This window comes from Sphingobium sp. SG1, assembly GCF_057063145.1.
This window is the reverse complement of the sequence record NZ_JBVVOJ010000003.1, coordinates 1-229,341: the sequence shown is the minus strand read 5'-3', so window position 1 is coordinate 229,341 and position 229,341 is coordinate 1. Positions and strand designations below refer to the sequence as shown.

General features: G+C 64.5%; 203 protein-coding genes, 2 tRNA genes and 2 pseudogenes (1 of these 207 only partly in view). 112 read left to right on the top strand and 95 right to left on the bottom strand.

Annotation, left to right across the window (positions count from 1 at the left end):
• The 4 genes from AC0KVN_RS09025 to AC0KVN_RS09010 form a co-directional block, all read right to left on the bottom strand.
• Window positions 1–843, bottom strand: partial view of a phytoene desaturase family protein gene (locus tag AC0KVN_RS09025; RefSeq protein WP_435566724.1) — the 5' portion only. Its footprint begins 768 nt before the window's first position; 843 of the gene's 1,611 nt are visible here — the first part of the coding sequence; it begins with the start codon at window positions 841–843; its stop codon lies beyond the left edge, outside the window.
• Between the two features lie 27 nt (window positions 844–870).
• Window positions 871–2,124: an aromatic ring-hydroxylating oxygenase subunit alpha gene (locus tag AC0KVN_RS09020; protein ID WP_483656078.1), complete on the bottom strand. Its 1,254-nt coding sequence runs from the start codon at window positions 2,122–2,124 to the stop codon at window positions 871–873.
• 83 nt (window positions 2,125–2,207) lie between these two features.
• Window positions 2,208–2,723, bottom strand: a complete 516-nt coding sequence (locus AC0KVN_RS09015; RefSeq protein ID WP_125987611.1) for a phosphoribosyltransferase — start codon at window positions 2,721–2,723, stop codon at window positions 2,208–2,210.
• Window positions 2,720–3,712, bottom strand: a complete 993-nt coding sequence (locus tag AC0KVN_RS09010; RefSeq protein WP_026108894.1) for a bile acid:sodium symporter family protein — start codon at window positions 3,710–3,712, stop codon at window positions 2,720–2,722. The genes AC0KVN_RS09015 and AC0KVN_RS09010 overlap by 4 nt, the downstream gene beginning before the upstream one ends.
• Before the next feature lie 98 nt (window positions 3,713–3,810).
• On the opposite strand from AC0KVN_RS09010, the gene AC0KVN_RS09005 reads away from it, so the two are divergent.
• Window positions 3,811–4,569: an enoyl-CoA hydratase-related protein gene (locus tag AC0KVN_RS09005; RefSeq protein WP_435566722.1), complete on the top strand. Its 759-nt coding sequence runs from the start codon at window positions 3,811–3,813 to the stop codon at window positions 4,567–4,569.
• Between the two features lie 24 nt (window positions 4,570–4,593).
• Here AC0KVN_RS09005 and AC0KVN_RS09000 read toward each other — a convergent pair whose 3' ends face one another.
• Window positions 4,594–5,496, bottom strand: a complete 903-nt coding sequence (locus tag AC0KVN_RS09000; protein ID WP_435566721.1) for a DMT family transporter — start codon at window positions 5,494–5,496, stop codon at window positions 4,594–4,596.
• A 27-nt stretch (window positions 5,497–5,523) separates the two neighbouring features.
• Between AC0KVN_RS09000 and AC0KVN_RS08995 the strand changes: the two genes are divergently transcribed.
• Entirely contained in the window at window positions 5,524–6,090 is a 567-nt protein-coding gene (locus tag AC0KVN_RS08995; protein WP_247594422.1) for a helix-turn-helix domain-containing protein, read from the top strand.
• A 554-nt stretch (window positions 6,091–6,644) separates the two neighbouring features.
• Here the strand turns inward: AC0KVN_RS08995 and AC0KVN_RS08990 are convergent.
• On the bottom strand, window positions 6,645–6,968 hold the full coding sequence (locus tag AC0KVN_RS08990) for a hypothetical protein (RefSeq protein ID WP_435566720.1): 324 nt from the start codon (window positions 6,966–6,968) through the stop codon (window positions 6,645–6,647).
• 169 nt (window positions 6,969–7,137) lie between these two features.
• Window positions 7,138–7,647, bottom strand: coding sequence for a MarR family winged helix-turn-helix transcriptional regulator (locus AC0KVN_RS08985; protein ID WP_004207880.1), 510 nt, complete (start codon window positions 7,645–7,647; stop codon window positions 7,138–7,140).
• Window positions 7,648–7,809: 162 nt separating this feature from the next.
• On the opposite strand from AC0KVN_RS08985, the gene AC0KVN_RS08980 reads away from it, so the two are divergent.
• From AC0KVN_RS08980 to AC0KVN_RS08930, 11 genes are all read left to right on the top strand, one after another.
• Window positions 7,810–7,884 (top strand) — tRNA-Gln (locus tag AC0KVN_RS08980).
• 114 nt (window positions 7,885–7,998) lie between these two features.
• Window positions 7,999–10,005: a site-specific integrase gene (locus AC0KVN_RS08975; protein ID WP_483656077.1), complete on the top strand. Its 2,007-nt coding sequence runs from the start codon at window positions 7,999–8,001 to the stop codon at window positions 10,003–10,005.
• A gap of 507 nt (window positions 10,006–10,512) precedes the next feature.
• The gene (locus AC0KVN_RS08970; RefSeq protein WP_278395420.1) at window positions 10,513–12,348 is read left to right on the top strand and encodes an AAA family ATPase; all 1,836 of its coding nucleotides are present in this window, start codon (window positions 10,513–10,515) and stop codon (window positions 12,346–12,348) included.
• Window positions 12,345–13,232 (top strand): sensor histidine kinase, encoded by an 888-nt coding sequence (locus tag AC0KVN_RS08965; RefSeq protein WP_278395422.1) that lies wholly within the window; start codon window positions 12,345–12,347, stop codon window positions 13,230–13,232. The genes AC0KVN_RS08970 and AC0KVN_RS08965 overlap by 4 nt, the downstream gene beginning before the upstream one ends.
• Window positions 13,229–14,653: a phosphotransferase gene (locus AC0KVN_RS08960; RefSeq protein WP_278395423.1), complete on the top strand. Its 1,425-nt coding sequence runs from the start codon at window positions 13,229–13,231 to the stop codon at window positions 14,651–14,653. Before AC0KVN_RS08965 ends, AC0KVN_RS08960 begins: the two co-directional genes overlap by 4 nt.
• A 199-nt stretch (window positions 14,654–14,852) precedes the next feature.
• Window positions 14,853–15,485, top strand: a complete 633-nt coding sequence (locus AC0KVN_RS08955; RefSeq protein WP_312251016.1) for a tyrosine-type recombinase/integrase — start codon at window positions 14,853–14,855, stop codon at window positions 15,483–15,485.
• A 438-nt stretch (window positions 15,486–15,923) separates the two neighbouring features.
• Window positions 15,924–16,742, top strand: coding sequence for an efflux RND transporter periplasmic adaptor subunit (locus AC0KVN_RS08950; protein ID WP_483656076.1), 819 nt, complete (start codon window positions 15,924–15,926; stop codon window positions 16,740–16,742).
• Window positions 16,742–19,846, top strand: coding sequence for an efflux RND transporter permease subunit (locus AC0KVN_RS08945; RefSeq protein WP_278395033.1), 3,105 nt, complete (start codon window positions 16,742–16,744; stop codon window positions 19,844–19,846). Before AC0KVN_RS08950 ends, AC0KVN_RS08945 begins: the two co-directional genes overlap by 1 nt.
• On the top strand, window positions 19,843–21,222 hold the full coding sequence (locus AC0KVN_RS08940) for an efflux transporter outer membrane subunit (protein WP_278395031.1): 1,380 nt from the start codon (window positions 19,843–19,845) through the stop codon (window positions 21,220–21,222). The genes AC0KVN_RS08945 and AC0KVN_RS08940 overlap by 4 nt, the downstream gene beginning before the upstream one ends.
• 4 nt (window positions 21,223–21,226) lie before the next feature.
• A complete protein-coding gene (locus tag AC0KVN_RS08935; RefSeq protein ID WP_483656075.1) occupies window positions 21,227–21,904 on the top strand; it encodes a response regulator transcription factor in 678 nt (225 codons plus the stop codon).
• Complete coding sequence (locus AC0KVN_RS08930; protein ID WP_278395029.1) at window positions 21,901–23,229, top strand: sensor histidine kinase; 1,329 nt, start codon at window positions 21,901–21,903, stop codon at window positions 23,227–23,229. Before AC0KVN_RS08935 ends, AC0KVN_RS08930 begins: the two co-directional genes overlap by 4 nt.
• A 205-nt stretch (window positions 23,230–23,434) precedes the next feature.
• On the opposite strand, the gene AC0KVN_RS08925 is transcribed toward AC0KVN_RS08930, so the two are convergent.
• The 8 genes from AC0KVN_RS08925 to AC0KVN_RS08890 form a co-directional block, all read right to left on the bottom strand.
• Window positions 23,435–24,640 carry a GIY-YIG nuclease family protein gene (locus tag AC0KVN_RS08925; RefSeq protein ID WP_483656074.1) on the bottom strand — a complete coding sequence of 402 codons (1,206 nt, stop codon included), beginning with the start codon at window positions 24,638–24,640 and terminating at the stop codon, window positions 23,435–23,437.
• Window positions 24,633–26,720, bottom strand: a complete 2,088-nt coding sequence (locus AC0KVN_RS08920; RefSeq protein WP_483656073.1) for a DEAD/DEAH box helicase — start codon at window positions 26,718–26,720, stop codon at window positions 24,633–24,635. Before AC0KVN_RS08920 ends, AC0KVN_RS08925 begins: the two co-directional genes overlap by 8 nt.
• On the bottom strand, window positions 26,717–27,040 hold the full coding sequence (locus tag AC0KVN_RS08915; RefSeq protein ID WP_483656072.1) for a type II toxin-antitoxin system YafQ family toxin: 324 nt from the start codon (window positions 27,038–27,040) through the stop codon (window positions 26,717–26,719). Before AC0KVN_RS08915 ends, AC0KVN_RS08920 begins: the two co-directional genes overlap by 4 nt.
• A complete protein-coding gene (locus tag AC0KVN_RS08910) occupies window positions 27,024–27,308 on the bottom strand; it encodes a type II toxin-antitoxin system RelB/DinJ family antitoxin (protein ID WP_278395022.1) in 285 nt (94 codons plus the stop codon). Before AC0KVN_RS08910 ends, AC0KVN_RS08915 begins: the two co-directional genes overlap by 17 nt.
• Window positions 27,309–27,378: 70 nt before the next feature.
• On the bottom strand, window positions 27,379–30,276 hold the full coding sequence (locus tag AC0KVN_RS08905; protein ID WP_483656071.1) for a class I SAM-dependent DNA methyltransferase: 2,898 nt from the start codon (window positions 30,274–30,276) through the stop codon (window positions 27,379–27,381).
• A 62-nt stretch (window positions 30,277–30,338) separates the two neighbouring features.
• On the bottom strand, window positions 30,339–31,361 hold the full coding sequence (locus AC0KVN_RS08900) for a hypothetical protein (protein ID WP_278395019.1): 1,023 nt from the start codon (window positions 31,359–31,361) through the stop codon (window positions 30,339–30,341).
• Window positions 31,325–31,984 (bottom strand): hypothetical protein, encoded by a 660-nt coding sequence (locus AC0KVN_RS08895; RefSeq protein WP_278395018.1) that lies wholly within the window; start codon window positions 31,982–31,984, stop codon window positions 31,325–31,327. Before AC0KVN_RS08895 ends, AC0KVN_RS08900 begins: the two co-directional genes overlap by 37 nt.
• A 46-nt stretch (window positions 31,985–32,030) precedes the next feature.
• Entirely contained in the window at window positions 32,031–32,681 is a 651-nt protein-coding gene (locus AC0KVN_RS08890) for a hypothetical protein (protein WP_278395016.1), read from the bottom strand.
• 663 nt (window positions 32,682–33,344) lie between these two features.
• On the opposite strand from AC0KVN_RS08890, the gene AC0KVN_RS08885 reads away from it, so the two are divergent.
• The 6 genes from AC0KVN_RS08885 (at window position 33,345) to AC0KVN_RS08860 (ending at window position 41,789) form a co-directional block, all read left to right on the top strand.
• Entirely contained in the window at window positions 33,345–34,805 is a 1,461-nt protein-coding gene (locus tag AC0KVN_RS08885) for a hypothetical protein (RefSeq protein ID WP_278395014.1), read from the top strand.
• 9 nt (window positions 34,806–34,814) lie between these two features.
• Window positions 34,815–35,591, top strand: a complete 777-nt coding sequence (locus AC0KVN_RS08880; protein WP_278395012.1) for a hypothetical protein — start codon at window positions 34,815–34,817, stop codon at window positions 35,589–35,591.
• Window positions 35,588–36,334 carry a hypothetical protein gene (locus tag AC0KVN_RS08875; protein ID WP_278395010.1) on the top strand — a complete coding sequence of 249 codons (747 nt, stop codon included), beginning with the start codon at window positions 35,588–35,590 and terminating at the stop codon, window positions 36,332–36,334. The genes AC0KVN_RS08880 and AC0KVN_RS08875 overlap by 4 nt, the downstream gene beginning before the upstream one ends.
• Before the next feature lie 777 nt (window positions 36,335–37,111).
• On the top strand, window positions 37,112–39,277 hold the full coding sequence (locus AC0KVN_RS08870) for a type I secretion system permease/ATPase (RefSeq protein ID WP_435566719.1): 2,166 nt from the start codon (window positions 37,112–37,114) through the stop codon (window positions 39,275–39,277).
• Entirely contained in the window at window positions 39,274–40,668 is a 1,395-nt protein-coding gene (locus AC0KVN_RS08865) for an HlyD family type I secretion periplasmic adaptor subunit (protein WP_435566718.1), read from the top strand. The genes AC0KVN_RS08870 and AC0KVN_RS08865 overlap by 4 nt, the downstream gene beginning before the upstream one ends.
• 38 nt (window positions 40,669–40,706) lie before the next feature.
• Window positions 40,707–41,789: a glycosyltransferase family 4 protein gene (locus AC0KVN_RS08860; RefSeq protein ID WP_483656070.1), complete on the top strand. Its 1,083-nt coding sequence runs from the start codon at window positions 40,707–40,709 to the stop codon at window positions 41,787–41,789.
• Here AC0KVN_RS08860 and AC0KVN_RS08855 read toward each other — a convergent pair.
• The 5 genes from AC0KVN_RS08855 to AC0KVN_RS08835 are packed head-to-tail and all read right to left on the bottom strand — an operon-like array spanning window position 41,786 to window position 47,791.
• A complete protein-coding gene (locus AC0KVN_RS08855; RefSeq protein ID WP_435566716.1) occupies window positions 41,786–43,015 on the bottom strand; it encodes an outer membrane beta-barrel protein in 1,230 nt (409 codons plus the stop codon). The genes AC0KVN_RS08860 and AC0KVN_RS08855 overlap by 4 nt on opposite strands.
• A 35-nt stretch (window positions 43,016–43,050) precedes the next feature.
• Window positions 43,051–43,608: a polysaccharide biosynthesis/export family protein gene (locus tag AC0KVN_RS08850; RefSeq protein ID WP_004207875.1), complete on the bottom strand. Its 558-nt coding sequence runs from the start codon at window positions 43,606–43,608 to the stop codon at window positions 43,051–43,053.
• 35 nt (window positions 43,609–43,643) lie between these two features.
• Complete coding sequence (locus AC0KVN_RS08845; RefSeq protein ID WP_435566715.1) at window positions 43,644–44,516, bottom strand: sulfotransferase family protein; 873 nt, start codon at window positions 44,514–44,516, stop codon at window positions 43,644–43,646.
• Window positions 44,513–45,727: a DegT/DnrJ/EryC1/StrS family aminotransferase gene (locus tag AC0KVN_RS08840; RefSeq protein ID WP_435566714.1), complete on the bottom strand. Its 1,215-nt coding sequence runs from the start codon at window positions 45,725–45,727 to the stop codon at window positions 44,513–44,515. Before AC0KVN_RS08840 ends, AC0KVN_RS08845 begins: the two co-directional genes overlap by 4 nt.
• Window positions 45,728–45,739: 12 nt before the next feature.
• Window positions 45,740–47,791 carry a polysaccharide biosynthesis protein gene (locus AC0KVN_RS08835; RefSeq protein WP_435566713.1) on the bottom strand — a complete coding sequence of 684 codons (2,052 nt, stop codon included), beginning with the start codon at window positions 47,789–47,791 and terminating at the stop codon, window positions 45,740–45,742.
• A gap of 360 nt (window positions 47,792–48,151) precedes the next feature.
• On the opposite strand from AC0KVN_RS08835, the gene AC0KVN_RS08830 reads away from it, so the two are divergent.
• From AC0KVN_RS08830 to AC0KVN_RS08790, 9 genes are all read left to right on the top strand, one after another.
• On the top strand, window positions 48,152–49,339 hold the full coding sequence (locus tag AC0KVN_RS08830; protein WP_435566712.1) for a glycosyltransferase: 1,188 nt from the start codon (window positions 48,152–48,154) through the stop codon (window positions 49,337–49,339).
• On the top strand, window positions 49,336–50,532 hold the full coding sequence (locus tag AC0KVN_RS08825; RefSeq protein WP_435566711.1) for a glycosyltransferase family 4 protein: 1,197 nt from the start codon (window positions 49,336–49,338) through the stop codon (window positions 50,530–50,532). The genes AC0KVN_RS08830 and AC0KVN_RS08825 overlap by 4 nt, the downstream gene beginning before the upstream one ends.
• The gene (locus AC0KVN_RS08820) at window positions 50,532–51,134 is read left to right on the top strand and encodes a sugar transferase (protein WP_374548981.1); all 603 of its coding nucleotides are present in this window, start codon (window positions 50,532–50,534) and stop codon (window positions 51,132–51,134) included. Before AC0KVN_RS08825 ends, AC0KVN_RS08820 begins: the two co-directional genes overlap by 1 nt.
• A 61-nt stretch (window positions 51,135–51,195) precedes the next feature.
• Window positions 51,196–52,029, top strand: a complete 834-nt coding sequence (locus AC0KVN_RS08815; protein WP_435566710.1) for a methionyl-tRNA formyltransferase — start codon at window positions 51,196–51,198, stop codon at window positions 52,027–52,029.
• Window positions 52,026–52,709 (top strand): PIG-L deacetylase family protein, encoded by a 684-nt coding sequence (locus AC0KVN_RS08810; protein ID WP_097384144.1) that lies wholly within the window; start codon window positions 52,026–52,028, stop codon window positions 52,707–52,709. The genes AC0KVN_RS08815 and AC0KVN_RS08810 overlap by 4 nt, the downstream gene beginning before the upstream one ends.
• Window positions 52,710–52,801: 92 nt before the next feature.
• A complete protein-coding gene (locus AC0KVN_RS08805) occupies window positions 52,802–53,752 on the top strand; it encodes an ATP-grasp domain-containing protein (RefSeq protein ID WP_435566709.1) in 951 nt (316 codons plus the stop codon).
• A 35-nt stretch (window positions 53,753–53,787) separates the two neighbouring features.
• Entirely contained in the window at window positions 53,788–54,435 is a 648-nt protein-coding gene (locus AC0KVN_RS08800; protein WP_435566708.1) for an HAD family hydrolase, read from the top strand.
• Window positions 54,436–54,685: 250 nt separating this feature from the next.
• Window positions 54,686–55,441 (top strand): response regulator transcription factor, encoded by a 756-nt coding sequence (locus tag AC0KVN_RS08795; protein ID WP_048937506.1) that lies wholly within the window; start codon window positions 54,686–54,688, stop codon window positions 55,439–55,441.
• Window positions 55,442–55,694: 253 nt separating this feature from the next.
• A complete protein-coding gene (locus tag AC0KVN_RS08790) occupies window positions 55,695–57,863 on the top strand; it encodes a GumC family protein (protein WP_048937507.1) in 2,169 nt (722 codons plus the stop codon).
• An 89-nt stretch (window positions 57,864–57,952) separates the two neighbouring features.
• Here AC0KVN_RS08790 and AC0KVN_RS08785 read toward each other — a convergent pair whose 3' ends face one another.
• The gene (locus AC0KVN_RS08785; RefSeq protein WP_234831870.1) at window positions 57,953–59,290 is read right to left on the bottom strand and encodes a lipopolysaccharide biosynthesis protein; all 1,338 of its coding nucleotides are present in this window, start codon (window positions 59,288–59,290) and stop codon (window positions 57,953–57,955) included.
• Window positions 59,291–59,449: 159 nt separating this feature from the next.
• Between AC0KVN_RS08785 and AC0KVN_RS08780 the strand changes: the two genes are divergently transcribed.
• The 15 genes from AC0KVN_RS08780 (at window position 59,450) to AC0KVN_RS08710 (ending at window position 78,905) form a co-directional block, all read left to right on the top strand.
• On the top strand, window positions 59,450–60,322 hold the full coding sequence (locus AC0KVN_RS08780) for a hypothetical protein (protein ID WP_435566707.1): 873 nt from the start codon (window positions 59,450–59,452) through the stop codon (window positions 60,320–60,322).
• 46 nt (window positions 60,323–60,368) lie between these two features.
• Entirely contained in the window at window positions 60,369–61,496 is a 1,128-nt protein-coding gene (locus AC0KVN_RS08775; RefSeq protein WP_435566706.1) for a glycosyltransferase family 4 protein, read from the top strand.
• 85 nt (window positions 61,497–61,581) lie between these two features.
• Window positions 61,582–62,643, top strand: a complete 1,062-nt coding sequence (locus AC0KVN_RS08770; protein WP_435566705.1) for an acyltransferase family protein — start codon at window positions 61,582–61,584, stop codon at window positions 62,641–62,643.
• The gene (locus AC0KVN_RS08765) at window positions 62,640–63,950 is read left to right on the top strand and encodes an O-antigen ligase family protein (protein ID WP_435566704.1); all 1,311 of its coding nucleotides are present in this window, start codon (window positions 62,640–62,642) and stop codon (window positions 63,948–63,950) included. The genes AC0KVN_RS08770 and AC0KVN_RS08765 overlap by 4 nt, the downstream gene beginning before the upstream one ends.
• A 34-nt stretch (window positions 63,951–63,984) precedes the next feature.
• Window positions 63,985–65,598 carry a glycosyltransferase family 39 protein gene (locus tag AC0KVN_RS08760; RefSeq protein WP_483656069.1) on the top strand — a complete coding sequence of 538 codons (1,614 nt, stop codon included), beginning with the start codon at window positions 63,985–63,987 and terminating at the stop codon, window positions 65,596–65,598.
• 89 nt (window positions 65,599–65,687) lie between these two features.
• Window positions 65,688–66,497 (top strand): glucose-1-phosphate cytidylyltransferase, encoded by an 810-nt coding sequence (gene rfbF / locus AC0KVN_RS08755; RefSeq protein ID WP_048937514.1) that lies wholly within the window; start codon window positions 65,688–65,690, stop codon window positions 66,495–66,497.
• The gene (gene rfbG, locus AC0KVN_RS08750) at window positions 66,490–67,623 is read left to right on the top strand and encodes a CDP-glucose 4,6-dehydratase (protein WP_435566702.1); all 1,134 of its coding nucleotides are present in this window, start codon (window positions 66,490–66,492) and stop codon (window positions 67,621–67,623) included. Before rfbF ends, rfbG begins: the two co-directional genes overlap by 8 nt.
• Window positions 67,614–68,834, top strand: a complete 1,221-nt coding sequence (locus AC0KVN_RS08745; RefSeq protein WP_435566701.1) for a DegT/DnrJ/EryC1/StrS family aminotransferase — start codon at window positions 67,614–67,616, stop codon at window positions 68,832–68,834. Before rfbG ends, AC0KVN_RS08745 begins: the two co-directional genes overlap by 10 nt.
• A gap of 13 nt (window positions 68,835–68,847) precedes the next feature.
• The gene (locus AC0KVN_RS08740; protein WP_435566700.1) at window positions 68,848–69,780 is read left to right on the top strand and encodes an NAD-dependent epimerase/dehydratase family protein; all 933 of its coding nucleotides are present in this window, start codon (window positions 68,848–68,850) and stop codon (window positions 69,778–69,780) included.
• Window positions 69,777–70,772: a glycosyltransferase family 2 protein gene (locus AC0KVN_RS08735; RefSeq protein WP_435566699.1), complete on the top strand. Its 996-nt coding sequence runs from the start codon at window positions 69,777–69,779 to the stop codon at window positions 70,770–70,772. The genes AC0KVN_RS08740 and AC0KVN_RS08735 overlap by 4 nt, the downstream gene beginning before the upstream one ends.
• A complete protein-coding gene (locus tag AC0KVN_RS08730; protein WP_048937519.1) occupies window positions 70,769–71,152 on the top strand; it encodes a GtrA family protein in 384 nt (127 codons plus the stop codon). The genes AC0KVN_RS08735 and AC0KVN_RS08730 overlap by 4 nt, the downstream gene beginning before the upstream one ends.
• A gap of 58 nt (window positions 71,153–71,210) precedes the next feature.
• Window positions 71,211–72,950 carry a pectate lyase family protein gene (locus AC0KVN_RS08725; protein WP_435566698.1) on the top strand — a complete coding sequence of 580 codons (1,740 nt, stop codon included), beginning with the start codon at window positions 71,211–71,213 and terminating at the stop codon, window positions 72,948–72,950.
• Between the two features lie 161 nt (window positions 72,951–73,111).
• Window positions 73,112–77,635 (top strand): beta strand repeat-containing protein, encoded by a 4,524-nt coding sequence (locus AC0KVN_RS08720; protein WP_483656068.1) that lies wholly within the window; start codon window positions 73,112–73,114, stop codon window positions 77,633–77,635.
• A gap of 684 nt (window positions 77,636–78,319) precedes the next feature.
• Complete coding sequence (locus AC0KVN_RS08715) at window positions 78,320–78,574, top strand: hypothetical protein (RefSeq protein WP_435566696.1); 255 nt, start codon at window positions 78,320–78,322, stop codon at window positions 78,572–78,574.
• A 127-nt stretch (window positions 78,575–78,701) separates the two neighbouring features.
• Entirely contained in the window at window positions 78,702–78,905 is a 204-nt protein-coding gene (locus tag AC0KVN_RS08710) for a hypothetical protein (RefSeq protein ID WP_435566695.1), read from the top strand.
• A 189-nt stretch (window positions 78,906–79,094) separates the two neighbouring features.
• Here the strand turns inward: AC0KVN_RS08710 and AC0KVN_RS08705 are convergent, their stop codons facing one another.
• From AC0KVN_RS08705 to AC0KVN_RS08695, 3 genes are all read right to left on the bottom strand, one after another.
• Complete coding sequence (locus AC0KVN_RS08705) at window positions 79,095–80,747, bottom strand: alkaline phosphatase D family protein (protein ID WP_435566694.1); 1,653 nt, start codon at window positions 80,745–80,747, stop codon at window positions 79,095–79,097.
• Between the two features lie 11 nt (window positions 80,748–80,758).
• A complete protein-coding gene (locus AC0KVN_RS08700) occupies window positions 80,759–83,296 on the bottom strand; it encodes a TonB-dependent receptor (RefSeq protein WP_435566693.1) in 2,538 nt (845 codons plus the stop codon).
• A 168-nt stretch (window positions 83,297–83,464) separates the two neighbouring features.
• Window positions 83,465–84,388 carry a LysR family transcriptional regulator gene (locus AC0KVN_RS08695; protein WP_435566692.1) on the bottom strand — a complete coding sequence of 308 codons (924 nt, stop codon included), beginning with the start codon at window positions 84,386–84,388 and terminating at the stop codon, window positions 83,465–83,467.
• An 88-nt stretch (window positions 84,389–84,476) separates the two neighbouring features.
• On the opposite strand from AC0KVN_RS08695, the gene AC0KVN_RS08690 reads away from it, so the two are divergent.
• Both AC0KVN_RS08690 and AC0KVN_RS08685 read left to right on the top strand, forming a co-directional pair.
• On the top strand, window positions 84,477–85,511 hold the full coding sequence (locus tag AC0KVN_RS08690) for an aldo/keto reductase (protein ID WP_435566903.1): 1,035 nt from the start codon (window positions 84,477–84,479) through the stop codon (window positions 85,509–85,511).
• Between the two features lie 13 nt (window positions 85,512–85,524).
• Window positions 85,525–86,688 carry an MFS transporter gene (locus AC0KVN_RS08685; RefSeq protein ID WP_435566691.1) on the top strand — a complete coding sequence of 388 codons (1,164 nt, stop codon included), beginning with the start codon at window positions 85,525–85,527 and terminating at the stop codon, window positions 86,686–86,688.
• Window positions 86,689–86,691: 3 nt separating this feature from the next.
• On the opposite strand, the gene AC0KVN_RS08680 is transcribed toward AC0KVN_RS08685, so the two are convergent.
• Complete coding sequence (locus AC0KVN_RS08680) at window positions 86,692–89,691, bottom strand: ligand-binding sensor domain-containing protein (RefSeq protein WP_435566690.1); 3,000 nt, start codon at window positions 89,689–89,691, stop codon at window positions 86,692–86,694.
• A 75-nt stretch (window positions 89,692–89,766) separates the two neighbouring features.
• Between AC0KVN_RS08680 and AC0KVN_RS08675 the strand changes: the two genes are divergently transcribed.
• Window positions 89,767–90,348 (top strand): helix-turn-helix domain-containing protein, encoded by a 582-nt coding sequence (locus AC0KVN_RS08675; protein ID WP_435566689.1) that lies wholly within the window; start codon window positions 89,767–89,769, stop codon window positions 90,346–90,348.
• Entirely contained in the window at window positions 90,345–90,920 is a 576-nt protein-coding gene (locus tag AC0KVN_RS08670; RefSeq protein WP_017499794.1) for a TMEM175 family protein, read from the top strand. The genes AC0KVN_RS08675 and AC0KVN_RS08670 overlap by 4 nt, the downstream gene beginning before the upstream one ends.
• 3 nt (window positions 90,921–90,923) lie before the next feature.
• Here the strand turns inward: AC0KVN_RS08670 and AC0KVN_RS08665 are convergent, their stop codons facing one another.
• The 22 genes from AC0KVN_RS08665 to cyoA all read right to left on the bottom strand — a co-directional run bounded on the left by AC0KVN_RS08665 (window position 90,924) and on the right by cyoA (window position 109,982).
• Window positions 90,924–91,625: a YoaK family protein gene (locus AC0KVN_RS08665; RefSeq protein ID WP_483656067.1), complete on the bottom strand. Its 702-nt coding sequence runs from the start codon at window positions 91,623–91,625 to the stop codon at window positions 90,924–90,926.
• A 20-nt stretch (window positions 91,626–91,645) separates the two neighbouring features.
• Window positions 91,646–93,022: an alginate export family protein gene (locus AC0KVN_RS08660; protein WP_435566687.1), complete on the bottom strand. Its 1,377-nt coding sequence runs from the start codon at window positions 93,020–93,022 to the stop codon at window positions 91,646–91,648.
• Window positions 93,015–93,443, bottom strand: a complete 429-nt coding sequence (locus tag AC0KVN_RS08655; RefSeq protein ID WP_435566686.1) for a DoxX family protein — start codon at window positions 93,441–93,443, stop codon at window positions 93,015–93,017. Before AC0KVN_RS08655 ends, AC0KVN_RS08660 begins: the two co-directional genes overlap by 8 nt.
• Before the next feature lies 1 nt (window position 93,444).
• Entirely contained in the window at window positions 93,445–94,335 is an 891-nt protein-coding gene (locus AC0KVN_RS08650; RefSeq protein ID WP_435566685.1) for a VOC family protein, read from the bottom strand.
• 135 nt (window positions 94,336–94,470) lie between these two features.
• Window positions 94,471–96,315: an amidohydrolase gene (locus tag AC0KVN_RS08645; protein ID WP_483656066.1), complete on the bottom strand. Its 1,845-nt coding sequence runs from the start codon at window positions 96,313–96,315 to the stop codon at window positions 94,471–94,473.
• Window positions 96,316–96,395: 80 nt separating this feature from the next.
• Window positions 96,396–96,656 carry a XapX domain-containing protein gene (locus tag AC0KVN_RS08640; RefSeq protein ID WP_097383020.1) on the bottom strand — a complete coding sequence of 87 codons (261 nt, stop codon included), beginning with the start codon at window positions 96,654–96,656 and terminating at the stop codon, window positions 96,396–96,398.
• A 22-nt stretch (window positions 96,657–96,678) separates the two neighbouring features.
• On the bottom strand, window positions 96,679–97,515 hold the full coding sequence (locus AC0KVN_RS08635) for an alpha/beta fold hydrolase (RefSeq protein WP_435566683.1): 837 nt from the start codon (window positions 97,513–97,515) through the stop codon (window positions 96,679–96,681).
• Between the two features lie 94 nt (window positions 97,516–97,609).
• Window positions 97,610–98,269, bottom strand: coding sequence for a hydrolase (locus AC0KVN_RS08630; RefSeq protein ID WP_037512509.1), 660 nt, complete (start codon window positions 98,267–98,269; stop codon window positions 97,610–97,612).
• A gap of 230 nt (window positions 98,270–98,499) precedes the next feature.
• The gene (locus AC0KVN_RS08625) at window positions 98,500–99,162 is read right to left on the bottom strand and encodes a response regulator transcription factor (protein WP_333703170.1); all 663 of its coding nucleotides are present in this window, start codon (window positions 99,160–99,162) and stop codon (window positions 98,500–98,502) included.
• 50 nt (window positions 99,163–99,212) lie between these two features.
• A complete protein-coding gene (locus AC0KVN_RS08620; RefSeq protein WP_279730866.1) occupies window positions 99,213–99,803 on the bottom strand; it encodes a M17 family peptidase N-terminal domain-containing protein in 591 nt (196 codons plus the stop codon).
• 191 nt (window positions 99,804–99,994) lie between these two features.
• Entirely contained in the window at window positions 99,995–101,089 is a 1,095-nt protein-coding gene (rutA, locus tag AC0KVN_RS08615) for a pyrimidine utilization protein A (RefSeq protein WP_435566682.1), read from the bottom strand.
• A gap of 4 nt (window positions 101,090–101,093) precedes the next feature.
• Window positions 101,094–101,876, bottom strand: coding sequence for a pyrimidine utilization protein D (gene rutD / locus AC0KVN_RS08610; RefSeq protein ID WP_435566681.1), 783 nt, complete (start codon window positions 101,874–101,876; stop codon window positions 101,094–101,096).
• Window positions 101,869–102,252, bottom strand: coding sequence for a pyrimidine utilization protein C (rutC, locus tag AC0KVN_RS08605; protein ID WP_214867999.1), 384 nt, complete (start codon window positions 102,250–102,252; stop codon window positions 101,869–101,871). The genes rutD and rutC overlap by 8 nt, the downstream gene beginning before the upstream one ends.
• Window positions 102,252–103,034: a pyrimidine utilization protein B gene (rutB, locus tag AC0KVN_RS08600; RefSeq protein ID WP_159366718.1), complete on the bottom strand. Its 783-nt coding sequence runs from the start codon at window positions 103,032–103,034 to the stop codon at window positions 102,252–102,254. The genes rutC and rutB overlap by 1 nt, the downstream gene beginning before the upstream one ends.
• A 70-nt stretch (window positions 103,035–103,104) precedes the next feature.
• Window positions 103,105–103,178, bottom strand: a tRNA-Gly gene (locus tag AC0KVN_RS08595).
• 64 nt (window positions 103,179–103,242) lie between these two features.
• Entirely contained in the window at window positions 103,243–103,776 is a 534-nt protein-coding gene (locus tag AC0KVN_RS08590; RefSeq protein WP_483656065.1) for a response regulator transcription factor, read from the bottom strand.
• Window positions 103,766–105,100, bottom strand: a complete 1,335-nt coding sequence (locus AC0KVN_RS08585) for an ATP-binding protein (RefSeq protein ID WP_435566680.1) — start codon at window positions 105,098–105,100, stop codon at window positions 103,766–103,768. Before AC0KVN_RS08585 ends, AC0KVN_RS08590 begins: the two co-directional genes overlap by 11 nt.
• Window positions 105,097–105,822, bottom strand: coding sequence for an SURF1 family protein (locus tag AC0KVN_RS08580; RefSeq protein ID WP_435566679.1), 726 nt, complete (start codon window positions 105,820–105,822; stop codon window positions 105,097–105,099). The genes AC0KVN_RS08585 and AC0KVN_RS08580 overlap by 4 nt, the downstream gene beginning before the upstream one ends.
• Window positions 105,819–106,235, bottom strand: a complete 417-nt coding sequence (gene cyoD, locus AC0KVN_RS08575; protein WP_017499771.1) for a cytochrome o ubiquinol oxidase subunit IV — start codon at window positions 106,233–106,235, stop codon at window positions 105,819–105,821. The genes AC0KVN_RS08580 and cyoD overlap by 4 nt, the downstream gene beginning before the upstream one ends.
• Window positions 106,232–106,855 (bottom strand): cytochrome o ubiquinol oxidase subunit III, encoded by a 624-nt coding sequence (gene cyoC / locus AC0KVN_RS08570; RefSeq protein WP_026108881.1) that lies wholly within the window; start codon window positions 106,853–106,855, stop codon window positions 106,232–106,234. The genes cyoD and cyoC overlap by 4 nt, the downstream gene beginning before the upstream one ends.
• 5 nt (window positions 106,856–106,860) lie before the next feature.
• Entirely contained in the window at window positions 106,861–108,861 is a 2,001-nt protein-coding gene (gene cyoB, locus AC0KVN_RS08565; RefSeq protein ID WP_026108880.1) for a cytochrome o ubiquinol oxidase subunit I, read from the bottom strand.
• Window positions 108,862–108,866: 5 nt separating this feature from the next.
• A complete protein-coding gene (cyoA, locus tag AC0KVN_RS08560; protein ID WP_435566678.1) occupies window positions 108,867–109,982 on the bottom strand; it encodes a ubiquinol oxidase subunit II in 1,116 nt (371 codons plus the stop codon).
• A gap of 187 nt (window positions 109,983–110,169) precedes the next feature.
• Here cyoA and AC0KVN_RS08555 point away from each other — a divergent pair, with 187 nt between their 5' ends.
• Window positions 110,170–111,501, top strand: a complete 1,332-nt coding sequence (locus AC0KVN_RS08555) for an MFS transporter (RefSeq protein ID WP_004207839.1) — start codon at window positions 110,170–110,172, stop codon at window positions 111,499–111,501.
• A gap of 48 nt (window positions 111,502–111,549) precedes the next feature.
• Here the strand turns inward: AC0KVN_RS08555 and AC0KVN_RS08550 are convergent, their stop codons facing one another.
• The 4 genes from AC0KVN_RS08550 to AC0KVN_RS08535 all read right to left on the bottom strand — a co-directional run bounded on the left by AC0KVN_RS08550 (window position 111,550) and on the right by AC0KVN_RS08535 (window position 115,263).
• Window positions 111,550–112,413, bottom strand: coding sequence for a glycosyltransferase (locus AC0KVN_RS08550; protein WP_435566677.1), 864 nt, complete (start codon window positions 112,411–112,413; stop codon window positions 111,550–111,552).
• Between the two features lie 7 nt (window positions 112,414–112,420).
• Window positions 112,421–113,692 carry an ammonium transporter gene (locus AC0KVN_RS08545; RefSeq protein ID WP_483656064.1) on the bottom strand — a complete coding sequence of 424 codons (1,272 nt, stop codon included), beginning with the start codon at window positions 113,690–113,692 and terminating at the stop codon, window positions 112,421–112,423.
• A gap of 105 nt (window positions 113,693–113,797) precedes the next feature.
• Complete coding sequence (locus AC0KVN_RS08540; RefSeq protein ID WP_483656063.1) at window positions 113,798–114,529, bottom strand: GIN domain-containing protein; 732 nt, start codon at window positions 114,527–114,529, stop codon at window positions 113,798–113,800.
• Window positions 114,481–115,263 (bottom strand): head GIN domain-containing protein, encoded by a 783-nt coding sequence (locus AC0KVN_RS08535; RefSeq protein WP_435566674.1) that lies wholly within the window; start codon window positions 115,261–115,263, stop codon window positions 114,481–114,483. Before AC0KVN_RS08535 ends, AC0KVN_RS08540 begins: the two co-directional genes overlap by 49 nt.
• Before the next feature lie 108 nt (window positions 115,264–115,371).
• Between AC0KVN_RS08535 and AC0KVN_RS08530 the strand changes: the two genes are divergently transcribed.
• Both AC0KVN_RS08530 and AC0KVN_RS08525 read left to right on the top strand, forming a co-directional pair.
• Window positions 115,372–116,970 (top strand): M28 family metallopeptidase, encoded by a 1,599-nt coding sequence (locus AC0KVN_RS08530; RefSeq protein ID WP_435566673.1) that lies wholly within the window; start codon window positions 115,372–115,374, stop codon window positions 116,968–116,970.
• A gap of 43 nt (window positions 116,971–117,013) precedes the next feature.
• Window positions 117,014–117,325, top strand: coding sequence for a hypothetical protein (locus AC0KVN_RS08525; protein ID WP_435566672.1), 312 nt, complete (start codon window positions 117,014–117,016; stop codon window positions 117,323–117,325).
• 55 nt (window positions 117,326–117,380) lie between these two features.
• Here AC0KVN_RS08525 and AC0KVN_RS08520 read toward each other — a convergent pair whose 3' ends face one another.
• The 4 genes from AC0KVN_RS08520 to AC0KVN_RS08505 form a co-directional block, all read right to left on the bottom strand.
• Window positions 117,381–118,598 (bottom strand): calcium-binding protein, encoded by a 1,218-nt coding sequence (locus AC0KVN_RS08520; RefSeq protein WP_435566671.1) that lies wholly within the window; start codon window positions 118,596–118,598, stop codon window positions 117,381–117,383.
• A gap of 166 nt (window positions 118,599–118,764) precedes the next feature.
• Complete coding sequence (locus AC0KVN_RS08515; RefSeq protein ID WP_435566670.1) at window positions 118,765–119,436, bottom strand: hypothetical protein; 672 nt, start codon at window positions 119,434–119,436, stop codon at window positions 118,765–118,767.
• A gap of 159 nt (window positions 119,437–119,595) precedes the next feature.
• Complete coding sequence (locus AC0KVN_RS08510; protein WP_483656062.1) at window positions 119,596–120,534, bottom strand: hypothetical protein; 939 nt, start codon at window positions 120,532–120,534, stop codon at window positions 119,596–119,598.
• A 212-nt stretch (window positions 120,535–120,746) separates the two neighbouring features.
• Window positions 120,747–121,157, bottom strand: coding sequence for a DUF6924 domain-containing protein (locus tag AC0KVN_RS08505; RefSeq protein WP_435566668.1), 411 nt, complete (start codon window positions 121,155–121,157; stop codon window positions 120,747–120,749).
• Between the two features lie 206 nt (window positions 121,158–121,363).
• On the opposite strand from AC0KVN_RS08505, the gene AC0KVN_RS08500 reads away from it, so the two are divergent.
• The 6 genes from AC0KVN_RS08500 to AC0KVN_RS08475 all read left to right on the top strand — a co-directional run bounded on the left by AC0KVN_RS08500 (window position 121,364) and on the right by AC0KVN_RS08475 (window position 126,299).
• Window positions 121,364–121,702, top strand: coding sequence for a hypothetical protein (locus AC0KVN_RS08500; protein WP_435566667.1), 339 nt, complete (start codon window positions 121,364–121,366; stop codon window positions 121,700–121,702).
• A 27-nt stretch (window positions 121,703–121,729) separates the two neighbouring features.
• On the top strand, window positions 121,730–122,299 hold the full coding sequence (locus AC0KVN_RS08495) for a hypothetical protein (protein ID WP_435566666.1): 570 nt from the start codon (window positions 121,730–121,732) through the stop codon (window positions 122,297–122,299).
• 2 nt (window positions 122,300–122,301) lie between these two features.
• Window positions 122,302–122,502 (top strand): hypothetical protein, encoded by a 201-nt coding sequence (locus AC0KVN_RS08490; protein WP_483656061.1) that lies wholly within the window; start codon window positions 122,302–122,304, stop codon window positions 122,500–122,502.
• A 55-nt stretch (window positions 122,503–122,557) separates the two neighbouring features.
• Window positions 122,558–123,889, top strand: a complete 1,332-nt coding sequence (locus tag AC0KVN_RS08485; RefSeq protein WP_483656060.1) for a M28 family peptidase — start codon at window positions 122,558–122,560, stop codon at window positions 123,887–123,889.
• A 201-nt stretch (window positions 123,890–124,090) separates the two neighbouring features.
• Window positions 124,091–125,485: a DNA-packaging protein gene (locus AC0KVN_RS08480; RefSeq protein ID WP_435566663.1), complete on the top strand. Its 1,395-nt coding sequence runs from the start codon at window positions 124,091–124,093 to the stop codon at window positions 125,483–125,485.
• A gap of 589 nt (window positions 125,486–126,074) precedes the next feature.
• Window positions 126,075–126,299 (top strand): hypothetical protein, encoded by a 225-nt coding sequence (locus AC0KVN_RS08475; RefSeq protein WP_004207829.1) that lies wholly within the window; start codon window positions 126,075–126,077, stop codon window positions 126,297–126,299.
• A gap of 116 nt (window positions 126,300–126,415) precedes the next feature.
• Here AC0KVN_RS08475 and AC0KVN_RS08470 read toward each other — a convergent pair whose 3' ends face one another.
• Window positions 126,416–128,215 (bottom strand): FAD-dependent oxidoreductase, encoded by a 1,800-nt coding sequence (locus AC0KVN_RS08470; protein WP_435566662.1) that lies wholly within the window; start codon window positions 128,213–128,215, stop codon window positions 126,416–126,418.
• Between the two features lie 181 nt (window positions 128,216–128,396).
• Between AC0KVN_RS08470 and AC0KVN_RS08465 the strand changes: the two genes are divergently transcribed.
• The 5 genes from AC0KVN_RS08465 (at window position 128,397) to AC0KVN_RS08445 (ending at window position 131,657) form a co-directional block, all read left to right on the top strand.
• Window positions 128,397–129,038, top strand: a complete 642-nt coding sequence (locus AC0KVN_RS08465) for a glutathione S-transferase family protein (RefSeq protein WP_435566661.1) — start codon at window positions 128,397–128,399, stop codon at window positions 129,036–129,038.
• Window positions 129,039–129,516: 478 nt separating this feature from the next.
• Window positions 129,517–129,840, top strand: coding sequence for a hypothetical protein (locus AC0KVN_RS08460; RefSeq protein WP_435566660.1), 324 nt, complete (start codon window positions 129,517–129,519; stop codon window positions 129,838–129,840).
• Between the two features lie 30 nt (window positions 129,841–129,870).
• Window positions 129,871–130,503: an NAD(P)H-dependent oxidoreductase gene (locus AC0KVN_RS08455; protein WP_097384112.1), complete on the top strand. Its 633-nt coding sequence runs from the start codon at window positions 129,871–129,873 to the stop codon at window positions 130,501–130,503.
• A 134-nt stretch (window positions 130,504–130,637) separates the two neighbouring features.
• Entirely contained in the window at window positions 130,638–130,976 is a 339-nt protein-coding gene (locus tag AC0KVN_RS08450; protein WP_010338206.1) for a hypothetical protein, read from the top strand.
• Window positions 130,977–131,096: 120 nt separating this feature from the next.
• On the top strand, window positions 131,097–131,657 hold the full coding sequence (locus AC0KVN_RS08445; RefSeq protein WP_435566659.1) for a hypothetical protein: 561 nt from the start codon (window positions 131,097–131,099) through the stop codon (window positions 131,655–131,657).
• Between the two features lie 78 nt (window positions 131,658–131,735).
• Here AC0KVN_RS08445 and AC0KVN_RS08440 read toward each other — a convergent pair whose 3' ends face one another.
• Together AC0KVN_RS08440 and AC0KVN_RS08435 are read right to left on the bottom strand one after the other, a co-directional pair.
• Window positions 131,736–132,458 carry a tetratricopeptide repeat protein gene (locus AC0KVN_RS08440; RefSeq protein WP_435566658.1) on the bottom strand — a complete coding sequence of 241 codons (723 nt, stop codon included), beginning with the start codon at window positions 132,456–132,458 and terminating at the stop codon, window positions 131,736–131,738.
• 208 nt (window positions 132,459–132,666) lie between these two features.
• Window positions 132,667–133,281, bottom strand: coding sequence for an energy transducer TonB (locus tag AC0KVN_RS08435; protein ID WP_435566657.1), 615 nt, complete (start codon window positions 133,279–133,281; stop codon window positions 132,667–132,669).
• Between the two features lie 184 nt (window positions 133,282–133,465).
• On the opposite strand from AC0KVN_RS08435, the gene AC0KVN_RS08430 reads away from it, so the two are divergent.
• Window positions 133,466–134,596, top strand: coding sequence for a phage portal protein (locus AC0KVN_RS08430; protein ID WP_435566656.1), 1,131 nt, complete (start codon window positions 133,466–133,468; stop codon window positions 134,594–134,596).
• Window positions 134,597–134,706: 110 nt separating this feature from the next.
• Here the strand turns inward: AC0KVN_RS08430 and AC0KVN_RS08425 are convergent, their stop codons facing one another.
• Together AC0KVN_RS08425 and AC0KVN_RS08420 are read right to left on the bottom strand one after the other, a co-directional pair.
• Complete coding sequence (locus tag AC0KVN_RS08425) at window positions 134,707–134,844, bottom strand: hypothetical protein (RefSeq protein ID WP_170828711.1); 138 nt, start codon at window positions 134,842–134,844, stop codon at window positions 134,707–134,709.
• On the bottom strand, window positions 134,841–135,008 hold the full coding sequence (locus AC0KVN_RS08420) for a hypothetical protein (protein ID WP_435566655.1): 168 nt from the start codon (window positions 135,006–135,008) through the stop codon (window positions 134,841–134,843). The genes AC0KVN_RS08425 and AC0KVN_RS08420 overlap by 4 nt, the downstream gene beginning before the upstream one ends.
• A gap of 66 nt (window positions 135,009–135,074) precedes the next feature.
• Here AC0KVN_RS08420 and AC0KVN_RS08415 point away from each other — a divergent pair.
• From AC0KVN_RS08415 to gp17, 4 genes and pseudogenes are all read left to right on the top strand, one after another.
• Window positions 135,075–135,344: pseudogene (locus tag AC0KVN_RS08415) on the top strand (phage major capsid protein); the annotation flags it as partial.
• 23 nt (window positions 135,345–135,367) lie between these two features.
• The gene (locus AC0KVN_RS08410; RefSeq protein WP_435566654.1) at window positions 135,368–135,901 is read left to right on the top strand and encodes a head-tail connector protein; all 534 of its coding nucleotides are present in this window, start codon (window positions 135,368–135,370) and stop codon (window positions 135,899–135,901) included.
• Entirely contained in the window at window positions 135,898–136,104 is a 207-nt protein-coding gene (locus AC0KVN_RS08405; RefSeq protein WP_435566653.1) for a hypothetical protein, read from the top strand. Before AC0KVN_RS08410 ends, AC0KVN_RS08405 begins: the two co-directional genes overlap by 4 nt.
• On the top strand, window positions 136,101–136,511 hold the full coding sequence (gene gp17, locus AC0KVN_RS08400) for a tail completion protein gp17 (RefSeq protein ID WP_017501974.1): 411 nt from the start codon (window positions 136,101–136,103) through the stop codon (window positions 136,509–136,511). The genes AC0KVN_RS08405 and gp17 overlap by 4 nt, the downstream gene beginning before the upstream one ends.
• Here the strand turns inward: gp17 and AC0KVN_RS08395 are convergent, their stop codons facing one another.
• Window positions 136,512–136,838: a hypothetical protein gene (locus tag AC0KVN_RS08395; RefSeq protein WP_435566652.1), complete on the bottom strand. Its 327-nt coding sequence runs from the start codon at window positions 136,836–136,838 to the stop codon at window positions 136,512–136,514.
• 56 nt (window positions 136,839–136,894) lie between these two features.
• Between AC0KVN_RS08395 and AC0KVN_RS08390 the strand changes: the two are divergent.
• The 5 genes and pseudogenes from AC0KVN_RS08390 to AC0KVN_RS08370 all read left to right on the top strand — a co-directional run.
• Window positions 136,895–137,101, top strand: a pseudogene (locus AC0KVN_RS08390) (phage tail tube protein); the annotation flags it as partial.
• Window positions 137,102–137,140: 39 nt separating this feature from the next.
• A complete protein-coding gene (locus AC0KVN_RS08385; protein ID WP_435566902.1) occupies window positions 137,141–138,046 on the top strand; it encodes a GTA baseplate fiber-binding domain-containing protein in 906 nt (301 codons plus the stop codon).
• A 10-nt stretch (window positions 138,047–138,056) separates the two neighbouring features.
• The gene (locus AC0KVN_RS08380; protein ID WP_435566651.1) at window positions 138,057–138,560 is read left to right on the top strand and encodes a DUF2793 domain-containing protein; all 504 of its coding nucleotides are present in this window, start codon (window positions 138,057–138,059) and stop codon (window positions 138,558–138,560) included.
• A 182-nt stretch (window positions 138,561–138,742) separates the two neighbouring features.
• Entirely contained in the window at window positions 138,743–139,819 is a 1,077-nt protein-coding gene (locus AC0KVN_RS08375) for an OmpA family protein (protein WP_010338218.1), read from the top strand.
• Window positions 139,820–140,284: 465 nt separating this feature from the next.
• Window positions 140,285–140,821 carry a superoxide dismutase family protein gene (locus AC0KVN_RS08370; protein WP_048939630.1) on the top strand — a complete coding sequence of 179 codons (537 nt, stop codon included), beginning with the start codon at window positions 140,285–140,287 and terminating at the stop codon, window positions 140,819–140,821.
• A 24-nt stretch (window positions 140,822–140,845) separates the two neighbouring features.
• Here AC0KVN_RS08370 and thpR read toward each other — a convergent pair whose 3' ends face one another.
• Window positions 140,846–141,403 carry an RNA 2',3'-cyclic phosphodiesterase gene (gene thpR / locus AC0KVN_RS08365; RefSeq protein WP_483656059.1) on the bottom strand — a complete coding sequence of 186 codons (558 nt, stop codon included), beginning with the start codon at window positions 141,401–141,403 and terminating at the stop codon, window positions 140,846–140,848.
• A 529-nt stretch (window positions 141,404–141,932) separates the two neighbouring features.
• Here thpR and AC0KVN_RS08360 point away from each other — a divergent pair.
• The gene (locus AC0KVN_RS08360; RefSeq protein WP_435566649.1) at window positions 141,933–143,291 is read left to right on the top strand and encodes a glycoside hydrolase family 27 protein; all 1,359 of its coding nucleotides are present in this window, start codon (window positions 141,933–141,935) and stop codon (window positions 143,289–143,291) included.
• 117 nt (window positions 143,292–143,408) lie between these two features.
• Here AC0KVN_RS08360 and AC0KVN_RS08355 read toward each other — a convergent pair whose 3' ends face one another.
• Entirely contained in the window at window positions 143,409–145,076 is a 1,668-nt protein-coding gene (locus AC0KVN_RS08355) for a M28 family metallopeptidase (protein WP_435566648.1), read from the bottom strand.
• A gap of 43 nt (window positions 145,077–145,119) precedes the next feature.
• Window positions 145,120–145,776 carry a glutathione S-transferase gene (locus tag AC0KVN_RS08350; protein ID WP_004207782.1) on the bottom strand — a complete coding sequence of 219 codons (657 nt, stop codon included), beginning with the start codon at window positions 145,774–145,776 and terminating at the stop codon, window positions 145,120–145,122.
• Window positions 145,777–145,959: 183 nt separating this feature from the next.
• Here AC0KVN_RS08350 and AC0KVN_RS08345 point away from each other — a divergent pair, with 183 nt between their 5' ends.
• Window positions 145,960–147,183, top strand: coding sequence for a polyhydroxyalkanoate depolymerase (locus AC0KVN_RS08345; protein WP_435566647.1), 1,224 nt, complete (start codon window positions 145,960–145,962; stop codon window positions 147,181–147,183).
• 70 nt (window positions 147,184–147,253) lie between these two features.
• On the opposite strand, the gene AC0KVN_RS08340 is transcribed toward AC0KVN_RS08345, so the two are convergent.
• Window positions 147,254–148,309, bottom strand: a complete 1,056-nt coding sequence (locus AC0KVN_RS08340) for a hypothetical protein (protein ID WP_037522627.1) — start codon at window positions 148,307–148,309, stop codon at window positions 147,254–147,256.
• A gap of 138 nt (window positions 148,310–148,447) precedes the next feature.
• Between AC0KVN_RS08340 and AC0KVN_RS08335 the strand changes: the two genes are divergently transcribed.
• A complete protein-coding gene (locus AC0KVN_RS08335; RefSeq protein WP_017502408.1) occupies window positions 148,448–149,377 on the top strand; it encodes an NAD(P)H-dependent flavin oxidoreductase in 930 nt (309 codons plus the stop codon).
• Window positions 149,378–149,386: 9 nt separating this feature from the next.
• Here the strand turns inward: AC0KVN_RS08335 and AC0KVN_RS08330 are convergent, their stop codons facing one another.
• Together AC0KVN_RS08330 and AC0KVN_RS08325 are read right to left on the bottom strand one after the other, a co-directional pair.
• Complete coding sequence (locus tag AC0KVN_RS08330) at window positions 149,387–150,271, bottom strand: alpha/beta fold hydrolase (RefSeq protein ID WP_434405847.1); 885 nt, start codon at window positions 150,269–150,271, stop codon at window positions 149,387–149,389.
• A 120-nt stretch (window positions 150,272–150,391) separates the two neighbouring features.
• Complete coding sequence (locus AC0KVN_RS08325) at window positions 150,392–152,353, bottom strand: hybrid sensor histidine kinase/response regulator (protein ID WP_483656058.1); 1,962 nt, start codon at window positions 152,351–152,353, stop codon at window positions 150,392–150,394.
• 147 nt (window positions 152,354–152,500) lie between these two features.
• Between AC0KVN_RS08325 and AC0KVN_RS08320 the strand changes: the two genes are divergently transcribed.
• From AC0KVN_RS08320 to AC0KVN_RS08310, 3 genes are all read left to right on the top strand, one after another.
• Window positions 152,501–153,427, top strand: a complete 927-nt coding sequence (locus tag AC0KVN_RS08320) for a sugar kinase (RefSeq protein ID WP_435566645.1) — start codon at window positions 152,501–152,503, stop codon at window positions 153,425–153,427.
• 58 nt (window positions 153,428–153,485) lie between these two features.
• Complete coding sequence (locus AC0KVN_RS08315) at window positions 153,486–154,079, top strand: TetR/AcrR family transcriptional regulator (RefSeq protein WP_004207775.1); 594 nt, start codon at window positions 153,486–153,488, stop codon at window positions 154,077–154,079.
• Between the two features lie 103 nt (window positions 154,080–154,182).
• Window positions 154,183–155,919: an acyl-CoA dehydrogenase family protein gene (locus AC0KVN_RS08310; protein ID WP_435566644.1), complete on the top strand. Its 1,737-nt coding sequence runs from the start codon at window positions 154,183–154,185 to the stop codon at window positions 155,917–155,919.
• Here the strand turns inward: AC0KVN_RS08310 and AC0KVN_RS08305 are convergent.
• Genes AC0KVN_RS08305 through AC0KVN_RS08295 form a run of 3 tightly spaced genes read right to left on the bottom strand, consistent with a single transcriptional unit; the run spans window position 155,916 to window position 159,928 of the window.
• Window positions 155,916–156,737: a universal stress protein gene (locus tag AC0KVN_RS08305; RefSeq protein ID WP_435566643.1), complete on the bottom strand. Its 822-nt coding sequence runs from the start codon at window positions 156,735–156,737 to the stop codon at window positions 155,916–155,918. The two genes, AC0KVN_RS08310 and AC0KVN_RS08305, sit on opposite strands and share 4 nt — an antisense overlap.
• Window positions 156,738–156,791: 54 nt before the next feature.
• Window positions 156,792–158,417, bottom strand: coding sequence for an ATP-binding cassette domain-containing protein (locus AC0KVN_RS08300; protein ID WP_435566642.1), 1,626 nt, complete (start codon window positions 158,415–158,417; stop codon window positions 156,792–156,794).
• Window positions 158,414–159,928 carry an ATP-binding cassette domain-containing protein gene (locus AC0KVN_RS08295; protein ID WP_435566641.1) on the bottom strand — a complete coding sequence of 505 codons (1,515 nt, stop codon included), beginning with the start codon at window positions 159,926–159,928 and terminating at the stop codon, window positions 158,414–158,416. The genes AC0KVN_RS08300 and AC0KVN_RS08295 overlap by 4 nt, the downstream gene beginning before the upstream one ends.
• A gap of 143 nt (window positions 159,929–160,071) precedes the next feature.
• On the opposite strand from AC0KVN_RS08295, the gene AC0KVN_RS08290 reads away from it, so the two are divergent.
• The 4 genes from AC0KVN_RS08290 (at window position 160,072) to AC0KVN_RS08275 (ending at window position 163,714) form a co-directional block, all read left to right on the top strand.
• On the top strand, window positions 160,072–161,652 hold the full coding sequence (locus AC0KVN_RS08290; protein WP_435566640.1) for a cytochrome ubiquinol oxidase subunit I: 1,581 nt from the start codon (window positions 160,072–160,074) through the stop codon (window positions 161,650–161,652).
• 24 nt (window positions 161,653–161,676) lie between these two features.
• Window positions 161,677–162,822, top strand: coding sequence for a cytochrome d ubiquinol oxidase subunit II (gene cydB / locus AC0KVN_RS08285; protein WP_048938870.1), 1,146 nt, complete (start codon window positions 161,677–161,679; stop codon window positions 162,820–162,822).
• A gap of 11 nt (window positions 162,823–162,833) precedes the next feature.
• A complete protein-coding gene (gene cydX, locus AC0KVN_RS08280) occupies window positions 162,834–162,935 on the top strand; it encodes a cytochrome bd-I oxidase subunit CydX (RefSeq protein ID WP_004207768.1) in 102 nt (33 codons plus the stop codon).
• 83 nt (window positions 162,936–163,018) lie between these two features.
• Window positions 163,019–163,714, top strand: coding sequence for a carboxymuconolactone decarboxylase family protein (locus tag AC0KVN_RS08275; RefSeq protein WP_435566639.1), 696 nt, complete (start codon window positions 163,019–163,021; stop codon window positions 163,712–163,714).
• Window positions 163,715–163,759: 45 nt separating this feature from the next.
• Here AC0KVN_RS08275 and AC0KVN_RS08270 read toward each other — a convergent pair whose 3' ends face one another.
• Window positions 163,760–163,897: a hypothetical protein gene (locus tag AC0KVN_RS08270; protein WP_004207766.1), complete on the bottom strand. Its 138-nt coding sequence runs from the start codon at window positions 163,895–163,897 to the stop codon at window positions 163,760–163,762.
• Between the two features lie 282 nt (window positions 163,898–164,179).
• On the opposite strand from AC0KVN_RS08270, the gene AC0KVN_RS08265 reads away from it, so the two are divergent.
• Both AC0KVN_RS08265 and AC0KVN_RS08260 read left to right on the top strand, forming a co-directional pair.
• Complete coding sequence (locus AC0KVN_RS08265; protein WP_435566638.1) at window positions 164,180–165,757, top strand: glycosyl hydrolase family 79 N-terminal domain-containing protein; 1,578 nt, start codon at window positions 164,180–164,182, stop codon at window positions 165,755–165,757.
• 322 nt (window positions 165,758–166,079) lie between these two features.
• Window positions 166,080–166,886, top strand: a complete 807-nt coding sequence (locus AC0KVN_RS08260) for a LytTR family DNA-binding domain-containing protein (protein ID WP_435566637.1) — start codon at window positions 166,080–166,082, stop codon at window positions 166,884–166,886.
• A 10-nt stretch (window positions 166,887–166,896) separates the two neighbouring features.
• On the opposite strand, the gene AC0KVN_RS08255 is transcribed toward AC0KVN_RS08260, so the two are convergent.
• The gene (locus AC0KVN_RS08255) at window positions 166,897–167,673 is read right to left on the bottom strand and encodes a sulfite exporter TauE/SafE family protein (RefSeq protein ID WP_048938866.1); all 777 of its coding nucleotides are present in this window, start codon (window positions 167,671–167,673) and stop codon (window positions 166,897–166,899) included.
• Window positions 167,674–167,955: 282 nt separating this feature from the next.
• On the opposite strand from AC0KVN_RS08255, the gene AC0KVN_RS08250 reads away from it, so the two are divergent.
• Window positions 167,956–168,822, top strand: a complete 867-nt coding sequence (locus tag AC0KVN_RS08250) for an SDR family NAD(P)-dependent oxidoreductase (RefSeq protein ID WP_278987882.1) — start codon at window positions 167,956–167,958, stop codon at window positions 168,820–168,822.
• 66 nt (window positions 168,823–168,888) lie between these two features.
• On the opposite strand, the gene AC0KVN_RS08245 is transcribed toward AC0KVN_RS08250, so the two are convergent.
• Window positions 168,889–170,166, bottom strand: a complete 1,278-nt coding sequence (locus AC0KVN_RS08245; protein WP_435566636.1) for an MFS transporter — start codon at window positions 170,164–170,166, stop codon at window positions 168,889–168,891.
• A gap of 31 nt (window positions 170,167–170,197) precedes the next feature.
• Window positions 170,198–170,995 (bottom strand): 2-keto-4-pentenoate hydratase, encoded by a 798-nt coding sequence (locus AC0KVN_RS08240; RefSeq protein WP_435566635.1) that lies wholly within the window; start codon window positions 170,993–170,995, stop codon window positions 170,198–170,200.
• A 120-nt stretch (window positions 170,996–171,115) separates the two neighbouring features.
• On the opposite strand from AC0KVN_RS08240, the gene AC0KVN_RS08235 reads away from it, so the two are divergent.
• The 5 genes from AC0KVN_RS08235 to AC0KVN_RS08215 all read left to right on the top strand — a co-directional run bounded on the left by AC0KVN_RS08235 (window position 171,116) and on the right by AC0KVN_RS08215 (window position 175,826).
• On the top strand, window positions 171,116–172,165 hold the full coding sequence (locus AC0KVN_RS08235; RefSeq protein WP_435566634.1) for a LacI family DNA-binding transcriptional regulator: 1,050 nt from the start codon (window positions 171,116–171,118) through the stop codon (window positions 172,163–172,165).
• Between the two features lie 66 nt (window positions 172,166–172,231).
• Window positions 172,232–173,071 (top strand): 5-dehydro-4-deoxy-D-glucuronate isomerase, encoded by an 840-nt coding sequence (gene kduI / locus AC0KVN_RS08230; RefSeq protein WP_017500956.1) that lies wholly within the window; start codon window positions 172,232–172,234, stop codon window positions 173,069–173,071.
• A gap of 89 nt (window positions 173,072–173,160) precedes the next feature.
• Window positions 173,161–173,916 carry a 2-dehydro-3-deoxy-D-gluconate 5-dehydrogenase KduD gene (gene kduD / locus AC0KVN_RS08225; RefSeq protein WP_483656057.1) on the top strand — a complete coding sequence of 252 codons (756 nt, stop codon included), beginning with the start codon at window positions 173,161–173,163 and terminating at the stop codon, window positions 173,914–173,916.
• 90 nt (window positions 173,917–174,006) lie between these two features.
• A complete protein-coding gene (locus AC0KVN_RS08220) occupies window positions 174,007–175,575 on the top strand; it encodes a carboxylesterase/lipase family protein (RefSeq protein WP_483656056.1) in 1,569 nt (522 codons plus the stop codon).
• A gap of 74 nt (window positions 175,576–175,649) precedes the next feature.
• The gene (locus AC0KVN_RS08215) at window positions 175,650–175,826 is read left to right on the top strand and encodes a hypothetical protein (protein ID WP_163000274.1); all 177 of its coding nucleotides are present in this window, start codon (window positions 175,650–175,652) and stop codon (window positions 175,824–175,826) included.
• Window positions 175,827–175,835: 9 nt separating this feature from the next.
• On the opposite strand, the gene AC0KVN_RS08210 is transcribed toward AC0KVN_RS08215, so the two are convergent.
• Window positions 175,836–176,222, bottom strand: coding sequence for a cupin domain-containing protein (locus tag AC0KVN_RS08210; RefSeq protein ID WP_435568879.1), 387 nt, complete (start codon window positions 176,220–176,222; stop codon window positions 175,836–175,838).
• Complete coding sequence (locus AC0KVN_RS08205; protein ID WP_435568880.1) at window positions 176,219–177,622, bottom strand: pectate lyase family protein; 1,404 nt, start codon at window positions 177,620–177,622, stop codon at window positions 176,219–176,221. Before AC0KVN_RS08205 ends, AC0KVN_RS08210 begins: the two co-directional genes overlap by 4 nt.
• Before the next feature lie 367 nt (window positions 177,623–177,989).
• On the opposite strand from AC0KVN_RS08205, the gene AC0KVN_RS08200 reads away from it, so the two are divergent.
• The 4 genes from AC0KVN_RS08200 to AC0KVN_RS08185 all read left to right on the top strand — a co-directional run bounded on the left by AC0KVN_RS08200 (window position 177,990) and on the right by AC0KVN_RS08185 (window position 185,379).
• Window positions 177,990–180,857 (top strand): TonB-dependent receptor, encoded by a 2,868-nt coding sequence (locus tag AC0KVN_RS08200; RefSeq protein ID WP_483656055.1) that lies wholly within the window; start codon window positions 177,990–177,992, stop codon window positions 180,855–180,857.
• A gap of 189 nt (window positions 180,858–181,046) precedes the next feature.
• Window positions 181,047–183,329, top strand: coding sequence for a TonB-dependent receptor (locus AC0KVN_RS08195; RefSeq protein WP_483656054.1), 2,283 nt, complete (start codon window positions 181,047–181,049; stop codon window positions 183,327–183,329).
• Window positions 183,323–183,889: a hypothetical protein gene (locus tag AC0KVN_RS08190; protein WP_435568883.1), complete on the top strand. Its 567-nt coding sequence runs from the start codon at window positions 183,323–183,325 to the stop codon at window positions 183,887–183,889. Before AC0KVN_RS08195 ends, AC0KVN_RS08190 begins: the two co-directional genes overlap by 7 nt.
• Window positions 183,886–185,379, top strand: coding sequence for a PepSY-associated TM helix domain-containing protein (locus tag AC0KVN_RS08185; protein ID WP_435568884.1), 1,494 nt, complete (start codon window positions 183,886–183,888; stop codon window positions 185,377–185,379). Before AC0KVN_RS08190 ends, AC0KVN_RS08185 begins: the two co-directional genes overlap by 4 nt.
• A 375-nt stretch (window positions 185,380–185,754) precedes the next feature.
• Here the strand turns inward: AC0KVN_RS08185 and AC0KVN_RS08180 are convergent, their stop codons facing one another.
• The 9 genes from AC0KVN_RS08180 to AC0KVN_RS08140 form a co-directional block, all read right to left on the bottom strand.
• Entirely contained in the window at window positions 185,755–187,359 is a 1,605-nt protein-coding gene (locus AC0KVN_RS08180; RefSeq protein WP_435568885.1) for a family 43 glycosylhydrolase, read from the bottom strand.
• Window positions 187,360–187,412: 53 nt separating this feature from the next.
• Window positions 187,413–187,805, bottom strand: coding sequence for a VOC family protein (locus tag AC0KVN_RS08175; protein ID WP_287430534.1), 393 nt, complete (start codon window positions 187,803–187,805; stop codon window positions 187,413–187,415).
• Window positions 187,806–187,844: 39 nt separating this feature from the next.
• Window positions 187,845–190,388, bottom strand: a complete 2,544-nt coding sequence (gene mprF / locus AC0KVN_RS08170) for a bifunctional lysylphosphatidylglycerol flippase/synthetase MprF (protein ID WP_435568886.1) — start codon at window positions 190,386–190,388, stop codon at window positions 187,845–187,847.
• Window positions 190,389–190,394: 6 nt separating this feature from the next.
• Window positions 190,395–190,805, bottom strand: a complete 411-nt coding sequence (locus AC0KVN_RS08165; protein ID WP_125988174.1) for a DUF2147 domain-containing protein — start codon at window positions 190,803–190,805, stop codon at window positions 190,395–190,397.
• A gap of 3 nt (window positions 190,806–190,808) precedes the next feature.
• Window positions 190,809–191,546 (bottom strand): AcvB/VirJ family lysyl-phosphatidylglycerol hydrolase, encoded by a 738-nt coding sequence (locus tag AC0KVN_RS08160; protein WP_435568887.1) that lies wholly within the window; start codon window positions 191,544–191,546, stop codon window positions 190,809–190,811.
• A 224-nt stretch (window positions 191,547–191,770) separates the two neighbouring features.
• Entirely contained in the window at window positions 191,771–192,529 is a 759-nt protein-coding gene (locus tag AC0KVN_RS08155) for a TIGR02186 family protein (RefSeq protein WP_435568888.1), read from the bottom strand.
• Window positions 192,526–193,440, bottom strand: coding sequence for a sulfite exporter TauE/SafE family protein (locus tag AC0KVN_RS08150; RefSeq protein ID WP_004207740.1), 915 nt, complete (start codon window positions 193,438–193,440; stop codon window positions 192,526–192,528). Before AC0KVN_RS08150 ends, AC0KVN_RS08155 begins: the two co-directional genes overlap by 4 nt.
• Before the next feature lie 57 nt (window positions 193,441–193,497).
• Window positions 193,498–194,469 carry a hypothetical protein gene (locus AC0KVN_RS08145; protein ID WP_483656053.1) on the bottom strand — a complete coding sequence of 324 codons (972 nt, stop codon included), beginning with the start codon at window positions 194,467–194,469 and terminating at the stop codon, window positions 193,498–193,500.
• A gap of 65 nt (window positions 194,470–194,534) precedes the next feature.
• Window positions 194,535–195,920, bottom strand: coding sequence for a glycosyl transferase family protein (locus tag AC0KVN_RS08140; protein ID WP_435568891.1), 1,386 nt, complete (start codon window positions 195,918–195,920; stop codon window positions 194,535–194,537).
• Between the two features lie 197 nt (window positions 195,921–196,117).
• On the opposite strand from AC0KVN_RS08140, the gene nhaA reads away from it, so the two are divergent.
• Window positions 196,118–197,332, top strand: a complete 1,215-nt coding sequence (gene nhaA / locus AC0KVN_RS08135; protein ID WP_435568543.1) for a Na+/H+ antiporter NhaA — start codon at window positions 196,118–196,120, stop codon at window positions 197,330–197,332.
• A 113-nt stretch (window positions 197,333–197,445) separates the two neighbouring features.
• On the top strand, window positions 197,446–197,628 hold the full coding sequence (locus AC0KVN_RS08130) for a hypothetical protein (protein ID WP_435568540.1): 183 nt from the start codon (window positions 197,446–197,448) through the stop codon (window positions 197,626–197,628).
• Between the two features lie 24 nt (window positions 197,629–197,652).
• Here the strand turns inward: AC0KVN_RS08130 and AC0KVN_RS08125 are convergent, their stop codons facing one another.
• Window positions 197,653–198,051, bottom strand: a complete 399-nt coding sequence (locus tag AC0KVN_RS08125) for a low affinity iron permease family protein (RefSeq protein ID WP_017502013.1) — start codon at window positions 198,049–198,051, stop codon at window positions 197,653–197,655.
• 66 nt (window positions 198,052–198,117) lie between these two features.
• Here AC0KVN_RS08125 and AC0KVN_RS08120 point away from each other — a divergent pair, with 66 nt between their 5' ends.
• From AC0KVN_RS08120 to AC0KVN_RS08105, 4 genes are all read left to right on the top strand, one after another.
• Window positions 198,118–198,444, top strand: coding sequence for a hypothetical protein (locus AC0KVN_RS08120; protein WP_026109351.1), 327 nt, complete (start codon window positions 198,118–198,120; stop codon window positions 198,442–198,444).
• Between the two features lie 147 nt (window positions 198,445–198,591).
• Entirely contained in the window at window positions 198,592–199,791 is a 1,200-nt protein-coding gene (sucC, locus tag AC0KVN_RS08115) for an ADP-forming succinate--CoA ligase subunit beta (protein ID WP_004207732.1), read from the top strand.
• A 112-nt stretch (window positions 199,792–199,903) separates the two neighbouring features.
• Entirely contained in the window at window positions 199,904–200,653 is a 750-nt protein-coding gene (locus tag AC0KVN_RS08110; RefSeq protein ID WP_004207731.1) for an electron transfer flavoprotein subunit beta/FixA family protein, read from the top strand.
• The gene (locus tag AC0KVN_RS08105; protein WP_435568539.1) at window positions 200,650–201,582 is read left to right on the top strand and encodes an electron transfer flavoprotein subunit alpha/FixB family protein; all 933 of its coding nucleotides are present in this window, start codon (window positions 200,650–200,652) and stop codon (window positions 201,580–201,582) included. Before AC0KVN_RS08110 ends, AC0KVN_RS08105 begins: the two co-directional genes overlap by 4 nt.
• 63 nt (window positions 201,583–201,645) lie before the next feature.
• On the opposite strand, the gene AC0KVN_RS08100 is transcribed toward AC0KVN_RS08105, so the two are convergent.
• Window positions 201,646–202,023, bottom strand: coding sequence for a glycine zipper 2TM domain-containing protein (locus tag AC0KVN_RS08100; protein WP_367350040.1), 378 nt, complete (start codon window positions 202,021–202,023; stop codon window positions 201,646–201,648).
• Window positions 202,024–202,202: 179 nt separating this feature from the next.
• Entirely contained in the window at window positions 202,203–202,409 is a 207-nt protein-coding gene (locus tag AC0KVN_RS08095; RefSeq protein ID WP_435568538.1) for a hypothetical protein, read from the bottom strand.
• A gap of 136 nt (window positions 202,410–202,545) precedes the next feature.
• On the opposite strand from AC0KVN_RS08095, the gene AC0KVN_RS08090 reads away from it, so the two are divergent.
• Entirely contained in the window at window positions 202,546–203,148 is a 603-nt protein-coding gene (locus AC0KVN_RS08090) for a hypothetical protein (protein ID WP_048939059.1), read from the top strand.
• 58 nt (window positions 203,149–203,206) lie between these two features.
• Here AC0KVN_RS08090 and AC0KVN_RS08085 read toward each other — a convergent pair whose 3' ends face one another.
• Window positions 203,207–203,422: a cold-shock protein gene (locus tag AC0KVN_RS08085; protein WP_004207726.1), complete on the bottom strand. Its 216-nt coding sequence runs from the start codon at window positions 203,420–203,422 to the stop codon at window positions 203,207–203,209.
• 111 nt (window positions 203,423–203,533) lie between these two features.
• Window positions 203,534–204,733, bottom strand: a complete 1,200-nt coding sequence (locus tag AC0KVN_RS08080) for a hypothetical protein (protein WP_435568537.1) — start codon at window positions 204,731–204,733, stop codon at window positions 203,534–203,536.
• 317 nt (window positions 204,734–205,050) lie between these two features.
• On the opposite strand from AC0KVN_RS08080, the gene AC0KVN_RS08075 reads away from it, so the two are divergent.
• The 3 genes from AC0KVN_RS08075 to AC0KVN_RS08065 are packed head-to-tail and all read left to right on the top strand — an operon-like array spanning window position 205,051 to window position 207,099.
• On the top strand, window positions 205,051–205,911 hold the full coding sequence (locus tag AC0KVN_RS08075) for a ParA family protein (protein ID WP_435568536.1): 861 nt from the start codon (window positions 205,051–205,053) through the stop codon (window positions 205,909–205,911).
• Window positions 205,911–206,399, top strand: coding sequence for a hypothetical protein (locus AC0KVN_RS08070; RefSeq protein WP_435568535.1), 489 nt, complete (start codon window positions 205,911–205,913; stop codon window positions 206,397–206,399). Before AC0KVN_RS08075 ends, AC0KVN_RS08070 begins: the two co-directional genes overlap by 1 nt.
• 16 nt (window positions 206,400–206,415) lie before the next feature.
• Window positions 206,416–207,099, top strand: a complete 684-nt coding sequence (locus AC0KVN_RS08065; protein ID WP_483656052.1) for a hypothetical protein — start codon at window positions 206,416–206,418, stop codon at window positions 207,097–207,099.
• 58 nt (window positions 207,100–207,157) lie between these two features.
• Here the strand turns inward: AC0KVN_RS08065 and uvrA are convergent, their stop codons facing one another.
• Complete coding sequence (gene uvrA / locus AC0KVN_RS08060) at window positions 207,158–210,073, bottom strand: excinuclease ABC subunit UvrA (RefSeq protein ID WP_037521785.1); 2,916 nt, start codon at window positions 210,071–210,073, stop codon at window positions 207,158–207,160.
• 219 nt (window positions 210,074–210,292) lie between these two features.
• Between uvrA and AC0KVN_RS08055 the strand changes: the two genes are divergently transcribed.
• From AC0KVN_RS08055 to AC0KVN_RS08040, 4 genes are all read left to right on the top strand, one after another.
• The gene (locus AC0KVN_RS08055; RefSeq protein ID WP_483656051.1) at window positions 210,293–213,109 is read left to right on the top strand and encodes an autotransporter domain-containing protein; all 2,817 of its coding nucleotides are present in this window, start codon (window positions 210,293–210,295) and stop codon (window positions 213,107–213,109) included.
• 249 nt (window positions 213,110–213,358) lie between these two features.
• Window positions 213,359–214,045 carry a phosphotransferase family protein gene (locus tag AC0KVN_RS08050; RefSeq protein WP_435568532.1) on the top strand — a complete coding sequence of 229 codons (687 nt, stop codon included), beginning with the start codon at window positions 213,359–213,361 and terminating at the stop codon, window positions 214,043–214,045.
• Between the two features lie 567 nt (window positions 214,046–214,612).
• A complete protein-coding gene (locus AC0KVN_RS08045; RefSeq protein ID WP_004207717.1) occupies window positions 214,613–214,957 on the top strand; it encodes a UrcA family protein in 345 nt (114 codons plus the stop codon).
• A gap of 164 nt (window positions 214,958–215,121) precedes the next feature.
• On the top strand, window positions 215,122–216,420 hold the full coding sequence (locus AC0KVN_RS08040; protein ID WP_435568531.1) for an OprO/OprP family phosphate-selective porin: 1,299 nt from the start codon (window positions 215,122–215,124) through the stop codon (window positions 216,418–216,420).
• Window positions 216,421–216,556: 136 nt separating this feature from the next.
• Here the strand turns inward: AC0KVN_RS08040 and AC0KVN_RS08035 are convergent, their stop codons facing one another.
• Both AC0KVN_RS08035 and AC0KVN_RS08030 read right to left on the bottom strand, forming a co-directional pair.
• Window positions 216,557–217,306: a LytR/AlgR family response regulator transcription factor gene (locus AC0KVN_RS08035; protein ID WP_097385690.1), complete on the bottom strand. Its 750-nt coding sequence runs from the start codon at window positions 217,304–217,306 to the stop codon at window positions 216,557–216,559.
• Window positions 217,307–217,311: 5 nt separating this feature from the next.
• Window positions 217,312–218,421 carry a sensor histidine kinase gene (locus tag AC0KVN_RS08030; RefSeq protein ID WP_435568530.1) on the bottom strand — a complete coding sequence of 370 codons (1,110 nt, stop codon included), beginning with the start codon at window positions 218,419–218,421 and terminating at the stop codon, window positions 217,312–217,314.
• Between the two features lie 147 nt (window positions 218,422–218,568).
• On the opposite strand from AC0KVN_RS08030, the gene AC0KVN_RS08025 reads away from it, so the two are divergent.
• The 4 genes from AC0KVN_RS08025 to AC0KVN_RS08010 all read left to right on the top strand — a co-directional run bounded on the left by AC0KVN_RS08025 (window position 218,569) and on the right by AC0KVN_RS08010 (window position 220,235).
• On the top strand, window positions 218,569–218,733 hold the full coding sequence (locus AC0KVN_RS08025) for a hypothetical protein (protein ID WP_017503402.1): 165 nt from the start codon (window positions 218,569–218,571) through the stop codon (window positions 218,731–218,733).
• A gap of 105 nt (window positions 218,734–218,838) precedes the next feature.
• A complete protein-coding gene (locus AC0KVN_RS08020; protein ID WP_017503401.1) occupies window positions 218,839–219,090 on the top strand; it encodes a hypothetical protein in 252 nt (83 codons plus the stop codon).
• Between the two features lie 65 nt (window positions 219,091–219,155).
• On the top strand, window positions 219,156–219,530 hold the full coding sequence (locus AC0KVN_RS08015) for an STAS/SEC14 domain-containing protein (protein WP_483656050.1): 375 nt from the start codon (window positions 219,156–219,158) through the stop codon (window positions 219,528–219,530).
• A 156-nt stretch (window positions 219,531–219,686) separates the two neighbouring features.
• Window positions 219,687–220,235, top strand: a complete 549-nt coding sequence (locus AC0KVN_RS08010) for a hypothetical protein (RefSeq protein WP_435568529.1) — start codon at window positions 219,687–219,689, stop codon at window positions 220,233–220,235.
• A 235-nt stretch (window positions 220,236–220,470) separates the two neighbouring features.
• Here AC0KVN_RS08010 and AC0KVN_RS08005 read toward each other — a convergent pair whose 3' ends face one another.
• Both AC0KVN_RS08005 and AC0KVN_RS08000 read right to left on the bottom strand, forming a co-directional pair.
• Window positions 220,471–223,581, bottom strand: a complete 3,111-nt coding sequence (locus AC0KVN_RS08005; RefSeq protein ID WP_435568528.1) for a DUF4982 domain-containing protein — start codon at window positions 223,579–223,581, stop codon at window positions 220,471–220,473.
• A gap of 145 nt (window positions 223,582–223,726) precedes the next feature.
• A complete protein-coding gene (locus AC0KVN_RS08000) occupies window positions 223,727–225,640 on the bottom strand; it encodes a rhamnogalacturonan lyase (protein WP_483656049.1) in 1,914 nt (637 codons plus the stop codon).
• Window positions 225,641–225,792: 152 nt separating this feature from the next.
• Here AC0KVN_RS08000 and AC0KVN_RS07995 point away from each other — a divergent pair, with 152 nt between their 5' ends.
• A complete protein-coding gene (locus AC0KVN_RS07995) occupies window positions 225,793–228,921 on the top strand; it encodes a TonB-dependent receptor (RefSeq protein ID WP_435568526.1) in 3,129 nt (1,042 codons plus the stop codon).
• Window positions 228,922–229,341: the final 420 nt, after the last annotated feature.

Genomic DNA, 229,341 nt, shown 5'->3' with positions numbered 1-229,341 from the left:
CTTCACGCCGACGGCGCGGTCGCCATCGACCAATATATGGTCAACCGGCGCTTCCAGGCTGATCTCGACGCCCATCGCCTGCACGACCTTCGCCATGGCCTGGGTGATCGTGCCCATGCCGCCGACGCTGTGACCCCAGGCGCCCTTCTTGCCGTTCACTTCGCCGAACACATGGTGCAGCAGCACATAGGCGCTGCCCGGCGTGTCGGGCGAGGCGAAATTGCCGACCACCGCGTCGAAGCCGAAGGCGGCCTTGACCGCCTCGCTCTCGAACCAGCTGTCGAGGAAGGTTCGGGCCGATTTGGTGAACAGGGCGAGCACGTCGCGCTGTTGCTCGATATCGAGCCCTGCGACGCGGCGGCCCTGTTTCAGCGCCTCGACCACCATGGTCAGGCCATCGCCGACATTGGGCGGGCTTTTGAGCACCAGGTCGCGCAGCACATCGGCCACCACTTCCAGCGCGTCATAATAGGCCGGCAGCGTGGCGGCATCGCGCGCGCTGAACCGGGCAAACTCGGCCTGGGTCCGCTCCAGCCCGCCGCCCAGCTTCAGATAGCCGCCATCGGGCTGGGGCAGGAAATTGCTGATCGGCCGCTCGATCACGCGATAGCCATGGTCCGCGAGCTTCATGTCGCGGATAACCTTGGGATTGAGCAGGCTGACGGTGTAGCTGGCGGTCGAGTTGCGGAAGCCGGGGTGAAATTCCTCGGTCACCGCCGCGCCGCCGACGACATCGCGGCGCTCAACCATGCGCACCGTGTAGCCGGCGCGGGCGAGGTAGAAGGCGCAGACAAGGCCATTATGGCCCGCGCCGATGATGACGGCGTCATAGGCTTTGGTCACAACATATCCCTCCCCGAAAAAGCGCCGTCATCCCTGCGTGGGCGGGGATCCATCTCCAGCCATCTCCCCATAGGTGAGGTCGGGGGATGGATTCCCGCCTGCGCGGGAATGACGAGAATCATGATAGTCGAAAGACCATCCCATTTTCGGCGCGCGATGCTGGCGCGCCTGCGGAATGATGGTGCGCATCCGCGCGCAGAAATGGCGCAGCGCGACTTCCTGGTCGCTCAGAGGGCCGACGGTGAAACTGTCCGACGCCATGCCGGCCTGCACGCGCGCCACAAGCTCTGTATCCTCGGCATTGACCTGGCGGTTGATGCGCCAGTTGAGATAGCGCGCCGCCTTCATCTCGCGGCGGTTGTCGGGCAGGGCGTAGCTGATCTCGCGGATCAGCGTCTGGGTCGGCGACACCGGCAGCCACTGCATGAAATCCACCTGGTCGGGATAGATGTCGAAGGCGAAATTGGGCCAGAGCTTGAAATAGGTCCATAGCCGCTGCCGATCGGGCGGAAGATGCGGGACGGCCGGCAGGAAATGCTGATAGGCGCGCTCGGACAGGTTGGCGGACGGACGGTCGAGGATCGGCCCCCACATCTTGTCGGTATAGGGGCTGGCTTCGACGCCATAGCCATCGCCCATCAACCGTTTGAGGCCGGGATGGGCGACCGCGATGTGCAGGCCGTCGGAATAATTGTCGCCGATATTCTTCCAGTTCACCGCGCGTGGGCGCAGCGTGACGCGGCCAAGTGCGCGCAGTTCGGAAAAGCGATAGGGCGCGATCTCGTCGATATAAGGCGCCATCATCTGCGCCACCGACGGTCCGCCATCATCCTCCAGCCGGACGAACAGGAAGCCGTGGAAATTCTCGATATCGACGGGGGAAAGTCCATGCCTGGACCGGTCGAGATTGCCATAGCTGCCCGCCATTGGCAGGCCCGTCAGGCAACCGTCCAGACCATAGGTCCAGGCATGGTAGGGACAGACCAGCTTTCTGGTGCGACCCGAGGGCCCGTCCACTAGGCGCGCGCCGCGGTGGCGGCACACGTTGGTAAAGGCGCGGGCTTCGCCGTCATCCCCGCGGATGACGATGATGCTCTCGCCAAGATAGTCCAGCACATGGAAATCGCCCGGTGCCGGCAGGTCGCTGTCATGGGCGACGATCTGCCAGCTCGGGCGGAAGATGCGACGGGCTTCGACGGCGAAAAATTCGGGATCGCTATAGGCCCATGCCGGCAGGCTATAGCCCGCGTCCGGATCCGATCCGCATCCCGTCTCGCCCATCTACCCCGCATGCCCCATTGCAGTTGTACGCTTGTATAACGAGCGGGCGGGGAATTTCCATTATATTTTTGTGACAGCTATTCTCAACTGGTCCGTTCGGGCACTTCGCCCCAGTCGGACAGAATCGACGCGCGGCTGGCGACCGCTTCCCAGGGGAAGACGAACCAGTCCTTGGTGACGACACGGTCGATCGTGGTCGCGCGATATTCGACCTTCGCGGCCGAGCTGACATTGTCGATCAGCACGGCAAAGCGCAGATGATCGGCCGGCGCGCCGGCCAGCGCCGCGCGCAACTGGTTGATCGTGCGGCCGCTGTCATTGATGTCGTCGACGAACAGCAGGCGCGATCCTTCGAGCGCCATCGCCACCAGCTTGTCGAGCAGTTCGTCGCAAAAGCCCACGACCTGGGCCGACAGGTCGACCGACAGCATCGGCTGGCTGATGGCGTGGGACAGATAGGTGGCCGGCACCAGCCCGCCGCGCCCGACACCGACAATATAGTCGGGCCGCCAGTCCGATTTGGCGATCGCGCCGGCCACGGCGTCGATGTGGGAGAGGAAGCTCTCCATCGGAATGTCGGTCAGGATCGGTTGGGTCATGATATGGTTGCCATCTGCGAATCGGCCCTATCGGCCGCCTGCGCCCCATAGCGCCGTGCCAGCAGGGCACAAGCCATCAGCTGAATCTGGTGGAACAGCATGACCGGCAGGATGATCGGCCCGACGGCCGCTGCGGGGAAGAGGACGCCGGCGATCGGCACGCCCGAGGCAAGGCTCTTCTTCGATCCGCAAAATTGCAGCACGATCGCATCTTCGCGGGAAAAGCCGAGCAGCCGGCCAAGCCCCCAGGTGAAGAGCAGCACGATCACGAGCATAGCGATACAGAGCAGCGCGAGCAGCGCCAGTTCCGCGCGCGAGACCCGGTGCCACAGCCCTTCGACCACCGCCGCGCTGAAGGCGGAATAGACCACCAGCAGGATCGAGGTGCGATCGACCCGGCCGACCAGCGTCTTGTGCCGCGACACGAAGCCGCCGATCCAGGGACGGGCAAGATGGCCCAGCACGAAGGGCAACAGCAATTGCAGCATGATCCCCTCGACCGAGGAAAGGGAGATGAGGTTGCTGCCGCCCCGCTGCATCAGCAATGCCACCAGCAGCGGCGTCAGCACGATGCCGAGCAGGTTGGAGAAGGAGGCGCTGACCACCGCCGCGGCGACATTGCCGCGCGCAATCGCGGTAAAGGCGATCGAGCTTTGCACCGTCGATGGCAGCAGCGCCAGGAACAGCAGGCCCGCGCGCATATTCTCCGGGATCGCGCCGATCTGTTGCAGCAGGATGCCGACCAGCGGGAAGAAGAGGAAGGTCGTGCCCAGAGTCGCGAGATGGAGTTGCCATGCCTTGGCGCCGCCCCAGATCGCCTCGCGCGACAATTTTGCCCCATGCAGGAAAAAAAGCAGCACGATGCCGGCATCCGCAACGATCGATGCGACATGGGCGCCCTGGCCGCGCGCGGGCAGGACCGACGCTAGGGCAACGGTGCAGAGCAGCAGGACGAGGAAGGGATCGAGGATCAGGCGCAGGCGAGTCATCATGATTCCGGGCATAGGGAAGGGGCTTGGAAAAGGATAGACGCCGCCCCATCCTCTGGGCCAACAGCCTTGGCACAGAGTATCGGGAGAGAATTTGCGTGAGCGACCATATCGCCATCATCGAGACGAACGGCGTGCTCGAAATCCATATCGACCGGCCCGACAAGAAGAATGCGCTGACCGGGCCGATGTACCGCGCGATGATTGCAGCGCTGGCCGATGCGTCGAGCCGGCCGGAGATTGGCGTGGTGCTGTTCGCGGGCCGGGGCGACGCCTTTTGCGCCGGCAATGACCTCAAGGACTTCATGGCCGGGCCGGAGGGCGGCGCTGCCGCCGTCGATTTCATCAGCGCGATTGCCGCCTTCGACAAGCCGGTCGTCGCGGCGGTGCAGGGGCTTGCCGTGGGCGTCGGCACGACGATGCTGTTCCATTGCGACCTGGTCTATGCCGCGCCTGACGCGCGCTTCGTCATGCCCTTCGTCAATCTGGGCATCGTGCCGGAGGCCGGCTCCAGCCTGCTCGCGCCCGCGATCATGGGCCATGCCAGGGCGGCGGCGATGCTGATGCTGGGCGAGCCGATGGATGCGGAAGGGGCCGATCGCGCCGGTTTCGTGACGGCGATCGTGACAGGGGAGGCGCTGCTCGACCATGCCCGCGCCAAGGCGGCGGCGCTGATGGCCAAGCCGCCCCAGGCGCTGATGGCGACGCGCCGGCTGATGAAGGGCGATCCCGCCGCCTTGCAGGCCCGGATCGCGGAGGAGGCGCGGCTGTTCCGCGAAGCGCTGGCCTCGCCCGAAGCGCAGGAGGCGTTCATGGCCTTTTTCGAAAAGCGCGCGCCGGTCTTCAAGCGGGCCTGATCGAAGCGCGGCCGGGGGAAGGGATCAATCCTTGCTCCGCCGCTCGAACTTCAATTCGCTCACGATCACGGCGGCGATGATCAGCAGCGCGCCGGCCAGCGCCGTGGCGGGCTGGCGGTCGCCCGCGATCCGGCCCAATATCCCGGCCCAGACCGGCTCGCCGGCATAGATCAGGGTCGCGCGGGTCGGCGATACGGTGCGCTGCGCCCAGTTCATCACGAACTGGATCAGCGCCGTCATCGCGCCCAGGCCACAGGCCGACAGGATCACCGTCCAGGAAAAGGGCGGGATCGCCTCACCCATCGGCGCCATCAGGCCGAAGGCGAGCAGCGACGTGACCGCCAGTTGCACCAGCGTGACGCGGGCAATGTCGACCTTGCCGGCCCACAGGCTGATGAAGATGATTTCCAGCGCGATCGCCAGGGTGCTGATGAGCGTCAGCGCCTCGCCCTTGCCCAGCGACAGCCCCTCGCGCGGGGCGGCGATCAGGATCAGGCCGGCAAAGGCCAGCGCGACGCCGACCCAACTGGTCCAGCGCGGCCGGCGCCGCAATATCGCCCATTGGAGGATCGGCACCAGCGGCACATAGGCGGCGGTGATGAAGGCGGATGTGCTGCTGGATATGGTCTGCAGCGCCCAGGTCTGGAGCGTGTAGCCGCAGAAGATGCCAAGGCCGATCATCGACCCGGCCAGCAGTTCGCGCGCCGTCAGGCCGCGCAACACCGGCCAGGCGAGCGGCAGCGCCAGCAGCGCCGCCGTGCCGAACCGCATCCCCACGAAGAAGAGCGGCCCGCTCTGCTGCATGGCATGATGCACGATCAGGAAGGTCGCGCCCCACAGCACGGTGATCCCGATCAGCGCGAGTTCGGGACGGCCGATCATCAGCCGGGGCGCAGAGCTCTTGTCGAGGGCGGCATTGTGCAACATAATGCACATCGCGTTATGAGCAATATATTGCACAGTCAAGTCGAAGTCCCGCGCCCGGACGTTCTTTCCCATGTCGCGGGCAATATCCGCCGCCTGCGCGCCGCCAAGGGGCTGAGCCAGGATGCGCTGGCCAGCGCGGCCGGAGTCAGCCGGCGCATGCTGGTGGGGATCGAGAGCGGCGAGGCCAATGTCAGCCTTTCGACGCTCGACCGGCTGGCGCAGGCGCTGGACGTCAGTTTCTCGCACGTCGTGCGCGCGCCCGACATGCCCGACAATAGCCGGATCGATACGCTGGCCTGGCAGGGCGAGGATGCGCATAGCCGCGCGACCCTGCTCGGCACCGTGCCGGCCGCGCGCGAGGCGGAGCTATGGACCTGGTCGCTGGCGCCGGGTGATCGCTACCCGGCCGAGGCGGACGCCGCCAACTGGCACGAGATGCTCTATGTGGTGGAAGGCGTGCTGACGGTCGAGATGGATGCCGGCACGCGCACGATCGCGGCGGGCGACTTCCTCATCTTCAGCAGCGACCGCCCCTATGTCTTCGTCAATCGCGGAACGGACCTGCTGCGCTTCGTGCGCAACGTGGTGTTCTAGGCAGCGCGGACGAATGCCGGGAGGGGGGGGCGGACTGGCCCTTGTCCCGTCATGCCAGCGAAGGCTGGCATCTCAGGCCGGCGCACGCGGCATAAACGGATAGCGCTAGACGGCTGGCCTCTTTCTGCTGCCGCCTGAGACCCCAGCCTTCGCTGGGGTGACGGAGTTGGGTGGGAACAAGACATAGCCCCTCCCTTCCAGGGAGGGGTTGGGGTGGGTGGCGAGCGTAGCGAACTTCTGCCCTATCGATCGTAGACCGCCGCTACGCGGCGCCCACCCCCGGCCCCTCCCTAGAAGGGAGGGGAGTAGGAAACGTCCGCTTCTGGTCGAATTTCGACAATCTCCACATCCGTCATCCTGACGAAAGTCAGGATTCATTCTGCACTACGCCAGATAGGGAGCGCTGAAGCGACCCCGGATCAAGCCGGGCCTGAACCTGTCGAAGGGGCCGGCATGACGAAGATGGAAATGGCAACGCCCAGTCGCGTCCAGGCCGCCCGGATATAGCCTCGCGGCCTGAGGCCGGGCCTCCCCATGGGGAGGCCCGGCACGTCTCAATGGCTGTCGTTGCGCAGATCCTTGCCGGCCCGCTCCAGCGAGGCGCCGACATCCTGCTTGGCTTCCTGGCCCTCGCGCTTGGCATCGTCGGCCGCCCGGTCGGTCGCGGCGCCGATCCGGTCCGCGCCATTGTCGATCGCGGCGCCCGCGCGGTCGAGGCCGTTGTCGATCTTCGCGCCGGCATCGTCGACGGCGTTGCTGACGTCATTGCCGATCGCGGAGCCGGCATTTTCCAGATTGTCCGACGCCTTTTCCGAGCAGGCGGACAGGCTCAGACCCAGGGCGGACAGGGCCGTGATGGCCAGAAGGGGTGCGCGCATGATGTCTCCTCATTGCGTTGGCAAGGCTTGGGCAGCGCCGCATCATATCTGACGCGGCGCTGCCAAATTCCTTGTTGTCGCATCGTTTCAAGCGGAAAACCGGTTCCCACTTTTCCGCACGACGCTCCTAAAAGCGCGGCAGCGGCCATAAGGTTGCGTCTTTTCGCGATCAGCCGCCGCTGAGGCCGAACACCATCGACCGGTCGGCATCGGGGATCAGGCCCTCCATCACCCGCCAGAAACCGGTGACGGACCCCTGTCCGGCCTGGGCATAGGCGGCCGCCATCTTCTCGCGCAGCGCGCGGAAAAGCTCGGCCTCCAGTGCGCGGCCGGCGGCGCTGAGGCGCAGCAGTTTCTGCCGCCGGTCGCTGCTGCCGGGCCGGGTCTCGATATAGCCGCGCTCGATCAGGTCATTGAGCACCCGGCCGAGCGATTGCTTGGTGATCGCCAGCAGGCGCAACAGATCCTTCACCGTCAGGTCAGGCTGGCGCGAGATGAAATAAAGGGCGCGGTGATGGGCGCGGCCCAGGCCCTGCGCTGCCAGCCCCTCGTCGATCGAGCGGGTGAGCGCGGAATAGCCGAAATAGAGCATCTCGATGCCGCGCCGGATTTCGTCCTCGCGCAGGAACAGCGGCGAGGCCGGTGCGATCTGGCTGGGCGAGGGGGCTTGGACGGACATCGGCGCGGGTTTCCGGCTGGAGGGGAGGGGGCGTGGCGTTGATCCCTAAGATGGGTTGGGCAGGAAGGAAAGGGAAAGGCGAAGTCCATCGTCAGGAGGGCTTTTCTTTCGTGCATCAGCCGCTATATGGCGGTCCCGCGCTGACTTGGATCGGCGCATTGCTGGGGCGTCGCCAAGCGGTAAGGCAGCGGCTTTTGATGCCGCCATGCGCAGGTTCGAATCCTGCCGCCCCAGCCAATCATCTATTTTGATGATTAGAAATGGCAAAAATCCGGGATTCTAGCCCATAGAATTCTTGGCTGGGCCGGCACTGTAGCAAGTCACTGTTGTAAGCGACTGTAGCAGGTGCCTGTGGTAATCGTTGCCAATGCCTTCCGCCGCGACGCCGTCTATTGGTGGCGCCGGACCATCTGTTTGCCGGATCGGCGAACGAATCCTATAAGATTATCGCTTAGCCTTCTGACCAAGGAGCTAAGCATCGCGCGCGGGCGGGCCGGCGCGATGACGGCTTATAGTGAGACGGTCAGGATGGGCCTCTATCAACGTATTGCCAGCGAAGGATTATCGCCGGCGCAACAGAAGAAGCTGTTTGCCGACGAAATGCGCCTTTACCGCGATGCGCTGGAACATGAGCAGGCGCGCTGGCAGGCCGATCCCAACCTGCGGGACGTTTCAGATCCGGCGCGCGACCTTCAGGCTTTCGAAGCACTCTGGCGGGCATTTTCCGCAACCGGCGTCATTGACCGGCCATCGACGCATTATGCGCGCACCCACTTCCTCGGCCTGGATGAGGATGAACAAAACAACCTGCGCCTGCTGTTGAATGACACGCCAAACTTCACGGCAAACTTCCAAGCGGAAGTGACGCAGGCGCTGGATCGGGTCGGTATCCCCATGACCCAAACCAACTTGCCCCTCGCGATGAAAATCATACTCGAGGCGCGCACGGCGGCTGCCCACGCATGCCGCGTGGGACTCGTGCCGGATGATTTCGAGGAACGGATGACGGAGCCACCGCCCATCCCGCTCACTTCGGCTTCCGTGTTGCCTTCAGTGATGCCTGAGGTCGTTCCGGATACCCCGCTGTTCGTGCCACAGCCGCAGGTTTTAGGTTCATTGTCGCCCGAAATGGTGCCAGAGCCGTGGCGCTCGATGACGCCGGTCGAGGTGGCGGAACGGTTCATTACCGAAACGCCGAAGATGTTCGAGCATCGCCAGAACGGAAAGCGAGCATCCGAACAGACCGGCGAGCAGACGCTGCGGCAGATCCGCTGGGCGGCGAAACTCCTTCAGTGCACCATGGCGGTAGGACAGCCGCTGTGGACCGTATCGACTGAGGACTTGAGAAAATTCGACGCTTGGCTCGATCGCCTGCCGGTCACCTTCGGCAAGTCGAGCAAAGACCGGGTTGGAAATATCGATCTTGAGAGCGTCGCTCAACGTGCACTGGAGCGGGTCGAGGAAGGGGACCTGCAACCGGATCAGATCGGACTTACCATCCCGACCGCGAACAAGCACTACCGCAAGATTGCGCAGGTACACGCCTTTCTGCGCAAGAAAATTTCGGGATTGCCCGCGCTCGACTTTGGCGAGTTCACCCAGCCGGATCGGAAGGATGAAAGAGAGGCAAGATTGCGATATACTCTGGAGCAAGGCCGGGATATTTTCTCGCTGCCGCCCTGGACCGGCTGCGTCGGAGAAAAGGACCGCTTGTCCGTGGGCCAGAGGGTTATTCACGACAGCCTTTATTTCGTGCTTTTGCTGGTCTGGTACACGGGCGCACGCCGCGAAGAGATATGCAAGCTGCGGATTGAGGACGTCGGCCACATTGATGGCATCTGTTTCCTTCGCATTGAGACGACCGATACGGGACGCGTCAAGAATAGCAGCGCAACTCGGTGCATCGCCGTGGCGGATGAGGTCATCCGGCTGGGCTTCGTCGCCTATGTCGAGGCGTTGAAAACGGCCGGCGAAACGCTGCTGTTTCCAGAACTGGCGCCGGCACCTGGAACCAAGCGGAAGCGCGGTGACGTCTTTTATAAGCTCTGGTGGATTTACATTCGGCCGATGGTTCCCTCGCTTGTCCGCGGGCAGGCCATGCATTCGGCCCGACACACCGTTTCCGACGAACTGAAGCAACAGGAGATATTTCTCGAATTCCGCAACGACCTGCTCGGCCATAAGGGACAGGGCGGTGAAGGCGTTACCCGTTATCCCTCGGCAACCCGACTTCGGACGGTGCTCTCGATCGTCAACCGTATCCCCATCGTTACGGATCATCTTCCCGGTGTTTCGACGATCACCCTATTGCCGAAGCATATGATGCAGCCTCGGCCCACCAGGAAAACGGGATATTGATCGCTGCGCCTCCTCGAATGTCTCGGTGCATCGGAATGGTGCATGGTCGTGGATGACAGGTTTTGGTCGACGGCGGAATCGGCAGCTAGGCGTCATTCTCTGCCACTTATTAGCTTGGACGCCGCTCCCAGAACCGAACACGCGCTGAAGGCCTCAAGCGACCGGGAAGAAGGACCGGGGTTGGGACTTTGCTGCCCTTCGCGAGCAATGGATCGAACGGCAGATTTTGTCGGGAGCTGACTTCGGCGTTTTCCCTGCCAGCATCGCATAGCGACAGAAACTGGCCCGATAGCGGAATGGCAGCTCTCGGGCCGTTGGCGCCGGAACGAACTGGAACGTTTGCTGGCGGAGACAGGGTTGTGTGGTGCATCTCCCTCTTGCGACGAGACACTATCTCAGTAGGTTCACACGTCAGCGCAAAGTTGGGGTAAGAGCAGACCGCCCGCACGTCGGACCGTCAGATTGGCGGTCATCGACTTGTGAGGGCACTTGGTCGATGGGGGCAAGATGATCATTGAGCGGATTCAGATTGAGGAGGGATTCCTCAACGGCTTTGACGTTTGGCCACGGCCCGGCCTGAACGTCGTCATCGGCGCGCGCGGCACCGGCAAGACCACCCTGATCGAACTGATCCGGTTTTGCCTAGGCGTTGAAGGGTACACGCCGGAAACGACGAAGCGCAGCCGCGAGCATGCGCTGTCGGTGCTGGGGTCGGGACAAGTCACGCTGACCCTGAACGAAGACGGCCGCCGGATCACCGTGTCGCGGTCAGCCAACGATCCTGCCCCGCGCGCATCGGGGCCATTCCTGGCACCGATCGTGCTGTCGCAGACGGAGATCGAGACCGTCGGCCTCCAGTCGGGTGGACGTCTGCGGCTGCTGGATGGCTTCATCGGCGATCAGCGCTCGGCCCTGTCTACGGAGACCGACGCCGTCGCCTCCGTTCGCTCACTGACGTCCGAAGCGAACACCATCCGCGCGGACATTGAGCAGCTGGACCAGCAGCTGGCGGAGATGCCGTCCATCCTGGAGCAGATCAATCAGGTGGCACCGCAGGAGGAGCAGCTCGCGGCACTGTCGGCTGACACGAGCGCGAAGAGCGCCCAGCTGGCCGTGCTCAGCAACACCATCGCCTTGAAGGGCGTCGCGACTGAAGCGATCCAGAGGTTCGGCAACGAAGTCGCGCGTTGGCGCTCGTCGATCGGCGGCAGCGGCGAGATGTCCTATGAGGGATGGCCCGCCAACGCCGGCGGCGATCCACTTGGAGAGCTGCGCACGCGAGTTGGCAAAGCCCATGACCATCTTCGTTACGCCCTGCAGGAACTGAGTGCCGTCGAGGCGGAAACCGTCACGCTAGGCAGCCACGTCGCGCTAGAGAAGATGGGCTTTGAGGATCAGGCGCGGAATCTGCGCCGCGAGATCGAAGCGCTTCAAACTGGTGCTGGAGAAATCGTTCGTCGCGGCCAGTTGCTACGGGAGCGCAAGGCGCATCTGGAATCGCTGATGGCCGTCAGGCAGTCGCGAATCGCCAGCATCCTGGCCGTTATCGCGCGCCGCAATCAGGCGCTGGATTCGCTGGAAGCCATGCGATCTGCGCGGTTCGAGGCACGCCGGGAGGCTGCCGCGCGCCTCAACCACGTGCTCGGCCCACGCATTCGAATCGGTGTGATGCGCGGCGGCCAATCGGAGGCGTTTGCCAGTGCCCTTACCGAAGCCCTACGTGGCAGCGGCCTGCGCTACAATGATCTGGTTGCCGCGCTGGCACCGCGGATCAGCCCTCGTGAGCTGCTCGAGGCTGTCGACAATGATGATTTCGAACTGATCGCAACTCGGGGTTCAATGACTATCGACCGGGCGGCCAAGGTGGTCGTAGCGCTGAAGGATGCGGACCTCGGCGGGATCGCGACCGTGCCGGTCGACGATTACGTCACCTTTTCGCTGATGGATGGGCCGGATTACAAGGATATCGCCGAGCTTTCGACCGGCCAGCGCTGCACCGTTATCCTTCCGCTGGTGCTGCGCCACATGGAGCGGCTGCTGATCGTGGACCAGCCCGAGGACCACATCGATAACGCCTTCATCGCCGAAACGCTGATCAAGTCGATCTTGGCGCGTCCGGCGAATGGCCAGCTGCTCTTCTCCACGCACAATGCCAACATCCCGGTCCTGGGTGCAGCCGACTTCGTCGTTCAGCTCGGCTCCGATGGTCGTCGCGGCTTCCCCATCGCCTATGGCGCGTTGGCTGACGCCCCGGTCGTGCATGCGATCACCTCGGTCATGGAGGGCGGTGCGGCCGCCTTCCGGCAGCGCGCCCACTTCTACGGAACGCAAGGTCTGGCATGACCCGAGAAGAAGCGCTGGACAATTTGAAGGCATCGTCCGCGCATGTGCGCGGTCAGGCTGCGCGCATTCTTGGTGATGTCGGGCGTCGGAGCGATCTCCCCCGCCTCCATAAGGCACAGCGTGAAGAGACGGTCACCTACGTCAATTATGCCCTACAGGAGACGATCCGGCGGCTGGCACATGAACAAGCGCCAGAACCATCGACGGATGAAGCCAATGTCGTGTCGGACGATGTGCGTAAGCAGATCTACGGCAAGGCAATGGAGTGGATCACCGGATTCCTTCTCCACGAGATCTCGTCGCCTATCGGGCTGGTCCGGCTGGCGGCCAAGCGTGAGCTTGGCGAGTCCTGGGATGGTTCTGGCACACAGCGGCATCTGGAGTCGGTCGCGCGGGTCTTCGACGCGATCGAGCGGCTGAAGAATGCCGCGAGCGTGCCGCGCCCCCAAGAGTTCGACCTGTCGGCGCTCGTGGATGAACTGCTAGATGTCTATAGCCCCGAGGTCCGGGAATGGATCTCCACGATCGGTTCGCGCCCGTTCCTCATCAAGAGCGATCCGTCGCTCGTCCGGATGGTGGTGGTGAACGGCATCCGCAACGCGGTCGAGGCCCAGCAGACGGCATCAGTCCGACCGAACCCCCATGATGTGACCATCAGCTGGGGCGACACCGACGTCGACTATTGGCTAGCGGTGGTCGACCACGGGGGCGGCATCAACGGCCCGATTGAGACTGCCTTCGAGATCGGCAACTCGACGAAGAAGGATCACATCGGCTTCGGCTTGGCCATCGCCCGACAAGCAGTGGAAACCATGATCGGCTCGCTCACCCTGGAACCGGCGAAGCACGGCGGCGCCCTCTACACCGCGCGGTGGCGCAAGTGACGGCGCACATTCTGGTCGTCGAGGACGACGACGACTATATCGCAGAGCTTCAGCGGATCATCGGCGAATCCGGCGGCCCGACGATCCCGACGTTCGTGACCAATCGCGATGATGCGGTGGCACAGCTGAAAACCGGGTTCTTTGATTTCGCGATCCTGGACCTGAAAATCCCTACTGCCGAGGGCACGACCGATCTCGATCCCGAGCATGGCAAGTATGTGTTCCATCACGTCCGCAAGGTGTCGCCGGGCACGAAGATCCTGGTGCTCACCGGGTCGCCGTCAGAGGATTTCATCGCGCCGCTGATGGAACAGAAGCACGATGCGGATATCTGGAGCGAGGGTGACAAGGTCCACACGGTCGAGTTCTTGAAGAAGATCCAGATCGATCAGGCACCAGAGAAAATCAGCAAGGTCGTCGCCGCGATCCGTGCCTTGTCCGACGTAGAGCTTCAGTTCAACGGCCTGAACCTGAGCATGCCTGAAGACCGCTTGGTTCGGATCTTCGCCAAGCACTTCAACGCCCGCCGTTGCGCTGTGTACCCGATCGGAGCGGGAAAATCGGGCGCACGTACATTGCGGCTTCAAATGTTCGATCGGACGGGCGCGTTGATCCGGGAGGTCGTCGCAAAGCTGGGCGAACTGCCGAAGATGATCGACGAGGAGAAGCGGCACGACGCGCACATCGTGCTGCTCGACGGAGGGGCGACCCCTCGCAAGATGAAGCTGTTGGAGTTCGGTGCAGGCGCGACAGCGGGCATCTTCTACCAACTGGCAAGCGGTCATGACGCATCAATGTTTGTGACCATGGCCACCGAAGACGCGTTGGCGGCGAAAGCGGTCACGGCCACGGCGGAGGCTCTTGCCGGCTGGTCGAAGGGGCGAAACGAAGAGCCGCAGACGATCGCCTCGATCCGTCGGTCATGGTTGTCGGATGAATGGGCCGCGAAGCTTCACGCGGACTATGGGCTCACCTGGGCCGCAGAGTTCGAGAGCCGCGAAATCCAGACGCGGTGGTGCTGTGTGCATGGCGACCTGCACGGCGAGAACATCCTCGTTGCGCCGGACGGTAAGGTGCTGGTTATCGACTATGGCGACGTCGGTCCCGGGTCTGCCGCCTACGATCCGGTGTCGCTGGAACTGAGCGCAGTCCTCCAAGACAACCCTACGCTGGGCGCTGCCTGGCCCACGGCCGATGCCTGTCGCAAATGGCATGACCTTGATGCTTATCTCGTCGATTGCCCTATGCCGGAGTTCATCCGGGCCTGCAGGACGTGGTCGGACAGCCTTACTACGGGCCGGCGCGAACTGGCCGCATGCGCGTACTGCTATCTGCTGCGCCAGTTGAAGTATGACGACACCGACAAGGACAGGATTCTGGCCCTGCTCGACGGGGTACAGGCTTGCTGGGCTGCGACCTGATGGTCCGCTTCGTCCAGCGCAATCGACCGCTTTCGACAGAACCGGACGTTTATCGATCAGGCGCGAACGTCTGGGTCTGGTCGCGACCTGCCAGCAGCGAATGCCGCATCGTGGTCGGCACAAGCCCCAAGCCATTCTCACCCCCGTCCTCGCCGGCAAGCGTTCTACAGATGGCCAATGTGGCCATAGGAGAATGATCATGGAGATGCCTGAAACTGAATTCGTCCCCACCAAACGCCCGGTCTGGAATGCCGGAAGGGCCGTGGGCGCAAAACGGGCTCTGAAACCTAAGCAGATCTGGGAAATCCGGTTCTACCTCAATCAACGCCGCCGCCTGCGGGATCGGGCGCTGTTCGATCTGGCGATCGACAGCAAGCTTCGGGGCTGCGACCTGGTGCAGATGAAGATAGGCGACCTTGTCAGCGGCGGGCAAATCCGAACGCGGGCAATCGTCATGCAGCAGAAAACGAGCCGACCTGTTCAGTTTGAACTGCTGCCAGATGCTCGAGCGAGCTTGCTGGCGTGGCTCGAACGCAGAGGTGGTACGGTGGACGATTATGTGTTCCCAAGCCGGGTCGATCATAATGGGCACCTGAGCACCCGCCAGTATGCTCGGCTTGTCGACGAATGGGTGACAGGGGTCGGTTTGATACGAAGCGAGTATGGCACCCATTCGCTTCGGCGGACGAAGGCATCGATAATCTATAGGGCGACCGGCAACCTGCGTGCCGTCCAAATCCTTCTCGGTCACAGCAAGATCAAGAATACGGTGCGGTATCTCGGGATCGACGTGGAGGACGCGCTTGCCCTTGCCGAAAACACCGAGATTTGAACCCTTGGCGCCCGTTTCCCGTGTGGAGCTGGACACGGGCGCTTGGGACATTCGTGTCATTCCAAATCGACATGTTGAATGACTGGGGCCGCCAATACCGGACAATAAGCTTCGACCGGGGATCTGCCAAAAATCCGAAGCTTCGAACCCGACCCCAAAACCTCCTAGGCAGGGCAACTCCAAGACTTCAGCGGATCGCGCTGCAACATTGGGATATTGTATAGCTTTGCCAACATCGACCCAATGCGAGCGCGCTATGCGGCGAGAATGCCAAACCGCTCAGCCCTTGTCGCGCTCGTTCCCGCCATACTCGTGACCGCCTGCGGGAGCGAGCACGCTGCGCCTGCCAAGCCCCCGGTCCACAGCGAGGCTATCGCTCACGAGACCGAACTCGTCCGACTGAAGCTGACGCCGGAAGCGCAAAAGCGACTTGGGCTTGTGACCGAACGGATAGGGACGGGCACCGCATCGGCCATGCGCATGACGAGCGGCGAGATCGTCATCCCGGCCGGAGCTGGAGGCGCACCGATCAACTCTGCTAACAATCTTCAACAGCTTGGCTTGCAGCAGGTTGCAGCCGATGGGGAACTCGCGCGGGCGCGGGCGCAGCTCGCCTTGGCGCGCGTCGCCTTTGATCGTGCCTCGGCTTTGGTTGACGAGGAAGCGGGTAGCATCCGCGCCCGTGATGAGGCGACGGCAGCCCTCGGTGCGGCAAGGGCTGCCGCCGATGCGGCTGCGGCCCAGCGCCGCCTGCTCGGGCCAGCGGTGGCGAGCCTTAGCAACCAGCGCTACGTATGGGTGCGTGTCCCGGTGTTCGGGAGCGATCTTGCGGGGCTGCAACAAGGACAGTCGGCGCTGATCTCCCCTCTTGGACAGGACAGCGCGAAACGATCGGCGCGGCCCGTCGAGGCGCCGCCATCGGCCAACGCGGTGGCGGGGACGGTCGATCTCTACTTCGCGCTCGACAATCGCGACCGGGCTTACCGGGTGGGCCAACGCGTCAGCGTCGCCCTGCTGCTCGCCGGTGGACAGCGCGAAGGGCTGTCAGTGCCGCCCTCCGCGATCCTGCGCGACATCTATGGCGGCGAATGGGTCTATGCCAGGACCGAGACCGACACCTATGTGCGCCAGCGGATCGAGGTAGCAGCAACCGAAGGCGGCCGCGCCATCCTGTCGCGTGGCCTGCGTCCCGGCACGCTGGTGGTCACGGCAGGCGCTGCCGAACTGTTCGGCACAGAATTCGGGGTCGCACACTGATGTTGGCCTGGCTGGTTCGCTCCGCGCTCAGGCAGCGCGTCCTGGTGCTTGCGATGGCGGGGCTGCTGGTGGTGCTCGGCCTGCGCGCGTCTGCCGATGTGCCGCTTGATGTATTCCCCGAGTTCGCTCCACCGATCGTCGAAATCCAGACCGAAGCGCCGGGCTTGTCGACCGAGGAGGTCGAAAGCCTGATCACGGTGCCGATCGAAACAGCCGTCAACGGCGTGCCCGATCTTGCAACCCTGCGCTCGAAGTCGGTGCTGGGCCTCTCCTCGGTTACGATCCTGTTCGAGCGCGGCACCGATGTGATTCGCGCCCGCCAGCTGGTGCAGGAGCGCGTGGCGCAGGTGCAGGCGCGTCTGCCTGCCGCTGCCCGCCCGCCGGTGATGCTGCCGCCGCTGTCGTCCACGAGCCGGGCGATGAAGATCGGCATCTCCTCCAAAAAGCTCGATCAGATGCAGCTCTCCGAGCTGGTGCGCTGGACGATCCGACCCAAGCTGATGTCGGTGCCCGGTGTCGCCAATGTCGCCGTCTGGGGCTACCGCGACCGGCAGTTGCAGGTGCTGCCCGATCCCGACCGGCTGCAAACCTCCGGCGTCACGCTTGCTGAACTGCGCGCTGCAACCGGCGATGCAGTGCTGGTCGGCGGCGGCGGTTTTGTCGATACGCCCAACCAGCGGTTGCCCGTGCAGCAGGCAGGCGCAATTCAGACCGCCGAGGACCTCTCCCGAACGGTCATCAAGATTGCTGGCGATGCGCCGGTGCGGGTGGGCGATGTCGCGCGGGTGACCGATGGCTTTGCCGCGCCCATCGGCAACGCAATCATCGACGACGGACCGGGCATCATGCTGATCGTCGAGAAACAGCCCACCGGAAACACGCTCCAGCTGACCCGCGATGTCGAGGCGGCAGTCGACGAGCTCCGCCCCGGCCTCAAGGATGTGAAGATCGACACCACGATCTTCCGTCCGGCGACCTTTATCGAGAAGTCGATCAGCAATCTCACCCGCGCGCTGATGATCGGGTGCCTGCTGGTCGCGATCGTGCTGTTCGCCTTCACCCGCGACTGGCGGCAGGCGACGATCAGCCTCGTGGCGATCCCGCTGTCGCTGCTGGCGGCGGGCCTCGTGCTGCTGTGGAGCGGGGCGACGATCAACACGATGGTGATCGCCGGGCTGGTGATCGCGCTGGGCGAAGTGGTCGATGATGCGATCATCGATGTCGAGAACATTGCGCGTCGTCTCCGCCTGAACCGCGAGGCGGGCAATCCGCGCTCGGCCTTTGCCGTGGTGCTTTCTGCCTCGCTTGAGGTGCGCACGGCGGTGGTATTTGCCTCGCTGATCGTGATGCTGGTGTTCCTGCCGATCTTCTTCCTCGGCGGGGTGGCGGGGACGTTCTTCCGGCCATTGGCGATTGCCTATGTGTTGGCCATTGCCGCCTCGCTGCTGGTCGCACTGGTGGTAACGCCTGCGATGTGCCTCATGCTGCTGCCCAACGCACCGATGAAGGAGCATCGCGACACGCGCTTCGTTGCCTCTCTAAAGCAGCGCTATCTCGGCATCTTGCCCCGGCTGATCGACCGGCCTCGGCTTGCCATGGGCATCGTCGCAGGTGGCTTGCTGCTTTCCGGCGTAGGCTATCTGGGCTTCAAGGACCAGTTCCTGCCCGATTTCCGCGAGACCGACTTCCTGATGCACTTCGTCGAGAAGCCGGGGGTCGGCATCGATGCGATGGATCGCATCACCATCCGTGCCTCGAAGGAGCTACGGGCCATCCCCGGCGTGCGCAACTTCGGTGCGCATATCGGCCGTGCCGAGGCTGCCGACGAAGTGGTCGGCCCGAACTTCACCGAGCTGTGGATCAGCCTCGATGACGAGGCTGACTACGACGCCAGCGTCGCCCGGATCAAGGAGGTGGTTGAAGGCTATCCCGGCCTCTATCGCGACGTGCTCACCTATCTTCGCGAACGCATCAAGGAGGTGCTCTCGGGCGCAGGCGCGACCGTGGTGGTGCGGATCTACGGCCCCGATCAGGACGAGCTGCGCGCCGCAGCGGAGCGGGTTCGCGGCAAGGTCGCCAGCATTCCCGGTGTGACCGATCTCAAGGTCGAACAGCAGGTTCTCGTGCCGCAAATCCAGATCCGCCCGCGCGCAGCCGATCTGGTCACGTTGGGCCTGACGCCGGGCGAAGTGCGGCGGCAGGCACAAACCCTCGTGGCGGGCGAAAAGCTGGGCGAAATCTATCGTGACCAGAAGGCCTTCGATGTCGCCTTGTGGGGAGATCCTGCCATTCGCGGTGATCAGCACGCGCTTGCCGACCTGATGATCCAGACCCCGGTTGGCGCGCCAGTGCGCCTGCGCGACGTGGCCGATGTGGTGATCGTGCCCGCGCCCAACGAGATCAAGCGCGAGGATGGCCAGCGCCGTCTCGACGTTACGCTCAACATCGCCAGTGATGCCGATCTGGGGGCCGTGGCGCGCGGGGTCGAGGCGGCGGTGAGCGAGGTACCCTTCGCCACCGGCTACCACCCAGAGATTCTCGGCGAATATGCAGCGCTGAAGGAATCGCGGTCGCGGCTGTGGACGGTCGGCCTTGCCTGCCTGTTCGGCATTCTGCTGCTGGTCTGGCTGGAGTTCCGCTCGGCACGGATTACCGCGCTGGTCGGTCTCAGCCTGCCGTTCGCGCTCGTGGGCGGGGTCATCGGGGTCGCGCTCACCGGCGGGGTTCTGTCGCTGGGATCGCTGGTTGGATTTGTCACCGTGATCGGGATTTCGGCGCGCAACGGGATCATGCTGCTCTCGCATTATGATCATTTGCGCCGGTTCGAGGGCGAGGAGTTCGGCCCGGCCCTGATCCTTCGCGGCGCGCAGGAGCGTCTGGTGCCGATCCTGATGACCGCACTGTGCGCAGGGCTTGCGCTGGTGCCGCTGGTGATCGCGGACGATAAGCCAGGTCACGAGATCGAGCATCCGATGGCGATCGTCATCCTCGGCGGCCTGATCTCGTCGACCGCGCTCAACCTGTTCCTGATGCCAGCGCTCTATGCCCGCTTCGGCAAGGATCGCCCGGCACCCGAGCCGGACCTTGCGGAGGCGGTGGCATGAAGCGGTTTGTTCCCCTCGCTGCCCTAATGGTGACCGCTTGCGCGACCACGTCCCAGCCTGCGGCAACTAAGATCGATCCCACGATTGCTGCCGGATCGTTCGCGAGCCTGCCGGTCGCCTCGATCGAGCCTGTGCCCGATGATTGGTGGCGGCTTTATGATGACCCTGTGCTTGACCGCTTGGTCGAAGCCAGCATTGGGGCCAACGCTGATCTCAGGATCGCGTATGCCAATCTTGACGGCGCGCGCGCGGCGCTGCGTCAGGCGCAAGCCGTCCGGCTGCCTCAGACCACGATCGAGAGCAGTCTCGGCATCGACAATCCTGCCAATCAGCCAAGCGCCTCAGGCAATGTACCGACGACGGACTATGACCTGGGAGTAACCGCAAGCTGGGATGCGGACCTATTCGGTCGGCTTCGCTCAGGTGCGCTCGCTGCCCGCGCCGATGCAGAAGCCCAGGCCGCTGCGCTCGATGGCATCAAGGTCGCAGTCGTCGCCGATACCGTTCTGGCCTATGTCGATCTGTGCGGCGCAACTCGCAGCCTTGCCGTCGTGCAAGAACAGGTCGCGCTTCAGGACCGCGCGCTGACAATCACCCGTAGTCAGCTGGCGGCAGGCGAGGTCTCACCGCTGGAAGTCTCGCAGGCAGCCAACCTTGTCGCCGCGACCAAAGCGGCCATTGCACCGCTGGAAGCAGCGCAGGCCAATGCACGCTACCGCCTGGCCACGCTTGCAGGTCGTCCGGCGGGAGAGGCGCGCACCAAACCCGTGACTTGCACCGCGCCGCCGAAATTGCGCACTGCGGCTCCGGTTGGTGATGGCATGGCCTTGCTGCTGCGCCGTCCAGACATCCGTGAAGCCGAGCGCCGCCTTGCCGCCGCTACCGCGCGGATCGGTGTTGCGCGCGCCGATCTCTATCCCCGCATCAACCTTGGCGGGGCACTGGGCCTGTTGAGCGGGGGGCTGGTTGCAACGGGTTCGCCGCTGGTGAGCTGGGCTTTCCCCAATCAGGCTCCGGCCCGCGCGCGCATTGAACAGGCTGAGGCGGCCGAGCGCGCAGCGCTTGCCGGATGGGATGTCGCAGTCCTCCGCGCGTTGCGCGATGTGGAGACGGCGCTGGCGGCCTATGATGGCGAAGTTCGCCGCAATCGGGCACTGACCGAGGCCCAAGACGAGGGGCGCCTCTACGCCCGCCGCGCCGAGGCGCGCGTCCGGCTTGGCGATGCGGCACCGCTCCTGCGGATCGACGCCGACCGCACGCTGGCGCAGGCCGAACTTTCGCTCGCGCAGTCCGAACTCGCCGTAGCGCAGGCGCAAGTGGCGCTGTTCCGTGCACTTGGCGGTGGCTGGCGCAGCAGTGCCAAGCCGCTAGAATGACTCCATGAGAATCCTGATCGTCGAGGACGATGCCGATACGAACCAGTTCATTGCCCGCGGCTTGGCCGAGCTGGGCCATCAGGTCGTGACCAGCGGCGACGGCCGCGACGGGCTGTTCCATGCAACCGATGGCGGCTTTGATGCCATGGTGGTCGACCGGATGCTGCCGGGGCTGGATGGCCTCGCTTTGGTCAAGGCCCTGCGCGCTGCCGGAAACATGACGCCGGTGCTGATGCTCACCGCTATCAGTGGGATTGCCGACCGCGTCGAAGGGCTCGAAGGCGGGGCGGATGATTATCTGGTGAAACCCTTCGCCTTTACCGAGCTGGCGGCCCGCCTTCATGCGCTGGGGCGTCGGCCTTCAGCCGCGGCGGAGCCGGCGCGGCTGACGGCGGGCGACATCGTGCTCGATCTGCACCGCCGCACCGTCACGCGCGCAGGCCGCAAGATTGCGCTCCAACCCCGCGAGTTCACCCTGCTGGCCGAACTGATGCGCAACCCGGGCCGCATCATGACCCGCACCATGCTGCTAGAGAGGGTGTGGGATTTCGACTTCGACCCCAAGACCAATATCGTCGAGACCCATCTCAGCCGGTTGCGCTCCAAGCTAAATGCCGGTTTCGAGAGCGACCCGATCGAGACCGTGCGCGGTGCGGGCTATCTCATCAGGGAAGGCGGATGAAGCGCTGGTGGCGTGGCACTTTTGGTCTGGTGGCAGCCGTCGCACTCGGATTTGCGCTGGCGACGCTAGTCATCGGCGTGGTCGCGTTCGAATCGACACATGAAGCGCTGGAATTACAGCTCGACCACCGGATCGCCATCGAAACGCAGGCGCTGATCGATGAAGGGCAGGACGGGTATGAGGGGGTCGCAGCCGCGATCCGGCGACGCGAGGCGGCGAGCAGCACAGCGAGCCTCGGCTATCGACTGGTCGATGCTTCGAACACACCCATGGCTGGAACACTCGATGCGATGGTCCCATCCAAACCCGGTTATGTCGAACTCCTACCATACAAAGCGCATGGCGATGAACGGATCGCCCAATCGCTGACCACATTGCTTCCCGGAGGCTACCGGCTACTGGTCGCCGCAGATCGCGCAGCCATCGACGAGATGGACAACCGCTTCATCCTGCTTTTCCTAGGGGCTTTTGGCGCGATGTTGTTGCTCGGTATCGGTGCGGCGTGGCTGGTCGCTGTTGTTACCCGACGGCGCTTGGCGCGGATCGACCATACTGCCGCCGCTATCATCGCTGGCGATCTGTCTCGGCGAGTGCCCCTGACCGGCACTGGTGACGAGTTCGACGGGGTGGCAACAACGCTCAACCTAATGCTCGACCGGATCGCGGGGCTGATGGAGAATCTGCGTCAGATATCGAGCGACGTCGCCCACGATCTGCGCACTCCTCTCACGCGGCTCCAAAACCGGCTCGACGAGGCACTGCGCGAGCGCGATGAAACTCTGCAGCGCGACGCGATCGAGGCCGCCGCGGCAGAAGCGGGCGAATTGCTGGAGGTCTTCGCTGCATTGCTGCGGATTGCAGAGGTTGAAGGCATGGCCGCCCGTGCGCACTTCCAGACGGTCAATCTCAGCGCGGTGGTGGCCGACGTGGCTGAGGCGTTCCAACCTTCAATGGAGAGCAGCGGCCACCTGCTTGTCACTAGGGTTGCCTCGGGCGTGACAATGCCCGGAGACCGCCGCCTGCTTCAACAGATGCTCACCAATCTCCTCGACAACGCCGTTCAGCACACACCCCAAGGAACTACTGTGTGCATTGACCTCGATCATGCCGGTGACCGTATACGCCTAAGCATAACCGACGATGGTCCTGGCGTGGGGGAGGCTGAAGCTCCCGAGCTGTTCAACCGGTTCATGCGTGTCGACCGCAGCCGGTCAACACCAGGGCATGGGCTTGGGCTTGCGATGGTAGCGGCCATCGTTGCGGCGCATTCCGGCAAGGCCGCCATCGCCTCCCGCCCGGGCTTCGGCGTCCACATAACGGTTTAATCAAAGCTGCGTGCACCAGCGCGAAGGACGGGCAGCCCGGTTACGCCGCACTGCCGGGTGGCAAAGCCGCTTGGCGGCTTTCGGCAGAAGCTGGCGTTCGCTCTCCTGAGCTGGAATGACTGGGTCTGGTCGCGAGTCGACTTTGCGCAAACGGCAGCTAACCCCACGGCTCGTCTCCGAACCTGACATTCGCCTACCGGCCAGTTCAAGCCGCTTCCGGTATCAGCGCAACGGCGTGCGGATCATAGGTCATCCCGGCCAGCGATCCGTCGCCGATGCGGTCGACGATCTCGTCGATGATGTGCAACGGGACCAGGAACCATTCGCGCGGGCGCACGGGCTTGCCGAAACGGTCCGGGATTTCCGCATCGAAACGCACGCTGTCCAAGACGCGATGAATGAGGGCTTCCAACCTCGGGCGGTTGATGTCGAATAGCTTGTAGGTTGCCACCACGTCGACATCGGCAAGCAGATAGGTGGCATCATCGGCGGCTCCGGAAATGCGCGTTTCGACCGAACCGCCAGTGATGCCGATTTTGTGGATCAGATCGCGATGGGCCGCGATGGTCGGATGGGTCGAGCGACTGCGCAGGACGTAGAGCGTGCCCGACGGCAGATGTTCAGGCTCTTCGGTGGCTACAGGGGCATCCGCAAAGAGCGGACCCGACAACGGGTTCGAAACGCGACGCGCGCCTTTGTCCCGATACAGGGCCTTCTGGAAGGACCTGGCCAGCACATTGCTTTCGGTTTCGTTGTCATAAATCACGCGCAGGCGGCGATCGGTGCGACCGTAATCAGTAGTGAACTCCCCATCATCGGAGGCGATATGCGCCAATTGCCCGCTGACGATGAAAAATTCGCCCGGCTTGATTTCCGCGAGGGTCAGTTCCGTCCGCATGGTGCGGGTTTCGCGCACGCCCTTGTCCAGATCGCGTTTCACCGAAGTGAATAGCGGGCGGAACTGGTCGAAATCGACACAGGGCGTGTGTTCGGCAATTTCCTCCGCCGCCTTGCGATCGGCGTTCGATCGCACGTTGCGCAGCCGAGTGATGTCGTCGGCAGCTTCGGCGTCGATGCCCAGTTCCGCCAGCAGGGCGCTGTCATCAAGCTCATCGACCAGCGCGGCGGCGATGTCGGCACCGTCGAGCAGGCCATGCACGTCCATGTCAGCCAGCAGATCGTGGCATTCCGGCAGCGCACGCAGCCGATCGAGCCGGACGGCGTACAGCCGTTCGAAAATATCGCGATCCTCGCCGTGCTGAGGCGCGCGACCATGCTCGTCGCGGAATTTCAGGATATCCTCGAAGCCGGCGATGATCCGCTCCTCGCGCGGGGTGTTGGTGCGAAACTTCTTGGGCGTCAGGTCGACGCCCAGTTCGGCGAGGATGTCGTCGTCGGTCATGTCAGACATTGGCGGCCGCCCCCGCTGTAGCTTGCGCCTTGGCGCGGAAGCGGGCGAAGGCGGCAACGCCCTCTGCCAGCAACTTCTCGAACGGGTCGCTGGATGTGATTGACGGGGCTCTCCCGCGCTCTCGCTTCCATGTAACCGCCTTAATCGCGTAAGCGCGGGCGTCGTCTTCAGTCATCGTGTTCTTCCGGGCGGAGATTGCCGCCTGCACCTGCCGCAACGTCCCCTCGTTCATCGCCTTGGCCAGAATCGCATAGGCCGCGTCGAACGGGTTGATCCGGTCGATCAGGTCGATGTCGAGTTCGCGCACGTTCATGAACTTGCGCACCCCATCGACGAAGGAAGTGTTGGCTTTCAGTTCTCCGCCTTCATCCTCGGTCGCGGTTTCGGTGACGATCTTCGCCGCCTGCTGCGTGATGTTCAAGGCGGCGATAGCGTGCTGACGGATCGCTTCCTGATCGGTTTCGCTGAAATCGGGATAGCGTTCGCGGATGATCTTGCCCATACGGACCTGGGTCAGTTCCTCCGGCACGACTTCCGGGTCGAACAGGCCGCGCTCTATCGCCTGCTTGTCCTGAATGAAGCTGGTGATGACCTCATTGATGTCCTGCTCGCAGACCCGCCGCGCTTCCGGGGTGGTCGGCTGCACCAAATCCTTCAATTCGAAGTGAAACTGCCCGCGTTCCTCATGGAAGCCGACATTGGTGCGGCCTTCGACATAGCCGTCAGGACCATAATCGAAACCTTCCTTCGGCCCGGCATCCTTGGGCGTGAATTCGAAGCGCGGCGCCAGAACCTGCTCCATCAAGAGGCTGGCGGCGATAGCTTTCAGCGTGTCGTTGACCGCTTCGGTCACGACGTCATCGGCGGCGGCGGGCTCAGCGATAAGGTTAGTGAAGCGGGCCACCGCCTTGCCTGGAGCGTCGCGGGTGGCGCGGCCGATGATCTGGATGATTTCGGTCAGGCTGGAGCGATATCCGACGGTCAGCGCATGTTCGCACCAGATCCAGTCGAAACCTTCCTTCGCCATGCCGAGCGCGATGATGACATCGACGTGGGCGCGGTTCGCCCGCGCCTCCGGGCTTTTCAATGCTGCCGAAACGCGGTCGCGTTTGGCGGGATCATCATCGACCAGATCGGCGACCTTGATCGTCGTGCCCGCCGCCGTTTCGATCAGGTGGAAGCCGGTGGCCGGATCGGTGCCCTTCCAGGCGCCGAGGTGATCCATGATCTCCTCGACCTCGCGATGCTTGTCTTTGGTGCTTTCCCGGCTGTTCACGCTGGGAATGTGGACAATGGTCTTCACCGCCGGATCGAGCAGGTCGTTGATCTTGTCGACATAGCGCCCGGTGTAGAAGCTGTAGGCGATATCCAGCGTCTTGAGCCACTGATAGCCGTTCAGCTGCTCATAATAGGTGTAGGTGACGGTGGTGAACTTCGCCTCATCCTCCGGCGTCAGCACGGCCACGGAATCGCCGCGGAAATAGCTGCCGGTCATGGCAACCAGATGCACCTTATCGCGTCCGATCAACTGGCCAAGTTGCGCGCCGAGCCGATTATCCGGGTTGGCCGAGACGTGGTGAAATTCGTCGACGGCGATCAGCCGGTCGTCGAACGCCTCGATGCCCAGTTCGTCGATGGCGAAGCGGAAGGTGGCATGGGTGCAGACCAGCACCTTGTCGTCACTGGCGAGGAATTCGCCAACCGCCTTCACCTTGGACTTGGCGACCTTCACATCGTCCGCGCCCGGCGTATTGCACAGATTCCAGTGCGGCTTGACCGTCCAGTCGGCCCAGAATCCGTGCTTGCTGAGGGGTTCATCGGCGAAGCTGCCGCCGATCGACCGCTCCGGGACGACGATGATCGCCTGCTTCACCCCCTGGTTCGCCAGCTTGTCGAGCGCGATGAACATCAGCGCGCGCGATTTGCCCGACGCCGGGGGCGACTTGATCAGCAGATATTGTTCGCCGCGATGGGCATAGGCGCGCGCCTGCATCGGCCGCATGCCCAGTTCGTTGGCGCTGGAGGAAGCCCCGGTCTGCGCGGTGACAAGACGGACGGCGGGGATGGTGTTGGAGGTCATTCCTTGAAAAGCTCGCTATGGGTTCCGGCGCGGACGAAATTGACCATGCCGCTTTTGCCGATCGTGTCGTCGATCTGGTAGATCAGGAGGAAGTCGCCGCCAATATGGCATTCCCGAAACCCCGCCCAATCGCCTTTGAGCTGGTGGTCCCGCCATTCCGGGCCGAGCGGGGCGTCGTTGGCGACCAGCATCAGCATGACCGACTTCAACAGCCGCATATCATAGCGGCCGGATCGATCCAGCCGCTCCCAATCCTTGGTGAAGGATTTCATATAGTTGCAGGCGCGCGGATGCCGCGCGCGCTTATTTCCCGCGCTCAAGGCTGGCGATCATGTCTTCGACGCTGCCGAAGCGCGGCTGGGCGCGCCCGGCCTTCATGTCTTCCATGAACTGGCGGGCTTCTTCCATCGCCGCCCGCGTCTCCGCATTGGGCACCTTCAGTTCCAGCGGAAAGGCCTGTTCGGCGACGATGCGGTGGAACAGCATGCGCACGGCGTCGGATGCGCTGAGGCCCATCGCCGCCAGCGCATCGGTGGCCTTTGACTTCAGTTCATCGTCTAGACGGACATGGAGCATGGACGTTGCCATCACCGAATCTCCTGTATCTCAATTGCGATACATAATGTATCAACGAGGGCGATTCAAGCGGCCTCCAAGATCAGGCTGCTTTCTTGCCTTTCTTCGACGCCTTGCCCTTGGGGACGGCGTTGGCGGTCATCTTGGTGTAGAGGTCGAACAGCTTTTCCAGCCGTTCGGTGTCGTTGCGGAACCGTCGGCCGATATAGATGCGCTCCAGCACCTCGTCATTTTCCTCATGCGCGCGGCGCAGATCGTTCGGCATAGCTTCGGGATCGTAGAGATCGGCGATGGTTGCGGGGAAATGGGCCTCACGGGCAAGCAAGATGTTCTCCGCTGTCCGGGTGAGATCGGCCTTGTCCTGCGCAGTGAGGCGCGGGACGGGGAAGGTGTTCCAGCCGAGAGTGTTGGAGTAACGGAAGTCGGTCTTCATCTTGCCGCAGATTGTTCCAACCCAGACAAGATGAAGGCGGGATGCGATCAGCGCCATATTCCAGAGCGGTGCATCATAGAGTGCAAGGGCAAGGTTGGATACGCGGACGTCAGGCCCGAGCAGGCCACAAGGAAGATACGGTCGGCGCTCGGACGAAACGCTCGGCACGATTATGGTTTGGGTCGCACCAATGATGGTGCGTTCGAACTTATAAGGCGTGTTGATACCAGCTTGGCCGCGCTCGCTACCGTTGAGACGATACTCTCGAACACGGGCCAAGCGTTCCGCGATCGGAGGAATAGATTGCGCCAGTTCGGCCTGATCGTCCCCGATCCAGAGACAGAAGCGGCGCAGGCCATTGATGAACTCGGCCGATCCTAAAAGCGGCCGAATTAGGGGGCGGGCTTCTGGAAATCCGGCCAATAGGGCTTCGGCGGCATCGGCTTCCAACAGCAGATTACCCTGATCCCGAGGAATGTTGCCGCCAAACATAATCGCTGTTTCGCCGATCGGCGCGCTTGCCTTCTTGACAATGACATTGGCGCCAGGCGTCAGATAGGCGTTAATGTGTGAAACCGCCGTGCGCGTAGCGCCGGAAATTATGTATCGATCACCCGCTCGATTACGCCCGACACCAACAATCACGCACGTCACCTGCGCATTTTTCGCGGCGTTGTTCCCCCATAAGAAACTTTCGTGCGCAAAAGTGATCATCTGCCCCTTTTCAAAAATAGGTGGCCACACGAGCGGCACCTGGACACCTTGGCAGATCGAGTTCGTCGACACGAAGGCGAAGCTGCCGCCTACACGGATGTAGTCGGAGGCCTTCCAAAACCAGCCCGCAATATAATCGATGGATTTGATGTCCTGACGTGGGGGAAGCAACGCCTTGAGCTCGCGCTTCTGCTCGGCGGTCTGAACCTTGTCGCCAATGTAAGGGGGGTTCCCACAGATATACGTCTCGGCCTCTACGCCATCCTCTATACCATTGGCCTCCAACGCCAGCCGCCCGGTCGCTCCGCCCAGATCCTGTTCCGCGCCGCTCGCTGCCCGAGTGGGCGGGCACACCTCCAGCCAATCCAGCCGCAGGGCATTGCCAACCGTGATCTGCCCAGTCTTGTGCAGCGGCAGCACCATCGCGCGGGCTTCCTGCTGGCTGAGGTATAGACAATCCGCCTGAAACTCAGCGATTAGCAGCGCCAAGCGGGCGATCTCGGCAGCGAAGCCCTTGATCTCGATGCCGTAGAAATTGGAAAGCGGGATGACGCTGCGGCGGTCGTCCAGCTTCAGATTGGCTTCGCCGCCCAGCCGCGCGACGATCTTCGCCTCGATCGCGCGCATCTCCTTATACGCGATGACAAGGAAATTGCCGCTGCCGCAGGCCGGATCGAATACGCGGATATGGGCCAGCCGCTTGCGCAGATTGCGCAGTTTCTGCTTGCTGTCGCCCGCCGCTTCCAGCTGTTCGCGCAGGTCGTCGAGAAACAGCGGGTTCAGCACCTTCAGGATATTGGGCACGCTGGTATAGTGCATGCCCAGTTCCCCGCGCTCGCCGTCGTCGGCGACCGCCTGGATCATCGATCCGAAAATGTCCGGGTTGATCTCCTTCCAGTCCAGTTCGCCCGCGCGCAACAGATAGGCGCGCGCCGTGCGGCTAAAGCGGGGGCATTCGGTCGCGCCGGTGAACAGGCCGCCATTCACATAGGGAAAGACGTCGGCATAGGGGCGGATACCGGCAGCGCGGCGATGGCGTTCGTCCAGTTGCCCTTCGTAGCGGGTGTCGGTGTCCATCGACAGGAACAGATGTTGCAGCACCTCATGGGTGTTACCCCATTGATTCTCGCCGGTGCCGTGCCCGGCTTGGGACATTTTTGCGACGGTGGCGGTGAACAGCCCTTCGCCATGGAAGATGCCGGTATCCTCGGCGAAAAAGCAGAAGATCAGGCGGGCCATGAACTGGTTCAGCTCATGCCGCCGCTCCTCGGTCGCCCAGTCCGGGTTGTCCTTCAGCAGTTCGACGTACAGCTTGTTAAGCCGCCCTGTCGCCTTGACGTCGATGGGGTTGTTCTTGATTTCCTTGACGGTGGAGATGCCCGCCAGCGGCAGGAAGGTTGCGAAATGGCGCGGCAGATCGGCGTAGGAGCAGGCAATCACGTCGCCGCCGACCAAATCCTCCGCCTCCACCGTCTCGCCGTCGGTGGCGAGGATGAACTTGGCCTTGGCGCTGCTAGTCTTGGGACTGGCGCGCAGGGCAGCCAGCGTGGAGCCGACCTCTCCGGTGGGGGCGATGCCGATATGGATATTGTTGCGCTGGAGGACGCCGCTGATATCTGATTGGTTGGTGCCGTTCTTCGTAGCGCGCAGGCGGTCGACCGTCGCCTTTTTGGCGCCGAACGCGGTGATGAACTGGAACGGGAATTCGGCGGCGTCGAACGGCTGGGAAACCAGGTCGGATACGGCTTCTTCAATCTCTACGGCGTTCATTGGGCGCAAAATTTTCCAGCAATCAGTCCGCATAGGCGGAGTTAAATCGAATCCCCCGGACAATAGGGACTGTCCGGGGGAGTGTCACGCGGTCAGGCGGCGCGCCGTTCCAGCATAGCCTTTGATCAGGCCGATATTTGCACTTCGGACCTGAAGTGGGGCGCCAGATGGGCGACCTTGGCGCTTTCCGCAGCGAAGGCGGCATCAAGCTCCGCTTCGCCGAACCTGACCCAATCGGCCGCGTAGGGACGATGGGCGCAATTGTGTGCAATGAAGTGCGTCAGGCGGCGCACGGCCTCCAGCCGGGACATGGTTTCACCCGACAGATGGCGCCACAGCATCAGGATGAGCGCGGTGGTCATGACATCCCCTTCGACGACGCTACGAACGCCCGACCATTTGCCCTGGCCCATCAGCTGGCTGACAAGGTCCGGCCGACAGGTCAGCTTGGCCGGAATGTTCAGCGCAGCGGCCACCTCTGCGAGATGGACGGCGTCCGCTCCACCTGTCACTCGGCTCGACAAGTCGATGTGGCCGGAGGCTTCCCGCCGCCAGGGATAGGCAAGGCCGACAAGGTTAGACGGCAAAGGGATGCCGGCTACCATCGCGGCGAGCAGGATCTGAGGAAGATCTGAATGGTGGCCGCCCCAGGTAACAAGCTCGACGGCTTTCAGGCTTTCCATGTCACGGAAGAAGGTGCGGATGATGTCCGCCTCGGTCTGCTCTGGCCTGCTTGCGGTTTCAAGCCGAAGGGGCCTGAGACCATCGACCCCGTCGGACATCACCAGCCAGCTGAGCGCGGTGATCCGCTGGCATGGCCATCGCGGCGTTATCCGCGGATCCTTGGCAGCCTTGCGCGGGGGCATGGGACGGGCGTCAGTGGGATCGAAGCGCTCCGCCGCCTGGTAGCGGGCATGGGCGGCATCGTCATAAATAACTTCCGCGTCCAGGACGACGGTGAACCGGGGGGCGGCGGGCTTGAAGATGCGGGCGGGATCGATATGCATGGGGCATTCTCCAAAGGGACGGGGTATGCGACGGTTGGGGTGAATCCTCCCGGTTCGATGTGGCGCATCGTGCCGGGGGCATTGAAAAAATCGCCGTTTGACGATCAGTCTTGGTCGGAAATCGGCATGGTCGCACGCCATGCCTCCAACGCTTTCACCGCCTGCGCTGCGATGGGATCCACGTCGAAGTCGGCAAACTGCCTCGCCCAGGCCAGCCAGCCAGCGATGGCTTCCTGTTTCAGTTGCGGGACGGCGATGGCGGCATCCGGCAACAGCGACAAGGGCACCGTAGAGTGGCAATCCGCGACCTGCACACCAGCGTCGCAAATGCAGGGAACCGGCAGCGCGCGGGCCTGGCGCAGATACCATGTGTCGGCTGTGGGCAGTTCGCGCCAGCGCCCGGCGGTATCGCCTGCTGCCGCCAACAAGTCGGCATGCCGCTCCGGATCGGCGAGCGCGCCCAGTCGGCGCGCTACGGGCCACCACCTATCCCAACTGATGATGGCCTCAATTTCGCCTATCCGATCATCCAGCCAGTCCAGCAGATCGGTGGCCTTATCGCCCGGTTGAAGATAAGTGGCGTCGGCTTCGATGCTAAAGCCGCCGACGTCATCTGGCTGGACCGATAGCAGGCCGATGCCGGCAACGATCCTGCTGTCTGGACGGTGGAGCATACCGAAGCAGCATCCTGCGGTCCGCAAGCTGATGGCGATGCTATGGGGCGCGAAGCCCCGGTCTTGGATCGAGAGATCGATCAATTCCATGGAATTATCCTTCGATAGGGACGCGCCTGCGGGCGCGGCGGGCGTGTCAGCCAGCGATGGGAGAGAGATTGCGCTCATGCGCGCGGGTGGAGGCGCGATCGGTGTCGCGCAGCCACTGCACCAGATGCCGATGGAGGATGGTCGCCAGTTCACGGCCAAGGCCGCTCTTGCGTTCGATCGCGGCGACCGTCATCCGCCATGTCGCGATCGCGTCGATCTCGGCATCCGCCGCGATCTGGTCGATGTCGCCTTTGACCCAGGCGATGAAGCGCTCGGCCGGATCGGTCGATGCGCAGGCGATCTGGGCCTGAGCGCAGGCCTTATGAAGGGAGATGAAGCGCCTTCTTTCTTCGACCTGAAGGCGGATGATGGGCTGTTTACCCCCACCTGCCAGGCTGCGGAAGCCCGAGGAATAGACTACGTCCGGCAGTTGGCTGAGCAATTCGACGACGCGGCCCGGCCCATACATTGACAGGGTAGCCTGATCGTCGCTGAGGCGATCATCGATCCACGCGAGAAACTCCTGCGCGGGTTGGTTGGGCGGCAGAATGAAGGAGGACAGGTCGAAGCTGACCTGTCCGGCGACGACTGTCACGGTCAGCGCGGCAGCGCCGACCGCAATGTCGCCACTGGCGGTCGGATTACCGGCATTGATGGTGACGGGGGTAAATGCAGTGATGGTATGCGACGGGAGCATGGTCGTCTCCGATGGGCGCACGACCTCACGCCGCCATTAGGACGGTGTGGTGATCATGTGCAGGGCTGGGATGCCGGTGTTGTCGGCGAGTGAATGAAGGCTGGAAGCAGCGCAGGCTTGCGCCCGTTTTTTCCTTCTCCCAATTCCTTCGATACCGCGCTGATCAGCGGCGCCTTTTCTATGCTGCCCAAAAGCAGAGCTGACCGGGCCGTCTTGCGTCGTGCCCGCAGATCGTCGCGGCCATTTTTTGGGGCGCTACAGTGCGGGGACGTCAGCGGTCTGGATCGCTGAGGCCGGGACAAATATAGATGAGGTAATCAAGAGAGGCGGCGCAGCCGCTACACCCGCGATAGCGCTTGGCCGGCGTGCGCCGGACAAAACTCGGCGTCAGCCGATCCATCCCGGAGGGGCGCATACAATTTGACGTCAATGCGTCAAATTGTAGGTATTGCGCCTTACTTTCCGGTGGCGAAGCTGTCGGCGGATAACTTTCGCCGACTAGCCCTCACTGTGTCACCAGCGGCGAAGTATTGCAGCGAATAGCTTCGCATGGCTGCGAGCTCGGTCTTCAGGCGTTGCTCGCCTTTTCCATGCGCTCAAAAAAATTTTTGCGGGATTTCGAGCCATTTCCTAAAAGGGAAGATTTGGCTCTGAGGATTATTCATGGCTCTGTGGGAAGATATATGCAAACTGGGCGAAGCAAGCGGCCGGGTTCGATTGCGCGAGACCATAGAGCAGTTGGAGAGCATCGACGCCGCGATCGCTGCTGGGGTAGCCGACAAGCTCAACGGGGCCAAGGGCGCGGAGTTTGAAGCCCGTTCGAAGAAAGCCAAGGCTGCCCAGCAAACGGGGAAGAACCCGCTCGGCGGGACTGCTTCGTTGGCACAGACAAAGCGCGCTCTGACCAAGTCTCGCAATACGTTGCTCCGCAAACACGGTGCTACGCTTGCAAAGGCGGCCGCGTTGATCGTCCAACTGTCCATTACCGACAGCCAACTCGCCGATGTAGAGCGGGCGCGGGAAGAAACCGAGCAGCCCAAGAAATCAAACCAGAAGTCGGGTAATAAGCAGGAACGCGCTTTTTTGGATGCCCTGCTCGCTGCGGGCTGCACGATGTGGCAGTTGGGCCAGCTCTCGGCCCCCGACCTCGCCTATATGGCTGCGTTCGTTCGTGAGAAAGCTGCTGATCCGCATCATCGGAAGCCGGATGGCATAGCTGCGGCAGCCTATAGAGCGGGATTTCTCGATCTTTCGATTGAAGGAGCCAATGCCGATGAGCAGCTGGCTCTTCTGCTGGCGACCGACTTCGTCACTGATGCTGATCTTCAGGCCAGGAAGAAGCTCGAAGCCGCAATCGGCAGACCGCTGGACATCTCGCCCAGCTTAGCGGGAGCGATCGAGAGAGCGGCTGAAATCTACAGGATTGACGGCGTCTGGCCGGGGGCCGCTCATACGATTGATCATGCGCAGGAGGCGCAGGTCGAGCGCGATGTCAGGACCATCCTGACAATGCTGGGTATCGAAGGCGATGAAGGCCGTGATCGCGCATGGAAGATCGTTGCAGCAACGTCTCCAACGTTTGAACCTGTCGAGGCGACAGATCACCGGACATCGCAGGTCGCTGAGCCGGGCTATATCGAGACAGCGCGTGTGATGCTCGATCACGTCCATGGCGTGGAAATCGACCGTTGGGAACGGCTGATGGAAAATGTCGGCGGCGACATTCTCGATCGCCAAGCCGCGATCACGCGGCTGCGTCCCAGCGCCGAAGGCAGCAGATTGGCTAGAGAGGACTGGGAAGCGGTCGTTCTGGCTCAGGATTGGCGCAACGTTTTGAAGGTCGCGCAGGACAAGGACGTCCAGGAACTGGCGGACCTGCTGCAAGCCCGGTCAGAAGTTCGCTGGTTGGCGTCGATGCGACACATCGACCTGCCTGCCAGCGCGGCGATCGAGCCCCCCTTTCTTAGAGCGGCTCAGCTGCTGTGTCAGCCCGTCGAGGAAATCATCTGGGAATTGTTCGACTCCCCGCCGCAGCCCGAAGCCCACTTGGCACCGCCAGGCACTGAGCCGTCACATCATTTTCACCGGGGCACAAGCGCCCTCAATGACGATTTCGACTACTAGGAGGTTATCATGAAGTCTGAATTCAAGGGCGACATCATTGTCGCTCGTTCACAATCGCTTACCCTGACGGAACGACCGGTTTTGGCAACCAGCATCGCCGTATCGTCTTTGCTGACGAATACGTTGGGCAGCACCATCCTCGTCGTCAGCGGCGAGCGTGGTGGTGCCGGTGTCGATACGCTGGTCGCCTGCGTCGTAGCGCTGTGTGACGCTGGTAGTCATGGTGTTCAGGTGATCGAGCTTGGAACGTCGCGAGGGTACCTTGCAAAATCGCTCGGTCCCGAAGAATATCGGTTCGTCTCCGTGACCAGCACCGATTTCGTCGCCGATCTGATCACCGCTATGGCAGAGGCGCGCGCCGGGGTTCCAATGATCCTCAGCGTCAATGCGGCCGCATTCAAGGATTTCGTGGCGATCGAGAGCGAACTTCTCCCGTGGATCGATCAGGCACCGGAACGCTATTGCCTTTTCATGAAATTGGGACCGCGTGACGACACCAGCCGCGCAGAGGATTATTATCGGCACAAGAGCGGACTGGCACGCGTTATCCGCTGCTTCACCGCCGCGGCTCCGGGCCTGCGTAGTGGTGACGGCGAGCGCCAGTTGCGCCATGATCCAGACCACGGCGTGCTGCAGATCCCACGACTGGCGGAACGTCTCCAGATGGCTTTCTACGATCGCGGTGAGCGGATCAGTGCGGCGATGGCCGAGGCATCCATCGGCGAAGCCGCGCTTTTCGCGCGCGCCATGAAGATGTTGGCGGCTGGCTTGGAGGACGTCCTGTGAGTCAATGGCGCGCGCTCTGGGCGGACCTTTTCGACGATGAGCCGGATCCTGCCGTCGCAGCATCGATGGACGAGATCGAGCGCCATTGTGCGCCGGGCTTCGACGATCCATTTCTCGTCATCGCAATGTACCAGCACCGGCACGGGCAGATCCTTGAACTATCCATCGGGGACTGGCTGGAACAGCATGGTGAGGCCGTCCGCTCCCATTTGCGCGCTGCCCATACTGGTGCCATGAAACTCTACGTTTCCGCCGGCAAGGCTGCGGTTTCGGCGCAGGCACTTGATGCGCTCGGGCATCAGGTGGTCGAGCGCGTCGGCCAGTCGCTTAGGACGCTGGAGCGAGCCGAAAAGCAGCTGCGCAGTGAAGTGACACACCACAGGTCCATTTTGCGGACCATCCAGGAGCATATCTCGTGGACGAGACCCACGCTTCTCGTGCTCCTCGCCGCAGGCCTGCTTGCCAGCGGCATGGTCAACGCCTTTTTGGCCAGGCGCGCCTTTTCCGAGCGGCCTGGCGAATTGCTGTGGTCCCAGCTGTCGGATGCGGAGCGGCACGATCTACCAGCGTTCATCATGTCTGGAGCCTTGTCCGACCTCATGAATTGCAGAGTGGAGGGCTTCAGGGCGAAAGACGGTCGCTGCGTACTGGCCAAGGATCCGGCGGGGAGCGCTGCTGGTTGGGCACTTCCCGACGAGGTGTCGCGGCGTGTTGGGCGGCCGTGGAGCGCAGAGCAGCGATAGATGGGATTTTGCCGCTGTAGCTTGCAAATGTCGCCAGCGGCTGTAGTAAGTGGGGTGACCGAACGACAGTGCCACCACGGTTTTCGGCCATTTCCGGCGGCGCAAAAGTTTGGCTGGGCCTCCTGCCGCCCCAGCCATAATGCATTGAAATAATTTAATTTATTTCGTTTCGTTCGCGATACGTTGCCAATTGCCGTGCCAAATGGCGCAATCTCGCCATTGCTATTTGTCGGTGTTTGAGAGCCGACTTGGCAAATGGGGTATGCGCGGGCGCGCCGCGGACTGCACTGATTGAGGCGTTCTAGCGCTTCATCCGATCTGACAGGATCGTTGAGGATTCCCTTGGGCCTGGAAATCCGATTCAACATGCTAGCTGGACGAGGAGGCCAGCCTGGCATGACAAGGTCGATTTCGGAGGCACTTCGTTTTCGGGTTGTCGCGGCGGTTGATGGCGGGCTGTCGCGGTGCGCGATAGCCGAATGTTTCGGCTGCAAGCGCCGACGCTGGGTTCGAGAATGGCCAGAGACTGGTTCGACGCGGATATGGGCTGACGATCAGCCGAGAAGATGGCTGCGATGGTCGAATTTTGACGGAAACCTGCAAGGCCGTGAAGACAATACGGGCGGGCACTCTCCCGAAGCGGTAATACCTTCTAATCGCAAATCGGACTTTATCGCCCCTGCCATCCCGCGCCGCCATGCTAGTTTCGGGGCAGGATCGGGGCGCCGCGCGGTGCGAGGCGGCGGTCGAGACAGTGAGAATGAGGCGCCGGCGAGGATGAACGCAGCGACGATCGATCCAGACAGGAAGCGCCCGATCCCCCCGGACGAAACCGGGCTGGTGGCGCTCGCGACCCTGCTCGCCATGCACTATGTCGTCGTCGATCCCCAGGTATTGCGGCAGGAGCTGGGGCATTCAAATCCATTGGACAGCAAGGATCTGCTGCGCCTTGGCAAGCGTCAGCCCGGCGTGCGCGCACGCAGCGTTCGGGCCGATTATGATCGCCTGCAGCGCCTGTCGCTACCGGCGCTCGCGCAAGCGGCCAATGGGCAATGGTTCATCATGGGCAGGATCAAGGAGCATGGCGTCCTGATCCAGCGGCCCGGGCATCCTGTGGAGACGCTGGATCGGGCAGCGCTGGATGAAATCTGGTCCGGAGAGCTGATCCTGCTTGCCACCCGCGCCGGCACCGGCGGTGAGATGAAGCGGTTCGACATAAGCTGGTTCATTCCCCAGATTGTGCGTTACCGCCGCCTGGTGGGCGAGGTTCTGCTCATCACCTTGTGCATCAATCTCCTGGGGCTTGCCGCGCCCCTCTTTTTCCAGAATGTCATCGACAAGGTGCTGGTCCATAATACGCTGGCCACCTTGCAGGTGCTGATGCTGGGCTTCGTGCTGGTGTCCCTCTGGGAAGTGGGTTTTGGCTGGTTGCGGACCCGCCTCTATTCGGAGACCTGCCAGAAGATCGATGTTGAACTGGGCGTGCGCCTGTTCCGCCATGTGCTGCGCCTGCCCTTGACCTATTTCGAGGGGCGGCGTGTCGGCGACACGGTGATGCGCGTCCGACAACTGGAGGCGATCCGCGAATTTCTGACCAATGCCTCGCTGTCGGTGCTGATCGATCCGGCGTTCACCCTGGTCTTCCTCCTGGCCATGTGGCTTTATTCGCCGCTGCTGACCGGGATCGTGTTGCTCACCATACCGGCCTATGTCGCGGTCTCGATCATGGTGACAGGGCCGCTGCGTCGGCGCCTTGCCGAGAAATTCGATCGAGGCGCGGCCAATAATGCCCTGCTGATCGAAAGCATATCGGGCATGCAGACGATCAAGGCGGCGGCCGTCGAGCCGCAATGGAATCATCGCTGGGAATTGCAGCTGGCGGCTTACAGCACGTCCAATCAGCGCGCGATCAACCTTGCCAACAACAGCAGCCAGCTGGTTCAGCTCATCTCGAAGCTGGGGGCGGCGACGATCCTGTTTTTCGGGGCGGGGCAGGTGATCGCGGGCACGATGACGGTAGGGGCGCTTGTCGCTTTCAACATGTTTGCCCAACGCGTGTCTTCTCCGGTCATCCGCATGGCGCAATTGTGGCAGGACTTTCAGCAGGTCCGGCTGTCGGTGGTGCAACTGGGGCTGGTGCTGGACGCGCCGATCGAGCGGATCGGATCCTCGCGGACGACGCTGCCGTCGATCAGAGGCAATATCCGCTTCGAGGGCGTCCGCTTCCGCTATGGCGATGAAGGCCCCTGGACGCTGGAGAATATCGATTTGGGCCTGCCTGCAGGCGGGACTTTGGGCATCGCCGGATCCTCGGGCTCCGGCAAGTCCACACTCGCCAAGCTGCTTCAACGCCTCTACCTCCCGGCAGCCGGGCGCATCCTGATCGATGATATCGACATCGCACAGATCGATCCGACCTGGCTGCGACGCCAGATCGGCGTGGTCCTCCAGGAAAATCTGCTGTTCAACTGCACCCTGCGTGAAAATATCGCGCTTTCCAGCCCGATCGCGCCTTTGTCGGAGGTGATGTCCGCCGCCCGGCTGGCCGGTGCCCATGACTTCATCATGGGGTTGCCGCTCGGCTATGACAGCATGATTGAAGAACGTGGCGTCAATTTGTCGGGTGGCCAGCGCCAGCGGATTGCGATTGCCCGCGCGTTGATGAGCAAGCCCCGTATCCTGATCTTCGATGAGGCGACATCGGCGCTCGATGCCGAGAGCGAGGAGATCGTGCAGGCCAATCTCAAGGCGATGGCCGCGGGACGCACGGTCATCATCATTGCCCACCGCCTGTCCGCGATCCGGGATTGCGACAGCATCGTCACGATGGAACAGGGCCATATCGTCGAGCGCGGATCGCATGAGGAACTGATCGCCCGCAATGGCCGCTATGCCAAACTCTATCGGACCCAGACGCGGACCGGCATGGCGCGGGCGGTATGATGGGCGCGCAGGGCATATGGGCGACGAGCCGGCAGGCATGGCGTGACGAAAGGGCGCGGGCGCGCACGCTGGTCCGATCCGAGGAGGTCGATTTCCTGCCCGCGGCTATCGAGATCGTCGAACGACCGGTGTCGCCAACGGCGCGCTATACGGCGTGGGTGCTGATGCTGGGGCTGGCCGTCGCCCTGTTGTGGCTGATCTTCGGCCAGATCGACGTCGTGGCTTCGGCCCCCGGACAGTTGATCCCGGCCGGTAATGTGAAGCTTATACAGCCTGCGGACGCGGGAGTGGTGCGCTCCATATTGGTGCGGGACAACCAGTCGGTTCATGCCGGCCAGGCGCTGCTCGAACTGGACCCGACCATGTCCTCGGCCGATGCGATCCAGGCGCGCAGGGCACTGGAAGCGGCCGAGCTGGATGCGGCACGGGGGCGGGCCATGCTGTCCTCGCTCGACGGCCACGGCCTGCGCTTCGTGCCGCCGCCGGGCACCTCGCCGGAAATGACGGAGCTGCAGATCGCACTTGCCCGGGCGCAGCTGGAGGGCATCATGGGCGAGACCGGAGCGCATGATGCCGACCGGCAGGCAGCCTCGGCCACCTATGCCGAAGCGACATTGTCGGCCACCAAGCTGGCGGAAACCCTGCCGCTGGTGGATGAACAGATCGAAGCCAACCAGAAATTGCTCGCCAAGGGCTATGTCTCCAAATTGCGCGTGATCGAGATGCGCCGACAGCGGCTTGGCTTGGCTCGGGATCGGCAGATCGCGCTCGAAACCGCGGCCAAGGCACGCGCGCAGATGGCGCAGGCCAGTGCCAGCCGTACCCAGTTCGTCGGGACGAGCCGGGCGAGGATATTGGAGGATCTGACCAAGGCCGAGGTGGAGGCTCGCTTGCGTCGCGAGGAGATGGTCAAGGCCAGTCGGCGCTCTGCCCTGCAGCGGCTGGTCAGCCCGATCGATGGCACGGTAGCCCAGCTGTCGGTGCACACGGTGGGCGGGGTTGTGGAAGTCGGAAAGCCGCTGATGCTGATCGTCCCGGCGCGCGGGCAACTGGTGGCTATGATCAAGATATTCAACAAGGATATCGGTTTTGTGCGCGCCGGACAGGATGTGGGCGTCAAGCTCGCGGCTTTTCCCTTCACGCGCCATGGCGTGGTCGAGGGGCGGATCGAAAGCATCAGCACCGATGCGGTCGAGGACGAAAAGCTCGGCCTCGTCTATACCGCCAGGATTACGATGGACCGTCAATGGCATACCCGCGACGGTCGGCTGGTCCAGCTGGTGCCGGGTATGGAGGTGACGGCCGATATCCGCACCGGTCGGCGCAGCGTCGGCTCCTATCTGCTGAGCCCGCTCCAGGCGGTGCGTGACGAAGCGGGACGGGAACGGTGAGCGCCGCGCCGGCCGCGCGGCCATGCCATGTCCTGTTCGTGATCGCGGGACTGGGCGCAGGCGGCGCAGAACGCGTTGTCAGCCTTATCTCCTCCGCCTGGGTTGCGCGCGGCTGGCGGGTGACGATCATGGCCTTCGATCGGCCGCAGGATCCTGTCTATCACCGCTTCGACCCCGCGGTGGAAATCCGGCGCTTTGACATTCCGCCCGGACGCAACCCCGCTTCGACCCTGATGGCGCAGGGGCGGCGCATTCTTGCTATCCGCCGGCAACTGAAGGACGCGCGGCCCGATGTCGTGATCTCGCTCCTGACCAAGATCAACGTCCTCACGCTGACGGCGGCGATCGGCACCGGACGGAAAATCATCGTCTCGGAGCGGAATAATCCCCGTGCGCAGAATGCCAATAATGCCTGGAATGCGCTGCTGGCACAGCTGTATCCGCGGGCGGCGGGGATCGTGATGCAGACCCGGGCCAGCCTGGACTGTCTGCCTCCGTCGGCGCGGTCGCTTGCGCGCGTCATCCACAACCCGATCGAGGCCATCGCACCGCCTGCCTCGGCGGCTGGTGCGCAGCGGGTCCTGGTGGGTGTCGGGCGGTTGACCCACCAAAAGGGGTTCGATCTCCTGATCGAGGCCTTTGCCAAGGTCGCGCGCCTGCATCCGGACTGGATCCTGCGCATCTGGGGAGAGGGGGAAATGCGTGGCATGCTGGAACGGCAGGTCGCCTCACTTGGTCTTTCCCATCGTATCGAACTACCCGGAAAGAGCGAGACGCCGGGCGGTTGGTTGGCCAAGGCGTATGCGATGGTCCTGTCGTCCCGCTATGAAGGCTTTGCCAATGTTCTGGGCGAAGCGATGGCGGCGGGCTTGCCGGTCGTTGCCTTCAATTGCGATTTCGGCCCTGCGGAAATGGTCGATAATCTCGTCGATGGCCTGCTCGTGCCCGACGGCGATGCCGGCGCGCTGGCCGCCGCGCTCGACCGGATCATGGGAGATGCTGCGCTGCGCATGCGCCTCGGCATCGCGGCCCGGCAATCGGCAACCCGTTTCGCGTCGCCGGCGATCATCGAACAATGGGACAGGCTGGTCGACGATGTGCGCGCTGTCGCTGGCGCCTAATAGGTCAGGCCCAATCGGATCATGCCCTGCCATTTGCTGAATTCGTCGGCCGCGGTATCGGCTGTCCGGCGGGTATAGGTGGCCACCGCCTCGATCCACATATGGCGGTTGAGCAGATAGCGTGCGCCGCCTTCGCCGGTCCAATAGCGCTGATCGGCATCGAAACTCTCGCGATAATGGACGTTTCGCATCCCGACAGACCCGCGCACAATCAGGTTGTGCCGTACTTCCTGGTCGATGCCCAGGTCGATACGCGTGTCGATCCGTCCCATTGCGCCAGCACGGATTGTCGCCACATCGCCCCGAAAAATATCCAGGCGGACGGCGGTACGGGTCTGAGGGCGCCAGGTCAGCTGGCCGTTGGCGGACAGGCCGGTAAACGCATCAAGGGCAAGGTCGCGAGGATTGGAATGAAATATGCCGATGCCGATATTGCCGTTGAGCTTGTCCCCCAACTCCAGAGACACGCCGGCCAATGCACCATAGGTCGTGGTCGAGCGATCGACGCCGTTGCGGTCTGTCTTGAGGCGCGGCTCGCGATCGTTGAGATAGGGCTGGACGAAAACGGCCACGCGCTGTGACAGCTTGACCTGTCCCTTCACCGCGACGCGGTATGTCAGCATGTCGCGATCGGAATCCTCGAGCGAGAGATAGTCGAGCTTAGTCACCCCGGCTGTTGCCGTCACGCCGATGCGCGAACCATCATAACGATATTCCAGATCGCCGTTGCTCACATTGATAAGCGCTGGCGATTGCGTCAGGTCGGGATTGGCCTCGGGCGCGCCGCGTCTGTCGAAAGTCCGGTCAAAGGATGCCGTTGCCGTCACCCAGTGCCGGTCGCCGAACCCTTTGCGATAGCTTGCGCGAATGCCGAACTGATCGGTATTTTCCTGTGAGGTCTTGGCGTAGCGCGAAAATTCGCCGTAGCCGCGCAGGAAGAACATCGACGTGTCGGTGTCGCGGTTCACCTCCACGCTTGGCCGCACCAGAAAAATGGTGTCGGATTTCCGGTTTTCGTCGGTGGCGAAGATATTGTTGTCGAACCGCACGCCCAGGTCCAACCGGGGTTCGATGACAAAGCCGCCGGTTTGAATGGTGCGCGGCTCATAGCCGGGGCGCGGGAGATCGTCGATCGGGGTCGTGCGGGTGATATCCTGCGCGACCAGGGGCGAGCCGCCGAGCGCGAACGCGATCACGAGCGGCAGGCGACGATAGCGCCAGCGCAAACGCGCTGCGCGACCAGACCCGTTCTGGCACACGCTCAGAACCAGCTTTCACGAATCTCGATCAGATCGCCGGGCTGGACCGGACTGGTCTGGGTCGCACTGCCGGCCATATTGGCACGCGTGATTTTCACCGTCTTCGTGTTGGCGCGGAAAGTGAAACCGCCGGCGACCGACACGGCGGTCATCACCGACATGCCCGGGACAAAGGGATATTGGCCGGGCTTTTGCACCTCGCCGGTGATGAAGAACGGGCGATAGGCGATGATCTGGGCGCTGACCTTGGGATCGAGTACCAATTGTTGCGCGCGCAAGGCGGCGGCGACATCGGCCTGCAGTCCGTCGACGGTCTTGCCCGAAGCCGGGATGTTGCCGACCATCGGCAAGGACAGCATGCCCGTGTCCGAGATGAGATAGGTCTCGCTCATCATGTCCAGCCCATAGACATTGAGGCGGACCTGGTCGCCGGGACCCAACTGATAGGGGGTGGGGGCGGCAGTGGCCAGCGGCGTCAGCTTGGCTTCCGGTCCGGCGCAGCCGCCCGGTCCCGTGGCGAACAGGGCAAGGGCTATCGAGATCAACAAGCGCTTTTCCATGCTATCCTCCCGTCTTCATGGCCTTGGTTGCCGCTTTAGGCGCGGGCACGCGTGGCGCCCGTCGGCGTGGAAATAACGCCGCCGAGCCACATACTCAGATCCCGTTGAAGCATGTCCTGCAGCCGCAAAACATCGTCACGATAATAAGCTCTCAGCATCTTGTGCAGTTCGCCATCCAGTGGTGGATAGCGCACCGGTGATGCCAGCGATGCGCGTACCCGGGCGAGTACGGGGTTGCTCCGCAGCGGGTCCAGGGCCGGTCGCATGGGGCGCAGCAGCCGTCGCAGCGTCAACGGCAACAGCGGCGTGCTGCTGTCATTCTTCCGGCTGTCCAGCTGATCGGGCGCGATATGGGCAGGGACGCCGATATGTCTGCATATGTCGACGATCATCTGTTCGGCGGAATGGGCCAGATCCTCGTAGAGCAGCACATGCAGCTGCTCGCGCGGGAACAGCTTCAGGAAGCGATCGAGGTGTCGCGCATAAAGACCGCTGGCAAGGAACCGCCGCTCGGCACTGCGCTGGCCCTGCAGATATTTGCGGGGATCGCCGCCGACCATCCCGCGCCGGTAGAGCATGCAGTAATCGGAATAGGCGCGCTGCACGGGATCGCGCAATTGCACGATCAGCCGTGCTTCGGGCAGCTTCTGGAACAGGCGATCGGCGGCATCGGGATGCGCCAGATAGTCTGCCGACTTTTCGCCAAGAATGCGGTCCGGCGGCGCTTCGTCGAACAGCGTGGCATACCAGTCCGTGCCGCGGGCATAGTCACTGCTGAAATAATGGGGTTCGGTCTTGGGCAGCCACAGATTGGGATGGCAACGCAACTGATGGGCGATCCAGGTGGTCGCCCCCTTGACCGCACCGATGATGATGAAATGCGGGCGACGGCCGTCCGGAAACATCATCGGGCTCCCTGTTCGATGACTGTGCGCAGGATATTGCCCATATAGCCGCAATCGGCGGCGGACAGGCTGGGATCGACAGGCAGCAACAGGCTGGTTTCACCCAGTCGCCTGGCGACGGGCAGTCGGTTTGACGGGCCCATCGCCGCGTCGGTGAACGCGCGTTCGAGATAGATTTCAGGGCAGCTGCCCGATTGGCACGGCACGCCTAGCTCTCGCGCCGTTTCGATGATTCGATCGCGCGACCAGCCATCCTTCAGCCGTTCGGGCCGCAGGAATGCATAGAATTTATAATAGGCTGGGTCGATCCCAGGTTCCGGGTCGATCAGGCGGAGCGCTGGGATATCTGCCAATATGTGCCGCAATATCCCGGCATTGTCGCGCCGCTGCCGAAGCCAGGTCGGCAGCTTCCTGAGCTGCGCAACGCCGATCGCGGCTTGCATTTCGGTCATCCGATAGTTGCTGCCGAAATGATTGTGGAGCCAGCGGAAGGACACGCCATTGCCGCCCTGCGCCGTCAGTTCGGGATCCTTGCCATGATCCTTCAACGCCCAGGCCCGCTTCCATATGTCGGGATCGCGCAGCAGTAGCAGTCCGCCTTCGCCGCCAGTCGACATGATCTTGTCGGTACAGAATGAAAATGCGGCCGCGTCGCCGAACCCGCCCATGACCCGGCCGTGGCGCGTCGCGCCATGGGCCTGCGCGCAATCCTCTATGATCCGGATGTCCCGGACCGCGGCCAGCGCGCAGATATCCTCCATCGGGGCGGGATGGCCGGCCAGATGGACGACGATGATCGCGCGGGTCCGGGCTGTCAGGCAGGCGGCGATCGTATCGGGGCTGAGCCCCTGGGTCACTTCATCGACATCGGCGAAGACGGGGGTAGCGCCACAGGCCACGACGCAGCTCGCCGAAGCCATGAAGCTGCGTGCGGGGACGATCACCTCGTCGCCAGGGCCGATGCCCAGCGCCCTGAGCGCCACTTCCAAGGCGAGCGTTCCGTTGGCCAGGGCAATGGCATGGGGCATGTCGCATAGTTCGGCAAAGCCCTGCTCCAAGGCCGCGCAGCATTCGCCATGATGCAGGGCGTTGACGCGTCCGGTCTCCAATATCCCGGTCACGGCGGCGATCTCGTCCGGCGCATAGACTGGCCATTGCGACACGATCGACATGGAGCGCTGCGGGATGGCGTCATGATGGGGGCGAGCCAGCATCGTTTCCTTCCCTTATTGCATCTGGCGCACGGCGCCGTCCTGCGGCCATATCGGCTTGGCGATCGGCGATTTCTTGATCGCCGTGAGGCAATTTTCCTTGTCCAGAGGGCGGGGCTGCAGTGGGGCTTCCCGGGTCACGGCATCCAGCATTTCGAACAGCAGATGGCGCACCTCGACCTGATCATGGGCCAGGACGGCGCGTTCCAGTTGCTCAAAGCCGGCCTGCAGCCGTGCCGGCGGTACGGGCACCGGTTCGGCCTCGAACACGCCGGTAAGGTCGGACGGCAGTTGGCGTTCGCGTTCGTCGAACAATTCCTCATACAGCTTCTCGCCGGGGCGAAGGCCGACGATCTTGATCGGCACGTCGCGTTCGGGGGCGAGGCCTGCCAGGCGGATCATGCGCCGGGCGATGTCGATGATCTTTACCGGTTCGCCCATGTCGAGCACGATGATGCGCCCGCGTTTCAGGCCATATTCCATGGCGCGCGCGGTGCTGTGCAGGATGAGTTGCACGGCCTCGTGCACGGTCATGAAGAAGCGTGTGATTTCCGGATGCGTCACGGTGAGCGGCGAGCGGCTCTCCAACTGGCGCTGGAACAGGGGAATGAGCGAGCCGCTGGAGCCCAGCACATTGCCGAAGCGGACGGTCATGAAGCGTGGTGCACCGGGATTTCCGGCGCCCTCGAGATCAAGCGCCTGGCAGTAAAGTTCGCCCAGCCGCTTCGTGGCGCCCATCACGCCGACCGGATTGACGGCCTTGTCGGTCGACACCTGGACCATGGCCCTGACGCCATGGCGCTTGGCCGCGTCCGCGACATTGCATGTGCCGAGCACGTTGGTCTGCACGCCCGCGCAGACATTGGTCTCGACCAACGGCACATGTTTGAGCGCGGCGGCGTGAAAGACGAAATGGGGTTTCCATTCGGCAAAAACGGCCATCACATGTTGCCGCTGCCGTACCGAACAGAGCAGCGCATGGCAGGAAATGGCGGGATAATTTTCCCGGATCTCCATTTCGACCGAATAAAGATTGAACTCGCCACAGTCGAGCAGCAGCAGTTCGGACGGCTCGAAGATGGCAACCTGGCGTGCCAGTTCCCGACCGATCGATCCCCCGGCGCCGGTTATGAGCACGCGCTGACCCTTGATCGCCCGATGGACGATTTGCGCGTCGAGCTGGGTCTGGGGCCGGTCGAGCAGATCGGCGAGATTGATCAACTGGAGGTCGAGCGGCTTGTTGATCTCCGTTGCCGGCGGCGCACGCAAGACGGACAGGTTGAGCGTTTGCGCCGCCGTGACCAGTTTCAGCTTTTGCGGGCCGACCACGTCCTCGGGACCCGTGGCCAGGATGATGCAGGTGGGCCGCTGATTGCGCGCGGTGAGGTGCGACACGACATGGTCGATCGCTTCGACCCCGCCCAGCATCGGCACGCCTCGCAGCCGCAAATGCGCCTCGCCGCTGTCCAGGTCGAGAATGCCGACGGGCAGATAGGGGGGCGTCGGCAGCATCTCCAGATGGCGCAGGATGGTTTCGACATATTCGGGATGCCCCACGATCAGGGCGCGCTGCTGGCTGACGGCGATGTCGGAGCGTCGCGCATTGTCGCGCATGCCGGGCAGGTTGATGCGGTTCAGGCCGCGCGTCATGTTGCGCAGCACGCGGCGCCACAGGCGCCCGGCGGACAGGAGCGAGATCAGGACCAGGCATTGGATGAACGGCACCGAAGTGGGCATCCAGCGCTGTCCCTGGCTCAGCATCAGGACGATCATCGTTGCGGTGATGGCCAGGATCGCGGCCTCGACCAGCCGGATCAGGTCCGGCAGGGAGGCGAGGCGCCAGATGCGGTTGTAAAGCCCGCTCCAATGAAAGGTCACCAGGCCCACAAGGATGAAGATCGGCAGGCTGTGCAACGCGCCGTCGACCATATGCTCCGGGACGGCACCGTTCATGCGCAGGATCAGAGCGATGCCGAGCGAGGTTGCTATCGCCCATGAATCATAGGCCATATAGGTAGGTGTGCGCCATTTGCGAAACAGGGCGCGAAGTTCACCGGCTATAGGCATGGTTTTCCCCTTGTCGATGCAAGCCAAGTTTCGGTGACCGCCTGAGCGCCCGGGCGCTCAGGCCACGAGATCCATCCGAACACGGCCTCCTTGAACAGGTTAGGTCGATGGCCGCCTGCGGTAAGCTGGGCATAGGGACATCCCGAAGAGGGGTACGGTGATGGCTCTTGTGGTGGGGCGCCTCCCCCCAAATGCCCTGCCATGCTCAAAAGTAGTGCTGCCGGTCGCGGTGCCTTGCCCCCATGGATAGGGCCTAAAATAGCGAGCAGGCTGGCGCTGCGCTTCGATCTAATAGGGACGCTTCCATCAGGGGCACGTCGCGAAGCCATCTTCGGGCGATTTTTTGGGGCCGGCACGTCCATGAAGCTGCTTCATGTCATAACCGGATTGAACGTGGGCGGAGCCGAGGCGATGCTCATGCGCCTGCTCCACCATTCGTCCGCGCAGGACCAGGACGTGGTGGTGGCCTCGCTGATGCCGCCAGGCTTTGTCGGCCAGCGCCTGCAGGACAATGGCGTGCGGGTCCATGCCTTGGGGATGACCAGCGTTGCGACCGCCTTGCCGGCGACGCTCCGGCTGGCTGCGCTTGTCCGGCGCGAACGTCCCGACGTGATCATGGCGTGGATGCACCATGCCCAGTTGGCGACCATGTGCGCGACGATGCTGGCGCGTACCGGCGTACCGGTGATCTGGAATGTTCGTCATTCCCTTGGCGGTGGCTATGTGCATGAAAAGAGGCTGACCCGCCTCGTCCTGCGGACCCAGGCGCTGCTTTCACGGCGACCGCAGGCGATCATCTACAATGCGCGGGTGGCGATGCAGCAATATCGGGCCATAGGCTTTGATCCCACGCGGGCGATGGTCATCCCCAATGGGTTCGATCTGGACGCGGACGGGCAGCGAACGGAAGCCCAGGATCGGCTTCGCCGGATTTTCGGCATCGCGCCCGACCGCATCGTGATCGCGATGGTCGCGCGGGCGCATCCAATGAAGGATGCCGCCAATCTGGTATCGGCCTTCGCCCGGCTGCATCCCGCCCGTATGCCGGCGCATCTGCTGATCGTGGGAGAGGGGATGGACCGGCCGACGCCGGAGATCGCGGACGCGCTCTCGGCCTTGCCGACCGGGTACTGGACGCTTTCGGGGCAACGGAGCGATGTCGCGCAGTGGCTCGGCGGCGTCGATATCCTCGCCTTGCCCTCGGCCTGGGGCGAGGGATTCCCCAATATCGTGGGTGAGGCGATGGCCAAGGCCATACCCTGTGTCGGTACCGATGTCGGCGACACGGGCTGGGTCATCGGAGCGACGGGCCGCACCGTGCCGCCGCGCAATCCGACAGCCCTCGCGCTGGCGTTGATGGAACTATGCCATTTGCGGCCGGAGGAACGGGTGATGCTGGGCGGTGCTGCGCGCCAGCGTATCAGCGAGATGTTTGCGATCGATCAGGTCGTGAAGCGCTATGATGCGCTGTTTCGACAGGTTGCGGGACGGATCGAGAGCGACGAGCCGGGGCCATCGCCGCGTGCCATGCAGTGCGAGGCGCTATGAAGATCGTCGTCGTCTCCAGCCTGGCTTTCTCGCTGATCAATTTTCGCGGGCGCCTGCTCGCATCGATGGTGGCGAACGGACATGAGGTCATTGCCTGTGCTCCTGATCGGGATGCGGCGGTCGAGGCGAGGCTCGCCGCGCTGGGCGTGCGCTTCCGCCACATGCCGATGGCGCGCACGGGGATGAATCCGTTTCGCGACGTGCAAACTTTTTCCTGGCTGCTGGTGATGCTGTGGCGCGAACGGCCAGATATCGTGCTCGCTTATACGCAAAAGCCGATCATCTATGGCGGTTTGGCGACCCGTTGTGTCGGCAGGACGCGCTTTTATGCGATGGTGAGTGGATTGGGGCATGTGTTCAGCGACGACATGTCCGGCCGCCTGCGCCATGTCCGGCGTCTCGTTTCCTTTCTCTATCGTCGCGCGCTGGCGCACGCCCGGGCCGTGTTCGTGTTCAATCGCGACGATCGGCACGAAATGCTGGCCCATGGCATCATCGATGAGGGCGCCCAGGTCATTCAGGTGCCCGGATCGGGCGTCGACCTCGATCATTATGCTTGCCAGCCGCTCCCCGAAGTGGAGCTGAGCTTCCTGATGATCGCCCGGCTGCTGCGCAACAAGGGCCTTGATGATTATGCCGAAGCAGCGCGTCTGGTCCGGGCGGAGCGGCCTGACATCCGTTTCCGCCTGCTCGGTCCGTTCGACAGCAATCCTGCCGCCATTTCGCGCGAGACGATCGCGCAATGGAACCGGGATGGCCTGCTGGAATATTGCGGCGAGACGCAGGACGTCCGGCCGCATCTTGCCCAGGCGAGCGTCTTCGTATTGCCGAGTTGGTATCGCGAAGGGCTGCCGCGCACGCTGCTGGAGGCGATGGCAATCGGGCGAGGCGTGATCACTACCGACATGCCCGGCTGCAGGGAGCCCGTGGTCGAGGGGGAGAATGGTTTCCTGGTCCCGCCGCGCAACCCCCAGGCACTTGCCAATGCGATGTTGCGTATCGCCGCGGATCCGGGGCTGGTCGTCGCCATGGGCGCGGCGGCACGGCGGACGGTGGAGGAGCATTTCTCGGTGGAGAAGGTGAATGCGATGCTGCTCGACACGATGGGCCTGGTTGCCCATCCGACGGGCGTCCCTGTTCAACCCGATCGATCCGCTGCACCTGTGCGGGCGTTTGCGACGGGAGGAGGGTGATGTCATCGATCCGGCTTCTCGATGTGGGGATATCGGCTGTCGGGCTGCTGGTGGCCGTGCCGGTGATGGCCGCAGTGGCAGGCGTGATCGCCCTGACCGATGGCCGACCGATCCTGTTCCGACAGCGCCGTGTGACGCGGGACGGGCGGCTGTTCACGCTGGTCAAGTTCCGCACCATGACGAATATGCACGATGCGGACGGTCATTTGCTCCCCGATGCGGCCCGGACGACGCCGGTCGGTCGAGCGCTCAGGGCGGTGCGGCTCGATGAATTGCCGCAATTATGGCACATCCTCACGGGCGATATGGCATTGATCGGGCCGCGACCGTTGCTGCCTGAAACGATCGTGGCGGCCGGAAAACTTGGTCAAGCACGGTGCGCCGTCAGGCCTGGGCTCACCGGCTGGGCGCAGGTCAACGGCAACACGCTGCTGAGCGATGCCGACAAGATGGCGCTCGATCTCTGGTATATCGATCATCGCAGCCTGTCGCTCGACATCAACATACTCTGGCGCACCGTCCTCGTCGCATTGACGGGGGAGCGAACCGATCCAGCATCCATAAGGAGGGCCTATGAGAGCGGTGCTCGTTGGCGCAGTTGAGAGCACGCGCGTTGCGCTGAAATGCCTTGCGGCTTCGCCGGCATGGGATTTGGCGGCGGTCTTGACCCTGCCGGTCACGCTTGGCCATCGTCATTCCGATTTCGTGGATTTGTCCGGCGATGCGGCGGCGCTGGCGACGCGGCTCGTCACGGTGTCGAACATCAACGCACAGTCCAGTCTCGAGTTGATCGAGGATCTCGCACCCGACTACATCTTCGTCATCGGCTGGTCGCAACTGTGCGGCGCGCGCGTGCAGGCCAGCGCGCCGGGCGGCCTGATCGGCTTTCACCCCGCGCCGCTGCCCCGGTTGCGCGGGCGCGCGATCATCCCATGGACCATCCTGCTCGATGAGCCGATTTCCGCCTCGACCCTGTTCAGGATCGACGACGGGGTCGACAGCGGCCCGATCCTGGCACAGCGTTTCTTCCATGTCGCATCGGATGAGACGGCAGAATCTCTCTATGCCAAGCATATGACGATGCTGGCCGAAATATTGCCGCCCATGCTGATCGAACTGGCCCATGGGCGTGCGCTCGGGGTGCCGCAGGACGAGCGGTACAGCAGCTATGGCACGCGCCGACGGCCCGAGGATGCCCGTATCGATTGGACGGCGCCGGTGGACGATATCTGGCGCATGGTGCGCGCCTGTGGCGCGCCCTATCCGGGCGCTTGGACGATATTGAACGACAGCAAGGTCGTCATCGCTGCGGCGCATCCCGTATCCCTGTCGCGCTACAGGGCGTCCATGCCGGGGCAGATTGTCGAGCGAACCGACAGCAACTTTACGGTGCGATGCGGCGATGAGGGCGGGCTGCAGGTCACGCAATGGTGCTGCAAGGCGGATGGCGCCTTGCCGGTCCACGCCATTTTGGGGCGGGAGCCGATGACGCGATGACGGCTCTCGATTCCGTGCAGCGGGCGCTGGTCATCGCACCGCATCCCGATGACGAGGTTCTAGGCTGTGGGGGCACGATCGCGCGACTGGTCTCGATGGGGTGCCAGGTCGAAATCCTGGTGGTTACGCGCGGCATGGCGCCATTGTTCGACGAGGCTCAGGCTAACCAGGTGCGCGATGAGGCCCGCCAGGCGCATTGGCTGCTGGGCGTCACCCAGACACAGTTTCTTGATTTTCCGGCAGCCGGACTGGACGGCGTATCGCGTGCCGCGCTCAATGCCGCCGTTGCGAAATCGGTTATGACGAGCCGGCCCGATATGTTGCTGGTCCCCTTTGTGGGCGATCTGCATTTCGATCATAAGCTGGTCTTCGATGCGGCCATGGTGGCGGCGCGTCCGTTGGGGCGGGATTATCCCCGGCGCATCCTCGCCTATGAAACAGTGTCGGAAACAAACTGGTCCGCGCCCTATCTTGGTCCCGCGTTCCAGCCCAATGTCTTTATCGACATCTCCAGCCATCTGGATCAGAAATTGGATGCGTTTGCCTGCTTCCGGTCGCAGGTTCGACCGTTTCCCAATGAACGGTCGATAGAAACATTGAGAGCACTGGCAATGGTGAGAGGATCCTGCGTTTCCTGCGCGGCGGCCGAGGCTTTCACCCTGATAAGGGAGGTAGCATGAACATGCCGGTCGTTTTCGAACCTACTCAAGAGGGGGCGGTCACCCTGGTGGCAAATTCAGGACGACGCGCGTCTTCCCGGCGATCCTTGCGCATGATGATGAGTTCGGCCGGCCGCCGGGTCAGTCTGCTGCGTAGCTTCCGCCAGTCGGCTGCACAACTGGGCGCGGATCTCAGTATCTATGGCTGTGATTTGCAGCCGGAATGGAGCCCGGCCTGTATCGAGGCGGACAAGGCATTCGCAGCGCCTTCAGCGGAAAGCACCGCATTCATTCCAGCGATGCTGGAGATATGCGAACAGGAAAATATCGGCCTGATCGTGCCGACCATCGATACCGAACTGATCGCCTTTGCCCGTGCCCGGGACAAGTTCGCGGCGCTTGGTTGCCATGTTGCCGTCAGTAGCGAGCAGGTCGTGACGATGGCGCGCGACAAGCTGGCGACAGCCCGCTTCCTCTCCGCCGCAGGCGTTCACACGCCCCGGACGGCATCGGCCAAAGATGTCTTGCGCGGGCGCGAGGAAATGGTCTTTCCCTTGCTTGCCAAGCCGCGCTACGGGAGTTCGAGCCGCGGTATCATGATGGTCGAGACGCTGAACGAATTGCTCACGCTCGATGCCAAGGAACCCTATATCGTCCAGCAGTTCATTCCGGGACGGGAATTCACGGTCAATCTCTACTTCGATGCCGAAGGACGGCTGAAATGTGCCGTGCCGCATGAAAGATTGAAGGTCCGCGCAGGCGAAGTGGAAAAAGGGGTCACGCTGCGCAGCCAGCCGCTGGCGGACATGGCCCGCCAGATCGCCGCTGCGTGCAAGGGTGCGCGCGGGGCGCTGTGTTTCCAGGTGCGTCTGGCCGAGAACGGGATGCCGTTCGTGTTCGAGATCAATGCCCGCTTCGGCGGCGGTTATCCGTTGACGCATCATGCCGGCGCGCAGTTCACGACCTGGATGCTGGAGGAATGTCTGAACTTGCCGCGTACCGCCAATGATGAATGGCAGTCCGATATGCTGATGCTCCGGTTCGATGATGCCGTGTTCGTCTGATGGCCCGGCCGCGGGTGAAGTGCGCGCCGGAGCACGTGCTTGTCTTCGATCTTGATGACACACTCTATCTGGAACGGGACTATGTGCTGAGCGGATTGGGCGCCGTAGGTGCATGGGCGCGCGAACGCCTGGGCCTTGTCGAATACGGGACTTTTCTGCGCCGAAAGTTCGAGGCGGGTGCCAGGACACAGTTGTTCGATGACTGCCTGCGCGACTTGGACATTGATCCTACGCCGTCCCTGGTGGGGCGGATGCTTGCCGTCTATCGACAGCATCGACCGATTATCGAGCTGGCGCCAGATGCCGCGGATTTTCTGACGAATATCGCGCCGCATATTGCAATCGGCGTCATCACCGACGGGTATCTCGATGCCCAGCGACGGAAAATCCGCGCACTGAATCTGTACCGGCGTGGTGTCAGCCTAGGTATCTGTACTGACCGTTGGGGTCGTGCGCATTGGAAGCCGGATCGGCGCGCCTTCCTGCATATGCAGGAATATTTCGGATTGGCGAATCACTGTTTCACTTATGTTGCCGACAATCCGGTGAAGGATTTTATCGCTCCGAAGGCGCTGGGCTGGCATACCATAAGGATAGTGCGGCCGGGTCGGATCGACCATGCAGACCATCCTGCCCGGCATTGCGATGCACAAAGGGTTATTGAAAACCTTGGTGAATTATGATTTTCCTTCAAAGGAATTTACAAAATTTACTAATACTTTTGAGTTTGCCCTTCAAATGCACCTATTGGAAAAGCTTGATTGTTTTTCCGATTACTATAGCTCTTAGGCAGGGAAGGGTCGCGATCGGAAAGCCGGATGCTGCAAAAAGCAGGCTTTCCCTCTGAAGGGGTTCCTCGCTCTCTGGCAGTTGATGCCATAGTCGAGTTCGCTGCGTGAAAGCGAAGGCGCTCCTAATTTCTCGGAGGCGACTTTGAGCAATCAACTGCAAGTGATCATCGTCACGCAAAATGAGATCGAAGGCGAAGGCCTGCGACGTATTCTGACGGAAAGATCGTTGGATGTCGTCGGCGTTTTCCGAAATTTGGCTGATATTCCGCTGGAAACTGACAGCCACGGCGTGAACAACCTTCTGGTGATGGCCTCCTCGTCCGATGAAGCGACGCTCGAAATGTGTCGAGAGGCTCATATGCTCCAGGACGAGGCATTGATCGTCATGCTGGGACATGATTGTGAATGCGCGATGGTTGCCCAGGCGTTTCAGGCGGGTGTGGCCGGCTATATTGGCAAAGACACATCCTGCGCCAGCCTTGCAGCAATGATCAATCTGGTCGCACTCGGCGAAAAGATCGTGCCCTCTCGCATCATTTTCGAACTTGCAGGGCTCGATACCAATTTGCGCTGGAACGATAATGACGGCCGCATTGAAGATGTGAAGATGTCGGACCGTGAGGTAGAAATATTGCGTGGTCTGATCCGGGGCGAACCCAACAAGATCATTTCCCGTCGGCTCAACATTACCGAGGCCACGGTGAAGGTTCATGTCAAATCCATTCTACGGAAGCTTCATGTGGTTAATCGGACGCAGGCCGCAATCTGGGCGTTAAGCCGCGGTTTGCTGGGTGAACCAGTTCAGCAAAACGGCGAGCAGCCGCCATGCCGGGCCGTGCCAGCCGTAACTCCGGCCGCGGTACCGCGCCTCCCTTTAAGGCTGGCCGACGTGGCTTGAGTGACGACTAGCCAGTCGGATTTTCCAGGGCTGCGTCGGCGTTTCGTGCTGTGGGCGACTGTTGAAGCGAGCTTTGTCTGCTCCAGGTCCGCCTTCGAATGATATCGTTGTTGGAAGGGGATATCCTATGTCTTCAGGCGACGCCCTCATCGTTCCTTCTAATTTGAGCCCAGGTGAGATATTCATGGGGGCGGCGCGGGCACCGCAGCCAAGCACTCGTACGGGCTATTTCGGCGTTCACGATTTTTTCCGGATGATCCGGCGGCGCTGGATATTGATCGCCACGCTGACCGTGCTGGGCATGGCGATGACGATCATCGTCCTGATCAACATCACGCCCATCTACAGCAGTTCGGCGACCGTGGTGGTCCAGCCGCCTGACGCGGAAACATCGGTCACCGGCACGACCATCCTCAGCCCGAACCAGGAAACGCAGATCGAGACGAAAGTCGAAATGCTGCGCTCCCGGCGTCTTGCGCGGGCGGCGGCGACGACGCTGCATCTGGATGATGATCCCGAATTTGCCCGCAAGCCGGGAGAAGCCAGGGGCGTCGGATCCTGGGTCCGGGAAGTGATCCTGGGCAACCGTCCGGTGGAAGTGGATCCCGGCCTTCGGGCGGAGGCGGCCGAGCGGTCGCGGAGCGAGGGCGTGGTCGACCGGCTGCTCGACAAGGTCGACATCATGCGCGTCGGCCGGTCGAGCACGATCAAGGTGACGGCCTCTTCGGAAGATCCGGCAAAGGCCGCCCTGATCGCCAATCGGCTGGTCGAAACCTATATCCAAGGTGGATTGAAGAACGCCAAGGAATCGCGCGATAAGGAAATCCAGGCGCTGACCGCGCGGGTCGTGCAGGTGCGTACCGCCATGCAGCAGACTGATGGCGCCGCCGCCAGTTTCCGCGCGGCCCATGGCATATTGGCATCCAATCCCGAAGTCAGCGGCGCTGCCCAGGTCGACCAGTCGGCCGGCATTCTGGCCCAGGCGCGCGCGGAAAGCGCTTATGCCAGCCGGCTTGCCCAACTCAGTGGAGGACCGGCGACGGCGACATCCCCGCTGCTCATCGAACTGCGACAGCAGGAGGCAACCTTGTCGCGGCGTCTGGGCGAACTGAGCACGATGTTCGGTCCGGGCTATCCTGATGTCGTCAAGACCAAAGCGGAACTGGCCACGATCGGCCCGCGCATCGCGGCGGAAACGACGCGGTTGCAGGGCGAATTGTCGGCCGTGTCGGCGGCCAGCGCCGCCCGGCGCGGTGCAATCGATGCCAGCATCAGCAGCATCCGTTCGCAGGCCCTGGCTTCGGGAGGACAGGCGGTCGCGCTGCGGGGGCTCGAACGCAAGGCGGAGGCAACCAACACGCTGTACATGTCGTTGGTCGCCGCGCTGAACGCAAAGATCACGGCGCCCGTCGATGTGGATCCCGACATCTCGATCATCTCCCGCGCCTCTCTGCCAGCGGTGCCCAGCTATCCGATCCCGCAACGGGTTCTGGCGGTGGCGATGCTGGCCTTTCTTCTGCTCGGCCTGATCGTCGCCTTCGTGGTCGATACGATGGATACGACGATCCGCACGGCGGCGCAGGTCCGGCGCCTGCTCGGCATTCCCACACTTGCGATGGTGCCCGATCTCAGTGATGGTCGCGAAGATGAACCGGTTCATGCGGTCGTCGAATCCAAACCCCGGTCCCGCTTTGCCGAAGCGATCCGCAATCTGCTGATCGAACTGGAATCGCGCCATGGTCCCGGCTCCCAGGTGGTGGTGGTGACATCTCCGCTGGATGGCGAGGGCAAGAGCACCATCGCCACCAGTCTGGCGGCTGCGGCTGGCGCCGTCAGCAGGCGCGCGGTCGTCGTCGATTTCGATTTGCGGCGCCCCAATATCGAGGCCGATTGCAAGGGCAATGGTGTCGTTGGCTATCTCACTGGTCGTGCTGGCCTGGAGGATCTGCCCGTCATCCAGGAAGACAGCCATTTTTCGGTAATTGCCGTCGGCGATACGCCCATGGACCCGGGTGCGCTGATCGCCTCGCCTCGTCTGCCACGCATGGTCAATGCGCTGCGACAACATTATGATCTGGTGATCCTGAATGCGCCGCCGATCCTGCCGGTGCGCGATGCAAAGACGCTCACCGAATATGCCGATTCGACGATCCTGGTACTGCGTTGGGGCATGACCAGTCCCGAAGCCGCGCGGGTGGCGATGGAGATGTTCGAGCGGCCGATTACCGGAGCGGTCATCAACATGGTCGATTATCCGGCCCATGCACGACGCGGCTATGGCGATGCGATCCACCATATCGCTCGACTGACCAAATATTATGATGCCGATGATCCGGCGGAGGCTGGTGCGATGCACAAGCGCCTGTTGCGCAGCTGGCGCCGTTCCAAGCGTCGCGTGGTGGAAGCGCTGCATTTCAATTGAGGTGCCGTCCCAACAGGACCAAAACAGGACCGGTGAACCGCATGGGTTGATCGGTCCTTTTTGCGTGTGATCGGAAAAGCCTTGTGGCCCTATCGCTGTTGCCAGGGGGCGACCTTGATCGCGCGGCGAAGGTTCAAGCTGAGACCGCCCAGCCAGACGATGCCGAAGGCCAGGTGGGCTAGATTGGCACCCATGGCACCGAATTCCATGATCAGCGGGGCGACCGAGCAGTAGAAGGCCATGGCACAGGCCACCACGGTACGTAGGACGCCCCGCTGTTCCCCCAGCGACAGCAGCCCGGCGCGACTGGCCGCGCCGCTGATCGTCATCGTCACCGCCAGGATCTGGACGATGAGGAGCGGTACCGCCCCCGCAAATTGCGCTCCAACGATCAGGCGCATCAGGCTCGCGCCGGCGATCAGGATGGTGAGGAAACAGGCCATGCCAAAGGCGAGCAGGATTAGCTCGGTTTGTATCACCACCCGCACGAAGGCGCGGCGATTGCCGGCCGCCGCCAACCGGCTGAGGTCTGGATAGACGACCGATTCCACTTGGCTGCCGATCTGTTGCACGACGCGGCTGATCCGCTTGGCAATGTGAAACAGGCCCGCGCTTGCCGGGTCGGCAAGCCAGCCGACGATCAGCGTGTCGACCTGCTGGGCGCTCGACCAGACGGTCAGGGAAAAATTGGATCCCAGGGCAAAGCGCCATACCTTCGGAAAGCGCTCGTTGATGCCTTCGACGCTGGCGTCGAAAATGGCGCGCAGGCCTGGCGCGGGCAGAAGGCGTATCGCGAAGATGAAATTGGAAATCGACATGATGATCTGGGTAAATGTCCAGATCAGCACCATCTCGAACAGGTCTGCATCCATCACGAAGGCAATACCGATCAGCGCCAGTCTCAGCAGCGCATTGGCGACCTGAATGCGTGCGATCATGCGATATTGGTCGGTCAGGCGGTATATCGCCGTGGCCACACCATTATAGCTAAACAGCAGCGACACCAGGAAGATGAGGGCCATTTGCAGGGTTTCGTCGCTGTAGCCGAGCAGCCATTGCCCCGTCAGCGCAATCCCGTTCGCCACCACCCACGCCGCAACGCCGCCGCCCAGGTCGAGCAACAGTCCGAATTTGAGCAGCGCGAAAAACGCGGCGGAATCCTTTTCGTGATCAAGGCTGGCGCCATAGCGGATGACCGGTTGCCAAGACTGGAAACTCAACAAGCGCTCGCTTGCCTGTCCCAGTGTCAGGATCATTGCCAGGATGCCATAGGCCGCGGGATGTAGCAGTCGAGCCGTAAGGGCGATGGAAAGTAGCGTGATGCCCAGTGTCGCCGCCGTTCCGCTCAGCAGGTGGGTGACGGCGCGCACGCGCCGGTGCGACATGGCTCGAAGCCCCCATGCGTGGGTCGAGATGATGAACGACAATAGCGGGTGCGCCCTCTCCATAGCCATGTCCCTCCACCATGATCGTCGCTAATTCATGGAACCAATCAGGATAAAAGCGCAGCTTTCCTGTAGATGTAATCCCAAATTGCCGATCACCGCAGCGACGCTGGATGATAAGGAACAGGCAGGGGAGACGTTATGTCCATCACCGCCAAAGCCTTTTTTCATCCTGCCCGAAAGCCGACTTCGACCGATGTCGAAGATCGTTTCTTTTCGGATCTGCGCACGCGCAACTCGACCTTCAAACGGACAGCAAGCGATCGCTTCCATGATCTGGATGCGCGTTGTCTGGAAAGTTTCGAATTGAGTGGCGCCACCATTGGGCAGGTTCTTGATATCGGCATATCGTCCGGTGCGACGACGCTTGCCCTCTATGAGCGATTGCTGGCCTGTGGGCATATGCCGGCCGTGGTCGGCACCGACATCGCCATCTACGGCAGATTGGTGAAGGCCTATCCGGGCGTGCGGGTGCTGACCGACGAGGCGGGACATCCGTTGCAATATGATGTGTTGGGCCGGGTGGTACGCCCCTGGGGTCGTCGGGCCGACTATGCCACCGGCATGCTCGCGGTGCGCGCCCTGGCAAATGCCTGGCTGGGCGGACGTGCCCAGCGCCTCGTGCAGCAGGGGGGCGGGGATATCACGCCCGTGCGCCTCATCAGTCCGCGGCTGAAGGCCGCGTCGAACGTGCAGATCGAGAAGAATGACATCTTTGTCGATACCCCCGCGTTCCGCCATCGGTTTGACTTCATCCGGGCCTGCAACATCCTAAATCGCGGCTATTTCGATGAAGAGGCGCTGCGCCGGGCGATGGCCAACATCGTGCGCTATCTGACCGGCCCCGGGGCCTTTCTGCTGATCGCCCGCTCTGCTCGGGGATGCCATGTCGGCACGCTGTTCCAGGTTTCTGCTAATGGCCGTTTTCTGGACGTCGTGGACCGTTTCTGCGGCGGATCGGAAGTGGAATGGCTGATGCTTGAAACCCCGTTGCCCGAGCAATGGGCCATCTAGCATGCCGTCGGCCGTCACCATATGCTTTCCCTTCGTGGGAGACCTGGTGGGGGGCAGCCATATCTCTGCCAGCAGCTTGATCGCCAAGATCGATCAGCAGCGTTACGCGCCGCTCGTCATCGTCCAGAATCCGCAGGGCATCATCGCCCGGCTGTTTGCGGACAGGGGCATTGCTGTCGAGGCCATCTCCGCTTCCATTTCTCTCCAGCACGGCCGCAGGGTCGGCCCGTTGCGGGCACTGGAGCTAGCGCGAGGCGCCATTCCTCTGGCCCGGTTCCTGCGCAAACGCCAGGTTGCCATCGTCCACAGCAATGACGGGCGCACCCATGCGACCTGGGCATTGGCCGCTCGGCTGGCGGGAGCCCAATTGCTCTGGCATCACCGTGGTGCACCCGATGCATTGGGATTGAGGATGGTTGCGCCGCTACTGGCCAACCGGGTGGTTGCGGTGTCGCACTTCGCCGGCGACCAGGCAGGCGGCCTGCGCCGCAGGCTGCGTACCGATGTGGTACACAGCCCTTTCGATACATCCATCCAATGCGATCGGTGGGCGGCCCGGCAGGCGATACTCGAACTCATCAATGCGCCGCCCACCGCCAATCTTGTCGGCTTCTCGGGCGTCCTGATCGACCGCAAACGGCCATTGCTGTTCGTCGATGCAATTGCTGCGCTTCGCCGTGTCGCGCCCGAACTCGATGCGCGGGGTGTGCTCTTCGGCGAGGCGCTTGACGGCATGGACGCCCAGGTTGCGGATCGTGCCCGGCGGCAAGGCGTCGGCGACGCGATCCATCTGATGGGTTTTCGCACTCCCGGCGCCTTCTGGCTGGCGGGGTGCGATTTACTGATGGTGCCGGCGATCGACGAACCTTTCGGACGAACGCTGATCGAGGCGATGCTGGTCGAAACGCCGGTCGTCGCGACTGCATCGGGTGGCAATGTCGAAGCTATCCGAGACCGTGAGACGGGGCGTCTTGTTCCACCAGAGGACGCTCAGGCGCTGGCCGATGCTTGCGCCACCCTGTTACGCGATCCTGCGATGATGGAAGGCATCGGCCAATCTGCGCGGGCCGATGCCTTGCTCAAATTCGGCGAAGCGCGCCATGCCGATGCGATCATGGCGATCTATGACGACATGCTTCATGCTGGCGCCGGGCAGGAGACGCCCCATCGCTAGCGAGGCGACCTCTGCCTTGCTGGCGCGCTCATCCGGTCCGACCCGGCCTGCTTCGCCGCGCGACACAGCCGGGGGCGGGTTCAATGTGGCGGCGCACGGCTTGCGCGGCCTGGCAGCGATGATGGTGCTGCTGGCGCATATTCTGGGCGGCACCGCCAAACATATCTATGCCCAGAATGATGCCTATGTGCAGGGCATTGCAGGCGCCTGGGCATTAGGCACTTTTGGTGTCGAACTGTTCTTCATCATCAGCGGCTATGTCATCCTGCCAAGCGCAATGCGTTATGGCGCGCAGCAATTTGCGCTGCGCCGCTTCCTGCGGCTTTATCCGCTGTTTTTCGTGCTTTCGCTGCTCTTCATCGCGCTGAACGCAATCACCAATGCCTATCCTGCGCTCAATTCGACGAAAGCGGTGATTTCGGGCCTGCTGTTCATCAACCTTTTCACTGGCACCGAGCAGCTTACGCCCAATGCGTGGAGCCTGACCTACGAGGTGATCTTCTACCTGCTGATGTACGGGATCGTCTATTTTACGGTGCATCATCGTAATCGCGCGGGCGCCGCCGTCGCAATCGTCGTCGGACTGATCTTCCTGCTGACCCATCCGATCGCCATCTATTTCGTCATCGGCGCCGCGATCCGACTGGCCAGTGCCAGGCCGTGGCGCTGGCCCATCCCGGCGCGCGGTCTGGAGCTTGCAAGCCTGATCGCGATGATCGCCTTCGCCAGCCGCGGCCATTTCGAATATAGCTGGAGCGACTTTGCCGATCCGGTCCTGGTGCCGATCATCCTGTCGGCCGGACTCTATTTCCATTGCGCGGTCCAGCCGGGCAGCCTGACGGCTCGCGCACTCGACAATCCGCTATTCCGTTATCTCGGTACCGTTAGCTACAGCCTCTATCTCGTGCATCCCTACAGCTATTACGGGATACGCAGGATATTCGACCATTTCGGTTGGTTCACCGACAATGTGCTCGGGTCGATCGCGATCTTCGCTGTGGTCGTGGTGGCCGTGACCATGCCGCTCACCCATCTCGTCCATATCAGCCTGGAAATCTGGCCCTATCAGCGCTTTTTCGGGCAACGGATCTATCGGGAAAAGGGCAGCGCGGCGGCCCAGGCGCAGCCAGCGGGAGGCGAGGCATGAGCAGTGCGTCTGAAGGCACCGTGGCCGATGCGCGGGCGATGGCAGACAGCCCGCCAACGGCGATCATGGTCGGCATATTCCTGGCGGCCTATCTGTCATGGCGCCCGTCGATCGACATCATGTTCACGGTCAGCGACCTGTGCCTGCTGATCGGCGGCGCGCAACTGCTGGTCCGGAAACATATTCCGCTTGAACCCTTCGGCCTGCTGTCGCCGCTCTGGTTCGCGGCCTTCGCCCTGATGATGGGCGGCCTGCTCGTCAGTTCGCTCTTCTGCCATGATCCCACGCGCTGGATCATCGTCGCCCTGCAATATAGCGTGGCCTGGGCGGTGCTGCCTTTCCTCCTGATGGGGCATGGTGCCGCCAACACCAACCGGCTGGCCTGCGCCTTGCTGTTCGGCGTGTTCCTGATGGAACTGATCGGGATCATCGTCTATTTTACCTATTCGGGCTCGTTCGAAGACGCGCGCGCCACGCTGGGCCTCGATTTCCTGTCCGGCAGCGGGCGGCTGGGGGCTTTCGCGACCGACGCGAACTGGAATGGCGCAACCATCTCGATGGCCTTGCCCTTTGCCTTCTACCTGCGCGCACGCCGGGTCATCGGCCTCTGGCAGATGCTCGTCATCGCAGGCGTCCTGTTCTATGCCTTGCTGCTGAGCGCGTCCGCAACCGCCTTTGGCAGCATGGTTGTCGCGATCCTGTTCTTCGTCCTGTTCGGCGACCGTCGCATTCGCGCTTATGTTCTTGGCGGGCTGGTCGGTATCGTTGCGTTGGGCATCGTTCTGAACGCCGTCAATGTCACTTTGCCCGCCGTGTTCCAGAAGCGCGTCGCGAACGCCTTGGAGGCCGGCGACATAGCAGAGGCGGGCACGTTCGAGGACCGGCTGGGATTGGCCAAGGATGCGTGGCAGCGCGTCGGCGACCATATGTTCGTCGGTGTCGGTGTGGATCAGGATCGCGTCATCAGCCCGGCCGGAGCGCCGGTGCATAACATGTATCTGCTGCTCTGGGTGGAAGGCGGCTTTCTCACCCTTGTCGGCTGGATCGCGATGATTGGCGTTGGCGGCGTGATCGGGTTCACGGCGTTGAAACGGGACAGGCTGGCCGGGGCGCTTGCCCTGTCCGTGCTGGCGACCTTCCTGCTCTTTTCCGCCGCGAGCCCGCATATGTATGCCCGGCTGTGGGCGGTGCCGGTGCTGCTGGCACTGGCGATCGCGCTGCATGGAGGGGAGGCCGACCTGCGGCGACGCAGTGGGCGTGCGCTTTCGTCCAGGCGGATGCGGGCCTTGCGCCATGCACGGGGATAGCCGCGCGGCGCTTTGGCGCCCGTCGTCAGGATGGATGCCCAAGCGCTGGCATTCCCTGACGCCTGCCAGTTTCCTCGTTTATGGGATCCTCGCCTTCGTGCTGATCGGCCTGTTCGGACGGGTCGTCAGCTTTCCGCTGGGGCATGACGAGCAGATCCATGTCAGTGCCGGTCGGCTGCTGTTCCAGGCGCCGTTGTATCAGGCGCTGGGATATAATCATCTGCCGGGCCTGCCCCTGCTGCTGCACACGCTCTATGCGCTGACCGGCGACAGCTATCTGCTGTTGAAGGGGCGTCTGCTCATCTTCCTGTGCTGGATCGCCACCGGGCTGCTGCTCTATCGCTTTGCCCTGTGGCAGACGGGGGATCGGCATGTTGCCCTGGTGGCTTTGCTGATACTGGTGGCCGGTGTGCTCATGGGGCCAGCCGGAATGCTGGTCACCAATAATTTCCTGCCCGTCCCGTTCGCCATCCTTTCGTTCGATCTGTTCTTGCGCGGGCTGGACGAAGGCCGGATCCGCCCAGGCCTGCTTTTCCTGTCCGGGCTGGCCATGGGCTTCGCGGCCGTGCTGAAGGTCAGCTATGTGTTCCTGGGACCGCCTTTTGCGCTGGCGGCGCTGTTGCTGCCACGCGCTCTGCCTTTTGGGGAAAGAGTGCGGCAGGTGTTCGTGCCGCTGATCATCGGCGGGCTGGTCGGTTGCTCGCCCGCGCTGGTGGTGCTGATCAGCGATCCCTACGGATTATTTGCCCACACGGTCGGCTATTTCTCGCACGGCCATCTTGCCTATTGGGAGCAGGCGACCGCCGCCAAGGCGATGTCCTTTCCCGAAAAGATCATGGTGGCCGAAGGCGTGTGGCTGGCCGGATCGGGGCTGCTTGCGCTTATTCTCGCGGGCGTTTTTGCGGGAACATTGGTGCGCAGGGCAGGGGCGGCGGCGTTGGCCTGGTGGCCGATCCCTCTCGCGGCCGCGCTGGCGGCGTTCGGCGCACTCGGCGCATTCGTGCCGACGCCGGCCTTCCCGCAATATTATGAACCGCCGGTGCCCTTCTTCATTCTCCTTTTCATCCTCCTCTACCGCCGGCTCGATGCCGAGGCGCGGCACTGGATGGCGGCCGTGCTGGGAAGCGTGGGGGCGCTCGCGCTCATCAGTGTGACGCCGCGCCTTGCCGCGGCCGTGCCGGGCGTGGCGCAACCGGTTCGCTGGACGGGCACGGTCACACATGAACAGGGCCAACAGATCCGGGCAGTGCTGGACAGGGCTGGGGCACGGGGCAGGGTCGCAACCCTGTCGCCGATCGCGGTGCTGGAAGGCGGGTTGCCGATTTATCGCGAATTTGCCGCCGGACCTTTCCTCTACCGCGTCGCGCAATATCTGCCGGCTGCCGATCGCCCCTATTTCACCACGACGACTCCGCATGGCCTGTCCGCCTTTCTCGACGCCGATCCGCCAGCGGCGATCCTCGTCGGTGAGGAAGGGGAACTCGATGCCGCTTTTGCCAGCTATGCCCGGCTGCGTGGCTATCGGCTGCTGCCCATCGGCGGCGACGAAACCCGGTTGTTCGTGCGGCCGGACGCGGACGGTCTAGCCCTTTTGGAGAGGGGCGTTTCCCATAATGGTGCCCCCCTGTCCGAACGGACCGCCGACTAACCCACCTGCGCACGCGCGGCGGTGCCGCAACAGGATATCATGGCGGGGTGGGCCGATATGGGCCTGACGCCAAGGAAGGGGGAGCGACGATGCAAACCGTATTGTTGGCAGGAGGACTGGGATCTCGTCTGTCCGAGGAAACCGTCCGCATTCCAAAGCCGATGGTGGAGGTGAATGGTCGCCCGATCATGATGCACGTCATGGATATCTACAGCCATTTCGGACAAAAGGATTTTGTCTTGGCTTGTGGATACAAGTGCATGACGATGAAGGCGTTCTTCAACAATCTTCATCTGATGAACAATGATTTCACGGTCACGCTGGGCACCGGGCAGATGAACCTGCGTCCGTGCCGCAGCATGGACTGGAACGTCTCGGTCGTCGACACCGGCGAAACCACCATGACCGGTGGACGCATTCGCCGGTTGCGCGACTGGCTCGGCGACGAGCCGTTCATGGTGACCTATTCGGATGGCGTGGGGAATGTCGACATCGACGCCTTGCTCGCATTCCATCGTGCCCATGGCAGGATCGCGACGGTGACGGCGGTCCAGCCGCCAGCCCGTTTCGGCAATCTGGACCTGGAGGATGATCGCGTCGCCCGGTTCACCGAGAAGGTGACACGTTACGAAACCTGGATCAACGGCGGGTTCTTCGTCTTCGAGCCGGGCATTTTCGACTATCTGGGCGACGATACCGAGCCGCTCGAACAATCTCCGCTTGCCCGGCTCGCAGCCGATGGGGAATTGTTTGCCTACAAGCATCGCGGCTTCTGGCACCCGATGGACACCATACGCGATCGCGATCAGCTCGAAAGGCTGAGCGCTGAGGGCACGCCTCCCTGGCTTCAGTTCGAAAATGCGCATGGCGCGGAACTGCGGCCGAAAATCTATGCCTGATCCTGCCGGCATTTCCGATCGGATCGCCACCGCCTTTGCCGGTCGGCGTGTCCTCGTCACCGGGCATAGCGGCTTCAAGGGCGGCTGGCTGTGCCTTTGGCTCGCGCATGTCGGGGCGATCGTCAGGGGCATTTCGCTACCACCGACGGGATCGCGCTCCTTCTATGCGGCGGCGGGCATCGCCGAGCGTATCGATAGCCGCTTCGCCGATATTAGGGATGAGGCCGCCCTGCGCGCCGCCGCCCGGGACTTCGATGCGGAGGTCATATTCCATCTGGCGGCACAGCCGCTTGTCCGCCGCTCCTACGCGGCACCCGCCGATACGTTCGCGACCAATGTCATCGGCACCGCCCATGTGCTGGATCAGGCGCGGACCATGCCTTCGCTCAAGGCGGTGATCGTCGTTACCAGCGACAAATGCTATGAAAATCACGACTGGTCCTGGCCCTATCGGGAAAATGACCGACTGGGCGGCACCGACCCTTACAGCGCGTCGAAGGCCTGCACCGAACTGGTCGCGCAATGCTATCGGCGCAGCTGGTTCTCCGATCCGGATGGGCCGATGCTGGCGACCGTGCGGGCCGGCAATGTGATCGGCGGCGGCGACTGGGCGGAGGACCGACTGATACCCGACATCATCCGTGCCGCCGCCGCGCAAAATCCGATGATCATTCGCAATCCCCTCAGCATCCGTCCCTGGCAGCATGTGCTGGAACCGCTCTCAGGCTATTTGCTGGTTGCGGAACAGATGCTGGCCGGCACCTCTGCCGCCGCCGAACCCGCATGGAATTTCGGCCCGTCGGACAATGATGCGGTGACGGTAGAGCAACTGGCGCGTGCGCTGATCGCGAGTGCGCCGGAACTGGACCTGCCGATCCGCTTCTCCGCCGACAGCAACGCCCCGCATGAAGCACGTACCTTGCGGCTCGACAGCAGCATGGCGGCCAATGTGCTCGGCTGGCGTGCCTGCCTTTCGATGGCCAGCACCATCCGCCTCACTGCCGACTGGTACACGCACTATCTGCGGGGAGACGCCGATATGGCCGCCTTCTCGTGCGCGCAACTGGCGGCCTATCTCGATCTGCGTACCGCCGCCCATTCGGAGGAGCTTCTGCAATGCACGTAAGTTACGGAAAGAGCGTCCATGGCGAGGCCGAAATTGCCGCCGTGGTGGAAGTTTTGCGGTCCTCCACGCAGATGGGCGAGCAGGTGCGCGCGATGGAGGCCCGCGTCTCGGCGCTTTTTGCCAAGCATCACGGGCTGATGGTCAATTCCGGTTCTTCGGCCAATTATCTGGCCATCGAACTGCTCGGCTTGCCGGCCGGGAGTGAAGTCATCACGCCGGCCCTGACGTTTGCCACCACCGTTGCGCCGATCGTCCGGGCCGGGCTGGTGCCGGTGTTCATTGATGCAGAGCCGGGAACCTACAATATCGATGTCGCGCACATTGAGGCGATGATCGGTCCCCAGACCCAGGCGATGATGATCCCTTCGCTGATCGGCAATCTGCCCGATTGGGATGTGCTGATGGACATCGCCAAACGCCATGATCTGATGCTGGTGGAGGACAGTGCCGACACGCTGGGCGCCACATTGCGCGGCAAGAGCACCGGTACGCGATCGCATATCAGCACCACCAGCTTCTATGGCTCGCATGTCATCAACGCTGCGGGCAATGGCGGCATGATCTGCATCAACGATGCCGAAATGGCACGCAGGGCGCGACTGCTGCGCTCCTGGGGACGCACCTCGTCCTTGTTCGTAGACTCCGAAGCCGCGGAAAACCGCTTCGGTGTGCAGGTCGATGGCATCGAATATGATGCGAAATTCCTGTTCGAAGCGCTGGGGTTCAACATCGAACCTTCCGAAATGGGCGCGGCGTTCGGTCTCGTGCAGCTCGACAGGCTGCAAGAGAATATTGCCGCCCGCATCGCCAATTTTGCGCGGCAATATGCGTTCTTCGCCCAATATGAAGACTGGTTCGAACTGCCCCGTCAGCTCGATGAGTCCGTCACCGGCTGGCTTTCCTTCCCGCTGACCGTGCGGGAAAATGCGCCCTTCACGCGGCGTGAGATGCAGATGTGGATGGAGGGCTGGGACATCCAGACCCGCCCTGTCTTCACCGGCAATATCCTGCGCCAGCCGGCCATGCGTGGCGTGACCTGCCGTACGGAAGACGGCGGCTATCCGGTTGCCGATGCCGTGATGCGCGGCGGTATATTGCTGGCCTGCCATCATGGGCTCGACGAGGCGCAGATCGACTATCTGCAACAGACCTTTGCTGCCTTTGCCGATCAGCAGGCGGGGCCGCGCGCGCGTTCCGCTGCGGTCGCTTGAGGAGCGCAGGCCCATGCGCGCCCTGCTGGTCGGCGGAGCAGGCTTTATAGGGTCGCATCTGGCACGACGCCTTTTCGCCGAGGGGTGGGAGGTGCATGTCCTGCTCCGCCCGGATAGCGATGGCTGGCGACTGGCGACGCTGCCCGACGTGACGCAGCACCGGCTTGCCCTCTCGCACGGTCCGGCCTTGCAGGCCTGTATCGCGGATAGCGCGCCGACCCATATCTTCTGGCTGGTGGGCAATACCGCGTGGCGTCATGATGGTGCGGTGACGCAGGCCGGCGCATCGGTCGAGACGCTGGCGGGGTTCCTGGCGCTGCTCGAAGCTGTGGCACGGACCGGGCGACCACCGCAAATGGTCGTTCGGACGGGATCGATCGCGGAATATGGCGCGCAGGCGGTGCCGTTCCGCGAGGATCAGCGGGAGCGGCCGCTGACGGCCTATGCCGCATCGCTCACCGCCGCCACCTATTATGCCCAGGCACTGGCCCGCAACCTGCCATTCCCAATTGTGACCGCGCGACTGGCGCTGGTCTATGGGCCCGGCCAGGCCGCCGACTTCCTGGTTCCCGCCCTGATCGGGGCCTGCATCGCCGGCCGGCCGATCATCCTCAGCCGGCCGACGGACAGACGCGACCTGATCCATGTCGGGGACGCCGTTGATGCCCTGCTGTGCATCGCGGAAAGCAATGTGCGCGGCGGAACCATCCTCAATGTCGGTTCAGGCACGGATGTGGCCGTCGGTGACCTGGCGGATCGTGTGGTCGGCCTGACGGGGGCGAATCCGCGACTGGTCCGCCGCGAGACGATCGATGATCCGGTCACCTTGCGCCTCGCCGTGGAGGCGCTTGCCATGAACCTGGGCTGGCGGGCGCGCATCATGCTGGATGACGGGCTGGAGAGAACCATCTCCGCCGTCCGCGCCAGCAAGGCGGTGCAGGCATGAAGATGGAAGGGCCCTTGCGAACCCTGGTCTCGGTCGTGGTGCCGGCCTATAATGAAGAGGATAATGTCGAACGCTGTTATCGGGCGATCGTCGATGTATTCGTTGGGCTGCCCGATTATGATTATGAGATCATTTTCACCGACAATCATTCGACGGATCGCACGTTCGGGCTTCTTGCGCGGATAGCGGCCGTCGATCACAACGTCCGGGTCATCCGCTTTTCCCGCAATTGCGGTTATCAGCGATCGGTGCTGGTCGGCTACAAGAATGCAAGCGGCGAATGCGCGATCCAGCTCGATTGCGATCTTCAGGATCCCCCCGCGATGATCTCGCAAATGCTGGCGCGCTGGCGCGAGGGACATCAGGTCGTCTATGGCATCCGCCGCTCGCTGGGCGACGGGCCGGCGACCCAGTGGGCGCGGCGCCGTTTCTATCGGATCATCAATGCGGTCAGCGAGGATGATCTGCCCATCGATGCCGGCGAGTTCCGCCTGGTGGATCGCCGCATCCTGCAGGAACTGGCCGCCGTCGCCGACACCACGCCCTATGTGCGCGGGCTCATCAGCGCGATGGGCTTCTCGCAGGTCGGCATCGAATATGACCGTGGCATGCGTCAGGCCGGGCAGAGCAAATTCTCGCTATGGCCGATGATCGGGCTGGCGGTGGATGGCCTGCTCAACCATTCGCTGTTGCCATTGCGCATTGCCTCTCTCGTCGCCCTGCTGGTGGGCAGCACCACTTTCCTCCTGACTTTCGTCTATCTGCTCTGGCGCCTGACCATCGGCGCGGGGTGGCCGGCCGGTTTCGCGACGACGACGGTGCTGCTTCTGATGTCGATCACGCTCAATGCGATGTTCCTGGGCATACTCGGCGAATATGTCGGCCGCATATTCCTGCAGGTAAAGCGCACCGCAGCGCCGCCGGTCGAGTTCGCCCTCAACCTGCGACCACGATCGGCTCGGGAAGCGGCAGGTGGGATCGCGCCGTCATGAGCGCGCGATGGCAGGCCATGCGCTTCCTGGTCGCCGGTGGTGGCGCGACGCTGGCGGATGCCCTGCTCTATCTGGGATTGACGGGGCAGGGGCTGGATGCGCGGCTGTCCAATATTCTGTCCTATGGTGGTTCGGCGATCCTTGCCTTCCTGCTCCATCGCCATTGGACCTTCAGGGCGCGGGATGGCCTATTGCTGTCGCAGGGCGGGCGCTTCATGTTGATGGTCCTGGCCGGGCTGGTGCTGTCCACGCTTCTGGTCTGGCTGTTCGCGACGCCGATCGGTGCCGTGCCGGCCAAGGGCCTCGCCATCTGCGCCACGCTCTGTCTCAATTTCCTGGTGTCGCGCCTCTTCGTCTTCGCCGCGCCCGGCCGATCATGACGGCGGGAGCGATGCGATGGCGCGACGGGAAGAAGGGGCGGCAAGAGGGAAAGTCACGATGTGGATCATGACCGCTGCCGCTGCTGCCGCCGGGCTTGCCGTCACAACCGCATTGATGCTGCCGGGCCCCCAGGCGACCGGCCAGTCGGGCGCGCAATCCTCCTCCTTCAACAGCGACAATTGCGAAGAGACCGTGCCGCGCACGAGTGGGCAGGCGGCATTTCCCACAGCGGAAGGCTTTGGTCGCTTTGCCAAGGGGGGGCGTGGCGGGTTGGTCTATCTGGTGACCAGCCTGCAGGACAGGGGGCCAGGGACGCTGCGCGAATGTGCCGAGGCGACGGGGCCGCGGACCTGCGTCTTTCGTGTCAGCGGCACGATCGTCGTCGACGACTGGATCAAGGTGATGCAGCCCTATCTGACGATCGCCGGACAGACCTCTCCGGGGGGCATCGCCATCCGCATCCGCAATTCGCTCAATTCACCGATGCTGGTGCAGACGCATGATGTCGTCATCCGCCACATCCGCCTGCGTCCCGGCGCATCGGCCAAGGCCTCCGATAATGTCGACACGATCCAGATCAGCGGCGCGGCCCATGACGTGATCCTCGATCATCTGTCGACCTCCTGGCCGACGGACGAGGGCATCAACATCGTCGGATCAGGGGATGTACCCTTTCCCTGCGGCGAGACGCGCGACATCAGTGTGCAATGGTCGATCCTGTCCGAAGGGCTGAATGACGCCAATCGCGGTCCGCACAGCCGGGGCAGCTATTTCGGCTATGGCGCCCGCAATGTCAGCTTCCATCACAATCTGATCGCCAGCAATGTGCGGCGCAACCCGCTGGTCAACCTGCGCGGCAATTTCGACATGATCAACAATGTGATCTATAATTCGCAACAATATAATGGCGAATTCTACACCCGCTTCGGGGCACTCGCGATCAACATGATCGGTAACGTTGCGGTCGTGGGGCCATCCTCGCAAAAGACCAATCAACTCTATCTGGCCGCCTATTTTCGCGATTATCCCGCGCCATTCGATATCTATGTCCGGGATAATGTCGATATTCACCGCCCTGCCAACAGTGGCGATCAGCGGCTCGTCATGCCTTCGCGCGACTGGCAATATATCCGGGCTGCACCAGTCTTTCCGGTGTCGCTGTCGCCTGCGGCCATCACCGGGCCGGGGCAGGCCTATCGCGACATCCTGGCTTTTGCCGGCGCGACCAGGCCGGTTCGCGACACCGCCGATAAAAGGCTCCTGAACGACATGGCGATCTGCAAGGGGCAAATTCTCAACGCGCCGTCCCAGGTCGGTGGCTGGCCGGTCCTGCCGGGTGGCGCCGCGCCGCTGGATCAGGACAAGGATGGCATGGCCGACACGTGGGAGAGCGCGCATGGCCTGTCGCCGGCGGACGGGCGCGATGGCGCACAGATCGCCTCCGACGGCTATTCCAACCTCGAACATTATCTCTCCTCTCTGGCAGGCGACGATATCGTGCAGCGCGCGCCTTCGGCCATGCTGCCCGATCCGACCTGTGGCTTTGCGATCAAGGATGTCGGCCCCTTGCCCGAAATCAGCATCAAGGCGCAGCCGAGCCAATTGGCGGCGGCGGGGACGACGACGCTCAGCTGGACCGGCCAGAACATCAAGAGCTGCAAGCTGCTGGGGCTGGGCGTTCCGGCTAACGGATCGCGGCATGTGACGGCGGCCCGGACCACCACCTACCAGATTGCCTGTATCGGCCCCCAGGGGGGCGATGCGATCGATACGGTGGTGGTGCGGGTCGGTCCTTAAGTAAATCTCCTAAAGGGGTAGGGTGAGCCTATCCCGATGGCATGATTCCACCCGGAATTTTCATGTCGTCGGCTTCTGCGCTGCGTTAGCCTTTCGCGATGGCGGGCGGACTGGGAAGCACGCCTGTCCAACCGCAATCGGTGAGAGGAGTGCCACGGGCCATGGCGACGGGAGCCTATTTGCTGGGATCCAGCGAGTTCCGCATCAATTCGGTTCTGAGCGGCATACAGACCGATGCTTCGGTTGCGGCGCTGTCCTCCGGCGGGTTTATCGTCACCTGGACCGACGCCAGCAGCGACGGCAGCGGGACCGGCATCCGGGCCCAGCGCTATGATGCGAATGGCGTGGCGGTCGGCAGCGAATTCCAGGTCAACAGTTCGACGCTCAATGCACAGGATTCCTCCGCCGTCACGGCGCTGGCTTCGGGTGGCTTCATCGTCACCTGGACCGACAATAGCGGTCAGGGCGGCGATGCCGACAAGACCAGCGTCAAGGCGCAGATGTACGCCGCCGATGGTACCAAGGTCGGCGGCGAATTCCTGGTCAACAGCACCACCCAGATGGGACAGTCCAATTCGGTGGTGACAAGCCTGGCCTCGGGCGGCTTCGTCATCAGCTGGGTCGACGCCAGCGCCACTGCGCCGGACAATAAGGGCACCGGCGTCCGCGCCCAGATATATAATGCCAGCGGCGCGAAGGTCGGCGGCGAATTCCTCATCAACAACACCATCACCAACAGCCAGCTCTCGCCCGCGATCACCGGTCTGGCCTCGGGCGGCTTCGTTGCGACTTGGGTCGATTACAGCGCGCTGGGCGGCGACAGTTCGGCGACCAGTATCAAGGCTCAGCTCTTCACCGCTAGCGGTGCCAAGGTCGGCGGCGAAGTCCTGGTCAACAGCGCGACGGCAGCGACCCAGGACCAGCCGGTCATCACGTCCCTTTCGAACGGCGGCTTCGTCATCGTCTGGCGCGACCTCAGCCTTCAGGGAGACAGTAGCGCGTCGGGCATCAAGGCGCAGATCTATGACGCCGCCGGCAATCGCGTCGGTACCGAAATGCTGGTCAACAGCACCACGCTCAATTCGCAGGATCAGCCCACGGTGACGGCCACGGTCGATGGCGGATTTGCGGTCAGCTGGCGTGACAACAGCATCCTCTCATCGGATGCAAGCGGCTTTGGCATCAAGACGCAGATATTCGATGCCTCTGGCGATCGGCTCGGCGGCGAATTCCAGATCAACGGCATCACCGCCGGCAATCAGGAAATGCCGCCGATCGTCGCACTGCAATCCGGCGCGCTGCTGGTGACATGGACCGATTATAGCGGCCAGAGCGGCGACAGCGATGGATCGATCAAGGCGCGGATATTGACCCCGACCACCGCCGCGATCAGCGATCTGACCCTGTCCAATACGACCCTGTCGGAAACGGCGGTCGAAAATACCAGCATCGGCAGTCTCAGCGCCAATGGCGCATCCAATGCAGTCTACAACTACCAGATACTCGATGATTCCACCGGCGGCGCCTTTGCGGTCTACAAGGACAAGCTGGTGGTGCAGGACAGTCTGCTGCTGGATTATGAGACGTCCACCCAGGCGACCCTGACCATCCGCGCCACCGATACGTTCGGCAACAGCTTCGACAAGGTGGTGACGCTCAACCTGACCGATGCCGTCAATGAACAGCGCTATACCGGCGGCACCGAACAGCTTGCCAACAGCATGACCACCGGCAGCCAGCAACAGGCCTCTGTCGTCGGTCTTGCCGATGGCCGCTACGTGATGGTGTGGAGCGATGGCAGCGCGCAGGGAACAGATACCAGCGGCAGCGGTATCAAGGCGCAGATCGTCGACGCCAATGGGGTCAAGGTCGGATCGGAATTTCTGGTCAATGTCGCGACCTTGAACGGCCAGGACGGCGCCGTGGTTGGCGCGCTCGCGTCGGGCGGTTTCGTTGTCAGCTGGGTCGATGCCAGCCTGACGGGCGGCGATGCCTCGGTGTCCAGCATCAAGGCACGCGTCTATGATGCCAGCGGCAATGCGACCGGCACCGAATTTCTCGTCAACACGGCCACCGCCAACGCCCAGCGCACACCCGCGATCACCGCGCTTTCCTCGGGCGGCTTCGTCATCACCTGGGCCGATTCCAGCCTGCAGGGTGGAGACGCCAGTTCGACATCGGTCAAGGCCCAGGTCTATGATGCCAATGGCAACCGGCTGGGCACGGAACTGCTGGTCAACACCAACACCGCCAACGCGCAGGATACGCCGGTGGTGGCTGCACTGTCCAACGGCGGATTCGTTGTCAGCTGGCATGATTCCAGTCTTTTGGGCGGCGACAACAACAAGGACGCGGTCAAGGCCCAGATCTTCTCGGCCAATGGCAGCAAGGTCGGCGGCGAATTTCTCGTCAATACGACGACCGCCGGCAACCAGCAGCAGCAGGCGATCATCGGCCTTGCCAATGGCGGTTTCGCCATTGTCTGGGCCGATAATAGCGGCGTTGGCGGCGACAATGACTATTATGGCCTGAAACTGCAGATATTCGACGCCAGCGGTGCCAAGGTCGGCGGCGAGAAACTGGTCAACACGACCATAGCCGGCGGCCAATTGGCGCCCAGCATCAGCGTCATGGCTGGCGGGAATATCATGGTCAGCTGGTCCGACTATAGCGGCGCGGCCACAGAAAATGGCACCGCAGGGATCAAGGGACAGATTTTCGACATCAACGGCGCCCGCATTGGTGGCGAATTTCTCGTCAATACCGAATCCCTCGGTGCTCAGGCCGATCCGGCGGTCGCCGGTGGCACCGATGGCGGCTTCGCGCTGGTATGGACCGATTATAGCGGTCAGGGCGGCGACAATCTGGGAACATCGGTCAAATATAAGCTGTTCGAACCGCTCGGTCCGCAAGGTGGCCCACCCGCGCTGATCGCCACGGCGGACAGCGTGACCGGCGTGGAGGATCAGAGCATCACAATCCTCGCCTCGACCCTGCTCGCCAATGATGTCGATGCGGAGGGGCTGCCCATCTCGCTGGTCGGTGCATCGGCGATTTCCGGCGGCACGATCAGCCTCGATACCGATGGCAATATCGTTTTCACCCCCTATGCCAATTTCAGCGGCACGGCACTCTTCTCCTACGAGGTGGTGAACACCGTCGGGGTCGATGCGACCGGGCGGGTGAGCGTGGTCGTGGCCGGCATCAATGACGCTCCCACCGCGAATGCCGACACTGTCAGCGTATCGGAGGACGGCTCCACCTTCTCGTCGGCCACCTTGCTGGCCAATGATGTCGATCCCGATCCGGGCGATGTGTTGACGCTGCAAGCCCTGCCGGCGACCACCACCAACGGTGTCGCGCTGACCCTGTCGAACGGGACGATCAGCTATGCACCCGGTTCGGCCTATCAGTCACTGGCCGTCGGGCAGAGCGTCACCGATTCCTTCACCTATATGGTCAAGGACAATGCCGGCATGCAATCCAGCGCCACCGTGACGCTGACGGTGATGGGCGCCAATGATGCGCCGACGACGCTGGCGCTGACCGGGAACATGGTGAATGAAAATGCGGCCAACGGCACGGCCATAGGCACATTGAGCGCAAGCGACGTCGATAGCGGTGATGTGCTGACTTTCAGCCTGACCAACACGGCGGGCGGACGCTTTTCGGTGGATGGCGCAACGGGGCTGATATCGGTCGCCAATGGCAGCTTGCTCGATTATGAAACGGCGACCTCCTACCAGGTGGTCGGCCGCGTGACCGACAGCCAGGGTGCCTATGTGGAATCGAATTTCACCATCGGCCTCAACAACATGCCAGAGCCGAAATATTTTATCGGCGACAATGGCGTGAATATCTTCACCGCTGCCACCAACGATCTGTGGACGATCAATGGGCTGGGCGGAGCCGATGTGCTGACCGGCAATGCTAGCAGCGACATCCTCTACGGCGGTTCGGGGAATGACACGCTCGACGGCGCTGGTGGCGCCGATATGCTCTATGGCGGCATCGGCAACGACATTTTCTATGTCGATAATCTGGGCGACCGGATCGTCGAATATTATGGCGAAGGCACCGACATTGCTTATGCCAGCGTCGATTTCACGATGGAAGACAATCTCGAAAAGCTGACGCAGACCGGCTCGGCCAATATCGCGGTGGTCGGCAATGATTTCGCCAATACCCTGACCGGCAATGGCGGCAACAACCTGATGCGCGGCAGCCTGGGTGGCGATCTCATCGTTGGCATGGGCGGCGATGATGGCATCTATGGCGAAGACGGCAACGACTTCCTGCAGGGCAATGACGGCAATGATCTGCTGGTCGGCGGGGCTGGCCTCGATGAGTTGACCGGCGGGGCCGGGGCGGACAGCTTCCTGTTCGATTCGCTGACCGTATCGGCCGACCGCGACACGGTGAAGGACTTTACGCCGGGCGAGGACATGCTCGTTTTCGCGCGCGGCATCTTCACCGCCTTTGCCTCGATGCCTAGCGGAAGCCTGCCGTCATCGGCCTTCTATGCCGGAACCGCGGCAACCGCACCGGACCAGTATCTCGTCTACAACAAGTCGACCGGCGCGCTTTATTACGACCCCGACGGCTCCGGCTCCCAGGCAATGGTCCAGGTCGCCTTCCTCAGCACAAAGCCGACGCTGACGTTCCAGAATTTCGGATTGGCGTAGCACTTGTCTGACAGGGGTGAAGAAATGCAGCGCCGCTTATTGCGGCATTGCCGGCGCAGCACCAGGTCCGGCAAACCTGCGGGCGCACGGCGTGAATGCTGCATCGGTCGGCGGCAAGGTGAGCACATGCGGAGCCGGCCGGCTTATTGAAATCAGGCATGTCTACGGTGAGAACGGTACAGTAGATCATGCAATTGCTACACGTCCGGTCGCCCGCTGCAGAACCTCAAGGCAAACTTGTTCGCGAAGACCCTTCCTCTCAGGAGTTAGGTCCTCTGGCAATCCCGGGGGCGGTTCATCTGTGGCGTGAAACCCGAGCCTTTGAGCTTCCTAGAGCGCTTCCACAGCTCTTCGGCATCACCGATGTCGTAGGGACGTGCATCTTGCTTATTCATCCAGCTCTATTTGCACGGCAATGGGCGCGCTGGCAGGCGCGGACCAAATCAGGACGGGTCGCTGCGCTGATTACGCAGCCAGTCGATGAATATACTTCATCTTGGTGACATGTCGATATCGAGCGCACCGTGCGTTTATCGGTTCTGAGTTTGGCAAACCGACCCGCTGTTGATCGAGCTTTAGGATCGTGGTCGAGGCAGATTACCCGTGCAGAACGGCTCAACTGACAACAGCTTATTCTGACGTCGCTCAGCCAATTTTCCAGCCAACTGAGGGTAAGCCAAGGGAATGGACAGGAATGATTTGAGAGATGCGCATGGCCATTATCTCCCTATGATACCCTATAAGCCTTTGATAAAAAGTTCGAATAATGCCGCCCCAGCTGCAATCCATTCGGACATCGCTTGGCTGGCCGCTACGCGACGACACCACCCCGATGAGCGCGAAGTTCAGCGCTCTCCCATTCGCTTTATCAAAGAAGATCTTGAAGGCCGATTCGTCAAACTGGTTGATGTCGACGCCGACAGCTTCCAGTTCGCATGAGTTTTCGTAGAGTAGTTTGGCGAATTTTTGGGCCGACTTTCGCGGCTTTCACAGTGGGCATCATAGAAGCGTATCGATTTCGTCATCGGTGAGCTATGGCGCGGAAGACCGTCGGCACGCTCGCATCATGGCGATTGTGGACGCGGACGGTCTCGCGCTTCTCCAAATCGACACCGCTCAGATGCTCGATGATGGTGGTGGCGAAATGCTGGCGGGTCTACTTGCCGTTATCGACGATCGCGATGCCAGCCTGCCGCTGATCGTCCACGCCACGACGCGAGATATGCTGCTTGCCGGCTACCGGTTCCTCGTTCGCCCGGTTTCAGAGTAGATTTCGGCCTGAAAACCATGGGCGCGGTCAAGGTCGAAGTCACCTGGATGAGCCGCAAGGGGCGCAAGATCCAGACCTTGCCGAACGTCAATCCGGCGAAATATGCGGGTAAATCGCTCGTCATCAGGGAGCGGTAAGTCTCGCGAGATCGGGGGCTGCGGGCAGGGCATCCGCAGCCCCTCGGCGCTTTCAGGTCGCGTCGAACCGGGTGGCGCCCGCTGGCAGCGAGACTCGCTTGAGCGTGCGGGCCTCTGCCTTGGGGGCATAGATGGTCGACATGGCGATATAGTCGCCGGTCGCCTTTTCCCGTGTCAGCGTCAGCAGGATATAGCCCTTGGCGCGCTGGTCGCAGAAGGCGACCTCCGAGCTTGCCTGTTGCAGCAGATCGCCGATCGGCATTTTCGGCAGCATGTCGCCGATCGACGGGCTGCTGATCGATGACGTGCCAAATTCCACGCCGATGGCATTGCCCTGTGCGTCGGCCAGTTGATTGGCCCAGAAGGCATGGCTGTCCCCGGCCAGCACCAGCGGATGGGCGCCGGCCCGGCGGATGCTCTGGTAGAGCCGCTCGCGCGCGGCGGGATAACCGTCCCAGGCATCGAGGTTGAAGGGTAGGCCGGCGCGATAGCCCGCTTGCGCCAGTTCCACCTGCGCCCGCACCGACGGTTCCAGCGTCGCAACCATCGCCGCGGCCTTTTCCGCGCCGAACAGCTTGGCAAGGTCCGGGCCGTTGACCCGTGCCATCACCACCTGATTGCCCAATATCTGCCAGGGCGTGCCGGCCTTGACCGACGCGGCCAGTTCCTTCTCCAGCCAGGCGCGCTGCGGCTCGCCCAGCATCTCGCGGTCCGGCCGGTTGCGTTCGGCCAGCACCGCCGCGACTTCCGATCGACTGGGCGTTTCGCCCTTGAAGCCGGCCTGTTCGCTGCGGGCGAGCAGGCGCGTCTCGACCATCAGCAGGGTGGCGAGATCGCCAAAGTCGAAACGGCGGTTGATCGCTTCCCAGGGATCATTGCCCTGCGGATCGCGGATCGGCATCCATTCGAAATAGGCCTGCATCGCGGCGGCCTTGCGCTTGGCCCAGTCACCCTCGGTCGCGGGATGGTGATTCTCCGCGCCGCCGATCCAGCTGTCATTGGCGGTTTCATGATCGTCCCAGACGCAGATGAAGGCGGCGCGGGCATGGGCCGCCTGCAGGCTCCTGTCGCCCTTGTAATGGGCATGACGGGTGCGATAGTCGGCCAGCGTCACGATCTCATGCGCGGGTTCCAGCCCGCGCCCGATCTTCTGGCCGATCTCCGCGCCATAGCCGTCGGCGCCATATTCATAGATATAGTCGCCCAGATGCACGACCGCATCGATCCGGTCGAGCGCGGCGATCGAGTCATAGGCGGTGAAGAAGCCGCCGGGGTAGAGCTGGCAGGAGACCACCGCCAGCACGGCATCGGCCACCGCGCCCCTGGCCAGCGTGCGAAAGCGGCCGACCGGCGATGGCGCGCCGTCCGCCAGTTCGAACCAGTAATGATAGTCATGGCCGGCCTTGAGGCTGCGCGGCTCGACCTTGACCGTGAAGTCGCGGGCGGGGCGGGCCTGCGCCGCGCCGCTTTCGACCGGCTTGCCGCCGGCGCTTTCGGCGACATGCCAGCGCAGGGGGATCGCCGCCTGCTGCGCCGGGTCGACCGGGGTGACGCGGGTCCACAGGATCGCGCCGCGCTCGGTCGGGTCGCCGCTGGCTACGCCATGGACGAAGCTGGCGGCGGCTTGTGTCGCCGCCATGCCGATGCCGGGGAGGGCGGCGCCCGAGCCGATCAGGCCCAGCGCCGCGCGACGGTCAAGCTTCATGCGGTCCGCGCTCATTGCGCACCGCCAAAGCGGAAGCTGGCCGACACGCCATAGAAGCGCGGTGCCCCGCCGATGAAGGTCGGCATGCCCAGGCTGTCGCCGGTATTGCCCGCATCCATGATATATTTCTTGTCGAAGGCGTTCTCGATGAAGCCCTCGATCCGCCAGGCGCCACCGGGCGCTTCATAGCCAAGCCGCGCATTGACCAGCGCATAGCTGCCCTGCCATTCGTCCTGGATATTGTCGGCGACCAGAGCGGCGGGCGGCTGCTGCAGGTCCGGGCGGTCATTGTCATCGTCGAAATAGGCCTTCGACTGCCAGGTGACGCTGGGCGTGAAGACGATGCGGCCGGGGCCGGCGGGCAGGGACGCCTGCGCACCGAAGGACGCGCTATGGTCGGGCGACAGGCGGAAGTGGTTGCCGTCGCGCACGCCCGTCTTGAAGCGGCTGTGGTTATAGGCGTAGGTCGCGAACAGGGTCAGCACGTCGCTCGGCACCCAGCGCAGTTGGCCCTCGAAACCATAGCTTTCGGCCTTGCCGGCATTGGTCAGGACGAACTGCGTGCCCTGCTGCACCGTGGTCTGGAAATTATCATATTGGTAGAAGAAGGCCGCGCCGTCGATGAACAGGGTGCGGTTCATCAGCGCGGTCTTGGCGCCCAGTTCGAAACTGTCGACCGTTTCGGAGTCCAGCACGGAAAAGCGGGTGGCGCCCATCGGCGCGGACGGCGCACTGGCGGCCAGCACTTGCGGACGACGGCCACGGGCATAGGTGGCATAGAGGCTGGTGTCGGTGCCCGGCTTGTAGCGGGCGGTCAGGCGCCAGGAAAAGCCGCCATTGCTGAGCGTGTCGCTGTCGACCCCGCCATTGCCGGCGGTCGGCTGGGCGCCGAGGCCGAACATCGGCACCGGATAGGCGGCCGAGGTCGGAATGTTCGCCGCGCCGGGCACGGCCAGCGCCTGCAGCAGCGCGGTGCGCACCGCCGCCGGCTGGCTCAGCGCGCCGATCAGCCCGCCCAGGATCGACCGGCCATTGTCGACCGACGACATATAGGTGCTGAGCTTGTCGTCATGGGTGTAGCGCAGACCGCCGCCGAGCTCGAACTGGTCGGACAGGCGCAGGGTCACGTCGCCGAACAGGTCGAAGGCGCGGGTGCGCGCGCCATTGGTGGTGCTTTCGAGATGATTGGACTTGAGGTTGGCGGCGATCGCCTGGGCCTGCGCGCTCGACAGCGCGACGCCATAGGCGCTGGCGACACCCTGCAGCAGCGCGCCGGTGAAGGCGGGGCTGGCGAGCAGGGCGGCCGGCACCGGATCACTCGCGGCGCGGCCGGGGATGGCACCGCCGCCGTTCAGCGCGCCGGCCAGCCGGGCGAGGGTCGCGCGCTCGTCAAACTGGGTGGGAACGCGCTGCGTGCCATTTTCCCAGAAATAGCTGCCGCCCAGGAATGCCGTGATCGGGCCGCTGTCATAGGTCAGGCGGAATTCCTGGCTGAACTGGCGACCGCGCGCATCTTCCGCCGCGGTCAGCATCGGCAGGGAAATGCCGTCCGCGTCGAAGATTTCCAGCGCGTCGAAGCGGCGGAAGGCGGTGGTGGACGTGAGGTTGAACTGGTCGTTGAGCTTCAGCCTGGCGATGCCGGTGACGCCCCAGACCTGGCGATCAAGGCCTAGGCCCTTGCCACCCTCGAAGCCATCGGCCGCTGCCAGCGCGGCGCCGCTGTTGCGGCCGCGATCGCCGATCACCACGCCGGTGGCCGGATCGGTCGGGTTATAGGCGATCGACTTGAAGCCGGTGCCGCTTGGCGTGTCCTTCTGATAATTGCCGATCAGGTCGAAGCTCAAATCGCCCTTCTCGCCATGGAAGCTGCCGCGCACCGCCTTGGTGTCGGCGGAGTTGAAGTCGGCGCCGCCCAGCAGGTTTTCGGTATAGCCGTCGCGCTTGCGGATGCGGCCGGCCAGGCGGATCGCCATGCCTTCGCCGATCGGCGCATTGACCATGCCCTCGGTCAGCCAGCTATTATAATTGCCATAGGAGACCCGGCCCGCTGCTTCGACATTGTCGAGCTGCGCCTTGTTCTGGATGATGTTGACCGCGCCGATCAGCGCACCGCGACCATAGAGGGTCGATTGCGGCCCCTTGGCGATCTCGACCCGCTCAATATCGAACAGCTCGACATAGGAGCCGCGCGACTTGGAGATGGAAACGCCGTCCTGATAGAGTGACACGCGCGGTTCGTTGCTGGCGGTGCCGCTATCCGACGTGATGCCGCGCATCACGAAGCCGGGATTGTTGGGCGACTGGTTCTGGACGTCGAAACCGGGCACGAAGCGCGACAGCGCATCGAACTCATAAAGGCCCATACGGTCCATCTGTTCATTGCCGACGACGCTCAGCGCCATCGGCACGTCGATCGGGTCCTGTTCGCGCAGCTGTGCGGTGACGATGATCGAATCGGCCGACGCGGCATCGGGCGTTTCGGCATGGGCGGTTGCCGTAGCGAAAACGGGCAGGCTGATGGCGGCCAGAGCAAGAGAACGGAAGTGCATGATATTTCTCCCCTTTCGGCGCTCGGGTAGGAGGGGAGTATGAAGCGCGCATGACAGTGATGCGCAGCTTATATGACGGCGGCACTGGATGCGCTCTGCCGCCATCTGGCACCGACCCGGATCAGCCGGCAACTGGTCCGCCGCGGGGATATATAGGCGTCGCCCGGCTCAGACCGCCGATGCAGGTCGCGTTAGCCGTTCCGCCAGGAAGTCCACGAACACGCGCAGCCGTGCCGGCACATTGGTGCCGCCCAGGAACACGGCATGGATCGTCTCGATATCGCCGGGATTATAGTCTTCCAGTAACGGCACCAGGTCGCCCGATGCCAGTTCCGGCTGGACGCTGAACCGGCCGACCCGCGTGATGCCGACGCCATCGGCCGCCAGCTGCCCCAGCGTTTCGCCATTATTCGCCTCGATCGTGCCGCGCACGCTCAGCGCATAGTCGCGCCCGTCCTTGCGGAAGGGCCAGACCGGTTCGGCGCGGCGAAAATTGAAGTTCAGGCAGTTATGGTCGTGCAGATCCTCCGGCACGACCGGCGTGCCATGGCGGGCGAGATAGGCGGGCGAGGCGACGATGACACGGCCATTCTCGCCCAGCTTGCGGGCGGTCAGCGGACTATCGGCCAGCGGCCCGAAGCGGATCGCGACATCCGCTTGCCCGCCGGCGATATCGACCAGCCGGTCGCTCAGGCTGATGTCGACCAATATATGCGGATAGAGCTGCGCAAATTCGCCGAGCAGCGGCACGATGCACAGCCGGCCATGGGAGTGGGCGGCGCTGACCCGCAAGCGTCCGCGCGGCGCGCCGCGATCGGCGATCGTCTGTTCCGCCTCGTCCAGATCGGCCAGGATGCGGCGCGCGCTGGCCAGGTATGCCTGCCCCTCCGCCGTCATCGTCAGCGCGCGGGTGGAGCGCAGCAATAGCCGCACCCCCAGCCGATCCTCGATCCGGTCGACCGCGCGGCTGACGGCGGAGGGGGTGAGGCCCAGCAATCGCCCCGCGGCCGAAAAACTGCCCTCGGCCACCACGGTCGCAAAGGTTTCCAGCGCCCGCGCCCGATCGGCATGAAAGGGTATCTTTTCATCCATTGCAAAGATCCTTCGCCTTGCGGCCCTCTAAACGCGGGGAGTCCTGCCTTCCATTTATGCGTCCATCACGGAATGGAAAGGGATGATGATGGAATATCGGCAATTGGGGGCGTCGGGCCTGCGCGTGCCGGCGCTCAGTTTCGGCACCGGCACCTTCGGCGGCTCAGGGCCCCTGTTTGGCGCCTGGGGCAACAGCGACGCGCAGGAGGCGCGCCGGCTGCTCGACATCTGCCTCGACGCCGGCATAACCCTGTTCGACACTGCCGACGTCTATTCGAACGGCGCATCGGAAGAGGTGCTGGGCGCGGCGATCAGGGGACGGCGCGATCAGCTTCTGATCTCGACCAAGCTCGGCCTGCCGACCGGCGATGGCCATAATGACTGGGGCGTATCGCGCGACCGGCTGATCGGCGCCGTGGAAGCCGCGCTCCGGCGCCTTGGCACCGATCATATCGACCTGCTGCAACTTCACGCCTTCGACGCGTCGACCCCGGTCGAGGAATTGCTGGCGACGCTCGACCAGTTGGTCCGTGCCGGCAAGCTGCGCCATGTCGGCGTGTCCAACTATCCCGGCTGGCAGTTGATGAAGGCGCTGGACGTGGCGGATCGCCATGGCTGGCCGCGCTTCGTCGCACACCAGGCCTATTATTCGCTGATCGGTCGCGCCTATGAGGCCGACCTGATGCCGCTCGCCGCCGACCAGGGCGTGGGCGCACTGGTGTGGAGCCCGCTCGGCTGGGGCCGCCTGACCGGCAAGATCAGGCGCAGCAGCCCGATCCCGGAGGGCAGCCGCCTGCACCAGACCGCTGCCTTCGCGCCGCCGGTGGAGGAGGAGCATCTCTACCGCGTGGTCGACGCGCTGGACGAGATTGCGGCGGAAACCGGCAAGACGGTGCCGCAGGTCGCGCTCAACTGGCTGTTGCAGCGGCCGACCGTGTCGTCGGTCATCATCGGCGCCCGTAACGAGGAGCAGTTGCGCCAGAATCTGGGTGCGGTCGGCTGGTCGCTGACCGCCGATCAGGTCGCCCGGCTCGACCGGGCCAGCTACCAGATGCCGGCCTATCCCCACGCCCCCTACCATCAACAGGCCGGTTTCGCCCGGCTGAACCCGCCGCTTGTCTGACGGGAGGAGCATCATGAAGATCAATCCACCGCTGCTCGCGCTGGCGGCCGGCGCCTTCGGCATCGGCGTCACCGAATTTGCGCCGATGGGCCTGTTGCCCGTCATCGCCACCGACCTTGGCGTCTCCATCCCCGCCGCCGGCCTGCTCATCAGCGCCTATGCGATCGGTGTGATGCTGGGCGCGCCGCTGATGACGCTGACCACCGGCCGCTTGCCGCGCCGCACCCTGCTGATCGGCCTCGCCGCCATCTTCACCATCGGCAATCTGATCGCGGCGCTCTCCACAAGCTATGCGATGCTGCTGTTCGCGCGCATCATCACCTCGCTCAACCATGGCGCCTTCTTCGGCGTCGGATCGATCGTCGCCGCCAGCCTGGTCCCGCCCCAGCGGCAGGCGGGCGCGGTCGCCGCCATGTTCATGGGGCTGACCATTGCCAATGTCGTCGGCGTGCCGCTGGCAACCTGGGCGGGGGAAGTCATGGGATGGCGTGCGGCCTTCTGGGGCATTGCGGCGCTGGGCGTCCTCACCATCGCGGCATTGCGCCTGACCCTGCCCGACATGCCGGCCCCGACCGAGGGCGACGCGCGCTCCGAACTGCGGGTGCTGATGCGCGGGCCGGTGCTCGCCGCGCTCGGCCTTACCGTGGTCGGCGCCAGCGCGATGTTCACCGTCTTCACCTATATCACGCCGATCCTGCGCGATCAGACCCATGGCTCGATCGGCTTCGTGACGGCGATGCTGGTCCTCTATGGCGTGGGCCTCACCATCGGCAACTGGCTGGGCGGGCGCTTTGCCGACCGGTCGGTGGACAGGACGCTGATCGTGACGCTCGCTGCGCTGACGGCGATCCTCATCGCCTTCGCCTTTGCCATGCCCTTTGCCGGGCCGACGGCGGTGCTGATCTTTCTGTGGGGCATTGCCAGCTTCGCGCTGGTGCCGCCGCTGCAGGTGAGGGTGATGAGCGCCGCGGCCGATGCGCCCAATCTGGCGTCCTCGATGAACATCGGCGCCTTCAACCTGGGCAATGCGATCGGCGCAGCCCTGGGCGGCGCGGTGATTGCCGCCGGCCTCAGCCTGCCGTTCGTCACGATCGCCGGGGCCGCTGCGTCCAGCCTTGGGCTGATTGCGCTGCTGCTCAGCCGCCGCAGCGGCGCGCCGCGTGCCGCCACCGCCTGACGCTCACAGATAGGCGACACGGGCCGGCACGGTCACGCGGATGGTCGTGCCGGTCCTGGTGGTGGAGATGATCTCCACCGCGCCATCCATCCGTTGCGCCCGTTCGCGCATGCCGACCATGCCATAATGGCCTTCGCGCGATCCGGCCGCCAGCACCGCTGCGGACAGGCCGATGCCATCGTCGATGATCGCCAGCGACAGCCGGTCGGTGCCATGATGCAACTCGACGATGATGGTCCGCGCGGCCGCATGGCGCAGGCTGTTGCTGATCGCCTCGCGCGCGATCCGCATCATCTCGTCGGCGACCGGGGCGCAGACCAGCCGCACGGTGCCGGCCTCCTCGACGCGCCAGTCCAGCCGGTCGCCGACCATCTCGTCCAACAGCGCGCGCAGACGGACCGCCATCGCCACCGGCTGCAATGCCTGTCGCAGCGAATGGACCCGCTCGCGACTGTCGACCAGCACATCCTCGGCCCGGTCGAGCGCGCCTTCCAACTCGGTGCGGGCGCGTTCGCCGCGCGGCAGCAACTCGACCACCGCCTGGAAGCGCAGCATCAGCCCCTGGAACCCTTGCAACAGCGTGTCGTGCAGTTCCCGTGCGATCCGTTCGCGCTCGGTCAACTGCGCCTCGACCCGGCTGCGTGCCCGTTCGGTCACGACATGCAGGCGCCGGCGGTAGAGCAGCCAGCCGGCCAGCAGGATCAGGCTGATGCACAGGATGCGGAACCAGCGCGTCTGGTAGAAGGCTGGGGCGATCTCGAACGCGAGCGCCGCGCCCTGCGTGTTCCATACCCCGTCATTGTTCGCCGCGATCACATGGAAGCGATATTGGCCGGGCGCCAGATTGGTATAGAGCGCCTGCCGCTCCGTCCCGGCATCGAACCAGCCGGTGCCGCTGCCCTCCAGCCGATAGCGGAAACGGTTCTGCGCCGCATCGGTCAGGCTGAGGGCGCTATAGTCGATCTGCACCCGGCCGCTATGGGCGGGCAGGGCGATGCGGCCCGCGGCCAGCGGATAGGCCTTGCCATCGACCCGCAGCGACCGGATCGCCACAGGCGGCGGAACTGCGTTGCGAGCCAGCCGGGCAGGATCGGTCCAGGCCAGGCCCTGATCGGTGGCGAACCAGAGCTGGCCGTCGCGATCGAGGGCGATGTCGTTTGCCTCGAACAGGTTGGACCGCGCCCGGTAATCGCCTTCCTGGCCGACCCGCTGATAGGGGATGGGGCGATCGGGCTGGGCAAGGCCCTTGTCCAGCGCATCGCTGCGCATCCGCACGATACCGGTTGCGCCGTTGATCCAGGTCCAGCCATCGGCGGTGCGGGCGATGCCGGTAATCCCGGCCAGATAGGGATGGGTGCGTTCGCCCAAGGACTGCAACCGGCCGCCCTTCAGGCGCGCCAGCCCCTTCATCCCGCCGATCAGCCACTGGTCGCCATCGGCCCGCAGGGTCAGGATCGATCCGATCGGGCTGGTCCCGGCGGGCAGCAGCGCCATCTGCTCGCCATCGCGAATGCGCAGCAGCCCGCGCCGGCTGCGCCCGGCGATCAGGCCGCCATGCCCATCGGCGCGCAACAGGGTGATGGTGCCGCCCGGCTGCCCCGCCGCGCCGCTCGCCGGCACCAGCCGCCCGCCGTCCAGCCGGTAGAGCCGGTCCATCCCGGTCCAGAACTGCCCGCGATCGTCGCGTGCGCAACTGACCGACAGCGGCCCTTCGACCAGCGTCGTGCGGCGGACATCGCCGCGATCGTCCAGGTCGAGCAGGAAGGCGCCATCCAGGCTGATCGCCAGTAATTGCCGATCGTCGCCGCACAGCACGCCAATGTCGGCGCGCGGGAAGATCAGCCGGGGCTGGCGCTGGCCCGGCCCGACGCGATAGACGCCGGCGATACCGGCATAGAAGATATGGGCCGATCGGGCCGGCGCGACGAAGCCGGTCACCAGCGCCTCCTCGCCCGCGCCGATCAGGCTGGCGGCGGCATAGCGCTCCACCCCGGTCTCGGTGCCGACCCAGATATTGCCTTCCCGGTCCTCCAGTGCGGCGAGCGACAGCGGCATGTGCCCGGCCGCGACCTCGACCTTGTCGCCGCCCGCAGGAAGCCGCGCCAGGCCGCCATTCTGACCGGTGATCCAGGCCGTGCCCTGGCGATCGACATGGATATGGCGGGTGACATAGGGGGTGTTGACGGGATCGAGCCGGGCCGCGGCCTGCCCGCCGGAAATCGGCCGGATGCCGCTGTCGTCCGCCAGCCAGATCCGGCCCGCCTTGTCCTCGTCCAGCGCGGCAAAGGGGGCGACCTGCATTGCCAGCGGGGTGAAGTGCGCGGCACCGGGCGCCAGCCGCAGCAGGTGCGGCGGCAAGGCGAGGTAGAGGCTGCCGTCCGACGCGGCCAGCATCGGCCCCATCATGCCGTCGGTCACGCCCTGCTGCGCGCCATAGCGGCGCCAGCGGCCATGCTGGTAACGCGACAGCAGCATCTTGCCGCGCGCTTCGGCCGCGACCCAGATCGATCCGTCGCGCGCCTCCACGATGTCGGCGACGCCGCCCTGCGCCGGCCAGGGATTGGCATCGCGCAGATGGCCGTCGCGATAGAGGGCGATGCCGCCGAAATCATGGCCGACCCAGATGTCGCCATTGCGCGCCGCCAGCAGGGCGGTGACCTGCAAGGATCGGCGCGGGTCGTCGCGATCGGCCAGCATGCGCTCGAACCGGATGCCGTCAAAGCGGTAGAGGCCGGTCGAAGATCCCAGCCACAGATAGCCGTCCTTGCCCTGCGCCAGCGCACGGACATTGCCCGGCGCTCCGTCCTTCAGCGTCCAGCGGCTGTGGCGCAACTGGCCGATCGACTGGCTCGGGTCCAGCGCCTGCCCCGGCTGGGCCAGCAGCATGGCCGCGATCGCCGTGATGATCGCCCGGCGCTTCATGATCTTCTGCTCGGTCGCGACATGGGGGCCTTGGGGCGGGAGGAACCGACAGCCGTAGCGCTGCGGGCCGATGCGATACAAGCCCCCCGTTAGAGGGACGCTCGCCCCCTCCATCCGGGCTTTGGGAAATCGTGACGCCGCCGCATCATTCCCGCCATGTCGGATATCGCCAGTCTCAGCACGCGCCCCAACCTGCCGCATCGGCTCGACGCCGCGCCGCTTCTGGACCTGCTGACGCGGGCGCAGATGCTGCTGCATCGCGACCCCAACCGGGCGGACCTGTGCCTCGATCAACTGCGCGACCTGCTGCGGCAGGGCACGGACGCGGACGACGGCGCCGCCATGCTGGCCCGACGTCCCGACAGCCATTGCCCGCCGCCGACCGGCGGTCTGGCTGGCTGGCAATTGCGCAAGGTGACCGCCTATGTCGAGACGCGGCTGGGCCGCACGCTGGTGACGGAGGAACTGGCGCTGGTGGCGAGCCTCAGCCCCGGTCATTTCTGCCGCGCGTTCAAGGTCAGCATGGGCGAAACGCCGCATGCCTATGTCATCCGCCAGCGCATCCGCCGGGCACAGCGGCTGATGCTGGAAACCGGCCACAGCCTGTCGGACATCGCCAGCGCCTGCGGCCTGACCGACCAGGCGCACCTGACCCGGCTGTTCAAGCGGCTGGTCGGCACCACGCCGCTGTCCTGGCGCCGGACCTGGCAGGGATCGCCATTGGCGGCACAGGCATGAACAGCAAAAGGCTGGAGGCGTTCACCGACGGGGTGATCGCGATCATCATCACCATCATGGTGCTGGAACTGAAGGTGCCGCGCGGGGGATCGCTCGCCGATCTCGCGCAATGCCTGCCGTTGCTGATCGCCTATCTGCTCAGCTTCGTGAATGTCGGCCTCTACTGGAACAATCACCATCATCTGTTCCAGCTAAACCCGCGCATCGACGGGCGGGTGCTGTGGGCCAATCTCTTCCTGCTCTTCTGGCTCAGCCTGGTCCCGTTCGTCATCCGCTGGCTGGACGAGAGCGCCTGGTCGACCGGAGCGACGGCGGCCTATGGCATGGTGCTGGGCGCGGCGGCGATCGGCTATTTCCTGACCGAACGGGCGATCATCGCCTGCAATGGCGCAGGCTCCAGGCTCGCCCGCGCGCTCGGTATGGACTGGAAGGGCTGGGGAACGCTGGCCATCTATGGCGCGGCCATTCCCCTGAGCTTCGTCAGCCGCTGGCTGGCGGTCGCGCTCTATGTGTTGGTCGTCGCGCTTTGGTTCGTGCCCGACCGGCGGTTCGCGCGGGTCGCGCTGCCCTGATCTTCAGCCCCCGTGGGGCAGGGCGGCCGCCGGGTGGCGGACGCACAGCAGGGTGCCGACCAGCACGATCGCGCCCGACACCAGCAGCGGCAGCGCCAGCCCCATATGCACCACCATCAGCGCGCCGGCCGCCGCGCCCGCGAAGATGGCGACGATCGCCGCGATCCGCCGGGCGAGATTGGGATTGGCGCCGCCCGCCAGGCTGGAATCCGCTGCAATGCCGGTGACGGTCAGGGTCAGCACGGTGGTGGTGAGGTCGGGCACCTTCAACTGCCGGATGGTGGCGTTGCGAAAGCCCATCGCGATCGCGGTCAGGCTGATGATCGCGAACAGGTCGGCGGCGGGCTGGAGCGTGGGCACATGGAAATTCAGCGCGACGATCGCCGCGATCCACAGCAATGCCGCCTCGATCAGCGCGGCGACCGTCAGCCAGTGGCGCAGCGGGCGTTTGCCCAAGCCCTGGCCGACCCGGCCGGCGATCAGCGCGCCGATGAAGAAGGTCAGCAGCGCGACCAGATAGGGCGCCACCCTGAAGCCCGGCGTCTGCGCCGCGGCGAAGCCCAGGAACACGACATTGCCGGTCATGTTGGCGGTGAACACCTTGCCCAGGCCCAGCACGCTGACCGCGTCGACCAGGCCGGTCGTCGCCGACAGCAGCAACAGCAGGCCGGGCAGGGGGGATGCGCTTTGGGACGCTGGCGGCATGATGATGCTCCTCACAGGATCTAGAAACGGAAATTGGCCTCAAGGCCGGTCATGGCGATGGTCTGGGCCGGGCCGGTCTCACGGATGAAGGCGCCCGGTGCGAAGAAGGACAGCGAAGTTGACAGTTCCAGCTCCGCCGTCGCCTGCCAGGCCAGCGTCGCCTCCACCTCCTTGCCGATGAAGCGGGCGCGGCTGTCGCCGGGGCCACGGACCAGGTTGCCGGGAATGTCGTAGACGCCGTCATGGCGGGCGTAACGCCAATAGGCCATGCCGGCGACGCTGGCGGAAAAGCCGTCGCCCAGCGGCGCGCTGATCCGGGGATTGAGGCTGACGATGTTGGTCGGTCCGACGGGCGAGAGTTCGCCGAAATATTTGCCCTTGGGGAAGAGCGCGTTGAACGTGCCCAGCCTGTCATCTTCGCTGTCACGATCGCCGCTCACGATGTTGAAGCGCAAGGTGGCGTCGGGCGACAGCGGCAGGTGGGGCAGGGTGCGGCCGACTTCGGTGCCGATCGTCCAGGCGGCGATGCGCTGCCGGTCATAATGGCCGAACTGATAGACGCCCTCGACATTCCAGTGCCAGTCGCCCCGCGCGCCATGCGAACGAAGGCCTAGGCTGTGGCGCTCCTCCCGCCCCGTCAGCCCGCCGAAGCGCGCGGCGCGGTTGCGATAGCCCAGATAATAGAGGTCGAGCTCCGGCAGCGTCGCATAGGCGCCCCACAGCCTGCGGGTGTCGGACGTGCGATCGTCGAAACTGGCGGGGCCGGGCTGGACCGGGTTGAGCAGGAACAGGTCGAGCGCGCGGCCCTCGCCAAGGGACAGGCTGCCGCGCACGCCGTCGAAGGCCAGCGGGGTGTTGGGACCATAGCGGGTGCCGACCAGCCTTTCGGTGCCGAGCGAAACCATCTGGCGCCCGGCGCGCAGGGTGACGGGGCCGGCGCCGACTTCGGCAAAGCCCTGGAGCAGGTCGAGCCGGCTCTGGTCGATCGGGCTGGCCGAGGGCGCAACGCCGACCGCATGGCTGATGATCGGCTGGACAAAGGCACGGGCATGGAGCCGGTCCGGCGCGCCGACATGCAGGTCGGCATAGGGCATGGCGCGTGCCCATAAATAGCTGTCGTCGGGCGCATCGGCCCCGCCCCAGAGATTGTCGGCATAATTTTCGTTGCGCAGCCGCAGCTCGACGCCGGTGGACAGCCAGACATCGTCGCCCAGCGGGATATATTTGAACTGCCCCGTCCAGTGATGGCCGCGCTTTTGCGCGTCCGCCAGATCCGACCAATCCTCGTCATAGCGGGTGATCGACAGGGTCGGCGCCTGCCAGGCCTCCCGCGTCTGCGCGGCCAGCGGCGGGCAAGCGCAGAGCGAGAGGGCAAGGCAGACTGATTTTTTACACACGGCGCTGCGCCTGTTCGGCGACCAGCGCCGCCAGGATGAAGCCGCCGATCAGGCCCAGATGCTCGAAAAAGGCATTGGTGGCCATGAACCGCTCCTGCTCCATCGGCATCGTCCAGAAGGCGTTGGCGGTGAAGGCGGCCAGCAGGGTGAAGACGCCCAGCATCCCCGCGCCCAGCCAGGCCATGCGGCCGGTCAGGATCAGGATCGGCCCGATCAGTTCGATCGCGATGGTGAGCGTCGCCCAGAGAGCCGGCGGGGTCATGCCGAAATGCGCCTGCTCGGCAACCGCCGCCGGCCAGTCCGTCAGCTTGACGATGCCGCCCAGCAGATAGGCGCCGACCAGCAGCAGCCGGGCGATGAACCAGGTCGGCTTCCAGTCGAGGATCGCATCAACGAAGCGGGGATCGCGGTCGGCGCGCATCCTAGTTCGCCTCGGGCGCATGAACTTCGGCGATATAGCCGCCGGGGAAGCGCAGGATCGCGCTCTGGCGACCGGCGACGCTCTGCGGCGCGACCAATGTTTCGACGCCGGCGGTCTTCGCCTTGGTCAGCGTGGCGTCCATGTCGGCGACCTCATAACCGGTCATGTCGCGGCCATAGGGCCAGGGGAGTTGGCCGTCCGAGACGAAGACGGTCATCTTGCCATAGCCGCTCTCGATGGCGACGCGGCGGATCGTCTTGCCGGGCTGGCCGATTTCCTCGCCCTTGGCGGCGCGATCGTCGGAGACGATCCTGCCATGGGCAAAGCCGGTCCAGTCCCTGATGAACCGGTCAGCGACGTCGGCGGTCAGGTAGATGCGGTTTTCCGGCACGGTGGTCAGCGCGGGATAGCTGGGCTTGGCGGTGTGCCAGTAAAGCTGCATGTTCACGCCACCAGCCCATTGCACCACCACGTCGCGGCCGATCGGGTCGGGGAAGGTAGTGATGCGGCGCACTGCGCCATGCTTGAGCGCGGAGGCAACGGCACCGTCCATGTCGCTCACCAGATAGCCGGTCCGCTCATCGCCGAACGGATAGGGGATCGGCGTCTTGAAGCCGAAGACCGAGACGGTGCCGGCCGGGGTCAGTGCCAGTTGCGACTTGGTCAGGCTGGGCGTCGGTGTCACCTGGAACTCGCCCTGTTTCGACGTCTTGCCGCCGAAGGTCGCGACGAAGCTGGTGACGAAGGCGTCGAACTGGCCTTCGGGCACATAGACATGGGTGGTGTCATATTGCGGGCCGACCGCATAATCGGCGCTGGCGGCGGGCTTTGCGATGGCGACCGGCATAGGCATCAGGATGGCGGCGGCGAATAGGAAGGCGAAGCGCTTCATGGACAATCTCCAGGCAGGAAGTCTTTCTCGTCATCCCCGCGAAGGCGGGGATCCATCTCCGGGCGTTGCGCCGTCGGGCTTGGTTGCGAGATGGATTCCCGCTTGCGCGGGAATGACAATGATTTGCGGTTATCGTCAGACGGCCCAGCAGCCGCAGCCGAGCGATCCCCAGAAGGTCTGGACATCGGCGGCCGGCACATCTGCGCCCAGCGCCGCGGCATGGTCATGGCCATGGACGCCGCAGGCCGAATGGCAGGCACAGGCCGATGCCAGCTGCGCGCGCGCCTCGCGGGTCTTGTGATAGCCGCCGAAGGTGGCGACCGGTGACCAGTCGGGCATGGGCTTTGGCAGGTCGGGCGCGAGCGGGGCATAATCGCCCTCGCCATGGACCACCTTGCCGCCGAGCAGGGTCAGGACCGATCGGATATGGACGATCTGATCCTCCGGCACCGCAAAATAGTCGGCCGACAGCAAGGCGAGGTCGGCAAGCTGCCCGGCCTTGATCTGCCCCTTCTTGCCGATCTCGTTGGAGAACCATGTATTCTCATGCGTCCACATCGCCAGCGCCTTTTCCCGGCTGACGCGATTGTCGCCGCGATAGAGGGCGAAGCCGCCGACGGTGCGGCCGGTCACCAGCCACGACAGAGACACCCACGGGTTATAGCTGGCGACGCGGGTGGCGTCGGTGCCGGCGCCGACCGGGATGCCCGCCGCGATCATCCGGGCGATCGGCGGGGTGCGCTCGGCCGCCTTGGCGCCATAGCGCTCGACGAAATATTCGCCCTGATAGGCCATGCGATGCTGCACGGCGATGCCGCCGCCCAGCGCGGCGATGCGGTCGATATTGCGGTCGCTGATGGTTTCGGCATGGTCGAAGAACCAGTTGATGCCCTGCAAAGGGATATCCCGGTTCACCTTTTCATAGACGTCGAGCGCGCGGCCGATCGTCTCGTCATAGGTGGCGTGCAGGCGCCAGGGCCATTTATGCTCGGCCAGCAGGCGGATGACGGGTTCGAGGTCGCCTTCCATATTGGCCGGCATATCCGGCCGGGGCTGGCGGAAATCCTCGAAGTCGGCGGCGGAATAGACCAGCATCTCGCCCGCGCCATTGTGGCGATAGCTGTCATCGCCCTGGCCCGGCGTCACCTGCTTCACCCAACCGGAGAAATCGGCCAGTTCTTCCTTGGGCTTCTGGGTGAAGAGATTATAGCTGATGCGGACGGTCAGTTGATCGTCCTGATGCAGCTTCTCGATGATCTCATAATCGTCGGGATAATTCTGGAAGCCGCCGCCCGCGTCGATCACGCCGGTGACGCCCAGCGCATTGACGTCGCGCATGAAGTGACGGGTCGAATTGAGCTGATAGTCCTGCGGCAGCTTGGGCCCCTTGGCCAGCGTCGAATAGAGGATGGTCGCATTGGGCTGGGCCAGCAGCAGGCCGGTCGGGTTGCCGACCGCGTCGCGGACGATCTCGCCGCCCGGCGGATTGGGCGTGTCCTTGGTATAGCCCACGACGCGCAGCGCGGCGGCGTTGAGCAGCGCGCGATCATAGAGGTGCAGGATGAAGACCGGCGTGTCGGGCGCGACGGCATTCAGTTTGGCGATGGTCGGCAGGCGCTTTTCCGCGAACTGATGTTCGGTGAAGCCGCCGACCACGCGGACCCATTGCGGAGCGGGGGTACGGGCGACCTGGCTTTTAAGCATATCCATCGCCTCGGCCAGCGTCGGCACGCCGTCCCAGCGCAGTTCCATGTTGAAATTCAGGCCGCCGCGAATAATGTGCATATGGCTATCGATCAGGCCGGGGATCAGGCGATGGCCCTTGGCATCGATCACCGTTGCGTCCGGCGCGGCGGCGCGCACCTCCGCCTCGCTGCCCACGGCCAGGAACTTGCCGTCGCGGATCGCGACCGCCTGCGCCACTGGATTTTCGCGGTCCAGCGTCGTCACCTTGGCATTGACGATGATCGTGTCGGTCATGGGGCGGTCCTTGGCTTGAGCAGGAAAGGGAGCGAGAAGGGCGGAGGCGGCCACCCCGGCCATGGCGTCGCGGCGGGTAATCACGCGTCGCCCTTTTGATTGTCGGCCCGATTGTTCGGGAGCGTGCCCAGTACATGGTCGCGGCATTCGTTGCGCACGAAGCGGGTCAGTTCATGGGCATCGGCCCAGCGCCTGGCGATCGGCACGATCTGTTCGCCGACCAATATGCCTAGCAGGCCTATCAGGGCCACTACCGGGGGCGCGGGCGAGCGCACCCCCAGCAGCGAATAGACGATGCCGACCAGGAGACCGGCGCCGAGGGAGAGAAGATAGACTTTCATCGCCGGTCTCCTGCGTCTGCGATCAGGCCTGGATGAAGGCGAGGATGTCGGCGTTCAGCACGTCGGCATTCACCGTCAGCATGCCGTGCGAATAGCCCTCGTAAATCTTGAGGGTCGCATTAGGCAGGATCTGCGCCTGCAGCACGCCGGCATTCTTGTAGGGCACGACCTGGTCGTCATCGCCATGCAGCACCAGGGTCGGCACGGTGATCGCGGTCAGATCGTCGGTCTGGTCGGTTTCGGAGAAGGCCTTGATGCCTTCATAATGGGCCTTGGCGCTGCCCATCATGCCCTGGCGCCACCAATTGTCGATGACGGCGGGCTTCACGTCCGCGCCGTCGCGGTTGAAGCCATAGAAGGGGCCGGCGGCGACATCGTGGAAGAATTGCGCACGGTTGGCGGCGAGGCCGGCGCGCAGCCCGTCGAACACGTCCATGGGCAGGCCACCGGGATAACGGTCGGTCTTCAGCATGATCGGCGGCACCGAACTGGCCAGCACGGCCTTGGCCACGCGGCCTTCGGGCAGGCCATGGCGGGCGACATAGGCGGCCACTTCGCCGCCGCCGGTCGAATGACCGATATGGATGGCGTTCCTGAGGTCGAGATGGCGGGCGACGGCGGCGGCGTCGGCGGCATAATGGGCCATGTCATGCCCTTCGCTCACCTGGGCCGAGCGGCCATGGCCGCGACGGTCATGGGCGACGACGCGATAGCCCTTCGACAGGAAGAACAGCATCTGCGCGTCCCAGTCGTCCGACGAGAGCGGCCAGCCATGGTGGAACATGATGGGCTGGGCGTCCTTTGGACCCCAGTCCTTGAAGAAGATGTCGACGCCGTCATCCGTGGTCACGAAGCTCATGGGGATTTCCTTTGCTCGGGTGGGGAAAGGGGAGAGGGGGAGGGACCGGCGGTGCGTGGGGAGAGGGGGAGGCACCGCCGGCCCCCGGCGCAGGTCAGTGGCCGCCTTCGGAGGCGCCGAACATGGCCTTCGCATATTTGATGCCCAGGCCGTATGCGCCGCCAAATTCCTTGGCGATGCCGGTGGTGGACTCATAGGTTTCGGTGCGCGCCCAGTCGCGCTGCAGTTCCAGCATGTACTGGAGCGAGGTCATCGGCTTGGCGCCGAGTTGGATCATGCGCTGCACGGCGCGCTCATGCGCTTCCTCGCTGATGTCGCCACAGGCGTCGGCGATGAAATAGACGTCGAAGCCCTGGTCGATCGCGGAGGCGACCGGGCCGACGATGCAGACGCTGGTCCACAGGCCGGCGAAGATGATCCGCTCCTTGCCGATGCGGTTCACTTCCTCGATCACGGCGGCATCTTCCCAGGTGTTCATGCTGGTGCGGTCGAGCAGGGGCTGGCCAGGGAAGGCGTCGGTGATCTCGCTGAACATCGGCCCCGAAAAGCTCTTTTCGGCCACGGTGGTCAGGATGGTCGACACGCCGAACGACTTGGCGGCGCGGCTGATGAGGGCGGCATTGTTGCGCAGCAGTTCCGGCGCGATCGACTTGGTGGCGAAGGCCATTTGCGACTGGAAGTCGATCAGGACCAAAATATGGTCGGTCGGCGAGATGAGGGACTTGCCCGGGGTCGGCGTGGCGGTGATCGTCATGGGTCGGCTCCTTGGTGTCGAGCAGTCGTCGCTGCTGTGAAGACAGTGTTAGCCGGCGTGTTTGATCCGAAATATCCAGATAAAATGCACCGACTTGTTCTAAAAAATAGAAATGGTCAGTCACTGGCCTGACGCGCGCGATCATAGCTGTCCGTCGCCGCCCGATCTTGGATCAGGCTGACATGTTAGCGATCATTCCGATGCAAAGGGGGCGCTCGCGCGCCATGTCGTCAGAGGTCGATCAGTCCGCGCTTGATCGCCAGCGTCACCGCATGAGTGCGATCGGTCGCGTCGAGCTTCGAGAAGATCGACTTCATATGGCCCTTCACCGTCTCTTCGCTGATATCGAGTCGCGCCGCGACCTGCTTGTTGCTGTTGCCCCAGGCCGCCAGCGAAAGCACCGCGATCTCGCGTTCGGTCAGCGGGTCTTCCAGCACATGCAGGGCGATCGCGGTGGCGACAGTGGCGTCGAGATGCTTGCCGCCCAGATGCACGGACCGGATCGCGTCGAGCAGCTGCTTGCGCAGGCTGGCCTTGAGCAGATAGCCCATCGCCCCTGCGCGCAGCGCCTTGATCGCGCGGCCATCGCCCGAATAGGTGGTCAGCACGATGATCCGGGCGTCGGGATGGATGACCCGGATCGCGGCGATCGCGTCGAGCCCCGGCATTTCCGCCATCTGCAGGTCCATCAGCACGATGTCGGGGCGCAATCGCGCATATTCCTCCACCGCGCGCCGGCCATTGTCCGCCTCGCCGACGATCCGCATATCGGCCTGGGTCGCCAGCATCGCCCGCACGCCCTCACGCAGCAGCGCATGATCGTCCACCACCAGGATCGATATGGGGGTGATCGCAGGCTGCATGTCGTGGCTGTGGATCGGACCGGGCTGCATCGCGCCAGAGTGGCGTGTTCCGCTTCCCAAGTCCATGCGATAGTCGTGCCTCATCGCGGCGCGGCCGGCCATTGTGCGATGATCGTGCCCAGCACGTCGGCGGCGTTGTCGGGCTGGTCGAAGGTCCAGTTCAGGCCGGCGAACCGGCCGGGAGCGGGACCGGGAGAGAGATAGGCGTCCAGCGCCGCCAGCACGCCGGCCATCATCGCACGGGCGGCAGCGCGTTGCCCAACCTTCGTTGCCGCCGGATCGAGCAGCCGCAGCAGGCAGGCGATCGAACAGCTGTCGAGCCGGAGCGCTGCGCGCATCGCCACGGCGGCCAGCCGGCCCAGCCGTTCGGCATCCAGATCGTCGATTTCTCCCATGCCCACAATCATCAGCGACCGGCAGCGCACCGGCGGCGGCGGGCTGGACAGGATCATCGTCTCGCCGAACCTGCCGTCGAACAGGCCGCCCGCGCGCAGTTGCGACAAGGTGCCTGACAGGGCGGCGTCGAGCGCGCAGGCGCCAGGATCGATCCGGCTCGTGGCGGACAGGACCGGCATGCCGACGATCAGCAGATCGACATCGCTCGCGATCGGATCGACCGGCCCGGCGCGGAAGCGGACGGTGCGATATGTGCCGACGATCGGCGCATCCATGCTCGCCACCCTGTTGATCCTCCCGCCATGACGCAGCCGTGCGGGTCGGCGTCTCCTTGGGCCAAGCTAGAGGGACATGGCGCCCGCGTCGTGGCCAGGGCGCGCGGGATTTGGACAATCATGCGGAATTGCCGTGGTGGGAAAGGGGGAGGCGTGCATCCAGGCGTCCCGGCTACCAACGGCTTTGGTGGTTAACTTCTGTGGGAAGATTGGGAATGTCGGGCGCTTTCGGCGCGGCTCTTCATCAGCGGCTGGATGCGCGTGCCGAACGCTTCGACCCCTTCCAGGAAATCGTCGAAGGTCAGTAGCACGCCGCCGGTATTGGGCACCTGCGCCATTTCGTCCAGCATTCGTGCCACGCTGGCATAGCTGCCGACCAGCGTGCCCATATTGATGTTCACGGCCCCTTCGGGCGCGGCAAGCTGGCGCACATTGGTGTCGGTGTTGACGGTGTCCTTCGCGCCCTGGTCGGCCAGCCAGGCGATCGCCTCGATATCGACGCCGTCATTATAGCTTTGCCACTTGGCCATGGCCTCCTCGTCCGTCTCCGCCGCGATCACCATGACCAGCACGAACACCGACACGGCGCGGCCCGTCTGCGCCGTGAATTTCGCAAGGCGGTCATTGTTGAAGGCGAAGGCGGTCGGCGTGTTGACGCCCTTGCCCAGGCAAAAGGCATAATCCGCCCATTTGGCCGAGAAGGCGAGGCCCGCGTCGGATGATCCGGCGCAGATGATCTTCATGTCGGCCTGCGGCTGGGGGCGGACCAGACAGTCGTCCATCTGGTAATATTGCCCCTTGAAGTCCGATCGGCCGGTCTCCCACAATTCCCGCAGCACGCGGGCATATTCGTCGAGCACATCATAGCGGTTGCGGAAATGCTCGTCCCCCGGCCACAGGCCCATCTGGGTATATTCGGGCGGCTGCCAGCCGGTGATCAGGTTGAGGCCGAAGCGACCATGGCTGATGCTGTCGATGGTGTTGCACATGCGCGCGGCAAAGGCAGGCGGGATGATCAGCGTGGGACAGGTGGCGAAGATCTTGATCTTCTCCGTCACCGCCGCAAGGCCGGCCATCAGCGTGAAGCTTTCCAGCCCATATTCCCAGAATTGCGTCTTGCCGCCGAAACCGCGCAGCTTGATCATCGACAGCAGGAAATCGAGGCCATGTTTCTCGGCGCGCTGGGCGATTTCCTTGTTGAGGTCGAAGCTCGGCAGATATTGCGGGGCGTTCTCGCTGATCAGCCAGCCATTATTGTTGATGGGAACGAAAACGCCGACCTGCATGGCTTCAACTCCTGAGGAAGGGGAGGACGAGGCGATGGAAAGCATCCGGGTCGGTCACGTTGCAGGCGTGACCACCCCAGTCGAAGCTGGCGGTCCTGGCCCATGCGATCGGCGCCGCGACATCGAGGGCGCTGGCATGAGGGACAAGAAAATCGTCGCGGGTGGCGATGGCCAGCACCTTGGCGACGGCCGTCAGGTCGAGCAGGTGCGGGCTATAGGCCTGCACGGCGGCGATCCGCTTTTCCATCGTGGCCGCGCCGGGGAAGGTGGCGAGATGATGCGCCAGTTCAGCCTTCAGCGCATCGTCATGGGCCGCGATCCAGTCCGGCGGGAACAGGAACAGCGGTTGCGCCCGCAGGAATGCCTCGACACCAGCATGGCGCAACAGGGCCAGCCGCGTGTCGAAGCAGCGGCGGGTATGGGGCGACAGCGTCCGCCAGCCGTTGATGATGATCAGGCTGTCGAGCCGAGAGGTCGCGATCGCCAGTTCCATGCCGATCGCGCCACCCAGCGCATGGCCGATGAAATGCGCGCTGCCGATGCCCAGAGCATCCATCAGGGCGATGACGTCGCCCGCCATATCCTCGACCGAGGTGGTTTCCGGCAATGTCCGGTCGCTGCGGCCGGTGCCGCGATGATCATAGGCGATGACGTGGAAATGCTCGGCAAGCGCCGGGATGTTCGGCGCCCAATAGCTGGCCGATCCGCCAAGCCCGCTCGACAGGATCAGCGGCGGGGCGTCCGCGCGACCGTGGGTTTCATAATAGAGGCCGGCGGCCTCAGCCAAGATGCGCGACCGAAGCGATCTCGACCAGGCAATCGGGCTTCACCAGCTCGCACTTGATGCAGTAGCGCGCCGGCTTGTCGCCGGGAAAATATTCGGCATAGACGGCGTTGAAGGCCGCATAATCGCCCAGGTCCTTGAGGAAGATATGGTTCATGGCGATGTCCGCCATGGTGCCGCCGGCCGCCTCGACCGTGATCCTGATGACGTCCAGCACATGGCGGGTCTGCGCGGCGGCGTCGCCGACATGCAGCACCGTTCCGCCTTCGCCCAGCGCCAGCACGCCCGAGACATAGATCGTATTCCCGGCCCTTGCGCCCGCCGAATAAGGGGCGATCGGGGTCGGGAACTGGGGCGGATTGATCGGTTCGAAGGGCATCAGATCTCCTTGGGCGGAAGCTGGCCGACGGCGGTGCGGAAATCGGCGACATTGCTCACCCAGCCGAAGAATTTCTCGACATTGTAGAGGCTCGCCTCGCGGATGAAGTCCGGCCCCAGATGATGCACCGCATCTTCCAGCAGCACGCCGAAATATTCGAGATGGAAGCCGTCGCGCAGGGTCGATTCCACGCAGACATTGGTGGCGATGCCGGTGAAGACCAGGGTACGGATGCCGCGTGCGCGCAGCACGCTATCCAGTTGCGAGTTGAAGAAGGCGGAATAGCGCGGCTTGTGGACGCGCAGATCGTTCTCGTGCGGCGCCAGCGCCTCCACCAGTTCATAGTCCCATCCGCCGCGCGCCAGGAATTTGCCCGCCAGGTCCGGCCGTGCCCGCATGGTCTTGAGCGCATTGGACTTGTGCCAGTTGGGCGACAGCGGCGTGCCGGCCTCGGCATAGCCGCTGTCCCAGCCATTCTGCAGGAAGATCACCGGCATGCCCGCGGCCCGCGCCACCTCGACGACCTCCGCGATCCGGGGGATCACACCCGCCGCCGGGCTGACGTCGAAGCCGGCCTCGTCGACATAGCCGCCCTTGCTGGCATAGGCATTCTGCATGTCGACGACGATCAGCGCCGTCGTCGCGGCATCGATCCGGATTGCTTCGGGGCGCGCGGGCAGCACCACGCAGGGACCGGAACGGGATGGGGCGGGATCGACGATGGCTTCGCTCACCGGCGCAGGATTGAGCAGATGCACCCAATGGTCAAGCGCGGCCGTCATGGCTAAGGCGCGAGCCGGATATATCTCGGCTCTCGCCCTTCAGCGGGCTTTTGAGATTTTCGGGAAAATCTGGAGCGGGTGAGGGGAATCGAACCCCCGTCGTCAGCTTGGGAAGCTGCTGCTCTACCATTGAGCTACACCCGCGTCTGGAGTGGCCATGGCATGGCCATGGGGCGCGGTCAACGGGGCTTGATGGACGCGCGCGAAATTAGCCGACCTGGCGTTTCGTCAGCTTGCGGGCGAGGGTGCGGCGATGCATCCCCAGGCGCCGGGCGGTCTCGGAGATGTTGAAGTCGCAATCCTTCAGCACTTCATGGATATGTTCCCATTCCAGCGTCTTGATCGATGTCGGGCGCGGCGCCAGCGGCGCGGCGGGGTCGCCGCCGGAGCGGGCGAAGGCGGCCTCGATATCGTCGGTGTTGGATGGTTTCGCCAGATAGTTGGTCGCGCCGAGCTTGATCGCCTCGACCGCGGTCGCAATGCTGGCAAAGCCGGTCAGCACCACGATCAGCATGTCGGGATCATGGGCGTGCAGCGTCTGGACGCAGACCAGGCCGGATTCCGGGCCGAGCTTCAGGTCGACCACGGCATAGCCGGGGCGGCTGCCCTTGAGCACCTCCTCCAGCGCGCCATGGCTGGCGGCGGTCAGCACCTCATAGCCGCGCCGTTCGAACGAACGCTTGAGGGTCTTTGCAAAGGCCTCGTCATCCTCGACGATCACCAGCAGCCGTTCAGCTGTCATCTTCGCTGTCACTTTCCTCTTCCAGTGCGACCGTATCGAGCGGCAGGCGCAGCAGGATCAGCGCGCCGCCATCGGCGCCATTGCTGGCCGATACGCTGCCGCCCAGCTTGCGCACGACATTGACCACAAGGAAGAGGCCGAGGCCATGGCCTTCCTTGCCCTTGCTGGAGCGATAGGGCTTGCCGAAATCCTCCAGCATCGCCTGCGAAAAGCCGCTGCCATTGTCGCGCACGGCGATGTTGAGCGAGGCGCTGTCGCGTCCGACCAGCAGGTCGATATAGGTGGCGCCGGCCTCGCGCGCATTGTCGAGCAGATTGCCGACCGCCTGGCGGATCACCGGATCGGCGATGATGCGCGGATAGTCATGCGGGCCGAAGTCGCAGCGCAGCGGCATGCCCGGATTGGCGCGGCGCCATTCCGCCGCAATCCCTTCGATGAAGTCGCGGACATTGGTGACGGCCGGCGCCTCGCCCCGCGCCTCGCCCGAGGAGAGGAGAATGCCGGTGACGATCGCCTTGCAGCGCAGAACTGCGCTCTGCATCTCGCCCACTTCCTCGACCAGGGCGGGATGCTCGGTGATTTCGGGCATGCGGCGCCAGTCGCCCAGCACCACGGCGAGCTGGGCGAGGGGGGTGCCCAGCTCATGCGCGGCGCCCGAGGCGAGCAGGCCCATGCGGACGATATGTTCCTCCTCCGCCGCATGCTGGCGCATGCTGGCGAGATAGGCTTCGCGCGCCTGCAGGTTGCGGTTGATCCGGGTGATGAACAGCACCAGCAGCACCGCGATCATGGTGAAGCAGATCCAGGTGCCGATGATGTGCAGGTCGAACAGCCGCCCCGCCAGCCGGTCGCTCAGGTCGAGCGGACGATAGTCGAGCGCCAGCAGGCCGGCGCACAGCGCCGACACGGCGGTGATGCCCCAGGCGCTCGCCCGGTCGAGCAGCAGCACGCCAAGCGCGACCTGGAGCAGATAGAGCGAGACGAAGGGATTGGTCGCGCCGCCCGACAGATAGAGCTGGGCGGTCAGCAGCAGCACGTCGAATAGCAGCGAGACCGACAATTCGGCGCGGGTGATGTCGGTCCGGGGGCGGAGCGCCGCAAAGCTGGCGGCGTTGACCAGAATGGCGACGGCCGCGACCAGCAGCATCGGGGCGAGGGGCAGACGCACGCCCATAAGGAACTGGACGATCAGGATCGTCACCAGCTGCCCGGCGATCGCGATCCAGCGCAGCTGGATCAGCAGCGCCATATTCTTGCGACCGGCGGCATCGGCGGGCCACTGGCTGGGCAGCCAGCGGCGCCTGACGGCTTGGGTCTCGCTCATTCCGCGCTGTCTTCTGGATCCCGACGCATGAGGAAGATGTAGGCGCCTGCGACCATCGCCGCCAGTATGAACCAGGTGATGGCATATTGGAGATGGTTGTTGGGGAAGCGGACGACGGTCAGCCCGCCGACCGGCGCGGTGTCGGGCGCGCAATTGGCGCCGGCATCGACGAAATAGTCCGCGACCGGCGGGGCGACATGCTGCGCGGCGGCGATCGCGGCGACATCGCGCGAATACCAGCGGCCGGCGGCGGGATCATTGCTGCGCAGGAAACCACCCTTGGGTTCGGTCAGGCGCAGCAGGCCGACGATCTGGACCCTGCCTTGGGGCCGGCTGTAGCGGGTGCGATTGTCCTGCGGCACGAAGCCGCGATTGACCATCAGGGTGAAGCCGGCGTCGGTCACCAGCGGCGTCATCACCCAGAAACCGGGGCCGCGCACGGTGACGGCCTGGGTCAGCACCGCCTTGTCATGCAGGAAATGGCCCGATGCGGTGACGCGGCGATATTCGTCGTCGCTGGTAATGCTGCGGGGGGCGGGGACGGGCGCGGCATGGATGCGGGCGTCGACCCGTGCGATCAGGTCGCGCTTCCAGGCGAGGCGATAGACTTGCCAGCTGCCGAGCGCACAGAGACCGGAAAACAGGATGAGGGCGATCAGCGTCAGGCCGATCGTAAAGCGCGGGGAGCGCCGGCGGCGCCCCCCGATCTTCGCGGATGTCACGGCATCTCGCTCATATTGTGCATCGCCGACATGTCGGCGTGCGGCATCATGTTCGCGTTGAGGTGGAACATGACCCACATCGAGCCCGACAGCACGATGACGACCAGGACGATGGTCAGCATCATCGCCATGAACGACCAGCCGCCTTCGACGCGGGTGTTCATGTGCAGGAAGTAGATCATGTGGACAATCACCTGCACCGCGGCGAAGGCCATGATGACGATGCCGGTCAGCTGGGGATTGCCCAGCACGCCCGACATCACCAGCCAGAAGGGAATGGCCGTCAGGATCACCGACAGGCCGAAGCCGATCATGTAGCTGCCGAAGCTGCCATGCGATCCTTCTTCATGATGGTCATCGTGATGATCGTGCCCATGTCCGTGGGCGTCGTGGCTATGGACAGCGTCGCTCACCGCAGGACTCCCATCAGATAGACAAAGGTGAAGACGCCGATCCAGATGACGTCGAGGAAGTGCCAGAACATCGACAGGCACATCAGGCGACGCTTGTTGGCCGGGATCAGCCCCTTCTTGGCCACCTGCACCATCAGCGTGATCAGCCAGATCGAACCGAAGGTGACGTGCAGGCCGTGGGTGCCGACCAGGGTGAAGAAGGCCGACAGGAAGGCCGAACGCCACGGACCCGCGCCCTCATGGATGAGGTGCGAGAATTCGTAGAGTTCGATGAACAGGAACGCCCCGCCGAACAGGAGGGTGACGAACAGCCAGCCCTGGGTGGCGCTGGTCCGGTTCTTTTCCATCGCCAGCATGGCGAAGCCGTAGGTGATCGACGAGAAGAGCAGCATCGCGGTGTTGAGCGCGATGAGCGGCAGGTCGAACAGATCCTTCGGGCCGGGGCCGCCGGCGAAGCTGCCGCCGAGCACGGCATAGGTGGCGAACAGGATGGCGAAGATGAGGCAGTCGCTCATCAGGTACATCCAGAAGCCCAGCATGGTGCTGTGGCCTTCGTGGAGGTGCGGCTCCTCGGGCAAATGATATGCCCGAGGTTCCGTGGTTGCAGTTGCGCTGCTCATGTCAGTCAGACTCCAGCGGCGAGGATTCGCGTGCGCTCTTCCTCGGTGCGCGTCACATCCTCGACGGGGATGTAGAAGTCGCGCTTGTAGTTGAAGGTGTGGCCGATGGCGACCGCGACGATGCCGATGAAGCTGAGGCCCGCGAGCCACCAGATGTACCAGATCAGCGCGAAGCCGCAGAGCGTCGACAGGGCGGCAAGGATGACGCCGGCGCCGGTGCTGCTGGGCATGTGGATCGCCTGATAGCCGGTCAGCGGACGCTGATAGCCATTCTTCTTCATGTCCGCCCAGCTGTCGGCGTCATAGACGACCGGCGTGAAGGCGAAATTATACTCCGGCGGGGGCGAGCTGGTCGCCCACTCCAGGGTACGGCCATCCCACGGATCGCCTTCGACCTTCAGTTCGTCGCGCTTCCAGATGGAGATGGCGAACTGAAGCAGCATCGCGCCGATGCCGGCCGCGACGATGGCGGCGCCGATCGCGGCGATGACGAAGTAGATCTGCAGCGACGGATCGTCGAACACGCGCATGCGGCGGGTCACGCCCATCAGGCCCATGATGTACAGCGGGGTGAAGGCGAGCCAGAAGCCGACCTGCCAGCACCAGAAGCTGACCTTGCCCCAGAACACGTTCAGCTTGAAGCCGAAGGCCTTGGGCCACCAGTAGTTGATCGCCGCGAACAGGCCGAACAGCACGCCGCCGATGATCACGTTATGGAAGTGCGCGATCAGGAACAGCGAGTTGTGCAGCACGAAGTCCGCCGGCGGAACGGCGAGCAGGACGCCGGTCATGCCGCCGACCGTGAAGGTCAGCATGAAGGCGACGGTCCACATCATCGGCAGCTCGAAACGGATCTTGCCGCGATACATGGTGAAGAGCCAGTTGAAGAGCTTCGCACCCGTCGGGATCGAGATGATCATCGTCGTGATGCCGAAGAAGCTGTTGACGCTGGCGCCCGAGCCCATGGTGAAGAAGTGGTGCAGCCACACGAGGTAGGAGAGCACCATGATGCAGCAGGTCGCGTAGACCATCGAGGTGTAGCCGAACAGGCGCTTGCCCGAGAAGGTCGAGGTGACTTCCGAGAAGACGCCGAACAGCGGCAGGATGAGGATGTAGACTTCCGGGTGACCCCAGATCCAGATCAGGTTCACGTACATCATCGGGTTGCCGCCGAAGTCGTTCGTGAAGAAGTTGGTGCCAGCATAGCGGTCGAGCGACAGCAGGACCAAAGTGGCGGTCAGGATCGGGAAGGAAGCGACGATCAGGATGTTCGCGCAGAGCGAGGTCCAGGTGAACACCGGCATCTTCATGAGGGACATGCCCGGCGCGCGCATCTTCACGATGGTCGCGATCAGGTTGATGCCCGACAATGTCGTGCCGACGCCTGCCACCTGCAGGGCCCAGATATAATAGTCGACACCCGTGGCCGGGCTATAGTCGATCCCCGAAAGCGGCGGATAGGCGAGCCAGCCAGTCTGGGCGAATTCGCCGAGGAACAGCGAGGCCATCACCAGCACCGCGCCGCCCGTGGTCATCCAGAACGAGAAATTGTTCAGGAAGGGGAAGCTGACGTCGCGGGCGCCGATCTGCAGCGGGACGATATAGTTCATCAAACCGGTGATGAACGGCATCGCCACGAAGAAGATCATGATCACGCCGTGGGCCGTGAACACCTGGTCATAATGGTGGGCGTTGAGGTAACCCTCGGACCCGTTGAAGGCGAGCGCCTGCTGGAGGCGCATCATGACGGCGTCGGCAAAGCCGCGCAGGAACATGACAAGGCCGAGCACCATGTACATGATGCCGATCTTCTTGTGGTCCACGCTGGTGAACCATTCCTTCCAGAGATAGCCCCAGAGCTTGAAATAGGTCAGCGCCGCAACGACGGCCGCGCCGCCCAGCACCACCGCGCAGAATGTCGCGACGACGATGGGTTCATGCCATGGGAACGCGTCCCATGTCAGACGACCGAAGATCATCTGTGCTGTTGTGAGTGTACCGGTCATGTCTCTTACCGATGCTGCGCGTGCGCGTCAGCGCCGCTGTGAGAGGAGTGATCGGCCGGGGCCTTTTCGGCACCGGGTGCATCGGGGGCGGTTTCCTTGCCCTCGTTGCGATCGGTCTGGTCGATCACATGGCTGTTGGGGAAGTCGTACTGGAGGCCTTCGGTCTCCTTGGCCGACTCCTTGCCCGCGCCGCCCATCTGGTTGATGTGCATCAGCTCGCCCATGCAACGCTGGCCGGGCTTGGGGCAGAGATTGACGACCGCGTCGAACAGCTTGGCATCGGCGGCCGAGAAATAGGCGACGGGCGCCTTTTCGCTGGGCTTGGCCAGGTTCAGATAGACATTGCGGTCGAGCGACGCATTGCTGGCCTTCACCTTGGCGACCCAGGCGTCGAAGCTGGCCCGGTCCAGCGCCTTGTAGCCGAAGCGCATGTGGGTGAAGCCCGCGCCCGAATAGTTGGCGGAGAAGCCGGTGCCGGTGACCGGCTTGTTGGCGACGGCGTGGAGCTGCGTCTTCATGCCGGGCATCGCATAGATCTGTCCGGCGAGTTCAGGGATGTAGAAGCTGTTCATCACGGTCGAGGCAGTGATGTCGAAACGGACCGGAACATTGGTCGGCAGCGCCATTTCATTGACGGTGGCGATACCCTGTTCGGGATAGATGAAGAGCCATTTCCAGTCGAGCGCCACGACCTGGACGACCAGCGGCTTGACCTTGGGATCGATCGCGGTCTGCGCGTCGATGCGGTCGAGTGGACGATAGGGGTCCAGCTTGTGGGTGCTCACCCAGGTCAGCGCGCCCAGGCAGATGATGATGAGGAGCGGGGCCGACCAGATGAGCAGCTCCAGCTTGGTGGAATGATCCCAGTCGGGGTCATATTCCTTTTCGACCGCCTTGTTCGCGGCGCGGTAACGCCAGGCGAAATAGACGACCAGTGCCATGACGGGGATGACAATGAGGAGCATCAGCGCGGTCGAGATCAGGATCAGATCGCGCTGCTGCACCGCAATGTCGCCCGACGGGTTCATCACGACCCAGTTGCAGCCCGCCAGCGGCGCCGCAAGGATCGCGGAGGACCAGCGCAGAAGCCGGCTCCAGTTGGGTGAGAGAGGGTGTGACATGGCGCGCGGTTACCGATTCCGCACGCCATGCGATAGTGGGCAATTTGTCCAATTATGTGCGGACGCAAAAAATGTTTCCCATGTGGGATACTGCTTAGACTCTGTGGGTTTTCTGTTATGTTGCCATTCTCTGGCCGTCGGGAGACCCAAAACAGGCACCGTCGGCCCAGCCAGGGAGCGGATGCCTATGACTTCACAGGCCATTGCCTTCACCTCCAGTTCGCTTGAGGATGATGCGCGCAAAATCAATGCACGCGACCACAGCATTGCACCGGGAGACATCTCCATTGGTGTGATCATTGGCCGCACCTCCGAATTTTTCGACTTCTTCGTTTACGCCATTGCTTCGGTTATCGTTTTTCCGAACCTGGTCTTTCCCTATGTCGATGCCCTGACGGGCACGCTCTATTCCTTCGCGATCTTTGCCGTCGCCTTCATCACGCGTCCGATCGGGTCGCTGATCTTCATGGCGATCGACCGGCGCTATGGCCGCGGGACCAAATTGACGGCGGCCCTGTTCCTGCTGGGCGGGTCGACCGCGGCGATCGCCTTTATGCCCGGTTATGCGACGATTGGCCACTATGCCGCTGTCGTTCTGGTGATCCTGCGCGCGGCGCAGGGCATTGCGCTGGGCGGAACATGGGATGGCCTGGCGTCGCTGCTGTCGCTCAACGCGCCGCCGCACCAGCGTGGCTGGTATGCGATGGTGCCGCAGCTCGGCGCGCCGCTGGCGCTGCTGGTGGCGAGCGGTCTGTTCGCCTTCTTCCTGCTGACGCTGTCGGAAGCGGACTTCCTCGACTGGGGCTGGCGCTATCCCTTCTTCGTCGCCTTCGCGATCAACGTCGTGGCGCTGTTCGCCCGGCTGCGCATCGTGGTGACGCATGAGTTCGAGCGTTTGTTCGAGCAGAAGGATCTGGTGCCGTCGCAGGTTCTGCCGACGGTCAAGGCGGAAGGGCGCAACATCATCATCGGTGCGTTCGCGCCGCTGGCGAGCTTTGCCCTGTTCCACATGGTCACCGTGTTTCCGCTCAGCTGGGTGGTGCTGTTCACCGATCAGCCGATCGATCGCTTCCTGGTGATCGAGATGATCGGCGCATCGGTCGGCCTGCTGGCGATCGTGGTGTCGGGCTTCATCGCCGACCAGATTGGTCGTCGCTCGCTGCTCGGCTGGTCGGCTCTAGGCATCGCGATCTTCGCGGTGGTGGCACCGCTGCTGCTCAATGGCGGGGATCTGGGCGAGGTCGCCTTCATGATCCTGGGCTTCATGCTGCTGGGCCTGGCGTTCGGCCAGTCGTCGGGCGTGGTGGCGTCCAACTTCGCGACCGAGGCGCGCTATACCAGTTCGGCGCTGACGTCGGATCTGGCCTGGCTGGTCGGTGCCGGCTTCGCGCCGCTGCTGGCGCTGCTGCTGTCGGTGAAGTTCGGCCTGGCAGCGTCGGGCATCTACCTGCTGTCGGGCGCGATTGCGACGATGGTGGCGCTCTATGTCAACAAGGAACTGGCGGCGCGGGATCGCTGATCCCGGCTGACGGCCTTGCAAAATGGGAAGCGTGATCGGCCCGGCCGGTCACGCTTTTTTTGTCGCTGCGACCCGTGCCTTCATCCGAGCGAGGCCCTTGTGGTCGAACCAGCCGATCGGGCCGGGACGGGGGCGCCAGCGCGGCAGCCAGTCGGGATAGAGGCTGACCAGTTCGCGCGGCAGGCCGGCGGGACCGACCCGGCTCATGATGTCGGAGACGATGCGGTTCTGATAATAGCGGACCGAATAGTTGATCAGCCGCTTGTAATGCATCCGCCAGGTCAGCGGCCGGGTGAGGCCGACCGGTTCGCAGGCAAAGCCCGCGCCTTCGCAGGCCAGCACCCGCTCCAATTGCCAGTCGGCATCGCTTGCCAGATCGGTATGCGCCCAGGAGGCGACCAGCCCGTCGTCGCCGACCAGATCGTCGGGCAGGCGCAGGCCACTCGCCCGGATGGCGGCGACGAAGCGGCCGGACAGGGCATAGAGATCGCCGAAGATGCCGCGCTCGATCCGCAGGTTGCGGCGATAGGTTTCCACTTCGCGACCATTGACCGGCATGCCGGCGGCGGCGTTGGCCTGCGGGTGGGCGGCAAGGTCGGCCACCAGCGCGTCGATCGATCCGGGCGCGATCTGGGCATCGCCGTCGAGGAAGATGACGGCGTCCTCCGTGCCGGTGAGCAGGTGGTGGACGAAATGGTTCCAGGTGCGCGACTTGCCGCCGGCGGCGATGTCATGGACGATCACATGGGCGCGGCCGGCGGCGGCGGCGCGGGCACGCGCCACGGTGCGGTCAGTGGTGCCGTTCACCAGCACATGGAAGATCGTGTCCGGGCGGTCGAGCGGCAGCGAGCCGAGGCAGCCGGCGATCCGGCGTTCCTCCTGATGGGCGAAGATGGCGACGGCGACGGCCATGGCGGGATCAGCGGAAGTCCCAGCCCTGCTGGCCATGTTCGACGGCGTCCGGGCCATCGGCTTCGGCCTGGGGCGTGGCGCGCAGCGGCACCAGGATCGAGACGATCAGCGCGGCGATGGCGGTGCCGACCAGCGCCCAGAGTGCAATCACGACCAGGCCGATCGCCTGGGCGAGCAGGCTGGCCGTGGCGGTGATGCCGGCGTCGAACCCGACCCCGCCAAGCAGCGGCAGGACGAACAGCGGCAGCAGCAGCGTGCCGGTCGCGCCGCCCAGGCCATGGACGGCGAAGATATGGGCGGGATCGTCGATCCAGGCGCTCGCGAAGCCGGCGCCGATGCGGGCGATGATCGCGGCGGCGAGGCCGATCAGCATCGCCCCGCCGGTGCCGACCAGGGCGGCCGATGCGGAAATGGCGGCGAGGCCGGCAATGGCGCCCGACAGCAGGCCGGTGGCGCTGGCATGGGCGCCGAGCAGCCGGTCGACCAGTGCCCAGCCGAGGCTGGCGGCGCAGGCGGCGAAGAAGAGGTTGAGGATGGCGGTGGCGGCATCGTCGGTGGCGCCCAGCGCCCAGCCGCCGACCGCACCGGCATAGCCGACCCAGAAGAGCGCACCGCCGGCGATGGCGAGGATATGGGCATGGCCGCCACCCTGGGCATCGCGGGGGCGTCCAGCGACGAGGGCGAGGGCAAGGGCGGAGAAGCCGGCCAGGACATGGACGACCAGGCCACCGGCAAAGTCCATCGCGCCAAGCTGTGCCAGCCAGCCGCCGCCCCACATCCAGTGGACGATGGGAGCGAAGACCAGCAGCAGCCAGAGCGGCGCGAAGGCGGCGACCCAGCCAAGGCGGGCGCGGCCGGCGATCGCGCCGACGGCGATGGCGCCGGCCAGCACGGCAAAGCCCATCTGGAACAGGACGAAGGCGGATTCGGGCACGGTGAGGCCGTCGCGCAGCGGGGCGAGATTGGCGAGCAGCAGATTGCTGCCGCCGCCCAGCCATTCGCTGCCCGGCGCATAGGCAAGGCTGTAGCCGGCAAGACCCCAGCCGAGCAGGATCGTCGCGCCAGCGACCAGCGTCTGGGCCATCGCGGCGAGCCCGTGGCGGACATTGGCAAGCCCCGCATGACGCAGCATCAGGCCCGGCAGCGCGGCAAGCAGCAGCAACAGGGCGCAGGCGATCATCCAGCCGGTGTCGCCGCTGTCGGGCGCCGCCACCTGGGCCGCGGCCGGCTGGGCCAGCAACAGGGCGGCAAGGACGGGCAGGGCAAGGGCTGGGCGCATGGAGGAAGGTCCGGTTGGGGTCAGGTCGCCCTGACTAGCGCGGGCAGGGTAAAGACTTCCATAAGCATGGCAATGTTCCGGCGGGATGGTCCGCGGCCGTGCCGTTCAAAAGCCCTCGGTGCCGCACTGGATGCGGCCGGTGCCTTGATTTTCGACGGTGCAGATCGGCCGGCCGGCGACGCTGACATCGCCCGATCCGGTCGAGCGGATGCTGACCGGGCCGTTGGCGGTGAGGGCGACATTGCCCGAGCCATCGTTGAGGATCGCGGCCTGGCGCGCGACCAGATGGTCGGCGATAATCGCGCCGGGGCCGCTGATGCGCAGATTGGCGACGCCGGCGGTGCCGGCGAGCGTGGTGCGGCCACCGCCGGCGAGCGTGACCTGGAGATTGTCGAGCTGGAGCGAGGCGACGCTGACATCGCCATTGCCGCCCTGAACGATCTCGCCATTGAGGCCCTTCATCGCGCTGACCGCGACGGCGCCGCCGCCGGTCAGGACGACGCGGTTCACTTCGCCGGTGGAAAGGCGGATGGTGGCGGGGCCAAGACCCTTTTCACCCGGTTCGGGCCGCTCCATCGAGATGATGGCGAGCCGGCCCGAGACATCGACGCGCAGCCGGTCGAGCGCGCGCTGGTCCCCCTCCGCCCGCGCCGAGACGCCGGTGCCGGTGGTGATGATGACCGTGACAGGGGCGTCGACGCGGATCTGGTCGAAGCTGGTGATGGTATAACCGCGGGTGGCGGCGGCGGCGGGGGAAGCCCCGGCCAGTGCCGCCGCCGCTGCCAGCATCAGGGGCCGCAATGCGCTTCGCCCGGTCCCATCGTGTTCGTCGTGCATTGCGCCTTGCCCTTCACCTTGACGTCGCCGGTGCCCAAGATCTTGATAGCGACCGGACCGTCGGAGGCAAAGTCCATGTCGCCGGTGCCCATGACTTCGGCGGCGGCACGGCCGAGCTTCAGTCCGGCGGCGTCGATGTCGCCGGTGCCGGTGATCGACAATTCGCCCTGATCGGCGGTGCCGGCGAGGGTGATGCTGCCCGATCCGGTGATTTCCGCCTTGAGGCTGCCGAGCTTCACCTGGCCGATGTCGAGATCGCCCGAGCCGGTGAGCGAGAGGGCGAGTTCGCTCCCTTCCGCCTTGTCGAGGGTGAAGTCGCCCGAGCCGGTGACGTCGATCGCGCGGATCGCGGGCAGGGTGACATGGATGGTCGCGCCCTTGCCGCCGTCGACCTTGTTCCACATGCCTTCGGACTTGCGGCCGATCTGGAGCGTGTCGGCCTTCACTCGGATGTCGAGCAGGGCGACCGACTTGGGATCGCCATCGGCGGTGACCGAGAATTTGGGGCCGATGGTGACGACGACATTGTCAGGTCCGGTCACGTCGATGCGGCTGAACTGGCTGAGCTTTGCCCAGTCCTGCGGGGTGCTGGCGGCGGCCGGGGAGTCGCCGTTGCCGCCGCCGGACTGATGGTCGTTGCCGCGCGAGCAGGCGCTGGTGGCAAGGCCGATGGCGAGCAGGGTGGCGAGGGTCAGGTGGTGGGACAGGGGCAGGCGCGGCATCATTATCTCCATGCTGTATTATCTTTACAATACACTCTTGCCGTGGCGGTTCCAAGCCCCCTTGTTCGTCGGGCAGGATAAGGCATGATATCTGCAGGATAAAAGAAGGGTATTCCACCGATGCGCAAGCTGTTTTCCGCCCTGCCGCTGGTCGCGATGATGGGAGCGGCGGCCAGCGCCGCGCCGGCTGAGGATGATCTGGCGGCGCGCGGCGCGACATGGTGGCGCCATGTCCAGATATTGGCGGCGGACGACATGCAGGGGCGCGGCACCGGCACGCCGGGCTATGACAAGGCGGCCGACTATGTGATCGGCCAGTTTCAGGCATTGGGGCTGAAACCCGCCGGGGTCGAGGGCTACAAGCAGCCGATCGCCTTTGTCGAGCAGACGGTGCTGTCGGGCGAGAGCAGGGCGAGCCTGGTCGGCGCGCGTGGCGAGACGGCGCTGGCGGTGCCGGGCGACATCATCTTTTCCGGCAGCGGCGGCCCGGTGCCTGGCGCGATCGACGCGCCGATGGTGTTTGCGGGCTATGGCCTGCATCTGCCCGAAGTGGGCCATGACGATTTTGCCGGGCTGGACCTGAAGGGCAAGATCGTGGTGGTCGTTTCGGGCGGGCCGGCGGAGATCAGCGGCGCGCTCAAATCCCATGCCCGATCGGAACGGGGCCATTGGCTGGCGGCGCAGGGGGCGGTCGGCATGATCAGCCTGGTGACGCCGGGGCAGGTCGAGATTCCCTGGGACCGGCGCAAGGCGCTGGCGAGCGCGCCGGCGGTCTATTATGAGGATGTGGCGATGCGCGACACGCAGACGCCCTTCCTCAATGCCCAGTTCGATCCGGCCCGGTCGGCCGACCTGTTCGCCGGCAGCGGCCAGGATTTCGCGGCGATCGCGGCGGCGGCCGATGCGTCGAAGCCGGTCGCCAGCTTCCCGCTGACGCTGCGGCTCAAGGCCGCGGTCGCGGCCAAACGGGTGGCCTTGTCCTCGCCCAATCTGGTGGCGGTGATGCCGGGCAGCGACCCCAAGCTGGCCAAGGACTATGTCGTGCTGTCGGCGCATCTGGACGGCTATGGCGTCGGCACGCCGATCAAGGGCGACGCCATCTATAATGGCGCGCTGGACAATGCGTCGGGCGTCGCCAGCCTGATCGAGATCGCCAAGGCGTTGAAGGCGAGCAAGGTGAAGCCGAAACGATCCATCCTGTTCACCATCGTCACCGGCGAGGAAAAGGGCCTGTTGGGATCGCGCTATTTCGCGCGGCGGCCGACCGTGCCGAGCAAGAGCATCGTCGCCGACCTCAATTTCGACATGGCGCTGCCGATCTTCAAGCTGACCAGCGTGACCCCGGTCGGCTATGACCAGAGCAGCCTGGGCCAGGATGCGGCGGCGGTGAGCGACGCGATGGGCCTGCCGATCACGCCCGATCCCTTCCCCGACCGGAACGTCTTCATCCGGTCCGACCAATATGCCTTCATCCGCGAGGGGATACCGGCGCTGTTCTTCAAATATGGCTTCAAGGCCGGGACGCCGGAAGCGACGGTGGAGAAGGCGTGGCGCGCGAACATCTATCATTCGCCCTTCGACGACGCGAACCAGCCGGTGATGCCGGCCGAGACGGCGAAGCTGAACGATTATGTGACCGCGGTGACGCTGCGGGTCGCCAATGCGGACACGCGGCCGAGTTGGAACAGCGACAGCTTCTTCAAGCGGTTCGTGAAATAGGCGGTTCGTAAAATAGGGCGCAGGGCGAGCGGCGGAGGCGATCATGAACCAGGCCAGGCGCGTGCTGACCGGATGCGGGCTGGTGGTGGGGGCGGCGGGCTTTTTCCTGCTGGGCATAGGGGTGTCGCAGCGCGCGGCGCATCGGCAGGAGATGCCGCCTTCTGCCATGTCGTCGGGCGGGGCTGCATCGGTGCCGTCGGGCCGACGGATATTCTCTCCCTCGATCGCGGGAGACCCCTATGTTTTGCAGCAATGGAAGGAGGCCGTCGAGAAGATGGAGCGGCGCTGCCGGGAGGCGAGGGAATTTTGCGCCGAAGCCAGAGCGGCCAGGGAACAGATGGACGAAATAAGATAATCCATCGATTATGGGTTTTGCCTTCGCTGGCGGGGGCGCCTTCGCGACGCCGGCTTCATCCAATGACGATGTCGCTGGCGTAAAGCTGGATGCCGACGCTGAACTGAATTTGGGCAATCAGCGTGGCGGGGGCCGCGCCGCTGCCATCGGGATCGAAGAACAGCATCCTGCTGTTCTGCGCATAGAGGAATCGATCATTGGCATCGATTGCCACGCCGTTGGCATTGCTGGAAAAATTGCTGTCGTCCACGCTGGTCAGGCCACCCACGGCGCGGCCGGCCACGACCAGCCGATCCACGCCCTGTTCGAAATCGCGGACGGTATCGCCACCTTCGGCGAGGTCGCGCCAGACGAAGCGATCCTTGCCGGCGCCGCCGAGCAGGCGATCGGCGCCGAGGCCGCCATAGATCCTGTCATTGCCCGCGCCGCCGGCGACGGCATCGTCCCCGGCGCCTCCGTCCACTATGTCGCGGCCTTCACCGCCATCGAGTTGGTCATTGCCGCTGCCGCCATAAATCCGGTCGTCGCCCCATTCGCCCCACAGGATATCGGCGCCATCATCGCCGAACATTATGTCCGCATCCGACCCGCCATAGAGTATGTCATCGCCGGCATCGCCATGGATGCGATCATCGCCGTTGCCACCCGAGAGCGTATCGCGATCATCGCCGCCATATAGGCGATCGGCACCGTCGGCGCCGACAATGTCGTCCGCGCCGGCGCCGCCAAGGATGAGATCCGTGCCCGCGCCGCCATCCAGGCTGTCGCCGCCGCCCCGGCCGAACAGCACGTCATCGCCGCCATCGCCCCTGAAATCGTCGTGCATGTCGCCGCCGATCAGCCTGTCCCTGCCATCGCCGGCCCGGATGATCGCCTCGCGAGGGCCGAGCAGGACATAATCGTCGCCCGTGCCCAGATAGGCGATCAGCACTTCGATGCCGTGGATCGTGACCAGGGTGCGCGGGGCTGTGCCGTCGTCCGCGTCGGCGGTGATGCGTTCGAAATTGGGCAGGATCTTCAGCTTCTGCGTCATTTCGCTGAGGTAGAGATAAGCGAGGTCGGTGCCCTCGCCACCGTCGATCCGGCTGCCGAACACGTCCGAATAGCGGCTGGCAATGCCGAGATGGATGCGGTCTCCACCCGATCCGCCGAGCAGCACGTCCCGGCCGCCGCGGCCATAGAGAATGTCATTGCCGCCGCGTCCGACGATCCGGTCGCGACCGGTGGTGCCGCTCAGAATATTGTTATTCTTGGTTCCGTAGCGATTGGCCATGACGGTTGATCCTTCTCCAGTCCCCTATTGGCGCGAGACCGATGACGGGACGGCGGATTTGTGCGCGCGATACTATATCGATCCGCCGGGCTTGGAAAGCATGGCGGCCAATTGCGCAGGGCTTGTCTTATGGTGCTGGCGCGGTCTGGCGCGGCCTGTCGCATCCTCAGGATGACGGGGCGCTGGCGCCTCGCGCCGCCATCGACAGGCGATAGAGCGCCTCGCCAACATAACCGCGCAGGCTGATCTTCGAGAAATTGACCGTGGCGTCGGCGGGCATGCAGGCCGAAACCATCGGCGTGACGGCGGCGAAGGCGGCGCTTTCGTTCGGTCCGCCGATCGGCGAGAGGATGAGCGCGCGCGCTTCGAGCGGGCCGTGGCGGACGGCGCAGTCGGCCAGGCGGCGCAGGGTTGCCCGTGCGGATGCCGCTTCGTCCGTGGGCGCGCCTGGTTGCGCATAATCGATCGGCGGCACGGACGTGAAATCGGACACGCCCTGACGCGCGAAGGTGACGCGATACATCGCCTCATAAGCGGCGGCGCGATAGAGGGCTTCCTGAAATTGCATCTGACCGCTGATCAGGCAGTCCTCCGTCGCCAGCCGCGCGCCCATTGTCTGGGCCTCGACAGATTCCGGCACGGTGTCGAGATAGCGTTCCACGCCATGGCGCCAACGCCGGACCGTGCAGGCGGCGAAATCCTGCATGATATGGCGCTTTTCGGCGATGCCGAGCGTCTTTCCCGCCGGGATGTTGGCAGCCCGATGGTCGATGATGCTGCCGGTCTGGGCCAGCGCCGACGTCGTGAAAAAGACGATCACCAAAGCGGAATAACGCAAAATATTGTCCCCCTTCCGGATGGATTCAGAACCAATGGTGGGAGACGCCCTCTGTGGCCCAGCGGAACATTTCCTGGTGGCGCCTATGCACTGGCTTGCCGGAATGGCAAGGCGCGATCGGAACGGCTGCCGATTTTGCGACGCCGCGGTCTGGTGCGCTCAGCGCCGGGGCCTGCAATTGCCGACGCGGGTGCCGGTGATCGACATGAGAAATTCTGCGTCGCCACCCATGGGGCTGCCCAGATCGCGGGCGGGCGCGCTATTGACCTCGAACAGGCGGATGTTGCGTTTTATCTCGACACTGCGCGGGCCGATTGCGCCTTCCAGATTGCCCTGCATCCGCACCCCCGGCCCGAGCCAGCAGCGCTGATTGCCGTGTATGGCGGCGCCGTCGCCGTCCAGTTTCCATTGCCGGCAATAGCTGGACGTGCCGGGGCCGGCGAAACTGTCGTCCAGCATGGTTTCGATCGTCGCGTCGATCGTGCCGTCGGGGATGCACAGGTTCCAGGTGCGGATCGGCAGGGTGCGGGTGCTGAAATCGCGGATCACGGTCTGGTGCTGGCTGAACGCCCATTGGCCCGCGAGGATCGGGTTGGGGCGGCCGGTGACGATGATCGGCGGCCCCTTTGGCGGGGCGGGCGGCTGGTCGGGCGGGGCCGGGGACGAGGGCGGGGTGGCTGGAGGCGGGCCGGCCATGGCGGCGACGGCGGCCGGCGCGCGCGGGGGCACTGGCGCAGGCACTGGCACGACCTCATCCTCGAAACTGGCGATCTTGGCGTTTATGCAGGCCTTGCCACCGGCCGGATCGCTGACGCCTTCGCGCACGCAGGCGCTGAGCATCGCGCACATGATCCGGTCGATCCGGGCGTCGCCGCTGGAACGGGTGATGACGCATTGGCGCAGGTCGGTGCCGAAGGCAGCATAATCGATCTTCACCTGGCGCATCTTGCGGGCGATGACGACGATCTCATTGTCGGCGGGGGAGGCGGCGGCCGGTGCGGGCGGATGATCCTGCGACCGGGCCGGGATGGCCGCCAGCAGGGCGAGCGACAGGCCGCAGCGCAGCGGGAATGAGGGGAATGCCCAATGCCCTGCCATGAACCCTCCCGCCATGGGGCGTCACGCGTGCGCGCCCCATGGCGAAGCATAGGCGAAAAGCCGGGGCGCGGCCAGAGGGGCCGACATTGCGCCTGTATCGCGGAGAGGGAACTGCGGACTGGGGTGAGGCGGTAGCTTTGGGTGGTTAGCGGAAAGTCTGCTATTAAGCCTGATAACTATGGAAGCAGACATTTGCGCTGTCCCTCAGAGGGTTAGTCCTTAAACCCTCGAAATACGCCATCCGCATCGACGGCTGATGCAAATTCGCCAAAGTCCATGTTTGCAAGCGACACGTTATTTTCGACGCCCCAAAGTTCAGCAGGTATGCATCGGAACTGCCCACCGGGCGGAATGGGATCGACGCAAAGCAACGGCATCTGTGGTTCGCTCATCGTGCGACTATCTGCGACAATGAGCAATGTGAGGTCTGTGCTAGAATCTGCTTCCTTCGCCAGTTCAACAGGGTCAGCGTTATCATAACGATGGTCGTTCACCGGATTTAGGTTTGCAAGAAATCCATGGACTGAGGGCTTGGAAACCGCGTCGATGACGCTCTCCCACGCATGGTCGTCGGAAAAGTCAGTTCTGACCAGTGGCGTTCGTTCGCCATCAATAGGGATCATTTTCTTACTCTCCGTCAGCTATCCGGCAAAGATAGCCGGGGTATGAATGTCCGCAAGTGGTCGCAACCCGTCAAAATCCGACATCGTCATTGCCAGCGTAGCGAAGCAAGGGCGGGAGATAGTCGACGCTTGCCCTTTGCGCGGCAGGCTTTTGCTGGTGCGCGGTTCTTCTGGTAGGATCGGCGCGAGGCTTTGGAGATCGGGCGATGCTGGTTGGGCTGATCCTGTTGGCGGCGGTGGGGGCGATGATCGCGCTGTCGCTGCGCGCCGATCGGCGGTTCCGGGCGATCGACCGGCTGCCGATGCAATGGACGCTGACCGGGGCGGTGAGCTGGCATGCGCCGCGGGCCGTGGCGCTGGCCTTCACGCCGGTGCTGGGGACGATCCTGATCCTGGCCGTGGACGCGATGGCTTTGTGGGTGCCACCGCGCGCCGGGCAGGAGGGGATGGTGATCCCGGTATTGCTGGCGATCGCGGCGGGGCTGGTGGCGATCCATGCGCTGCATATCTGGATGATCGGGCGCTGGGCGAAGGCGCGGCGCTGAACGGGCATTGGGGCTGAGGAGGCGAGGATGCGGCGTGTGACCCGGAGCAGGATGGCGCTGATGCTGATGGCGCCGATGGTGATGATGCTGGGCGCTGGCGCGCGCGGCGCGCCGCCGACAAGCTGGGCCAAGGCGGGCGTGTCGCTGGCCGACTATGCCGGCGATGCGGGGGCCTGCGCGGAGGCGACGCGGAACAGCGCGGTGACGGTGCGACCGGAGACGGCGCAGGCGCTGGATGCGCTGAGCATGGTCGACCTGACGATGATCCTGCGGACCTATGGCGGCGATAGCGATGCCAGCCCGCTGATGGCGGCGGCGAATATCGGCATGCATCATGACGACGCCAATGTGGCGCGGCGGACGGCGAATTTCGGCGCGAAATATCAGGCGATGACGCGCAGCGACGTGCGCGCGCAATTGCAGGCGGCACTGGACCAGTGCCTGGTCGATCGCGGCTATGTGCGGATCATGCTGACGCCGGAACAGGTGCGCGGGCTGGCGAAGCTGAAGCGCGGGACCGCCGCGCGCACCGCCTATCTGCATGCGATCGACAGCGATCCGGCGGTGATCGCGGCGCAGCGGGTGGTGGAGGAATGACGATGCGGATCGGGATCGTCCTGGCCAGCCTGGGCCTTTGCGCAGTGTTGTTCTGGGGCGGGACGGCGCTGGTCGCGCTGATGATGGAATGGCTGGTCGCGCATCCGTGGGTGGCGAAGGCGATGGCGGCGTTGCCGATGCTGGTGCTGCCGCTGATGGCGGTGATGGTTTCGCGCGGGCGGGAAGAAAGCGGCGCGGGCTGATCGGTTGGGCGCCGCCGCTTTACAGGGCGGTGCAGGCGGGTAAGACACTCGGCCCATGAAGAAGATCATCCTGCTCGCCGCCGCTTCGGCCCTTGTCTCCTCCACTCTGGCAACCCCCTTGCTGGCGGCGCCGGCCGCGCCGTCCGCGCCCGATGCGGCGCGGTTGAAGGCGAGCGTGGAAAAGCTGGTGAGCTTCGGCACGCGCCATACGCTGTCGAGCGCGACCGATCCCAAGCGCGGGATCGGTGCAGCGCGGGCCTGGGGCAAGGCCGAGTTCGAGAAGATCGGCAAGGGCTGTGGCGGCTGTCTGACCGTCGAGATGGTGGCGGATCGCTTCACCGGGCCGCGCGCGCCCGATGGCGTCGAGGTGGTCGACGTGCTGGCGATCCAGAAGGGCAGCGGTGATCCGAATGAGGTGGTGATCGTCGCCGGGCATATCGACAGCCGCGTGACCGATGTGATGAACATCACCAGCGATGCGCCGGGCGCCAATGACAATGCGTCGGGCACGGCGCTGGTGATCGAGGCGGCGCGGGTGCTGGCCGGGCAGAAATTCAACGGCACGATCGTCTATGCGCTGCTGTCGGGCGAGGAGCAGGGGCTGTGGGGCGGCAAGTTGCTTGCCAGCACGGCCAAGGCGCGCGGCTGGCATGTGCGGGCGATGCTGAACAATGATATTGTCGGCAACACGGTGGGCCAGAATGGCCAGGTGGTGGCCGATCGCGTGCGGGTCTTTTCCGAGGGCATTCGTGCTGGCGATGATGAAAAGGCGAATATGACACGCCGGGCGATCGGCGGCGAGGATGACGGCCCGTCGCGGGCGCTGGCCAAGGCGATCGACGGCATTGCGCAGGCGGACCCGAAGATCGGCCTGGAGGTGCTGGCGGTGCGGCGGTTCGACCGGTTCGGGCGCGGTGGCGACCATTCGCCCTTCCTGGACCTGGGCTTCCCGGCGGTGCGCTTTTCGGTGGGGATCGAGAATTATGACCGGCAGCATCAGGACCTGCGCACCGAAAATGGCCGGGTCTATGGCGACACGGTCGACGGCATGGACTTTCCCTATCTGGCGAAGGTGACGGCGCTCAATGTCGCGACGTTGCGGCGGCTGGCCGATGCGCCCGCGGCGCCGGCGACGGTGTCGCTCGATGGCGCGCTGTCGATGGACACGCGGGTCTTCTGGGACGCGGTGCCGGGGGCTGCGGCTTACAAGGTCTATTGGCGGCGCGCCGACAAGCAGGACTGGAGCGACAGCCGGGTCGTGACTGGCGCAACTGAGACGGTGCTGAAGGATATCGTGGTCGACGATCATTTTATCGGCGTCGCGGCGGTGGCCAAGGACGGGGCCGAGAGCCTGGTGACCTTTGGCGGGATGGCGCCGCGGAAATAGGATTCTGGTTCGCGCGGAGACGCGGAGACGCGGAGACGCGGAGGCGCGGAGATTTTTGAAGAAGGCCGCCTGCGGGCGGCCTTTTTTGTTGCGCGCTGTTTGGGGGACGGGCGGCTGCATAATGCCGGCTCCTGCGTGAGGCATGGTCGGGAGATGGATTCCCGCCTTCGCGGGAATGACGAAGAAGCGGAGGGGGCGAGGATGCAGATGGCCGATTGCGACTGGGTCGAGCAGGCGGCGGCCTGGCCCGATCTGGCGCGCTGGTTGAGCGACGATGCCGCCGAGCGGCTGGGGCGGGACTGGCATTTCCTGGCGCGACCGGCGCAACTGGCGCCGGCGGGCGACTGGCGCATCTGGTTGATGATGGCGGGGCGCGGTTTCGGCAAGACGCGGGCCGGGGCGGAATGGGTGCGCGCCATTGCCGAGCGCGATCCCGAGGCGCGGATCGCGCTGGTCGGCGCGACCCTAGGCGAGGCGCGCAGCGTGATGGTGGAGGGGGCGAGCGGGCTGCTGGCGGTGGCGCCCTGGTGGGCAAGGCCGGCCTATGCCCCGGCGCTGCGCACGCTGACCTGGCCCAATGGCGCGCAGGCGCGACTGTTCGGCGTAGCGGAGCCCGAAAGCCTGCGCGGGCCGCAGTTCAGCCATGGCTGGGCCGACGAGATCGGCAAATGGCCGGGCGGGCAGCCGGCCTGGGACAATATGATGATGGCGATGCGGCTGGGCCGTGATCCGCGCGTGGTGGCGACGACGACGCCGCGCCCGGTGCCGCTGGTGCGGGCGCTGGTGGCGAGAGATGGCGCGGATGTGGTGCTGACGCGGGGGCGGACGGCGGACAATGCAGCGCATCTGGCGGCCGGCTTCGTCGACGATGTGACGCGCCTTTATGGCGGCACGCGGCTGGGGCGGCAGGAACTGGATGGCGAGCTGATCGAGGAGGCGGAAGGGGCGCTGTGGACCCGCGCGGCGCTGGAGGCGTGCCGGGTGCGGCATGTGCCGGGCGCGCTGGCGCGGGTGGTGGTGGCGGTCGATCCGCCGGCGACGGCTGGAGGGGATGCGTGCGGCATCGTCGTGGTCGCCCTCGGCGGGGACGGGCGCGGCTATGTGATCGCGGACGCGAGCGTGGCGGGCTGTTCGCCCGAAGGCTGGGCGCGGGCGGTGGCGCAGGCGGCGCAGGGCCATGGCGCCGACCGGGTGGTGGCCGAGGCCAATAATGGCGGCGACATGGTGGCGAGCGTGCTGCGCGCGGCGCAGGAGACGCTGCTGCTGCGGCTGGTCCATGCCAGCCGGGGCAAGGCGGCGCGGGCCGAGCCGGTGGCGGCGCTCTATGAGGCCGGGCGGGTGGCGCATCGCGGGGCTTTCCCCGAACTGGAGGACCAGATGTGCGGACTGCTGGCGGGGGGGACTTATGTCGGGCCGGGGCGATCGCCCGATCGGGCGGATGCGCTGGTCTGGGGGCTGAGCGAACTGATGCTGGGGATGAAGGGCGAGGCGCGGGTCAGGGGGGCTTTGAGTGGAGCGGTGGGTGCGATTGATTTTCGCGCGGAGACGCGGAGAAGGAGGAATGGGTGGATTGGAGACGGTCTGCTTTCGGTCTAGACCTATCACGAGGCAGACTGGGGCAGGAGAGCAAAGAAATGCTTTTGAATAAAATATCCATGCCACTCCTGTTGATATTGGGTTTTATTTCCGTTGCATTATTTTTGCTCGGCATTAGCTTTTCTGGTGGGGTTTTAAACATCTTTGCAAGACCGCCGGCCAATGACGACATCGTATCTATAACATTTTGGTTGATAAAGTTGTCAATTATACTTGCTACATTTCCATTGCTAACGTTCCGGTTCATCCAATTTTTGATGCGTTAAATTCCGAATGATTTGCTTTGCCTTTGGATGATTTTCCGCTCTTGCGGATGCTCATAGCCGCGACAAAAGTCGAACTGTGATCGAAGCCTGCCAAGCGCCATGGGCGTCATCCCGGATCAAGTGCGGGGTGACGGAACGGCGAGGGCAGCTTTTCTGAGCGGCGATCGACCAAACCGATGGCAGTGCATGGCCGGAGCCTGTCCGGGGCGGGCATAATGTCCCATGGTCATCCCCCTGGTCCCGACATAGGAGGCGGCGTTCGATTGCCGTCGCGGCAATCCTGATGAACATGGTTTCTTGTTGGCCGGGATGTGTTCAAGATCATGGACTGGTTTCCTGTTGTTTTCATCCTGTTCAAGGTCGTCGTGCTGGGGGCGGGCATGTTCTTTGCCGTCCGATGGCATTATGAGCAGGACAGGAAGGCGCAGAAGGGGGCGGTGCTGAGCGCGGTCGGCAAGATCAGCCTGGCCCTGCTGCTGGCGCTGGTGGGCCTCCTGTCCCTCACCTTCATGCTGGCGCGGATGCTGGGCATGGATATGGCGCTTTGATTTTGGTGCTGTGACTTTGGCGCTGTGATTGTGGTCCGCATCGTGCGTCGCGCGTTCGGATCATCGTTGCGCTGACGGGCGGCTTGTGCCGGATGGGCGCCTGTGCCGGAGGGGCGTCAGCCGCGCAGGCGGTCGAGGCGGTGCTTCAGCTTCCTCTGCAGCAATTCCCAGTTGGTCACGCCCTGGATCACGCCGCCATTGGCGACGATCATCTGTTGCAGCCGATAGGTGTCGACATCCTGGATATCGACCCGGTCGCGGTCGATCACGGCCAGCGCCGCGGCGGTACCGGCCGCTTCGCCCAGTGCCATCGAGGTCGGCTCCATGCGGATGGTGGAGAAGGCCTGGTGGGTCGCCGCGACGCAGAAGGGCACCATGAGGTTGGTGCATTGGTCGCGATGCGGCACCATCAGTTCGAAGGGCAGCGGCGAGCGCTGATATTTGCCGCCGGCGGGCAGCATGAAATGGCCTTCGTTGACGATGCCCCATTGCCCCCGTTCGTCCCGGACCGCGATGCGGCTGGCGGCGTGGCTGTCCTGCCAGTAGGAGGCCATGGCGACGATCGAGGGGAGGCGCGGGGGCACGCCATCAATATTCGACACGTCCCGGCCCGACCAGGCAAGGCCATTGTCCAGCCGGCGCGCCTCGCGCACATAGAGCTGGGGCGACCAGCCGGGCGTGTCGGCGGGATGGCAATCGGTGTGGCGGCCGCGCACCAGGCCCCAGTTGCGCACATCGCGTTGCAGCCCGGCGGGAATGCGGGGATCGCGGCTATGGGCCATGGCGTGGAACCAGCCGCGAATATAATTTTCATGCGCCTTCCATATGCGTTCGCGCGCATCATAGTCGGCCGCCGGATAGGCGCGGTTGAGGCCGACCGCGTCGAGCGACATGGTGCCGCGATTGTTGATGTCGTAGATGCCCGGCGCGACCTCGTCCGCCTTCACCAGATCGCGGGCGAAATGCCAGTCGCGGCCATAGACCTGGCCGGCGCGCCGGCGTCGGTCGAAATCGCGGAACAGCAGTTCATAGTCGGCCTCGCGATAGCCATCGGGTGCGGTGGCGGGCAGGTCGAGCCGCAGTTCGGGCCGATCGGTCATGGTCAGGCGGAAGCAATAGGCCTGCACGCCATCGTCGGCAGCGCCGACCGGCCGGTTCGGCGCGGGATCGACCCCGGCGATCAGGCGGCCCGACGGCTGGTCGAAGAAAGGGTCGATCGGCAGGATATTGTCCTTTTGCGGCGGATCGGTCCGGGTCAGCAACTCATAGCGTGACCCGCGATAGCCATTATAGGGATTGGCCCGGTCGGCGGCTTCGCGCCCGACCCTGGTGCTGATGCCGGCGCGGGCCATCAGGTCGCCTTCATAGGAGGCGTCGATGAAGATGCGGCCATGGGCGCGGACGCCCGAACGGGTGATGATCTCGCGGATGGCGCGATCGGTCCGGTCGACGGTCTCGACCCCGTCCGACCAGAGGACCGGCACCCCGGCAGCATCGAGCAGGTCGCGGAAATAGGGGGCGGCAACGGCCGGGTCGAAGGCGTAGCGATTGCCCGGCATGCCGCCGGACGCCGCCAGCGCGGCCATGGTGGTGCGGGCATAGCCGCCGACTGCATCGATATCGCGTATGTCGGTCCAGCTGAGCCCGCCGGCCAGCATGCCGCCGGGCTGGATTTCGCGCCAGCCGCCGATCAGCACCGCCGACGCGCCCAGATTGGCGGCGCTGACCGCAGCGATGACGCCGGCGGGGGTGGCGCCATAGACGACGACATCGGCATCGGCCCAGGCTTCCCCGGCAAGCGCGGTGCGGCGCGGATGGATGAGGGCGGCCGGCTTGCCGCTGGCCTGATGGCAGCTGACCAGGCCGGCTGCACCCGCTGCGCCCGCCATCGTCGCCAGAAACGCGCGTCTGTCCATGACCGCCCCCATCCCGGATTGCCCCTGCAAAGGCTTTCCGATTTGCGGGGGCGTGGAAATTCCGGTCGAACACCTAATGGATTGCGCGGTCAGGGCCGGGCAGGACGGGACTGGACCGTTGCAATATGCGACTTGTCTGGCAGGATCGGTGCTCCGCCACCAGAAAAGCAGGAGTGGGTGCATGATCATCTATGGCGCGCGGCCGTCGCCCTTTGTGCGCAAGGTCATTGTCTTTGCAGCGGAAAAGGGGATCGCGGTCGAGGTGCGGCCGGCCGGGTTCGGCAAGGGCGGGGCGGAGTTCGAGCGGGCGTCCCCCTTTGGCAAGATCCCGGCCCTGGTCGATGGTGATTTCGCGATCAGCGATTCGACCGCGATCATAACCTATATGGATGTGCTGCATCCCGAACCGAACCTGATCCCGACCGAGGCAAAGGCGCGGGCGCGGACGATATGGTATGAGGAATTTGCCGACACCATCGCCCAGCCGGTGGGCGTCGACATCTTCTTCAACCGGGTGGTCGGCAAGCTGCTCGACATGCCGCATGACCCGGCCCGTGCCGACCGGGCGGAGGCGGAGAAGATGCCGGGCATCTATGATTATCTGGAGGCGGTTCTGCCCGACAGCGGCTGGCTGGTGGAGGATCGCTTCACTTTGGCCGACATTGCGGTGGCCTGTCCGCTGATCAATGTCTGCTATTGCAGCAGCGGGTTGAAGGACGGCCGCTGGCCCAGGGTGAAGGCCTGGCTCGACGGGCTGCGGGCGCGGCCGAGCTTTGCCGGGGCGATGGCGCAGGAGGCGCGGATGCTGGGCAAGGCTGTATAACCCATATGGAACATTTTGCTTGACATCGTCACGCTGATCGGGCAGATAAGAGGAAAGTCGATAATTGCGACTCGCCGGCCTCGGTCGGTGGTGGCGCGATGGGTCGGCTGGGTTGTGGACGGCCGGGTTTTCGAGGGCGGCTTTTGGGGCTGTGCCTTGGGGCTGTGCCTTGGGGCTGTGCCTTGGGGCTGTGCCTTGGGGCTGTGCCTTGGGGCTGTGCCTTCCAGGTCGGGATTTGCAGTCGGTCCTTGAGGGCTGGTGCTTGAAGGCGCGGGGCTTTTGGGAAGCCGGCGCCGTGTGCGATGCTGACAGATATTGCCTTCAGGTGAGGCGAAAGGGGCTGGTCCGATTGGGCCGGCCCCTTTTGCGTTGGGCGTTGGGTGTGCCGGCGAGGCCGCGCTGCGCTGCTGCCGATGGCGGCGTGCGGCGCGTGGTCGCGCGGCGGGGCGATGGTTCGGGACAATCGGGGGAGAGGGCGATGGCGGCGCGAAAGGGGGCGGCCGGGCGGCCGGAGCGCGTGGCGCAGCGGCAGGCGGCGGGCGAGGGGGTGCGGACGCAATTGCGACAGGTGCGCAGGGATGGCTGGGCGCAGAAGGACCGCGCGCGCTTCCTGGCGGAGCTGGCCGAGACCTGCAATGTCAGCGAGGCGGCGCGGACCGTGGGGAAGAGCCGGCAGGCGGCCTATGGGCTGAAGCAGCGCGACGCGGAATTTGCGCGCGACTGGGCAATATTTGGTTTCAATGTGAGACCTTTATTCCTGTGTGCGCGGGCGCTACATCGAAGCGTCATGGGCCGGGCTTAGGCTGGCGCCGTTGCAATATAAGGATTTCTCATGCTGATCGACCGTCTGAACTGGCGTTATGCCACCAAGAAGATGAACCCGGACAAGGTGGTGGCCGAGGACAAGGTGGAGCGCATCCTGGAGGCGGTGCGGCTGGCGCCGACGTCGAGCGGGTTGCAGCAGTTCGAGGTGATCGTCGTCACCAACAAGGAATTGCGCGCCAAGATCCGGGCGATCGCCTGGGACCAGGCGCAGGTGACCGATGCGTCGCATCTGGTCGTCTTTGCCGCCTGGGACAATTATACCGCCGACCGGATCAACGGCATGTTCGACCTGGTCAATGACGAGCGCGGTTTCCGCAACGAGGGTTGGGAAGCCTATCGCCAGATGCTGCTCAACACCTATCCGCAGCGCGACGCGCAGACCAATTTCGAGCATGCCGCGCGCCAGGCCTATGTCGGCCTTGGCATCGCGCTGACCGCCGCCGCCTTTGAAGAGGTGGATGCGACGCCGATGGAGGGCTTCGACCCGGCCGCGCTGGACGAGATACTGGACCTGCGGGCGCGCGGGCTGCGCTCGGTGGTGATGATGCCGCTGGGCTATCGCGCGGACGAGGGCGACTGGCTGGTCAATCTGAAGAAGGTGCGCCGCCCGGCCGCCGACTTCATTTCGCGCATCGATTGATGGCGCCCGGATAGGGATTAACCGCAATAGGCGGCGGTCCGTCACGGCCCCTATATGGGGCTGTGAACAAGGAGGATGGGCGCCGGAACAAGGCGCTCTCCTGCTTCGTTTCGCACCGATCAGGAGTGACGGACATGAAGATGGTCAGGATGATCGCGGCGGTGGCCGCTGTTACGATGGTCGCAACCCCGGTGCTGGCGGCAAGCCTGAACAGCAAGGATCGGGCGCGCATCGCGCGGGCCTATCCGCGCGACCGCGACGATGTGCGCTATTGCCTGCTCCAGGGCAAGAAGGGCCGCGACAAGGGCACCGCGATCGGCGCGGGCGTGGGCGCGGGCGCGAGCATCATCGCCGGCGGCGGCGTGGGCGAGACGGTGCTGGCCGGCGCCGGTGGCGCGGCGGCGGGGCGGCTGATCGGCAAGGGATCGGGCACCAATTCCCGCTGCGACGAGGTGCTGCGGCGGAACAGATGAGATAGCGCCCATCGCCAGAAATGAGGCCCGGCCCCTGAGGTGCCGGGCCTTTTTCGTCCTACGAACAAAAGGATGGAAATTCACGCCTTCTACCGACAGGATGCCGGCAGGGGGATCATCATGTTCGACAGCATTGGGGTATTTCAGCGCCAGTTCACGCCGGTGGAGGGCGGTTATGCCTATTATCCGTCCCGCAAGGGTGGCGCCAAGTTCGTCAGCCCGGAGGAATATGCAGCGCTGGTTGCGCGCTGGCAGCGGGTTGCAGGTCGCCGGGGCATGTGGACGTCGACAGGCGTCATCATGGCGATCATCATCGTCTGGGTGACCTTGTCGGAATGGCTGACGCTGCCTGACTGGACGCAGAATGTCATGACGACGGCCTGTGTGGTCGGCCTGATGGCCTGGATATATTATGCCAGTTTCGCGCCGCGGCGCTTGGTCAGGGGGCGGCCGGATATCCTGCCGCCACGCCCGATGGCGCAGATGCGACGGGATGCCCGCGCGATGCTGAACTGGCGTTTCATCCTGTTTGCGCTGGGGTTCAGCGGGCTGATTTTCTGGGGCTGTGTCGCTGGCGGCGATCGCAGCTTCCGGGGCTGGGTCTGGATGCTCGGCAGTGGCGGGATGTTTGCCCTCTATATCTGGTTCGGCATCCGCAAGCTGATGGATCGGGCGCTATAGCCCCGCCCGCCAGATGCAAGGGCCTAAGGGCTCTCGGATCAGGTTCGGAATGACGACATTTTTCTAAGGCCGAAGCGTTTACAGATCGGCGGCCAGTGCGCGCAGGGCGGCGTGGGCTGAGGCGGCGAGATGGTCGCGCATCATGGTGCGGAAGGCGGCGGTGGCGCTGGTCGCGGCGGTCTGCATCCAGTGGGTGGCGGCGGCGATGTCGCCGGCGTCGGCCAGCAGCCGGCCATGGTTGAACTGGCCGCGAAAATCGCCGCCCTCCGCCGCGATGCGGTAGCATAGGGCCGCGCGGTCCATGTCGCGGGGGAGGAGGCGGCCTTCCTCATGAAAGGCGCCGAGGAAATTGATCGACTTGGCATGGCCGAGGGCGGCGGCCTTCTGGAACCAGCCGAGCGCCGCCTGTTCATCCTGGGCTACGCCCGCGCCGAGGCCGAGCGCGCTGCCCCAATTATACATGCCCCAGTCGAGGCCAGCTTCGGCTGCGCGGCGATAGCAGGCGGCGGCCGCGACCGGATCGACCGGCGTGCCCCAGCCCTTTTCATGGCAGCGGCCGACCATGTTGATCGCCATCACATGGCCCGAGGCGGCGGCGAGGCCGAAGTGGCGGAAGGCTTCGGCCGGGTCGGCGGCGATGCCCTGACCGTCGAGCAGCAGCTGGCCATAATAGGCCTGGGCGTCGGGCAGGCCGGCATCGGCACCCGCGCGGATCAGCGCGGCGGCGGCTTCCGGCGAGGCGGCGAGTTGTTCGCGCATCTGGTCGGCGGTCTGGGACAGGAGGGGCGAGGTGGCGGTCATCAGGGCAGGTCTCTGGTTTGGATATTGCGACTGATTAGCAGGGTGGGGCGGCGCTGGAAACAGGGGGGCAATATTTTGGGCGGATCCACTGCCCCTCTCCACGTTTCGGTAGGCGGCTGGGCGCCGCCAACCTTCCCTATCCTCTCCCCAAAGGGGCGAGGATTTTTTGCATAGGGGGATGCTCCGAAGCGGAGGGGGCGCCGGCCCTTTATCGATCCGTGAACCGAACCCAGGATTTTACCTCGGTTTCCCTTGGTCGGCCCTGGTCGTCGAGCGCCGGCAGATAGCGCTGGCCCATCGCCACGAGGCAGGCGGTGTCGTCATATCGGCGCGTGCCGGATGATTGGGTGATGCGGCAGGACCGGGGGCGGCCGGTGGCGTCGAGCCGGACGGTATAATCGCTTTGCAGCGCGGTTGCTGCCTTGTCCGGGTCGCTTGCGATCGGCGCCTTGCCGTCGAGGGCGATCGGCGTGGCGCCGCCCATGTCGCCCTGGAAAGTCGATGGTGCCGGCTCCCAGAACAGGCGGACGACCGGGATCGTCCCATCCTGACCATTTCTGTCCTTCACCGCTGCCATCCAGCCCATCTTCATCATGGCGAGCCGGCAGCTTGCCACGGCGATGGCGGTGCCGCCGGTGATGGCCGAGGGGGTGCAATCCAGTTGGTCGCTGTTGGGGCGGCGCGTGATGCGAACGGTGGCGGCACCGGTCGATGCGGGCGGCAGGGCGACGAGCGCATAATCCTGGGTCGTGGGCAGGACGAGGGGCGTGGCGACCGGCCCGCTGGCCTGGGCGAGTATGAGCAGGATCGGTGCAAGGGGCATGGGCGCAGATTTGATCGCCGCCCGGCTTTTGTAAAGGCGGGTCGGTCCGCAAGGGCGTGCCCCTCTCCAAGTCTCGGTAGGCGGCTGGCGCCGCTTTCCAGCTTTTGGCAGGCGGCTGGCGCCGCGGGCCTTCCCTATCCTCTCCCCGAAGGGGCGAGGATTTTTTGCATAGGGGGATGTTCGGATGAAATGGTTTGGAACGAAGGCGGCGGCTGGAGAAGCCGGGCGGCCGGTGCTGGCGCGGGCCTGGGGATCGGGCACGGTGGCGCTGGGCGAATGGCCGGCCAGCTATGAGGCGCAGTTGCGCGCCGGGGTGATCGGCAATCCGGTGGCGCAGCGGGCGATGCGGCTGGTGTCCGAAGGGGCCGGGGCGTGCGCGTTGAAGGTCGGCGGGGTGGATGCCGGGGCGTCGGCCCGCATCGGGGCGCTGGTAGCGCGGGCGTCGGCCGGGCAGGGCCTGATCGAGACGCTGGCGAGCCATGTGCTGCTGCACGGCAATGGCTATGTGCAGGTGATTGCGGGCGCGGATGGGATGCCGGCCGAGCTGTTCGCGCTGCGGCCCGAGCGGGTGAGCGTGGAGGCGGATGCGCGCGGCTGGCCGGCGGCCTATCTCTATCGCGTGGGCGAGAGCGTGACCCGGCTGTCGCCCGAGGATGGCGCGGGGCGGACCAGCCTGCTCCATATCCGCGCGCTCCATCCGCTCGACGATCATTATGGCCTGGGCTGTGTCGGCGCGGCGGCGGGGGCGGTGGCGATCCACAATGCTGCCACGGTGTGGAACAAGGCGCTGCTCGACAATGCGGCGCGGCCTTCGGGCGCGATGGTCTATGCGCCGGGCGACGGATCGGTGCTGAGCCCGGAGCAGTTTGAGCGGGTGCGGCGCGAGATGGAGGCGGCGTTCAGCGGTGCGGCCAATGCCGGGCGGCCGATGCTGCTGGAGGGCGGGCTAGACTGGCGGGCGATGAGCCTGTCGCCGGCCGAGATGGACTTTGTCGGATTGAAGGCCGCGGCGGCGCGGGAGATCGCGCTGGCCTTTGGCGTGCCGCCGATGCTGATGGGGCTGCCGGGCGACAATAGCTATGCCAATTATCGCGAGGCGAACAAGGCGCTGTGGCGGCAGACGATATTGCCGCTGGTCGGCAAGATCGGCGCGGGACTGGCGCAGGGACTGCAGGGCTGGTGGCCGGGGCTGAGCCTGATGCCGGATCTGGACGCGGTGCCGGCGCTGTCGGACGAGCGCGCGGCGCTGTGGGAGCGGGTGGCGGGGGCGGATTTCCTGACCGCGGAGGAGAAGAAGGCGATGTTGGGGATTTGAGGTTCGCGCGGAGACGCGGAGGCGCGGAGATTTTGGCGATGCCGCCTGCGGCGGCTCTTTTCTCTTCTCCGCTTCTTCGCGGCTCCGCGTGAACCTTGTTTGTCTTTCTTCTAGCGCTGGCAACTGCCCTGTGCGGTCCAGCGGCCGCCGCTGTCGAGGCAGCGATCCTGGGCGAGCCAGTCGCTTTGCCAGAGGCAGAGGGCGGCGGCGATCAGGACCAGCAGTGCGCCGAGCAGCGCGCGCCTCATATCGGCTGGGCGAGGCTGTCGAGACGGCATAAGCCGTTGTCCATGTTCCAGCTGCCGCCCTGCAACAGGCAGTCGCCGGCGCGGAACAGGCCGAAATGCCAGGCGATGAGGCCGAGCGCGAGGATGACGAGGGCGATCAGCAATTTGCGAGGGGTGCGCTTCATGCGGGCCCAGATAGGGGCGCGGGGCGCCCAAGGGAAGGTGGGGCCATGAAAGAGGAGATGCTGGCGCGGCCGGGAATGGCGGCGGGGAAGCCCGCTACCCTGCTGGGCTATCCGGTGGTCGAGGCGGAGGACATGCCCGATATTGCCGCAAACAGCCTGTCGATCGCCTTCGGCAATTTCCAGGCCGGCTATGTCATCGCCGAACGCAGCGACACCAGCATCCTGCGCGATCCGTTCAGCAACAAGCCGTTCGTCCATTTCTACGCGGTCAAGCGGATCGGCGGCGCGGTGGCGAACAGCGAGGCGATCAAATTGATGAAATTTGCCGCCTCGTAACGGGTGGGAGGGGGAGGGCGCAGATGCTGACGGAAACGGAGAGCGACGCGGGGCTGGCGGCGTCGATGGCGGAGCTGAAAGCCTATCTGCGGATCGAGAGCGATGGCGAGGATGCGGTGCTGGCGGGATTGCTGCGGAGTGCGGCGGCGCTGTGCGAGCAATTTGTCGGCCAGTGGCTGATCCGGCGGGGCGCGCGCGAGACGGTGCCGGCGGATGGGCGCTGGCACAGGCTGGCGGCGCGGCCGGTGGTGGCGATCACCATGGTTGCGGCGGTGGACGATGCGGGGGCAGTCACGCCGCTGCCGGTCGAGGCCTATGCGATCGACATCGATGCGTCGGGCGATGGCTGGGTGCGGGCGGTGCGGCCGGGGGACCGGCTGGCGGTGGAGTATCAGGCGGGGATGGCGACGGACCTCAATGGCGTCGCTGAATCGCTGCGCCAGGGGATCGTGCGGCTGGCGGCGGAGCATTTCGTCGCGCGCGGTGACGAGGGTGCGGCGCCGCCGGCCGTCGTGAGCGCGTTGTGGCGGCCGTGGCGCAGGATGCGCCTCTCGTGACGGGCGATGTCATGCGGATGACGCTGACGCGGCGGATGGAGGAACGGGCGGCGCGGCGGCGGGCGGCGATTGTCGATGCGCTGGACGCGCAGGGCGTGGCGGCGGCGATCGAGGGTGAGGGGGTGCGGGCGTCGGCGCCGGGGCTGAAGGCGCGCTGGATGGCGGACCTCAGCCTGCGCGAGGCGGGAAGGAGCAGGACATGAGCGCGGAGGTGGCGATACGCAGCGCGGTGATCGCGGCGCTGAAGGCCGACAGCGGCCTGATGGACCGGCTGAACGGCCTGTTCGACGGCGCGCCGGTGCGGGCGAGCGCGCCCTATGGCGTGGTCGGCGAATGCCTGGGCAGCGACTGGGGCGCGAAGGATGTCGAGGGGCGCGAGCTGCGCCTGTCGATCAGCCTGCATGACATGGCGGAGACGGCCGGGCGGCTGGGCGAGCTGCTGGCGCGGATCGACCCGGTCATCCGCCTGGCGCAGGCGAGCGGCTGGCGGATCGTCACCGCCAGCCTGTTGCGGTCGCGGATCGCCCGGACGGGCGTGCGCGGCGAAGGCGGCTGGCTGGCGGTGGCGGATTACCGCATTCGCGTGGTGCGCGAGGCTATCGGCGCCTGATCAGGTGCCGGGCTTATTATATTCCTCATATTCGCCGATGATCTTGTCGACATATTCGGACACCTGATCGTCGGCATCGGCCTGCGCATCCTTGTCCGACATGCCGTCGGCCTTGTCCTGCGCGAGGATCGCTGCGCGGAAGGTCGCTTCCTTGTCGGCGCAGGTCGTCTTCAACTGACCCTGAAATTCGCCGAGCGGCACCTTCTTGTCGAGCGAGGGCTGGACCTGGGCCGAGAGGCAGCCGGCAAAAGCCTTGCGGGCGGCGCCGATGGCGTCGGCTGACGGCGCCGCCGCGAGCATCATCAGAAGGGGAGCAACCACGAGCATCAGACCTCTCCTTTAATCCGCGTTTTAGAACGCTTTGTCTGACGGGAGAATGCGCCATGGGCGTCGAAAAAGGAAGTGCGTTTCTGTTGAAGGTGGGAAATGGCAACGTCCCGGCAACATATGAGACGGTGGCCGGAATGCGCACCACCCAGTTGTCGGTGAATGGCGAGGCAGTCAACATCACCAGCAAGGATTCGGGCGGCTGGCGCGAGCTGCTGTCGGGCGCGGGGGTGCGGTCGGGCAGCGTGTCGTCGGGCCAGATCGTGCGGCAGGTGGATGCCCCGCACGGCCCCACCCGGCTGATGCTGGCGGACCTGCCGTGCCTGACCGAGGGGGTGGCGAACGGGCCGCAACTGGTGGCGGCGGCGAGCGGCGGGCCGGGCTGGCGCAGCGCGGCGCTCTATGCGCTGGATGCGGGCGTGACTGCCGAGCCGATCGGGCGGACGGCGCCGCGCGCGGTGATGGGGCAGATCGACGCCGCCTTGTCGCCGGGCAGCACGCTGCTGCTCGACATGGTGAACAGCCTGTCGGTGACATTGCTGGCGGAGGATATGGAACTGGCGAGCGCGGACGGCGCGGCCTTGGCGCAGGGGCGCAATCTGTGCCTGGTGGGGCAGGAACTGGTCCAGTTCGGCCGGGCGGTGCGGACGGGGCCGGCCAGTTATCGGCTGGAGGCGCTGCGGCGCGGGCTGCGCGGCACGGAATGGGCGATGGCGGGGCAGGGTGCTGGCACGCTCTTCCTGCTGATCGAGGCGGATCGGCTGGTCGATCCGCTGGCGGTGGCGGGGATGGAGGGGGATATCGGCGCGGCGATGCACCTGCTGGCGATCGGCGTCGGCGACGTGGAACCCGCGACGGCGGAAGTCATGATCGGCGGCGCGGCGCTGGTGCCGCCGGCGCCGGTGCATCTGAACGCGGCGCCGGACGGGGCGGGTGGATGGCGGATCGGCTGGACCCGGCGCAGCCGGGCGGGATGGCGCTGGACCAGCGGTGGCGAGGTGCCATTGGCCGAGGAAAAAGAGCGCTATGAGCTGCGGGTGCTGGAGGGCGATCGGCTGGTGCGGCGGGCGGAGGTGACGGAACCGGGCTGGACCTATGCTGCGGCGATGATCGCGATGGACGGGGTGAGCGAGCCGCTGAGTATTGAGGTGCGGCAGGTCGGCACGCGGGCGCTGGGGCGGTCGGGGATGATCGAGATGCTGCTGTGAGGAGGCGAGGATGACGAACGAGACGAGCGATCGCTGGGCGCTGCCGCTGCTCCATGCCGGGCAGGCGCAGAAGGAAAACATGCATAATGAAGCGCTGGCACGGATCGACATGCTGTTGCACGGGGTGGCGGAGAGCGCCGACCTGGCTGTGCCGCCGATGGCACCGGTTGCCGGGCAATGCTGGATCGTGGCGGCGGGGGCGAGCGGTGCCTGGGCCGGGCGGCAGGAACATGTCGCTGGCTGGACCGAAGGCGGCTGGCGCTTCGTTGCGCCACGCGCCGGATTGCGGTTGGCGGTGACGGATCGCGGCCATGCCATGGTGCATGACGGTACGGCATGGCGGGATGATGCGGTGCGCAGCGAAGGATTTTATGTCGCCGGCCTGCAGATTGTCGGCGCGCGCCAGCCCGCGATCGCCGGGCCAACCGGCGGCACGACCATCGATAGCGAGAGTCGTGGCGCAATTGCCGCGATATTGGCGGCTTTGCAGGGGCATGGCCTGATCTCCATGTAATTCTGGAGTATCGGCGATCTTTTCATGGAGAGGGGTAGGTATTAGCTTGGAGGCGAGCCTCGGGGATGTCCCTACTGCGTTATTTTTGCAACGGTTTCACGAATTGTGGACTTGCCATGAAACCTTCTTGCCGATACATGGTTTCAGCAGTCCTTCGTGACACTTTTGAAAGGGGAATTCAAATGCGGAAGCTTGCCCTCGCGGCTGCGCTTGCGACCAGTGCCCTGGCCACCCCGGCCTTGGCGCGCGACAACAGCTGGTATGTCGGCGTCGACGCCGGCGTAATGATCGTTGAAGATCAGGACATCACCTTCACCCCCGGTAACGGTACCGTAGCCAGCAACACCGTGGCGGCTGACTACCATAAGGGTTATGATTTCGACGCCAACATCGGCTACGACTTCGGCGGCTTCCGCCTCGAAGCCGAAGCTGCCTACAAGCGCGCCAAGGTCGACCTCGACGATAGCGGCTTCGGCGGTGCGGCCTCGGCCCTCTCGTTCATGCTGAACGGCCTGCTCGACTTCGGTCCCGATGACGGCCTGCAGGGCTTCGTCGGCGGCGGTGTCGGCGTGTCGCGTGGCAAGCTGGCCAACGACCTGGTGAACGACAGCGACACCGGTTTCGCCTGGCAGGCGATCGCCGGCGTGCGTTACCCGGTCACCAACAATGTCGACGTCTCGCTGAAGTATCGTTTCTTCAACCAGGACGACATCAAGCTGATCCCGGCCTACACCACCATCGGTGGCCCCGCCGGTTCGGAAGCCAGCACCAAGCTGCGTACGCACAGCCTGCTGCTCGGCCTGACCTACAACTTCGGCGCTCCGGCTGAGCCTGCTCCGCCGCCCCCGCCGCCTCCGCCGCCCCCGCCGCCCCCGCCGCCCCCGCCGCCGCCTCCGCCGGCGCCGGAATGCTCGCCTGGGCCGTACATTGTCTTCTTCGAATGGGACAAGTCGGACATCACGCCTGACGCCGCCACCATTCTGGACAACGCGGTTTCGGCCTACAGCGCTTGCGGCAACGCCCAGGTCATGCTGGCCGGTCACGCTGACCGTTCGGGCGCAGCCTCGTACAACGTTGGCCTGTCGCAGCGTCGCGCTGACGCCGCCAAGGCCTATCTCGCCTCGAAGGGTATCCCTGACGGCGTGATGACCACCCAGGCCTTCGGTGAATCGAAGCCGCGCGTCGACACCGCCGACGGCGTTCGCGAAGTCCAGAACCGTCGCGTGGAAATCAGCTACGGTCCGGGTTCGGGTCAGTAAGAAATTTCCGTCCTTCGGGATGGAATATGAAGAGGGGCCGGTCGCAAGATCGGCCCCTTTTTCTTGTTTTGCGTCGCGCGCGCTGGGCTGTCGTGCGTTGGCGTCTGTCGAGATCCGGGGGGACGTCCGGCATGTCATGTGCTGGGCAGCGTAGACGATCGGCGCATGGGCGGTTGATCATGTCTGTGCTCATGGCCGGCCAGCTATTTGCCGGGGAGAACCCATAACGCTGCGATCTGGATTGCTACCGGGCTGGGGCCTGACATGCGACACATCGCGATCTCAGGCTATTGCCTCCGGACGGCCCTTTGGGTCGGTGAAGGACGGGCATCAGGACGGATGCCATGCTATCTCCCTGCTTTTATTGCGAACGATATGCAGAAGGGCATGACAAACCGGATCGGATCGGCAACAAAGATGCGTCTGCCGCGTTCGCGCAGTTGTTTCCGTGATCGGGAGTTTGCCATGAAGACCGCCGCCCTGTTCCTTGCCCTGCCTTTGCTCGCTGCCGTGACGGCCTGTGCCGCGACCAGCCAGAGCGCGCCCGCCGCGCCGACCGCCAAGGCCAAGCTGGCCGCTGGCGATGGCAGCGCGCGCGGCACCGCCGTCGTGACCCAGGCGGGCGATGGTTTGCATGTCGTGGTCAAGGCGCAGGGGCTGACGCCGGGCATCCACGCGGTGCATATCCACACCACCGGCGTCTGCACGGGGCCGGACTTCACCAGCGCGGGTGGCCATTGGAACCCGACCAGCCATCAGCATGGCAAGGATAATCCGCAGGGCATGCATATGGGCGACATGCCCAACATGCAGGCCAAGCCCGACGGCAGCGGCGAGATCGAATATGTGGTGCCGGGCGGCACGATCAGCGACGGCGCGACGCCGCTGCTGGATGCGGATGGCGCGGCCATCGTGATCCATGCCCAGGCCGACGACTACAAGAGCGACCCGACCGGTAATGCGGGCGGCCGCGTTGCCTGTGGCGTGCTGAGCGTCGGCTGAGGCCTGATTGCCCCGGCGTCTGCGTCAATCGTCGCAGACGCCGGGATGACCGTCCGCGCGATAGGTTTCGACCGCGTGATAGCTCGAGCCGGCATGGCCGAGCCGGCTTTCATAGAGACTGAATTCGTCCACGGTGAAGGCGGGCGATGCAAGGCCGGCGTGCAGCGCCAGGAAAGGCGCGATATCGCCGCCGTGCCGGCTGAAGCGGGCGAGGGTGATGTGCGGCAGATAGGCGCGGGCTTCGGGCGCGATGCCGGCCGATATGCAGGCGCGATCCACCTTGGCATGGAGATGGGCGAGCGGATCGCGCGGCTGCACCCCGGCCCATAAGGTGTCGACCACGCCGCGCCGTTCGAAATAGCCGGCGCCGGCGAGCGCGATGGCGAACGGCTGGAAGCGGACGCCGGCGAGCGCATCGGCAATATCATCCGTCTGATGGCGATCCACTTGCCCGATGAAGCGCAGGGTCAGGTGCAACTGGCCATCATCCTGCCAACGCGCGCCGGGAACGCCGGCCATCTGGGCCAGAAGCTGGCTGCGGATCGTGGCAGGCGGACGGATGGCGATGAACAGGCGGTGCATGAGCGGTAGATAGGGAGAAAGGTGGCTTGCGGATAGGGGCGGGGTGGCGCGGGAGAATGGGCGCAATGTCGGCGTCGCGCTTTGACGGCTGACGACCAGAATCTGACGTTCCTAGTTCCTCCCCAAGCTTGCTTGGGGAGGTGGCAGCGCGAAGCGCTGATGGAGGGGCAATGGCGCGACCTCATCTACTTGCCCCTGCACCGCCTTCGGCGGTCCCCCTCCCCAAGCAAGCGTGGGGAGGATTTCGGACGTTCCGCTATCCACTCAACTCCGTCATCCAGCGAAGTCGAAGCGAGGCGCGTGCCTCGCTTCGAGGATATCACTGCCTTCTGGGTTCTGAGAAGAACAGAGAGATGCCAGCCTTCGCTGGCATGACGAAATAGGGGAGTGTCCGCTAGCCGCTCATCTTGGTCTTTTGATGGCTGGTGCACTCGTGCAGGCGGCTTGGCTCTAGATGTCTCGACAGGTTCGAAACGAACGGCTGTTGCTATTTTTGTCGCCTTCCTATTAACTCCGACAAATGATGAGGATGACATGGAAGGCCAGCCGCCGCGATATGCTCGCGGGCGGTGTGGCGGGGCTTGCGGCTGCTGGCGCAGTGCGGGCGGGGGCAGTTCCGGCGGAAGCGGGAAAAGCGGTGCTGGCGCCGCGTCCGCCGATGGGATGGAATAGCTGGAACAGCTTTGCCACCACCATCACCGAGGCGCAGGCGCGCGAGACCGCCGGGATCATGGCGGAAAAGCTGCTGCCCTTCGGCTATGACATCTTCACCGTGGACATTCAGTGGTATGAGCCCGAGGCGTCGAGCTATACCTACAACGCCAAGCCCAAGCCGGCGATGGACGGCTATGGCCGGATGATCCCGGCGCCCAATCGCTTCCCGTCCAGCGCCGGCGGCAAGGGCTTCACCCAGCTTGCCAAGGACGTGCATGCGCTGGGCATGAAATTCGGCATCCATGTGATGCGTGGCATTCCGCGCGCGGCGGTGGAACAGAATTTGCCGATCTTGGGGACGAAATATCGCGCGGCGGACATTGCCGACAGGAAGAGCATCTGTAGCTGGAACCCGGACATGTATGGCGTCGACATGACGCGGCCGGGCGCGCAGGCCTATTATGACAGCATCTTCCGCCTCTATGCCGACTGGGGCGTCGATTTCGTCAAGATGGACGATATGAGCCGGCCCTATGATGCCCATGCGGCGGAGATCCAGGCAGCGCACAAGGCGATCGTTGCGACCGGGCGGCCGATCATTCTGAGCCTCTCGCCCGGCGAGACGCCGGTGATGCGCGGCGATCATGTCCGCAAATATGCGCAGATGTGGCGCATTTCCGATGATTTCTGGGATGACTGGGCGATGCTGGAGGCTCAGTTTACGCGGCTGGAGAATTGGACGCCCTATCGCGGGCCGGGATCATGGCCGGATGCGGACATGCTGCCGCTGGGACGGCTGGCGCTGGGCGAACGCGACACCCGCTTCACCCCGGACGAGCAGCGGACGCTGATGACCCTGTGGGCGATCGCGCGGTCGCCGCTGATCATGGGCGGCGATCTGCGGCATCTGGATGCGGCGACGCTGGCGCTGCTGACCAACAAGGAGGTGATCGCGGTCAATCAGGCGAGTTACGACAATCAGCCTCATTATATCGAGGATGGCGGACGCATCTGGTCGGCGAAGGCGGAAGGGAGCGCGGACCGTTATGTCGCCTTGTTCAACGTCAGCGACAAGCCACGCGAGGTCTGGATCAGGCTGCGCGATCTGGGGCTGAACGGTCCGGTGGCGGTGCGCGACCTGTGGGCCGGGCAGGCCATGGGGCAGCAGGCGGACCGGATATCGGTGACGCTGCCGCCGCATGGGGCGGGCCTGTATCGGTTGAGTGCTGCCTGACTGTCTCCCCTCCCTTTCAAGGGAGGGGATCAAGGGGTGGGTGGCGAACGAAGTGAGCCTCCTGCGGAGGCTACCCACCCCCGGCCCCTCCCTGGAAGGGAGGGGAGCAGAAGGGGCTTACTTCCGGACCGCCGCGCTCTTGTCGCGGATGGCCTTGAATTCGGAGCCGGCCTTCCATTCGGGCCAACGGGCCGAGAAGGCGAGGTCGCGGCCGATGTCATACATCAGGTCCACGTCCTGCGCGGCGCCGTCCAGCTTCCATGTATCGTCGACCGCGTCGCAGGCCTGATGATAGCATTTGCCGGTATAGGCATCGATCCAGGCCTGGCCGGCGGCGCGGCCGCCATCGACCATGTCGGATGCGCCGGCGAGGCCCATCATCAGCAGCACGGGCACGCCGCGCTTGGCCATGGAGAAATGATCGGCGCGGTAGAAGAGGCCGCGTTCGGGCAGGCTTTCCTGGGTGATGACGCGACCCTGCTTGGCCGCGAACTTGGCGAGATCGTCCTCCAGCACATTCTGGCCCTTGCCGATCAGGATCACGTCCTTGGCCTTGCCGGCGGTCTGGAGCACGTCGATGGTGAGGTTGGCGACCGTCTTGTCGAGCGGGTAGACCGGGTTCTGGGCATAAAATTCCGACCCCAGCAGGCCGCGTTCCTCCGCCGTCCAAGCGGCGAAGACGATCGAACGGTCAGGGGCGGGGCCGGCTTTGAAGGTTCGGGCTATCTCGAACAGGCCGGCCATGCCGAGCGCATCATCATTGGCGCCGGCACGATAGATGCGGCCCTGCGCGTCGGGCGCGCCCTTGCCATAGGCGTCCCAATGGGCGCCATACATGACCGTCTCATCCGGGCGCTTGGTGCCGGGGATGCGGGCGATGACATTGGCGCTCTTGACCACTTCCTGGGTCACCGGGAAGGCGGCGGAGAAGTTGGCCCCCTTGAGTTCGACCGGCTTGAATTTCGCTGAGCGGGCCTGCTTGCGCAGGGCGGTCAGATCCTGACCGGCGCCGGCGAAGAGCGCCTTGGCCGCCTCGCCCTCGACCCAGCCCTGCACCTGCAGGCTGGTCAGCTTGTCGGCCGGGCGGACGAGGTCGTAATTCTCGCCGCCGGGGCTGACGACGACGTTCCAGCCATAGCCGGCGCCCGGCGTGTCATGGACGATCAGCGCGCCGATCGCGCCGTGGCGGGCGGCTTCCTCGAACTTGTAGGTCCAGCGGCCATAATAGGTCATGGTCTTGCCGCCGAACTTGCCGAACGGGTCTTCGCCCTTGGCGGCTTCAAAGTCCGGGTCGTTGATCAGGAAGACGGCGATCTTGCCCTTCAGGTCCACGCCCTTGAAATCGTCCCAGCCGCGTTCCGGGGCGGAGACGCCATAGCCGACAAAGACCATCGGCGCATTGGCGACGGCGACCTTGTCCTTGGGCTGGAGGGTGGAGAGATAAACCTGCTTGCCAAAGGTCCAGGGGGTGGCGGCGCCATTTTGCGCGACCGACAGGCTTTCCGACTGGCCAAGGCGGGTGTGGAGCAGGGGCACGGTCTGTACCCACTGGCCGTCCGGACCACCCGGTTCCAGCCCCAGCTGCTCGAAGCGGGCGACGAGATAGCCGATCGTGCGCTCTTCCCCGACGGTGCCGGGCGCGCGGCCCTCGAACAGGTCGGACGCCATGGTGCGAACCGACTGTTCCAGCTTGGCCGGATCGGTTTTCGCCGGGTCGGTCTGGGCATTGGCGGGGAAGGACAGGGTGGCAAGGCCAAGGGCCAGGAGGGGGAGGGCGTGTTTCATCCCCGTGCCTTAACCCCCGCACAGGGCGGGGGAAAGGGCCGTTTCAGAACTCGATATCCAGTTCCTCGATATCATCGGGTTCGGCGCGGGCGGCGTCGATCCATTCGCGCATCAGCGGCCAGCCGTTGATGGTGTCGCAATAGGCCGCCGACCTGGGTGAGAGTGGCACGGCATAGGTGAGGAAGCGCTGCGCCACCGGCGCGAACATGGCGTCGGCCACGGTCGGCTTTTCGCCGAACAGCCAGGGGCCGCCATAGGCGTCCAGGCATTCGGTCCAGATCGTCTCGATCCGCTCGATATCGGGCTTGGCGCCCGAGAAGATCGGGAAGCGGTCATGGCGGACTTTCAGGTTCATCGGCAGGGCAGAGCGCAGATTGGCGAAGCCCGAATGAATTTCGCCCGAGACCGACCGGCAATGGGCGCGAATGATGCGTTCGGCCGGATACATGCCGACCTGGGGATAGAGTTCGTGCAGATATTCCGCGATTGCGAGCGTGTCCCAGACGCTCGCCCCTTCATGGGTGAGGCGCGGCACCAGCACCGATGGCGACAAGAGCAACAGTTCGGCGCGATTTTCCGGATCATCGATGGCGATGATCCTTTCCTCCACCTTCAGCCCGGCAAGCCGGCACAAGAGCCAGCCGCGCAGCGACCAGGAGGAATAGTTCTTGCTGGATAGAGTGAGTTCCGCGACGGCCATCCATGCTCTCCCGATACACGGTTCCCGGCCCCCAAACGCAAAATCGCAGGGGCGGTTCCCTGGCAGACATGCCGAATGTTATTTTCCATCATTCATGATGCAGTGCAACATGAAAAGCATGTATAGCGTTTAAGGGAAGAACCGAGTCGTCTCCCCCAGGTTGAACAAGGTTGTTTTGGTAATATGCGAATGCTTTACGACGGTTACCAGGCCATGGAAGACATGCTGGCCCCGGCCCGCTTCGGGGCGCAGATGGCGCTGGCGATGCGCGACCATATGGGTCCGGTCGCCGACTGGCCGATGCCGCGCCGCATGTTCGCGCTGATGGATGTGTTCCAGGGCGCGCGTATGACCCACAAGCGCCCCGCCTATGGCATTGACCGCGTCCAGACCGGCAATGCCGAGGTCGAGGTGCGCGAGGAGATCGTGCTCGACCTGCCGTTCGGCGACCTGCTGCATTTCGTGAAGGACGATGTCGAGACCGCCCAGCCCAAGGTGCTGGTGGTGGCGCCGATGTCGGGGCATTTCGCAACCCTGCTGCGCAGTACGGTGGCGACGCTGTTGCAGGACCATGACGTCTATATCACCGACTGGAAGAATGCCCGCGATGTGCCGATGGAAGCCGGGCGCTTCGGTTTCGACGAATATGTCGATTATGTGATCCAGTTCCTGCAGGATATCGGCCCCGGCGCCCATCTGGTGTCGGTGTGCCAGCCCTGCGTGCCGGCGCTGGCCGCCGTGGCGCTGATGTCCGGGGATGAGGACGCGGCCACGCCCAAGTCTATGACCCTCATGGGCGGGCCGATCGATCCGCGCGCGGCGCCGACGGTGGTCAACGAACTGGCGAACGAGAAGCCGATCGAATGGTTCGAGGAGAATCTGATCTCCACCGTGCCGTTCCGCTATGCCGGGCGCGGGCGCGAGGTCTATCCCGGCTTCCTGCAACTTTCCGCCTTCATGTCGATGAACATGGAACGGCACGGGTCGCAGCATCGCGAACTCTATCAGCTGCTGGCCGACGGCAAGACGATCGAGGCCGATAAGATCAAGACTTTCTACCAGGAATATTTCGCGGTCCTCGACATGACCAAGGAATTCTACCTGGAAACGGTCGACATGGTGTTCCAGCGCATGCTGCTGGCCAAGGGGGAATTGACGGTCCATGGCCGGGCGGTGAACCCCGGCGCGATCCGCAAGACCGCGCTGCTGACGGTCGAGGGCGAAAAGGACGATGTCTGCGCGGTTGGCCAGACGTCGGCGGCCCATGGCCTCTGCACCGGCTTGCGGCCGCATCTGAAGCGCCACCATCTGCAGCCGGGCGTTGGCCATTATGGCGTCTTCTCGGGCAGCAAATGGGAAAAGCAGGTCTATCCCCAGGTGCGCAACATGATCCTGGCGATGAACTGACATCACCGGGAATGGATGTGAAAAAGGGGCCGCTTCCTGTGGAGGAAGCGGCCCCTTTTCGTTGGGTTGATCAGGCGGCTGCGCGATTGAGATAGGGCAGGCGGCTGGCGAGCGCCGGCGGCAGGCCGGTGACGATCGCGGCGCGGGCGCGGTGCCAGAAGGCGGAGAGCAGCAGCAGCGTGCCGCCGATCACCAGCGCGGTGAGCGCGGCGGACAGTTCGACCGCGCCGACCTTCTGGAACAGGCTGTAGAGCGCATAGAGGACGTAGGCGAGGCTGGAGACCAGCAGTGCGCGGCGGTCGATCGCCAGCGCCACCAGGCCGAAGGCGAGATAGAGCAGGATCACCAGGAAGGCCTGTCCCGCATCGACCAGCCCATGGGTGATGCCCAGCAACTGGAACAGCGAATGGGCGATCATCGGTGCGGCGGTCAGGTGCAGCCAGAAGGCAACGTCGGAGCGGCGGCTGGTGCGGCCCGGATCGCTCATGTCCCAGCGCATGGCGAGGGTGAAGATGGCGAGGCCGGCGATCAGAAGCAGGATGAAGGGCAGGGTGTGGCTGAACGGGATCAGCCACATGGCAAGGCCGCCAACGATCGCGGCCGCGCCGGCAGCACCGGCGGCGACGGTGATCGGCACCATGAAGCGGCGCCAGTGGAACCAGGCGGCGATCGCGGCGCTGAGGCCGGCGAGCGAGGCGACCAGACCCGCGCCGTCATTCTGCGCGTCCGGGATCAACGGTCCGATCAGCAGCGCTGCGGTGAAGGCGATGCCGCCGACAAAGGCGAGCAGCAGCAGGATCGAAGGCAGCGCCATGCGCAGGCGTCGCGTGAAATATTCAGCCAGGCCCCAGGCGGTGCCGGCGACGAACAGGCCGGACACGAAGGAGGGCTGGTGCGGGGTGGTGATGCCAAGGTGAACCTCGTTGCCGAGTCCCGCGACCGCGACCAGCAGGATCACCGAGGCGATGGCGACGAAAATATCGTTGAAGCCGGTCAGCAGGCGAAAATGTTCCTCATCCACCGAACTGGCGCGCAGCCGGGCGACATGGTCGCGCAGCGCCTGGGCGCTGGCGGGCGTCAGCGCGCCGGCCGCTACGGCATCTTGCAGATCGCTCTCGCTATACATTCTGGGGCACTCCTTGTCGGGCCTGGATCGGGATCATAGCACTACTGTATTGCTTGAGCAATACGGTTGATTTTGGCCTTTTTCCGGGCGCGGAGCGATGATAGCGCGGTTCGAACAGATAAAGGAGAGACCCCGATCATGACCCTGCCGGCTTCGCTTCAAGGCCGTTTGTCCCTGCCGCTGATCGGGTCACCGATGTTCATCATCTCGCAGCCGGAATTGGTGATCGCCCAGTGCCGCGCGGGCATCGTTGGCGCCTTTCCATCGCTCAATGCGCGCCCGTCCGGCACGTTCGAGGCCTGGTTGCAGCAACTGGGTGCGGAACTGACCGATCAGGATGCGCCCTTTGCCGTCAACCTGATCGTCCACCGCACCAATGCGCGGCTGGAAGAGGATCTGGCACTGTGCGTCAAATATAAGGTGCCGATCGTCATCACCTCGCTGGGCGCGCAGGAAAAGGTGAATGAGGCGATCCACAGCTATGGCGGGATCGTGCTGCACGACGTCATCAACAATGTCTTTGCCAGGAAGGCGATCGAGAAAGGCGCCGATGGCCTGATCGCGGTGGCGGCGGGGGCGGGCGGTCATGCCGGCACGCTGTCGCCCTTTGCCCTGGTCCAGGAAATCCGCGAATGGTTCGACGGGCCGCTGGCGCTGTCGGGCGCGATCGCGACCGGTCGGTCGATCGCGGCGGCGCGGATGATGGGCGCGGACCTTGGCTATATGGGGTCGCCCTTCATCGCCACGACCGAGGCGAATGCGCTCGACGCCTACAAGGACATGATCGTCGACAGCGCATCGGCCGACATCGTCTATTCCGACGTCTTCACCGGGGTGCTGGGCAATTATCTGCGCCCCAGCATCGTCGCGTCGGGGCTGGACCCGGACAAGCTGCCCAAGGCGGCCGACATGGATTTCGCCAGCCTGGCCGGCGACAAGAAGGCGTGGCGCGACGTGTGGGGCGCGGGTCAGGGCATCGGCGCGATCAAGGCGGTGCAGCCGGCGGGCGCCTTCATCGCCCAGCTGAAGGCGGAATATCAGGCGGCGGTTTCAGGCTTCATGGCCTGAGGACGCGCCTCATTCCGCCAGGAAGACACGCAGTTCCTTGACGAACATCTCGAACTGGTCGTGATGCAGCCAGTGGCCGGCATGGGGAAATTCCACCAGCCGGGCCTGCTGGAAATGGGCGATGCGGCCATCCTTGACCGGGTTTGACGCCCAGCTGTCGAGGCCAAGGCATAGCAGCGTCGGGCAGGTTATGCGGCGCCAGAAGTCGGGCAGATTTTCGTCTGTGCCGGCCTGGGGCGCGGCGCCGTGCAGATAGGGATCGAACTTCCAGCTATAGCTGCCATCCTCGTTGCGGTTCACGCCGTGGAGGGTGAGGTGCAGCGCCTGTTCGACCGACAGATGATCGTTGCGTTCGCGCATGCGGGCGACCGCGGCCTCGATCGTGGCATAATGGCGTGGTGAGCGGCGGGCATTGGTGCGGCGGGTGTCGATCCAGCCCTTCCATGTCTCTTCGGTACTGCGTTTGGCCTGTTCGGCGATGCGGTCGGGCGACAGGCCCAGCCCCTCGATCGCGACCACGCGCGCGACGCTTTCGGGGTAGAGACCGGTGTAGCGCAGGCTGATCGATCCGCCCAGCGAATGGCCGACAATGGTGACCGGCCGGCGATCGAGCAATTCGACCAGTTGGGCCAGGTCATAGACATAATTGGCCATCATGTAGGAGCCGTCCGACGACCAGCCGCTGTCGCCATGGCCGCGCAGGTCGGGGCAGATGACATGATAGTCGCGGGCGAGCGAACGGGCGGTCCAGTCCCAGCTGCGTGCATGGTCGAAACCGCCATGGACCAGGATCAGCGGCGGCGCCGACGGATTGCCCCAGTCGAGATAGTGAAGCCGCGTCCGCAGGGATGTGAAGAAATGCGATGTCGGCGTCGGCTGTGTGGCTTTGTTCATGCGATCCTGTGGAGTTGCTGGCGGTCAGGATGCAATCGCCATCGGCCATGCGCATGACGATGGCAAGACATAAGGCCAAGAAAATATGTGAAATTCTGTCACATATTGTCGGGGAAGACTTTAGGGATGGCTGTCCGTGCCGATAGGAACCAGCCGACGGAGAGCGCTGTCGTGACGGATGCGATGCACCATCATCGCCAGTTCCGCTTGGCGGAAAGGCTTGTCGAGGCGCAGGCGACGGCTGGCATCGGCGGGCAGTTCGGCATAGCCGGTGATGATGAGCACGGGCAGGTCGGGATAGGCCTGCTCGATCGCGTCGGCCAGTTGCGCGCCGGTCATGCCGGGCATGGCATGATCTGTGACGACCAGGTCGATGCGCCCCTGCTCCAGCATGTGCAGCGCTTCCCGCCCCGATCCTGCCTGGAATACGGTATGGCCCATCGTTTCGAGCATGCCGGCGGTATTGGTCAGCACCAGATCGTCATCATCGACCGCCAGGATGACCAGCGGTTCGGTTTCCATATCGTCCGGTTCGCACGGGATAGCCGTCCGCTCGTTGCTGGCGTCGGTCAGGGCGACGGGTAGCCAGATGGATACGCTGGTCCCCTTGCCGGGCTGGCTGGCGATGGTCATCGCGCCACCACATTGCTGGGTGAAGCCGTGGATCATCGACAGGCCAAGGCCGGTGCCCTTGCCCACCCCCTTGGTGGTGAAGAAGGGTTCGCGGGCGCGGGCCAGTGTCGCCTCATCCATGCCTTCGCCTTCGTCCGTGACCGTAAGGCGGATGAAGCTGCCCGCTGCGAGATCGGGCTGGTCGCCCAGCGCCAGGGTGATCTCGCTGCCCTCGATCAACAGGCGGCCCCCGTCGGGCATGGCGTCGCGCGCATTGGCCGCCAGATTGATCAGCGCCAGCTCCAGTTGGGCCGGGTCGGCATGAGCCGGCCGCAGCGGCAGCGGAAAGCGGGTCTCGATCGCCACGCTGCTGCCGATCGTGGTCTTGAGCAGATCGGCCATGCCGTGGATCAGGCCGATGCAATCGACCTGTTCCAGCTTGAGTTCCTGCTTGCGGGCAAAGGCGAGCATCCGCTGGGTCAGGGTGGCGCCGCGATCGGCGGCGGTCATGGCATTGTCGAGATAGCGGCTGATATCGGCGCCGGCCGCAAGACGCTGCCGCGCGAGATCGAGGCTGCCGACGATCACGGCCAGAAGATTGTTGAAATCATGGGCGACACCGCCGGTCAGCTTGCCGATGGCGTCCATCTTCTGGCTCTGGAAGATCGCCTCGCGCGCCTGCTCCAATGCCTGGGCCGCCTGGCGCCGTTCGGTAAGATCGCGGGTGATCTTGGCGAAGCCCAGCAGTTCGCCGGCCGGATCGCGGATCGGATCGATCACGACGCTGGCCCAGAAACGGGTGCCATCCTTGCGGATGCGCCAGCCCTCCGCCTCGAACCGGCCTTCGCGCTGGGCGGTGTCGAGCGCACGGGAGGGGAGGCCCGCCATGCGGTCTTCCTCCGAATAGAAGCGGGCGAAATTCTGGCCCATAATCTCTTCGGCGCTATAGCCTTTGAACCGTTCGGCACCGCTGTTCCAGCTGGTGATCGTGCCGACCGGATCGATCATGTAGATGGCATAGTCGGTGACGCTCTGCACCAGCAGGCGGAAGCGTTCCTCGCTGCGGCGCAGTTCCTCCTGCGCGGCGCGGCGTTCGGTCAGGTCGCGGGTAACTTTGGCAAAGCCGAGCAGATGGCCGGCGGGATCGCGGATCGGATCGATCACCACATTGGCCCAGAAGCGGGTGCCATCCTTGCGCAGGCGCCAGCCTTCCGCCTCGAACCGCCCTTCGACCTCGGCGGTGCGCAGGACGGCAGCGGGCACATGGGCGACGCGGTCCTCCTCCGTATAGAAAGCGGAGAAGTGCTGGCCGATAATCTCGTCGGCGCTGTAACCCTTGATGCGCTGCGCCCCGCTATTCCAGCTGACGACGAAGCCGGCCGGATCGAGCATGAAGATCGCATAGTCGGTGACGCTCTGGACCAGCAATTCGAACCGGTTGACCGGCTGACCTGTCTCTGTCGTCCCCATTTCCGCCCCTGACATTTTCGATCCTGTATCTTTGCCTATGGCAAACGCGGCATAATGCAATCTGTTCCGCCATATGGGACGGGATCGCAACGGCTTGACTTCATGGGGCAGGGCCCGCACGACGCTGCTTCAATCAGAGAGGATCACATGGCAAGCGACGCGACTATCACCGTCATCGGCGAGGCAATGCTGGAACTGAGCCGGGGCAGCGGCGATGGCTGGAACCTGCGCTATGGTGGCGATGTCATCAACACTGCGATCCACCTGGCCCGTGCGGGTGACAAGGTGCGCTTTGCCAGCGCGATCGGCGCCGATCCGATGAGCGAGGATTTGCGCAAGGCTTGGGAAGCGGAAGGGGTCGATACCGGCCTGCTGATCGGCACGCCCGGCCGGACCACCGGCCTCTATGCGATCGAGACGGATGAGACCGGCGAGCGCAGCTTCCATTATTGGCGCGGCGAGGCCGCGGCGCGGGCGATGTTCGACCTGCCCGAAAGCGGCGCCATGGTTGATGCAGCCGCCCAGTCGGACCTGCTCTATTTTTCGCTCATCACCCTGGCCATCCTGCCGGACGCCGGGCGCGAGGCGCTGCTGGCACTGTGCAAACGGGTGAAGGCAGGGGGCGGCCGGATCGCCTTCGACGGCAATTATCGGCCGCGCCTGTGGAGCGACGCCGCGACCGCGCGGGCCTGGCGCGACCGGGCGATCGCACTGTGCGACATCGGGTTGCCGACCCTGGCGGACGAAGTGGAAATGGGCGAGGCGGATGATGCCGCCGATGCCGCTGCCCGCTGGGGCTTGGGCGAGGGCCGCGAGATCGTGGTCAAGCTGGGCGCCGAAGGCTGTCTGGTCGGTGGCGCGCTGGTGCCGCCGCCGGCGCGCGTCGATGTCGTGGATTCGAGCGGCGCGGGCGATGCATTCAACGGCGGCTATCTGCATGCGCGGCTGACCGGCGCTGCGCCGGCCGAGGCGGCATTGGCCGGGCACCGTCTGGCCGGCTGGAATATCGGTCGGCGCGGTGCGATCCCGGCGCGCGACGCCGATGCGCCTTATGGCCAGAAGGTGCCGGCCTGAGCCGGGAGCGATCGCACGGGGCGTGGCCTGTGGTCCTGCCCTGTGCTAGCGCGCTGACATGACGATCGGGGATGCCGCATCGGCGGGCGGGCGCGACGAAGGATCGGGTCGCCGCCGCCAGATATTGGAAATTGCCGCGCAACTGTTTGCGCGCAAGGGCTATCGCGGCACGTCGATGCGAGACATTGGCGAGCAGGCCGGGGTGCTGGGCGGATCGCTCTACCACCATATCAAGTCGAAGGACGCGCTGTTCGTCGAACTGCATAATGGCGCGCTGGATGCGGCCGAGGCGCGGATCGCGGCGGCGGTCGCGACACAGGCCGATCCCTGGGCACGGCTGGAGGCGGCCTGCGCCAGCCTGCTGGATATCCAATTGGCGGCGGATTCGCTGACCATGCCGATGATGAATGATTTTCGCGCGGTGCCGGACCCGGTGCGCGACCAGCTTGTCGCGCGCCGCGACCGGTTCGAGCAATTGTTTCGGGATCTGGTGGCGGCGCTGCCGCTGCCGGCCGACATCGACCGTTCGCTCTATCGCACGTTGCTGCTCAGCCAGCTCAATTCGGCGGCCGACTGGTATCGCGATGGCCGGCTGACGCGGGCGCAGATCGCCGCGCAGATCGTCGCCATTTTTCGCCACGATCGGTTATAGTCAGGGCATCAGCGGCGCGCGTCCCAGCGGCAAGGATGCCGTGTGCGTTTGACTGTAACAGATGTTTGGTATAGCTGATCCGCAGCAAATTTGGAGAGGTTCGATGTACAGCTATGTTCCGCCGATCGACGATTATCGCTTCCTGCTGAGCGAGGTGCTGGGCTTCGACCAGGCGATGGCGGAACTGAACAAGGATGTTGACGCCGACCTGGCCGTGACCGTGCTGGACGAAGCCGGGCGCATGTGCGCCGAGCGCCTGGCGCCGCTCAACCGCGAAGGCGACGAGCATGGCAGCCAGTTGATCGACGGCGCGGTGCGGACGCCGCCCGGCTTTGCCCAGGCCTATCGCGACTTTGCCGATGCCGGCTGGGCGGCGCTGTCGGCCGATCCCGACCATGGCGGTCAGGGGTTGCCCTTCATCCTGCAACTGTGGCTGGACGAGATGCTGTCGGCCGCGAACCTGTCCTTCGGCCTGTTCCCCGGCCTGACCCGTGGCGCTTGCGAGGCGATCGCCGCCCATGCCAGCGAGGAACTGAAGGCGACCTATTTGTCGCGCATGGTGAGCGGCGAATGGACTGGCGCGATGGCGCTGACCGAAAGCAGTGCGGGCACCGACCTTGCCCTGCTGAAGACCAAGGCCGAGCCGCAGGACGATGGCAGCTATGCGGTGACCGGCACGAAGATCTTCATCTCGTCGGGCGACCATGATTTTGGCGGCAATATCGTCCATCTGGTGCTGGCGCGCCTGCCCGACGCACCGGCCGGGGTGAAGGGGATAAGCCTGTTCCTGGTGCCCAAATTCCTGCCCGGCGCGGATGGCGCCTTCGATCAGCGCAACAGCATGTCGGTCGGCGCGCTGGAAAAGAAGATGGGCATCCATGCCCAGCCGACCTGCGTCATGAATTATGACGGCGCGACCGGCTGGCTGGTGGGTGAGGCGCATCGCGGCCTGGCCGCCATGTTCACGATGATGAACGCCGAGCGGCTGATGGTCGGCATCCAGGGACTGGGCATCGCTGGCGCTGCCTATCAGCAGGCGGCGGGCTATGCCAAGGAACGGCTGCAGGGTCGCAGCGCGGACAATGCGCGCGCGCCGGTGGCGATCATCGAACATGCCGATGTTCGCCGGATGCTGCTCAATATCCGCAGTTTCGTGGAGGCCGGGCGCGCGCTGGCGGGCTGGACCGCGCTGCAGCATGACCGATCGCAGCACCACGCCGAGGCCGGCGAGCGCGCCAGGTCCGACGCGCTGGTGGCGCTGCTGACGCCGGTGGTGAAGGCATCCTTCACCGATTTCGGGTTCGAAAGCGCGGTGCAGGCGCAGCAGGTCTTTGGCGGCCATGGCTACATCCGCGAATGGGGCATGGAACAATATGTGCGCGATGCGCGCATCGCCCAGATCTATGAAGGCACCAATGGCGTGCAGGCGGCGGACCTGGTCGGGCGCAAGCTGCCTATGGCGGGCGGCGCGGTGGTCGAAGGCTATTTCGCCCTGATCGCGGCCGATGTGGAAGCGGCCGGTGGGAGCGTGATCGCACGAAGCACCTGTACGGCGCTTGACGCGCTGCGCACGGCGACGGCGGCCCTGCAGGGCGCGGACACGGATGCAGCCGGCGCGGCGGCGGTCGATTATCTGCGCCTGTTCGCGCTGGTGTCGATGGGCTGGATGTGGACCCGGATGGCGCAGGCGGCCGCGCAGGGCGACAGCCCGCTGCATCAGGCGAAGCTGAAGCTGGCCGACTATTTCGCGCTGCGCGTCCTGCCGCAGGCGCAGGGCCTGGCCGCCACGATCGCCGCCGGTGAAGCGTCGATCATGGCGCTGGAGATCGACGCCTTCTAATCGCGCACCATCAACACGTCGCAGGGCGCGCCTTCGAGCAATTCGGAGGCGCGGCTGCCGATCAGCGCATGGACGAAGCCGCTGCGACCATGGGCGCCCAGCACCAGCAGGTCGACATCGCGCTGTGCGATCAGGGTCGGCAGCACCTCGCTGGCGCGACCTTCGATCAGTTCGACCTGGAACGGGCGGGCGTGGCCGGCCAGTTCCGGACGAGCGGCAAATTCGGCGCTTTCCCGTTCCGCTTCCGACCGGGCGAAGGCCAAGGTCTGGTCGGGATCGAGGCGGGACGGGAAGCCGCCATCATAGACATGGACCAGATCGAGCCGCGCCTTGGGGAACAGCATCGCGGTCATCTGCACGGCATGGAGTGAACAGTCGGAAAAATCGGTCGCGATCAGGATGCGCCGATAGGGATGGCGCGGCCGTTCCTTGACCACCAGCACCGGCACGGGCGAACGCCGGACCAGATAGTCGACCGCCGTGCCTAGGATGAAGTCGCCGACATGATTGTGGCGCGCCGGGCCGACGACGATCACCGCGCTGCCCCGCTCCTTGCCCAGTTCAGCGATGGTTTCGGGCGCACGGCCCTGAATCAGCACCGGTTCGACCGGCGCGGCGACGCCCTCGGTCAGCTTGGCGATGACCCGTTTGGCTCGATCGGAGGCGCGGGCGACATGGGCGGCATCACCCTTGTCCAGCGCATGGGCGACGAGCAGCGTGCCGCCAAGGTCGGTCGCCAGTTCGACGGCCCGGTCAAAGGCCCGGTCGCTGCGGGCGGTCAGATCGGTGGCGATGAGGATGGTTGGCGGCACGAACATCTCCCTCTTGTGTCGGGCGGTGGCTAAGCGCTTGCAAGACAAAGCCTATCATCCTCACGCCGCGCTTGCCACTCCGGGTAGACCCTGGCCCGGCAGGGGGGCGATGGCCGACACCGGCACCTGTCGGTCGGTCAGCGTGAGTGGCGCGGGGCGGTGCGAAATCAGGATAAGGCCAGTGCCGGTCCGGTCGAGCCAGATGCGCAGCCGGCTGATCAGAAGCGCCTCGGTCGCGGCATCCAGCCCCTCGGTCGGCTCATCCAGCAACAGCCAGGGACGGCCGGTCAGCAGCGCGCGTGCCAGCGACAGCCGCTTGCGTTCGCCGCCCGACAAGGTGCCGCCGGCTTCGCCCAGCCGATAGTCGATCCCGCCGGGCAGGCTGGCGATGCGCTGGTCGAGGCAGGCGACATGCAGGGCATCGACCATATCGGCCGCATCGATGCCGGGTCGGGCGAGGCGCAGATTGTCGGCGATGCTGCCGGCCAGCATCGGTGCATCCTGGGGCGAGAGGGCGAACTGGTCACGCAGTTCCGTCCCGGAGCAGGCTGCCAGCGGATGGCCGCCAAGCGTGACATCGGCCGTGACCGGACGCAGCCCGGCCAGTCCCTCCGCAAGCAGGCTCTTGCCGGAACCGGAGCGGCCAGTGACGGCGACGCGCGCACCGGGGCGCAATTCGACGTCGCCCAATCGGATGACTTGGGCTGTCGCGGCGGATGGCGCAGGCGCATCGTCCAGCGGCAGTGCATCAAGCGCGGCCAGCCGGGCGAGGCCGGCATCGACGCTGGCCTGGCGGAAGGCGGTGCGCGACAGTCCGGCCATCGCCTCGACCGCGCCGGCGCTGGCCAGTAAGGCAAGCGCGACCAGCGGCGCGGGCGCATCGGCGCCGAGCAACACCAGCATGACCGCGAGCGCGCTATAGGCCGCGAGCAGGGCGGCCTGCACGCCTTCGCCGATGAACAGGCGGGCGCGGGCCCGGTCAAGCCGGCGCGTGAGCGGTGCCAGTTCGGCTATCACTCGGTCACCCAGCCCATAGGCCGCAATTTCCGCGCGGGCGCTGGCCAGTTCGACATAGCGCGCGCGAAGCGCGCCGAGCGCATCGGCGGCCTGCTGCGCGGGGCCTTCGGTCAGGCGGCGGGCGAGGATGCGCAGCAGGGGCGGCAGGGCGGCGAGCATGACCGCCAGCAGCAGGGCCGACAGCCAGCCGCCGTTCGCCGCCAGCATCACGCCGGCCAGCGCCGCCATCAATCCGGCGATCCGGCTCGGCCGGCGCACCACCAGATCCTCCAGCGCGTCGATGTCGCCGGTCAGCCGCGCGGCGGCGTCGCCGCTGGACAAGGGCAGGGCGGTGCGACTGTCCTGCGCGGCGAGGCGCGCGAACAGGCTGGCGCGCAGCCCGCCCATGGCTTCGAGCGCGGCGCGATGCGACCAGAGCCGCTCGCCATAGCGCGAGACGGTGCGCAATATGGCGAGCAGCCGGATCGCCGCGCTGGGCACCAGATAGTTGAACGCCTGCACGGCGACCGTGCCGGCCGCTCCGGCCATGGCGGCGGCGGTCAGGAACCAGCCGGCCAGCGCCAGCAGGGCGATGCCGGCCAGCGCCGCAATGACGGCGCACAGCGTCGCGCGGCGCAACAGCGTGGCGGAGCCTGTCGCCTTGTCGAGCGCGATCCGGATCGGGTTCACAGCATCACCTCCATCCGCGCGGCGGCGGTCAGGCGATGATCGTGGGTGGCGACCAGGATCGCGCGCTCGGTCGACAAGGTGACCAGCAGGGCGATGATGTCGGCGGCGCTCTCCGCATCCAGATCGGCGGTGGGTTCGTCGCAGAGCAGAACGGGCCGTTCGGACAGGATGGCGCGGGCGAGGCCGATGCGCCGCCGTTCGCCGCCCGACAGGCCCGCCCCCTGATGATCGATGGCAAGGTCCAGCCCTTCGGGCCGCGCGGCCAGCATCGGCGTCAAGCCGACACGCGCGGCAACCTGCGCGATCTCGGCTCGGTCGGCATCGGGGCGGGCGAGGGCGATATTGTCGGCCAGGCTGCCGGGCAGCAGCAGCGGCCGCTGGGCCGTCCAGGCGATGCGCGCGGGATCGACCGGAGACAGTTCGCCCGAGGCCGGATCAATCTGTCCGGCGATCGCGGCGAGCATGCTGGTCTTGCCGCTGCCGGTCGGGCCGGTGAGGGCGATCAGGTCATGCGGCTTGAGCGTCAGGCTGACCGGGCCGATCCCCGAACCGATGCCGATCCGCAAATCCCTGAGATAGAGGCCATCGAACGGTGCGCTGGCCGGATGCAGCGCGGCCTCCACGTCCGGCAGGGCGCCGGTGATCGCCTTGTCCGCCGCTTCGCCCATCTGCTTGTCATGATAGGCCGCGGCCAGGCGGCGCATCGGCAAGTAGAATTCCGGCGCCAGCGCCAGCGCGAACAGCGCGGCGCGCAGGTCGAGCGCTTCAGGGGCGGGGAAGGGCAGCAGCCCAAGCAGCGCAAAGCCGCAATAGACCGCGACCAGCGCCACCGAGAGCGCCGCGAAAAATTCCAGCACCGCACCCGACAGGAAGGCGACGCGCAGCACCGCGCCGGTGCGGGTCGCCACTTCCTGCGCGGCGCCCGCCACCTGTCGGCTGATCCGTGCCTGCGCGCCATGATGACGGATCAGCGGCAGTGTGCGCAGCCGGTCGACGAACAGGCCCGACAATTCGGCCAAGGCTGCCAGTTGCCGCTCCGCCGCCGCGCGCGCGGCCGTACCGGCCAGCACCATGCCGAAAGCGAAGGGGATCAAGGTCGCCAGCATGATCGCGGCGCAAACCCAGCTGGCCGTCGCAACGATCGCCGCGACCAGCAGCGGGCCCAGCACCGCCGCCTTGCGGATCGGCAGGAAGCGGGCGCCATGCGCCTCGATCGCGGCGAGATGGTCGATCGCCAGCGTGGCATTCTCGCCCGCCAGCAACGGTCGGGCCAGCCGTCCGCCCAGCAGCCGGGGCAGCAACGTCGATCGCCGCGCGACGACGATGCGCTGGGCCGACCGGATCGCCTGGACATGGGCCAGCATCAGCCCGGCCGCACGCACCAGCCCGCCGGCCAAGAGCAGCAGCGGCGACAGCCAGCCGATCGCGACGCCATCGGCCAGCGCACTGACGCCCTGCGTCAGTCCCGCCGCGAAAAGAGCGGCGCCGATGATGTCGATGACCCAACCCATGCCTGCGGTTTTCCCTAGCTAGACCTTGCGTCCCATTCATTTAGGTTTTGCGGCAGAATATAATTTGATCTGTCTCAATGATGTAGCGCCGTCACGTCCATATTTCGCCAGCCAACTTGGTTCAGGGAAGAAAGGAGGTCGCGATGATAAGCATGGCCGTCGTTGAATTATCCAGGCTGCAATTCGCTCTCACAGCTTTATACCATTTCCTGTTCGTGCCCCTGACGCTGGGCCTTTCCTTCATGCTCGTCATCATGGAAAGCGTCTATGTCATGACGGACCGCCCGATCTGGCGGGATATCACCCGCTTCTGGGGCAAGCTGTTCGGGATCAACTTCGTCCTTGGCGTGGCCACCGGCCTCACCATGGAGTTCGAATTCGGCACCAACTGGGCCTATTATTCGCACTATGTCGGCGACATTTTCGGCGCGCCGCTGGCGATCGAGGGCCTGATGGCCTTCTTCCTGGAGGCGACCTTCGTCGGCCTGATGTTCTTCGGCTGGGATCGCCTGTCGAAGCGCGGCCATCTGCTCACCACCTTCATGGTGGCGCTGGGGTCGAACCTGTCGGCGCTGTGGATCCTCGTCGCCAATGGCTGGATGCAGCATCCCACCGGCGCGACCTTCAACCCGCAGACGATGCGGATGGAAGTGACCGACTTCATGGCGGTGATCTTCAATCCGGTCGCGCAGGCGAAGTTCGTCCACACCGTCAGCGCCGGCTATGTCTGTGCGAGCGTCTTCGTGCTGGGCGTGTCGGCCTTCTATCTGCTCAAGGGCAAGCATGTCGCCATTGCCAAGCGCTCCTTCACCGTCGCGGCCGCTTTCGGCCTTGCCGCGTCGCTGTCGGTCGTCGTGCTGGGTGACGAAAGTGGCTATGCGCTGACCGAGAACCAGAAGATGAAGCTCGCCGCGATCGAGGGCATGTGGCAGACCGAGCCTGCACCGGCCGGCCTGACCCTGTTCGGTCTGCCGTCCAACAGCGGGCGCGAGACCACGCATGAGATCAAGGTGCCCTATGTGCTAGGCCTCATCTCCACCCGCAGCCTGACCGGCGAAGTCACCGGCATCAACCAACTGGTCGACACCGCCAAGGTGCGGATTGCCGCCGGCATCATCGCCTATGATGCGGTCGAGACGCTGAAGGTCGATCGCAACGACCTGGTCGCGCGCGAGGCGTTCGAGCGCAACAAGGCGGATCTGGGCTATGCCCTGCTGCTGAAGCGCTTCATCGCCGATCCGCGCCAGGCCGATGCCGCGACGATCGAGAAGGCGGCCTGGAGCACCGTGCCCAATGTGCCGGCGATCTTCTGGATGTTCCGCATCATGGCGGGGCTGGGCTTTGCCTTCATCGCCTTCTTCGCGACCGCCTTTGCCTTCTCGTCGATGCGGCGGTTCGATGCGCGCTGGTTCCTGAAACTGGCCCTGTTCATGATGCCAATGCCGTGGATCGCGATCGAGGTCGGTTGGGCGGTGGCGGAAATCGGGCGCCAGCCCTGGGCGGTGGACGGCGTGCTGCCGACCTTCCTCGCCGCCTCCAGCCTGACGGTGCCGCAATTGTGGACCACCATCATCGGCTTCACCCTGCTCTACGGTATCCTGGCGGTGATCGAGGTGAAGCTGATGCTCGCCACCATCGCCAAGGGGCCGGAACGCTATGTCCCCTGGCGGCCTGACAGCCCCGCCGAGCCGGCGCCCGATTTTCGCGCCGTGCTCGCCGAATGACGCCCGCCAACCGGAGTTAGGACAATGACCATTCCGCTCGATTATGAAACGCTGCGCGTCATCTGGTGGCTGCTGCTGGGCGTGCTGCTGATCGGCTTCGCCCTTACCGACGGCTTTGACCTGGGATCGGCGGCCTTGCTGCCCTTTGCCGGCCGGACCGACGAGGAACGGCGCATGATCATCAACAGCGTCGGCGCCACCTGGGAAGGGAATCAGGTCTGGTTCATCCTGGGCGGCGGCGCCATCTTTGCCGCCTGGCCCTTCGTTTATGCCGTCAGCTTTTCCGGCTTCTATCTCGCGATGTTCCTGGTGCTGTCGGCGCTGATCCTGCGGCCCGTCGGCTTCAAATATCGCTCGAAGAAGCCGGATGCCCGCTGGCGGGCCGGCTGGGACTGGGCGCTGTTCGTCGGCGGCCTGGTGCCCGCTTTGGTCTTCGGCGTCGCGGTCGGCAATGTGCTGGTGGGCGCACCCTTCCGCCTCGATGGCGACCTGCGCATGTTCTATGAAGGATCGCTGCTGGGCCTGTTCACGCCCTTCACTTTGCTGACCGGTCTGCTGTCGGTCGCGATGCTGGTGCTGCATGGCGCCGGCTGGCTCAGCCTCAAGACGCAGGGGCCGGTGCTGCAGCGCGTGCGCCTTTATGGTCAGGGCGCGGCGATCCTGTCGATCCTGCTGTTCGCCATCGGCGGTCTGTTCGTCGCCTGGAGCGGCATGGGCTATCGCGTCGATGGCGTGATCGATCCCAATGGCCCGTCCAACCCGCATCTGGGCGGCGCGGTCGCGGCGGCGGGCGCCTGGCTCGACAATTATGCGGCGCATCCCTGGATGCTGCTGGCGCCGATCCTGGGCTTTGCGGGGCCGGTGCTGGCACTGCTGGGCATTCGTGGCCGGCGCGACACGTTGGTCTTTGCCGGCTCGTCGATCGCCAATGTCGGCATCATCAGCACCGTCGGCCTGTCGATGTTCCCCTTCATCCTGCCCAGCTCGATCGATCCGGGTTCCAGCCTGACCGCATGGAATGCCTCGTCCAGCCACGGCACCTTGTTCACCATGCTGATCTGCACCGTCATCTTCCTGCCGATCGTGCTGGCCTACACGGCCTGGGCCTACAAGGTGATGTTCGGCCGGGTGACCGACCGCGAAATCCGCCTCAACCCCGACTTTTACTAAGGATCCGACCTATGTGGTATTTTGCCTGGATATTGGGCGTGGGCCTGGCTGTCGGCTTCGGCATCCTCAATGGCGTCTGGCACGAGTTCCATTCGGAACCCGGCGAATATTGAACTGACAGATAGCGCCCCGGCGGTTTGACACAGCCGGGGCGTCGCGCCACCCCATCGCGGCCAGAAGAACGCAGGGGAAGGGCATGGACGAAGAGGCTGCAACCGCCCGCATCGCGCGCCGTCATGCCCAGATATTGGGCGATGCGCCCCGCATCGAAGCGCTGAGCATCGACGAATATAGCGCCGATCTCGACCCGCTGATCCGGCAGATGATTGCCATCAACCAGAGCATCGACGCGCGCGAAGCGGACCTGCTGACCGACGTGACCGATGCGCAAGCACAGGGGCAGGGTGACATGTCCGCTGTGTTGGCGCGCCTGCCCGAAATCATCCGTACCATGATGCGCCATCCCGCGCTGTTTGCCCGCCAGACGGATGTCGGCGTCACGCTGCTGACGCAGGGCAAGCTTTCCGCACGCGATCGGGAACTGGCGATCCTGCGCGTCGCCTGGCTCTGTCAGGCGCCTTATGAATGGGGCGAGCATGTGATGATCGCGCGCCATGCCGGCATCGCTCGGGAAGAGGTGGAGCGCATCGTGACCGGTTCGGTCGATCCGGGCTGGAACGACCATGACCGGGCGATCCTGCGCGCCGTCGAGGAACTGCATGGCGATGCCATGATCGCCGACGCGACCTGGGCCGTGCTGGCTGCGCGTCTGGACGAGGCGCAATTGATCGAACTGACGGTCCTGATCGGCCAATATCAGGCCGTGGCCTATTATCAGAACAGCCTCAAGCTGCGCCTGCACGGCGGCAACAAGGGGCTGTCCGCCCGATAGGCCCGGCCGTCAGGTCGGTTCAGTTGGCCGGTTCAGCCGATCCTTTCACTCGGCATGTTTCGGGGCGGGACTGTCCACCCTGACGAAGCCGTGCGGGGTCTGGACCCACTGGCCGGCCTTCTTGCTGGTCGGCGTGAAGGCGACGCGGGCTTGGGGGCTGCTAGCGCTACGAATTGGCTTCATGGCTGGATACTCCCTGTTCCTTTTCATTCTATCCAAAATCACGCTGAACGAACCTCGGGAATAGTACGGGGATCGTCTATTTTCGGGATATTTTGTCGGATTGGATATTATTGCGGCCTTGAAATGCAAATTCACAAGTGCCCCTTTTGTTCCTAAGGAAAATCGCAAAATTGGCATGGTTTGGGTGCATCGCCGCTGTGATTGGTTTGTCCAAATTGGTCATGCCAACTTGTGGTGCCGCAGGCGCCGGGTTAGCCTCCCGCAAAATCGAGGGAGGATGCCGTGACGAAGGGCCGCATGTTGATGGTGGGAAGCCTGTCCCTGCTGGCGATGACGGGCGTGCTGCTGGGCGCGGCCACGCCTCCCGCCGACCCGGGCCGCTTTGCTCAGGTTGCGCAGGTCGATGACCAGTATCAGGCCTATAATGTCGAGATGGTGGAGGTGGTAGGCGGCCGCTTCTGGGCGCCCTATCCCAAGCCGGGCGAGGCGCGGCCCCAGCCGGCAGCCGGCGGCAGCGGCGGCGTCGATATCGCCGCCGTCATGTTCCGCAAGCGCGAGCCGATCGACCTGACCGGCGACACGCGGCTGCGCAACCTCGCCCGCGCGCTCGGGCCGACCTATGTGCGCGTGAGTGGCGGCTGGGCCAATGCGGTCTATTTCCATGACAGCGATACGCCGCCGCCCGCCACGCCGCCCAGGGGCTATCAGAGCGTCCTGACCCGTGCCCAATGGGCCGGCGTCGTCGACTTCGTGAAGACCGTCGGCGGCAAGCTGGTCGTGTCCTTTCCGGTAAGCGACGGCGCGCGCGATGCGTCGGGCCTGTGGGATCCCGATCAGGCGCGCCGGCTCAACGCCTATACCAAGAAGTTGGGCGGCCATATCTACGCCGCCGAACTCATCAACGAACCCAATGCGGGGTCTATGGTCGGCTTGCCAAAGGGCTATGATGCGGTGGCCTTCGCCCGCGACATGGCCGTCTTTCGCGCGTTCCGCGATGCCGATGCGCCGCAGATGAAGATCGTCGGGCCGGGCAGCACGGGCGAGGCCGGCTTCGTCATCATGCCGCGCAATATCGGCGTGGTGCCGACCGACGCACTGATGAGCGCCGAGCCTCGGGCCAGGGTCGATATCTTCTCCTATCATTTCTACGGCACCGTCTCGAAACGCTGCGCCGCGATGGACAAGAGCGCGGGGATCAGCCCGGACCAGGCGCTGGACGAGGACTGGCTGGCGCGCGCCGACAGCACGGCGACCTATTACAAGGAACGGCAGCAGCGTTTCGCGCCCGGCACCGATATCTGGATCACGGAAACGGCGCAGGCGGCCTGCGGCGGCGACGCCTGGGCAGCGACCTGGCGCGACAGTTTCCGCTATGTCGATCAGTTGGGGCGGCAGGCGAAGCAGGGCGCGACCGTGGTCTTCCACAATACGCTGGCGGCCAGCGACTATGCGCTGATCGATGAGGCTACAATGATGCCGCGCCCGAGCTATTGGGCGGCGGTCCTATGGGCGCGGCTGATGGGCAATGTCGTGCTGGATACGGGCCAGAACGCGGGCAAGCTGCATCTCTACAGCCAGTGTCTGCGCGGCACACCGGGCGGCGTCGCGCTGGTCGCGATCAATCTCGATACCGCCAATCCCGCCAGCCTGTCGCTGGCCGGCAAGGCGACCCGCTACACCCTGACCGCCGACAATCTGGACGCGGGCAGCGTGAAGCTCAACGGCCGGACGCTGGCGGTGGGGCAGGACGGGGTCTTGCCCAATCTCAAGGGCGTCGCCGCGCAAGGCATGCAGTCGCTACCAGCGGCGAGCATCAGCTATCTCGCCTATTCCGATGCCCGCAACCCGGCCTGTCCCTGACGCCTGATACGGCGCCGGGCGGGCCGGGAAGGGGCTGTCCGGCGCATCAGGCCAGGGCCAGGGCAAAGGCGCCCATATGGGCGATGATGGCGCAGCACATGATGGCGATCGCGCCCTTGGTGCTCAGAAAATCGGTCATGGTCGGTCTCCTTGGCCGGTCGGTGCGGATGATCCATTCATCGGCCCGCCGGTATGAGAGGGAGCGATGGCAGCCCACGATTGACGGGCAAGCGGCTTTTCGTCACGCAGGGAGAACAGAAGAAAAAGCGCGGAAAACCGGGCCCTTCGCGGTTCGCGTTTCGCGAATGGAGAGGGGGATTGCGTGAAACGTCTCCGCCGTGTGCTGCTCGAACTCTGGGCGATGCTGCCGGTTGCGGCGGTGGTCGGCTTTCTTGGCCCCTTTGGCACCTATTTGTCGGGCGACTTCCTGCTGCGTGCCGGGCGTTGGTGGATCATGCTGATGGGCGCCTATATCCTCGCGCGGCCGACGCTGATCGCCTGGCGGGCGATTGCGCGGGCGACGCGGTTGCCGCGCGGGTCGCTGGTCTTCTGGGGCATGGTCGCCTCCAGCTTTCCCATGGCGCTGATCTGGCGGCTGGTCGGGCGGGACGAGGTGCGACTGCTGGGCGGCTATGCCGGCCTTTTGCCCTTCACCTTGCTCTGTTGCCTGCTGGTGATGACCGTCGCCTGGTGGGCGGAGCGGGCGGACGCGCATCTGCTGCGCTATTATGACGATCATATGGGACCGGCCTCACCCTTCGTGTCGCCATCGACCGATGGTGCGCCGCCGCTCACGCCGATGGCGGGAAAGCAGGTTCGCCTTCATCAGCGTCTCAGTCCGGCTTTCACTGGTCCCATAATCGCCCTGGAGAGCGAGGATCATTATGTCCGCATCCATGGACCGCATGGCAGCGAACTGATCCTGATGCGGCTGCGCGACGCCATTGCGGAGATGGATGATGTGCCCGGCGCACAGACCCATCGCAGCTGGTGGGTTGCCAAGGCGGCGCTTGCCGACGGAGCAAGCGTGAGCAAGGGCCGGGAAATCCGGCTGACCAACGGTCTGTCCGCGCCGATCGCGCGCGATTCCCTTGATCCCCTGCGTCAGTCCGGTTTCCTGTCGGACTGACGCGCGCGGGTCAGAGAATCAGGTTCAGCGCGACGATGATAAGGATCGTCGCCAGGATCGTGCGCAGCACCGCTTCGCGCACATGCGAGGCGAGCAGGCTGCCGACGATGATGCCGGGGATCGACCCGATCAGCAGCGATGCCAGCAGCGACATGTCGACCGTGCCCAGCCACCAATGGCCGATGCCGGCCACCAGCGTCAGCGGCACGGCATGGGCGACGTCGCTGCCGACGATCCGGGCGAGCGGCGTGCGTGGATAGAGGATCAGCAGCGCCGTCGCGCCGATCGCGCCGGCCCCGACCGAGGTGATGGTCACCGCCACGCCTACGATCACGCCCAGCAATATGGTGAGGTTGCGGGTGGTGGCGGGGCTGCGATCCTGGCCATGGGTGCGCGACCAGGCCGTGATCCGATCGCGGAACAGCAGCACCAGGCCGGTGAGAAACAGCATTACCCCCAGCGTGACCTTGATCGGATCGACCACGGCGGCCGACGGCGGCCCCATTGCCTTGAGCGCCATCAGCGCGCCGATCGCGGCCGGCATCGACCCCAGCGCCAGCCAGCCGACGATCGCCCAGTCGACCGACCGCTTCCAGCCATGAACCAGGCTGCCCACGCTCTTGGTGACGCAGGCATAGAGAAGATCGGTGCCGACGGCCGCAGCCGGGTGGAAATTGAACAGCAGCACCAGGATCGGCGTCATCAGCGATCCGCCGCCAACGCCGGTCAGCCCGACCAGCGTGCCGACGATGAAGCCCGTCAGGGAATAGAGCGGATTGATCGTCACGGCCGCTCCTGCGGTGCATGACGACAGGCGGTGCGACCCATCATGGCGTCACCTAAGGGCGTTTGCGCTGCCCATGCAAGTCCCTGCACTCGATCCATATCCCTGCGTCCCCCTTATGTTTCGCGGTGGGACATAGCGGACGCCATGGCGGGGTGAAACCCGCCCCTTGCTTGAGGGGGGTGATAGCTTTGCTATGGACGGCGCGCGCCACATATCGCTCCCGCGGCTGTCTGGCCTGCATCTGAACGCCTAGCGTGCCGGGATAAGCGACAGGAGCAGGATATGGTGGAACGGGCACGGGTGGCGGTGGTGACGGGCGCGAGTTCGGGCATCGGCAAGGCGATCGCCAAGGCCATGGCGCGGCAGGGCTGGCGGGTGATCGGCACCGGTCGCGATCCCGAGCGGCTGGCGGCTGCAGAGGCTGAGATAGCGGCGGAGGCTGCCGGCGCGCCCGTCACCATGTTGCGCGCCGACCTGTCGCTGCTGGGCGGCGCCGCCCAACTGACCCAGGATATCGCCGCGCTGACCGACCGGGTCGACCTGCTGTTCAACAATGCCGGCGGCATGACCGATAAGCTGGTGATGACGGACGAGGGGCTGGAGGCGAATTTCGCCGGCAATCATCTGGGGCCGTTCCTGCTGACCCAGCGCCTGTTGCCGCTGTTGCGCAAGGCGGCGCAGGATCAGCCGGCGGGCGCGGTGCGCATCCTCAACACCGCCTCCGACGCCAGCGAGATGATCCCGTCGATCAACCTGGACGACATGCAGAATCTGGAACGGTTCAGCCCCGGCATGGCCTATTGCACCGGCAAGCTCGCCAATGTGCTGTTCGCCCGCGCGCTGGCCGATCGGCTGGCGGGGGAGGGGATCGTCGCCCATGCGGTCCATCCCGGCGCGGTCGACTCGAACTTCTTTTCGCATGCGCCGGCCGATACGCAGGCGCGCTCGCGCGGGCTCGACAAGGCGAGCGAGGTGGAGGGAGCGGATACGCTGGTCTGGCTGGCGACTGCCCCCGAAGGGGCGGCCAGCAATGGCGGCTATTGGTATCGCCGCGCACCGCGCACGCCCAACACGCTGGTCGAGGATGCAGCGATCGTCGATCGCTTCTGGCAGGAAAGCGAAAAGCTGATCGCGGCGCATGGCCGCTGAGAAAGCAAGGCGCCCCGGACCGGCAATCCCCATCGCCGGTCCGGGGCAGTCCCTCCCCCAGGGAACTTATTCCGGCACCTTCACCTGCGCCAGGCGCGGCGAAAGCAGGTGGATCGCCAGCAGGGCGATGAAATAGGCGCTGCCTGCGACGGCGAAGAGCGGCGCATAGCTGCCGATGCTGTCGAGGATATAGCCGGCATATTTCGCCATCAGCATGCCGCCGATCGCGCCGGCCGTGCCGCCGATGCCGACCACCGATCCGACCGCCGCGCGTGGGAACATGTCCGACGGCAGGGTGTAGAGATTGGCGGAAAAGGCCTGGTGCGCGGCGGTGGCGATGCCGATCACCAGCACCGCGACCCACAGATTGTCGATCGACTGGGCAAAGAAGACCGGAGTCACTGCAGCGGCACAGACCAGCATGGTCAGCTTGCGCGCGGCGTTGACGCTGTGCCCGGCCTTCATCAGCCGTCCCGACAGCCAGCCTCCGGCCACGCTGCCAAGGTCTGACAGCAGATAGATGGCGACCAGCGGCGGGCCGAAGCTGATGAGGTCGAGGCCGTAGCGCTCGCCCAGATAGCCCGGTAGCCAGAAGAGGAAGAACCACCAGATCGGGTCGATGCAGAATTTGCCGATGGCATAGGCCCAGCACTCCTTGACGCTGATCAGCCGGCGCCAGCCGATCGGCGTGACCGGATCGGCCGGATCCTGCTGGATATAGGCAAGTTCGGCGGCGCCGACGCGCGGATGCTCCTGCGGCCGGCGATAGAAGATCAGCCAGGCGGCAAGCCAGACGACGCCGAATATGCCGGTCGCGATGAAGGCGAAGCGCCAGCCATATTGGATGGTCAGCCATGGCACCAGCAGCGGCGTGATGATCGCGCCGACATTGGCACCGGCGTTGAACAGGCCGATCGCGAAGGCCCGTTCCTTCTGCGGGAACCATTCGGCCACCGCCTTGATGCCGGCGGGGAAATTGCCGGATTCGCCGACGCCCAGGCCGAAGCGGGCGAAGGCGAACTGGGTCACGCTATGCACGCCGCCATGGGCGACATGGGCGATCGTCCAGATGATGATCGCGACGGTATAGCCCAGCCGCGCGCCGATCGCGTCGACCAGCCGGCCAAAGCCCAGATAGCCGATTGCATAGGCCGCCTGGAACCAGAAGACGATATTGGCATAGTCGGTTTCCGACCAGTGCATCTCGGCCGCCAAAGTGGGCTTCAGCACGCCGATCATCTGCCGGTCGACATAGTTGATCGCGGTGGCGGCGAACAACAGCCCGACGACCACCCAGCGATAGCGCCCGACCCTCTGGGTTGCTCCGGCGACGGCCTCGTTCATTCTCTTCCTCTCCTCTTGCCCTGCGGCCTTGTCAGGCGGCCGCTTGGGGGCGGATGACGCAGTGTGTGGTGCCGAGCGGTCCGAAGTCCGCAACCACCGTCTGCCCGACGCGCACTTCATGCACGCCGGTGACGGCGCCTGTCGATATCCATGCGCCCGGTTGCAGCCTTATGCCGCGCGCGGCGAGATTTTCGAGCAGGAAACGCACGGAGCCGATCGGCCCGTCGGGGAAACTGACCGCGCGGCCGGTGCCGGCGACGACGCCATCGATGCTCAGGCTGATGTCGATCTCGGCGAAGGTCAGGCTCTGCCAGTCCGGCACGGCCGCGCCGATCAACAGGCCGTTATTATTGCCGAAATCCGAAACGGTGACGGCCGGACCATGCTCGTTGATGCCGGTGAAAGGCGAACTGGCGATTTCCAGGCCGATATGCACGGCGTCGACCAGCGCGGCGGCTTCCTCCAGGGTGAAGCTGGTCTGCGCGGGGTCGGGCGCCTGTCCGATGCGCAGCAGGAATTCCGCCTCCGCCGCGCCAAAGCCCTGGGCAAAGACCAGCCCGGTGGCATCGGGTGTCAGGGCATGGATGGTCGGGGTGAAGATCGGCCCGGCCAGCCGATCGGCGCCGAAACGCTCGACCAGCGGGGCGGGCACGCGGCCGACCTTCCAACCGCCGACCGGCGCATCGACCAGCGCTATTGCCTCCGCCTGGATTGCATAGCCGTCGGCCAGGCTGGGCGGGATCGGGCCGGGATAGTCGGAAAAGCCCGTCGCCTGCTGTCGGGCGGTGACGAAGGCGCGCGCAATGGCGGCAGGGGAAGCGGCGGTCACGATGATCCTCTCGGCTGGTTCTTCCTCTCGGGATGCCTGCAAGAGTAACCGGTGTCAATAGATTTGCCGAGCGACGCATATTGCGCTGGTTGCGGGCCATAAGCGCGCTATAAAAGGGCCATGACAAAGACACCCAGGGATGAGGGCGCCACCGCCAAGCTGACGATCAACGACATTGCCCGCATGGCCGGCGTGTCGAAGAAGACGGTCAGCCGCGTCATCAACCGATCGCCGCTGCTGAACCAGGAAACCCGCGGCAAGGTGGAGGAAATCATCCGCCAGACCGGCTATGTCCCCAATCCGCAGGCTCGCGCGCTGGCGCTGGGGCGCAATTTCCTGATCGGCCTGATCTACGACAATCCCAATGCCCAGATGGTGCTGAGCATGCAGAAGGGGATATTGGAAGCGCTGCACGGCACCGAGTTCGAGCTGGTGGTACGCCCGGTGGACAGGGGCGCGGCGATGGTGATGGAGGATATCCATAATTTCGTGACGCGCCAGCGCCTGTTCGGCGTCGTCGTGCTGCCGCCGCTCTCCGAAAATGACAGTCTTTCCAAGCTGTTCGATGATGCCGGCTGTCGCTATGTGCGCATGGGTTCGGCCCTGCTCGACGATCCTGAACATATGGTCGCCTCCAACGACCGCGATGCGGTGGCCGATGCGGTGCGCTATCTGATTGCGCAAGGGCATCGGCGGATCGGCCTGATCGCCGGGCCGCATGGCTTCCGCTCGGCCAAGGAACGGCGCGAGGGCTTTGAAATGGCGCTGGCGGAAGCCGGCATCAGCCTGCCGCGCAGTCTGGTTGCGGACGGGCAATATACTTTTGAATCAGGGGTTTCTGCTTCCGAAAACCTGTTCGACCTGACTTCGCCGCCCACCGCGATCTTTGCCAGCAATGACGAGATGGCGGCCGGCGTCCTCTATGCCGCGCGGCTGCGCGGGATTGAGGTGCCGGAACAATTGTCGATCATCGGCTTCGACGATACGCCGCTCACCACCCGCGTCTGGCCGCCGCTGACCACGGTGCGTTGGCCGATCGCGGCCATGGGGCGGGCCGCCGCGCTCAAGCTGATCGGCACCGCCATCGGCGAGGAGGCGGAGGTCAGCGAGCCGTCGCTGTTCAGTTCGACGCTGATCCGGCGCAGTTCTGTGGCGCCGCTCGCATCCTGAAGGTTGACACCGGTTTCCAAATTTGCTTCCCAAGGGAGAAATTTCAGACAAACGGGTGAGGATATCATGTTCGACAAGACCTATTATGCGACCCACCCCGACATGATGGAGTGCGTGTCGAACGAGGAACTGCGGGATCGCTATCTGATCGGCGGGCTGTTCCGTGACGGCGAATGCGTGCTGAACTACACCCATGCCGAGCGTTTCGTGATCGGCGGCGTGGCGGTGGCCGATGCGCCGGTGAAGCTGCCGGCACAGACCGAGCCGGCTTCGGCGGCGGGCCATCCCTTCCTGGAGCGGCGCGAACTGGCGATCGTCAATGTCTCGGGCGTGGAAGGCACCGTGACCGTCGACGGCGAAGTCTTCACGCTCGGCAACAAGGATTGCCTCTATGTGACGATGGGCGCGAAGGACGTGGAGTTCGCCGGCGCCGGCGCGCGTTTCTATCTCGCCTCCTGCCCGGCGCACAAGGCGTTCACCACCCGCAAGCTCGGCATCGCCGACGCCAATGCGCTGGAGCGCGGCAGCCTGGAGGAATCCAACGAACGCACCATCTTCCAGCTCGTCATCCCCGGCATCTGCGACAGCGCGCAGCTGGTCATGGGCCTGACCGTGCTCAAGCCCGGTTCGGTGTGGAACACCATGCCCCCGCACATCCATGAGCGCCGCAGCGAAATCTACTTCTATTTCGAGCTGGATGGCGATGCCGACCGCGTCTTCCATTATATGGGTGAGGGCGACGCGATGCGTCACATCGTCATGGCCAATGAGGAAGCGGTGATCTCGCCGCCCTGGTCGATCCATATGGGATCGGGCACCAAGGCCTATGCCTTCATCTGGGCGATGGCTGGCGAGAACCAGGACTATACCGACATGAACGTGCTGGACATCTGCCAGCTGGCCTAAGCCAGAAGGGGGAGAGGCTGTTACGCCCTCTCCCCTCACATGCCCTCCCCTAACCCCTCCCGCAAGCGGGAGGGGGATTTGGAGCTTATATGAGCACTATCTTCGATCTGACCGGCAAGGTCGCCATCGTCACCGGCGCCAATACCGGCATTGGCCAGGCGATCGCGCTGTCGCTGGCCGCAGCTGGCGCCGACATTGCGGCGGTGGGCCGCACCCCGGCGGAAGAGACCGTCGAAAAGGTTCGCACGCTCGGCCGCAAGGCGGAGATCGTCTCGGCCGATCTGTCCAGCATCGAACCAGTGCAGCGCGTCGTCGACGAGACGATCGAGAAACTGGGCGGGCTCGACATATTGATCAACAATGCCGGCATCATCCGCCGTGCCGACAGCGTCGACTTCACCGAGGAAGACTGGGACGCGGTGATCGACACCAACCTCAAATCCACCTTCTTCCTGGCCCAGGCGGCCGGGCGGCACATGCTGGCGCAAGGCAGCGGCAAGATCGTCAACATCGCCTCCTTGCTGTCGTTCCAAGGCGGCATTCGCGTGCCGAGCTATACTGCGTCGAAGAGCGGCGTCGCCGGCCTCACCAAGCTGCTGGCGAACGAATGGGCGGCCAAGGGCGTCAACGTCAACGCGATCGCGCCGGGCTATATCGCGACCAACAACACCGCCGCGCTGCAGGCCGACGAGACCCGCAACCGCCAGATCCAGGAACGCATCCCGGCCGGCCGCTGGGGCGACCCCAGCGACATTGGCGGCGCGGCCGTGTTCCTCGCCTCGCCGGCCGCCAATTATATCCATGGCCACATCCTCGCCGTCGATGGCGGCTGGCTGGCCCGCTGATATCCCGTCCTGCGCCTGCCTCCGGGCCGGCGCAGGACGAACCTGATCCAAGAGGAGGGCTCAGCCTCCCGTTTCATCACAGGAGGACGGATGCCCAATATCGACCGGCGGAGCGCGTTGACCGGGGCCGCGGCCTTGCTGGGCGCCGGTCTCGCTCGCCCGGCCCATGCTGCCGCCTCCAGCATCGTGACCACCCGCAAGGGCCGGGTCGCCGGCACCCGCGAGGGTGGCCTCCATGTCTTTCGCGGCCTGCGCTATGGTCAGGATACCGCGTCGCGCCGCTTTCAGGCACCGCTTGCGCCCGATGGCTGGACCGGCACGGCCGATGCCAGCGCCTTCGCGCCCTCCTGCCCGCAACAGGGCAAGCAGGAACCGGAGAGCGAGGATTGCCTGTTTCTCAATATCTGGACCCCCGGCCCGGACCCGCGCGCCAGACGGCCGGTGATGCTCTACATCCATGGTGGCGCCTATTCCAACGGCTCCGTGGTCGATCCGCTGACCTATGGCGACCGGCTGGCTGCACAGGGCGATGTCGTGGTCGTGACGGTCAACCACCGGCTCAACATTTTCGGCTATCTCTATCTCGCCCGGCTCGATCCGCGCTTCGCCGACAGCGGCAATGCGGGCCAGCTCGACCTCATCCTCGCGCTGCAATGGGTGCGCGACAATATCGCGGCCTTTGGCGGCGATCCCGGCAATATCCTGGTGTTCGGCCAGTCGGGTGGTGGCGCGAAGATCGCGACGATGATGGCGATGCCCGCCGCTGCCGGCCTGTTTCACCGCGCCATCACCATGAGCGGGCAGCAGGTGACGGCTTCCGGCCCGCTCAACGCGACGAAGCGGGCGCAGGCCTATCTCGCCCGACTGGGCGTAAAGGCCGATGACCTGTCATCTTTGCTGTCACTTTCGACGGCGCAACTGGTGGAGGGGCTGGCAGCGCAAGACCCGATCCTGGGTGGCGGTCTCTATATGGGCCCGGTGCTCGATATGACGCATCTTGCGCGCCATCCCTTCTGGCCCGATGCGCCGCCCCAGTCGCAGGCGATCCCGATGATGCTGGGCAACACCCATGACGAGACCCGTGCCTTCATCGATCCCCATGGCCCCAGGCTCCAGGGGCTGGATTGGTCCAACCTCGCCGCCCGGATGGCGCCGGAACTGCGCATGGACCTTTCGCCCGAATGGATCGTTGCCCAATATCGCGCGCGCTATCCCGACTGGTCGGCGGAGCGCATCTTCTACGCCGCGACCACGGCCGGGCGCAGCTGGCCGGGGCAGGTGCTGGAGGCGGAGGCGCGCGCCCGCGCCGATGCGCCGACCTGGGTCTATCAGGTCGACTTTGCCTCGCCGACCCAGCCCGAACGCGGCGCGCCGCACACCATGGATATCGCGCTCGCCTTCGGTACGCTCGATGCGCCGGGCAGTTTCACCGGCACGGGTGCAGGTGCGCAGGCTGCGTCGCGCGCGCTGATGCAGCGTTTCCTGGCCTTCGCTCGGCGCGGTGATCCCAATGGCAGCGGAATGGCGCCCTGGCCGCAATATCGGCTGGACGAACGCCAGACGATGATCGTCGATGTCGACAGCCATGTGGAAAGCGATCCGCGCGGCTGGGAGCGGGAACTCTTCGCCCGCGTCCCTTATATCCAGCCGGGCAGATGAACGCTGTTCGTTGCCGGGCCGCAACCAAAAGGGGGCGGGCGCGTTGAGTCCGCCCATGCAGTTGGAGGAACCGCATGGATACGCAGGATATCGATTATGTCTCGGAACGCGGCGAGCTGCATTTTCTCGCCGCTCTGGTCGATGAGCTGATGCGCCGGCTGATGCTGTCGGGTGTGCTCAGCCAGGCCGAACTCAACGCGATCGAGGCGGATGTCGCCAAGCGCATCGGCAATGTGCCGCGCGCCTGGTAACTTGCCTGCTCAGTGAACCACCGGATAGCTGATGATCAGCGCCAGCGGTTCCTTGCCGACCTGCCGGATGCCGACCTTGGCATCCTTGTAGAGATAGGCGGCCATGCCCGGTGTCAGCGGCTTTTCCACGCCGTCGGACGTCACCACGCCTTCGCCCGACAGGACATAATAGACCTCGTCATGGGCGATCGGGTGCACGCCGATCGCCGCACCGACATGCAGCACGCGCTTGCGGAATTCCATGCTGCGCGGCTGCGGCACGGCGTCGCTGATGCGATAGGCGGTCGACATGCCGATCTCGCCATGGGGCGGCGGCTCGTCGCGCATCACCTCGCGCTCGTCGACGACCACCATCGGCGGCGCGGCGGCCGCCGCCAAAAACAGCATCAGGCTCATGGCTTTGGCTCCTGTCGCATCATCTTGTCGCGGTCCGACAGATGTTCGGTCGTCTCGTCCTTCTGGCCGGGATAGCGGCCTGATTTCGGCTCCATCGTTTCGAGGTTCCAGTCGCCCTCGACAAAGGGCGCGCGGGTCGGCGCGAACTTGGGATAGCCGCCCACCTGCTTCTCATTGTCGATGATCTCGCCGCGTCCTTCGGCGACGAAGAACAGCACGCGCAGATCGTCGGCATCCCGGTCCCACGGGCGGGCGCCCGCGCGCCACAGCACGTGGGTCTCGACATCGCGCACCGGCAGAACGTCCAGCCCCTGCCACCAGGTCGGCGGCGTCTGCGTCTCGATCAGCCTGGCCTTGGTCTCGCCATAGCGGCCGAACATCGGCAATGGCTTGCCGAACTTGTCGACCGCCAGATTGTCCTTGCCATAATATTCCAGGTCGCCGTCGCCGCCCAGCGTCAGGAAGGGCAGGTCGATTGCCGTCGATACGCCGCCGCGCATGACATTGCCGACCGCCGCCAGCTTGCCATTCTGATAGGGATGTTCGCCCCATTCCAGCGCCATCAGGTTGTAATGCACGCCGCGCTCGCCCGGATCATAGATGATGTTGTTGACCACGGCGGCATGGACGCCGCCCTTCAGCAGGGGGTTGCGCTCGACATTATGGGCGTAGATGTTGCGATAAATCAGGATGTTGGTCGCGTTGTCGTGGATCAACGTCCCCTTGCTATGCTCGCCTTTGGGATGGCTGGCATTGGCCAGGCCCTCGGCCGCCAGATTATAGGAAAAGGTGATGTTGTGCGCCGTGTTGGCGCGCCACTCGTCGGGCGTCTTGCCGTTGAAGCGCGGGCCGGACGCCGACATATTCTCGTCGATCGCCCAGGTGAAGCTGCAATGGTCGACGATGATGTCATGGCCGCCGACCACCGACATGGCATCCGCCTCCCATCCGCTCAGCAGCGGCTGGTCGTCCACCCCGGTGCGCACGCGGATATGGCGCATGATCACGTCATGGGTGGCGATGTCGATGCCCGACCGGATCAGGGTGATGCCGGGGGAGGGGGCGGTCTGGCCGGCAACGGTCAGATGGGGTTCGCGGATGGTGATGGTCTGGCGCGCCATGTCGATGACGCCGCCGACCTCGAACACGACGATGCGCGGGCCCTTTGCTTCCAGTGCCGCCTTCAGGCTGCCGGGGCCATCGGCCGCCAGCGTGGTCACGCGGATGATGCGGCCGCCCCGGCCGCCGGGCGTTGCCGATGCCCAGCCGACGGCGCCGGGAAACGCGGTCGTTGCGCTGGATGCGCTGGTCTTGGCCGAGGCGGCGGATAGGGTTGCGGGCAGGGGGATCAGGGCAAGGCCGGCAAGCGGCAGGGCGATCAGTCTGGCGGTTATTTTCATGCTTCCGAAGGCTCCTCTCCTGGCGAGACTTGCACCGTGACGGCGATGATGCAAGCAATTTGACACCGGTGTCGAATCTGTTTGCAGTCATTGTGGCAGCGAGGCGAAGGCGCGGGCTGCTCTCCGCCATTCTACGCCATGTGGCCCATATTGCGGTGCAAAATGGCTCGATATGGACGCTTTTCCTACAGGAGGGTGCGGAAAATCGCCGCGAGCGCTGGCCTGGCAACTTCAGACATAATTGCCGCAATGATCATTGACATCGATCCGCAGTCGGGTCACAAGTTTCTGACACCGGTGTCTTCAAGGGGACAACATCGGGCCGCACCCCCAAAGAGGCGTGGCGGAAATATGGAGGGATGTTTCTATGATTGCGTTCGTACAGGCTTCGTCCGCCCGGAAATGGCTGTCCGCAGCCTCGACCCTGGCATGCGCCATCGCCTGCGTTTCCACCGCTCAGGCCCAGTCCGTGCAGGGCGATGCCGCGGTTGCGCCGGATCAGGGGCAGGCGGATGCCGCAGCCCAGGAATCCGACATCATCGTCACCGGTTTCCGCCAGTCGCTGGGCGCGGCGATCAACCTCAAGCGTCAGTCGGTCAGTTCGGTCGATGCGATCGTGGCGGAGGATATCGCCAAGTTCCCCGACCAGAATCTCGCCGAATCCCTGCAGCGTATCCCCGGCATCTCGATCCAGCGTGACGGCGGGGAAGGGCGCGCGATCACCGTGCGCGGCCTGGGCGCGCAGTTCACCCGTGTGCGCGTCAACGGGCTGGAAACCGTTGCCACCTCGACCGATGGTGCCAGCTCGAACCGCGATCGTTCCTTCGATTTCAACGTCTTCGCGTCCGAGCTGTTTAGCTCGCTGGTCGTCCACAAGACCGCCGAAGCCTCGTTGGACGAAGGCTCGCTTGGCGCCGTGGTCGATCTCAACACCGGCAATCCGCTCGGTGGCAAGGAAGGTCTGACCCTCGTCGGTTCGGCGACCGCTTCCTATAATGATCTGGCCAAGAATTGGGGGCCGCGTCTGGCCGGCATCGCATCCTGGAAATCGGCCGACGGCCGCTTCGGCGTCGCCCTGTCGGCGGCCTATTCGACGCTCGATACCAAGGAACTGGGCAATAACAGCGTGCGCTGGGCCCAGGCCCGCTTCGACAATGTCGATGGCACTCCCTGCTTCACCCAGCCCAATTCGGGCGGCACCTATGTCAAGAGCGCGGCCTGCGATGCGGCGGCCCTTTCCTTCCACCCGCGCATCCCGCGCTATGGCGAGGTGCGTCATGATCGCGAGCGGCTGGGCCTGACCGGATCGATCCAGTTCGCTCCGACCGACGCGACCAAGATCTCGATCGATGGCCTCTATTCGCGCTTCAAGGAAACCCGCGAGGAGAAGTGGGGCGAGGTGCTGCTGCGCTCCAACGAGCGGTCGATCAATGTCGTCAATCCGGTCTATGACGATAATGGCAACATGATCTCGGCCACGCTCAACGATGCCTGGGTCCGCACCGAACATTATCTGCGCAAGTCGAGCACCGAATTCTATCAGATCGGCGGCACCTGGGACCAGGATGTGACGGACAAGTTCCGCTTCACCCTGCTGGGCGGCCTGTCCAAATCCAACGCCGACATTCCGGTCGAAACCACGGTGGTCTTCGACGATCGCGATGCCCAGGGCTATAGCTATGACTATAGCGACATGAAGCATCCCAAGCTGACCTTCGGCACCAGCGTGACCGATCCGGCCAATTTCCAGCTCGCCGAAATCCGCGACCGTCCGTCCAACACCACCAACCGCTTCAAGACCGCGCAGTTGCGCACCGAATGGGACGCGGCGGAGGGGCTGACCGTGAAGGTCGGTTCGATGTGGCGCCGGTTCGACTTCAAGACCGTCGGCTATCAGCGCGATACCGCGGTCTGCGGCAATGGCGGCAAGGATCTGGTGCTGGGCACTATCACCTGTTCGCCGACCAGCCTGTTCGGCCCGAGCGCCGTCTATGGCTTCCAGGCGACGCCGGAATTGAGCGAACTCTTCACCCTGGGCAAGGCGGGTCAGCCGTCGGGCACCACCACCCAGTGGCTGATCCCCAATCTGGACACGGCGACCGCCTACACCAAGCTCTATGACCGCGCGCTGGCGCTGGACGTCGGCAACAACCGGTCGGTGCGCGAGGAAGTGACCGGCGGCTATTTCCAGTTCGATGCCAAGGGCGACCTGTTCGGCCTCGAATATGCGCTGAACGCGGGCATGCGCTATGCCAAGACCGATCAGCGCTCGACCGGCCTCAATGGCGGCATCCCGGTGACGATCAAGCGCAGCTATGAGGATTGGCTGCCGGCCGCCAACCTGGCCCTGTTCCCGACCGACAAGCTGGTCATTCGCGCGGCGGTGGCCGATGTGATGACCCGCCCGACGCTGGGCAGCCTGACGCCGGGCGGTTCGGCCGACGGCTTCCAATATCGCGTCAGCTACGGTAACCCCTATCTCAACCCCTATCGCGCGACCGCCTATGACCTGGCTGTCGAATGGTATTTCGCGCCCCAGTCGCTCTTCTCGGTCGCCCTGTTCAAGAAGGATGTGCAGAGCTTCCCGGTCGCCGCGACCATTTCCAACGCGACCTTCGCGGAAACCGGCCTGCCGGCTTCGGTGCTGGTCAGTTCCTCGCCCGCCGCGCTCAATCCGGCGCTGCAGGCGGAACCGATCTGGACCATCGCGACCACGGTCAACGGCACCGGCGCCTCGCTCAAGGGGGCGGAAATCGCGCTGCAACTGCCCTTCACCTTCCTGCCGGGCATCTTCAAGCATTTCGGCATCCTGGCCAACGCGACCTTCATCGACTCCAACGCCACCTATAATGTGTCGGGACCGGCGGTCGTGCCGGGTGGCGGCCTGGTCAATGTCGCGCGGGACAACACGTTGTTCGGCGTGTCGAAGCGGGCCTATAACGGCACCCTCTATTATGACGACAATCGCTTCAGCGCGCGCGTCTCGGCCAGCTATCGCGGGCCTTACAGCGATCAGAACAGCGGGACCGGCAACGTCTTCGAAGGCTATAATTCGACCGTCAATGTCGACGCCTCGGTTCGTTACAAGGCGACCGACTGGCTGGAATTCACTCTCGACGGCATCAACCTGACCGATGAATATCGCGGCCGCTACACCGACCTCGATGCCAATCGCAACTATGAGTACAACCATTTCGGCCGCACCTTCCAGTTCGGCGCGCGCGTGAAGATGTAGCCTGTTCTTTCGGGTCGCGCCGTCACGGGCCAGCCGCCTTCTGCACGAGGTGGCTGGCCCTTTTTCTTGGGTCCGCAGTGGGGTAGGCATGGTGCCGGGCAGACGACAGCAATAGTCCATTCATACAATGACATTGACTCGCGTTAGCGTTCTCAAATATGGCGCCGCCAAGAATATTTGGGGGATTATATGGTGCGGTCGTCTTTCTTCTTTTCCGGGGCGGCGATCGTCGCGCTGGCAAGCCCAGCCATGGCGCAACAGGCGCCGGATGCCGATATGGACCAGGCCCGCGCCGACATCATCGTCACCGGCGAAAAGAGCGCCCGCACCCTGCAGCAGACCCCGACCAGCATCGCCGTCGTCACGCCCGAGACGATCGAGCGCGAGGCGCTGATCACCATCCAGGACGTCTATAACCGCACCGCCAACCTGTCCGAAACCTACGGCTCGTCCGGCTTCACCATCCGCGGCATCAGCAACAGCGGCGTCGGCGCGGGCGGGCAGGCAGACGCTGCCAGCGTCTATGTCGATGGCGCGCCGGTTCCCAAATGGGCGCTTTATGGCGGCCCGACCGACCTGTGGGATGTGCAGCAGGTGGAAGTGCTGCGTGGCCCGCAATCGACCATCCAGGGCCTCAATGCGCTGGCCGGCGGCATCGTCATCACCAGCAAGGATCCCTCGCTGACCCGCTGGGGCGGTGACGCGCGCGTGCTGTGGAGCGAATATGATGATCGCACCTTCTCCGCCGCGATCGGCGGGCCGATCATCAAGGATGAACTGGGCATCCGCCTGTCGGCCGAGCGCCGCAACGATCGCGGCCTCATCTACAATGTCACCCGCGACGAATATAGCGATGCGCTGGAATCGCTCAATCTGCGCGGCAAGATCAAGTGGACGCCCCAGGCCATTCCGGGGCTGGAGGCAGTCGCCAGCTATAATCGCGTCCGGCGCGACGGCGGCTATCTCTACGAATATGCCCGCACCGACGTGCCCAATTATTTCAATCACCGTATCGCCACCGGCGACCAGCCCAGCCGGGGCAAGATCGACAGCGACCTTGCCGTCTTCAACATCAGCTATCCGCTGGCCCATGGGCTGAAACTGTCGAGCGTCACCTCCTGGAACCGCTCGCGCGTTCATTCGGTGATCGATACCGATGGCACGCCGCAGGATATCCAGGCGATCGACAATCGCTATAATTACCGCACCCTGACCCAGGAAATGCGCCTCAACTATGATGGCGAACGGCTGAGCGGCCTGCTGGGCGCCTGGTATTATCGCCGCACCGGCAGCATCGACCAGAATAGCCGGGTGAACATCGATACGCCGACCGCCACCATCGCCGCCCTGCTGCGCGCCAATGGCGCGACCGCGGCGCAGGCGACCTTCCTCAGCAATGCCTATGCGGCACAACTGCCGGTCATCCCGGTCGCCTATTCGGCTGACCAGCCGGAAAAGGTGGAGACGATGGCGCTGTTCGGCGATGCCCGTTTCAAGCTGACCGACCGGCTGACCCTGATCGGCGGCTTCCGCTACGATCATGAGCGCAACCGCTATGCTGCGCAAACCGTGGCGACCTTCAACGGCACGCTACCCGATGCCAATTTCCTCGGCGCCGCCTATGCCCCGATCATTTCGCTGATCAATCAGGGGGTGCTGGGGCTGGTCGCTGACGCTTCCTCGCCGCTGGCGTCCAACAGCCGCAGCTTCAACGCCTTCCTGCCCAAGGCGGGGATCAGCATGGACTGGACGCCGGACCTCACCACCGCGTTCACCGTCCAGCGCGCCTATCGCTCGGGCGGCTCCAGCCAGAACCCGGCCCGCGCCCTGCTCGTCGCCTATGATCCGGAATATAGCTGGAACTATGAAGGCTCGCTGCGCTCCAAATGGCTCGACGGGCGCCTGACGCTCAATGCCAATGCCTTCTACATGACGTGGAAGGACCAGCAAGTCACCGCCTATTTCGGCCAGAATGCCTATGATTACAACACGGTGAACGCGGCAGGATCGCATCTTTACGGGTTCGAGGTGGAAGCGAATGCCACTATCGCGCGCGGCATCGATCTCTATGGCTCGGTCGGCCATGTCCGCACCAAATTCACCGATTTCGTCCTGCCCGCCGGGGCGACCAGCACGGTTGACCTCACCGACACCCAATTCCCCTATGCGCCGCGCTGGACCCTGTCGGGCGGCATCAATGCGCAGTTCGGGCCTGGCTTCGTCGCCAATCTCAACGCCAATTACCGGTCGTCGGTCTTCACCGGCGTCGGTCAGGATCAGGGCCAGTACAAGGTCGGCGGCCGCACGATCGTGAATGGCAAGATCGGTTATGAGACCGATCATTGGTCGCTGTTCGTCTTCGCCCGCAACATCCTCAACGAGGATTATATGCAGTACCAATATGCCGCGATCCATCAGGCGATCCTGGGCGAGCCCCAGACCGTCGGCGTCGGCGCGAGCGTCCATTGGTGATCGGACTCGCCAGCCTGCTGCTCATCGCCGGCGGCGCCCTGGGCGCGGCCCTGCTGCGCCGCTCCTGGGTGCGGCGGGACCGCTCCGTGCTTGGCCTGCTGCTGGCGGGATGGGCCATATTGATCGGCCTGCTGGTCGCTGCCTTCCTGCTGATCGGGCCGGTCAAGGGGCTGGCCTTGGGACTGGCGATGGAGGGGATCGGTGCGCTCGCCATCATCTGGTTCGGCCGGGTCCGGCGCAAGGCGGCGCGGGTGCGCGATGGCGATGTCGCGCCCGAGCCGCTGGAGGAGCCCGGCCGCTTCTGGCGCGGGGTGCTCCGCGCCTTGCTCGCCGGGCCGCTTGGCATGACGGCGGCGATGGGTGTCGCCTTTTGCGTCACCGTCTATCTGCCCGGCGATCCGCGCACCCGGATCGTGCTTGGCGGCCTGTTGCTTCCGATCCTCTGGGGGCTGGCCATGACCTGGACCCTGGCGGACCGTCGCCTGCTCCGCGCGACCGCCGTGCTGGTCGGCACCAGCATCATCGGCTTCGGCCTCGCTGCCTTGGGAGGGGCCGCATGAACGACCAGAGCGTCCAGACCAACAGCCGGGCAAAGAAATGGCGCTGGCCCTTGTCGCCCGAAACGGTGCGATCGGTGCTCAGCAGCCACTCGGTGCTGGGCCTCGCCTTTGCCGCGATCATCTATATCGTCTGCCTGACCGGCACGGTCGCCGTGTTCGCGCCCGATCTGGAACGGTGGGAAGTGCCGGCGACGCCGGTGGTGACCAGCCTGTCGGATGCCTCGGCCGCCCGCGCCATCGCCGAAGCGGCCAGACGCGCGCCGGCCGACACCACCCTCTATCTGTCGCTGCCCACCGCCAGCCAGGACGGCGCCAGCCTCACGGCCTTCAGCGCGACCTATGAACATAAATGGGGCGTGGCGGCCGATGGCGCGCTGTCCGATCTGGAAGCGGTCTGGACCGAATTCCTGATCCACCTTCATATCAACCTGCATCTGCCGCGCAGTTGGGGGCAGTTCATCGTCGGCCTGACCGGCGTGGCGCTGCTGTCCTCCCTGGTGTCGGGCATATTGGCGCATCCGCGCGTGCTGCGCGATGCCTTCCATCTGCGGTTGGGTGGTTCGCGCCGCCTGCAGGAGGCGGACCTGCATAATCGCCTCGGCATCTGGGCCTTGCCCTTTCACTTCACCCTGGCGTTGACCGGGGCGCTGCTGGGGCTCAGCACCATCATCGTCGCGATGCTGGCGATGCTGCTCTATCGGGGCGACATGGGGAAGGTCTATGAACTCTTCCTCGACCCGCCGCCCAAGGTTGACGCGCGCGCCGCGCCCATTCCCGATATCGCCCGGCTGATCGCCGATGCCCGCGCCCGCGCGCCGGCGGCCGTAGCGGACAATATCATGGTCGAACGGCCCGGCCGCGCCGATATGCGCATCTCGATCCACAGCGGCCGGCCGCACTTGCTGACCCAGCAGGACGAGGTGCAATATGATGCGCGCGGGCAACTGCTCCATCAGGAACAGCCGCAGGATCTGGTCGCCGGCACCCGAATGCTGAGCGGCATCGGCCAACTGCATTTCGGCTGGTTCGGCGGGCTGCCCGTGCGGATCGCCTATGGCCTGCTCGGCATTGCGCTCTGCATCGTTACCTCCAGCGGCGTGACCATCTGGCTGGCCCGGCGCCGCGATCGCGGCCGGCCCGCGCCGCAATGGGAACGGATCTGGGCTGCGATCTGCTGGGGCCAGCCGGTCATCCTCGTCCTCACCGCCGTTCTGGCCTTCGCCCTGCCGCAAGCGCCGCTGCCGCTGGTCTGGCTGGGCCTCACCATCCTGTCGGTGCTGGCCGCGGGTATGGCGAAGGCGCTGCCCGGTCCGCGCCTGTCGCGCGGTCTGCAATGGGCGCTGGTCGCGGGCCTGCTGGCGGTCGCGCTGCTTCACGGCGCCCCGCTGCTGGCGGGCGGGCAGGGGCTGCTGGTCGACCTGCTACTGCTTGCCGGTGGCATCGGCCTATTGCTCGCGCTGCTGCGCAGCCGCGCTCCAGCCAAGGTCTAAGGCAGAAACTTGCCATTCCCCTCCCGTAAACGGGAAGAGCAGCGAGACTTGCGCGCGCAGCGCGCTAGTCGCAGCGGGGCGGGCTTGCGCGACGCTGCCCCGGCTTTCCTACTCGGCCCATCTCTGATCTACCCTTGGGGATGCAAGAGCCGCCCCATCTCCTCGCCAGACCACCTGCCTGTCGTGTGGCTGTCGCTTCACTGTCGCCTCGCCGTCGCGTCGAAGGCGCTCGGGCGTGACCCGATTTCCCCGCCCCTGTCGCGTCACAGGCGCGTGGCCGGCGCGTCGCGGGTGCATCACAGGCGCATTGGCCCGAAATAGCCCGCACGACACTGTGAACTTCGACTGTCGCGTCCCGTGTCGGCCCCAATCGGCCTAGAGTGCGCGAAAACGGAAGTCGGTGAAGCGCGCTTCACCCGCACCGGCGGAATAGAGGCCGGGGCGCAGCATCAGGAAGCCGCCGCGCACATTATGGTGATAGCCCGACACTTCCATCCCCCGGTCGAAGCGCTTCCAGTTCCTGCCGTCGTCGCCGCTGATGTGAAAGCGGATGATATGCCGGTCGTTGGTGACGCGCATCCGCATCCGGCGGCCATGGGGATTGGCGGGGCGGCCGCGCTCTATCCCATATTGATGGGTGACGAACCGCTCCTGGTCGAAGCCCAGCCCGCAATAAAGCTGCTCGTCATAGAAGAGCAGCAGGCCGGCGACGCCACCCGGCGCGATCTCGATCGTGCATTCGAACTGATAGGCCTGATCGCCCGCCACCAGCAGCAGCGGCGACGAACTGGACGGCGCGGTGCCGCTGGCCTTCAGGACCAGCGATCCGTTTTCCACCCGCGCGCGTTGCGCTTCCTGCGGCGCTGGCTTGAAGAAATTCCAGCGCGAACCGACGTGCAATGCGCGGAAATCGTCCGACAGCGGCTGGCCATGCGGCCCGGCCTGGCCGCCCCTCGGCTTGGCGATCGGTTGCGACAAGTCGCCGCCGGTCATGCGGAACCAGCCGTCCGCCGCCCATTCGACCGGGTCGAGCAGCGTCTGCCGCCCCAATGTCCAATAACCATTTTCATAGCCATGATAGACCGACCACCAACTGCCATCCGGCCCCTCGACCAAGGTGGCATGGCCGCGCGACCACCATTTTTCGGCGCGATCGACGGTCCGCACGATCGGGTTGGCCGGGCAATTTTCCCAGGGGCCATGGATCGACCGCGACCGGGCGGCGATTACCATATGCCCGGTCGGCGGTCCGGCCGTGCCGCCCACGGCGGTCACCAGATAGAACCAGTCCTTATGGCGCAAAATCTTGGGGCCTTCGGGCGAGAAACCCTCGACATCCCAGTCGTCGGGATAGTGCCAGGGGTCATAGACATGTTCGGGCTGGCCGACGGTCGCCAGGCCATCGTCGGTCAGGCGCACCCGGTCGCCGCCCGACAGGAACAGCCAGCGCGATCCATCCTCGCCCACCGCATGGCCCGGATCGATATGGTTGGGCAGATGCAGGTCGATCGGATCGCTCCACGGCCCCTCGATCCGGTCGGCCCAGATCACATAGCTGGTGTTGGGAGACGCTTTGACCGGGATGTAGAGATAATAGCGGCCCTTGTGCTTGCACAGTTCGGGCGCCCAGACCGATCCGATATTCCTGTGCAGCGCCGGGCCGATCGGCCGCCAGTTCACCAGGTCGCGCGAATGCCAGATGATGAGGCCGGGATAGGAATCGAAGGTCGAGAAGGTCATGTAATAATCCGCGCCATCCTTCAGGATGGTGGGATCGGGATGGTCGCCCGCGATCAGCGGATTGAGGAAGCGGCCATCGCCCAGGTCGGCGATGCGCTGATGGTCGAAGCCGCGCCGCCAGTCGGGCGCGGGGGCAGGCGTGGCCGGTGGAGCAGGGGGTGCCGCCCGCGCCTCGCTCAAACCACCTGCCAGCGCCGCCGAAGCCGTCGCCAGCAATGCGTCCCGTCGGCTGACTGCCATGACCCTCTCCCGATTATTGATACCGGTTACCTAAGGGCCATGACCTGATGCTGTCAAATGGCGCGGACCCGATCTTCGTAAAGCTCCAGCGGCAATCCGTCGGGGTCGGCGAAGAAGGTGAAGCGCCGGTCGGTATATTCGTCCACCCGCACCGGCTCGCACGCCACGCCATGGCGTTCGAGCCGGGCGACTTCTGCATCCAGGTCGCTGACGGCAAAGGCAAGGTGGCGCAGGCCACAGGCTTCCGGGCGCGAGGGACGCGGCGGCGGATTGGGGAAGGAGAAAAGCTCGATCTGCGCGCCGCCGACGGCCAGATCGCATTTCCAACTGTCGCGTTCGGCGCGATAGACCTCGTTCAGCACGGCAAAGCCGAGAATGTCGACATAGAAATGGCGGGACCGGGCATAGTCGGACCCGATGATGGCGATATGATGGATGGCGTGCATCGCCCAGCGCTATCGCGGGATGCGCCCGTCGCGCAATGGCTATCCGGCGATCAGTGCCTGAAGGTCGAGCAGCGCCCGGCCGAAGGACAGGCCTTGCGGCCCGGCGACGAAGCGGGGTTCCCACTCCGGCCCGAACTTGTCTTTGTAGGCGCGCAGTCCTTCAAAGCCGTAGAGCGCATTGCCATGCTGGTAGAGCAGCGCCCCCAGCTTCGACCAGAGCGGTGCCAGTCGGCGCGCCTCCAGCCCGGAAAGCGGGGCGAGGCCGAGGTTGAACCAGCGATAACCCTGTGCCTTGCCCCACAGCATCAGGTGGATGAACAGAAAGTCCATCGTGCCATAGGGGGCGCCGTCATCATGGCGCATCAGGTCGACCGACAGTTCGGACCGGTCGGCCGCGGCCCAGATATTGGCGAAGGCGACGATCCTGCCCTCCTGCCGCACCACGGCGCAGTCGAACTGCGCCATATAGGCGCGATCGAAGCGGCCGACGCTGAAGCATTTTTCCTTGTGCCCCTTGGACTGGAGCCAATGGGCGGAAATCTCGGCCAGCCGGTCCATTTCCTTGTCCAGCATGGCGGCGGGGATGATTTCGAAACTGGCGCCCTCCCGCGCCGCGCGCCGCTCGGCATAGCGCAGCGGCTTGGCATCCGGGCCGTCCAGCGTGAAACCGGCCAGATCGACATGCGCCTCCTCGCCATATTTGACGATCTGCAGACCCAGTTCGATCGCCATCGGCAGCATGTCCTGGCTGATCTGGTAGAGCAGCAGCCGCCCCTGCGCGGCGTCGGCCTGTTCGCGCAGCCGCCAGAGCAGGTCGGCCCACTCGCTTCGGGCGCCGACGGGATCGCCCATGACGATCCAGCTATGCCCCCTGATCTGGTACATCAGGCAACAGGTGCCGCCATCCGACACCAGGAAGCGCTTGTCGCCGATATAGGCAAGATTGGCGTCGGTGCGCTCGGCCAGCGCCAGCGCGGCCTCTGGCGGGGCAGCGGCGTCGCTGGCCAAGGCGGGAATGGTCGCGGCCGGGCGCAGCAGGCGCCAGAGCGCCACGCCGATCAGCAGGACGGCAACGGCCAGGCTGGCGCGCAGGAAGCGGGAGGCATCGGCGCGGGCGGCAAAATGCCACCAGAGGTCGTTCTGATATTCGACATGCTTGTAGGCGAAGAAGCCGATCCAGACGCAGAGGCCCAGAACCACTGCGACCGTCGCCAGCCAACCGGGGGTGAAGGCGTCGGCGATGAGCTGGGTCCGGCGATAAAAGGCCGGGCGCGCCCATTGCAGCAGCGCGGCGATCAGCAGCATCGCCGCAGCTTCCTCATAATCCAGCCCCTTGAGCAGCGAGAAGATCGCGCCGGCCAGCAGCAGGATGCGGGTCAGCCAGAAGGCCCCGTCCAGCCGCCGGTAGAGGCCGGCCGACAGGATCAGCAGCGCCGCGCCGACCAGGCTGCCGGCCATGTGGGAGGCTTCGAGGAAGGGCAAGGGCACGACACTGTTGAGGGTCGCGACCCGGTGCGGGATGGCCGGGAGCGAGCCCGATACCAGCAGGATGGCGCCGCCAAGGAAGACGAGCGCTGCCGTCATGATCGGTGCAAGGCCGGTCGTGACGGCCTGCAGGCCGCGCAGGGTGCGGCGCAACGGCTGCCGCCAGCGCCAGCCCTCCTGCGCAACGATGATACCGACCGCGATCAGCAGCGGCAGGATATAATAGACCAGCCGATAGGCGAGCAGCGCGGCCACCAGCTGCGGCCGGTCGACGCCGGGCAGGGCGGCAAGCATCACCAGTTCAAACACGCCGACGCCACCGGGCACATGGGTCAGCAGCACGGCGACGATGGCGAGCGCATAGCCCAGGAAGAAGGCAGGCCAGGCATGGAGGCCGATACCGGGCACCAGGACGAACAACGCCGCGCTGGCGGCAGCGAGATCAATGACGCCGATGCCGATCTGGCAGAATATGCGCGAGGCGGGCGGCAGCGGCAGGGACATGCGGCCAAAATGCAGCATCCGTCCCTGCCGGCCGGCATAGAGGATCAGGCCGATGATGGCCGTGAGGGTCAGGCTTCCGGCCACACGCAATGCCGGCGCGGACAGGCGGACATCGCCCATCGACAGCGTCTCCGGCCGCCAGACCAGCATGATCGCCGCCAGCGTCAGAACCCCGCCCCAGAAGGTGGCGCCGGCGATCGCGACCACGCGCGCTACATCGGCAACACCCAGCCCCGCCGCGCTGTATATGCGGTAGCGTGCCGATCCGCCGGTCAGCAGCGACAGGCCCAGATTATGGCTGAGCGTATAGCTGGTGAAGGAAGCGAGCGCCGCCGTCCCATAGGGCAAGGGGCGGCCGATCGAGCGCAGCGCCAGCACGTCGTAGAAGGTGAGCGTGACATAGCTGATCGCGGTCAGCAGCAGGGCGGGGATCAGGGCTGTCGGGCCAAGTGCATGAAAGGCCGCGCGGATGTCGCGCACATGCACATCGTGCAGCAGATGGTAGAGCGCGACGAAACCGAGCGCGGCGAGCAGCACGACCAGCCCGACCGACAAGGGCGTCTGGTAACGGCGCAAATATGTCATGGCCCCCATCTGTCGCTACCCCGTCTTGACCCGGTGCCAGAGCTGGCTGCGGCAGAACAGCCCACCCAGGATGCAGCCGGAAATCTTCAGCTGGTCCGGACCCTGCTGGTCGATGGTGGAATAGAAGGTGCGGCCCATGTCGGGCACATAGACCCGCCCGGCCCAATGGCCCGGTCCCTTGGGGCGATAATCCTGCAACAGGGTGGTGCCGACCAGATGCGGGATGCCGGCATCGCTGGCATCGGCCAGCGCCTCGGCATTGGCGTGGCTGACCCAGCCGCACAATCGGTCCTGACAGGCGCCGGTCGTGACCGTGACGCTGCCGCGCGGATTGATCCAGGAACCCAGCACCGGATCGGCCGCCATCGCCGGAACGGCGATGATCAGGCTGATGCCGGCAAGGAACAGGCGCAGGGCGTGATGCATGGGTCAGGTCTTCCGGATCAATCCCTGCCGGGCGAAGGCCGCGTGCAGGACATGGTAGAGCGCATCGACATCATGGTGCAACGGGTGTCCGCCCGGCAGCGCGACGGTCTGCACATTGGGCTGGCGGAGCAAGGGGCAGAGGCTGGCCGCTTCCTCCTGCCCATGAACGCAGAGCAAAGGCGCCCAGTCGAGCTTGCGCGCGGTCGGCAGGGCGTCCGCCTCCGCTATGGCAAAGGTGAACATCTCACCGGGTGAAGCGCGATATTCGACCGTGGCGCCTGGCACGACCAGTGCGACCATGGCGATGGCATGGCGTTGCGCGGGGGGCAGCGCGGCAAGGCCGACATGCGCCATGTCGGCGCCGAAGGACTGGCCGATCAGGATGACCGGCGCAGCGGGATCGATGCCGTGGGCCTGGGCCAGGGCCTGGCTGATCAGTGCGGTGGCCTCTGCCGGGCTGCGGGTCTTGCGAAAATAGGTCAGCGAATTGACGCCGACGGTCGGCAGGCCGTCTCGCGTCAGGCGTGCCATGATACCCGGCCCCATGCCGACCTTCATGCCCATGTCGCCCGACAGTATGATGGCGATCGGCGTGCCATGGCCCGGCCGATAGCCCTGTGGGCGGGAGAAGGAGAAGGGGCCGCCGCCCAGATAGCCGAGCCATTGGAAGGCCGCCGCCAGCAGAGCGAGGATCAGGATGGGCAGGATATACCGGATGCTCTTGCCGCCGCGCGCCATCATGCCGTCTCCTCGATAGACCCGAGCGCCCGGCACGTCGGGAGGAGACCGACGTGCCGGGCTGTGAGCGGTCGGAACAAGACCCACGCGTTCCGACCGTTCGGCCAACTGGTCCAAGCTGGCCTGTTTCGTGCCACCCAAGGGGGAGGGGAGGTGGCACGACCGATATGGTCGATGACGGCCTGCGGTAGCGTGGCTGGAAGATGAACTTTTGGAGAGGCGGCCGATCAGATGCGGCGGGCGACTGCGCCGGCGGCCCAGCCCATGCCGACGGCCAGAGCGATGGCGGTCAGGCCATAGAGGAAAGACCAGCGTTCGGCCGCGACGGCCATGAACTGTTCGAAGCCCGATTTGCGAACATGGATGTCGCGCACCGCCGCTGCCACGACGCGGCCGTCCTGCACCAGGAAGGTTTCGGCGGTATAGTCGCCCACGATCACACGGGCCGAAAGCGGCAGACGGGCGCGATAGAGCACGCCGTCGCTGATCTCCACCGTGCCGGCGCGTTCGACGAACAGGCCGTTGCGCTGACGCAGATCGACCAGGCCAGCCTGAAACCGGTCCAGTTCCTCGCTGTCGTTGAGCGAGGAGGGGGAGAGTTGCAGCTTGTCGACGCCCAGTTCGTAGATCGCCGCCGTGCGTTCATCGACGATCTGGGCGATCGGCCGGGAGGAGGCCATGGCGTAGAAGCTGGGCGCAGAGCGAAAGCGGGCGCGGTCGGCATTGACCCAGATGCCGGCCACCTTCTGCTTCTCGCGCATGGTGATCGACTGTTCGGGGCCCTTCAGCACGACGACGATGTCCGCCGGCTTGTCCGGACGCCGACCGTCGGGATAGACGATGGCGCCGAACAGCAGCAGGTCCGCACCGGTGAAGCTGTACTGGATCTCGACCTCGCGCTGCGACACATCGGGCACCAGTTGCGGTTCGTCCGCGGCACTCAGCAGCAGGGCCAGGGCTGGCAGGATGAGGCAGGATATCCTCATTTCACGTCGATCGTGAAGATTTCGTCAGGCCGCCAGCCCAGCCCCAGCGCCATGCGTGCGGCGACCAGCAGCACGATCGCGGCGAGCAGGATGCGCAGATACTCCGGGCGGATCGTCATCGACAGCCGGGTGCCGACCTGCGCGCCGGTGACGCTGCCGATCAGCAGCAGCATGGCCAGCACCAGATCGACCGCTTTGGTCGTCATCGCGTGCATCATGGTCGTCGCCATGGTGACGAACAGGATCTGGAACAGCGACGTGCCGACCACCGACTGGGTGTTCATGCCGAGCAGATAGAGCATCGCCGGCACCAGGATGAAGCCCCCCCCCACGCCCAGCAACATGGTCAGGATGCCGGTTGCCATGCCCAGCAGCAGCGGCGCTAGCGGCGAGATATAGAGGCCCGAGCGATAGAAGCGCCAGCGCATCGGCAGTGCGGCGACCAGCGGATGGTGGCGGCGCTTGCGCGCCTGCATGCGCTTGCCTGTCTTGAGCGCGATCAGTGCCTGGATCGACTCCTTCGCCATCAGCGATCCGATGCCGCCCAGCATCAGCACATAGAGAATGCCGATCACCGTATCGATCTGCCCCAGCGACTGGAGCAGGCGGAAGATGAGGACGCCAAGGCCCGCGCCGACCACGCCGCCGGCGATCAGCACGCCGCCCATGCGGAAATCGACGGTGCCGCGCGACATGTGGGTCACGACGCCGGACACGCTGGCGCCGGTCACCTGGCTGGCAGCGGAGGCTGCTGCGACCGTGGGCGGGATGCCATAGAAGATGAGCAGCGGCGTGGTGAGGAAGCCGCCACCCACGCCGAACATGCCCGACAACAGGCCGACGACGCCACCCAGTCCGATGATGACCAGGGCGTTCACCGACAGATTGGCGATGGGCAGGTATAGATCCATGCCCCATCGGGTTAGAGACAAAAGACTCCGAGCGAAAGCCGCGAGATGGCTAGAGGCTTAAAAATCGGCGGCGAGCGTGACCGCCAGGCCGGAAGCCGGTTTGGCTTGGCCGGCGACACGTTCACGCCATTCGATCCCGATGCGTGCGGCGATCGCTGGAAGGGGCAGACGAAACTGGATTTCGGGGCCGATATCCAGTCGTTCGACATTGGGTTGCGCACCACCAGACAGGCTGAAGCCAACGCGCAGGGGGCTGTCCTTGACCGGCGCGAGCAGCGAGAATTTTCCGTCGATGAAAAGGTCGCGCTTGTGCAGCCCTACCATGCCGGTCTGCGCATAAAGGCTGGCCTCGATCGGTCCGGCAACGGGTTTGGGGCCAAAACCGCCGACGAGGAACAGAGCGAAAGCGTCGCGCGCCTGGGTATCGAGCGCGATCCGTCGCTCGGCGGCAAGGCTGACGGCAATATGGCGTACTGGCTGATAGGACAGGCCGACCGCAGTTTCGGGCGTTTCTGGCGACTGGAGGGCCGTCGTGGCCCGACCATAAGCGGCAAGGCGCCCCGAGGATCGGGGCATCAGGTCGAAGTCGATCCGCGCGCCGGCCTGCGACCCGCCGAGGCGCCCCACTGTGGCGAGGTCTGCCGATGAACCACCGCCGGAGCGCCAGAGCAGCCAGGCGCTGCCTTGCCAGCGATCATGACCGACAGGCGATATGGTCGATACCGAAATGGCAAGCGGTTCCATAGCTTTGGGTCGGGTTAGGGGAGGTCTTTGTCCGGAGGCGGCAGAGTTCAACGACCATGCAGTCGATAGTGGCGCGATGGCATAAGCGGTCCGGACTGGCTTGAAGGGCGAACTCGCACGGATGGGTTGCCACTTGTTGCCAGAATATATTGCTGTCTCTGCTCTGCGGATGATCGGGATGATGCGCTCCTGACGGGTGGGGGAGCCGATCCGACCGCCTTGGGGCGGGGGCGGCACTGTCGCCGGTAGCGGCGCTGTCGACGCGATCGTGCCGAACAGGCGCATGCCGGTCCAGCCGATGCACAGCATGAAAAAGAAGCGCACCGGCCGTCCATCGGCCGATGATCCGATCATGCCTGCTCCTCCATGTCGGGGAAGCGATGTTGCGTCTTGTCCCACACCAGCGGCTTGCCCAGCAGCGACTGGACATAAAGGATCACGGCGCGCCGGGCGGCAAGGATAGCGATCGCGTTGCCGACGAACATGCGCGGCACGGCCGCCAGTCCATGCCGCCAGCCATAGGCATGGCCGGCAAAGACCGCGCGCATCGTGATGCGCCATGCCATGAGCCAGAGATTGAGCGTCAGCAAGCTGTCGATAAGCGGCGTCGACGGGCGCATTTGCGGCGGCAGGAATGGGCGCGCCAGTTCCAACATGCTCCAGAGCAGCAGCGTGGCGTAGGCGGCGACGATGATCAGGGCCGCAAGGGTGGCGCGTCGGTCCCTGATCCGCATCCACCATTCGGCCGGGCCGCCCTGCCAGCCCATCCGGTCCCATCCGGCTAGCGAAATGCCGATGATCCAGCGCGCCTTTTGGCGGATGGCGGCCGGGGCGCTGTCGGGAAAATATTCGCGTGTCGCGACAAGACGGCCCTGTGCGTCACGGATGCGCAGGAAGATGCCCCGGCCGCCCATGTCGGCGATCCGCAACCCCGCTTCATAATCTTCGGTCAATGATCCCGGATCGAATGGCCCCGCGTCAGCATGAGGGGCGAGAGCGGCCAATATATTTCTTTCAAAGGCGCAGGCGACGCCAGCAGAGGGAATGGATGCACCAAGAAATTCCCTCACTGTCAGGGACTTCCCATGAGCTTCCGCAAACTCATCGCAATAATGATTGGCGATGGCACGGGAAAACCAGGTGCCGCGACCGGGTAGGGGGAGTACCGGCAATTGCACGAGCGCGAACCGGTCGATCATATGATCGAACAGCCGGATTTCATCGGGATGCACGACGTCTTCGGCATCATGCATGACGATGGCCTTGAACCGGATGCCGCTTCGACCTTCCTCCGCCAGCATGCTGCGCCAGTTGATGTTCAGGCAATCGGCCTTCGTTGTCGGGCCGGGGCGGTCATTCAGGCACAATATGATATACGGTTGATCGATGGCGACCGATGCGATCGCGTCGATCGTCGCCGGATCATTGGGATAGGCGCCGACGAATATGCGATAATCGGCATCGCCCCAGCAATGTACGGCATGGCGCAGCATTGCGCCGATGACGTCCGCTTCCTGCCAGGCGGGAATGAAGATGGCGATACGGCCGGGCGTCGATGAAGGTGGCAATGTCGCCATCGTCATGCGGAGGCGGCGAGGATGCCGGACCGCCCGCCAGGCTCGGCGGATCAGGAAAAGAAGGTCGATCGCCAGATCATCCAGCCCGCCCAAGGCGAAGCCGATGACTGCGAACAACAATATCTCATAATGCAGCGCCTGTAGCGCGCCAAAGAGCATGTCCCCCACGATCCCGGATTCCCCCTGTCCCGATCGCCATGCGGCAGGGCGAATTTATGTCATGAGAACAGCGGTCTTCCAAGTATTTTGGAGAAAGTCTGTCAACATTGGCCGGCGGATCTGGGTTGGACCTGAGCGGAAATTTCCCTAAGGGGGGGAAGAATGGCAATACCGGCAAGCACTTATGGAGAAGAGACGTGACCGAACGGCCCGTGTCCGCCCTCAGGAATTTCCTGAAGGGAGAAGCAGGCAGTGGCGTCTTGCTGATGATTTCGGCTGCGATCGCAATGATCATGGCGAATCTTCCGGGTGCTGCCGGCCATGTCTATCATGACATCTTCCATATGGTGACGGGGCCGGTGCTCGCTCCTGCACTCGGTCCCATGACGATCCATTTGTGGGTCAATGACGGACTGATGGCGATCTTCTTCCTGCTGGTCGGGCTGGAGATCAAACGTGAGTTCGTCGATGGCGGTCTGTCCACCTGGGAGAGGCGGCGCCTGCCTTTCATCGCGGCGGGGGCGGGTATGATCGCGCCAGCGCTGGTCTATCTGGCCGTTACGGCTGGGGAACCGGCCCTGGCGCGCGGCTGGGCGATCCCGGCGGCCACGGATATTGCCTTCGCGATTGGGGTTCTGGCGCTGCTGGGATCGCGGGCTCCCGCATCGATCAAGCTGTTCCTGACGGCTGTCGCGATCGTCGACGACATGGGTGCGGTCGCGATCATTGCGCTGGCCTATAGCCAGGGGCTGGATGTCATGGCTTTGGCCGGCGCCTTTGTCGTCCTGCTGGTCATGTTCGGGATGAGCCGTGGCGGTGTGCGGGCCTTGGCACCTTATCTCATCGGCTTCCTGCTGCTCTGGTATCTGATGCTGCTGTCGGGCGTGCATGCCACGATCGCGGGCGTGCTCGCCGCCATCACCATTCCGGTCAATCGCACGCCGGGTGCGCCGGATGCGGTGGACAGTCCGCTCCATCGCCTGGAACATCTGATCCATCCCTGGAGCGCCTATCTGATCGTGCCGCTCTTCGGCTTCGCCAATGCCGGCATCACGCTCAATGGCGAGGCGATCGGCGCTTTGCTCAGCCCCTTGCCGATCGGCGTGGCGCTGGGGCTGCTGCTTGGCAAGCAACTGGGCGTGTTCGGGAGCATTTGGCTGGCGCAGAAACTGGGCATCGCGGCGCGGCCTTCGGGGGCGACCTGGGTGCAGATTTACGGCATGGCGTTACTGTGCGGCATTGGCTTCACCATGAGCTTGTTCATTGGTGCGCTCGCCTTTCCGGGGCAGCCATTGCTAGTCGAGGAGGCCAAGATCGGCATCCTTGGCGGATCCTTGCTGTCCGCGCTGTTCGGTTATGCGGTCCTCCGTTTCGCGCCAACGCCGCGATCGGTCGCGCGGGGCGCGGGGTGAGGGGAATCGCGTAGCATTAACCTTCATGCTACTATTGCCCTGCCGTTGCCGCGACTCGCTTCGCGTCAGCGCGCCGACCGCACTTTCGAAAAATACGGGAGGAGGGCGAACCGATGGAGACGGACGTCAACTATCTGCTGCATCGCCAGCAGATGTCGCTGATAAACGCGCAGGCAACAGCATCGCCCGAGGGGCGCGCTGCCTATGAAGGGCTGGCGCGCGGTTATATCGATCAGGTCGAAGCCTATCGCAGGCGCAATGAGCAACTGGAGAGGCTGATCATTCCGGCGCATTGATCCTCCGACCGTTGCGCCATCGCGCTATCGACGGGAAATCAGGCGATCGATCACGTCCTGATGCGGGCCGTCGGCACCGCATTCGCGCTCCAGTATCTTCTTGATCTTCTCCAGTTCGGCTTCGGTCAGATGTTCGATGCCGATGAAGTCGTTGCGCGCGGTCTCGATCGAACGGATCAGTTCGTCGAGCTTGGCCTGGATCGCGGCGCCGTCGCGGTTCTGGGCATTCTGGATCAGGAAGACCATCAGGAAGGTGACGATGGTCGTGCCGGTATTGATCACCAGTTGCCAAGTGTCGGAATAATGAAAGAGCGGGCCCGTCACGCCCCAGATCAATACCACGCCGACTGCCAGGATGAAGGCGAGCGGCTGGCCGGTCCAACTGGCGATCCGTGCCGACAGGGCGGAAAATATCCGATCCATGCAAACTCCTTTGGGTGCTCAGCGCATTTAGGCTCTGTTCAGCCATCTGCTGTCATGGCCATGCCCATGGCAACCATATCTTTTCGTGCAACGATCGGCGCGCTCGCCGGCTCCCTTCTGCTGGCCTCCTGCGCCAGCGTTTCCCCCGAATCACGCGTGCGCGCCGGGCTGATCGATGCTGGTCTTTCGCCGCGAATGGCGGGCTGTATGGCCGAACGCATGGTCGATCGGCTCAGCCTGGTGCAGTTGCGGCGGCTCCAGTCGATCGCCTCGCTCCACAAGTCGCACATGGGCAAGATGAGCATGGACGAACTGCTCTATAAAGTCCGTGCGCTGGAGGATCCGGAGATTTTCCTGGTGACCAGCAAGGCCGCCATTCACTGCTCCTTCTGACGCCGATTTCACAATAAAGCAGGGTCGGGCTTCGCAAGGGTTTTGCAATTTTGCAAAGTCGTTTTGCGAAATGGCTCTGGCCCTGCTTCCTCGCCTGTGCTTAACCCGCCTCAACAGTTTTCCTGTGAACAAAGGACGGGCTAGCCCATGAACATTCACGAATATCAGGCGAAGGAACTGCTCGCCAAGTATGGCGCGCCGATCGCCGCCGGTCACGCTGCCTTCACTGTCGAGGAAGCCGTCGAGGCTGCCAAGAAGCTGCCCGGACCGCTCTATGTCGTGAAGTCGCAGATCCACGCTGGTGGCCGCGGCAAGGGCAAGTTCAAGGAACTGGCCCCCGAAGCCAAGGGCGGCGTCCGCCTGGCCTTCAACCTGGACGAGGTGAAGGCCCACGCCACCGACATGCTCGGCAACACGCTGGTCACCATCCAGACCGGCGAAGCCGGCAAGCAGGTCAACCGCCTGTACATCACCGACGGCGCCGACATCGCCAAGGAATTCTACCTGGCGCTGCTGGTCGATCGTGCCACCAGCCGCATCGCTTTCGTCGTGTCGACCGAAGGCGGCATGGACATTGAAGAGGTCGCCCACTCGACCCCCGAGAAGATCCACAGCTTCTCGGTCGATCCGGCCACCGGCTTCCAGCCGCACCACGGCCGCGCCGTTGCTGCTGCCCTGGGCCTGACTGGCGACCTCGCCAAGCAGGCTTCGAAGGTTGCTGCGTCGCTCTACGCCGCGTTCCTCGACACCGATGCCGAGCAGATCGAAGTCAACCCGCTGGCGCTGACCGAGCAGGGCAACCTCCTCGTCCTCGACGCCAAGGTAGGTTTCGACGGCAACGCCATGTTCCGTCACAAGGACATCGCCGAACTGCGCGACCTGACCGAGGAAGATGCGGCCGAAGTCGAAGCGTCGAAGTACGACCTCGCCTACATCAAGCTGGACGGTAACATCGGCTGCATGGTGAACGGCGCTGGCCTGGCCATGGCGACCATGGACATCATCAAGCTGAACGGCGAATTCCCCGCCAACTTCCTGGACGTGGGGGGCGGCGCCACCACCGAAAAGGTGACCGCGGCGTTCAAGATCATCCTGAAGGATCCGGCCGTTAAGGGCATTCTGGTCAACATCTTCGGCGGCATCATGAAGTGCGACATCATTGCCAATGGCATCGTCGAGGCTGCCAAGGAAGTGAACCTGTCGGTTCCGCTGGTTGTCCGCCTGGAAGGCACCAACGTCCAGCAGGGCAAGGACATTCTGGCCAATTCGGGTCTGCCGATCGTCCCCGCGGACGACCTGGGCGATGCGGCCAAGAAGATCGTGGCAGAAGTGAGGAAGGCGGCCTGAGCCCCCTAATCACCTGAGAAGATACGCCATAGGGCGTGGGTGACCTGGAAACGGGTCGCCCACGTCCGTGTTCGCGTTGGCGGGCGATGGCGTGAAAATGGAGGATGTTGAAATGAAGATCCTTGTGCCCGTGAAGCGGGTTATTGATTACAATGTGAAGCCGCGGGTGAAGGCGGATGGCACGGGCGTGGACCTGGCCAACGTCAAGATGAGCATGAACCCGTTCGACGAAATCGCCGTCGAGGAAGCCATTCGCCTGAAGGAAAAGGGCGCAGCGACCGAGGTCGTGGCGGTATCGATCGGCGTCGCCAAGGCGCAGGAAACGCTGCGCACGGCGTTGGCGATGGGCGCGGACCGCGCCATCCTGATCCAGACCGATGATGAGGTCGAACCGCTGGGCGTCGCCAAGCTGCTCGCCAAGGTTCAGGAAGAGGAAGGCGCTGGCCTGATCATCCTGGGCAAGCAGGCGATCGACGATGACAGCAACCAGACCGGCCAGATGCTCGCCGCGCTGCTGAACCTGCCGCAGGGCACCTTTGCCAGCAAGGTCGAGGTAGAGGGCGACAAGGTCAACGTCACCCGCGAAGTCGATGGCGGCCTGGAGACGGTGAAGCTCAACACTCCGGCGATCATCACCACCGACCTGCGCCTCAACGAGCCGCGCTATGCGTCGCTGCCGAACATCATGAAGGCCAAGTCCAAGCCGCTCGCGAACAAGACCCCGGCTGATTATGGCGTCGACATCGCCGCCCGTCTGGAGACGCTCAAGGTCTCCGAACCGCCCAAGCGCTCGGCCGGCATCAAGGTTGCCGACGTCGATGAACTGGTGGCCAAGCTCAAGGCTCTGGGAGTTGCAGCATGACGAAGACGCTCGTTTGGGTTGAACATGAGGGCGGCGCCGTCAAGGACGCGACCCTTTCCGCCGTGACCGCCGCCGCCAAGCTGGGCGAAGTCCATCTGCTGGTCGCCGGCCAGGGCGTCGACGGCGTTGCCGCCGAAGCCGCCAAGATCGCCGGCGTGGGCAAGGTCCATGTCGCCGATGACGCGGCCTTTGGCCATGCGCTGCCGGAAAATGTCGCGCCGCTGATCGTCGAGCTGATGGGCCATCATGATGCGTTCGTCGCGCCGGCCACCAGCAACGGCAAGAATATCGCGCCGCGCGTCGCCGCCCTGCTCGATGTCATGCAGATCAGCGACATCCTGTCGGTCGAGAGCGAAGATACCTTCACTCGGCCGATCTATGCCGGCAACGCGATTGCGACGGTCAAGTCGAAGGACGCCAAGAAGGTCATCACCGTTCGCGGCACCGCCTTTGAAAAGGCGGCCAAGGACGGCGGCAATGGCGCGGTGGAAGCCGTGGCCTCGACCGGCGACAAGGGCATTTCCGCCTTCGTCGGCGCCGAGATCGCCAAGCTGGAACGGCCCGAGCTGACCAGCGCCAAGATCATCGTGTCGGGTGGCCGCGCGCTGAAGGACGGTCCGACCTTCGAGGAATATATCATGCCGCTGGCCGACAAGCTGGGCGCGGCGGTCGGTGCCTCGCGCGCTGCGGTCGACGCGGGCTATGTCCCCAACGACTATCAGGTCGGCCAGACCGGCAAGATCGTCGCGCCGGAAGTCTATATCGCGGTCGGCATCTCCGGTGCGATCCAGCACCTCGCCGGCATGAAGGACAGCAAGACCATCGTCGCCATCAACAAGGACGAGGATGCGCCGATCTTCCAGGTGGCCGACATCGGCCTGGTCGGTGATCTGTTCAAGGTGGTGCCGGAACTGACCGGCAAGCTGTAAGCCGGATTGGCTTGAGTAGGAAAGGGCGTGGGGAGTGATCCCCACGCCCTTTTTCTGTGCGGGCTATTCGCAGTTGATGTCGTTCTTGTCGATGGCCCGGCCGGCAAGGGCGCCGCCGGCACCGCCCAGGATGGTGCCGAGCGTCTTGGAGCCGCCGGGAGCGATGACATTGCCGAGCACTCCGCCGGCAAGGGCGCCGACGATGGTGCCGGTGGTGCCGTCATCCCGCTTGCAATAATAGCGGCCGTCGCGGTCGCGGTAGATCTGGTCATTGTCGCCGAGATGGCGGCGCGGCGGGCGGCGATCCCGGTCGCGGCCGCCGGGCGGGCGATTGTAGCCGCCGGGGCGGTCATAGCCATAGCCGCCGCCATAATTGTCCGAGGCGCAGGCGCCGAGCGGGAGCATGGCAAGGGCGGCAAGCGCCATTATGGGGGTACGCACCGGATAGTCTCCTCTTCTTTTCCCTGTCGGGAGGGGAACCCGCAAGCGGCGCGAAGGTTGCGCCAAGATACTGATCAGAAACGCGAAACCGCCCGCCGCTGCCATCGAGAGGGGAGTGCGGCAGCGAGCGGACGGCATCAACGGCGCGTCGAGGGGACGCGCCGCCGAGAGGATGGGGCTTAATGCGCCAGGGGCGAGGCGCCGCTGGCCGTGGCCGGGGTGACAACCGAGGCCGGGCTGTCCTGGATGCGCTGATCCTCCAGCTTGGCACGGGCTTCGTTGTAGCGGGCGACGAGGTCGTCCTTGAACTCGGTCAGCTTGCCGTCGTCATAGAGCTTCTTTCCGACATAGCCGGCGATGGCGCCGAAAATCAGGGTGCGGATCATGGGGAACTCCTTGGTTGCCAGTCGGGGAAAAGAACCGGCGTCGGCGGCAAGGGTTCCGAGCATGATTGCGTCCGCGACGGGCCTTGCTAGTCTTGCGACGGACGGTGGCGGGGGCTGCCGTGACTAGGGGGTGGCAATGTCGGCATTCGATCTGGTGTTCGCGGTGTTCGGACTGCTGCTGGGGCTGGCGATCGCCGAGGTGCTGGGCGGCTTTGCCCGTGCGCTCAAGCTCAAGCGGACCGCCAAGCCGGTGCGGATCGGCTGGTTGACGCCGCTGCTGGGGCTGTTCGTGCTGCTGGACCTCACCAGCTTCTGGGGCAGCGCCTATATCATGCGGGACCAGATGGATGCGAGCTATCTGACGCTGGTCGTGGTGCTGGCGATCGTGGGCGTCTATCATCTTGCCGCGTCGCTGATCTTTCCCGACGAGCCGGAACAATGGCCCGATTTCGACGACTGGTATGACCGCCAGAAGCGGATGGTGATCGGCGGGCTGCTGCTGGCCAATGTCGCGGTCACGATCGGCCAGGGCGTGCTGGAAGAGGTGAGGCCGGTGGCCGAAGCCCCCGCCGGGCCGCTTGCCCCCTATGCCGCGCCGATCCTGCTGGGCGGGCTGGTGGGGCTGCTGACCCTGCTGGTCGCGCTGCTGCGGGTGCGGAGCCGGCGCGCGAACATGGCGATGCTGATCGCGGCGAACCTGATCCTGCTGGGCGCCAGCATTGCCGAGGATTATATCTGACCGGGATCGGGCGCCACGGTGAGATGGCGCCCGGCCCGATCATTCGCTTATCGGCCGATTATTCGGCGTGGGCGATGTTCACCGCGGCCATCTTGCCGCGCTTGTCCTGCTCCAGGTCATAGGTGACGCGGTCCTTCTCGCGCAGGGTGGCGAGGCCGGCGCGCTCGACGGCGCTGATGTGGACGAACGCGTCCTGGCCGCCGGTGTCGGGCTCGATGAAGCCATAGCCCTTGTCGGCGTTGAAGAACTTCACGGTTCCGGTGATGCTGCTCATGATATTTCCTTCTTTCATGCGGCGGACCCATGGCGGGCACGCCGGGTCGCTAGAGGGGCAGGGAAAGAGGGAGATAGGTGCCGCAAAGCGCCGAAGACCGTCGATTTGCGACTATAGCAGCGCCCTTGTACGGCATTGCGGGCGTCCTGGCAAATCACTGGCCGTTTCGGCGGGGTCTGCCGCCGCGTCCTCCTCTTCCTCCTCGTCTTCCTCCTCCTCCTCGCTCAGCAGCTCGTAGCCGGCCGCTTCCAGGACGGCGATTTCCTCGTCACTGCCTGGCGCGAAGCCGAAACGGGCGTCGCGGGCGCGGGTGGCGGCTTCCTCATAGGGGCGGGCCTCCGCCTCCAGCTCCGCGGCATAGGCGGCCTCCTCGGCTTGTGTCAGGGTGCGGTCATAATCGTCGATATCGTAATAATCCCCGCTCTGGTCGCCGGTGAAGTCGGGCGGGGCGGGGTAATCGGTGCGCAATTGCTCGCGATCCTCATCCCACCAGACGCCGCGCAAACGGGTCGCGGCCTCCTCCGGCGGCAGGTCGGCGCGGTGGATATGGGGGCGAAGTTCACACCGTTCATTCCGGTCGGAAAAGGGCGAGATTCCGGGCTGGATTGGCGGGCGCTTGGCACCGGGCTGGAGCGCCAGCCGGGCGGCGATGAACAGCGCGACCGAGGCGGCGGGGGCAAGGGCGGTTGCCGCCTCCGGTGCGACGGGTTCGGGCGTTTCGGGCTGATCGCCATTGAGCAGGCGGGCGTCGGCCATCTGGCGGGCCATATGTTCCATGCCGGTGCGCGGCAGGCCGATCAGTTCGGACTCCTTGTCGGCCTCCTCGGCCGGGCAGATGAGGTCGAGATAGGCGGTGAAATCCTGGGCCACGACGCGGGCGAGCGCGGCGTCCGACCCTTCGGGCGGGCTGTCGGCCATGCGATCGAGCCGCGCGAGCATCGACATGGCAAGGCGATTGTCATGGCGGTGGCGGCGGACTTCATAATTGTCGGGATCCTTGCGGATCGTCTCCTCGCTGCCCATGATCGCGCGCGACAGGAGATCGTCGGCCAGGCGGGCGCGGGCGATCAGGATCGCGGCGTCCCAGCCCAGGCGAAAGGCCGCGCCATCATGGCGGATACGCAGCGTATAGGCCGAGCGCGCGGTGATGCGCACCCCTTCGCAGGCGAGCATGATGACGCCGGTGGCGGCGAGTATCTCCAGGAAGCGCCGCTGGCGCGCCGGGCTCCAGCCATCGACCCGCCGCTGCGGATCGGGCGTGGGGATAGTGTCCGGCAGGGGCGGCGTGATCGGCGGAAATGCGCAGGACATGGCAAGGCCCTTTCAGGGAAAGAGGACGCGTTGCCGGAAGGGTAGGCAGAAAGGCGGGGTGTAGGACAGAACAAAAAGGGACCGGTTCGGAAGATAGTATTGCTTTGAGGGCTGAGGTGCCGAAATTTCTGACGTGTCGATTGTGCTGCTTCATTTACGATTTGAAAATCGCCCTTGATGGATATTGGCCCATTGCCGTATCACGGGCCGAGGGTAGGCAAGCCGCGAAAATTGAAAGATTATCCCATTGTTTTCATGTCACTCCTCAAGTGACTTCGGAAAGCATGGGCGACGCGATATCTGCGATGGGGGGTGAGATGGCAACCGTACTTACTGTTATGAACATGAAGGGTGGGGTGGGTAAAACGACGGTTGCTTGTCATCTCGCTGGACTTGCTGCACGCGAGCCGCTCGGGCGAGGTCACGCGTCACGAGTTCTATTGATAGATTACGATCCACAATTTAACGCATCGCAAATGTACTTGGATTCAAAATTATATTTCAAATTAGAAAAAGATTATAAAACAACTCTATCGATATTGATGGATCAGTCCACTGAAGTTGATCCTTTTAGTTTGCAAGATATGGGTTTTTTTCCTCCCCCGAATGTATCGTCTATTGCTCATAACGTTTTTGGTGGTGGTAAAAATGTCCTCGACATTGTTCCATCAACGTTAAATCTTATGTTTGTGGCCTTGGGGCAGCCGGGCCGAAGTTTGCCTCTTATGAAAGAGCGGTTTGCGAGCTTCATTTCGCAGGCTCGGTCGGCTTATGATCTAATAATTTTAGATTGCCATCCTGCTGGGTCAGTTTTTACTCAAACTTCGTTGGGGGTTTCTGATCATGTCCTCATACCCGTCAAGCCGGAGAATTTTGCTGTTCGGGGATTGGGGCTTATGAGGCGGTTTGTGGATGGGCGTGGGCCGATGGAGCCAAAGGTGAAGTCGCATATACTGTTTAATATGACGGGTCCTACTCGATCTTCGGAAGAGAATACTATCCGACTCGATCCAAAATATGGACCTCTATGTTTAAAAAATACGCTTCGAAAAAGGTCTCACTATCAAAAGGCAAATCAAGGAAGAGATTTCGTCTGGGATCGGAGCGTGGCGTACCAACGGGCGGCTATGGACAATCTTAGGCGGGTTGGTACCGAGTTGCTAGGAAGGATTATGTAATGGATGAATCCATAGTTCAAGTAGCGCTATTTCGTGCTTTTGCGAGCGCGATCTTGGATATGAATATTTCGCCTGAAGAGGCGCGCGTTGCGGCGCAGGTCTTGAGGCGGGGGGATGTGAATATCCAACTTGCCGCATTTGTTGATGGCTTGGTTCCGCTGTCGAATAAAGAAATTCAAAAAGGACAGGAGCGTAATAGAAATTATAAAACCCATTCATCAAATGTAAAAATAAAATCAGTTGAATATGATGTTGATTCTTTATTTGATACAGTGAAGAGGCGAAAGATAACAAAGTCTCAGCTTTGGTCTCTTTTTTATCAAGTAAATCGAGAGGTGAGTGATGTTATTGATTACGGCCTGTCGATGAAAGATGGCATTGGCGCATTCAGAAGTATGGCTTCAAAGGATGATTGGGATTTGCTTTCGGATATCATCCAAAGTGGATCAAATGTGGATCCATTCCTGGCTGGCATTACGGGTCGATAAAATATGAAAATATCTGATGCGCTGGCAAACATTGAATGGAAAAAAAAGCGCGGATAAATTCACTGCCGATACCGAATCATTGAATCAGATTGAACGTGGTTGTCGATTGGTGACAATTTGGAATCATGAGCTAAGCTTCCAGTATCATAGGAATCCCGCTCTTCCATTTTTACAGGAAATGAAGGCATCTCTATTTTTTGTGCCTGCCTGTTTTGCTGTGGGTCTTTATAAGCCGGCGGCATCAAGTATGAGGTCTGCAGTTGAGAATGCGCTATATTTCTCGTATTTTTGTGATCATGAAGTAGAACTTAGAACTCTTGTAAGTGATAAATCATTTTATCTTTCTAAAAGTAAAATTATAGACTATCATATTTTGCATACTCCATTTTTCAAATCAAAGCAGGATGTATTTGGCTTATCTTCTGAGTTGGATTCGTGGTATAGTGAAATATCCGCGATAATACATGGTCAAATACCGGGTGTGTGGAGTTCTAAATCTCTTAAAGATACATCCCATGATGATAAATCTCTTAAGTTGGCGCTCCGAGAGTTTTCTCGTGCTATCCAAATAATTAATTATACCTTTTTGCTTACGACGTCTTCTGAGGTCTGGGATGGAATGAGTTCGAGCGCGCGGCAATTTTTGTTGCATGGGATGTCAGCGGCGCGAAAAACGATCCTAAATCGACCAGTGATCTAGCTGCATTTAAATACTAGCCGCATTTAAATATTAGCATGAAATCTTTCGAAGACCCCTGTCACTCCGCCGCCACAGCCTCCAACCCCAACAGCGGCGCAAGATAGCGCCCGGTAAAGCTCCTCGGCTCCTTCACCACCTGCTCCGGCGTGCCTTGTGCGACGACTTCGCCGCCTTTCACGCCGCCCTCGGGGCCCATGTCGATGATATAATCCGCCGTCTTGATGACATCGAGATTATGCTCGATCACCACGACGCTGTTGCCTTGTTCGACCAGGGCGTGGAGGACTTCCAGCAGCTTGCGGACATCCTCGAAATGCAGGCCGGTGGTGGGTTCGTCGAGGATATACAATGTGTTGCCGGTGGCGCGGCGCGACAATTCCTTGGCGAGCTTGACGCGCTGGGCTTCGCCGCCCGACAGGGTGGTGGCCTGCTGGCCGACCTTGATATAGCCAAGGCCCACTTCGGCGAGCATCGCCATCTTGTCGCGGATCGGCGGCACGGCCTTGAAGAACTCCACCGCATCCTCGACCGTCATGTCGAGCACGTCGGCGATGCTCATCCCCTTGAACTTCACCTCCAGCGTCTCGCGATTGTAGCGGGCGCCATGGCAGACGTCGCAGGTGACATAGACGTCGGGGAGGAAGTGCATCTCGATCTTGAGCACGCCGTCGCCCTGGCAGGCTTCGCAGCGGCCGCCCTTGACGTTGAAGGAGAAGCGGCCGGGCTTGTAGCCGCGCGCCTGCGCTTCGGGCAGGCCGGCGAACCAGTCGCGGATATTGGTGAAGGCGCCGGTATAGGTGGCCGGGTTGGAGCGCGGGGTGCGGCCGATCGGCGACTGGTCGATGTCGATCACCTTGTCGCAATGTTCCAGGCCCGTGATCTTGTCATGCGGGCCGGCGACGATGCGGGCACCGTTGAGGGTGCGGGCGCTGGCGGCATAGAGGGTGTCGATGGTGAAGCTGGACTTGCCCGATCCCGAGACGCCGGTGATGCAGGTGAAGGTGCCGAGCGGGATCGACGCGGTGACGCCGGTGAGGTTGTTGGCGCGGGCATTGTGGACGGTGAGCTTCTTGCCCGAGCCCTTGCGGCGCTTGGCGGGCACTTCGATGCGGCGAGTGCCGTTGAGATAGTCCGCGGTCAGGCTGTCCTTGTGCGCCAGCAGTTCGGGCAGGGTGCCCTGCGCGACGATGGTGCCGCCATGGACGCCGGCGCCCGGCCCCATGTCGACAATATAGTCGGCGGCGCGGATCGCATCCTCGTCATGCTCGACGACGATGACGCTGTTGCCGAGGTCGCGCAGGCGCTTGAGGGTGACGAGCAGCCGGTCATTGTCGCGCTGGTGCAGGCCGATCGAGGGTTCGTCGAGGACGTAGAGGACGCCCGAGAGGCCCGAGCCGATCTGGCTGGCGAGGCGGATGCGCTGGCTTTCGCCGCCCGACAGGGTGCCTGATGTGCGGTCGAGGTTCAGATAGTCGAGGCCGACATTGTTGAGGAAGCCGAGGCGCTCGACAATTTCCTTGAGGATGGCGCGGGCGATCTGGTTCTGCTGGTCATTGAGCGCGTCGGGCATAGCGGTGAAGAAGGCGAGCGCGTCCACCACCGAGCGGCGGGTGGAGACGCTAATGTCCTCGCCGGCGATCTTGACCGCGAGCGCCTCGGGCTTGAGGCGGGCGCCGTGGCAGGTCTCGCAGGGCATGGCGGTCTGGTACTTGGACAGTTCCTCGCGCATCCAGGCGCTTTCGGTCTGGAGCAAGCGGCGATTGAGGTTGCCGATTACGCCCTCGAACGGCTTCTTGACCTCGTAGCTCTTCTTGCCGTCGACGAAGCGCAGGGTAACGGGCTTGCCGCCGGTGCCGTGGAGGATGATGAGCTTCACTTCGCCCGGCAGATCGGCCCAGGCGGTGTCGAGGCTGAAGCCGAATTCCTTGGCGAGGGAGCCCAGGACCTGCATATAGTAGGGGCTGGGCGGGTTGGACTTGGCCCAGGGGACGACGGCGCCCTTCTTGAGCGAGAGGGCTTCGTTGGGGACGACCAGTTCGGGGTCGAACTCCTGCCGCTCGCCCAGGCCGTCGCAGGCCGGGCAGGCGCCCATCGGGGCGTTGAAGGAAAAGAGGCGCGGCTCGATCTCGGGAATGGTGAAGCCGCTGACCGGGCAGGCGAATTTCTCGGAAAAGACGATGCGGTTGGCGGGGATGCCGGCATTCTTCATCTTGCCCGCGGATTGCGCTTCGTCCTCGCGGCCGGGGACGACGCCCTCGGCCAGGTCGACAAAGGCGAGGCCGTCGGCGAGCTTGAGCGCCTGCTCGAAACTGTCGGCGAGGCGGGTGGCCATGTCGGCATTGACCGCCAGGCGATCGACCACGACCTCGATGTCATGCTTGTATTTCTTGTCGAGGGCGGGGGCATCCTCGATCAGATACAACTCGCCGTCGATGCGGACGCGGGTGTAGCCCGCCTTCTGCCACTCGGCCAGTTCCTTGCGATATTCGCCCTTGCGGCCGCGCACGACCGGGGCGAGCAGGTAGAAACGGGTGCCTTCGGGCAGGAGCATGACGCGGTCGACCATCTGGCTGACGGTCTGGGCGCTGATCGGCTCGCCGGTGGCGGGCGAATAGGGGATGCCGACGCGCGCCCAGAGCAGGCGCATATAGTCGTAAATCTCGGTGACGGTCGCGACCGTGGAGCGCGGGTTGCGGCTGGTGGTCTTCTGCTCGATCGAGATGGCGGGGCTGAGGCCCTCGATATGCTCGACATCGGGCTTCTGCATCATCTCCAGGAACTGGCGCGCATAGGCGGAGAGCGACTCCACATAGCGACGCTGCCCCTCGGCATAGATGGTGTCGAAGGCGAGGCTGGACTTGCCCGAGCCGGACAGGCCGGTGATGACGATCAGGCTGTCGCGGGGCAGATCGACGTCCACGCCCTTGAGATTATGCTCGCGCGCGCCGCGCACCGAAATATGGGTCAGACTCATGGGGGCGTTGTTCCAGATTTGTTCCGTGGGGGCAAGGGGCGTTGCCCGGTCGGGAGGCAAGATAGGAAGGGGGAGCGGCCAGGGGAAGATGGCGGGGCGTGGACGATGGCGCGCTGCACCGGCCGGAGGGCGTTTCTGGTTCGGCTGCGGGAGCGTCTCGGCCTGTCTCGGGGTTTCCATGGATGGCAGCGGCTATGGGATCGCACGTAGAAACGGGGCATGACCTATTGGCGGCTCCATTGGCATGCGGGCGTCCTGAGCGTGGCGGGCAGCGTCGCGGGCATGACATTGGCGACGACCGGGGCCATGGCCCAGAGCGAGACGCCGGCGGGGCGGATCATCTTCCTGGGCTGGACCGAGGGCAAGGACCATTCGGTGTGGCTGTCCGGCGTCGATCCGGGCGAGTTTTTCGTCGTCTTTCCCGAGACCGGGGAGCGGGTGGACAGTTGGACCCAGCCCGATACCGGCCTGCACCTGACGGTATCGCCCATCGTGCGGGAAAATGGCGGCACCCATAATCTGTTCGCCCATATTCGCACCGAATATGCGGAATATGACAATTTCGTCGATTCGGCCGACCAGCATCCGGGCGGCATCAATTTTCCCGACCACTGGAACCGGCCCGACCCGGAACTGCCCGATCTGATCACGCCGGAATTGCGGCCAAACCCGGATACGGTGACGCCGGGGCTGCGCCCCTTGCCGGATACGGTAACGCCGGGGTTGCGCCCCAATCCGGATTTGATCACGCCCGGCCTGCGGCCCTTGCCCGAGACCGTGACGCCGGAACTGCGGCCGAACCCCGACACGGTAACGCCGGGACTGCGCCCTGATCCGGATACGGTGACGCCGGAGTTGCGACCGAACCCCGACACGGTAACGCCGGGACTGCGCCCTGATCCGGATACGGTGACGCCGGAATTGCATCCTGATCCCGAAATCGTGACGCCCGAATTGCGGCCGGTGCCCGTTCCCATCACGCCGGAGGCGCGGCCGGATCCCGACACAGTGACGCCGGAAGTCCGCCCGGACCCTGATACACCGACACCCGAATTGCGACCTGACCCCGATACGGTGACGCCGGGGCTGCGTCCTGATCCGGACACGGTGACGCCGGGACTGCGTCCTGATCCGGATACAGTGACGCCGGGCTTACGGCCTGATCCCGATACGGTAACACCAGGTCTGCGGCCCGATCCGGACACGGTGACGCCGGGACTGCGTCCTGATCCGGACACGGTGACGCCGGGTTTGCGGCCTGATCCGGACACGGTGACGCCGGGTTTGCGACCTGATCCTGATACGGTGACGCCGGGCTTGCGGCCTGATCCTGATACAGTGACGCCAGGTCTGCGTCCTGGTCCGGGAACGGTGACGCCAGGGTTGCAGCCCGACCCGGACACGGTGACGCCGGGCTTGCGACCTGATCCGGATACGGTGACGCCGGGCCTACGCCCTGATCCGGATACGGTGACGCCGGGTCTGCGGCCTGACCCGGATACGGTGACGCCGGGTTTGCGGCCTGATCCCGATACGGTGACGCCGGGCTTGCGGCCTGATCCTGATACGGTGACGCCGGGACTGCGGCCCGATCCCGATACGGTGACACCGGGACTGCGGCCCGATCCCGATACGGTGACGCCGGGGCTGCGTCCTGATCCCGATACGGTGACGCCGGGTCTGCGTCCTGATCCGGATACGGTGACGCCGGGCTTGCGTCCTGATCCTGACACGGTGACACCGGGACTGCGGCCTGATCCTGATACGGTGACGCCGGGCTTGCGTCCTGATCCGGACACGGTGACGCCGGGCTTGCGGCCTGATCCTGATACGGTGACGCCGGGGCTGCGTCCTGATCCTGACACTGTGACGCCGGGCCTGCGACCCGATCCGGATACGGTGACGCCGGGGCTGCGTCCTGATCCTGACACTGTGACGCCGGGCCTGCGTCCTGATCCCGATACGGTGACGCCGGGCTTGCGACCTGACCCGGATACGGTGACACCGGGACTGCGGCCCGATCCGGACGTGGGCGGGCCGACCGTGCGGCCGTTGCAGCGGCCGCGCCCCGAGACGCTGCCGCCGATCGCGCCGACCGGTGTCGCGCCGGGCCGCGATGAGCGGCGCCCGATGCTGATGACCGCCGATGAAGTCTGCCGGGCCGGGCGTGAAGGCCGGCTGCGGGGCGATCCGCAACTGGTCGAGAAGGCCTGCCGGATTGCGGCCAATGCCCGCCGGCGCTGGACCGCCTGGGGGGAATGGAGCTATTCGACGCTGAAGGATGACCGTTCCGGCGCCCGGACCAGGGGCAGCGCGAACCAGTATAATATTGGCCTGGATCGCTGGATCGACAAGCGCACCGTTGCCGGCCTGGCCATCCAGTTCGGCAATTCGGATTATAAATCCTTCAATGGCGGCATGCGCCAGCAGGCCGATTCTATCACGGTGAAGCCATACATGGTGCATCGGATGGCAAATTCGGACGTGGTGCTGGATGCCAGCATCGGCTTCAATTTCGGCGAATATGAACAGCATGTGTTGATGCTGTCGGGCAAGCATGACAGCTTCACCCTGTCGGGCACGGTCGGGATGAGCGCGCAGCGCCCGATCGGCAGCTTCCTGCTGCGGCCCCGCCTGTCGTGGAGCTATGCCAGCATCTGGCACGACAATTATGTACTGCAGGGGCAGGTGGGCAATATCGACCTGCGCGTGCTGCAGGGCGATGCGCGCTATGATTATGGCGCAGTGGCGACGTCGCTGGAGATCAGCCGGCCGTTCCGATCGGATGATATGGTCATCACCCCCTATGTCGAGGGTGGCGTCGATTTCGCCTATCTGCGTCCCAATGGCGGCCGTATCCTGGGGCCTGACCTGCGCCTGATCGCGACCACGCCGGCGGTGGGATCGGTCCGGTTCGGCACGCGCATCCAGTTGCGCGGCAATGTCGCGCTGATCGGATCGGGCGAATATTACGGGATCGGATCGAGCGGCCTGTCGAGCTGGCAGTGGCGGGGGAATCTGTCCTTCCGCTTCTAGCGCGGCGGGACGGGGCGAGCGGGTCGCAGGCGAGGGGGCGGACGAGCTGTCGCGTCGCTGATGGCGCGTATCGGCGCAAAAACACTGGTCAAGCCTGTTCGGGTGCGGCACAGGCGACGGGCATGACGTTGCCCGATCCTTCCACCTTCATTGCCGAGGGCGCTTCCGCCGCGGTCTATCGGCTGGACGGGGGGCGGGTGCTCAAACTATTCCATGAGGGCGTCGACGCCGGGATCATCGCCCGCGAACATGCGACGGCAGGCGATCCAGGCGACCGGCCTGCCGGTGCCGCGCGTGTTCGGGCGCGCGGAGGTGGGCGGGCGGCAGGGCATCATCTATAGCGAGATAGAGGGGCCGAACCTGCTCCATCATATCGTCCGCCATCCCCATCGGATCGGCTGGGCGATGGGCGCGATGGCGGCGTTGCAGCGGGCCATTCATGCGCATGACCTGCCCGAACTGCGCAGCCGCAAGGCGATATTGGCCGAGGATATCGAGATGGCGCCGATCGGCGATCGGCTGCGCGCGGCGGCGATCGACCGGCTGGACCAGTTGATCGAGGGTGACCGGCTGTCCCATGGCGACCTGCATCCGGCCAATCTGATCGTCAGCGGCGACGGGCTGGCGGTGATCGACTGGTCGAAGGCGGCGCGATCGGCCCCGGCGGCCGATGTGGTGCGCAGCGAGATGCTGATGCGGTTCGGGCCGGGGCAGTCGGCCGGGAGGCTGGAGGGCATGCTGCGCGATGCGACGACGGCCTATTATGTCGGGCGCTATCGCAAGCTGGCGGGGATGGAGCCGGAAGCGCTCAACGCCTGGCGGGCGCTGGTGGGGCTGGCCTGGTTGCGGCACCGTCTGCCGGGACGGGATGCCGCCTTTGCTGCCTATCTGGCCGACGCGCTGGCGCGCGCCGGATTGCCGCCGCTGGAAGGCTGATGTCGTTGGTGGATGGCGGTGGGCGGTTCGTCCGCGTCCGATGCCGCCCGGCGGATGCTGTGCCCCGGTTATCGAAGCGGCGTGCGCAGCATCGGTCCTGTCGCTATTCTGACATGGAAACAGGCCAGAGAGCAGCGCGTTAAGCGACGGTTCACGGCCGATGGTGCCGTGTTGACGGTAACAGTTGAGACAAGATCTGGAGTGCCCGACAGCATCCGGATACGCCCCCGGCATTCCCTTGCGCCGGGGGCGTTTTCATGTCCGCTTTCCTTCAATCTCCGTAATTTCCTCTAGGGAATAGGCTGTCGTTTCGCGGACGAATGGCATTCGTCCGGTCGTTCGTCCTCGCCTGTCCGCTCTTGGTCGATGGATCGGTCGTTGGCCGATGACGAGGGTTGCCGGTCGAAGCGGACGAGCGGCGAGACGGCCGGGCGCGTACACAGGATGGGCGAACGGGATATGGCGCAACGCCCCCACAAGACCCCCGCCGAACCGTTCGCATCCGGCGCGCCGGACGCCCCCTGACGACGCAGGCCGGATGCCATGACAGTTTTGAGGAGACACGCCATGTTCGCCACCGCCAAGATCATCACTGCCCTGAGTGCCGCCGCCGCCCTGCTGGCCGGTTCCGGCATCGCTTCGGCCGAGGAGTTCACCTCCAACGGCCGCACCACCGAGGTCCGCTTCGGTGACCTGGACCTCACGCGCCACGCCGACCAGCAGGAATTGCGCACCCGCATCTCCCGTGCGGCCAGCCGGGTCTGCTTCAGCACCGACATCAACACCATGAGCGCGTGCCGCGCGGCGGCGATCGCCCAGGTCGAGGCGCCGATCGCGACCGCCATCGCCCGCGCCCAGACCAACGAACGCTATGCCGATGCGAAGGATGCCCGGCCGGTGGTCGGCAACTGACCATCCGCATCCCGCCAAGGGAGGGAGAGGGCCTGGCGCGAGCCGGGCCCTTTTCGCGTTCGGATAACCGGCGCGTCCGCCCCGGCCATTCTCGGTATTTCCCCCGATGGCGGACCTCCGGATTTGCGACGATCAGAAGGGACAGGCTCAAGGGGATAATGGTCATGCGCGCGCGTCTTCCCGGCACTTCGCCCGTCATCATGGCAACGCTGTTGGCCGGGGGGCTGTGCGCGCCCGATGTCTGGGCGCAGAGCACAGAATCGCTCTACGAACCGATCGGCCATCATAGCGGTGGCGACGTGCATGCGGTGGACGAGACGCCCCATTATATCATTCCCGATTTCGCGCCCGCCAAACCGGCCGACCCGAACAAGGAACAGCCCTTCTTCAAGATCCGTCTCAGCCTGTCGCTGATCGGCGACTGGACCGATTTCAGCCAGGATGCGGTCAATGAAAGCCAGATCGGCCGGCAGGAGGACGAGTTTCAGGTGCGATCGGCGCGGCTCAGCCTGATCGGATCGGTCGGCGGCGATTATCGGGTGAGCTATCAGGTCAGCGGCGAATATAAGGGGTTCGACACCAACCCCGAGCAGAAATGGAAGCTGACCGACGCGTCGCTGACCTTTCCGCTGGGCAGCCGCACCAAGATGACGGTGGGCAAGACCAAGGAGACATTCTCGTACGAAATGGTCGGGGATTCGGCGAACCTGCCGCATAGCGAGCGCGTGCTGACGCCCTTTTTCACGTCGCGCAATTTCGGCGTCCGCTTCGTCCAGGTGCTGGGCGCGAACAAGGCGGCGACCTTTTCGGCGGGTGCCTACAAGGATAGCTGGGATTTCGGCAGCTCGACCGACCGTGGCTGGGACTATTCGGCGCGCATGACCGGGCTGATCTGGGACCGGCCGGATCATAATGAATTCCTGCATGTCGGCATGGCCTATCGCCATGCGGCGGCGGACGGCACGATCCGCTACAGCGGCCGGGCGGAAACCAATGTCGGCGACGTCGCGATCGACACCGGGAAATTCGCGGCGCAGAGCAGCGACGGCTTTGCCGGCGAGGCGCTGCTGAATGTCGGGCCGGTCTCGTTCCTGGGCGAATATATATTGAACCGGACCAATTCGCGCGAATTTCGCGACCCGGTCTTCCATGGCTGGTATGTCACCGGCAGCTGGATATTGACCGGCGAAACCCGGCCCTACGATCGCAATGTCGGCTATGCCCGGCGCGTCATACCCAAGGGCCGCTGGGGCGCGCCGGAACTGGTGGCGCGCTATTCGGAAATGGACCTGGACGATAATGGCATCGAGGGTGGCCGTTTCAAGAAGACGATGCTGGGGCTCAACTGGTGGGCGACGACGCGCTGGAAATTCGGCGCGACCTGGGGCCACACCTGGCTCGACCGGTTCGGCGAGCGCGGCGAGAGCGACACGGTGCTGACCCGCATCCAGTGGATCTATTGAGCGGGTAGCGGGCGCCTGTTTTGGAAAATGCGCGGAAGGGCGCATTTTCAGTTCGGCACCGGCCCGCACCCCCACCCGACCGCCCAGACATTCTATCCTGATGGGTGGTCGGCTGGGGGTGCGGACCCAAGGCCTCTCAGCGCCCGGTCATGGCCCGCGCATTGGCGAGATAGGTGCGGCCGATGCGGATTTCATTGCCGTCGGCCAGCGCCGCGAACCAGACGCCGCTGCCATCGTGACGCAGCCGCGCGATATGCGGGCGGCGGACGATGTGCGATCGATGCAGGCGGACGAACGCCTGCGGATCGAGCCGTTCCTCCAGCGAACTGATGGTCTGATGCAGCAAATAGCTATGGGCGCCGACATGGAGGCGCATATAGTCGCGCTCCGCCTCGATCCGGTCGATCTGGTCGGCGGCGATGCGGACCAGTTCGGAGCGGTGCGGCACCCAGAATTCCTCGGCCCATTCGGGCGCGGGTTCGGCCGGGGCGAGGGGGGCGTCCTCCTCGCCGTCGCGGCTGCGCAGCGCCTGTTCGACCCGGTCGACCGCGCGGGTCAGGCGGTCATGGGCGACGGGTTTCAGCAGATAATCGACCGCGGCAAGATCGAACGCCTCGACCGCGAAGCTTTCGAAGGCGGTGACGAAGATGATCGCCGGGCGGATGCCCATCTGGCTGATCGCGCGGGCGACGCCGATGCCGTCGAGCAGCGGCATGGCGATGTCGAGCAGCAGCAGGTCGGGCTTGAGGGCCTCGACCAGGCGCAGCGCCGCTTCGCCATCATTGGCGGTGCCGACGAGCGCGATGCGCGGTTCGCGCGCACACAGCATCTGCAATCGCTCGACCGCGAGCGGCTCATCATCGACGATCATGGTGCGGATGGACATGGGCGTCAGCACCCCCGGCGGTTGAGCGGAAGGAAGAGATTGACGGCAAAGCCGCCATCGGCCTGCGGACCATAGTCGATCCGGCCCTGATCGCCAAAGCGGGCGGACAGGCGATCGCGTACATTGGCAAGGCCGATGCCACTGCCGCCATCGCCGGCGCTGGGCGGCTTGTCGCCATTGTCGGCGACGGTGAGGTGCAGCAGGCCATGCTCCTCGCGCGCGCGGATGGTGATGGCCACTGGGCTGGAGGTGCGCGAGACGCCATATTTGATCGCATTTTCGACCAAGGGCTGGAGGATGAGGCCCGGCACGCAGGCGGTCAGCAGGTCGGCGGGAATGTCGATCCGGGTGGCCAGTCGGTCGGGGAAACGCACCGCCTCGATATCCAGATAGAGTTTCTGGAGATGGACTTCCTCTTCCAACTGCACGTCATCGAGCGGATCGCCGGTGAGGCTGGTGCGGTAGAAATTGGAGAGCGACATGATCATCTGTTCGGCCTCGTCGCGCCGGTCCTTCATCACGAGGGACGAGAGCGAGTTCAGCGTGTTGAACAGGAAATGCGGGTTCACCTGATAACGCAGCGAGCGCAGTTCGGCCTGTTGCGCGGCGCGTTCCAGCCGCGCGGCGCGGCGTTCGGTGCGATGCGCCTCGCTGGCATAGGAGAGGCCGAGATAGAGGCCGGCCCAGGCGGACAGGAAGAAATAGCGGCTGACGGCGTCATCGACGATATAGATCAGCGCATGGGACTGGGCCTCATATTTCTGCTGGTCCATGTCGGGAAACATGCCCATCGGGTCATAGATGTTGAAGACATAATAGTTGGCGACCGCCATCGCGAGCGCGAAGGGCGCGGCGAGCGAGAAGGCGGCGACGATGCGGACCGTCAGCGGCTTGGCATCGAACCGGCGTATCGCCAGATAGAGAATCCAGGTCACGATGATGCCGATCAATGTCACCACGGCGCGGCGGGCGGCCATTTCGCCCTGATAGTCGAAGCCCACCACCAGCGCCCGCACGCTGATGAGGATCGCGTAGAAGAACCAGAAGCCGATGATGGAGTAGAGGGCGGCGGTCGGCGAAACGCCGCGCGGCCCCTCTTCGGTGGGAAGTGTCATGGATGATATCTACGCCAGCTTGGCGACGGTGTCGCCCCCTGCGCGCGATGCTGGTCGAAGCGGCTTGGCGGTTGGTCGAAGCGGCGGCGCGGGGAACCGGTGCTGGCTCCTGTCGGTTGATCCGGCAGGAGAAAAGGAGACGCGCAGATGAGCGATACCAGGCGCGAGAGCGAGAAGAAGCTGGACGAGGCGCTGGAAGACAGCATGGACGCGTCGGACCCGCCCGCGACCAGCCGGCCGGACGATGACGGCGAGCCGGTGCCGTCTTCGGGGTTTCCCGAAAAGCCCCGGCCCGAAAAGCCCGAGCGCTGACCGATAGCGGACCGCGAAAATCCATGTTATTCCAGTCGGGCAAGCGCGGCCCCGACCGCCATCAGGCGGCAGGCCGGCTTCCCCGCGCGAGAGGAGCAGACGACGATGCCGACTTCCACCACCCCCGCGATCGAACGCATTGCCCGCGTGCTGGCCGGGCGCCAGCTCAGCCTGAATGGCGGCGGCCAGGATCCCCATGCGGCGGGCGCGGTGGATGCGGCCTGGCCCGACCATGTCGACGATGCCTATGCGATATTGCACACGCTGCGCGAACCCGATGCCGACATGGCGCGGGCCGGCGACGTGGCGGTGTGGCGCAGCATGATCGGCGCGGTACTGGAGCGGCGCCCGGCTTGAGCAGGGGCGTCGCTGAGGCGAAATATTAACCCGGTCGTGGCAGGGAGCGCGCAGGAGACTGCGCCATGTACCACATCGAATTTCGCCATGATCTGAACCTGCTGGACATCAAATGGTCCAAGCTGTTCACCGCGGAGGAAGTCGCGGCCTATGCCCGCGAGTGCAAGGCCCGCTTCCTGGCCGAGGGGTTCAAGCCGGACTATCTGCTGCGCATGGACATGAGCGCCAGCAGCGCCCAGCCACAGGAGGCGGTCGCGTCCTTCCGCGCTAATCTGGGCGATTTCCCCAAGGCGCGGCGGATCGCCATCATCACCGGCAGCGCAATCACCCGGTTGCAGGTGAAGCGCGAAATGACGCAGCCCTATCTGCGGATATTCGATGATGCGACGGCCGGCCTCGCCTGGTTGCTGGAAGCCGAAGCGGTTGAAGCGCAGGTATAATCCTCCGTCCGTCGCATTTCACAAAAATATCATGTTGCACTGCAAAACGAAATCTGGTCCCTTGTGACAATCGGTGGGACAGGTGCCCGTTAAGCCTTTGCTAACCATGTGAGGCGCATGTTCTGCTGATCGACTTCAAGTCGGAGGGCATGAGCAATGGGCACGAGTGCAAGACCGGCGGACGGGGCCATTACCCTGGCGGAATTGCGGGAATTCGCCAGTTTCCCGTCGGCCACGCAAAGATATATTCGCAGATCGCTGGACATCGGGCTGCATCGCCGCGACGCGATGAAGCTATGGTCGCGCGACATGGTCGAGGAAGCCAGCATCCGCGCCCAGGCGCGCATCTATGGCCGGCTGGACGAGATCAAGGCGCATGTCCCCGACGATAGCGGGCTGGACCAGGTGGAGCCGTTCATGGCGCCGCTGGTGACGGTGTCGGCCTTCGACTTGGGGCAGGACCGGCTGGTGAGCTTCTCGGCCTATCGCTTCCTCTATGAGCGGCTGCTGGGGGCGGGGGCGAGGCCCTGGCTGCCGGGCGCCTTCTGCGCGGCGGCGAGCCTGCCGCATTTGCATCCCGAAAAGCGCCGGCTGCTGTTGCAGTCGATCAGCGAGGCGGCGGCCACGGCGGTCGGCTGGTCCAACCGCGAGCCGACCTTCTACCCCGAATGGGTCGAGAAGGTGGACCTGTCCAAGGCCAACTGAACTGGCCTGATCCTGCCGGCGCCCCTGGGGAGGGCGCGGGCGGGATGGCGGCTTGGTTGCTGGTCTGGCAGCGGCGTGCGACCTGTCCTTCTGCCGCCTCTTCCCCTGCAACTGCTCGTTTGTAGAGCCTGAGGCAGGCGCTCAGAATGAATTTGGTCGAGAAACGGCCGGCGCGTTTTCTCGTTTCTCGACAGGCTCGCACCGAACGGATGTGGGAGCGTGCGGGTTTAGGGCCTCAATCCACCGGGCCGTGGAATTCGGCTTCGACTATGCCCAGGTGCCAGCCGGGTGGCACCGCGTCGGCGCCGGTGTCGCCGGCCTGGCGGGCGCTGGCCAGTTCCACCACCTTGCCGAAGGCGTCCTTGTCCTGCACCGGGCCGGTCTGGCGGATGCGCAGCGTCTGGCCGGTCGTGGCGGGGAAGCGCAGCGTGGTATAGCCAAGCTGCCGTTCGGTCTCGCCGCGCCAGACGCTCTTGCCGTCGATCGTCAGTTCGAGCGGATAGGCGCGCGAGCGCCAGCCGACCAGCTTCAGGTCGATTTCGCTGAGGCGCACCGGCGTGGCGAAGCGATATTCGATCCAGCCATTGTCGGGCTTGCCGTCGCTCGCCCAGCGGGTGAGTTCATTGTCGTCGACGGTGGCACCGGCATCGGCCTGTCCGGACCCGGCGCGGATGTCCTGCGCAACGAAGGTTGCGCGATGCTGCGTGAAGCTGGGGGGGGCGGGCGTCGGGCCGCGCACCACGCTGCCGGGCTGGAAGGCGTCGGCGAAGTCGGTGGACAGGCCGCCCTTGGCGGCGGCGGGCAGCTTGGTCGCGATCGACAGGCTGGCCGTTTTCAGGCCCGGCGCGGTTGCGGTGAGCGATACCGTGCCCGCCTTGGTGCCCGCGCGGATCAGGACGCGGTTGACGCCGCCCTCCAGTGGGAGGTCGGGGGAGAGGATATAATTATCCTCCTCGCGCGCGGTGCCGGCATAGGAGGTGGTGCCGTCCGCGCCATGCGCCTTGGTCACCACCGCTTCGCCCTCGGTCTGGCCGGCGCGGACCTTGCCCTGGCTGTCGCCCTGAGCGATGCCGCCGCGCCAGAGCGCCGGCCCGTGGAGATCGAAATGGACCTTGCTGGCGTCGACCGGCACGCGGCGACCTTGGGCATCGACGGCCTCGACATCGACCAGTGCGATGTCGGCGCCGTCCATGACGAAGCCGCGCGGCGAGACATGCGGGGTGAGTTTGAGCGCGACCGCCGGGCCGGTGGTGGAGAGGCTATATTCCGACGTCTTGCCATCGGCGTGGGTGGCGACGGCGCGCAGCGTGCCGGGCGCGAAGGCGATAGCCTTCCAGCTGAAGAGGAAGGTATCGCTGCGCTGTCCCTTGCCGAGCGAGCGGCCGTTGAGGAACAACTCGACGTTATCCCCATTGGACACGACGCTCATGTCCTTGACCGTGCCGGGTGCGTAGTTCCAGTGGCCGATAATGTGGGTGGCGGGGGTGACGCTGTCGACCCAGTCGTTCCACATCACCTGATGCGCGAAAAAGCCCTGCTTGGGGATGCGCACGGCGTCGACCTCGCCGGAGCGGCGATAATTATTGTCGCCGCGATAATGGGTGTTGCTGTCCGACCAGATGATGTTGACGCCGCCCGAGCTGACGCGGGTGCCGGTGCCCGGCCGCATTACATAATAGTCGTTCCAGCGCTTCACATCCTCGATGGCATGGCTGTCCTGGTTGCGATTATAGGCGGGCGCATCCTTGTGGAAGGGCGGGGTGAAATTATCCTGATAGGCGCGGGCGGCTTCGTCGCGGCTATATTCCATCGACCACATCGGATGCTTCGCGCTCTTGTTGATATACATCATCTCGCCGCCATATTCGGCGATGCGGCTGTCCAGCATCTCGCGCGATCCGATGGCGCGGCCGCCATGGGGATCGTAGAGGTCGCGGATCGCCTTCATCTCCGCCATATGCGCTTCGCTGATATTCTCGTTCCCGCTTTCGTAGAAGAGGATCGAGGGATTGTTGCGGTTGTAGATGATCGCGTCGCGCATCACCTCCTTGCGCTGGTCCCAGCGGCGGCCGGTGACGTCGCTTTCGGCATCGCCCGCCGGCATCGCCTGCATCAGGCCGACGCGGTCGGCGGATTCGATGTCCTGCTTTGACGGGGTGACGTGCATCCAGCGGACCAGATTGCCGCCGCTCTCCACCATCAGCGCGTTGGAAAAGTCGCTGATCCAGGGCGGGATGGAGGTGCCGACAGCGGGCCATTCGTTGGAGGTGCGCTGGGCATAACCATGGACCATGATGGTGCGGCCATTGAGGTCGACCTTGCCATTGCCGAAGCGGGTCTGGCGGAAGCCGGTCCTGGTGTCGACGCTGTCGATGACCTTGCCAGCATTTTTTGGCCCCTTGTCGATCAGGCTGGTCGTCACGGTGTAGAGATAGCCATAGCCCCAGCTCCAATAATGGAGGTCGGCGACCGGCGCGGCGGCGGCGAGGGTGGCGGTCTGGCCGGGCGCGATCGAGGTGGCGGCGCTGTCGAAGCGGGCGATGCGGCGGCCGGCGGGATCGCGCACTTCGACGCGGAGCGACAAGGCGCGGGCGGCGGCGCTGTCGTTGCGGACCTGGCTTTCGGCATGGATATTGGCGCGACGGCCGGCGATGTCGAAGCCGTCGGCCCAGACATATTGGCCGGTCGTGCCGAGCGTCGAATAGAGCGGCAGCGTCTGATAGACTTGGCCCGTCAGGTGGAGCCGGACATTCTTGGTAATGCCGCCATAATTGACGTTGAAATTGTCATTGTTCCACTGGAAGCCGCTGCCGGTGGCGCGTTCCTTATATTTCCAGTCATTGTCGACGCGCACGGCGATGACATTGTCACCGGGCTTGAGTGCGGCGGTAATGTCGGCGCCGAAGGCCATGACGCCATGTTCGGACAGCGCCACCGAGCGGCCATTGACCCAGATTTCGGCGGCCTGACGCACGCCCTCAAATTCCAGGAAGGCCCTGCCGCGCGCCGCATCGGCGGGGAGGGTGATGTGCTTGCGATACCAGATGATGCCGGTGGACAGCGCCTTGATATCGCGGGCGAAGGCCTGCGTCTCGTTGAAGGCATTGGGCAGGGTGACGCTCTGCCAGCCCTTGTCGTCAAAGCCGGGCTGCTGTGCGCCGGCCTGATCGCCGGTGGTCATCCGCCAGCCGGGATTGAGATTATAGCTCTGGCGCGGCGAGGCGGTGACGGTGGAGGCGTCATGGGCGGCGGCGGGGAGAGCGGGCAGGAGCGGCGCCAGCGCCAGCAGGGCCAGGCCACCCCGCAACTGACGCACCCGCGCGCCGACAGCCGATTTTCGCTTCATGCCCTTGCCCTCTCCGAATATTGGTCAGGCCACTTTGGGCGATGCCAGGCGAGGGGTCAATAGATATCCCTAAAAATGGATGTGTGATCCATATATTGGTCAGTCAGGTGGGTGGCGCATGGGGCGCCACCCACCCGATCGAGGGTCAGCGTTCGCCCTGCTTGCCGGCGCCCAGATAGAAGCTGGTGTGCGGCGGCTGGTTATAGGCGGTGTTCTGCCAGGCGACGCCGAGGCGATAGACCGGATCCTGCATCAGCGTGACGAAGCGGTGCGTGGTCGGATAGGGGGTGGTGTAGATGCGCAACTCGCGATTGTCGGCGCTGCGCCACACTACTTCCTCGCGCCAGTCGCCGATCAGGTCGGCCTGGAGCGCCGGGGTCGCCTTGGTGCCGTTGTTGGACGACAGGCCCTCGGGCGAGAGCAGGGGGATTTCCTTGCCATTTTCCCAGTCCCATTTGGAAATGGTCGTCTTGTCGAGCAGTTCGCGCAGCAGGTCGCCGTCCCACCAGATGGCGAAGTTCATCTGGCGCGGGCGCGGGCCGATCGGCTTGCCGGCGACGTCGAACAGTTCGGCCGAACTGGAATTCCAGAACTCGGCGCCCCAGTGGCGCGGATCGATATCGGCGGCGACGCCGCGACCGGTGTCCTTTTCGGCCGGGGTGGACCAGAGCATCTGGCCGGTGCGCGCGTCGAGCAGGGCGGAGCCGATCATGCCATTCTGGCGCTGATCCTCGAACACGCCGAATTTTTCGAGGCCGGGACGGGCGGGGTCGAGATCGCTGACATGCATGGTGTCGCCGTGGAAGAGCGGCTGGGTCCACAGTCCCTTGCCATCGTCATCGACCGCCATAGATCCATAGATCACCTCGTCGCGGCCGTCGCCATCGACATCGGCGACCGAAAGCTGGTGGTTGCCGCGTCCGGCATAGTCGGCCTTGCCCGGCTGACTGCTGTCGAACAGCCAGCGCTGGGTCAGCTTGCCGTCGCGCCAGTCCCAGGCGGCGATCGCGGTGCGGGCATAATAGCCGCGGCCAAAGACCATCGAGGGCAGATGGCCGTCGAGATAGGCGACACCGGCTAGGAACCGGTCGGACCGGTTGGCATAGCCATCGCCCCAGCTTTCGGTCAGTTGCGCGGTTGTGGGATTGCCGCCGGGATAGCGCGGCGGATCATAGGGGGCGGTGGCCTGTGCCTTGCCGGTGAGGCCGTCGAAGACGGTCAGATATTCCGGTCCCTTGACGATGCGGCCCTGCATCGGCGCGACCTTGGTGCCATCGGGCAGTATCTTGGCGCCGGTGCGGTCGCGCTGCGGCACTTCGCCATCATGGCCGCGCCAGTCGGCCTTGGCGTCGCCGATCACCGTGCCGGTGCCGTCGACCGTACCGTCGGCGGTCTTCATCGCCACTTCGGCGCGACCGTCGCCGTCGAAGTCGAAGGCGAGGAACTGGGTATAATGGGCGCCGGCGCGGATGTTGCGGCCGAGGTCGATGCGCCACAGCCGCGTGCCGTCGAGCCGATAGGCGTCGAGCAGGACCGGCCCGCTATAGCCGGCCTGGCTGTTGTCATGGCTGTTGGTCGGATCCCATTTCAGGATGATCTCGTAGCGACCGTCGCCGTCCAGATCAGCCGCGCTCGCATCATTGGCGGTGTAGCTGAACGACTCGCCGGCGGGGGTGACGCCGTCGGCGGGGGGCGTGAGCGGGATGGAAAGATAGGATTTGTCCCACATCATGGCGGGGGAGGGCGCGCTCTTGTCGCCGATCCGCTGCACCGCATAGCGGCTGCTCGCGCTGCCCTTCTTGTCGACGAAGGCGGTGGCTTCGCCGACGCGGCTGTCATGGATCGGCTTGCCGTCGCGCAGCAGGCGGAAACGAATGGTGGCGGGATCATCGGCCAGTAGACGCCATGTAATGAGCATGCCGCCGCCCTGCGCTGGTAGCGCTACCGCGCTGCGATCAAGTCGTTCGGCCGCTATCCGGGCGGTGGGGCCAGTTGCCAATGCCTTGGTCGAAGTCGCCAGCGCGAGCGCCATGGTAAAGGCCCGAATAGTGGTGCGCATTTGCATCAATCTCCCCTCCGGATCACTACTGATCCAAATATTAGAATTGCATCCCACATATAGGTTCAGTAACTCTCCGTCTAGAAACTGATTCGACGACCGTGGGGAAACGGAGTCGGTCATGGGGTGTTCTGGGAGAGAGGGGATCGGCTATGCGCGAGCATACCACTGAAAGCGTGCAACATTTTTCCAACATCGCGATGGTTCGCCGGACGCTGAAGGGCGCTTCCGCCCTCGCCATGGCCGGCGTCATGCTGGTGTCGGCTTCGGCTATTGCTCAGACAAATGACGAAGGCGAAAAGAAGCAGGGCGCCGCTTCGGCCGCCGATATCGTTGTCGTCGGTACCCGCGCCTCGCTCCAGTCGGCCATCAACCGTAAGAAGATCGCCAACACCGTCGTCGACTCGATCGTCGCCGACGATATCGCCAGCTTCCCCGACAAGAATATCGGTGACTCGCTCGCCCGCATCACCGGCGTCCAGTTGAGCCGCGACTTTGGCGAAGGCACGCAGATCTCGATCCGCGGCGTCGAGCCCGACCTCAACCGCGTCGAGATCAACGGCGTCAGCCAGGTCAGCGCCACCGGCACCCGCGCTGGCGACTTCCGCGAAATCGCAGCCGAACTGGTCAAGTCGATCGACGTCTACAAGGGCTATGCCGTCGACCTGACCGAAGGCGGCATTGGCGGCACCGTGCGCGTCGAAACGCGCAAGCCGCTGGAACTGAAGGATCCGCTCTTTTCGCTGACGGCGGCGGGGCAGAATCAGGAACTGACCGAAACCTGGAAGCCGCGCCTGACCTTCTTTGCCGGCGCGCCCAAATTCCTGATCGATGGCCTGGGTATCCTGGTCAACGCCACCTATAGCGACGTCGACACGCGCCAGGATTATATCAGCAATACCAACTGGTCGCGCCTCGCTGATTTCGATCATTCGACCGAAAAGACGGTCGCCGATCCGCTCTATGCCAATTACAACACATATGAGAGCTGCGCCGGCGTCGGCGGCACCTCGACGGCCAACGCGACCGCACGCCGACTGGCCTGCGAAACCCAGTTCTTCGACTGGGCGCCGACCGTGCCGCGCTATCGCCAGTGGGTCCGCAACGACAAGCGCATTTCGGGCGATGTGACGCTGCAATATCAGGTTGCGCCCAATTTCCGGGCCTATGCCAATGCGCAGATCAACCTGCGCAACCAGCGTCTGCAGGACACCAATTATTCGATCGACCTGGGTCGTATCGAGCGCTTCAATCTCGATCCCGCTCTGGCGGCCGGCACCAATGGCGGTACGTCGCGCCCGCGCGTGCAACTGGGCACGTCGACGGTGAATGAAAATCATGTCGTCACCAGCCTGACCACGGCGGTCAATGCGGTGAATGTCGGCACGGCTGCGGCTCCCAACTGGAATGGCGCGGCCAATATCGTGGGCGTCCAGCGCCGCGACTTCAGCTATGACCAGAACAGCAAATATTTCTCGGGTGGCTTCACCTGGGACGTGGGCAGCCGGCTGAAGATCGACGCGATGGGGTCGCATGCGACCGCGCATACCGAGCAGGAAACCAACCTGATCTCGATCGGCACCAGCGTTGCTGGCATCAGCATCGACCGCAGCAATGATCAGGGGGTGCCGGTCTTCACCTTCCCGTCAAGCTTCGATCCGGCGGATCCCAACGTCTATACCGATTATTCCCGTGTGGGTGCCAATGGCCAGCCGCTGCCCGTTTATGGGCCGGCGCTGCAATATCGTCCGGGCCAACTGAACAACACCGAAGACCAGCTGAAGTTCGATGCGGATTGGGAAATCGACCATCCGATCGTCAGCAAGATCGAGTTCGGTGGACAGTGGCGCCGGCAAAAGTTCCTCAACTATGCTGGCGGCGGCTCGCGCCTGCTCGATCCTACGACGATGACCTATCAGTCGAGCGCCAACGTGTCCTACACGACCAATATCGTCGAGAACCCGACGCAGACCCGCAACGGCAATACCTGGTACATGACCCCCGCCCAATATCAGGCGATGGTGAGCGCGCTGGGTGGCGTTACCGGCGGCGCACCGCTCTTTTCGGGCCTGAAGGGCGCGCCTTCGGGCATCCCGAGCGCGATCGCCTTCCCGAATTTCGATGCCAGCGTGCTGTCGAAATTCTATGATCTGTCGGGCTTCGACCAGGATCTGGTGCTGGAGGCCAATGGCCTGCCGCAGATTCCGAGCGCGCGCATCGACGAGAAAATCTATGCCGGCTATGTCATGGCCGATATTGATACCGAGATTTTCGGTATGCGCCTTACCGGCAATGCAGGCCTGCGCTGGACCCATACCAAGGATACCGGCGTCGGTACGAACATCAGCCGCGTGACGCGGGTCAATGCGACCGGCGGCACCGAGACGGTGACGATTGCTGCGCAGGAAGCCCTGATTTCCAACAGCTACACGGATTTCTTGCCGGCGTTCAACGCGAACCTGGAATTGACCCGCGACCTGTTCCTGCGCGCCAACTGGGCCAAGAATCTGGCTCGGCCCAAGCCGGCCGATCTGGTGCCGAACATCAACTGTCTGGATGACCAGACCCTCATCGGAACCGATGATGTCTGCACCGCCGGCAACCCGGACCTTAAGCCCTATCGCGCCGACCAGTGGGAAGCCAACCTGGCCTGGTATCCCAATGCCGACACGATGCTGAGCCTTGGCTATTACAAGAAATATGAGTCGAGCTTCGTCATTCCCAACGTGACGCGCAGCGGCGTCGACCTGTTCCATGATGGCACCAGCTATACCGTGCGTCAGCCGGTCAACGGCTATGGCGCGCTGCTCGACGGTATCGAGGCGAGCGCCCAGACCGCCTTCACCTTCCTGCCCAAGCCGTTCGACGGGTTCGGTGCCAGCGGCAACTTCACCTATGCCCGCGCCATCCGCACCAATCTGACCAACAGCGCGACCGGTGCGGAGCTGAAGGAATATCCCGGCCTTTCCAAATATACTTACAATGCCAGCTTCTTCTACGACAAGGACTGGCTGAACTTCCGGGTGAGCTACAATTATCGGTCCAAGTGGCTGGATACGGTGATCAGCGCGACCAATGGCAACAACCCGCTCTATCGCAAGGGCGAAGGCTATCTGGACGGCAAGATCACGCTGCGCTTCCCGGAATATCATTTCAGCGTCTTCCTGGAGGGGCAGAACCTCAACAAGGAATATTCCAAGGTCTATATCAACAAGGATATGCCGGTGGATCTCTATTATCCTGGCCGTCGTTTCTTCGTCGGTATCCAGGGCAAGTTCTGATCCCATCTCCCTTTTGGGTAAAGGCAAAGACGCGGTTCCGGGCATGTTCCGGGGCCGCGTTTTCTTTTGCGGGTGGGCGCAATGAGGGATGGTCAGGGCATGGGAAAGGTGACGCGCCCGCTTTTCGAAAACCGCGGTGTGCGCCCCGGATATTGGCAGCGGGCGCGTCGCCCGCTCGATATCATCCGGGCGCGTCCTGTCCTGTCGTTTGTCGGCACGACAGTTGTGCGCCGTGCGCAGAAATGGCGTGGATGCGCGCGCTCGATCGGCAAGGTTGCGCCGGGATCGGTTTCTATCGCGATGTCTGGGGTGGTGAGTCCAGCTGGGTTCGAACCAGCGACCTACTGATTAAAAGTCAGTGCAATATCCAATCATTTCAATGCCTGTTCCGCTATATACACGATCTGTTCACGGACGCTA

Excerpts from the sequence above, each read along its gene's own strand:
- AC0KVN_RS08445 (WP_435566659.1), top strand. The coding sequence starts at position 131,097 with ATGTTCGACAGCATTGGGGTATTTCAGCGCCAGTTCACGCCGGTGGAG.
- AC0KVN_RS08900 (WP_278395019.1), bottom strand. The coding sequence starts at position 31,361 with ATGGCGTGCGACCATGCCGATTTCCGACCAAGACTGATCGTCAAACGG.
- AC0KVN_RS08745 (WP_435566701.1), top strand. The coding sequence starts at position 67,614 with ATGCACGTAAGTTACGGAAAGAGCGTCCATGGCGAGGCCGAAATTGCC.
- AC0KVN_RS08370 (WP_048939630.1), top strand. The coding sequence starts at position 140,285 with ATGAAGACCGCCGCCCTGTTCCTTGCCCTGCCTTTGCTCGCTGCCGTG.
- AC0KVN_RS08740 (WP_435566700.1), top strand. The coding sequence starts at position 68,848 with ATGCGCGCCCTGCTGGTCGGCGGAGCAGGCTTTATAGGGTCGCATCTG.
- AC0KVN_RS08035 (WP_097385690.1), bottom strand. The coding sequence starts at position 217,306 with ATGTCCATCCGCACCATGATCGTCGATGATGAGCCGCTCGCGGTCGAG.
- AC0KVN_RS08350 (WP_004207782.1), bottom strand. The coding sequence starts at position 145,776 with ATGGCCGTCGCGGAACTCACTCTATCCAGCAAGAACTATTCCTCCTGG.
- AC0KVN_RS08520 (WP_435566671.1), bottom strand. The coding sequence starts at position 118,598 with ATGGCCAATCGCTACGGAACCAAGAATAACAATATTCTGAGCGGCACC.
- kduD (WP_483656057.1), top strand. The coding sequence starts at position 173,161 with ATGAGCACTATCTTCGATCTGACCGGCAAGGTCGCCATCGTCACCGGC.
- AC0KVN_RS08075 (WP_435568536.1), top strand. The coding sequence starts at position 205,051 with ATGGCAACCGTACTTACTGTTATGAACATGAAGGGTGGGGTGGGTAAA.
- AC0KVN_RS08450 (WP_010338206.1), top strand. The coding sequence starts at position 130,638 with ATGAAGATGGTCAGGATGATCGCGGCGGTGGCCGCTGTTACGATGGTC.
- AC0KVN_RS09000 (WP_435566721.1), bottom strand. The coding sequence starts at position 5,496 with ATGTTGCACAATGCCGCCCTCGACAAGAGCTCTGCGCCCCGGCTGATG.
- AC0KVN_RS08425 (WP_170828711.1), bottom strand. The coding sequence starts at position 134,844 with ATGAGGCGCGCGCTGCTCGGCGCACTGCTGGTCCTGATCGCCGCCGCC.
- AC0KVN_RS08005 (WP_435568528.1), bottom strand. The coding sequence starts at position 223,581 with ATGAAGCGAAAATCGGCTGTCGGCGCGCGGGTGCGTCAGTTGCGGGGT.
- AC0KVN_RS08845 (WP_435566715.1), bottom strand. The coding sequence starts at position 44,516 with ATGATGTTTCCGGACGGCCGTCGCCCGCATTTCATCATCATCGGTGCG.
- AC0KVN_RS08320 (WP_435566645.1), top strand. The coding sequence starts at position 152,501 with ATGGCAAGCGACGCGACTATCACCGTCATCGGCGAGGCAATGCTGGAA.
- AC0KVN_RS08555 (WP_004207839.1), top strand. The coding sequence starts at position 110,170 with ATGACTTCACAGGCCATTGCCTTCACCTCCAGTTCGCTTGAGGATGAT.
- AC0KVN_RS08910 (WP_278395022.1), bottom strand. The coding sequence starts at position 27,308 with ATGGCAACGTCCATGCTCCATGTCCGTCTAGACGATGAACTGAAGTCA.
- cydB (WP_048938870.1), top strand. The coding sequence starts at position 161,677 with ATGACCATTCCGCTCGATTATGAAACGCTGCGCGTCATCTGGTGGCTG.
- AC0KVN_RS08890 (WP_278395016.1), bottom strand. The coding sequence starts at position 32,681 with ATGCTCCCGTCGCATACCATCACTGCATTTACCCCCGTCACCATCAAT.
- AC0KVN_RS08245 (WP_435566636.1), bottom strand. The coding sequence starts at position 170,166 with ATGAACGAGGCCGTCGCCGGAGCAACCCAGAGGGTCGGGCGCTATCGC.
- AC0KVN_RS08380 (WP_435566651.1), top strand. The coding sequence starts at position 138,057 with ATGACGAACGAGACGAGCGATCGCTGGGCGCTGCCGCTGCTCCATGCC.
- AC0KVN_RS08510 (WP_483656062.1), bottom strand. The coding sequence starts at position 120,534 with ATGGCAGGGCATTGGGCATTCCCCTCATTCCCGCTGCGCTGCGGCCTG.
- AC0KVN_RS08330 (WP_434405847.1), bottom strand. The coding sequence starts at position 150,271 with ATGAACAAAGCCACACAGCCGACGCCGACATCGCATTTCTTCACATCC.
- AC0KVN_RS08725 (WP_435566698.1), top strand. The coding sequence starts at position 71,211 with ATGTGGATCATGACCGCTGCCGCTGCTGCCGCCGGGCTTGCCGTCACA.
- AC0KVN_RS08455 (WP_097384112.1), top strand. The coding sequence starts at position 129,871 with ATGCTGATCGACCGTCTGAACTGGCGTTATGCCACCAAGAAGATGAAC.
- AC0KVN_RS08220 (WP_483656056.1), top strand. The coding sequence starts at position 174,007 with ATGCCCAATATCGACCGGCGGAGCGCGTTGACCGGGGCCGCGGCCTTG.
- AC0KVN_RS08345 (WP_435566647.1), top strand. The coding sequence starts at position 145,960 with ATGCGAATGCTTTACGACGGTTACCAGGCCATGGAAGACATGCTGGCC.
- AC0KVN_RS08270 (WP_004207766.1), bottom strand. The coding sequence starts at position 163,897 with ATGAAGCCAATTCGTAGCGCTAGCAGCCCCCAAGCCCGCGTCGCCTTC.
- AC0KVN_RS08715 (WP_435566696.1), top strand. The coding sequence starts at position 78,320 with ATGGACAGGAATGATTTGAGAGATGCGCATGGCCATTATCTCCCTATG.
- AC0KVN_RS08645 (WP_483656066.1), bottom strand. The coding sequence starts at position 96,315 with ATGACCGACACGATCATCGTCAATGCCAAGGTGACGACGCTGGACCGC.
- AC0KVN_RS08590 (WP_483656065.1), bottom strand. The coding sequence starts at position 103,776 with ATGACAGCTGAACGGCTGCTGGTGATCGTCGAGGATGACGAGGCCTTT.
- AC0KVN_RS08675 (WP_435566689.1), top strand. The coding sequence starts at position 89,767 with ATGTCGGATATCGCCAGTCTCAGCACGCGCCCCAACCTGCCGCATCGG.
- AC0KVN_RS08200 (WP_483656055.1), top strand. The coding sequence starts at position 177,990 with ATGATTGCGTTCGTACAGGCTTCGTCCGCCCGGAAATGGCTGTCCGCA.
- AC0KVN_RS08065 (WP_483656052.1), top strand. The coding sequence starts at position 206,416 with ATGCGCTGGCAAACATTGAATGGAAAAAAAAGCGCGGATAAATTCACT.
- AC0KVN_RS08000 (WP_483656049.1), bottom strand. The coding sequence starts at position 225,640 with ATGCGCACCACTATTCGGGCCTTTACCATGGCGCTCGCGCTGGCGACT.
- AC0KVN_RS08505 (WP_435566668.1), bottom strand. The coding sequence starts at position 121,157 with ATGATCCCTATTGATGGCGAACGAACGCCACTGGTCAGAACTGACTTT.
- rutA (WP_435566682.1), bottom strand. The coding sequence starts at position 101,089 with ATGCAGGTCGGCGTTTTCGTTCCCATCAACAATAATGGCTGGCTGATC.
- AC0KVN_RS08840 (WP_435566714.1), bottom strand. The coding sequence starts at position 45,727 with ATGCTGGCTCGCCCCCATCATGACGCCATCCCGCAGCGCTCCATGTCG.
- AC0KVN_RS08055 (WP_483656051.1), top strand. The coding sequence starts at position 210,293 with ATGACCTATTGGCGGCTCCATTGGCATGCGGGCGTCCTGAGCGTGGCG.
- uvrA (WP_037521785.1), bottom strand. The coding sequence starts at position 210,073 with ATGAGTCTGACCCATATTTCGGTGCGCGGCGCGCGCGAGCATAATCTC.
- AC0KVN_RS08695 (WP_435566692.1), bottom strand. The coding sequence starts at position 84,388 with ATGGATGAAAAGATACCCTTTCATGCCGATCGGGCGCGGGCGCTGGAA.
- mprF (WP_435568886.1), bottom strand. The coding sequence starts at position 190,388 with ATGGGGGCCATGACATATTTGCGCCGTTACCAGACGCCCTTGTCGGTC.
- AC0KVN_RS08990 (WP_435566720.1), bottom strand. The coding sequence starts at position 6,968 with ATGCGCGCACCCCTTCTGGCCATCACGGCCCTGTCCGCCCTGGGTCTG.
- AC0KVN_RS08085 (WP_004207726.1), bottom strand. The coding sequence starts at position 203,422 with ATGAGCAGCATCACCGGAACCGTGAAGTTCTTCAACGCCGACAAGGGC.
- AC0KVN_RS08125 (WP_017502013.1), bottom strand. The coding sequence starts at position 198,051 with ATGGATCGGATATTTTCCGCCCTGTCGGCACGGATCGCCAGTTGGACC.
- AC0KVN_RS08620 (WP_279730866.1), bottom strand. The coding sequence starts at position 99,803 with ATGGATGCGCCGATCGTCGGCACATATCGCACCGTCCGCTTCCGCGCC.
- AC0KVN_RS08130 (WP_435568540.1), top strand. The coding sequence starts at position 197,446 with ATGGAGACGGACGTCAACTATCTGCTGCATCGCCAGCAGATGTCGCTG.
- AC0KVN_RS08930 (WP_278395029.1), top strand. The coding sequence starts at position 21,901 with ATGAAGCGCTGGTGGCGTGGCACTTTTGGTCTGGTGGCAGCCGTCGCA.
- AC0KVN_RS08175 (WP_287430534.1), bottom strand. The coding sequence starts at position 187,805 with ATGCACGCCATCCATCATATCGCCATCATCGGGTCCGACTATGCCCGG.
- AC0KVN_RS08025 (WP_017503402.1), top strand. The coding sequence starts at position 218,569 with ATGAGCGATACCAGGCGCGAGAGCGAGAAGAAGCTGGACGAGGCGCTG.
- AC0KVN_RS08490 (WP_483656061.1), top strand. The coding sequence starts at position 122,302 with ATGCGGATCGGGATCGTCCTGGCCAGCCTGGGCCTTTGCGCAGTGTTG.
- AC0KVN_RS07995 (WP_435568526.1), top strand. The coding sequence starts at position 225,793 with ATGCGCGAGCATACCACTGAAAGCGTGCAACATTTTTCCAACATCGCG.
- AC0KVN_RS08480 (WP_435566663.1), top strand. The coding sequence starts at position 124,091 with ATGCAGATGGCCGATTGCGACTGGGTCGAGCAGGCGGCGGCCTGGCCC.
- AC0KVN_RS08690 (WP_435566903.1), top strand. The coding sequence starts at position 84,477 with ATGGAATATCGGCAATTGGGGGCGTCGGGCCTGCGCGTGCCGGCGCTC.
- AC0KVN_RS08700 (WP_435566693.1), bottom strand. The coding sequence starts at position 83,296 with ATGCACTTCCGTTCTCTTGCTCTGGCCGCCATCAGCCTGCCCGTTTTC.
- AC0KVN_RS08945 (WP_278395033.1), top strand. The coding sequence starts at position 16,742 with ATGTTGGCCTGGCTGGTTCGCTCCGCGCTCAGGCAGCGCGTCCTGGTG.
- AC0KVN_RS08805 (WP_435566709.1), top strand. The coding sequence starts at position 52,802 with ATGATGATGAGTTCGGCCGGCCGCCGGGTCAGTCTGCTGCGTAGCTTC.
- cyoA (WP_435566678.1), bottom strand. The coding sequence starts at position 109,982 with ATGTCACACCCTCTCTCACCCAACTGGAGCCGGCTTCTGCGCTGGTCC.
- AC0KVN_RS08215 (WP_163000274.1), top strand. The coding sequence starts at position 175,650 with ATGGATACGCAGGATATCGATTATGTCTCGGAACGCGGCGAGCTGCAT.
- AC0KVN_RS08095 (WP_435568538.1), bottom strand. The coding sequence starts at position 202,409 with ATGATCCGCACCCTGATTTTCGGCGCCATCGCCGGCTATGTCGGAAAG.
- AC0KVN_RS08655 (WP_435566686.1), bottom strand. The coding sequence starts at position 93,443 with ATGCGCGCCGACCGCGATCCCCGCTTCGTTGATGCGATCCTCGACTGG.
- AC0KVN_RS08790 (WP_048937507.1), top strand. The coding sequence starts at position 55,695 with ATGATCCGGCGGCGCTGGATATTGATCGCCACGCTGACCGTGCTGGGC.
- AC0KVN_RS08735 (WP_435566699.1), top strand. The coding sequence starts at position 69,777 with ATGAAGATGGAAGGGCCCTTGCGAACCCTGGTCTCGGTCGTGGTGCCG.
- AC0KVN_RS08315 (WP_004207775.1), top strand. The coding sequence starts at position 153,486 with ATGACGATCGGGGATGCCGCATCGGCGGGCGGGCGCGACGAAGGATCG.
- AC0KVN_RS08730 (WP_048937519.1), top strand. The coding sequence starts at position 70,769 with ATGAGCGCGCGATGGCAGGCCATGCGCTTCCTGGTCGCCGGTGGTGGC.
- AC0KVN_RS08535 (WP_435566674.1), bottom strand. The coding sequence starts at position 115,263 with ATGGAGATAATGATGCCGCGCCTGCCCCTGTCCCACCACCTGACCCTC.
- AC0KVN_RS09010 (WP_026108894.1), bottom strand. The coding sequence starts at position 3,712 with ATGACTCGCCTGCGCCTGATCCTCGATCCCTTCCTCGTCCTGCTGCTC.
- AC0KVN_RS08385 (WP_435566902.1), top strand. The coding sequence starts at position 137,141 with ATGCTGGCGGACCTGCCGTGCCTGACCGAGGGGGTGGCGAACGGGCCG.
- AC0KVN_RS08825 (WP_435566711.1), top strand. The coding sequence starts at position 49,336 with ATGAAGATCGTCGTCGTCTCCAGCCTGGCTTTCTCGCTGATCAATTTT.
- AC0KVN_RS08635 (WP_435566683.1), bottom strand. The coding sequence starts at position 97,515 with ATGAGCTTCGTGACCACGGATGACGGCGTCGACATCTTCTTCAAGGAC.
- AC0KVN_RS08545 (WP_483656064.1), bottom strand. The coding sequence starts at position 113,692 with ATGCGCCCAGCCCTTGCCCTGCCCGTCCTTGCCGCCCTGTTGCTGGCC.
- AC0KVN_RS08120 (WP_026109351.1), top strand. The coding sequence starts at position 198,118 with ATGGCAACCATATCTTTTCGTGCAACGATCGGCGCGCTCGCCGGCTCC.
- AC0KVN_RS08485 (WP_483656060.1), top strand. The coding sequence starts at position 122,558 with ATGAAGAAGATCATCCTGCTCGCCGCCGCTTCGGCCCTTGTCTCCTCC.
- AC0KVN_RS08710 (WP_435566695.1), top strand. The coding sequence starts at position 78,702 with ATGGCGATTGTGGACGCGGACGGTCTCGCGCTTCTCCAAATCGACACC.
- AC0KVN_RS08375 (WP_010338218.1), top strand. The coding sequence starts at position 138,743 with ATGCGGAAGCTTGCCCTCGCGGCTGCGCTTGCGACCAGTGCCCTGGCC.
- AC0KVN_RS08585 (WP_435566680.1), bottom strand. The coding sequence starts at position 105,100 with ATGAGCGAGACCCAAGCCGTCAGGCGCCGCTGGCTGCCCAGCCAGTGG.
- AC0KVN_RS08765 (WP_435566704.1), top strand. The coding sequence starts at position 62,640 with ATGAGCAGTGCGTCTGAAGGCACCGTGGCCGATGCGCGGGCGATGGCA.
- AC0KVN_RS08530 (WP_435566673.1), top strand. The coding sequence starts at position 115,372 with ATGCGCAAGCTGTTTTCCGCCCTGCCGCTGGTCGCGATGATGGGAGCG.
- AC0KVN_RS08940 (WP_278395031.1), top strand. The coding sequence starts at position 19,843 with ATGAAGCGGTTTGTTCCCCTCGCTGCCCTAATGGTGACCGCTTGCGCG.
- AC0KVN_RS08685 (WP_435566691.1), top strand. The coding sequence starts at position 85,525 with ATGAAGATCAATCCACCGCTGCTCGCGCTGGCGGCCGGCGCCTTCGGC.
- AC0KVN_RS08295 (WP_435566641.1), bottom strand. The coding sequence starts at position 159,928 with ATGGGTTGGGTCATCGACATCATCGGCGCCGCTCTTTTCGCGGCGGGA.
- AC0KVN_RS08465 (WP_435566661.1), top strand. The coding sequence starts at position 128,397 with ATGATCATCTATGGCGCGCGGCCGTCGCCCTTTGTGCGCAAGGTCATT.
- rfbG (WP_435566702.1), top strand. The coding sequence starts at position 66,490 with ATGCCTGATCCTGCCGGCATTTCCGATCGGATCGCCACCGCCTTTGCC.
- rutC (WP_214867999.1), bottom strand. The coding sequence starts at position 102,252 with ATGCCCTTCGAACCGATCAATCCGCCCCAGTTCCCGACCCCGATCGCC.
- AC0KVN_RS08030 (WP_435568530.1), bottom strand. The coding sequence starts at position 218,421 with ATGACACTTCCCACCGAAGAGGGGCCGCGCGGCGTTTCGCCGACCGCC.
- AC0KVN_RS08550 (WP_435566677.1), bottom strand. The coding sequence starts at position 112,413 with ATGGCCGTCGCCGTCGCCATCTTCGCCCATCAGGAGGAACGCCGGATC.
- rutB (WP_159366718.1), bottom strand. The coding sequence starts at position 103,034 with ATGACGGCCGCGCTTGACCATTGGGTGCATCTGCTCAATCCTGCGCCG.
- AC0KVN_RS08080 (WP_435568537.1), bottom strand. The coding sequence starts at position 204,733 with ATGTCCTGCGCATTTCCGCCGATCACGCCGCCCCTGCCGGACACTATC.
- AC0KVN_RS08180 (WP_435568885.1), bottom strand. The coding sequence starts at position 187,359 with ATGGCAGTCAGCCGACGGGACGCATTGCTGGCGACGGCTTCGGCGGCG.
- AC0KVN_RS08045 (WP_004207717.1), top strand. The coding sequence starts at position 214,613 with ATGTTCGCCACCGCCAAGATCATCACTGCCCTGAGTGCCGCCGCCGCC.
- AC0KVN_RS08015 (WP_483656050.1), top strand. The coding sequence starts at position 219,156 with ATGTACCACATCGAATTTCGCCATGATCTGAACCTGCTGGACATCAAA.
- AC0KVN_RS08625 (WP_333703170.1), bottom strand. The coding sequence starts at position 99,162 with ATGCAGCCCGGTCCGATCCACAGCCACGACATGCAGCCTGCGATCACC.
- cyoC (WP_026108881.1), bottom strand. The coding sequence starts at position 106,855 with ATGAGCAGCGCAACTGCAACCACGGAACCTCGGGCATATCATTTGCCC.
- AC0KVN_RS08920 (WP_483656073.1), bottom strand. The coding sequence starts at position 26,720 with ATGACCTCCAACACCATCCCCGCCGTCCGTCTTGTCACCGCGCAGACC.
- thpR (WP_483656059.1), bottom strand. The coding sequence starts at position 141,403 with ATGCACCGCCTGTTCATCGCCATCCGTCCGCCTGCCACGATCCGCAGC.
- AC0KVN_RS08360 (WP_435566649.1), top strand. The coding sequence starts at position 141,933 with ATGACATGGAAGGCCAGCCGCCGCGATATGCTCGCGGGCGGTGTGGCG.
- AC0KVN_RS08205 (WP_435568880.1), bottom strand. The coding sequence starts at position 177,622 with ATGAAAATAACCGCCAGACTGATCGCCCTGCCGCTTGCCGGCCTTGCC.
- AC0KVN_RS08885 (WP_278395014.1), top strand. The coding sequence starts at position 33,345 with ATGGCTCTGTGGGAAGATATATGCAAACTGGGCGAAGCAAGCGGCCGG.
- AC0KVN_RS08430 (WP_435566656.1), top strand. The coding sequence starts at position 133,466 with ATGAAATGGTTTGGAACGAAGGCGGCGGCTGGAGAAGCCGGGCGGCCG.
- AC0KVN_RS08850 (WP_004207875.1), bottom strand. The coding sequence starts at position 43,608 with ATGGAAAAGCGCTTGTTGATCTCGATAGCCCTTGCCCTGTTCGCCACG.
- AC0KVN_RS08155 (WP_435568888.1), bottom strand. The coding sequence starts at position 192,529 with ATGAGGATATCCTGCCTCATCCTGCCAGCCCTGGCCCTGCTGCTGAGT.
- AC0KVN_RS08925 (WP_483656074.1), bottom strand. The coding sequence starts at position 24,640 with ATGTCTGACATGACCGACGACGACATCCTCGCCGAACTGGGCGTCGAC.
- AC0KVN_RS08410 (WP_435566654.1), top strand. The coding sequence starts at position 135,368 with ATGCTGACGGAAACGGAGAGCGACGCGGGGCTGGCGGCGTCGATGGCG.
- AC0KVN_RS08780 (WP_435566707.1), top strand. The coding sequence starts at position 59,450 with ATGTCCATCACCGCCAAAGCCTTTTTTCATCCTGCCCGAAAGCCGACT.
- AC0KVN_RS08010 (WP_435568529.1), top strand. The coding sequence starts at position 219,687 with ATGGGCACGAGTGCAAGACCGGCGGACGGGGCCATTACCCTGGCGGAA.
- AC0KVN_RS08880 (WP_278395012.1), top strand. The coding sequence starts at position 34,815 with ATGAAGTCTGAATTCAAGGGCGACATCATTGTCGCTCGTTCACAATCG.
- AC0KVN_RS08835 (WP_435566713.1), bottom strand. The coding sequence starts at position 47,791 with ATGCCTATAGCCGGTGAACTTCGCGCCCTGTTTCGCAAATGGCGCACA.
- AC0KVN_RS08665 (WP_483656067.1), bottom strand. The coding sequence starts at position 91,625 with ATGCCGCCAGCGTCCCAAAGCGCATCCCCCCTGCCCGGCCTGCTGTTG.
- AC0KVN_RS08830 (WP_435566712.1), top strand. The coding sequence starts at position 48,152 with ATGAAGCTGCTTCATGTCATAACCGGATTGAACGTGGGCGGAGCCGAG.
- rfbF (WP_048937514.1), top strand. The coding sequence starts at position 65,688 with ATGCAAACCGTATTGTTGGCAGGAGGACTGGGATCTCGTCTGTCCGAG.
- AC0KVN_RS08720 (WP_483656068.1), top strand. The coding sequence starts at position 73,112 with ATGGCGACGGGAGCCTATTTGCTGGGATCCAGCGAGTTCCGCATCAAT.
- AC0KVN_RS08420 (WP_435566655.1), bottom strand. The coding sequence starts at position 135,008 with ATGAAGCGCACCCCTCGCAAATTGCTGATCGCCCTCGTCATCCTCGCG.
- AC0KVN_RS08705 (WP_435566694.1), bottom strand. The coding sequence starts at position 80,747 with ATGAAGCTTGACCGTCGCGCGGCGCTGGGCCTGATCGGCTCGGGCGCC.
- AC0KVN_RS08185 (WP_435568884.1), top strand. The coding sequence starts at position 183,886 with ATGAACGACCAGAGCGTCCAGACCAACAGCCGGGCAAAGAAATGGCGC.
- AC0KVN_RS08290 (WP_435566640.1), top strand. The coding sequence starts at position 160,072 with ATGATAAGCATGGCCGTCGTTGAATTATCCAGGCTGCAATTCGCTCTC.
- AC0KVN_RS08140 (WP_435568891.1), bottom strand. The coding sequence starts at position 195,920 with ATGCTCTTTGGCGCGCTACAGGCGCTGCATTATGAGATATTGTTGTTC.
- cyoB (WP_026108880.1), bottom strand. The coding sequence starts at position 108,861 with ATGACCGGTACACTCACAACAGCACAGATGATCTTCGGTCGTCTGACA.
- AC0KVN_RS08340 (WP_037522627.1), bottom strand. The coding sequence starts at position 148,309 with ATGTATAGCGAGAGCGATCTGCAAGATGCCGTAGCGGCCGGCGCGCTG.
- AC0KVN_RS08040 (WP_435568531.1), top strand. The coding sequence starts at position 215,122 with ATGCGCGCGCGTCTTCCCGGCACTTCGCCCGTCATCATGGCAACGCTG.
- AC0KVN_RS08335 (WP_017502408.1), top strand. The coding sequence starts at position 148,448 with ATGACCCTGCCGGCTTCGCTTCAAGGCCGTTTGTCCCTGCCGCTGATC.
- AC0KVN_RS08090 (WP_048939059.1), top strand. The coding sequence starts at position 202,546 with ATGTCGGCATTCGATCTGGTGTTCGCGGTGTTCGGACTGCTGCTGGGG.
- AC0KVN_RS08650 (WP_435566685.1), bottom strand. The coding sequence starts at position 94,335 with ATGAAGCGCTTCGCCTTCCTATTCGCCGCCGCCATCCTGATGCCTATG.
- AC0KVN_RS08895 (WP_278395018.1), bottom strand. The coding sequence starts at position 31,984 with ATGGAATTGATCGATCTCTCGATCCAAGACCGGGGCTTCGCGCCCCAT.
- AC0KVN_RS08865 (WP_435566718.1), top strand. The coding sequence starts at position 39,274 with ATGATGGGCGCGCAGGGCATATGGGCGACGAGCCGGCAGGCATGGCGT.
- AC0KVN_RS08760 (WP_483656069.1), top strand. The coding sequence starts at position 63,985 with ATGCCCAAGCGCTGGCATTCCCTGACGCCTGCCAGTTTCCTCGTTTAT.
- AC0KVN_RS08150 (WP_004207740.1), bottom strand. The coding sequence starts at position 193,440 with ATGGATCTATACCTGCCCATCGCCAATCTGTCGGTGAACGCCCTGGTC.
- AC0KVN_RS08870 (WP_435566719.1), top strand. The coding sequence starts at position 37,112 with ATGAACGCAGCGACGATCGATCCAGACAGGAAGCGCCCGATCCCCCCG.
- AC0KVN_RS08325 (WP_483656058.1), bottom strand. The coding sequence starts at position 152,353 with ATGGGGACGACAGAGACAGGTCAGCCGGTCAACCGGTTCGAATTGCTG.
- gp17 (WP_017501974.1), top strand. The coding sequence starts at position 136,101 with ATGAGCGCGGAGGTGGCGATACGCAGCGCGGTGATCGCGGCGCTGAAG.
- AC0KVN_RS08970 (WP_278395420.1), top strand. The coding sequence starts at position 10,513 with ATGATCATTGAGCGGATTCAGATTGAGGAGGGATTCCTCAACGGCTTT.
- sucC (WP_004207732.1), top strand. The coding sequence starts at position 198,592 with ATGAACATTCACGAATATCAGGCGAAGGAACTGCTCGCCAAGTATGGC.
- AC0KVN_RS08525 (WP_435566672.1), top strand. The coding sequence starts at position 117,014 with ATGAACCAGGCCAGGCGCGTGCTGACCGGATGCGGGCTGGTGGTGGGG.
- AC0KVN_RS08640 (WP_097383020.1), bottom strand. The coding sequence starts at position 96,656 with ATGAAAGTCTATCTTCTCTCCCTCGGCGCCGGTCTCCTGGTCGGCATC.
- AC0KVN_RS09020 (WP_483656078.1), bottom strand. The coding sequence starts at position 2,124 with ATGGGCGAGACGGGATGCGGATCGGATCCGGACGCGGGCTATAGCCTG.
- AC0KVN_RS08250 (WP_278987882.1), top strand. The coding sequence starts at position 167,956 with ATGGTGGAACGGGCACGGGTGGCGGTGGTGACGGGCGCGAGTTCGGGC.
- AC0KVN_RS08470 (WP_435566662.1), bottom strand. The coding sequence starts at position 128,215 with ATGGACAGACGCGCGTTTCTGGCGACGATGGCGGGCGCAGCGGGTGCA.
- kduI (WP_017500956.1), top strand. The coding sequence starts at position 172,232 with ATGTTCGACAAGACCTATTATGCGACCCACCCCGACATGATGGAGTGC.
- AC0KVN_RS08955 (WP_312251016.1), top strand. The coding sequence starts at position 14,853 with ATGGAGATGCCTGAAACTGAATTCGTCCCCACCAAACGCCCGGTCTGG.
- AC0KVN_RS08070 (WP_435568535.1), top strand. The coding sequence starts at position 205,911 with ATGGATGAATCCATAGTTCAAGTAGCGCTATTTCGTGCTTTTGCGAGC.
- AC0KVN_RS09015 (WP_125987611.1), bottom strand. The coding sequence starts at position 2,723 with ATGACCCAACCGATCCTGACCGACATTCCGATGGAGAGCTTCCTCTCC.
- AC0KVN_RS08475 (WP_004207829.1), top strand. The coding sequence starts at position 126,075 with ATGGACTGGTTTCCTGTTGTTTTCATCCTGTTCAAGGTCGTCGTGCTG.
- AC0KVN_RS08670 (WP_017499794.1), top strand. The coding sequence starts at position 90,345 with ATGAACAGCAAAAGGCTGGAGGCGTTCACCGACGGGGTGATCGCGATC.
- AC0KVN_RS08935 (WP_483656075.1), top strand. The coding sequence starts at position 21,227 with ATGAGAATCCTGATCGTCGAGGACGATGCCGATACGAACCAGTTCATT.
- AC0KVN_RS08460 (WP_435566660.1), top strand. The coding sequence starts at position 129,517 with ATGGCGGCGCGAAAGGGGGCGGCCGGGCGGCCGGAGCGCGTGGCGCAG.
- AC0KVN_RS08395 (WP_435566652.1), bottom strand. The coding sequence starts at position 136,838 with ATGCTCGTGGTTGCTCCCCTTCTGATGATGCTCGCGGCGGCGCCGTCA.
- AC0KVN_RS08540 (WP_483656063.1), bottom strand. The coding sequence starts at position 114,529 with ATGCACGACGAACACGATGGGACCGGGCGAAGCGCATTGCGGCCCCTG.
- AC0KVN_RS08165 (WP_125988174.1), bottom strand. The coding sequence starts at position 190,805 with ATGCATCACGCCCTGCGCCTGTTCCTTGCCGGCATCAGCCTGATCATC.
- AC0KVN_RS08440 (WP_435566658.1), bottom strand. The coding sequence starts at position 132,458 with ATGACCGCCACCTCGCCCCTCCTGTCCCAGACCGCCGACCAGATGCGC.
- AC0KVN_RS08305 (WP_435566643.1), bottom strand. The coding sequence starts at position 156,737 with ATGTTCGTGCCGCCAACCATCCTCATCGCCACCGATCTGACCGCCCGC.
- AC0KVN_RS08050 (WP_435568532.1), top strand. The coding sequence starts at position 213,359 with ATGCGACGGCAGGCGATCCAGGCGACCGGCCTGCCGGTGCCGCGCGTG.
- AC0KVN_RS08355 (WP_435566648.1), bottom strand. The coding sequence starts at position 145,076 with ATGAAACACGCCCTCCCCCTCCTGGCCCTTGGCCTTGCCACCCTGTCC.
- AC0KVN_RS08275 (WP_435566639.1), top strand. The coding sequence starts at position 163,019 with ATGGACGAAGAGGCTGCAACCGCCCGCATCGCGCGCCGTCATGCCCAG.
- AC0KVN_RS08105 (WP_435568539.1), top strand. The coding sequence starts at position 200,650 with ATGACGAAGACGCTCGTTTGGGTTGAACATGAGGGCGGCGCCGTCAAG.
- AC0KVN_RS08145 (WP_483656053.1), bottom strand. The coding sequence starts at position 194,469 with ATGCGCCTGTTCGGCACGATCGCGTCGACAGCGCCGCTACCGGCGACA.
- AC0KVN_RS08020 (WP_017503401.1), top strand. The coding sequence starts at position 218,839 with ATGCCGACTTCCACCACCCCCGCGATCGAACGCATTGCCCGCGTGCTG.
- AC0KVN_RS08810 (WP_097384144.1), top strand. The coding sequence starts at position 52,026 with ATGACGGCTCTCGATTCCGTGCAGCGGGCGCTGGTCATCGCACCGCAT.
- AC0KVN_RS08235 (WP_435566634.1), top strand. The coding sequence starts at position 171,116 with ATGACAAAGACACCCAGGGATGAGGGCGCCACCGCCAAGCTGACGATC.
- cydX (WP_004207768.1), top strand. The coding sequence starts at position 162,834 with ATGTGGTATTTTGCCTGGATATTGGGCGTGGGCCTGGCTGTCGGCTTC.
- AC0KVN_RS08435 (WP_435566657.1), bottom strand. The coding sequence starts at position 133,281 with ATGCCCCTTGCACCGATCCTGCTCATACTCGCCCAGGCCAGCGGGCCG.
- AC0KVN_RS08965 (WP_278395422.1), top strand. The coding sequence starts at position 12,345 with ATGACCCGAGAAGAAGCGCTGGACAATTTGAAGGCATCGTCCGCGCAT.
- AC0KVN_RS08630 (WP_037512509.1), bottom strand. The coding sequence starts at position 98,269 with ATGACGATCACCGCCACGCCGACCCCGGGCAAGTCCCTCATCTCGCCG.
- AC0KVN_RS08820 (WP_374548981.1), top strand. The coding sequence starts at position 50,532 with ATGTCATCGATCCGGCTTCTCGATGTGGGGATATCGGCTGTCGGGCTG.
- AC0KVN_RS08500 (WP_435566667.1), top strand. The coding sequence starts at position 121,364 with ATGCTGGTTGGGCTGATCCTGTTGGCGGCGGTGGGGGCGATGATCGCG.
- AC0KVN_RS08195 (WP_483656054.1), top strand. The coding sequence starts at position 181,047 with ATGGTGCGGTCGTCTTTCTTCTTTTCCGGGGCGGCGATCGTCGCGCTG.
- AC0KVN_RS08310 (WP_435566644.1), top strand. The coding sequence starts at position 154,183 with ATGTACAGCTATGTTCCGCCGATCGACGATTATCGCTTCCTGCTGAGC.
- AC0KVN_RS08160 (WP_435568887.1), bottom strand. The coding sequence starts at position 191,546 with ATGATGGCGCGCGGCGGCAAGAGCATCCGGTATATCCTGCCCATCCTG.
- AC0KVN_RS08985 (WP_004207880.1), bottom strand. The coding sequence starts at position 7,647 with ATGTCCGTCCAAGCCCCCTCGCCCAGCCAGATCGCACCGGCCTCGCCG.
- AC0KVN_RS08210 (WP_435568879.1), bottom strand. The coding sequence starts at position 176,222 with ATGAGCCTGATGCTGTTTTTGGCGGCGGCCGCCGCGCCGCCGATGGTG.
- AC0KVN_RS08495 (WP_435566666.1), top strand. The coding sequence starts at position 121,730 with ATGCGGCGTGTGACCCGGAGCAGGATGGCGCTGATGCTGATGGCGCCG.
- AC0KVN_RS08110 (WP_004207731.1), top strand. The coding sequence starts at position 199,904 with ATGAAGATCCTTGTGCCCGTGAAGCGGGTTATTGATTACAATGTGAAG.